This is a genomic window from Candidatus Accumulibacter similis, assembly GCA_013347225.1.
In the GTDB taxonomy this organism is placed as follows: Bacteria; Pseudomonadota; Gammaproteobacteria; order Burkholderiales; family Rhodocyclaceae; genus Accumulibacter; species Accumulibacter similis.
In genome coordinates this window covers 1,152,688-1,383,373 of record CP054595.1, presented here as the reverse complement: position 1 = coordinate 1,383,373, position 230,686 = coordinate 1,152,688, and the positions used below count along the sequence as shown (strand labels likewise).

At 65.9% G+C, this 230,686-nt stretch carries 214 protein-coding genes, 5 tRNA genes and 7 pseudogenes (2 of these 226 running past the window's edge); 78 read left to right on the top strand and 148 right to left on the bottom strand.

What is annotated here, in order from left to right:
• The 3 genes from amt to HT579_06400 all read right to left on the bottom strand — a co-directional run.
• Positions 1 to 1,418 carry the 5' portion of an ammonium transporter gene (amt, locus tag HT579_06410; protein ID QKS28587.1) on the bottom strand. The gene continues 13 nt to the left of window position 1, outside the view, so 1,418 of the gene's 1,431 nt are visible here — the first part of the coding sequence; its start codon is at positions 1,416 to 1,418; its stop codon lies off the left edge, out of view.
• A 10-nt stretch (positions 1,419 to 1,428) separates the two neighbouring features.
• Positions 1,429 to 1,767 (bottom strand): P-II family nitrogen regulator, encoded by a 339-nt coding sequence (gene glnK / locus HT579_06405; protein QKS28586.1) that lies wholly within the window; start codon positions 1,765 to 1,767, stop codon positions 1,429 to 1,431.
• A 62-nt stretch (positions 1,768 to 1,829) separates the two neighbouring features.
• A complete protein-coding gene (locus tag HT579_06400; GenBank protein QKS28585.1) occupies positions 1,830 to 2,708 on the bottom strand; it encodes a hypothetical protein in 879 nt (292 codons plus the stop codon).
• Between the two features lie 235 nt (positions 2,709 to 2,943).
• Between HT579_06400 and HT579_06395 the strand changes: the two genes are divergently transcribed.
• From HT579_06395 to zapD, 8 genes are all read left to right on the top strand, one after another.
• Positions 2,944 to 3,189 carry an accessory factor UbiK family protein gene (locus HT579_06395; protein QKS28584.1) on the top strand — a complete coding sequence of 82 codons (246 nt, stop codon included), beginning with the start codon at positions 2,944 to 2,946 and terminating at the stop codon, positions 3,187 to 3,189.
• A gap of 79 nt (positions 3,190 to 3,268) precedes the next feature.
• Positions 3,269 to 4,780: a YifB family Mg chelatase-like AAA ATPase gene (locus tag HT579_06390; GenBank protein ID QKS28583.1), complete on the top strand. Its 1,512-nt coding sequence runs from the start codon at positions 3,269 to 3,271 to the stop codon at positions 4,778 to 4,780.
• Positions 4,781 to 4,988: 208 nt separating this feature from the next.
• Positions 4,989 to 5,477 (top strand): outer membrane protein assembly factor BamE, encoded by a 489-nt coding sequence (gene bamE / locus HT579_06385; protein QKS31533.1) that lies wholly within the window; start codon positions 4,989 to 4,991, stop codon positions 5,475 to 5,477.
• A gap of 107 nt (positions 5,478 to 5,584) precedes the next feature.
• The gene (gene speD / locus HT579_06380; GenBank protein ID QKS28582.1) at positions 5,585 to 6,004 is read left to right on the top strand and encodes an adenosylmethionine decarboxylase; all 420 of its coding nucleotides are present in this window, start codon (positions 5,585 to 5,587) and stop codon (positions 6,002 to 6,004) included.
• Between the two features lie 58 nt (positions 6,005 to 6,062).
• Positions 6,063 to 7,424 (top strand): TrpB-like pyridoxal phosphate-dependent enzyme, encoded by a 1,362-nt coding sequence (locus tag HT579_06375; protein QKS28581.1) that lies wholly within the window; start codon positions 6,063 to 6,065, stop codon positions 7,422 to 7,424.
• On the top strand, positions 7,424 to 8,122 hold the full coding sequence (locus tag HT579_06370; protein QKS28580.1) for an SPOR domain-containing protein: 699 nt from the start codon (positions 7,424 to 7,426) through the stop codon (positions 8,120 to 8,122). The genes HT579_06375 and HT579_06370 overlap by 1 nt, the downstream gene beginning before the upstream one ends.
• A complete protein-coding gene (locus HT579_06365) occupies positions 8,119 to 8,742 on the top strand; it encodes a dephospho-CoA kinase (protein QKS28579.1) in 624 nt (207 codons plus the stop codon). Before HT579_06370 ends, HT579_06365 begins: the two co-directional genes overlap by 4 nt.
• 60 nt (positions 8,743 to 8,802) lie before the next feature.
• The gene (zapD, locus tag HT579_06360) at positions 8,803 to 9,570 is read left to right on the top strand and encodes a cell division protein ZapD (protein QKS28578.1); all 768 of its coding nucleotides are present in this window, start codon (positions 8,803 to 8,805) and stop codon (positions 9,568 to 9,570) included.
• A gap of 213 nt (positions 9,571 to 9,783) precedes the next feature.
• On the opposite strand, the gene HT579_06355 is transcribed toward zapD, so the two are convergent.
• From HT579_06355 to HT579_06315, 9 genes are all read right to left on the bottom strand, one after another.
• Positions 9,784 to 10,230 (bottom strand): two pore domain potassium channel family protein, encoded by a 447-nt coding sequence (locus tag HT579_06355; protein QKS31532.1) that lies wholly within the window; start codon positions 10,228 to 10,230, stop codon positions 9,784 to 9,786.
• A 13-nt stretch (positions 10,231 to 10,243) separates the two neighbouring features.
• The gene (locus tag HT579_06350; GenBank protein QKS31531.1) at positions 10,244 to 11,272 is read right to left on the bottom strand and encodes a DUF2955 domain-containing protein; all 1,029 of its coding nucleotides are present in this window, start codon (positions 11,270 to 11,272) and stop codon (positions 10,244 to 10,246) included.
• 10 nt (positions 11,273 to 11,282) lie between these two features.
• Positions 11,283 to 12,419, bottom strand: coding sequence for an HlyD family secretion protein (locus tag HT579_06345; GenBank protein QKS28577.1), 1,137 nt, complete (start codon positions 12,417 to 12,419; stop codon positions 11,283 to 11,285).
• Entirely contained in the window at positions 12,416 to 14,011 is a 1,596-nt protein-coding gene (locus HT579_06340; protein QKS31530.1) for an efflux transporter outer membrane subunit, read from the bottom strand. The genes HT579_06345 and HT579_06340 overlap by 4 nt, the downstream gene beginning before the upstream one ends.
• Entirely contained in the window at positions 13,986 to 15,119 is a 1,134-nt protein-coding gene (locus tag HT579_06335; protein QKS28576.1) for an AI-2E family transporter, read from the bottom strand. The genes HT579_06340 and HT579_06335 overlap by 26 nt, the downstream gene beginning before the upstream one ends.
• A gap of 920 nt (positions 15,120 to 16,039) precedes the next feature.
• Positions 16,040 to 16,618 (bottom strand): response regulator transcription factor, encoded by a 579-nt coding sequence (locus tag HT579_06330; protein ID QKS28575.1) that lies wholly within the window; start codon positions 16,616 to 16,618, stop codon positions 16,040 to 16,042.
• A gap of 63 nt (positions 16,619 to 16,681) precedes the next feature.
• Complete coding sequence (locus HT579_06325; protein ID QKS28574.1) at positions 16,682 to 16,834, bottom strand: hypothetical protein; 153 nt, start codon at positions 16,832 to 16,834, stop codon at positions 16,682 to 16,684.
• A gap of 221 nt (positions 16,835 to 17,055) precedes the next feature.
• Positions 17,056 to 18,258, bottom strand: coding sequence for an ammonium transporter (locus HT579_06320; GenBank protein QKS28573.1), 1,203 nt, complete (start codon positions 18,256 to 18,258; stop codon positions 17,056 to 17,058).
• A 176-nt stretch (positions 18,259 to 18,434) separates the two neighbouring features.
• Positions 18,435 to 19,670 carry a murein transglycosylase A gene (locus HT579_06315; protein ID QKS28572.1) on the bottom strand — a complete coding sequence of 412 codons (1,236 nt, stop codon included), beginning with the start codon at positions 19,668 to 19,670 and terminating at the stop codon, positions 18,435 to 18,437.
• Between the two features lie 46 nt (positions 19,671 to 19,716).
• Here HT579_06315 and HT579_06310 point away from each other — a divergent pair, with 46 nt between their 5' ends.
• The 16 genes and pseudogenes from HT579_06310 (at position 19,717) to HT579_06235 (ending at position 34,104) form a co-directional block, all read left to right on the top strand.
• On the top strand, positions 19,717 to 20,655 hold the full coding sequence (locus tag HT579_06310; protein ID QKS28571.1) for an ATP-binding protein: 939 nt from the start codon (positions 19,717 to 19,719) through the stop codon (positions 20,653 to 20,655).
• Between the two features lie 34 nt (positions 20,656 to 20,689).
• The gene (locus HT579_06305; protein ID QKS28570.1) at positions 20,690 to 21,637 is read left to right on the top strand and encodes a Nudix family hydrolase; all 948 of its coding nucleotides are present in this window, start codon (positions 20,690 to 20,692) and stop codon (positions 21,635 to 21,637) included.
• Positions 21,638 to 22,091: 454 nt separating this feature from the next.
• The gene (locus tag HT579_06300; GenBank protein QKS28569.1) at positions 22,092 to 22,457 is read left to right on the top strand and encodes a hypothetical protein; all 366 of its coding nucleotides are present in this window, start codon (positions 22,092 to 22,094) and stop codon (positions 22,455 to 22,457) included.
• A gap of 460 nt (positions 22,458 to 22,917) precedes the next feature.
• Positions 22,918 to 23,784: an NYN domain-containing protein gene (locus tag HT579_06295; GenBank protein QKS28568.1), complete on the top strand. Its 867-nt coding sequence runs from the start codon at positions 22,918 to 22,920 to the stop codon at positions 23,782 to 23,784.
• 152 nt (positions 23,785 to 23,936) lie between these two features.
• Positions 23,937 to 24,167, top strand: a pseudogene (locus HT579_06290) (tyrosine-type recombinase/integrase).
• Positions 24,168 to 24,231: 64 nt separating this feature from the next.
• Positions 24,232 to 24,522: a tyrosine-type recombinase/integrase gene (locus HT579_06285; GenBank protein QKS28567.1), complete on the top strand. Its 291-nt coding sequence runs from the start codon at positions 24,232 to 24,234 to the stop codon at positions 24,520 to 24,522.
• 10 nt (positions 24,523 to 24,532) lie between these two features.
• Positions 24,533 to 25,695, top strand: a pseudogene (locus HT579_06280) (transposase).
• A gap of 482 nt (positions 25,696 to 26,177) precedes the next feature.
• Positions 26,178 to 26,477, top strand: a complete 300-nt coding sequence (locus tag HT579_06275; protein ID QKS28566.1) for a hypothetical protein — start codon at positions 26,178 to 26,180, stop codon at positions 26,475 to 26,477.
• A gap of 552 nt (positions 26,478 to 27,029) precedes the next feature.
• Entirely contained in the window at positions 27,030 to 27,596 is a 567-nt protein-coding gene (locus tag HT579_06270) for a topoisomerase DNA-binding C4 zinc finger domain-containing protein (protein QKS31529.1), read from the top strand.
• A 103-nt stretch (positions 27,597 to 27,699) separates the two neighbouring features.
• Positions 27,700 to 28,245: a hypothetical protein gene (locus HT579_06265; protein QKS28565.1), complete on the top strand. Its 546-nt coding sequence runs from the start codon at positions 27,700 to 27,702 to the stop codon at positions 28,243 to 28,245.
• A gap of 182 nt (positions 28,246 to 28,427) precedes the next feature.
• A pseudogene (locus HT579_06260) lies at positions 28,428 to 28,856 on the top strand (type II toxin-antitoxin system VapC family toxin).
• Between the two features lie 204 nt (positions 28,857 to 29,060).
• Entirely contained in the window at positions 29,061 to 30,314 is a 1,254-nt protein-coding gene (locus tag HT579_06255; protein QKS28564.1) for an ISL3 family transposase, read from the top strand.
• 57 nt (positions 30,315 to 30,371) lie between these two features.
• Complete coding sequence (locus HT579_06250; GenBank protein ID QKS31528.1) at positions 30,372 to 30,575, top strand: hypothetical protein; 204 nt, start codon at positions 30,372 to 30,374, stop codon at positions 30,573 to 30,575.
• Positions 30,576 to 30,619: 44 nt separating this feature from the next.
• Positions 30,620 to 31,315 (top strand): DNA repair protein, encoded by a 696-nt coding sequence (locus HT579_06245; protein ID QKS28563.1) that lies wholly within the window; start codon positions 30,620 to 30,622, stop codon positions 31,313 to 31,315.
• A gap of 268 nt (positions 31,316 to 31,583) precedes the next feature.
• Complete coding sequence (metG, locus tag HT579_06240) at positions 31,584 to 33,689, top strand: methionine--tRNA ligase (protein ID QKS28562.1); 2,106 nt, start codon at positions 31,584 to 31,586, stop codon at positions 33,687 to 33,689.
• Between the two features lie 157 nt (positions 33,690 to 33,846).
• Positions 33,847 to 34,104, top strand: coding sequence for a hypothetical protein (locus tag HT579_06235; protein QKS28561.1), 258 nt, complete (start codon positions 33,847 to 33,849; stop codon positions 34,102 to 34,104).
• A gap of 64 nt (positions 34,105 to 34,168) precedes the next feature.
• On the opposite strand, the gene HT579_06230 is transcribed toward HT579_06235, so the two are convergent.
• The 12 genes from HT579_06230 to flgB all read right to left on the bottom strand — a co-directional run bounded on the left by HT579_06230 (position 34,169) and on the right by flgB (position 45,557).
• The gene (locus tag HT579_06230; GenBank protein QKS28560.1) at positions 34,169 to 34,702 is read right to left on the bottom strand and encodes a hypothetical protein; all 534 of its coding nucleotides are present in this window, start codon (positions 34,700 to 34,702) and stop codon (positions 34,169 to 34,171) included.
• A gap of 14 nt (positions 34,703 to 34,716) precedes the next feature.
• Complete coding sequence (flgL, locus tag HT579_06225; GenBank protein QKS28559.1) at positions 34,717 to 36,066, bottom strand: flagellar hook-associated protein FlgL; 1,350 nt, start codon at positions 36,064 to 36,066, stop codon at positions 34,717 to 34,719.
• 118 nt (positions 36,067 to 36,184) lie between these two features.
• Positions 36,185 to 38,230 (bottom strand): flagellar hook-associated protein FlgK, encoded by a 2,046-nt coding sequence (flgK, locus tag HT579_06220; GenBank protein QKS28558.1) that lies wholly within the window; start codon positions 38,228 to 38,230, stop codon positions 36,185 to 36,187.
• Between the two features lie 73 nt (positions 38,231 to 38,303).
• Positions 38,304 to 39,239 carry a flagellar assembly peptidoglycan hydrolase FlgJ gene (flgJ, locus tag HT579_06215; GenBank protein QKS28557.1) on the bottom strand — a complete coding sequence of 312 codons (936 nt, stop codon included), beginning with the start codon at positions 39,237 to 39,239 and terminating at the stop codon, positions 38,304 to 38,306.
• 39 nt (positions 39,240 to 39,278) lie between these two features.
• On the bottom strand, positions 39,279 to 40,415 hold the full coding sequence (locus HT579_06210) for a flagellar basal body P-ring protein FlgI (GenBank protein ID QKS28556.1): 1,137 nt from the start codon (positions 40,413 to 40,415) through the stop codon (positions 39,279 to 39,281).
• Between the two features lie 85 nt (positions 40,416 to 40,500).
• Complete coding sequence (locus tag HT579_06205; GenBank protein QKS28555.1) at positions 40,501 to 41,175, bottom strand: flagellar basal body L-ring protein FlgH; 675 nt, start codon at positions 41,173 to 41,175, stop codon at positions 40,501 to 40,503.
• Between the two features lie 10 nt (positions 41,176 to 41,185).
• Positions 41,186 to 41,968 carry a flagellar basal-body rod protein FlgG gene (gene flgG / locus HT579_06200; GenBank protein ID QKS28554.1) on the bottom strand — a complete coding sequence of 261 codons (783 nt, stop codon included), beginning with the start codon at positions 41,966 to 41,968 and terminating at the stop codon, positions 41,186 to 41,188.
• Positions 41,969 to 41,978: 10 nt separating this feature from the next.
• Positions 41,979 to 42,728 carry a flagellar basal-body rod protein FlgF gene (flgF, locus tag HT579_06195; GenBank protein ID QKS28553.1) on the bottom strand — a complete coding sequence of 250 codons (750 nt, stop codon included), beginning with the start codon at positions 42,726 to 42,728 and terminating at the stop codon, positions 41,979 to 41,981.
• A gap of 30 nt (positions 42,729 to 42,758) precedes the next feature.
• Entirely contained in the window at positions 42,759 to 44,009 is a 1,251-nt protein-coding gene (gene flgE, locus HT579_06190; protein ID QKS28552.1) for a flagellar hook protein FlgE, read from the bottom strand.
• Positions 44,010 to 44,026: 17 nt separating this feature from the next.
• Entirely contained in the window at positions 44,027 to 44,713 is a 687-nt protein-coding gene (locus HT579_06185) for a flagellar hook assembly protein FlgD (protein QKS28551.1), read from the bottom strand.
• A gap of 32 nt (positions 44,714 to 44,745) precedes the next feature.
• Complete coding sequence (gene flgC, locus HT579_06180; protein ID QKS28550.1) at positions 44,746 to 45,150, bottom strand: flagellar basal body rod protein FlgC; 405 nt, start codon at positions 45,148 to 45,150, stop codon at positions 44,746 to 44,748.
• A gap of 2 nt (positions 45,151 to 45,152) precedes the next feature.
• Positions 45,153 to 45,557, bottom strand: a complete 405-nt coding sequence (gene flgB, locus HT579_06175; GenBank protein ID QKS28549.1) for a flagellar basal body rod protein FlgB — start codon at positions 45,555 to 45,557, stop codon at positions 45,153 to 45,155.
• 332 nt (positions 45,558 to 45,889) lie between these two features.
• Between flgB and flgA the strand changes: the two genes are divergently transcribed.
• The 3 genes from flgA to HT579_06160 all read left to right on the top strand — a co-directional run bounded on the left by flgA (position 45,890) and on the right by HT579_06160 (position 47,465).
• Entirely contained in the window at positions 45,890 to 46,594 is a 705-nt protein-coding gene (gene flgA, locus HT579_06170) for a flagellar basal body P-ring formation protein FlgA (GenBank protein QKS28548.1), read from the top strand.
• Positions 46,595 to 46,688: 94 nt separating this feature from the next.
• On the top strand, positions 46,689 to 46,970 hold the full coding sequence (flgM, locus tag HT579_06165; GenBank protein QKS28547.1) for a flagellar biosynthesis anti-sigma factor FlgM: 282 nt from the start codon (positions 46,689 to 46,691) through the stop codon (positions 46,968 to 46,970).
• Between the two features lie 30 nt (positions 46,971 to 47,000).
• On the top strand, positions 47,001 to 47,465 hold the full coding sequence (locus tag HT579_06160; protein ID QKS28546.1) for a flagellar protein FlgN: 465 nt from the start codon (positions 47,001 to 47,003) through the stop codon (positions 47,463 to 47,465).
• Here HT579_06160 and motD read toward each other — a convergent pair.
• The 8 genes and pseudogenes from motD to HT579_06120 all read right to left on the bottom strand — a co-directional run bounded on the left by motD (position 47,462) and on the right by HT579_06120 (position 55,989).
• Positions 47,462 to 48,280, bottom strand: coding sequence for a flagellar motor protein MotD (gene motD / locus HT579_06155; GenBank protein ID QKS28545.1), 819 nt, complete (start codon positions 48,278 to 48,280; stop codon positions 47,462 to 47,464). The genes HT579_06160 and motD overlap by 4 nt on opposite strands.
• A gap of 4 nt (positions 48,281 to 48,284) precedes the next feature.
• Positions 48,285 to 49,025: a flagellar motor protein gene (locus tag HT579_06150; GenBank protein ID QKS28544.1), complete on the bottom strand. Its 741-nt coding sequence runs from the start codon at positions 49,023 to 49,025 to the stop codon at positions 48,285 to 48,287.
• A complete protein-coding gene (locus HT579_06145; protein QKS28543.1) occupies positions 49,018 to 49,767 on the bottom strand; it encodes an RNA polymerase sigma factor FliA in 750 nt (249 codons plus the stop codon). The genes HT579_06150 and HT579_06145 overlap by 8 nt, the downstream gene beginning before the upstream one ends.
• Before the next feature lie 18 nt (positions 49,768 to 49,785).
• A complete protein-coding gene (locus HT579_06140) occupies positions 49,786 to 50,670 on the bottom strand; it encodes a MinD/ParA family protein (GenBank protein ID QKS28542.1) in 885 nt (294 codons plus the stop codon).
• Positions 50,663 to 52,012, bottom strand: coding sequence for a flagellar biosynthesis protein FlhF (flhF, locus tag HT579_06135; GenBank protein ID QKS28541.1), 1,350 nt, complete (start codon positions 52,010 to 52,012; stop codon positions 50,663 to 50,665). The genes HT579_06140 and flhF overlap by 8 nt, the downstream gene beginning before the upstream one ends.
• The gene (gene flhA, locus HT579_06130) at positions 52,009 to 54,093 is read right to left on the bottom strand and encodes a flagellar biosynthesis protein FlhA (GenBank protein ID QKS28540.1); all 2,085 of its coding nucleotides are present in this window, start codon (positions 54,091 to 54,093) and stop codon (positions 52,009 to 52,011) included. The genes flhF and flhA overlap by 4 nt, the downstream gene beginning before the upstream one ends.
• Positions 54,086 to 55,225 (bottom strand): flagellar type III secretion system protein FlhB, encoded by a 1,140-nt coding sequence (gene flhB, locus HT579_06125; GenBank protein QKS28539.1) that lies wholly within the window; start codon positions 55,223 to 55,225, stop codon positions 54,086 to 54,088. The genes flhA and flhB overlap by 8 nt, the downstream gene beginning before the upstream one ends.
• 212 nt (positions 55,226 to 55,437) lie before the next feature.
• Positions 55,438 to 55,989, bottom strand: a pseudogene (locus HT579_06120) (hypothetical protein).
• Between the two features lie 60 nt (positions 55,990 to 56,049).
• On the opposite strand from HT579_06120, the pseudogene HT579_06115 reads away from it, so the two are divergent.
• Positions 56,050 to 57,203: pseudogene (locus HT579_06115) on the top strand (IS3 family transposase).
• Between the two features lie 208 nt (positions 57,204 to 57,411).
• On the opposite strand, the gene rplQ reads toward HT579_06115, so the two are convergent.
• The 46 genes from rplQ to HT579_05885 form a co-directional block, all read right to left on the bottom strand.
• Positions 57,412 to 57,807 (bottom strand): 50S ribosomal protein L17, encoded by a 396-nt coding sequence (rplQ, locus tag HT579_06110; protein ID QKS28538.1) that lies wholly within the window; start codon positions 57,805 to 57,807, stop codon positions 57,412 to 57,414.
• Positions 57,808 to 57,837: 30 nt separating this feature from the next.
• Positions 57,838 to 58,812 (bottom strand): DNA-directed RNA polymerase subunit alpha, encoded by a 975-nt coding sequence (rpoA, locus tag HT579_06105; protein QKS28537.1) that lies wholly within the window; start codon positions 58,810 to 58,812, stop codon positions 57,838 to 57,840.
• A gap of 39 nt (positions 58,813 to 58,851) precedes the next feature.
• A complete protein-coding gene (gene rpsD, locus HT579_06100) occupies positions 58,852 to 59,481 on the bottom strand; it encodes a 30S ribosomal protein S4 (GenBank protein ID QKS28536.1) in 630 nt (209 codons plus the stop codon).
• Between the two features lie 12 nt (positions 59,482 to 59,493).
• On the bottom strand, positions 59,494 to 59,889 hold the full coding sequence (rpsK, locus tag HT579_06095; protein ID QKS28535.1) for a 30S ribosomal protein S11: 396 nt from the start codon (positions 59,887 to 59,889) through the stop codon (positions 59,494 to 59,496).
• A gap of 20 nt (positions 59,890 to 59,909) precedes the next feature.
• Complete coding sequence (rpsM, locus tag HT579_06090; GenBank protein ID QKS28534.1) at positions 59,910 to 60,272, bottom strand: 30S ribosomal protein S13; 363 nt, start codon at positions 60,270 to 60,272, stop codon at positions 59,910 to 59,912.
• Between the two features lie 76 nt (positions 60,273 to 60,348).
• Positions 60,349 to 60,462: a 50S ribosomal protein L36 gene (gene rpmJ, locus HT579_06085; protein ID QKS31527.1), complete on the bottom strand. Its 114-nt coding sequence runs from the start codon at positions 60,460 to 60,462 to the stop codon at positions 60,349 to 60,351.
• Positions 60,463 to 60,529: 67 nt separating this feature from the next.
• Complete coding sequence (gene infA / locus HT579_06080; protein ID QKS28533.1) at positions 60,530 to 60,748, bottom strand: translation initiation factor IF-1; 219 nt, start codon at positions 60,746 to 60,748, stop codon at positions 60,530 to 60,532.
• 1 nt (position 60,749) lies between these two features.
• Positions 60,750 to 62,075 carry a preprotein translocase subunit SecY gene (gene secY / locus HT579_06075; GenBank protein ID QKS28532.1) on the bottom strand — a complete coding sequence of 442 codons (1,326 nt, stop codon included), beginning with the start codon at positions 62,073 to 62,075 and terminating at the stop codon, positions 60,750 to 60,752.
• A gap of 23 nt (positions 62,076 to 62,098) precedes the next feature.
• Positions 62,099 to 62,533, bottom strand: a complete 435-nt coding sequence (rplO, locus tag HT579_06070; protein ID QKS28531.1) for a 50S ribosomal protein L15 — start codon at positions 62,531 to 62,533, stop codon at positions 62,099 to 62,101.
• A 1-nt stretch (position 62,534) separates the two neighbouring features.
• The gene (gene rpmD, locus HT579_06065; GenBank protein QKS28530.1) at positions 62,535 to 62,717 is read right to left on the bottom strand and encodes a 50S ribosomal protein L30; all 183 of its coding nucleotides are present in this window, start codon (positions 62,715 to 62,717) and stop codon (positions 62,535 to 62,537) included.
• Between the two features lie 3 nt (positions 62,718 to 62,720).
• The gene (rpsE, locus tag HT579_06060) at positions 62,721 to 63,245 is read right to left on the bottom strand and encodes a 30S ribosomal protein S5 (protein QKS28529.1); all 525 of its coding nucleotides are present in this window, start codon (positions 63,243 to 63,245) and stop codon (positions 62,721 to 62,723) included.
• A 29-nt stretch (positions 63,246 to 63,274) separates the two neighbouring features.
• Complete coding sequence (rplR, locus tag HT579_06055; protein QKS31526.1) at positions 63,275 to 63,628, bottom strand: 50S ribosomal protein L18; 354 nt, start codon at positions 63,626 to 63,628, stop codon at positions 63,275 to 63,277.
• 13 nt (positions 63,629 to 63,641) lie between these two features.
• The gene (rplF, locus tag HT579_06050; protein ID QKS28528.1) at positions 63,642 to 64,178 is read right to left on the bottom strand and encodes a 50S ribosomal protein L6; all 537 of its coding nucleotides are present in this window, start codon (positions 64,176 to 64,178) and stop codon (positions 63,642 to 63,644) included.
• Between the two features lie 9 nt (positions 64,179 to 64,187).
• Complete coding sequence (gene rpsH / locus HT579_06045) at positions 64,188 to 64,583, bottom strand: 30S ribosomal protein S8 (GenBank protein ID QKS28527.1); 396 nt, start codon at positions 64,581 to 64,583, stop codon at positions 64,188 to 64,190.
• 14 nt (positions 64,584 to 64,597) lie between these two features.
• Entirely contained in the window at positions 64,598 to 64,903 is a 306-nt protein-coding gene (rpsN, locus tag HT579_06040) for a 30S ribosomal protein S14 (protein ID QKS28526.1), read from the bottom strand.
• Positions 64,904 to 64,909: 6 nt separating this feature from the next.
• Positions 64,910 to 65,449 carry a 50S ribosomal protein L5 gene (gene rplE / locus HT579_06035; GenBank protein ID QKS28525.1) on the bottom strand — a complete coding sequence of 180 codons (540 nt, stop codon included), beginning with the start codon at positions 65,447 to 65,449 and terminating at the stop codon, positions 64,910 to 64,912.
• Positions 65,450 to 65,458: 9 nt separating this feature from the next.
• Positions 65,459 to 65,776 carry a 50S ribosomal protein L24 gene (gene rplX, locus HT579_06030; protein QKS28524.1) on the bottom strand — a complete coding sequence of 106 codons (318 nt, stop codon included), beginning with the start codon at positions 65,774 to 65,776 and terminating at the stop codon, positions 65,459 to 65,461.
• Between the two features lie 8 nt (positions 65,777 to 65,784).
• On the bottom strand, positions 65,785 to 66,153 hold the full coding sequence (gene rplN / locus HT579_06025) for a 50S ribosomal protein L14 (GenBank protein QKS28523.1): 369 nt from the start codon (positions 66,151 to 66,153) through the stop codon (positions 65,785 to 65,787).
• A gap of 130 nt (positions 66,154 to 66,283) precedes the next feature.
• Positions 66,284 to 66,550 carry a 30S ribosomal protein S17 gene (gene rpsQ / locus HT579_06020; GenBank protein QKS28522.1) on the bottom strand — a complete coding sequence of 89 codons (267 nt, stop codon included), beginning with the start codon at positions 66,548 to 66,550 and terminating at the stop codon, positions 66,284 to 66,286.
• Positions 66,547 to 66,738: a 50S ribosomal protein L29 gene (gene rpmC / locus HT579_06015; protein ID QKS28521.1), complete on the bottom strand. Its 192-nt coding sequence runs from the start codon at positions 66,736 to 66,738 to the stop codon at positions 66,547 to 66,549. The genes rpsQ and rpmC overlap by 4 nt, the downstream gene beginning before the upstream one ends.
• 2 nt (positions 66,739 to 66,740) lie before the next feature.
• Positions 66,741 to 67,154: a 50S ribosomal protein L16 gene (rplP, locus tag HT579_06010; GenBank protein QKS28520.1), complete on the bottom strand. Its 414-nt coding sequence runs from the start codon at positions 67,152 to 67,154 to the stop codon at positions 66,741 to 66,743.
• The gene (gene rpsC / locus HT579_06005) at positions 67,138 to 67,974 is read right to left on the bottom strand and encodes a 30S ribosomal protein S3 (protein ID QKS28519.1); all 837 of its coding nucleotides are present in this window, start codon (positions 67,972 to 67,974) and stop codon (positions 67,138 to 67,140) included. The genes rplP and rpsC overlap by 17 nt, the downstream gene beginning before the upstream one ends.
• 9 nt (positions 67,975 to 67,983) lie before the next feature.
• Positions 67,984 to 68,313, bottom strand: a complete 330-nt coding sequence (gene rplV, locus HT579_06000) for a 50S ribosomal protein L22 (protein ID QKS28518.1) — start codon at positions 68,311 to 68,313, stop codon at positions 67,984 to 67,986.
• A 10-nt stretch (positions 68,314 to 68,323) separates the two neighbouring features.
• Positions 68,324 to 68,599, bottom strand: a complete 276-nt coding sequence (gene rpsS, locus HT579_05995; GenBank protein QKS28517.1) for a 30S ribosomal protein S19 — start codon at positions 68,597 to 68,599, stop codon at positions 68,324 to 68,326.
• Positions 68,600 to 68,612: 13 nt separating this feature from the next.
• Positions 68,613 to 69,440: a 50S ribosomal protein L2 gene (gene rplB / locus HT579_05990; protein QKS28516.1), complete on the bottom strand. Its 828-nt coding sequence runs from the start codon at positions 69,438 to 69,440 to the stop codon at positions 68,613 to 68,615.
• Entirely contained in the window at positions 69,440 to 69,742 is a 303-nt protein-coding gene (rplW, locus tag HT579_05985) for a 50S ribosomal protein L23 (protein QKS28515.1), read from the bottom strand. The genes rplB and rplW overlap by 1 nt, the downstream gene beginning before the upstream one ends.
• The gene (gene rplD, locus HT579_05980; protein ID QKS28514.1) at positions 69,739 to 70,359 is read right to left on the bottom strand and encodes a 50S ribosomal protein L4; all 621 of its coding nucleotides are present in this window, start codon (positions 70,357 to 70,359) and stop codon (positions 69,739 to 69,741) included. Before rplD ends, rplW begins: the two co-directional genes overlap by 4 nt.
• Entirely contained in the window at positions 70,360 to 71,004 is a 645-nt protein-coding gene (gene rplC / locus HT579_05975; protein ID QKS28513.1) for a 50S ribosomal protein L3, read from the bottom strand.
• 114 nt (positions 71,005 to 71,118) lie between these two features.
• Positions 71,119 to 71,430, bottom strand: a complete 312-nt coding sequence (gene rpsJ / locus HT579_05970) for a 30S ribosomal protein S10 (protein QKS28512.1) — start codon at positions 71,428 to 71,430, stop codon at positions 71,119 to 71,121.
• 61 nt (positions 71,431 to 71,491) lie between these two features.
• Positions 71,492 to 72,682, bottom strand: a complete 1,191-nt coding sequence (gene tuf, locus HT579_05965) for an elongation factor Tu (protein QKS28511.1) — start codon at positions 72,680 to 72,682, stop codon at positions 71,492 to 71,494.
• Between the two features lie 21 nt (positions 72,683 to 72,703).
• On the bottom strand, positions 72,704 to 74,797 hold the full coding sequence (gene fusA, locus HT579_05960; protein ID QKS28510.1) for an elongation factor G: 2,094 nt from the start codon (positions 74,795 to 74,797) through the stop codon (positions 72,704 to 72,706).
• A 64-nt stretch (positions 74,798 to 74,861) separates the two neighbouring features.
• Positions 74,862 to 75,332 (bottom strand): 30S ribosomal protein S7, encoded by a 471-nt coding sequence (rpsG, locus tag HT579_05955; protein ID QKS28509.1) that lies wholly within the window; start codon positions 75,330 to 75,332, stop codon positions 74,862 to 74,864.
• A gap of 95 nt (positions 75,333 to 75,427) precedes the next feature.
• Complete coding sequence (rpsL, locus tag HT579_05950; protein ID QKS28508.1) at positions 75,428 to 75,805, bottom strand: 30S ribosomal protein S12; 378 nt, start codon at positions 75,803 to 75,805, stop codon at positions 75,428 to 75,430.
• Between the two features lie 166 nt (positions 75,806 to 75,971).
• Positions 75,972 to 80,186, bottom strand: a complete 4,215-nt coding sequence (rpoC, locus tag HT579_05945; GenBank protein QKS28507.1) for a DNA-directed RNA polymerase subunit beta' — start codon at positions 80,184 to 80,186, stop codon at positions 75,972 to 75,974.
• 87 nt (positions 80,187 to 80,273) lie between these two features.
• Positions 80,274 to 84,557, bottom strand: a complete 4,284-nt coding sequence (gene rpoB, locus HT579_05940) for a DNA-directed RNA polymerase subunit beta (GenBank protein ID QKS28506.1) — start codon at positions 84,555 to 84,557, stop codon at positions 80,274 to 80,276.
• A gap of 259 nt (positions 84,558 to 84,816) precedes the next feature.
• Entirely contained in the window at positions 84,817 to 85,185 is a 369-nt protein-coding gene (rplL, locus tag HT579_05935) for a 50S ribosomal protein L7/L12 (GenBank protein QKS28505.1), read from the bottom strand.
• Positions 85,186 to 85,232: 47 nt separating this feature from the next.
• Positions 85,233 to 85,730: a 50S ribosomal protein L10 gene (gene rplJ, locus HT579_05930; protein ID QKS28504.1), complete on the bottom strand. Its 498-nt coding sequence runs from the start codon at positions 85,728 to 85,730 to the stop codon at positions 85,233 to 85,235.
• A 292-nt stretch (positions 85,731 to 86,022) separates the two neighbouring features.
• On the bottom strand, positions 86,023 to 86,712 hold the full coding sequence (gene rplA, locus HT579_05925) for a 50S ribosomal protein L1 (GenBank protein QKS28503.1): 690 nt from the start codon (positions 86,710 to 86,712) through the stop codon (positions 86,023 to 86,025).
• A 1-nt stretch (position 86,713) separates the two neighbouring features.
• On the bottom strand, positions 86,714 to 87,145 hold the full coding sequence (rplK, locus tag HT579_05920) for a 50S ribosomal protein L11 (protein QKS28502.1): 432 nt from the start codon (positions 87,143 to 87,145) through the stop codon (positions 86,714 to 86,716).
• A gap of 126 nt (positions 87,146 to 87,271) precedes the next feature.
• Positions 87,272 to 87,805, bottom strand: a complete 534-nt coding sequence (gene nusG, locus HT579_05915) for a transcription termination/antitermination protein NusG (protein QKS28501.1) — start codon at positions 87,803 to 87,805, stop codon at positions 87,272 to 87,274.
• The gene (gene secE / locus HT579_05910; GenBank protein ID QKS28500.1) at positions 87,802 to 88,155 is read right to left on the bottom strand and encodes a preprotein translocase subunit SecE; all 354 of its coding nucleotides are present in this window, start codon (positions 88,153 to 88,155) and stop codon (positions 87,802 to 87,804) included. Before secE ends, nusG begins: the two co-directional genes overlap by 4 nt.
• Positions 88,156 to 88,178: 23 nt before the next feature.
• A tRNA-Trp gene (locus tag HT579_05905) sits at positions 88,179 to 88,254 on the bottom strand.
• Positions 88,255 to 88,313: 59 nt separating this feature from the next.
• Positions 88,314 to 89,504 carry an elongation factor Tu gene (gene tuf, locus HT579_05900; protein ID QKS28499.1) on the bottom strand — a complete coding sequence of 397 codons (1,191 nt, stop codon included), beginning with the start codon at positions 89,502 to 89,504 and terminating at the stop codon, positions 88,314 to 88,316.
• Between the two features lie 53 nt (positions 89,505 to 89,557).
• Positions 89,558 to 89,632: transfer RNA gene (locus HT579_05895), tRNA-Thr, on the bottom strand.
• Between the two features lie 42 nt (positions 89,633 to 89,674).
• Positions 89,675 to 89,748, bottom strand: a tRNA-Gly gene (locus HT579_05890).
• 51 nt (positions 89,749 to 89,799) lie between these two features.
• A tRNA-Tyr gene (locus HT579_05885) sits at positions 89,800 to 89,884 on the bottom strand.
• 748 nt (positions 89,885 to 90,632) lie between these two features.
• Here HT579_05885 and HT579_05880 point away from each other — a divergent pair.
• From HT579_05880 to HT579_05870, 3 genes are all read left to right on the top strand, one after another.
• On the top strand, positions 90,633 to 94,184 hold the full coding sequence (locus tag HT579_05880) for an indolepyruvate ferredoxin oxidoreductase family protein (protein QKS28498.1): 3,552 nt from the start codon (positions 90,633 to 90,635) through the stop codon (positions 94,182 to 94,184).
• 121 nt (positions 94,185 to 94,305) lie between these two features.
• Positions 94,306 to 95,040, top strand: a complete 735-nt coding sequence (locus HT579_05875; GenBank protein ID QKS31525.1) for a class I SAM-dependent methyltransferase — start codon at positions 94,306 to 94,308, stop codon at positions 95,038 to 95,040.
• 113 nt (positions 95,041 to 95,153) lie between these two features.
• On the top strand, positions 95,154 to 95,600 hold the full coding sequence (locus HT579_05870; protein QKS28497.1) for a hypothetical protein: 447 nt from the start codon (positions 95,154 to 95,156) through the stop codon (positions 95,598 to 95,600).
• Positions 95,601 to 95,681: 81 nt separating this feature from the next.
• On the opposite strand, the gene HT579_05865 is transcribed toward HT579_05870, so the two are convergent.
• The 9 genes from HT579_05865 to HT579_05825 form a co-directional block, all read right to left on the bottom strand.
• Positions 95,682 to 96,848, bottom strand: coding sequence for a CoA transferase (locus HT579_05865; protein QKS28496.1), 1,167 nt, complete (start codon positions 96,846 to 96,848; stop codon positions 95,682 to 95,684).
• Entirely contained in the window at positions 96,845 to 97,348 is a 504-nt protein-coding gene (locus HT579_05860; protein QKS28495.1) for a hypothetical protein, read from the bottom strand. Before HT579_05860 ends, HT579_05865 begins: the two co-directional genes overlap by 4 nt.
• Before the next feature lie 4 nt (positions 97,349 to 97,352).
• Positions 97,353 to 98,165 carry an ABC transporter ATP-binding protein gene (locus HT579_05855; protein QKS28494.1) on the bottom strand — a complete coding sequence of 271 codons (813 nt, stop codon included), beginning with the start codon at positions 98,163 to 98,165 and terminating at the stop codon, positions 97,353 to 97,355.
• Positions 98,166 to 98,250: 85 nt separating this feature from the next.
• The gene (locus tag HT579_05850; GenBank protein ID QKS28493.1) at positions 98,251 to 99,585 is read right to left on the bottom strand and encodes an ABC transporter substrate-binding protein; all 1,335 of its coding nucleotides are present in this window, start codon (positions 99,583 to 99,585) and stop codon (positions 98,251 to 98,253) included.
• A gap of 88 nt (positions 99,586 to 99,673) precedes the next feature.
• Positions 99,674 to 100,750 carry a branched-chain amino acid ABC transporter permease gene (locus HT579_05845; GenBank protein QKS28492.1) on the bottom strand — a complete coding sequence of 359 codons (1,077 nt, stop codon included), beginning with the start codon at positions 100,748 to 100,750 and terminating at the stop codon, positions 99,674 to 99,676.
• A 15-nt stretch (positions 100,751 to 100,765) separates the two neighbouring features.
• The gene (locus HT579_05840; protein QKS28491.1) at positions 100,766 to 101,695 is read right to left on the bottom strand and encodes a branched-chain amino acid ABC transporter permease; all 930 of its coding nucleotides are present in this window, start codon (positions 101,693 to 101,695) and stop codon (positions 100,766 to 100,768) included.
• Between the two features lie 12 nt (positions 101,696 to 101,707).
• The gene (locus HT579_05835) at positions 101,708 to 102,490 is read right to left on the bottom strand and encodes an ABC transporter ATP-binding protein (protein QKS28490.1); all 783 of its coding nucleotides are present in this window, start codon (positions 102,488 to 102,490) and stop codon (positions 101,708 to 101,710) included.
• Positions 102,490 to 104,448: an AMP-binding protein gene (locus tag HT579_05830; GenBank protein ID QKS28489.1), complete on the bottom strand. Its 1,959-nt coding sequence runs from the start codon at positions 104,446 to 104,448 to the stop codon at positions 102,490 to 102,492. Before HT579_05830 ends, HT579_05835 begins: the two co-directional genes overlap by 1 nt.
• Positions 104,449 to 104,878: 430 nt before the next feature.
• A complete protein-coding gene (locus HT579_05825) occupies positions 104,879 to 105,517 on the bottom strand; it encodes a hypothetical protein (protein QKS28488.1) in 639 nt (212 codons plus the stop codon).
• Positions 105,518 to 105,770: 253 nt separating this feature from the next.
• Here HT579_05825 and HT579_05820 point away from each other — a divergent pair, with 253 nt between their 5' ends.
• Positions 105,771 to 107,054: an aminotransferase class I/II-fold pyridoxal phosphate-dependent enzyme gene (locus HT579_05820; protein QKS28487.1), complete on the top strand. Its 1,284-nt coding sequence runs from the start codon at positions 105,771 to 105,773 to the stop codon at positions 107,052 to 107,054.
• A 109-nt stretch (positions 107,055 to 107,163) separates the two neighbouring features.
• Positions 107,164 to 108,066 (top strand): GGDEF domain-containing protein, encoded by a 903-nt coding sequence (locus HT579_05815; GenBank protein QKS28486.1) that lies wholly within the window; start codon positions 107,164 to 107,166, stop codon positions 108,064 to 108,066.
• Positions 108,067 to 108,265: 199 nt separating this feature from the next.
• Here the strand turns inward: HT579_05815 and HT579_05810 are convergent, their stop codons facing one another.
• From HT579_05810 to queD, 6 genes are all read right to left on the bottom strand, one after another.
• Positions 108,266 to 108,622: a hypothetical protein gene (locus HT579_05810; protein ID QKS28485.1), complete on the bottom strand. Its 357-nt coding sequence runs from the start codon at positions 108,620 to 108,622 to the stop codon at positions 108,266 to 108,268.
• Complete coding sequence (locus HT579_05805; protein QKS28484.1) at positions 108,619 to 109,731, bottom strand: cell division protein ZapE; 1,113 nt, start codon at positions 109,729 to 109,731, stop codon at positions 108,619 to 108,621. Before HT579_05805 ends, HT579_05810 begins: the two co-directional genes overlap by 4 nt.
• Before the next feature lie 121 nt (positions 109,732 to 109,852).
• Entirely contained in the window at positions 109,853 to 110,659 is an 807-nt protein-coding gene (locus HT579_05800) for a 5-oxoprolinase subunit PxpA (GenBank protein QKS31524.1), read from the bottom strand.
• Positions 110,659 to 111,732 (bottom strand): biotin-dependent carboxyltransferase family protein, encoded by a 1,074-nt coding sequence (locus HT579_05795; GenBank protein QKS28483.1) that lies wholly within the window; start codon positions 111,730 to 111,732, stop codon positions 110,659 to 110,661. Before HT579_05795 ends, HT579_05800 begins: the two co-directional genes overlap by 1 nt.
• A 2-nt stretch (positions 111,733 to 111,734) precedes the next feature.
• A complete protein-coding gene (gene pxpB / locus HT579_05790) occupies positions 111,735 to 112,496 on the bottom strand; it encodes a 5-oxoprolinase subunit PxpB (protein QKS28482.1) in 762 nt (253 codons plus the stop codon).
• Positions 112,497 to 112,562: 66 nt separating this feature from the next.
• Entirely contained in the window at positions 112,563 to 113,006 is a 444-nt protein-coding gene (gene queD, locus HT579_05785; protein ID QKS28481.1) for a 6-carboxytetrahydropterin synthase QueD, read from the bottom strand.
• 247 nt (positions 113,007 to 113,253) lie between these two features.
• Between queD and HT579_05780 the strand changes: the two genes are divergently transcribed.
• Positions 113,254 to 113,544, top strand: a complete 291-nt coding sequence (locus HT579_05780) for a hypothetical protein (GenBank protein ID QKS28480.1) — start codon at positions 113,254 to 113,256, stop codon at positions 113,542 to 113,544.
• Here HT579_05780 and HT579_05775 read toward each other — a convergent pair.
• The 8 genes from HT579_05775 to HT579_05740 all read right to left on the bottom strand — a co-directional run bounded on the left by HT579_05775 (position 113,541) and on the right by HT579_05740 (position 122,762).
• Positions 113,541 to 114,110 carry a lipid-binding SYLF domain-containing protein gene (locus HT579_05775; protein ID QKS28479.1) on the bottom strand — a complete coding sequence of 190 codons (570 nt, stop codon included), beginning with the start codon at positions 114,108 to 114,110 and terminating at the stop codon, positions 113,541 to 113,543. The genes HT579_05780 and HT579_05775 overlap by 4 nt on opposite strands.
• A gap of 83 nt (positions 114,111 to 114,193) precedes the next feature.
• Entirely contained in the window at positions 114,194 to 115,294 is a 1,101-nt protein-coding gene (locus HT579_05770) for a hypothetical protein (GenBank protein QKS31523.1), read from the bottom strand.
• A gap of 84 nt (positions 115,295 to 115,378) precedes the next feature.
• Positions 115,379 to 116,812, bottom strand: a complete 1,434-nt coding sequence (locus HT579_05765) for an aspartate aminotransferase family protein (GenBank protein ID QKS28478.1) — start codon at positions 116,810 to 116,812, stop codon at positions 115,379 to 115,381.
• 106 nt (positions 116,813 to 116,918) lie between these two features.
• Positions 116,919 to 117,818: a YihY/virulence factor BrkB family protein gene (locus tag HT579_05760; protein QKS31522.1), complete on the bottom strand. Its 900-nt coding sequence runs from the start codon at positions 117,816 to 117,818 to the stop codon at positions 116,919 to 116,921.
• A gap of 180 nt (positions 117,819 to 117,998) precedes the next feature.
• Entirely contained in the window at positions 117,999 to 118,985 is a 987-nt protein-coding gene (locus HT579_05755; protein ID QKS28477.1) for a hypothetical protein, read from the bottom strand.
• A gap of 364 nt (positions 118,986 to 119,349) precedes the next feature.
• Positions 119,350 to 119,736, bottom strand: coding sequence for a type II toxin-antitoxin system VapC family toxin (locus HT579_05750; protein QKS28476.1), 387 nt, complete (start codon positions 119,734 to 119,736; stop codon positions 119,350 to 119,352).
• Complete coding sequence (locus HT579_05745; GenBank protein QKS28475.1) at positions 119,733 to 119,966, bottom strand: type II toxin-antitoxin system Phd/YefM family antitoxin; 234 nt, start codon at positions 119,964 to 119,966, stop codon at positions 119,733 to 119,735. The genes HT579_05750 and HT579_05745 overlap by 4 nt, the downstream gene beginning before the upstream one ends.
• Before the next feature lie 396 nt (positions 119,967 to 120,362).
• On the bottom strand, positions 120,363 to 122,762 hold the full coding sequence (locus HT579_05740) for a transglycosylase domain-containing protein (protein QKS28474.1): 2,400 nt from the start codon (positions 122,760 to 122,762) through the stop codon (positions 120,363 to 120,365).
• Positions 122,763 to 123,441: 679 nt separating this feature from the next.
• On the opposite strand from HT579_05740, the gene HT579_05735 reads away from it, so the two are divergent.
• The 5 genes from HT579_05735 (at position 123,442) to HT579_05715 (ending at position 128,881) form a co-directional block, all read left to right on the top strand.
• Positions 123,442 to 124,962, top strand: coding sequence for an acyl--CoA ligase (locus tag HT579_05735; protein ID QKS28473.1), 1,521 nt, complete (start codon positions 123,442 to 123,444; stop codon positions 124,960 to 124,962).
• Positions 124,959 to 125,219, top strand: coding sequence for an acyl carrier protein (locus tag HT579_05730; GenBank protein QKS28472.1), 261 nt, complete (start codon positions 124,959 to 124,961; stop codon positions 125,217 to 125,219). The genes HT579_05735 and HT579_05730 overlap by 4 nt, the downstream gene beginning before the upstream one ends.
• An 11-nt stretch (positions 125,220 to 125,230) precedes the next feature.
• Positions 125,231 to 126,076 carry an isocitrate lyase/phosphoenolpyruvate mutase family protein gene (locus tag HT579_05725; GenBank protein ID QKS31521.1) on the top strand — a complete coding sequence of 282 codons (846 nt, stop codon included), beginning with the start codon at positions 125,231 to 125,233 and terminating at the stop codon, positions 126,074 to 126,076.
• Between the two features lie 334 nt (positions 126,077 to 126,410).
• Entirely contained in the window at positions 126,411 to 127,787 is a 1,377-nt protein-coding gene (locus tag HT579_05720; GenBank protein ID QKS28471.1) for a hypothetical protein, read from the top strand.
• Between the two features lie 464 nt (positions 127,788 to 128,251).
• Complete coding sequence (locus HT579_05715; protein QKS28470.1) at positions 128,252 to 128,881, top strand: NUDIX domain-containing protein; 630 nt, start codon at positions 128,252 to 128,254, stop codon at positions 128,879 to 128,881.
• A gap of 28 nt (positions 128,882 to 128,909) precedes the next feature.
• On the opposite strand, the gene HT579_05710 is transcribed toward HT579_05715, so the two are convergent.
• From HT579_05710 to smc, 9 genes are all read right to left on the bottom strand, one after another.
• Positions 128,910 to 129,368 carry a low molecular weight phosphotyrosine protein phosphatase gene (locus tag HT579_05710; protein QKS31520.1) on the bottom strand — a complete coding sequence of 153 codons (459 nt, stop codon included), beginning with the start codon at positions 129,366 to 129,368 and terminating at the stop codon, positions 128,910 to 128,912.
• 51 nt (positions 129,369 to 129,419) lie between these two features.
• Positions 129,420 to 130,670 (bottom strand): hypothetical protein, encoded by a 1,251-nt coding sequence (locus HT579_05705; GenBank protein QKS28469.1) that lies wholly within the window; start codon positions 130,668 to 130,670, stop codon positions 129,420 to 129,422.
• Between the two features lie 4 nt (positions 130,671 to 130,674).
• Positions 130,675 to 131,613 carry a hypothetical protein gene (locus tag HT579_05700; protein ID QKS28468.1) on the bottom strand — a complete coding sequence of 313 codons (939 nt, stop codon included), beginning with the start codon at positions 131,611 to 131,613 and terminating at the stop codon, positions 130,675 to 130,677.
• An 89-nt stretch (positions 131,614 to 131,702) separates the two neighbouring features.
• A complete protein-coding gene (locus HT579_05695) occupies positions 131,703 to 132,224 on the bottom strand; it encodes a peptide deformylase (protein ID QKS28467.1) in 522 nt (173 codons plus the stop codon).
• Entirely contained in the window at positions 132,217 to 132,966 is a 750-nt protein-coding gene (locus HT579_05690) for an S-methyl-5'-thioinosine phosphorylase (GenBank protein ID QKS28466.1), read from the bottom strand. Before HT579_05690 ends, HT579_05695 begins: the two co-directional genes overlap by 8 nt.
• 1 nt (position 132,967) lies before the next feature.
• On the bottom strand, positions 132,968 to 133,516 hold the full coding sequence (locus tag HT579_05685; GenBank protein QKS28465.1) for a hypoxanthine-guanine phosphoribosyltransferase: 549 nt from the start codon (positions 133,514 to 133,516) through the stop codon (positions 132,968 to 132,970).
• A gap of 61 nt (positions 133,517 to 133,577) precedes the next feature.
• Positions 133,578 to 135,605: an NAD-dependent DNA ligase LigA gene (gene ligA / locus HT579_05680; protein ID QKS28464.1), complete on the bottom strand. Its 2,028-nt coding sequence runs from the start codon at positions 135,603 to 135,605 to the stop codon at positions 133,578 to 133,580.
• 29 nt (positions 135,606 to 135,634) lie between these two features.
• On the bottom strand, positions 135,635 to 136,846 hold the full coding sequence (locus tag HT579_05675; protein QKS28463.1) for a cell division protein ZipA C-terminal FtsZ-binding domain-containing protein: 1,212 nt from the start codon (positions 136,844 to 136,846) through the stop codon (positions 135,635 to 135,637).
• Positions 136,847 to 136,854: 8 nt separating this feature from the next.
• A complete protein-coding gene (gene smc, locus HT579_05670) occupies positions 136,855 to 140,361 on the bottom strand; it encodes a chromosome segregation protein SMC (protein QKS28462.1) in 3,507 nt (1,168 codons plus the stop codon).
• A gap of 189 nt (positions 140,362 to 140,550) precedes the next feature.
• Between smc and queF the strand changes: the two genes are divergently transcribed.
• Both queF and HT579_05660 read left to right on the top strand, forming a co-directional pair.
• A complete protein-coding gene (gene queF / locus HT579_05665) occupies positions 140,551 to 140,970 on the top strand; it encodes an NADPH-dependent 7-cyano-7-deazaguanine reductase QueF (GenBank protein ID QKS28461.1) in 420 nt (139 codons plus the stop codon).
• 4 nt (positions 140,971 to 140,974) lie between these two features.
• Positions 140,975 to 141,691, top strand: a complete 717-nt coding sequence (locus HT579_05660; GenBank protein QKS28460.1) for a UPF0149 family protein — start codon at positions 140,975 to 140,977, stop codon at positions 141,689 to 141,691.
• A gap of 64 nt (positions 141,692 to 141,755) precedes the next feature.
• Here the strand turns inward: HT579_05660 and HT579_05655 are convergent, their stop codons facing one another.
• Complete coding sequence (locus HT579_05655; protein QKS28459.1) at positions 141,756 to 142,664, bottom strand: DMT family transporter; 909 nt, start codon at positions 142,662 to 142,664, stop codon at positions 141,756 to 141,758.
• Positions 142,665 to 142,717: 53 nt separating this feature from the next.
• Between HT579_05655 and HT579_05650 the strand changes: the two genes are divergently transcribed.
• From HT579_05650 to pnp, 9 genes are all read left to right on the top strand, one after another.
• A complete protein-coding gene (locus tag HT579_05650) occupies positions 142,718 to 143,914 on the top strand; it encodes a succinyldiaminopimelate transaminase (protein ID QKS28458.1) in 1,197 nt (398 codons plus the stop codon).
• Positions 143,915 to 143,933: 19 nt separating this feature from the next.
• Positions 143,934 to 144,755, top strand: coding sequence for a 2,3,4,5-tetrahydropyridine-2,6-dicarboxylate N-succinyltransferase (dapD, locus tag HT579_05645; GenBank protein QKS28457.1), 822 nt, complete (start codon positions 143,934 to 143,936; stop codon positions 144,753 to 144,755).
• Between the two features lie 34 nt (positions 144,756 to 144,789).
• Positions 144,790 to 145,971: a PilT/PilU family type 4a pilus ATPase gene (locus HT579_05640; GenBank protein ID QKS28456.1), complete on the top strand. Its 1,182-nt coding sequence runs from the start codon at positions 144,790 to 144,792 to the stop codon at positions 145,969 to 145,971.
• Positions 145,972 to 146,010: 39 nt separating this feature from the next.
• Positions 146,011 to 147,165, top strand: coding sequence for a succinyl-diaminopimelate desuccinylase (gene dapE, locus HT579_05635; GenBank protein QKS31519.1), 1,155 nt, complete (start codon positions 146,011 to 146,013; stop codon positions 147,163 to 147,165).
• Positions 147,158 to 148,051: a 50S ribosomal protein L3 N(5)-glutamine methyltransferase gene (prmB, locus tag HT579_05630; GenBank protein QKS28455.1), complete on the top strand. Its 894-nt coding sequence runs from the start codon at positions 147,158 to 147,160 to the stop codon at positions 148,049 to 148,051. The genes dapE and prmB overlap by 8 nt, the downstream gene beginning before the upstream one ends.
• Positions 148,048 to 148,710 carry an arylesterase gene (locus tag HT579_05625; GenBank protein ID QKS28454.1) on the top strand — a complete coding sequence of 221 codons (663 nt, stop codon included), beginning with the start codon at positions 148,048 to 148,050 and terminating at the stop codon, positions 148,708 to 148,710. Before prmB ends, HT579_05625 begins: the two co-directional genes overlap by 4 nt.
• A 90-nt stretch (positions 148,711 to 148,800) precedes the next feature.
• Positions 148,801 to 151,443 carry an aminopeptidase N gene (gene pepN, locus HT579_05620; GenBank protein ID QKS28453.1) on the top strand — a complete coding sequence of 881 codons (2,643 nt, stop codon included), beginning with the start codon at positions 148,801 to 148,803 and terminating at the stop codon, positions 151,441 to 151,443.
• 190 nt (positions 151,444 to 151,633) lie between these two features.
• The gene (rpsO, locus tag HT579_05615) at positions 151,634 to 151,903 is read left to right on the top strand and encodes a 30S ribosomal protein S15 (protein QKS28452.1); all 270 of its coding nucleotides are present in this window, start codon (positions 151,634 to 151,636) and stop codon (positions 151,901 to 151,903) included.
• Positions 151,904 to 152,086: 183 nt separating this feature from the next.
• Positions 152,087 to 154,213 (top strand): polyribonucleotide nucleotidyltransferase, encoded by a 2,127-nt coding sequence (gene pnp / locus HT579_05610; GenBank protein QKS28451.1) that lies wholly within the window; start codon positions 152,087 to 152,089, stop codon positions 154,211 to 154,213.
• A gap of 325 nt (positions 154,214 to 154,538) precedes the next feature.
• Here pnp and HT579_05605 read toward each other — a convergent pair.
• The 6 genes from HT579_05605 to HT579_05580 form a co-directional block, all read right to left on the bottom strand.
• A tRNA-Lys gene (locus HT579_05605) sits at positions 154,539 to 154,614 on the bottom strand.
• 224 nt (positions 154,615 to 154,838) lie between these two features.
• Positions 154,839 to 155,420, bottom strand: a complete 582-nt coding sequence (locus HT579_05600; protein QKS28450.1) for a histidine phosphatase family protein — start codon at positions 155,418 to 155,420, stop codon at positions 154,839 to 154,841.
• A 13-nt stretch (positions 155,421 to 155,433) separates the two neighbouring features.
• Positions 155,434 to 155,574 carry a CIA30 family protein gene (locus HT579_05595; protein QKS28449.1) on the bottom strand — a complete coding sequence of 47 codons (141 nt, stop codon included), beginning with the start codon at positions 155,572 to 155,574 and terminating at the stop codon, positions 155,434 to 155,436.
• A gap of 74 nt (positions 155,575 to 155,648) precedes the next feature.
• Positions 155,649 to 156,998, bottom strand: coding sequence for an AarF/ABC1/UbiB kinase family protein (locus tag HT579_05590; GenBank protein ID QKS28448.1), 1,350 nt, complete (start codon positions 156,996 to 156,998; stop codon positions 155,649 to 155,651).
• A 66-nt stretch (positions 156,999 to 157,064) separates the two neighbouring features.
• Positions 157,065 to 157,409: a hypothetical protein gene (locus HT579_05585; protein ID QKS28447.1), complete on the bottom strand. Its 345-nt coding sequence runs from the start codon at positions 157,407 to 157,409 to the stop codon at positions 157,065 to 157,067.
• A gap of 149 nt (positions 157,410 to 157,558) precedes the next feature.
• Entirely contained in the window at positions 157,559 to 158,284 is a 726-nt protein-coding gene (locus HT579_05580; protein QKS31518.1) for an SDR family oxidoreductase, read from the bottom strand.
• Positions 158,285 to 158,512: 228 nt separating this feature from the next.
• On the opposite strand from HT579_05580, the pseudogene HT579_05575 reads away from it, so the two are divergent.
• From HT579_05575 to HT579_05530, 10 genes and pseudogenes are all read left to right on the top strand, one after another.
• Positions 158,513 to 159,043: pseudogene (locus HT579_05575) on the top strand (FAD-dependent oxidoreductase).
• Positions 159,044 to 159,298: 255 nt separating this feature from the next.
• Entirely contained in the window at positions 159,299 to 160,837 is a 1,539-nt protein-coding gene (locus HT579_05570) for a cryptochrome/photolyase family protein (protein ID QKS28446.1), read from the top strand.
• 270 nt (positions 160,838 to 161,107) lie between these two features.
• Positions 161,108 to 161,452: pseudogene (locus tag HT579_05565) on the top strand (hypothetical protein).
• A 341-nt stretch (positions 161,453 to 161,793) separates the two neighbouring features.
• Positions 161,794 to 163,551: a hypothetical protein gene (locus HT579_05560; protein ID QKS28445.1), complete on the top strand. Its 1,758-nt coding sequence runs from the start codon at positions 161,794 to 161,796 to the stop codon at positions 163,549 to 163,551.
• Between the two features lie 401 nt (positions 163,552 to 163,952).
• Positions 163,953 to 165,941, top strand: a complete 1,989-nt coding sequence (locus HT579_05555) for an N-6 DNA methylase (protein QKS28444.1) — start codon at positions 163,953 to 163,955, stop codon at positions 165,939 to 165,941.
• A 308-nt stretch (positions 165,942 to 166,249) separates the two neighbouring features.
• Entirely contained in the window at positions 166,250 to 167,188 is a 939-nt protein-coding gene (locus tag HT579_05550; protein QKS31517.1) for a restriction endonuclease subunit S, read from the top strand.
• Positions 167,189 to 167,192: 4 nt separating this feature from the next.
• Positions 167,193 to 168,467 carry an AAA family ATPase gene (locus HT579_05545; GenBank protein QKS28443.1) on the top strand — a complete coding sequence of 425 codons (1,275 nt, stop codon included), beginning with the start codon at positions 167,193 to 167,195 and terminating at the stop codon, positions 168,465 to 168,467.
• The gene (locus HT579_05540; GenBank protein QKS28442.1) at positions 168,454 to 169,137 is read left to right on the top strand and encodes an HNH endonuclease; all 684 of its coding nucleotides are present in this window, start codon (positions 168,454 to 168,456) and stop codon (positions 169,135 to 169,137) included. Before HT579_05545 ends, HT579_05540 begins: the two co-directional genes overlap by 14 nt.
• A 220-nt stretch (positions 169,138 to 169,357) precedes the next feature.
• The gene (locus HT579_05535) at positions 169,358 to 170,542 is read left to right on the top strand and encodes a virulence RhuM family protein (GenBank protein ID QKS28441.1); all 1,185 of its coding nucleotides are present in this window, start codon (positions 169,358 to 169,360) and stop codon (positions 170,540 to 170,542) included.
• Positions 170,539 to 174,090: a DEAD/DEAH box helicase family protein gene (locus HT579_05530; GenBank protein QKS28440.1), complete on the top strand. Its 3,552-nt coding sequence runs from the start codon at positions 170,539 to 170,541 to the stop codon at positions 174,088 to 174,090. The genes HT579_05535 and HT579_05530 overlap by 4 nt, the downstream gene beginning before the upstream one ends.
• 347 nt (positions 174,091 to 174,437) lie before the next feature.
• Here the strand turns inward: HT579_05530 and moaE are convergent, their stop codons facing one another.
• The 15 genes from moaE to HT579_05455 all read right to left on the bottom strand — a co-directional run bounded on the left by moaE (position 174,438) and on the right by HT579_05455 (position 194,473).
• On the bottom strand, positions 174,438 to 174,899 hold the full coding sequence (moaE, locus tag HT579_05525; protein ID QKS28439.1) for a molybdopterin synthase catalytic subunit MoaE: 462 nt from the start codon (positions 174,897 to 174,899) through the stop codon (positions 174,438 to 174,440).
• Positions 174,900 to 174,903: 4 nt separating this feature from the next.
• Entirely contained in the window at positions 174,904 to 175,155 is a 252-nt protein-coding gene (gene moaD, locus HT579_05520; GenBank protein ID QKS28438.1) for a molybdopterin converting factor subunit 1, read from the bottom strand.
• A 15-nt stretch (positions 175,156 to 175,170) separates the two neighbouring features.
• Positions 175,171 to 176,376 (bottom strand): molybdopterin molybdotransferase MoeA, encoded by a 1,206-nt coding sequence (locus HT579_05515; protein QKS28437.1) that lies wholly within the window; start codon positions 176,374 to 176,376, stop codon positions 175,171 to 175,173.
• Positions 176,363 to 176,890, bottom strand: coding sequence for a molybdopterin-guanine dinucleotide biosynthesis protein B (gene mobB, locus HT579_05510; GenBank protein ID QKS28436.1), 528 nt, complete (start codon positions 176,888 to 176,890; stop codon positions 176,363 to 176,365). Before mobB ends, HT579_05515 begins: the two co-directional genes overlap by 14 nt.
• The gene (locus HT579_05505) at positions 176,887 to 178,224 is read right to left on the bottom strand and encodes a hypothetical protein (GenBank protein ID QKS28435.1); all 1,338 of its coding nucleotides are present in this window, start codon (positions 178,222 to 178,224) and stop codon (positions 176,887 to 176,889) included. Before HT579_05505 ends, mobB begins: the two co-directional genes overlap by 4 nt.
• Positions 178,221 to 180,167: an ATP-dependent DNA helicase gene (locus HT579_05500; GenBank protein ID QKS28434.1), complete on the bottom strand. Its 1,947-nt coding sequence runs from the start codon at positions 180,165 to 180,167 to the stop codon at positions 178,221 to 178,223. Before HT579_05500 ends, HT579_05505 begins: the two co-directional genes overlap by 4 nt.
• A gap of 107 nt (positions 180,168 to 180,274) precedes the next feature.
• Positions 180,275 to 181,045, bottom strand: coding sequence for a trypsin-like peptidase domain-containing protein (locus HT579_05495; protein ID QKS31516.1), 771 nt, complete (start codon positions 181,043 to 181,045; stop codon positions 180,275 to 180,277).
• A gap of 22 nt (positions 181,046 to 181,067) precedes the next feature.
• Positions 181,068 to 181,991, bottom strand: a complete 924-nt coding sequence (locus tag HT579_05490; protein QKS28433.1) for a transglycosylase SLT domain-containing protein — start codon at positions 181,989 to 181,991, stop codon at positions 181,068 to 181,070.
• Positions 181,991 to 183,028: an SDR family oxidoreductase gene (locus HT579_05485; GenBank protein QKS31515.1), complete on the bottom strand. Its 1,038-nt coding sequence runs from the start codon at positions 183,026 to 183,028 to the stop codon at positions 181,991 to 181,993. Before HT579_05485 ends, HT579_05490 begins: the two co-directional genes overlap by 1 nt.
• A gap of 20 nt (positions 183,029 to 183,048) precedes the next feature.
• Positions 183,049 to 184,329: a nucleotide sugar dehydrogenase gene (locus HT579_05480; protein QKS28432.1), complete on the bottom strand. Its 1,281-nt coding sequence runs from the start codon at positions 184,327 to 184,329 to the stop codon at positions 183,049 to 183,051.
• Between the two features lie 54 nt (positions 184,330 to 184,383).
• On the bottom strand, positions 184,384 to 187,170 hold the full coding sequence (gene prsT / locus HT579_05475; GenBank protein ID QKS28431.1) for a PEP-CTERM system TPR-repeat protein PrsT: 2,787 nt from the start codon (positions 187,168 to 187,170) through the stop codon (positions 184,384 to 184,386).
• A gap of 57 nt (positions 187,171 to 187,227) precedes the next feature.
• Complete coding sequence (gene prsR / locus HT579_05470) at positions 187,228 to 188,586, bottom strand: PEP-CTERM-box response regulator transcription factor (GenBank protein QKS28430.1); 1,359 nt, start codon at positions 188,584 to 188,586, stop codon at positions 187,228 to 187,230.
• Complete coding sequence (gene prsK, locus HT579_05465; GenBank protein QKS28429.1) at positions 188,583 to 190,697, bottom strand: PEP-CTERM system histidine kinase PrsK; 2,115 nt, start codon at positions 190,695 to 190,697, stop codon at positions 188,583 to 188,585. Before prsK ends, prsR begins: the two co-directional genes overlap by 4 nt.
• A 55-nt stretch (positions 190,698 to 190,752) precedes the next feature.
• Positions 190,753 to 192,135, bottom strand: coding sequence for a TIGR03013 family PEP-CTERM/XrtA system glycosyltransferase (locus tag HT579_05460; protein QKS28428.1), 1,383 nt, complete (start codon positions 192,133 to 192,135; stop codon positions 190,753 to 190,755).
• Positions 192,136 to 192,421: 286 nt separating this feature from the next.
• A complete protein-coding gene (locus tag HT579_05455; protein ID QKS28427.1) occupies positions 192,422 to 194,473 on the bottom strand; it encodes a hypothetical protein in 2,052 nt (683 codons plus the stop codon).
• A 351-nt stretch (positions 194,474 to 194,824) separates the two neighbouring features.
• Between HT579_05455 and HT579_05450 the strand changes: the two genes are divergently transcribed.
• A complete protein-coding gene (locus HT579_05450) occupies positions 194,825 to 194,968 on the top strand; it encodes a hypothetical protein (protein ID QKS28426.1) in 144 nt (47 codons plus the stop codon).
• Between the two features lie 21 nt (positions 194,969 to 194,989).
• Here the strand turns inward: HT579_05450 and HT579_05445 are convergent, their stop codons facing one another.
• On the bottom strand, positions 194,990 to 195,463 hold the full coding sequence (locus HT579_05445) for an HIT family protein (GenBank protein ID QKS28425.1): 474 nt from the start codon (positions 195,461 to 195,463) through the stop codon (positions 194,990 to 194,992).
• 174 nt (positions 195,464 to 195,637) lie between these two features.
• Here HT579_05445 and HT579_05440 point away from each other — a divergent pair, with 174 nt between their 5' ends.
• Complete coding sequence (locus HT579_05440; GenBank protein ID QKS28424.1) at positions 195,638 to 196,609, top strand: hypothetical protein; 972 nt, start codon at positions 195,638 to 195,640, stop codon at positions 196,607 to 196,609.
• Between the two features lie 58 nt (positions 196,610 to 196,667).
• Here HT579_05440 and HT579_05435 read toward each other — a convergent pair whose 3' ends face one another.
• The gene (locus tag HT579_05435) at positions 196,668 to 198,365 is read right to left on the bottom strand and encodes a phosphoethanolamine--lipid A transferase (protein QKS28423.1); all 1,698 of its coding nucleotides are present in this window, start codon (positions 198,363 to 198,365) and stop codon (positions 196,668 to 196,670) included.
• Between the two features lie 136 nt (positions 198,366 to 198,501).
• Between HT579_05435 and HT579_05430 the strand changes: the two genes are divergently transcribed.
• The 3 genes from HT579_05430 to pfkB all read left to right on the top strand — a co-directional run bounded on the left by HT579_05430 (position 198,502) and on the right by pfkB (position 201,471).
• A complete protein-coding gene (locus HT579_05430; protein QKS28422.1) occupies positions 198,502 to 199,161 on the top strand; it encodes a response regulator transcription factor in 660 nt (219 codons plus the stop codon).
• Positions 199,158 to 200,450, top strand: coding sequence for a sensor histidine kinase (locus HT579_05425; protein QKS28421.1), 1,293 nt, complete (start codon positions 199,158 to 199,160; stop codon positions 200,448 to 200,450). The genes HT579_05430 and HT579_05425 overlap by 4 nt, the downstream gene beginning before the upstream one ends.
• A 70-nt stretch (positions 200,451 to 200,520) precedes the next feature.
• Positions 200,521 to 201,471 (top strand): 1-phosphofructokinase, encoded by a 951-nt coding sequence (gene pfkB / locus HT579_05420; GenBank protein QKS28420.1) that lies wholly within the window; start codon positions 200,521 to 200,523, stop codon positions 201,469 to 201,471.
• Here the strand turns inward: pfkB and HT579_05415 are convergent.
• A complete protein-coding gene (locus tag HT579_05415) occupies positions 201,468 to 202,358 on the bottom strand; it encodes a DMT family transporter (GenBank protein ID QKS28419.1) in 891 nt (296 codons plus the stop codon). The two genes, pfkB and HT579_05415, sit on opposite strands and share 4 nt — an antisense overlap.
• A complete protein-coding gene (locus HT579_05410) occupies positions 202,348 to 203,850 on the bottom strand; it encodes an NAD(P)H-hydrate dehydratase (GenBank protein ID QKS28418.1) in 1,503 nt (500 codons plus the stop codon). Before HT579_05410 ends, HT579_05415 begins: the two co-directional genes overlap by 11 nt.
• 256 nt (positions 203,851 to 204,106) lie before the next feature.
• On the opposite strand from HT579_05410, the gene purL reads away from it, so the two are divergent.
• Positions 204,107 to 208,117 (top strand): phosphoribosylformylglycinamidine synthase, encoded by a 4,011-nt coding sequence (gene purL / locus HT579_05405; protein ID QKS28417.1) that lies wholly within the window; start codon positions 204,107 to 204,109, stop codon positions 208,115 to 208,117.
• A gap of 66 nt (positions 208,118 to 208,183) precedes the next feature.
• Here purL and HT579_05400 read toward each other — a convergent pair whose 3' ends face one another.
• From HT579_05400 to HT579_05370, 7 genes are all read right to left on the bottom strand, one after another.
• Positions 208,184 to 208,981, bottom strand: a complete 798-nt coding sequence (locus HT579_05400) for a peptidylprolyl isomerase (GenBank protein ID QKS28416.1) — start codon at positions 208,979 to 208,981, stop codon at positions 208,184 to 208,186.
• A 48-nt stretch (positions 208,982 to 209,029) separates the two neighbouring features.
• Positions 209,030 to 209,299, bottom strand: a complete 270-nt coding sequence (locus HT579_05395) for a BolA family transcriptional regulator (protein ID QKS31514.1) — start codon at positions 209,297 to 209,299, stop codon at positions 209,030 to 209,032.
• Positions 209,300 to 209,346: 47 nt separating this feature from the next.
• Complete coding sequence (locus HT579_05390; GenBank protein ID QKS28415.1) at positions 209,347 to 209,649, bottom strand: YciI family protein; 303 nt, start codon at positions 209,647 to 209,649, stop codon at positions 209,347 to 209,349.
• A gap of 2 nt (positions 209,650 to 209,651) precedes the next feature.
• Positions 209,652 to 210,182 carry a septation protein A gene (locus HT579_05385; protein QKS28414.1) on the bottom strand — a complete coding sequence of 177 codons (531 nt, stop codon included), beginning with the start codon at positions 210,180 to 210,182 and terminating at the stop codon, positions 209,652 to 209,654.
• A gap of 185 nt (positions 210,183 to 210,367) precedes the next feature.
• Positions 210,368 to 211,321: a DUF2950 domain-containing protein gene (locus tag HT579_05380; protein QKS28413.1), complete on the bottom strand. Its 954-nt coding sequence runs from the start codon at positions 211,319 to 211,321 to the stop codon at positions 210,368 to 210,370.
• Positions 211,322 to 211,358: 37 nt separating this feature from the next.
• On the bottom strand, positions 211,359 to 212,813 hold the full coding sequence (locus tag HT579_05375) for a DUF3300 domain-containing protein (protein ID QKS28412.1): 1,455 nt from the start codon (positions 212,811 to 212,813) through the stop codon (positions 211,359 to 211,361).
• Between the two features lie 232 nt (positions 212,814 to 213,045).
• A complete protein-coding gene (locus tag HT579_05370; protein ID QKS28411.1) occupies positions 213,046 to 213,261 on the bottom strand; it encodes a hypothetical protein in 216 nt (71 codons plus the stop codon).
• Between the two features lie 160 nt (positions 213,262 to 213,421).
• Between HT579_05370 and HT579_05365 the strand changes: the two genes are divergently transcribed.
• On the top strand, positions 213,422 to 213,667 hold the full coding sequence (locus HT579_05365) for a hypothetical protein (GenBank protein QKS28410.1): 246 nt from the start codon (positions 213,422 to 213,424) through the stop codon (positions 213,665 to 213,667).
• Positions 213,654 to 214,982 carry a toll/interleukin-1 receptor domain-containing protein gene (locus tag HT579_05360; protein ID QKS28409.1) on the top strand — a complete coding sequence of 443 codons (1,329 nt, stop codon included), beginning with the start codon at positions 213,654 to 213,656 and terminating at the stop codon, positions 214,980 to 214,982. The genes HT579_05365 and HT579_05360 overlap by 14 nt, the downstream gene beginning before the upstream one ends.
• A 64-nt stretch (positions 214,983 to 215,046) precedes the next feature.
• Here HT579_05360 and HT579_05355 read toward each other — a convergent pair whose 3' ends face one another.
• The 3 genes from HT579_05355 to paaF form a co-directional block, all read right to left on the bottom strand.
• Positions 215,047 to 215,424 carry a hypothetical protein gene (locus tag HT579_05355; GenBank protein ID QKS28408.1) on the bottom strand — a complete coding sequence of 126 codons (378 nt, stop codon included), beginning with the start codon at positions 215,422 to 215,424 and terminating at the stop codon, positions 215,047 to 215,049.
• 133 nt (positions 215,425 to 215,557) lie between these two features.
• Positions 215,558 to 216,388 (bottom strand): hypothetical protein, encoded by an 831-nt coding sequence (locus HT579_05350; protein QKS28407.1) that lies wholly within the window; start codon positions 216,386 to 216,388, stop codon positions 215,558 to 215,560.
• A 137-nt stretch (positions 216,389 to 216,525) separates the two neighbouring features.
• Positions 216,526 to 217,839: a phenylacetate--CoA ligase gene (paaF, locus tag HT579_05345; GenBank protein QKS28406.1), complete on the bottom strand. Its 1,314-nt coding sequence runs from the start codon at positions 217,837 to 217,839 to the stop codon at positions 216,526 to 216,528.
• Between the two features lie 191 nt (positions 217,840 to 218,030).
• Between paaF and HT579_05340 the strand changes: the two genes are divergently transcribed.
• Entirely contained in the window at positions 218,031 to 219,365 is a 1,335-nt protein-coding gene (locus HT579_05340) for an MATE family efflux transporter (GenBank protein QKS28405.1), read from the top strand.
• A 157-nt stretch (positions 219,366 to 219,522) separates the two neighbouring features.
• Entirely contained in the window at positions 219,523 to 221,439 is a 1,917-nt protein-coding gene (locus HT579_05335) for a diguanylate cyclase (protein ID QKS28404.1), read from the top strand.
• A gap of 433 nt (positions 221,440 to 221,872) precedes the next feature.
• On the opposite strand, the gene HT579_05330 is transcribed toward HT579_05335, so the two are convergent.
• Positions 221,873 to 222,022: a hypothetical protein gene (locus HT579_05330; GenBank protein ID QKS28403.1), complete on the bottom strand. Its 150-nt coding sequence runs from the start codon at positions 222,020 to 222,022 to the stop codon at positions 221,873 to 221,875.
• A 188-nt stretch (positions 222,023 to 222,210) separates the two neighbouring features.
• Between HT579_05330 and HT579_05325 the strand changes: the two genes are divergently transcribed.
• The 5 genes from HT579_05325 to HT579_05305 all read left to right on the top strand — a co-directional run bounded on the left by HT579_05325 (position 222,211) and on the right by HT579_05305 (position 225,992).
• Positions 222,211 to 222,468, top strand: a complete 258-nt coding sequence (locus HT579_05325; GenBank protein ID QKS28402.1) for a hypothetical protein — start codon at positions 222,211 to 222,213, stop codon at positions 222,466 to 222,468.
• Positions 222,465 to 222,815 (top strand): Hpt domain-containing protein, encoded by a 351-nt coding sequence (locus HT579_05320; GenBank protein ID QKS28401.1) that lies wholly within the window; start codon positions 222,465 to 222,467, stop codon positions 222,813 to 222,815. The genes HT579_05325 and HT579_05320 overlap by 4 nt, the downstream gene beginning before the upstream one ends.
• A 1-nt stretch (position 222,816) precedes the next feature.
• On the top strand, positions 222,817 to 223,188 hold the full coding sequence (locus HT579_05315; protein ID QKS28400.1) for a response regulator: 372 nt from the start codon (positions 222,817 to 222,819) through the stop codon (positions 223,186 to 223,188).
• A gap of 169 nt (positions 223,189 to 223,357) precedes the next feature.
• On the top strand, positions 223,358 to 224,410 hold the full coding sequence (locus HT579_05310) for a diguanylate cyclase (GenBank protein ID QKS28399.1): 1,053 nt from the start codon (positions 223,358 to 223,360) through the stop codon (positions 224,408 to 224,410).
• A 127-nt stretch (positions 224,411 to 224,537) separates the two neighbouring features.
• Positions 224,538 to 225,992 (top strand): diguanylate cyclase, encoded by a 1,455-nt coding sequence (locus tag HT579_05305; GenBank protein QKS28398.1) that lies wholly within the window; start codon positions 224,538 to 224,540, stop codon positions 225,990 to 225,992.
• 91 nt (positions 225,993 to 226,083) lie between these two features.
• Here the strand turns inward: HT579_05305 and HT579_05300 are convergent, their stop codons facing one another.
• The gene (locus HT579_05300; GenBank protein ID QKS31513.1) at positions 226,084 to 226,404 is read right to left on the bottom strand and encodes a hypothetical protein; all 321 of its coding nucleotides are present in this window, start codon (positions 226,402 to 226,404) and stop codon (positions 226,084 to 226,086) included.
• Between the two features lie 285 nt (positions 226,405 to 226,689).
• On the opposite strand from HT579_05300, the gene HT579_05295 reads away from it, so the two are divergent.
• The 3 genes from HT579_05295 to HT579_05285 form a co-directional block, all read left to right on the top strand.
• On the top strand, positions 226,690 to 227,607 hold the full coding sequence (locus HT579_05295) for a fructosamine kinase family protein (protein ID QKS28397.1): 918 nt from the start codon (positions 226,690 to 226,692) through the stop codon (positions 227,605 to 227,607).
• Between the two features lie 47 nt (positions 227,608 to 227,654).
• A complete protein-coding gene (locus HT579_05290; protein ID QKS28396.1) occupies positions 227,655 to 229,316 on the top strand; it encodes a hypothetical protein in 1,662 nt (553 codons plus the stop codon).
• Between the two features lie 129 nt (positions 229,317 to 229,445).
• Positions 229,446 to 230,686, top strand: the 5' end (the start) of a protein-coding gene (locus tag HT579_05285) for a cation-transporting P-type ATPase (protein QKS28395.1). 1,438 nt of this gene lie beyond the right edge of the window; 1,241 of the gene's 2,679 nt are visible here — the first part of the coding sequence; it begins with the start codon at positions 229,446 to 229,448; its stop codon lies off the right edge, out of view.

Genomic DNA, 230,686 nt, shown 5'->3' with positions numbered 1-230,686 from the left:
GCGGATTCGCCGTGCGAGGTGATGTCCAGACCTTCGCGCTCTTCTTCTTCCGGCACGCGCAGGCCGATCACCATGTCCACCAGCTTGAAAGCCACCAACGAGACGATGCCGGACCAGACGATGACCGTGCCGACACCCCACAGCTGGCTGATCAGTTGGGCGGTCATGTCGTAGTCACCGACCTTGTTGGCCACATAGTCGTATACCCCGGTGCCACCGAGCGATGGATCGGTGAAGACGCCGGTGAGGATGGCGCCGAGAATGCCCCCGACGCCATGCACGCCAAAGACGTCGAGCGAATCGTCTGCGCCGAGCATGCGCTTCAGGCCATTGACGCCCCAGAGGCAAATCACGCCCGCCAGCAGGCCGATGCAGATGGCGCCCATGACACCGACGAATCCGGCCGCCGGGGTGATCGCCACCAAGCCGGCAACCGCACCCGAGGCTGCACCGAGCATCGACGGCTTGCCTTTCAGCATCCACTCCGCCAGCATCCAGGACATCGCCGCGCAGGCGGTGGCCACCCAGGTATTCACCATCGCCAGGGCAGCGCCACCGCTCGCCTCGAGCGCCGAGCCGGCGTTGAAGCCGAACCAGCCGAACCACAGCAGCGAGGCACCGATCATCGTGAAGGTCAGGCTGTGCGGCGCCATCGACTCACGCCCGTAACCGATCCGCTTGCCGATGACGATGGCACCGATGAGGCCGGCGATGGCGGCGTTGATATGCACCACGGTGCCACCTGCGAAGTCGAGCGCACCCTTCTGGAAGAGGAAGCCGGCCGTCTTGGTGGCGGCCTCGCCAGCTGCCGCGTCGACGTAGGCGTCGGGTCCGGCCCAGTACCACACCATGTGTGCCATCGGCAGGTAGGAGAGCGAGAACCAGATCACCATGAAGACCAGGATGGCGGCGAACTTCGCCCGCTCGGCAAAGGCGCCGACGATCAGGCCGCAGGTGATCGCCGCGAAAGCGCCCTGGAAGATGACGTAGGCGAGTTCGGAGATGACCACCCCCTTGGAGAAGGTCGCCGCGACCGAGTCGACGGTGATCCCCTTCAGGAACAGCTTGTCGAACACGCCGAAGAAGCCTCCACCTTCGGTGAATGCCAGCGAGTAGCCGTAGACCACCCAGAGGACGCTGATCAGCGAGAAGGTGATGAAGACCTGCATCAGCACCGAGAGCATGTTCTTGCTGCGCACCAGGCCACCGTAGAAGAGCGCCAGGCCAGGAATGGACATCAGGATGACCAGCGCGGCGCTGGTCATCACCCAGGCGTTGTCGCCCTTGTTGGCAACCGCTGCCGGCGCCGCGGTTGCCGCGGTTGCCGCGGGAGCTGGCGTGGGCTTGTCGTCAGCCCAAGCCGGGGTAGCGACAGTGACGGCTCCAAGCAGGGCCAGAACTGCAAATAAGCGCTTCATGATCTACTCCTCACAGGGCATCCTCACCGGTTTCGCCGGTGCGGATGCGGACGACTTCCTCGATTGCCGAAATGAATATCTTGCCGTCGCCGATCTTGCCGGTACTCGCCGACTTCTCGATCGCCTCGATCACTTGCTCGAGGAGCGCGTCGGTGATCGCCGCTTCGACCTTCACCTTGGGCAGGAAGTCGACGACGTACTCGGCGCCGCGATACAGCTCGGTGTGCCCCTTCTGACGCCCGAATCCCTTGACCTCGGTGACGGTGATCCCCTGTACGCCGATCGCCGACAGCGCTTCTCGTACTTCGTCAAGCTTGAACGGCTTGATGATGGCGGTTACCAGTTTCATGTTGCTCTCCATGTTCGGGAAGGTCCTGTAGCCTCCCAATGAATCGTTGATGGGAAGATCGTCTAGAAGGTACGGCTGACGGAAACGACGGCGATGCCGCGACCGGCGTCCTTGGTATGCGAGCCAACTTCGAGCGTCCCGCGATCGTCGGACATCGAGTTGGTGAAGCAATAGGGCTGGTAACTCGAAGCACCCGAACAATCCCCGGCAGCATTGGTGCCAATGTAGGACAGGGCCAACAGCCAGCCACTGAGATCCTTGGTCACACCGACCTTCCAGTCGGTGTAATTGCCGTTGTACACATTCTTGAGATTGAGCCTGCCCACGTGGCCGTTGATTCCCCAGCCATCCCCGAGGTCGTAGTTGGCCGAGAGGTCGAAATACTGGCTGCCGTGCGTGTTCTTCCCGGTCGCCAGACCAGCCCTGTCCGCTCCGCGAAGCGAGAAGTAGTCGTCGATCGAGTAGAAGTACTTCAGCGAAACGAACTTCCAGGAGACGCCGAGGTAGAGTTCCTTGTTGTTGACTGCGCCGGAACTCGCACCGACACCGAGTACCTTCGCCTCCGAGCCCGGGTAGTAGTAATAGATCGCGCCGACATCGATGCCGAAGTCGCCAAACGATGTCTTGTAGCCGCCGTAGAAATCCATCTCGAGATTGCCGTCAGGGAAACCGGCGCCCGAATTGACGTTCGAGTTCCAGTTGCCAAGGTAGAGGCCACTGGTGTGCGCGTAATCGAAACCTCCCTGCAGGGCTGGCTTGCCGAAAGTCTGGTCAATACCGCGAAAACGGTAGCTGCTGAACAACCCCAGATTGCCGCTCAGGGTATGTGCACTGGTCGCGGCAACGGGGGCCGCATCGGCCTGTCCCGGATCCGGGGTCTGGGCCATCACGGATGCCGACAGACTGGCTGCGAGTAGCGTGAACGAAAGAGTGGTCTTCATGGTCAGAGCCTCGAAAAAAAGATCCCGACAATCGTCAAGCAGAATTCGTGCCAGATTGATTTTCATAGATGGTTCAATGGCTTGACATCCTGCACGGGGTCAGACCGCGGCACTGCTGCACTGCCCTAGGACAATTCAACGCCTTCGTGCACCGTTGCGGTGCATGGCCTGGGGGGCTGCCTCTCTGTGCTACACTCGAACCATCCCGACACTCCCTGCCCCGACGGTGACAACCATGCTCGACCCCAGGATCCTCGAAGAAATCGGCCAACGCCTTGGCAGCATCATCGCCGCCAGTCCGGCAGCAGACATCGAGAGAAACGCGCGCGCGCTCCTCGCCAGCGTTTTCGCCAAGCTCGATCTCGTCAGTCGCGAGGAGTTCGACATCCAGACACAGGTTCTGCAACGCACGCGCGAGAAGCTGAAGGCGCTCGAGGAGCGGCTCGAACGTCTGGAGAATCCGCCCGCCCAGCCCGACTGAGAGCGACGAGCCGGCTTGCTGCCGCGCGTTGTGCGCCGCGGCAGCAAGTCCCGCCCTCGTGCCAGCGCAACGCCGCCCAGTGTCTCTCGCCATCGTCCACAGCCGCGGTCTCGACGGACTGGCCGCGCCGGAGGTTGCCGTCGAGGTGCATCTGGCCGGCGGCCTGCCAAACCTGACACTGGTGGGACTGCCGGATACCGAAGTCAAGGAGGCACGTGACCGGGTGCGTGCCGCACTGCAGAACTCGGGTTTCGAGTTCCCCCGGAAACGCATCACCGTCAATCTTGCGCCGGCCGACCTGCCCAAGGAGTCGGGCCGATTCGACCTGCCCATCGCGCTCGGCATCCTGGCCGCATCGGGCCAACTCCCGTCACGGACACTCGCGGAACACGAATTCGCCGGCGAACTGTCACTTTCCGGCGAACTGCGACCGATTCGTGGCGCCCTGGCGATGGTGCTGGCAATCGGAGAAAGCGGCCGCAGCTTCGTGCTGCCGGCCACCAGCGCTCGTGAGGCGGCGCTTGCGGGCAAGGTGCCGATCCTGGCGGCAGCCAGCCTGCTCGAGGTCTGTGGACACCTGACCGGGCAGGCAGCGTTGTCGGCTTACCAGGCTGCCCCCGCGAGCACCGACGGCGATGGCGATGGCGACGGTGCGTACCCGGATCTCGCCGAGGTACGTGGCCAGGCGCAGGCCAAACGCGGTCTCGAGATCGCCGCCGCGGGCGGGCATTCGCTCCTCTTCGCCGGCCCGCCGGGAACCGGGAAGTCGATGCTCGCGAGCCGCCTGCCGGGCCTGCTGCCGCCGATGACGACTTCGGCAGCGCTCGAATCGGCCGCCGTGCTGTCGCTCGCCGGGCAGTTTCGACCGCAGTCGTTTCGCCATCATCCGTACCGTGCGCCACACCACACGGCTTCGTCGGCGGCACTGGTTGGCGGTGGCAGCGTGCCGCGCCCGGGTGAGATCTCGCTGGCACACCACGGCGTCCTGTTCCTCGACGAACTCCCGGAGTTCGACCGACGGGTCCTCGAAGCACTGCGCCAACCGCTCGATTCCGGACGCATCCACATCTCGCGGGCTGCCCGTCAGGCCGAGTTTCCGGCAGAGTTCCAGCTCGTCGCGGCGATGAATCCCTGCCCCTGCGGTTACCACGGCGATTCGCGCGGCCGCTGCCGATGCACCCCGGACCAGATTCTGCGCTACCGCAGCAAGCTCTCGGGGCCGCTGCTCGATCGTATCGACCTGCAGCTCGAGGTTCCTGCGCTGCCCGCCGAGGTCCTGCAGCAAGCGCCGGATGGCGAGGCGTCGGCGGTGGTTCGCGCGCGCGTCGCCGCGGCTCGGGAACGACAGATGAGCCGGCAGGGGAAGGCGAACGCGCGCCTGAGCCCCCGCGAGATCGATCAGTACTGCCAGCCGCAGGCCGCAGCAACGACCCTGCTGAAACAGGCGATCAATCGTTTCGGGCTCTCGGCGCGCGCCTTCCATCGCCTGCTCAGGGTCGCGCGGACGATCGCCGACCTCGCCGGCAGTGGCGCGATCGAGGCGCAGCACGTTGCCGAAGCCGTGCAGTACCGCCGCTTCACGAAGGACTGAGCGGTGTTTCCTTCGCGAGCGCCGACGAGTCGGTGCGCTGGTGCTGGCGCGAACGGCCGCGACCCGTACCGACGGCAACCGCAACCAGCGCAGAATGACCGTCAGGTGCGCTGCCACCGCCGACGCGCAGCGGACTTGCCTCGGTCGCATCGTCTATACTCGCGCCTGGACGCCATCGCTGGCGGTGACAGGATGTGGAGCACTGAACATGGTCAAGAGCATCGTGTCGGCAGGCACCCTTCTCGGCGTGCTGCTGGTCGGCATCGCCGCCTGCGACGCCGACCAGCTCGGCAGACTGCGGCCTGGCAGCAGCACGGCCAGCGACGTGACGGCCGTGATGGGCCAACCGACGCTGGAATGGCGGGAGGCGGACGGATCACGCGTCTGGGAATATCCGCGCACGCCACAAGGAATCGTCAACTACCTCGTGGTCATTGGTCCGGACGACGTGCTGCGCGAGGTGCAGCAGGTACTGACCGAGGAGAACTTCGCCCGGGTCAGCGTCGGCATGACCCGCGACCAGGTGCGCCGCCTGCTCGGTCGTCCGGCTCACGAGACCTATTTTCCGCTCAAGCGGGAGACGATCTGGGACTGGAAGACGAAAGTGGACTCCGGCATGGAAGGGTATTTCAACGTCCATTTCGGCACCGACGGTCGGGTGACCCGCACCAGCACCAACTACCTGCCGAAAGGCTGACAGCAACCTACCTGGCGGGAAGCGCGGCGGACAGACCGGCAAGCTCGGTCCCGGCACGGCCGCCGCGCCAGTCGACACGGCGCCCGCCGGATGTCCCGGGACTTGCGATGCATGGCCTGCACCTGACCGCCGAACTCTACGGATGCCGCTGCGAACCGCGGTTGCTCGACGACGCCGGCGCCCTGCGCGAACTCTGTCTGGCCGTCTGTTCGCCGCCGGGACTGACGCCACTGGCCGAGGTCTTCCACCAGTTCGACAGCAACGGCGAAGTGGCCGGCGCCACCGGCGCGGTGGTCCTTGCCGAGTCCCATCTGGCGGTGCATACTTGGCCGGAGTCGGCGGCAGTGACGCTCGACCTGTATGTCTGCAACTTCAGTCGGGACAACAGCAGCGCAGCCCGCCAGGCCTGCCGCCAGCTGATCGCCGCTTTCGCGCCGAGTCGGCTGGTGCAGCGCGAACTGGAGCGAGGCATCGCCACTGGCACGACCCCTGCCACGGCTCCAAACCCCGACGCCAGCAGCGATTAGCGGCTGGATCCCGGGGTATACTCGAAAAACCGGACACAAAACACAACAGGGAGGCTTTGTGGAATCGCTTCGCATCACGCTCGACCAATCCGAGATCCCCACCCACTGGTACAACGTCGTCGCCGACATGCCGACGCCACCCGCACCGCCACTGGCCGCGAATGGCAGTCCGGTATCGCCGGAGCAGATGGGGATGATCTTCCCCATGGCCATCCTCGAACAGGAGATGTCGGCCGAACGATGGATTCCGATCCCCGAGCCGGTACGGCAGATCTATCGCCTGTGGCGTCCATCACCACTGATTCGCGCCCGCAGGCTCGAGGAAATGCTGCAGACGCCAGCCAGGATCTTCTACAAGTACGAGGGCGTCTCCCCCGCCGGCTCGCACAAGCCGAACACCGCCGTGCCGCAGGCCTACTACAATCAGCAGGCGGGGATCAGGCGCATCACCACCGAGACCGGTGCCGGACAGTGGGGCTGCTCGATGGCTTTTGCCGGCCAGATGTTCGGTCTCGACGTACGCGTGTACATGGTCCGGATCAGCTACGAGCAAAAACCCTTCCGCCGCTCGATGATGCAGACCTGGGGCGCCGAGGTCTTTGCCAGCCCTTCGGCGATGACGCAGACCGGTCGCGATCTGCTCGCCCGCGACCCGCGGAACCAGGGTTCGCTCGGCATCGCGATTTCCGAGGCCGTCGAGGAGGCGGCTTCGCGCTCCGACACCAGTTATGCGCTCGGCTCGGTCCTCAATCACGTCGCGCTGCACCAGACGATCATCGGCCAGGAAGCGAAGAAGCAGTTCGAAAAGGCTGGCGACTGGCCGGATGTGATCTTCGCACCCTGTGGCGGCGGCTCGTCCTTCGCCGGCGTCGCTTTCCCCTTCATCGCCGACAATGCCGCCGGCGGGCGCAAAGGGCGCCCGACGCGACTGGTGGCGGTCGAACCGACATCCTGTCCGACGCTGACCAAGGGTGCCTACGCTTACGATTTCGGCGACGCTTCGGGCTTCACTCCGCTGATGAAGATGTACACGCTCGGCCACGACTTCATGCCGCCCGGCATTCATGCCGGTGGCCTGCGTTACCACGGCGACTCGCCGCTCGTCTCGCAGCTCTATCACGACGGACTGATCGAGGCGGTTGCGGTCGCGCAACTGGCGACATTCGAAGCGGGCGTGATGTTTGCGCGCGCCGAGGGAGTGATTCCGGCACCGGAGTCGAACCATGCCATTCGCGCCGCGATCGACGAAGCCGTGCGCTGCCGCGAGACTGGCGAGAGCAGGACGATCTTCTTCAATCTCACTGGCCACGGCCATTTCGACATGGCCGCCTACGACCGCTATTTCGCTGGCGAACTCGAGGACTTTGCGTACCCGCAGGAGGCGATCCGCGCCTCACTGGAGCATCTGCCCAAGCTCTGATGCCAACCCCGATGCGTCTGCTCGTCTTCGTCCTCGTTCTCGCCAACCTGCTGCTTTTCGTCTGGGCGCAAGGCTATCTCGGCGGCACGGCCGAACCGGATTCGCGCCGCATCGAGCAGCAGCTGCTGCCCGAGCGCATCGTCGTCGTCTCGCGCGGCGAGCCGCCGGAGTCGGCCCGGAGCAGGGAAAACGGCGGCATGCCGGCCGAGCGCAAGGCGAGCGAAAGCTGCCGTATCTGGAGTGATCTGACCACGAGCGAGGCGGACGGTATCGAGCAGATGCTGCACGAGGGCTTCGCCGAGTTCCGGACGAGCCGCCGCACGGTAAATGAGAACAGTGGCTACTGGGTGTACATTCCACCGCTGGCCAACAAGGAGGAAGTCGGCAAGAAGACTGCCGAACTGCAACAGCTCGGCGTAGACGATTTCTTCGTCGTCCAGGCCAGCGGACCGAATCAGCTGGCCATCTCGCTCGGCACCTACCGCACGGAAGAGGCAGCCAATGCCGGCCTCGAAACCCTGCGCGCGAAGGGAGTCAAGTCGGCGAAAATGGGCGAACGCAGGGGGAAACCGGCGTATGTGATGCTCGAGATCCGCGGCCCGGCGGCACAGGCCGAGGCCCTGCAGCGGTCGATCGCCGCACGGCTGCCCAAGGCCGTGGCCAAGGCCTGTGCCGTCACCCCGGCGAGTTCGCCATGAGCTTCATCGTCGGCCTCACCGGCGGCATCGGCAGTGGCAAGAGCACGGTCGCCGACCTCCTTGCCGGTCGGGGTGCGGCGCTGGTCGATACGGATGTCATCGCGCACCAGCTGACGGCGGCCGGTGGTGGCGCGATGACGGCGATTGCCAGCGCCTTCGGCAAAGCCGTCGTGCGCGCGGACGGCGGGCTGGACCGTGCCGCGATGCGCCGCCTCGTCTTCGCCGACCCTGCCGCCAGGGCAAGGCTCGAGGCCATCCTGCATCCGCTGATCCGACAGCGAAGCGAAGAGTGCTGCGCCGCCGAAACAACCGCTCCCTACGTCGTTCTGGTGGTTCCACTGCTGGTCGAATCCGGAACCTATCGTGAGCGGACCGACCGCATCCTGGTCGTCGACTGCAGCCCGGAGGTACAGATTGCACGCGTGATGGCCCGCAGCGGGCTGGGCCCTGACGAAGTGCGGGCGATCATCGCCAGCCAGGCGTCGCGCGACGAGCGCCGCGCTGCGGCGGACGATGTGGTGAGCAACGACGGGACCATCGAGTTGCTCATGCCACAGGTCGCAGCCCTGCACCGCCGCTATCTTGAGCTGGCGGCGGCGAAAGCTCATGTCAGCCGTTGAGGTTTTGCTGCAAATGCTTCAGAATCATCAGAAATCGTCCATTCCGATGCCGGCGGCAGTGTGATCACCTACGAATATCCCTTCAATGAGCGCATACGCACACTGCTGCGACTGGAGGACTTGTTCCACAAACTGAGCAGCTTCATGCAGCGGGACGGCTCGCAGGAGCACCATGTCGTCCTCCTCACACTGTTCGAGATCCTCGACGTGGCCGGGCGTGCCGACCTGAAGATGGACCTGATTCAGGAACTCGAACGTCAGCGTCAGAGCCTGTTGGCTTTTCGCAACAATCCGGACATTTCGGAGGATGCGCTCTCCGGCGCGCTCTACGAGATCGAGAACGCCTCGGCAGCGTTGCTCGGGATGGCGGGAAAGATCGGCCAGCACCTGCGCGACAATGACTGGCTGATGAGCATCAAGAGTCGTGCCAGTATCCCCGGCGGCGTCTGCGAGTTCGATCTCCCCTCTTACCACTACTGGCGGCACCAGCCGCCCGACGTTCGCCGCGACGCGCTGCTCGCCTGGTTGCAGCCGCTGCTGCCACTGCGTGACGCACTGACGATCGTCCTCCGGCTGCTGCGAGCGAGCGGCCGCTCGGAGCATCATGTCGCCAGCGGCGGCGCTTTCCAGCTCATGCTCGGCGGCAGCAACGCCCAGAGCACGTCGCAGATGGTCCGCATCTCGCTCAAGCTGCACGATCCCTACATTCCCGAGATCAGCGCCAACAAATACGCGCTGAACATCCGCTTCACCCGCCCCGACAGCGACCATCGACCACGCCACTGCGACACCGACGTCGAGTTCGACATGCTGTTCTGCAACCTGTAGGCAGCGATCCAGACGTTTCAGGGCATCGCAGGGAGCCCGCCACGAAGTGGCGATACAGCTCGCGCAGCTGTCGCCTGACGCGCCCCCGGAATGGCCGATCTGCCGGTCTGAAACTCCGGAACGACGAACCGAGGCTTGGCGCCAATCAGGCAGCGCTGCAGGAACTTCGCCGGACCGGCATGCTCGAGTGCTACCGACGGGCGGACCCGCGGATCAGGCATCCGGGTTGTGACCCTCGACATGCTTCCTGGCCAGGTTCTGCAGGATCGCCACCAGCGCGGCACTGCTCAGGCCAAGCATCAGGATCCCGTTGAGCGCCTCGAGGGGACCGAGAAGCTTCCGGTCGGCGCTCATCACCACGTCGCCATAGCCCAGCGAAGTGAAGTTGACGCCCGAATGGTAGACCGCCTCGTAAAACACCGGGAACTCGCCCAGAACGAAGAACAACGCCCCCCAAAGCATGATCTGCAGGAAGTTGCCGAGCATCATGATCAGCATCGCAACCAGCAGCGCAACGATTCCCTCCAGCATTCCGCTGCCTGTGCCCGGTCGGCGACGCGTACCCATGGTGTGACGAACACTCCAGAAGGTGAACGTGACCTGCAGGATGAGGCACATCATCATCGCCACCAGGCCGATCGCCAGATCCACCAGAATCATGTCAGTCACCCTCTCAACCGTTGCGGAAAAAAAGTGATTCGCGTCTTGACGCCCGCCAGCGTTCGAGCAGCCAGACCGTAGCCCACGCATAGAGCGCGACGCCGACGAACAGGCCGACACGGACGGCGGACGCCGCCAGCACACCCGTGCCGCCGGCGCTGTCCTCGATCGCCGGACCGAGAAGGATCATCATCGTCATCAGGGCATCGTTCCAGAACACCGGCGAGCAAGCCGTGCGCCGGACCCCGAAGAGCCGTGCGCCGGCCCACAGGGCGGCGGCCATCATCCACAGCAGCAGCATCCACAGGCTCGGCCAGAGCGACAGGCCGCACCAGACGACCAGGGCCATCGCCGCCCCCATCAGCGTCGACCCGACCAGTTCCCTGCCGGCCGAGCGGGTGTCGGTCGAACCCGCCTGCTGCCCGAGGATGGCGGTCTTGATGATCGCCGCCAGATAGAACGAGGGGTCGGTCAACGCCAGGACGAACACCGGCATCACCACCAACGTGCCGCGCAGCGCGATCCAGCTCGCCGCCTCACGGCTGGGAGGCAGCGCTCTGGCTGCCCTGGCTGCCGCACCGGGCGCATCGGGAAAGAAGGCGTGCGACAAGCTTCCGACCAGGCCACCAACGGCGATCCCGGCGGCGATCGTCACGCTGATCATCGTCACCAGCGCCTGCTCGGCGACGCCGGCGACCGGGATCAGCGTGAACACCACGACCAGCAGCATGGTCAGCGGGTTGCCGGTGCGGATGCCGAAGAAGAACAGCGCGTACAGAATCGCGCCGGTCAGCAGTACCGCCGCCAGCGCGTAGTTCTCCAGCAGGGGGACCATCAGCACCCCGGTCAGCAGCAGGCCGGCGAGCAGCACGGCAAAGGCCGCCGCCTTGAGCGGCGGAATCGGCGGGCCGGGTTTGCAGAGGACGATCATCGCCAGCAGGCAGACCACGTGGGGCATTTGCAGCCCGAAGCCGTAGGCGACCAGCACGGCCAGGCCAAGGCCGACCGTCAGCCGCAGCACTGCCTTGTCCGCCGGGGCGATCATCGGTCGCTCAATAGAGGTATGAGAACAGGCTCATCAGCCGGATGTAGGCCGCACCGAGCACGTTCATCAGGAAGTTGTCGCCGGTGAACACCATCACCTCCGCCTGCCCGCCGGGGCGCAGCCTGCCGAGGCGATGCGCTTCGGCAGCGTCGAACTCGATCGCCACCGGGAAGCGTTGCGCCTGGCGCAGCCAGTCGCGGCTGTTCTGGATCGTCGGCAGCGTTCCCGGCGGTGCCTGCTGCTGCCCGGAACTGACGCCGCCGCCGACACTGCGCACGCGGCCCTTGAGCACCTCGCCGGGCAGCACGTCGAGGACGATCGCCACCTCGTCACCAGGGTCGATGTTGCCGAGGTTGTTCTCGGTCAGGTCGGCGTTGATCCAAAGGTCGTGGTTGGCGATCAGCGTCATCGCCGCCGTACCCGCCTGGGCGAAATGACCGACATCGGTGCGCAGGTCGGTGACGACACCACGGCCGGGGGCAACCACCCGCGTACGCGCCAGGTCGAGTTCGGCCTTCTCGATCGCCGAGCGCGCGCTGCGCAGTTGCGCGTTGTTGTCGCCGCTCTCGCCAGCGGCTTCCTGCGCCTTGCGCAGGTCGGCCTCGGCGGCCTTTTCCTGGCTGCGCGCCTGGATCCGGGTGGCCTGCGCGACCTCCAGCCGGCGCACCGATATGGCGCCGGGGTCCTCGGCGTAGAGCGTTTCCTGGCGCGTCGCATCCTTGTCAGCCTTGACGTGGTTGGCCTGCGCCGCCTGCAGCGATGCGCGAGCCGCCTCGACGGTCGCCGCCGAGGCGTTGACCGAGCGCTGCACCGACTCGTAGTCCGAGCGGCTGCGCTGCAAGGCGATCCGGTACTGGGTCGGATCGATGTCGAACAGCGGCTGCCCGGGTTGCACCGCGTCATTGTTGCGCACGTGCACCGCCAGCACCTTGCCCGCCACTTCGGCCGCGACCGGCACGACGAAGGCCTGCACCCGCGCCTGCGTGGTGTGCGGCGTCAGCCGGTCGGCGGCGAAATACCAGAGCAGGCTGGCGACGATCAGCGCCAGAACCGCCGTCGCGCCGATCCGCGTCGCCTTGCCCGGCTGCGGCGCTTCGCCGCCGTTCGCGGTCGACGGGTTCTGGCTGGGCGATTCCTCGGTCATCGTTGTTCCCTCTCTGGTGTCATCGGTGGCGGAGCAGCATCGGGCGACGGCAGCGGCACCGCCAGCAGGTCCCGCCAGTCGCTGCGCTCGGCCATCGTCTCGCGCGTCGCGTCGTCCACCAGTGGCCGGCTGCGCGCCTGCTGCCAGCCGCCGCCCATCGCCTTGTACAGCGTGACCAGGCTCTGGGCGACGTTGCCGAGGTTGTCCACCAGCCGTTCCTGCTGGTTGAACAGTGCCCGTTGCGAATCGAGCACGCGCTCGAAGCCGGCCATCCCTTCGCGGTACTGGATGGTGGCGATGTCGAGCGAGCGCTGCGCCGCCTTGACCGACTCTTCGAGCAGCGGTACCTGTTCGCGGTTGGCGACGAAACCGACGGCCGCGTCATCGACCTCGCGCGCCGCCTGCAGTACCGTCCCCTGATACTGCTCGTAGAGTTGCTGGAAGCGGGCATCCTGGACCAGCACCTCGTTGCTCAGGCGGCCGAAGTCGAAGACGTTCCACACCAGGCTGGGGCCGATCGCCCAGTCGACCTTCCTGGATGCACCGGACAGCGACGTCGTCGAGACACCGAGCGAACCGAGCAGCGTGATCGATGGGTAGAGGTCGGCGACGCTGACGCCGATCAGCGCCGATTGCGCCGCCAGTTGCATCTCGGCGGCACGAACGTCGGGGCGGCGACGCAGCATCTCGGCCGGCATGTCGGCGACGATCGCCAGTTCGGTCCGCGGAATGCGTTCCCGGCCCGCCGCCATTTCCGGCAGCGGACCTGGCGGGCGGGCAAGCAGCACGGAAAGGGCGTTCTGCGTCTGGCGCAGGCTGCCCTCGATCTGCGGGATCGCGGCGAGCGTGCTCAGGTACTGCGATTTCGCCTGCTGCACGTCGAGTTCCGAGTCGTTGCCATGCTTGAACAGGCGCTCGGTGATCTCCAGGCTGCGCTTCTGCAGCGCGGCGTTGTCGCGGGCAATCGTCAGCCGCAGTTCCAGCGTGCGGATGGCCACATAGAATGACGCCGTCTGCGCCGCAATCAGCACCTGCACGTCGTCGTACTGGGCGATGCTGGCGAAGTAGGCGGCATCCGCGGCCTCGATGCTGCGCCGAAACTTGCCCCAGAAATCGATCTCCCAGCCGACGCCGAAGCCGATGTTGTACGCCGTCAACGCGGTGTCCGGCCCGCTGCTCGCCTCGGTTCCCATGCGCACGGCCTTGCCGGTCACCTGCTGCTGCTGCGGGTAGAGCAGGCTGCCGGCGATCGCCAGTTGCGCACGCGCTTCCATGATGCGCATGCCGGCCGTGCGCACGTTCGGGTTGACGCGCTGCGCCTCGGCGACCAGCGCGTCGAGTATGGGGTCGTCGAAGTTGCGCCACCAATCCTCGGTCTGGGCGCGCGGCCTGCCGCGTTGTTCCGCGGCCAGCGCCGTCAACGAGCCGCCCGACCAAGCGGCGAGCCAAGACGTTTCGGGCCGCTTGAAATCCGGCCCGACTGCGGCGCAGCCGGCGAGCAGCAGCGCCGCGGCGAGGACGGAAAGCGGGCGGCCTGACACGCCGGCAAGGCGTTTCCGCACCGAATCAGCGCGCCAGGGAACCCGGGCCATCCGCGGCCGGTAGCCGCGCAAGCTCTGGATTGTCACCGACCCAGCGCATGAAGATCTGGTAGCCAAGCGCAAGCGCGGCGGCGCCGACGAACATGCCGAGGATGCCGTCGGTCGCCATCCCGCCGAGCGCGCCGAGCAGGATCACCGGCATCGGCGCATCGACGCCACGGCCGAGCATCAGCGGCTTGAGGACGTTGTCGGCCGAGCCGGCAACCAAGATCAGGATGGTGTAGGCGATGGCCGGGGTCGTTTCGTAGCTGCCGCTCGCCCAGATCCAGCCGATCACCGGCAGCGTGACAATGGCGGCAGGCACCTGCGCGACGCCGAGCAGGAGGACGACCAGCGCCAGCGCGCCCGCGAACGGAACGTCCGCGATGATCAGCGAGATGCCGATCAGCAGCGCCTGGATGCAGGCGATGCCGATCACGCCCGAGGCGACGGCGCGCACAGTCGAGGTCGCGAGCTGAAGGAACTCGGCGCCGCGGGCGACGCCGGCGAAGCGTTCGAAGATCGCCCGCATGGCGTGGCTTCCCGATTCGCCGAAGGCCATCATGATGCCGGCAACAATGAACGAAAACATGAACATGAGCAGGCCGCCGCCGAGGCTGGCGACGATCCCCAGCGCCTTGCCCGCCAGTTCGCCGATCTTCGGCTGCATGTTCTTGACCAGTGTGGGCAGGTCAGTGTGCGCTTGCGACCAGGCTGCATGGGCCTTCTTGCCGACGATCGGCACGTCCGCGACCCTTGCGGGCGGTGCGGGGATGGTGAGCGTGTTGTCCTTCACCCCATTGATCAACCCATGCACGGAATCGCCGAACGAACTGCCCAGGATCACGGTCGGCACGACGATCAGGCCGAGGCCGAGGACGACGATCAGCGTGGCCGCGCCCCCCTGCCTGCCGCCAATCCGCTTCGCGAGCATCTGGTGCAACGGATAGAGGGTGACCGCGAGGATCAACGCCCACAGCATCATCGTCAGGAACGGCGAGAAGAAGTGGAAGCACAGCCATACCAGTCCAAAGACAAGGCCGACGCGGATGAAGACATCAAGCAGGCGGCGCGCGACGCGGTCTTCCAGTTCGTGATCGGGTTCGCGGGGGGAATTCATCGGGCATCTCCTTCAGTGTGGGAAAGGCATCGGCAGGCTTCTGTTGCGGCGGCAACATATCGCAGCGCCACTCAATCAGACTACTTGGCGACAGCTTCGCCAGTGACGGCCGTCAAGCCACGTTCGGCGACGAGCAGACTGCTACCGGTCTCCTGGCCAACTCTACACCAGTATCGGGCAGTGTGAGCGCTCTGGGGCCATTCGTGGCCACGCCGGTCGAGTTGCGGCTCGCGGCCCGCACTCTTCGCGCCGACCAGGTCGGCGACTGCGGACGGGATCCTGGCCGGGGCGGAGGCAGACCGGATGGTGATGGCCGCGACAACGATCGCCAGACTGAAGGCGCTTTCAACTTGGGTTGTCCTTTGCTGGTGACGGGATGAAATCGACTCGCGACCGCCACGCCAGCGACCGGGTCAGTCGCCTGGTGCGGCCAGTGGACCGACTGCTTCCCCGGTCGAAGGCTCATGCGCTCTGCTGCCGCGAATCGCTGCTGGTGTTGTTGGTGCTCTCGCTGTGTTTGTTTCAGGGAACCATGCGTCCGGGCAACGCAAGCGAACGCCCCGTCCTGTGCACCCCCGAGCATCTGCCTGTCCTTGTTCAGCTTCGGGTCGGCTGCCGCGAAGATGCCGAGGAGATCGCCGCAGGCCGTGGTCGCGAACGGGATGCCCGGATGGTCTCTTGGCCCGGTCTGCCGCACCGGCCTCGCTGGCAGCCAAGGCCGGAGGACGGATGAAAAGGGCGAGCAGGCAAGCGGCAAGGGGCTTTTTCCGCATGGGGAATCCTGTGCAGGTCGAATGACCGCCCGTGGTAGCGTCAGTGCTTGCGGCATGTTGGGCGCATGCAGCGTGCGAGTTTCAGCAACTGGTCTCAGGGGGAAGGCGCCCGGGACCTTTCGGCACCGCGATCGACTGCCTCCGCACTCACCGCGCACGCGAGTCTGGCAAAGCCCGACATGCGCGAGTGGTCGGGCGCGTCCCGGCAGGCGCCGCAACGGGATCCCGAGCCGCGTTCGGACCGACGCTGGTGGCGCCGGTTCGCGAACCGCGAGGAAAGCGGAAGCGGCCTGCGGAATGCGCCCAAAGGCGGACGCCAAGGCCGTGCTGTCGGCCGCTGGTTGCGAATCCGGCGAGCTGACCCTGCCGGCGATCACCGCCCTGAGGGCAGCGACCAGCTCGTCGATCGGCTGGCTCTTGCGGGCGCAGGGATGCGCCTGCCCGGTGCCTCCGCTGCTGGAATTGCACCCTCGCGTACATCGACAACGCCACGATCGTCGTCCCGGGCGAGATCGCGCGGATCCGCCGGGCTGCTTCGATGCCACGGATTTCGGCCACCTCCACGCCGAGGACAACGACGTCGGGCCTCAGCGCCGCGACGCACCCAATGGCCTCCACGCCGTTTGCCGCCTCACCGGGCACCGCCCAGCCAGGCTGCTCCGGCAGAGACGCCGCCAGTCCCGGGCGGAACCACACCCACGACCGATATTGTGTCTTGCCCTGCAAGTCCTCCGGCCATCCGACGTTGGTAACGTCGGCCGCCGAGAAGATCGCCGCCGGAAAAGAGGGCTACGGATCGGCAAAGTGGATCTGCTGGCGTCGGGAATCGGTTGGCGCAATGGCGGCGAGCGCCTCGAGACGTCCGCCTTCCGGCGCCTGCTTGGCGTCGGCCCACGCAAGTTTGGACCGAACGTCGACGCGGACACCCAGCGTCGTGCTCATTTGGTCGGGACGGTGCTTCGTCGAGCGGCACGGTCAGTGTGATGCCGTCGATGGCGCCGGACTCGGCCTTGTTGGCGATTTCGTGCCTGGGACTCTGCTCGATGCGGACGTTGCTGCCGAAACAAGTCGGTGGGGCGCTGGGCGTCGCGTCCGATGCCAGCAATCCGGCAATGCCCGAGGCTGCCGACCATCTTCGCCAGCCCGGGCTCCCCTCGAAGGTCCTACCAGTTCGTCTCGCGCTCCGGCGTCGCCGTGATCCTGTGAATCGAGAGATCGGCGCCGTTGTACTCCTGCTCGCGATCGAGGCGCAGCCCGACGGTGCTCTTCAGCAACCCGTAAACCACGGTGCCGCCGACCAGCGCGATGCTGATCGCCAGCGCGGTCATCAGGAGCTGCGGCATGAAGGCGACGCCGCCGACGCCACCAAGTGCCTTGCTTCCGAAGATGCCGGCGGCGAGGCCACCCCAGGCGCCGCACAGGCCATGCAGCGGCCAGACGCCGAGAACGTCGTCGATCTTCCAGCGATTCTGGGTCAGCGTGAACATCAGGACGAACAGGCCGCCGGCCACACCGCCGACGACCAGAGCGCCCATCGGGTGCATCAGGTCGGAGCCAGCGCAAACGGCAACCAGACCGGCGAGGGGGCCGTTATGCACGAAACCCGGGTCGTTCCTGCCGGCCACCATCGCCACCAGCGTGCCGCCGACCATCGCCATCAGCGAGTTCATCGCCACCAGGCCCGAGATCTTGTCGATCGTCTGCGCGCTCATGACGTTGAAGCCGAACCAGCCGACGGTCAGAATCCACGCGCCGAGAGCCAGGAAGGGAATCGATGACGGCGGATGTGCCGACACCCTGCCCTCCTTCGTATAGCGGCCGTAACGCGCACCGAGCAGCAGGACCGCCGGCAGCGCGATCCAGCCACCCATCGCGTGCACCACGACAGAGCCGGCGAAATCGTGGAACTCCTCGCCGTAGGTGGCCTTGAGCCACGCCTGGATGCCGAAGGCCTGATTCCAGGCAATGCCTTCGAACAGCGGATAGATCAGTGCGACGATCAGGAAGGTCGCTGCCAGTTGCGGATAGAAACGGGCCCGTTCGGCGATGCCGCCCGAGATGATGGCCGGAATCGCCGCCGCGAAGGTCAGCAGGAAGAAGAACTTGGTCAGTTCGAAGCCGTTCTTCTCGAGCAGCGTGTCGGCGCCGGCAAAGAAGTTCACGCCGTAGGCGATGCTGTAGCCGACAAAGAAATAGGCGATGGTGGACACCGAGAAATCGGTCAGGATCTTCACCAGCGCATTGACCTGGCTCTTCTTGCGTACCGTCCCCAGTTCGAGGAAGGCAAAGCCGGAATGCATCGCCAGCACCATGATGCCGCCGAGCAGAATGAAGAGAACGTCGCTACCAGACTTGAGTGCTTCCATGGCTCCTCCAGAGTATCGGGATGGAGCCATCAAGCAAGTCCCGTTCCAGGGTCGTCACGCCCCGGAATCGACCATCAGCGACGGCGCGGACCATCCGTGCGCACAGAAATGATGCGCCGAGCGCAGCGGACGCACCAGAACAGGGCGGCGACGCACCCGCCGGGGTGATCGGCGACCTACGGTGGTGCGGCGCCGGCCGGCAGCAGAACCCACATCTGCCCTTGCTGCTTCATCCGCCCGGCCTGGTTGCCGGCGGCGGCACCGAAGCCCCAGAACAGGTCGGCACGGACAACGCCGCGGATGGCACCGCCGGTGTCCTGAGCCATCACCAGCCGCCGCCAGGGTTGCGCCGAATCGGGCAGGGTCGTCGCCAGAAAGACCGGGGCGCCGAGGGCCACATGGCGCGGGTCGACCGCGATGCTGCGCTCTGGAGTCAGCGACACGCCCAGCGCACCGTTCGGGCCATCGCCATCCCTGCCCCGGATCGCTTCCTCACGGAAGAAGACGTAACTCGGGTTGGCGTTGAGCAGTTCGCTCACCCGGCTCGGGTTGGCGCGGGCCCACTGCTTGATCGACTGCATCGACGCCTGTTCGAGGCTCATCTCGCCCCGGTCGACGAGCACGCGACCGATCGACTGATAGGGATGACCGTTCTGGTCGGCATAGGCCAGCCGCAGCTTGCTGCCATCGGGCAGCTGCACGCGCCCGGAGCCCTGCACCTGCAGGAAGAACAGCTCGACCGGGTCGTCGACGTAGAGCAGCACCCGTTCGCCGCCTTCGTTCGCGCGCTTGCCGATCTCGGCACGCGAGAAGTACGGGACGACCTTGTTGCCCTGCAGGCGCCCGCGCAGGCGCATGTTTTTCAACTCGGGCAGGATGCTGCCGAGGTCGATCGTCAGCAGGTCGGGGGGAACACCGAGCACCGGCTGCAGGTAGGGCTGGCCACGCGTGCGCGAGCCACGCAGCAGCGGTTCGTAGTAGCCGGTCACCAGGCCACGCGTCGAACCGTCGGGATTGGTCAGTAGCCAGGGTTGCAGTCGCGACTCGAAGAAAGCCCTGACGGCGGGCGCTGCCGGCGCGACCATCGCCCTGGCGTCGTCGCAGACGGCTTTCCATAGCGGCCATTGCGGACGACTGGCGAGGCCGCGACACGACTGCAGGAAAGGCGGCCAGGCGACGGCCAGGTCGTCGTCGTTCCAGCCCGGCAGATCGCTCCAGCGGGCCGCCTGCAGCGGCTTCGCATCGACCTTGCCGGCAGCCGCCGGCGCTGCCGCCGGACAGTCCGGGCAGGGCGGACAGGCAGCGGCGCCGGGGCCACCGCTGGCCGGTGGCTTGGCTGTGCTGCCGCAAGCGGCGAGCAGAAGCGCGAGGACGATGATGAGAAGGCAACGTGATTGGCTTTTGCGGATCATTTGGCTAGAGTGTCGGGTTCCTGCAACCCGCCCAGTATACTGTTCAATGAGTGACTCCCTGGTGCAGCTCGCCGCCTTTCTGGCCCGCGCCGAGCGCCTCCTCGATCGCCTCGAGCCGCTTCTGCCAGCGGTGGCAGGGGATCCCGACTGGAGCGCGGCGCATGCCTTCCGTTGGCGCGGTGCGAACGGGTCAGGCCACCTGCAGCCGGTCCGCCGCCTGCCGCAGATCCGCCTGACCGACCTGCGCGACATCGACGACCAGAAGGCTCGCCTCGACAGCAACACGCGCCAGTTCATCGCCGGCCTGCCGGCCAACAACGTCCTGCTCACCGGCGCACGTGGCTCGGGCAAGTCGTCGCTGATCAAGGCGCTGCTCAACGAGTACGCGCCACAGGGCTTGCGCGTCATCGAAGTCGAGAAGGACGAGCTGACCGACCTGCCGCAGATCGTCGAACTGCTCGAGGACCGCCCGGAACGGTTCATCATCTTCTGCGACGACCTCTCGTTCGAATCCGGGGACGCACGCTACAAGGCGCTCAAGGTGGTGCTCGACGGCTCCTTTGCGGCAGCACCGGAGAACGTGCTGATCTACGCGACCTCGAACCGCCGTCACCTGATGCCCGAGTACTTCGCCGAGAACCTTGAAAGCCGGCGCGTCGGCGAGGAGATCCACCCCGGCGAGGCGATCGAGGAGAAGATCTCGCTCTCCGAGCGCTTCGGCCTCTGGATCTCGTTCTACCCCTTCGACCAGGAGGCTTACCTCGACATCGTCGCCCACTGGCTGAGTTCCTTCGGCTGCCGGCCGGAGGAGATCGCCGGCAGCGAACGCGCGGCGCTCAACTGGGCGGTCGAACGCGGTTCGCGCAGCGGCCGCGTCGCCTGGCAGTTCGCCAGGGACTGGGCGGGCCGCCAGCGGCACGCCCCGGCCGGGACGCAGCCGGCCCGCAGCGCCGGCTCGCGCCAGCGCGGGCGGCAGCGCGCGTGAGCGCCGGCGCCCGGCATGGCCCGGAGCCAGTGCCGTGAGCGGCATCATCGAAGTCGCGGCAGCCGTCCTCCTGCGCGGCGATCCGGCAGCGCCCGAGTTTCTCCTCGCGCAGCGCCCGCCGGGAAAACCCTACGCCGGCTACTGGGAGTTTCCAGGCGGCAAGGTCGAAGCGGGCGAGACCGCAGACGCCGCCCTGCGGCGCGAATTGCAGGAGGAACTCGGCATCGGCGTCGAGCGGGCCTGGCCGTGGGTGTGCTGCGAGTTCAGCTATCCGCACGCGACGGTCCGCCTGCGCTTCTTCCGCGTCAACGCCTGGCACGGCGAGGCAGCGGCGATCGAGCACAGCGGCCTCGTCTGGCTGCGCGCCGGGCACGCGGCTGGCGTCTCGCCGATCCTGCCGGCGAACGGGCCGATCCTGCGCGCGCTGGCGCTGCCGCCGGTCTATGCGCTGACGCACGCCAACGAGAACGGCGTCGACGCCGAGCTCGAACGGCTCGCCGGGGCGCTGCGCAACGGCCTGCGGCTGATCCAGCTGCGCGACAAGACGCTGCCGCCGGGCACCCGGCTCGACTTCGCCCGCCGCGTCATGCGGCTCGCCAGCGCCCATCCTGCAGCCCGGGTTCTGGTGAACGACGACCTGCAACTGGCGGCGGCGGTCGGCGCGCAGGGCGTCCACCTCTCTTCGGCCAGCCTCTGGCAGCTCGGCGAGAGGCCACCGTTGCCGCTGGTCGGAGCCTCCTGCCACGACGCCGACGACCTCGCGCGGGCGGCCCGCCTGCAGCTCGACCTCGCGCTGCTGGGCCCGGTGCTGCCGACGCCGAGCCATCCGCAGGCCGCCGGCATTGGCTGGCAGCGCTTCGCCGAACTCGCCGCGCGATCGCCGCTGCCGCTCTATGCACTCGGCGGCATGCAGCCGGCGCTGCTGGCCGAGGCCTGCAGCCACGGCGCGCACGGCATCGCGATGCTGCGCGGCTGGCATTGATCGCGCCGGCAGCGCGGACGAAGTCTGCGCGCCAGCGGCCGGCTTCGCTCCGCCGGCAGGCACCGCTGGCTGCGCGGGAACGGGCCAGTGCCCTGATCAGCCGATTGCCGTGCAGCAGTCCCGCCGCCGCGAGGCGTTCATCGATCGAGGCGAAGAACCGGGGCTTCAGGATGCGTCGCGGATTGCTCGGGATGCTTCCCTGAAGCATCAGGATGCTTCCCTGAAGGGTCAGGATTCTTCCCTGAGGCGTCCGGATGCTTCCCTGAAGGGTCAGGATGCTTCCCGGGGGCATCAGGAGGCGTCCCTGAGGCATCAGGAGGCTTCTCCGAGGCGTCGGGATGCTCCCTTGCCGCTTCGGGCAACCGGCTGGTTGACCCAGCGAACGACGCGAAACTATCATCGCCGACAGGGATATCCATTTCCCGGCAACCGTCGCTGTCAGAGGGAGGGAAGCATGGCAAAGAACGAAACAGTCCGCCTGCCGCCGGAGACGCGCCAGGACGATGAAAACGCCTTCCTGGCGCTCAAGGCGATCGCCGGCTACAGCCCGGCGAACCCGGCCTGCAGTCTGGCCGCCGTCACGGCCCGACATGACGTCATGCGCGCCGCCGAAGAGGTCGAACTGCGTGCCCACAACGCGCTCGAAGCCGCACGCGACGCGACGATCGCCGCGCAGTGGGAGCACCACAATCTCATCCTCGGCGTCAAGGATCAGGTCATCGCGCAGTTCGGCGCCGACTCGGACGAGGTCGCCTCGCTCGGCTTGAAGAAGAAATCCGAACGCAAAACCACCGCCCGTCGCGACAAGATTCCCAAGTAGTTCGCGCTCTGCCCGCCATCGCCGGGTGCAGGGGAAGGCGCCGCCGCGCGTCGCGCCCCGCTGTACCAGTGCGCCTCGCTACCCGGCGTCGCAGCGCCCGTGCCGACGGCGCCCGGCGACCAGCGGGCAGCCGTCGTGACGCAGTTGCCGCCAGTCTTGATACACCGCCGATGCAGCATCTCGTTGTTCGATGGGAGAATCCACCGCCCATCCCCGATGTCGGAAGCATTGCGACGCAAAGCGTTGCGTCAGATGGGATGTCCCCTTCAGTTCCTGGCAGACGAGTGCCGTCGTGCCCTAACCGTCACAACAACAGTCACAAACCGATTGACTTTCCCGCGAGTCTTGGATACCCTGTGGCCGTTGCTGCCGTCGTCCACTACATTTATCTGGCGCGGCAGCCTACCAAAAGCCCCGAAAGGGGCTTTATCTATTCCGAACTCCGAAAGGGAGGTACGCCATGGATCGTTACGCCATTTTCGTTGATGCCGGCTATTTCTTCGCTGCTGGCGCTCAAGCCGCCTTTGGCCTCCGCAGGCCGCCCATCACCCGCAAGCAGGTTTCAGTCAAGTCGTCTCGGGCGATGCTGGACGCCTTGTGCCATGAAGCGGCAGCGACCACTGACAACCTCCCTCTGCTCCGCGTCTATTGGTACGACGCCATGCCGGGACCACGCATGTCGCTCGATCAATCGGCCCTCGCGTTGCTCTCTGGTGTCAAGCTGCGGCTCGGTGCCCTGAACAGTACCGGCGAGCAAAAGGGCGTCGACTCCCTCATCGTCACCGACATCATCGACCTCGCCCGAAATCGGGCGATTTCCGACGCCGTTGTAGTCACTGGCGACGAGGATTTGCGCATCGCTTTCCAAGTCGCGCAATCGTTCGGTGTGCGAGTACACATTCTCGCTGCCGGCGACCCCACCAGCAACGTCAGCCCTTCCCTCCAGATGGAGGCTGACTCCGTGACGGCACTCGAACCTGCCTGGTTCAGCAGCCACTTTGACCTGATCGTTCCCACTGCGACTTCTTCGCCCCCCCCAGCCGCACCAGTGACCCCCCCCAGCAACGCGTTTCCGGCTCCTCAGGCAATCAGCCTGGAGACTGCTGCAACGGCGGCAATTGCCGAGATGCTGGCCATCATCAAGCCGGATCAACTTGCGCCGTTGGTGACGCACGTCACGACTCAAAGAACGATCCCACCAGAGTACGACCGACCGCTCATCGCCAAGGTGTCGGCTGCTCTGTCTGGACAGCGCTTGACTGGCGATGAGATGCGTCGCATCCGGGGCCAGTTCATCACCGCCATCAAGACGACCAAGGGGCAATAGCTTTCGACGCCCAAGCCTGCGGTCCACCGGATGCTGCGCGACAAAACCGCGCAGGGCCGGTGACCTCTGACATTGAACCGGAGCGCTGCGCGCTGGCGTAGGCACCCCGGCGCCTCGGTCTCCGCCCTCTTTCGCTTCCAGCCTTCGTTCGCGTGGTCGAGGCCTCGACACCGCGGTCCCCAACTCACTTGCTCTCGCCGGCAGAGGTCGCGCGGCTGATCCAGGCGGCGCGACCTCTGCGCGGTCGGACGCTGCTGATGGCCACCGACGCCGCAGGCTTGCGGGCGTCGGAAATCTGCTCACTGCAGATCGGGGACATCGAGAGCGCCGCCGATCGCCTGTGCCTGAAGGTTCGTCAGGGCAAGGGCGAAAACGATCGCACACGCTGCTGTCACCGCGTCTGCTCACGGCCCTGCGCACGTACGGGCGTGACACCCGGTCGCGCCTGTGGTTGTTCCCGAACCGGTCGGGTACCGGTCCAATCGAAATCCAGACCGCGCAGCGCATGGACTACGCGGCGCGGCGCGCAATTCTGCGGGGATTGCCGCCGAGGGGGGCATCGATGGACTGCGCCATGCCGTCGCCACGCATCTGCTCCAAGCCGGCGTCGATCTCTACACCATCGGGCCACTGCTCGGCCATGGCCACCTGGCGACGACGGCACGCACTCTGCATCTCGCGCGCGCCAAGGTGACCGGCACCGCCTCGCCCCTGGAACTGCTCGCCCCGCTCGCCTGAGCCCCCGCCCGTGACGCTGGCCGAGGTTTTCCGCCGTCACGGGCCGGCGGTCCTCGCCAGGCATGCCTTGTCGTCGGTCAAAGCCAAGGTCTGGCGGGCGATCGTCGCCTGTCGCACGGCCCTGCTCGGCGGCCACGTCGAGACCTGCGACTGCTGCGGCGTGACGCGACACGTCGATCACTCGTGCCGCAACCGCCACTGCCCGCAGTGCCAGACCCGTGCCAAGGAGGACTGGCTGGCGAAGCGGCGCCAGGAACTGTTGCCGGTGCCGTATTTCCACCTCGCGTTCACCCTGCCGCATGCGCTGCACGCACTGATCGGTCAGCGCCCGCGGCTGATCTACGAGATGCTCTTCGGCGCGGCATCGGCCACCCTCGGCGAGTTCGGCGCCAATCCGCACTGGCTGGGCAGGACGCTGGCGATCTCGCTGCTGCTGCGTACCTACCTGGAAGCAGGACCTTGCGCGGCACGTGCATGTGCACGCGCTGGCCGCCGGCGGGGCGTTGACGCCCAAGGGCGAATCGAAGTCGCCGAAGCGCGGCTTCCTGCTTCCGGTCCAGGCGCGCTCAAGGGTCTTCCGCGGCCAGTTCATGGCGGCGCTGGGCGAGGCCCGAGGCGCCGGCCAGCCGTTGGCCGAAGCACCGGCCGACGAGAAGCTCTGGCGCGCCCTGCGCCAGCAGTTGCTGCGGCACGACTGGGTGGTCTACGCGAAGCAGCCGCTCGGCGGCCCGGAGCAGGTGCTCGAATACCTCGCGGGCTACCCGCATCGCGTGGCGATAGCAAAACGAGCGTCTCGTCGGCATGGACGAGATGACGGTCCGCGTCCCCGTGCGCGCGACGCCGGGCGAACGGGTCCTCCCGTTGCCGGCGGAGGAGCTCATCGAGCGCTTCCTGCTGCACGTCCTGCCGGGCGGTTTCAAGCGCATTCGACACTATGGACTGCTGGCACCGGCCGCGAAGGCGACGAGGCTGGCGCTGGCGCTGCAGGCCTTGTCGGTGCCTGCACCCGATCCGCTGCTCACGGCGACGGTGCAGGAGTTCCTGCGGCGTGTCGACCGCGCCGACGGGGCTCGCTGTCCGCACTGCTGCGCGGGACGGTTCGTGCCGATAGCGGTGATTCCGCCGCTGCGTCAGGCGACGCCGCAGGGCGCCTCGGTTCGTGGCCCGCCATGAGGGCGGCCAGGGCGTGGCGACGGGCTTTCATTGCGGCATGGCGGCTCCGGCTGCCAGAGGGTGGCACGTCGCCGGCGTGCCGAAGGCTCCATTTCCGCGCTGCTCACCGCCGGCGGGGAGTGTCTGCTTCGCTCCAGTCACCTGCTCGCCAGCGGCGCTACGCCCGCCGTCTGCCTCTCCCACAGCCGTCTGGGTCTCGTCCGTGACTCGTCCGTGACTCGTCCGTGACTTGACCGGCGACGCGGGACGCTTACAATCCGCATAAGTACCGCCGTCGAGGCGCTTCAGTCCAACGAGGTTTATCCGCCGCGGATGCACGAGCGGCAAGTCCGGACGCTTCCGGCGCGGCAGATGAACCCTATTCGTTGGGCTTCATGGGAGCACTGGACTACGCCATGCCTCAAGATCAATCAACGGGAGCCGCCGGCAATGCGTTCGGGCGAGAAACAGCTCCGCTAGTCGCGCGGGCGATTGGAGCCACCATGCTTGGTTCCCGCAGCAACGAAGCAACCCTCGGCGGCAAACGTGTCGTCATCAAGTGCGCTGCGCGGAACACCAACAGCATTGGTGTTACCCACCTTATGCTTGGGCGGCTGCACTCCGTGGTAGGCGCGTTCCAGCAACCCAATGGCTCGTTTAATGTGATCTCGCTTCCCGTGACAGTCTTTATTGCCAATCAGAGGCATAGTCGCAGCCAAGGTGCCACGGAAGGAAAGGTGGGGCTAGTGTCACGCAGTGTGTTCGAGAGCAAGGGCACTGAAATCAAGACCGTGCGCATATAGAAAATGACGCCCAACCCTGCGGTCAACCTCGCTCCCTTCGGTCGCTGGACGCTGCGCGATAAAGCCGCGCAGCGCCGGTTACCTCGAACGCTGGGCACCCCGATAAGGAGGGCTTTCTCTATGTCGCCACTTGAAGCACAGAAGATCATCGAGTCTCTCGCCAATGGCATAGATCCAGAGACAGGAGAGATACTTCCCACGCAGAGTATCTTCAATAGCCCGCAGGTAATTCGTGCTCTCTTTGTTGCTGTAAAGGCTCTCGAAAAGGCCGCGAGACGTGCAGAACGAGACAGTTCGATACCAGGCAACGCTGGGCGCCCTTGGTCTGACGAAGAAGACAAAGAGCTTCTCGCCACCTTTGATGGAGGCACTCCAGTAAGAGCAATTGCGGCAAGCCACGGCCGAACCCAAGGAGCAATTGCTGCTCGTCTAGTTCGCCTTGGGATAATCAAAGACCGTGCCGAAGTTTATGCCGATCCCCAACCCGGCTCTCCAGGGGACGCTGCGCGATAAAGCCGCGCGGCGCCGGTTACCTTGAACGTTGGCGCTCGTATGCCATCGATTGCGGAGACTATAGAGGAGCTTCATACGGCATTGAAGAGCAATGCCAATGAGCATCAATTGCTTATTCTTATCGAACGGAGCCTGGATTCACTGCGGTCACAATATCGCATGCATAAGAATGAGTTCTCCGACGATACTGTCCACTTCTTGAAATCACTTTCCGCACTTCAGGAATCACTCCGAGAGTTCATCGAGGCTATTGAAGAGAAAAAGTGGGTTCGCACTCGTGATGACGCGCAGGAACTCGCTGGACAACTTGGCGAGCTTCGGGACAAGCTCTCACCTCATCTGGTTGCTAAGCGTGCTGAAAAAGAACTACGAGAGATCATTGCAAAGGCACAGTCCCTCCCGTTTGCAGCCGTTGTAGCCGGTGAGAGCGAACTTCAGAAGCAACGTGCCCGCCTTGAACGTGCAGCAAAGCGGTGCAATAACTGCGGCGCAAGAATGGTGTTGCGCGAGAGTCAGCACGGCTATTTTTGGTGGTGTAGCACTTTTCCTACCTGTTTTGCCCGCCGATGGTTATCTCCCGAAGACTCAGAGTCGCTGCTCCAATGAGTGCTAACCCGTGCTTGGAGCCGACCGCCCACCAGCGGCGCAGGTCGGTCCCCTTCGCGCTGCGCGCTTCGGCGGCGGATCAAGGACAACGTTGGGCACCTCAGTGAAACCACCGAAGATACTTGCTGACCTCATAAGCTCGGCATCAGGCGCCAAGACTCACTACGACGTTTGGTGGGCACAAGTGAGTGACGCCAAGCCGCAGTACGTTGGTGTCATGAATGAACACAACGACTTCTTTCGCGCATCGCAAGACGCCCACTACACCGCTTGCTTCATATACTTGGCTCACGTGTTTGACAAACGTTCCGACTCATCGTCTTTACCGACCTATCTGGCGGCTATACGCAGCAGTACCGACCCGGCAAAGTTTCAAGACATAGAGTCACGGTTCTCTGCGTTGGCGCTTCGGGCGGCTCCACTCGTAACGGTGCGCCACAAGTTGGTCGCTCATGTTGACGCTGGCCTTTCCGAAAAGGACGTATTCGGCCCGCTCAAGATCACTTGGAATCACATTCGAAGCATCATCTACGATACCGCCGCGTTCGTTGAGGAACTCGCTGGTGCCCCTCATCAAGGCGCTGTCGGCATTCCCCGCGACGGAAGGCTCGGTGAAGCCACTTTGAAGCTGCTTCGTTCCATCAAATGAGCCGCCGTTGCCCAACCCGGCAGTCGAGAGGGACAGCCAAAAAGCTGACGCTTCTTGGCTCCCTCCACGCTTCGCGCTCCGGCTACCCCTGACCTCTACGTTGGGCCGCGCGATAACTAACAAAGGAGTAATAGCACAGTAATAGGGGACAGACCACGGTTTTCTGAACGAGGGTTGAGGTGATGAAGAGAAAGGTATACGTTGAAACCTCGGTCATCAGCTACCTGACGGCTCGTCCCAGCAAGACCATTCTCGGGGCAGCTCATCAGCAGATTACTCTTGCCTGGTGGGAAACCCGCAACCAGTACGAACTGCTGGTGTCTGAGGCGGTATTGCGTGAGTGTGGCGCGGGTGACCGGGATGCAGCCGAGAAGCGGCTGGCTGTGTTGAATGATGTGCCTTTGCTCCTGATCACTGAGCAGGCACTCGATATCGCGGAGTCGTTGGTAGGACTTGGAATTGTGCCGGTCAGGGCTGCTGAAGATGCGCTGCACATCGCGGTCGCCACGGTCAGCGGCATGGATTATTTGCTGACATGGAACTGTCGGCATATCGCCAACCCGGAGATGCAAAGATGCATTGCGGAGTACTTTGAGCAGATCGGTCTATTTCGGGTCTATGTCGTTTCGTGTGGAAACGGAGTAGGTGGAGGGGCATCGAGGGTACGACGATGTCAAGGGCGGACGAAGTCCGGGCGAAGCCGAACCCTTGACATCGTCGTACCCTCGCCAACGCTTCCGCCAGGCCGATGGTGGCAGACAGCCGCCATCGGCCTGGAGGACAATGGCGGCCTTTTGCTTGTGTCGGGATAGGTCATGATCGAGATGCTCTTCACCCAGGCGCTGGGCCTGGTTGCGCCGTGGCAGGTCAAGCAGGTCGACTTCAACCGGGAGGCCGGCCGGATTGACTTTCAAGGGACGTTTGGCGGCAGCCGGCACGTCTGCCCGGCCTGTGGAGCGGCGGCGCAGCCTTTGCATGATCGACTGGTGCGCTCCTGGAGACATCTCGACTTCTTCCAGTACGAGGCCTACCTGCACGCCGAAGTGCCGCGAGTGGCGTGCTCGGGCTGCGGGAAGGTGACGCAGATTGCCGTGCCGTGGGCACGTGAGGGGAGTCGCTTCACGCTCCTGTTCGAAGCCTTGACGCTGATGCTCGCACAGACCATGTCGGTGCTCGCGGCTGGCCGCCTGGTTCGTGTACCGCCCCGTCGGCTGTGGCGGGTCATTGAGCACCATGTCGGCAAGGCCCGTGCCAGAGAGTCGCATGCCGAGGTGCGCGCGGTCGGAATCGATGAGACGGCTTGCCGGCGAGGCCAGGAGTATCTCTCTGTTTTCTATGACCTGGATGCGCAGCGCCTGATCTTTGCCACGCCCGGCCGGGACAAGTCCTGCCTGGAGCGGTTCGCCGAGGACCTGACCGTGCATGGCGGTCAGCCACAAGCGGTCACGCATGTCAGCATGGATATGAGCCGTTCGTTTCAGGCCGGCGCCGCCGAGCACTTCCCGCAAGCCACCGTCTGCTTTGACCGCTTTCATGTCGTCGCACTCGGCAGCAAGGCGCTCGACGAGGTGCGACGCGCCGAGGTCAAGAGCCAGCCCGAACTCAAGGGTACGCGCTGGAGTCTGCTCAAGAATCCCTCCGCCTGGACGATCCCGCAACTCCAGACCATCCACTGGCTGCAGCGCTCCAACCTCAAGACCGCACGGGCCTGGCGCATCAAACAGGCCTTGCGAGCCATCTACGCGACGGCCCGATCGCCTGACGAAGCCCGGCCACTCTTCCACCGCTGGCTCAGCTGGGCCAGACGCTGTCGACTCGATCCCTTCAAGCGCCTTTCCCGAACGTTCACCGCCCACCTCACCGGCATCCTCAACGGCTTCGAAGCCGGCAAGCACAACGGTCGCGTCGAGGCCATGAACCGCGCACTCCAGGAAGCGCGAGCCCGTGCTCGCGGCTACCGCCGCGTCGAAAACTTCATCTCCATGGCCTACCTCGTTGCCGGAAAACTCTCTCACTTGCCCACCCCTCCGTTTGCCCAGATGGCCCTCGTTCCACACAAAACGGAGTAAACCCTCTATTTCTACCCTTCATTTGTACACCGGAAGAACTTCTTGGAGAAGCCAATGCTGAATGACGAAGTGATCGATGAGGTGCGGGCCATTCGTGACGCCCATGCCGCCAGGTTTGCTTACGACCTGCGCGCGATTTATGCAGACCTGAAGAGGTCGGAGGCTGAGCGTATTGCCGCCGGCCATCCCTTTGTTTCTCCTCCATCTGAAGTTCCTGGGCCTAACTCTGCATTGCAGCGGACTCGCTTCGCTCACCGCTGAATTTGAAGGTTAGCCCGATCAGATCAACCAAACACGGAGCCGCGATGGCAAAGTTTCTCAACACGAGTGCAACGAACTACTTCCTCGAAGAACTCATCAAGGGCGCGAAGGATCGCCTCATTCTCATCAGTCCATTTCTTCGCTTGAACGATAGAATCAAAGAGCTGCTGGAAGACAAGAACCGCTTGAAGATCGATGTACGGGTGGTCTACGGAAAGAGCGAACTCCAACCCGGTGAGATCAGTTGGCTTACTGAACTCTCTTACCTTCGGACGAGCTACTGCAAGAACCTCCACGCAAAGTGCTACCTCAACGAAGAGCTATGCATTATCACCAGCTTGAACCTCTACGAGTTTAGCCAAGTGAACAACAACGAAATGGGCGTTCTCATTCGGCGCTCCGAAGACGCCGAGCTCTACAAGGACGCCTACGAAGAAGCACAGCGCATCATTCGCATCAGTGATGAGGTACGCATTTCCGTCGAGACCGTTGAGAAAAAGTCGGAGCCAACAAGCGAATCAGATGAACAGTCCGCCGACAAACTGACGACTTCCAAGCTGGCACAAAAGATGGGAATCAAGACCGCCGACCTTACCGAGCAATTGACAACGGCTGGCTATCTGGCAGCACGGGACGGGAAGAACTACATCACGCAAAAGGGGAAAGATTCCGGGGGTGAGTTTCGTATGAGTCCAAAGCACGGCCCGTATTTCCTTTGGCCCGAGAGCTTTCGTCCGTGATGTCGATGATATCCGCTTGACCCTGCAGCGTCGCGTGCAGCAGCCGACGCAGGTTTCCGTTGTCGCGGAGGAGCGCGCAGCGGGTTGCCGGTGAGGAGCCGCTGCTGCTCCACGCTCGGCGCCCTGTGGCCGCGGCGCGCCGACGCCATCGCGACGCTGCACGGCTGGCATCGATGGCGCCGGCCGCGCAGCCGCCACCCGCAGATGAACCCTGCGCGGCAGGGCCCGTTTGGTAGAATGCCCCCTTTGCCCGTTTGCACCGACGCCGATGACACGCAAGATCCTGGTCACATCCGCACTGCCCTATGCCAACGGCGCAATCCATCTCGGCCATCTCGTCGAGTACATCCAGACCGACATCTGGGTGCGCTTCCAGAAGATGCGCGGGCACCAGTGCTGGTACGTCTGCGCCGACGACACGCACGGAACGCCGATCATGTTGCGCGCCGAGCAGGAAGGGATCACGCCGGAGGCATTGATCGAACGGGTGCATGGCGAGCACACGCGAGACTTCGCTGGCTTCCACATCGGCTTCGACGACTATCACACGACCCATTCGCCGGAAACCCGCGCCTGCGCCAACGAGATCTACTCGCGCCTGCGCGCTGCCGGGCTGATCGAGACACGCACGATCGAGCAGTACTACGATCCGCTGAAGCGGATGTTCCTGCCCGACCGCTTCATCAAGGGCGAATGCCCGAAGTGCGGCGCCGCCGACCAGTACGGTGACAACTGCGAGAGCTGCGGTGCCGCCTACACCGCCGACGAACTGAAGAACCCCTACTCGGCGGTCTCCGGGGCACGGCCGGAACTGCGCCGTTCCGAGCACTTCTTTTTCCGCCTCTCGGATCCTCGCTGCCAGGCCTTTCTGCGGCGCTGGACGCAGGCCGAGGGCCGCCTGCAGACCGAAGCGGCGAACAAGCTGCAGGAGTGGCTGGGCGACACCGACGAGAACCGCCTCACCGACTGGGACATTTCGCGCGATGCCCCCTACTTCGGTTTCGAGATCCCGGATGCGCCGGGCAAGTATTTCTACGTCTGGCTCGACGCACCGATCGGCTACATGGGCGCCTTCCGCCATCTGTGTGAGCGTCAGGGCCTTGATTTCGACGAGTACTGGCAGCCAGGCTCGACGGCCGAACTCTACCACTTCATCGGCAAGGACATCCTCTACTTCCACGCGCTGTTCTGGCCGGCCGAACTCGAGCATGCGGGCTACCGGACGCCGAGCAAGGTGTTCGCACACGGCTTCCTGACCGTCGACGGATCCAAGATGTCGAAGTCGCGCGGCACCTTCATCACCGCCGCGAGCTACCTCGCCCTGGGCCTCGACCCGGAGTGGCTGCGCTACTACTACGCGGCCAAGCTCGGTGGCTCGATGGAGGACATCGACCTCAACCTCGACGACTTCATCGCCCGCGTCAACTCGGATCTGGTCGGCAAGTTCGTCAACATCGCCAGCCGCTCGGCCGGATTCATCGTCCGCAAGTTCGGCGGCCGCCTGTGCACCTGCGACGAATCGCTGCCGGCCATCCAGGCGATACGCGAACGCCGTCGGTCAATCGCCGAACACTACGAGGCGCGCGAGTTCGGCAAGGCGATCCGCGAGGTCATGGCGCTGACCGATCTCGCCAACCAGTATGTGGACAGCGTCAAGCCTTGGGAACTCGCGCGCCAACCGGGTCGCGAAAGCGAACTGCAGGCGGCCTGCAGCAACGCGCTCAACCTCTTCCGGCTGTTCGCGATCCTGCTCAAGCCGGTGCTGCCCGCACTCGCCGCGAAGACCGAAGCCTTCCTCAACGTGGCGCCACTGCTCTGGGACGATGCGGCCACTGTTCTCGCAGCCGGGCACGTGATCAACACGTATCAGCACCTGCTGACACGGGTGGACAAGCACCAGATCGATGCCCTGCTGGCCGCCAATCGCGAGTCGCTGGCAGCCACCCCCCCAGCAGCGCCACCGAAGCACGCCGAGCGCCAGGAGAACGCGGCCGCCATCGCCGTCGCACAGGCAGCCGTGGCGACACCGGCGGGGCCGCACATCAGCATCGACGATTTCCTGGGCGTCGATCTGCGCATCGCGCGCATCAGCGAAGCCGGGCAGGTCGAAGGCGCCGACAAGCTTCTGCGGCTGCTGCTCGACGTCGGGCCCCTCGGAACACGACAGGTCTTCGCCGGCATCAAGGCAGCCTACGATCCGGCGACCCTGATCGGCAGGCTGACGGTGATGGTCGCCAACCTGGCACCACGAAAGATGAAGTTCGGCCTGTCCGAAGGAATGATCCTTGCCGCTTCGGATCCGGCCGGTGAGACTCCCGGCATCTTCCTCCTGGCGCCGGATGACGGGGCGAAGCCCGGCATGCGCGTCCGCTGACAGCGCGTCCCGCCAAGGCGACCGGCAATGAAATCGATGTCTTCCCGTGTCGGGCAAGGCGCAGTCCATCGCCAGGGCGGGGAGTGGCGACGCCGCGCGGCGCGCGAGGATGCGATTTCATGCACTCGCTGTGGCGAAGCTGGCGGCTAGAAGCGGCATGGACCGCCGTCACCGCCCGCGCGTCACCGCGAAAGTGATGCTCTACGCACTGCTCGACGTTGCCGGCACCCTGATCCTGGCCAGCGGCCTGATGTGGCTGGCCCGACAGCAGGCGCTGTTCGTTCCGGACTTCCCGACCGACACAACGACCGCCGTCCTGACGGTCGCGGCTGGTTTCGCGCTGATGCTCTGGTCCGTGGCCGGGATCATCCGCGAACTGTCACGACAGCGTCCGGCCGATGACGTCGGCGGCTGATGGCAAGGCATCAAACGGCGGCCGGCTGCGCCGCAGGGGCCGCTGGCGTCTGCCCGTCTGCCTCTCAGGGCTTGCGCGTGGGGTCGGCCGATACGAGCTGAAAGACCCCCTCCGCATAGCGATGCGTGAACGGGGTACTCGATTCGATTCCTTCCGAGTAGTCGAGCACGCGGTAGGCCGCGAAGCCGCGCTGGCGCTGTACCTGCAGCGCGCGCCGCTTGAAGATCAGCCCCGATTCGCCATCGCCGCCGATACGGAAACTCTTGGCACGCATCGCCAGCCGATAGGTGTCCCCTTCGAGCATGGTCTCTTCGATCGTCCAGTTGGGTGCCAGCGGATCGTAAATCGCGTAGGCAGCAACCGCTGCGGCGGCGGTGAAGTTGAGATACTGTGCCGGCCCAGCGTAATGGCTCGCCACGTAGCCGACCGACCCGACAAGCGCAACTGCCTTGGCTGGCGGCAGGCTTGCCGTCGGGTTGGGAGCCTGCGTGAAGGCGTGGTCGTACGGCTGACTGAACGGCGCCGGCTGCCCGCCCCAGTCGACGGTGCCGCAGGCAGCGAGCAGAGCCAGGGACAGGCACGCCCCGGAAACGCGCATGGAGACGGCGCCGCTCACAGGTACTTGAACAGGCTCAGCCCGCTGATCGCGACAAAGGACTTCTGTGCCGCCTCGAGGCTGACCTGCTCCCGGGTGAAGTCCGAGATCGCGCGCACGTAGTCGAGGTCAACGAGATCGGACAGGGTCTGTTGATACTGGATGTCGAGGACGCTGGCGTTGTCGCTCAGTTGCTCGAGAGTCTGCAGGTGGCTACCGACGCGGGACTGCACCTCGCCGGTCTTCGCCAGCGCCTGATCGATGCCCGCCAAGTGCCCCTGCATCCTGCCGGTGAACTCGGTACGCGCCGTACCCGAGTCGAGCGGCAGGCGCAGCAGGTCGATCGTCTCCTGCAAGGTCTGGAAGACGCTCTTGTTGACACTCGGCCGGACGCTGAAGGTGTCGCCGGCAGCGGGAGACCCCGAGATCAACACCTGGGCGCCGAAGTCGACCCCTGCCGACGGCGCCGGCGGCTGGGTCGTGACCAGAGGGATCACCTGCCCCGGCGTGAAGGGCAGAACCGGTCCGACCGCCGTTGCCGGTAGCGGTGTCGCCGGTGGCGCTGGCTGCGAGACGTCGAAGAGCTGATAACTGCTCACCCCGGCGACCGACGAGAAGCGAATCTGCAGGGCGCGATCGTCCGTTCCCTGCCAGGCGAAGCCGCCGTTTACCGCGGCCGTCCACTTCCCCTGGTCGAGCACCGACCCTTGGCCGATGACGCCGCTTCCCTGGTTCGGCACGGCTGTCCCGTTGCCACTGGCGGCGGCGACGAAGCTGCCGTTGCCTTCTCGCAGCTGCATGAACAGCTCGCTGCCGGCGACGCCGGTCGCCATCTGCTGCGACGCAGCCACCTGCAGCAGGCGCTCGCCATCGTCGCCGGAATAGCTGACGAAGCCGGTCGTCGCCGGCGGCACCGCAGCGCCACGGGCAAACGGCATCGTCGACCCGCGGTGACCGGAGAAGAGGAACTCCCCCTCGGCGCTGCGGCTGTTGGCGATGCCGAGCATCTCCTCGAACCGCGCCTCGAGTTCACTGGCGATCGCCTGCCGATCCGTGTCGGCGAGGACTGTATTGCCGGCCTGGACGAGGCGGCTGCGAACGCTCTGCAACACCTCGGTCAGACTCGTCAACTGGCTATCGACGAGCCGCAGACGGTCGGTCGCGATGCCCTGATTGCGCGCGTACTGAGCGCCGATCTCCTTCGCCTGTGTGACTTCCAGCGCCCGCGCCGCGGCCACCGGATCATCAGCCGGGCTCAGCAGCCGGCGCCCGCTGGACAGTTGCTCCTGCAGCCTGAGGAGCTGGTTCTGCCGGCGCTCGATCCCGTTTGCGCCGGCTGCGTAAAGCTGGCTGGTACTGATGCGCATCCAGTCCTCCTACCTCGGTCACTTCGCTTTCGCCAAACAAGAAAAATGGTCAGCAATCACCGTCCACATGCAGCGCATCCGACCCGGCTATGCGCGACACCATGGTCAATCTGCGACGCTAACGACCCGCGATGCCCAGGATGGTGTCGAACAGGTCGGTAGCAATCTGCAGCGCCTTCGCCGACGCCTGGTACGCCTGCTGATAGCGGATCAGGTTGGCGGCTTCCTCGTCGAGATTGACTCCCGAAAGCGAATCGCGGCTCTCCTGTGCCTGCTTCAGCAATGCTTTCTGCGCCTCACCGCCGATCTGTGCCTGCCTGGTTCGGTTGCCGTTTTCGCTGACCAACTGCGCGTAGCTTTCCTGGAACGAAGCCGTCTTGCCGGACATGGTGTCCCGCGTCTGCAGTTCCGCGAGCGCCAGGATGTTGCGGCCATCGGCAGTGGCGCCGGCGTTTCTCGCCAGCACGAAACTGTCACCGTTGTTCGGCACTCCGCTGATGCTGAACGTGATACCGCTGGGCGGGGTGGTATTGGCCGCCCCGACGAGGGTGACGCTGGCGCCGCTGGTGTAGGGTACGCCACTGGCGGTGCTGGCGATCAGCTGTGGTGCGCCACCGTCGATCGACACCTGCGTACCGGCCGGAAAATTGCGCAACTGACCGTTCTCGTACACGACGGCAAGCGGCAGGGCGGCGCCGAGAGCCTCGTATCCCGGCCCGACACTGCCGGGCGAGACCCGCGCCGAACCAGTGTTCGACGCGCTGGCACTGGTCCTGATCGGGGCGGCCGCCGGGATCAGGCGCGGATCGGCCACCACTGCCGGGTTGACCGCGATCTTGCTCGCCGCGTCGCGCGTCGGCTGCACGAGATAGCTGGCACCTGCCGGCAAAGGCGCCGACGAAGCGAGCGAGAAGCCCTGCGGCTCACCCTGCAACTGCACGTCCAGAGCTGCCAGGTCAGCCGCCGTCCACTGCCGCTTGTCCGCCAGCCGGGTCAGGGTGACGCTGGCGCCGTCGGAAGTGAGGCGGTAATCGCTCGCCACGAGGTCGGTATAGAAGTTGCCGCTGAACGGCGGCGGCGTCGTGAAGCTTGCACTGACGCGCGGGCTGCCGGCCGGATTCCGGTTATCGGCCTGCACGCCGGGCTCGGCGACCGTGAACAATTCCGGCGTGAAGCCCGACGGCGGCGGCGACAGATTCGACTGGCCGAGGAGGTCCTGCCCGAGCGCGCTCTGAGCGTTGACGGTCAGCGCCAGCGAGACCGCACTGCGTCCCAGGTCGCTGCTCACGCGGTCCAGCGATTCGCTGCGAAAAGCCAGCAAGCCCCCCAATGCGCCGCCGCTGATCAACGACTCCGGCATCTCCTGTACTCCGGCGTTGCTCTTCACACCGACCGCCAGACGCGACGGATCACTGGCCGAGACGGTGACGGCAAGGCCGATCGACTGCGACCCGACGACCAGTTGCTGACCATTGCCGACGAAGATGTTGATGCTGCCGTCTCCATTGGCGCTGCTTCTCGCCCTGATCAGGGTGTTCAGTTGGGCGACCAGGTAGTCACGGGTGTCCAGGAGGTCATTGGCAGAATGGCCGGTCGACGCCTGCGCGAGGCCGATCTGCTCGTTCAGGCGGGCAATCTGTTCGGCGTAGGAGTTGATGGCCTTGACACTGTCCCTGATTTCGCCATTGATGCCGTCGTACATTTGGGCGAGTTGCGTGCCCAGCGACTGGTAGCGGGCGCTCAACCCCTGCGCATTGGAGACCAGGGTCTGCCGGCTCGGCAAGTGAGACGGATTGGCCGCCACCTGTGCAACTCCATCAAAGAAACCCTGCAGTGCCGGCGACAGGCCGGCACTGCTGTCGGCGAGCAGGTTGTCGATCTGCTTGATCTGTGCCGCATAGGTATCGAGCTGGCTGGCGCCACTCTGCGAACGGTCCACCTGCTCGGTGAGAAAGCGGCTGTACAGCCGCTCGACGGTCGCCACATGGGTACCCTGACCGAGAAAGCCGGAACCGGTGTTCACGCCCGCGTTGCTTCCCTGGAGCACCCGCTGCCGCGTGTAGCCCGGAGTGTTGGCGTTGGCAATGTTGTGTTCGGTGGTCTGCAACCCGTGCTGCGCGGCCAGCAGGCCGCTGACACCTGTACCAAGGATTCCTGAGCCCATGCGATAACTTCCTGTTTGATGGTTTGGTCAACGGCCGCCTGGCGCGAGAGTTTAGCCTCTCCGGGAAAAGAAATCAGGCCGCAGACAGTGCCTGTCGCAGCGTGCTGCCACCGATGATGCGAGCGAGCTTGTCCGCATACATCGGATCGGTCGCATAGCCCGCCCGCTGCAGGGAACGTGCAAACTGGACACCATCCTGCTGCCCGATGACGGAGGCGTAGCGCGGGTGGTTGCTGAGCAGTTGCGCGTAGTCGCGGAAGGCCTCGGCATAGGAATCGTAGGCACGAAACTTCGCTCGCACGCTCTGCGGCATGCCATCGACGAACTCGGTAGTCTGCACTTCGACGGTCGCACCCGACCAACCGCGACCGGCCTTGATGCCAAAGACGTTGAAGCTGGGCGAGCCGTCGGCCATGCGCAGCTCACGCTTTCCCCAACCACTCTCGAGCGCCGACTGGGCAACCAGGAAGTGTGCCGGAACACCGGTCCGAGTCGCGGCTTCGACCGCGTGCGACCAGACGCGATCGACGAAATCGCGCCGGCGCTGCGCACTGTCGGCCCGGGCGTCCGGCGTGGCAGCGGCGGCGCGTGGCACCTCCGGCTGATCTGCCGCAACGGCTGGCAGTGGACGTCTTGCCGGCAGCACCGACTGCGCGGGCGACCCTGAGCCCAGCGCCGGCGGGACTGTTTGCACAACGCCGCCTCGTTGCCGTGCGAGTTGCCTCTCGATCAACCCGGCGAAACCGAGGGGAGCCTGCGAGGCCAGTTCCTGCGCCAGTTGCTGGTCGCCAATCGCGGCGAAGAAGCGGCTCTGCTCGCTGTCCAGGACGCCACTGGTCGGCGTCGCATCGCGCATGCTTTTCAGCATCAGGTGCAGAAGCATTCCCTCGAACTGTCGCGCCGCCTGCCTGACTCCCGCCTGCGGATCGGTGCGCAACCGGTTGCGCAGGTCGCCGGCAGCAGCCGGGTCGAGTACCAGGCGCTGCGTTGCGAGCTCAGGAGCCTTCATGATTGGAACATCGCCAAGTTCTCCCGCACGGGGCGCAGCTCAGATGATCTCGAGTTCGGCACGCAGCGCGCCGGCGGCCTTCATCGACTGCAGGATCGACAGCAGATCCTGTGGTCCGGCGCCAAGTGCATTGATCGCCTTCACCACCTCGGCAAGGCTGACCCCCGCCTTGAGGTGGATCAGCGACCCGCCGCCCTGCTTGATGTCAATCTCGCTCTGCGTCGTCGTCACCGTCTGTCCGGCTGCCAGCGGGTTGGGCTGACTGACCTTCTGCTCCGTGTTGATGATCACCGAAAGATTACCATGAGCGACCGCGCAGGAGTCGATGGTGACCGTCTGGTTCATGACCACCGAACCGGTGCGCGGATTGATGATCACCTTCGCCACCGTCTTCGTCGGTCGAACTTCGAGGTTCTCGATCCGCCCGAGGAAAGCGACGCGACTGTTCGCCTCCTCGGGGGCGATGACGCGAATCACCCGTCCGTCGAGAGCCTGGGCGACCCCCGGTGCCGTCTCCCGGTTGATCGCCTCGACCACCTTCTGCGCGGTCCCGAAATCCGTCGCTCCGAGTTCATAGTGCACGAATGGCCCCTGGCCAAGCGCCGTCGGGACTTCGCGCTCGACCGTCGCTCCTCCGGCAATGCGACCCGCCAGCAGGTGGTTGACCACCACCTTGCTGCCACCGGACGCCGCGCCGGCGCCGCCGACCAGCAGGTTGCCCTGCGCCTGGGCGTATATCTGGCCGTCGGCGCCCTTCAGCGGCGTCATCACCAGCGTCCCGCCGCGCAGGCTCTTGGCGTTCCCCATCGACGAGACGGTCACGTCGATCTGCTGGCCGATGCGCGCAAAGGGCGGCAGATTGGCCGTCACCATCACCGCCGCGACGTTCTTCAGCTGTAACCCCTGCACCGAGCTCACGGTAGTACCCAATTGCGCCAGCATGTTGATGATGCTCTGCGACGTGAAGGGCGCCTGCGTCGTCTGGTCGCCGCTGCCGTCGAGTCCGACCACCAGACCATAACCGACCAGTTGGTTGTTGCGCACCCCCTGCAAGGACGCCAGATCCTTGATCCTTTCCGCCGCCACGGCCGTCTTCGGCATTGCCAGCGCCAGGACGGCAAGAATTGCCGCACCGACCCGTGTGCAGCGGGGCCTGCCGGCGATGATCGGGAACATGGTCTGTCTTCCTCTCAAGAAATAAGAATCGCAAGCATCTGTTTCTTATGAGACATCGTGCGCGCGACCAGAGCGCTTGCGATGCTCAGAAGGGGAGAACGGTGAGAAAGAAGCGGGCCAGCCAGCCCATCACCTGCGCCTCGCTGATGGCACCGCTCTCCTTGTACTCAATGCGCGCATCGGCGATCTGTGACGAAGCGATGGTGTTGGTGGCGTTGACAAAGTAGGGATTGACGACGCCCGACAGGCGGATGTATTCCTGCCCATGACCAATCGCCACCTGTTTCTCGCCGGATACCAGCAGATTGCCATTCGGCAGGACCTCGACCACCGTCACCGTGATTGTCCCGGTGAACACGTTGTTTGCGGCCGCATCGCCCTTGCCGCTGGCAACGTTGCTGCTGTTCGCCTTGAGTTCGGTCAGAGTCTTCCCCGGCAGATTGAGGTTCGGCCCGACCGAGGCGTTGATGCTGCCGGTCTTGGCGACGCTGTTGTTCGACTTCGTTGCCGCGGAAGTGTTCTCGGTGATCGTCACCGTGATCGTGTCGCCGACATACCGCGCACGCCGATCCTCGAACAGCGTGCGCGAGGCACCCGCCTGATAGATGCTGCCAGTCGAGGCCAGAGCTGCCGCCAACTGCTCCGGCCGCGGCTGCGGTCGGGCAGTCATCGGCTGATGCACGTTGGTTGGCGGCACGGTGGTACAGGCGGCGAGCAGCAGGAGAGCGAGAGGCAGCAGCCGGGATGGTCGGGCAGGCATGGACGGTTTCCTACAGCTGCGTCAGACGCGCCAACATCTGGTCCGACGTCGACACGACCTTGGCGTTCAGCTCGTACGCCCGCTGCGTCTGGATCATCAGCACCAGTTCCTGCGCGACGTTCACATTCGAAGCCTCGACATAGGACTGGACCACCATGCCGGCGCCGTTGCTGCCTGGTGTGTTCAGCGTCGGCGTGCCGCTCGACGCCGTTTCCTGATAGAGGTTGTCGCCCAGACTCTGCAGGCCGCCATTGTTGATGAAGGTCGCCACCTGGATGGTTCCGATCTGCAGCGGCGTGGTGACGTTCGGCAGGGTGACGCTGACGACGCCATCGGTGGCGACGGTCACGGTCAGCGCGTTCTGCGGGATGGTGATCGCCGGCTGCACCGGATAGCCACTGGCGGTGACGATCTGCCCCTGATTGTCTTTCTGGAACGACCCGTCCCGCGTGTAGGCGTTGGTCCCGTCCGGCAGCAACACCTGGAAGAAACCCGCCCCGTCGATCGCCATGTCGAGACTGTTGCCGGTCTGCTGCAGCGACCCCTGGGTGAAGATGCGACCGGTCGACACGGGCACCGTGCCGAGACCGATCTGCAGTCCGTCTGGGATCTGGGTGGTCTGCGACGACTGCGCACCCGGCTGGCGCACGGTCTGGTAGAGCAGGTCGGCGAAGATTCCCCGTGCCTGCTTGAAGCCGTTGGTGCTGACGTTCGCCAGGTTGTTGGCAATGATGTCGATCTGCACCTGCTGTGCGGTGAGACCTGTACTCGCGGTCCAGAGAGAGGTGATCATCGGTTTCCGATCAGCGGTTCATGGTGAGCAAGGCGGTTGCGGCACGGTCGTTCGCCTCGGCCGTCTGCAGCATCCGGACCTGCAGTTCGAACTGACGCGCCAGGCTGATCATGCGCACCATCGCGTCGACCGAATTCACGTTGCTGCCCTCGAGTGCGCCAGGCTCGAGTTGCACGGTCTCGTCCGCGATCGCCGGCTCGGCGTTGCGCGTGCGGAAAAGCCCGTCGTCACCGCGCACCAGATCGTTCTCCGGTGGCTTGACGAGCTTGATCCGGCCGACCACATTGACGCTGCTCGCGGCACCTGCGCCGGGGCGGGGGACACCGGATACCGTGCCGTCGGCAGCAATGACGATGTTGTTGTCCGGCGGCAGCGTGATCGGCCCGCCCTCACCGAGGACGAGGTTGCCGGAACTGGTCTGCAGGACGCCGTTGGCATCGGTCACCAGGTTGCCGGCACGCGTGTAGGCCTCACTGCCGTCAGCTCCCTGAACCGCGATCCATCCGCGTCCACGCAGGGCGACGTCGAGCGGCCGCCCGGTGGTCATCAATGGCCCCTGTTCGAAGCTATTGGCGACCGAGGCGTCGACCGTGAAGGCCCGCGTCGGCTGCCCGGCGCCGAGCACGGGTACGGCACGGAATCGGCTCTCCATCGCACGATAACCGACGGTCGCCACATTCGCCAGATTGTGCGCGACCCCTGCCTGCTGCAGGAACGCCTGCTTGGCGCCGCTCATGGCAGTGTAGATCAGACGATCCATGCAGCCTCCGTTCCGTCACGAACCGGGCAATCAGCGCAGGTTGATCAGGGTCTGCATGATCTGATCCTGTGTCTGGATCGTCTGCGCATTGGCCTGGTAGTTGCGTTGCGCGGTGATCATCGCCACCAGCTCGTTGGTCAGATCGACGTTGGAATCCTCGACCGCCGCCGACTGAATCACGCCGCGACTGCCCGAAGCCGGCGCGCCAACCAGTTCCGGCCCCGAGGTCGACGTCTCACTCCACTGGTTGTTGCCCAGGTTGAGCAACCCATTGGGGTCTGCAAACGTGGCCAGAACCAACTGCCCCATGCTGCGCGTCTGGCCATTGCTGTAGCGCCCCTGAACGATACCGTCACCGAGAACACCGATGCCGACCAGGCTGCCGGTTGTATAACCACCCTGCGTCAGGCGGTCCACGCTCGATGCACTACCATACTGGGTCGTTCCGGTGAAGTCGATCACTCCCGGCGACCAAGGGGTCACGGCACCGCTGCTCAGAGGCCACGACGGCAGCGTGTAGGTAGGTACCGAACTCAGCGCCCCCGAGGTGTTGAAAACCAGATTGCCGCCGGGAACGACCTGCGGATTGGCACCATCAAGTGTCGCATACACTGTCCACTCGCCGCCGGTCGGAGGTGTCGGCGCGTTCAAGACGTAATAGGTGGTCAGGTTGTGCGACACTCCCAGCGTGTCGAAGACGGTCAGCGCGGTCGAGAAATTGTAGGTCGATGGATTGGTGTAGTCGAAAGGTGACAGCACCGGGACGGTATCGCGGGAATCCAGATTTAGTACTGCCGCCACGTCGCCCGCTAGCGGGTCGCTCGTCGCGCGGGGTGGAATCTGGCTCGCCGAGAGTTGCAGTTCGATCGGATTGGCGGGGGTGATGGCGCCGGTGACGCTGACTGGATAGCCGGTCAGGCGAAGCTTCTGGTCATTGATGATGTAACCCTGATTGTCGATGTGGAACTGCCCGTTGCGCGTGTAGCTGATGGCGCCATCGTCGCTCATGCGGAAGAAGCCGCCGCCATTGACCGCAACGTCGAGAGCATTGTCGGTGGTCGTCAGGTTGCCCTGGGTGAACTGTTGCTGGATCCCGCCGATCGACACGCCGATGCCGATCTGCGAGGCACCAACGATGCCCAGGGAGGCGGCAAAGACATCGGCAAAGTTGGCGTTGGCACGCTTGAAGCCGACTGTGCTGGCGTTGGCAACGTTGTTGCCGATCACATCGAGCGAAGAGGCTGCCGCATCCAGACCGCTCAAACCTTGTTGGAAACTCATTCTGTCCCCCGATCTTCCTAGAGAATCTGCTGTACGTTGTCGAAACCGATCCGGCCGACGCCGCCGACTTCAAGTTCGAAACCCTTCGCCGTCTTCACCAGAGCAGATACCGTGCCAAGCTGCAGTGGTTCGGCTGCCACCTTGTCTGCACCGCGCAGCGCGCTGACCTGGAAGCTGTAGTTGCCCGGCGCTACGGGCAGCCCGGCATCGTTCCTGCCATCCCAGGCGAAGCTGAAGCTGCCGGCCTCCCGCGCCCCGAGGTTCTGGCTCTGTACGACGTTCCCCGCGCCATCACGGATCGTCAGCTTGACCTGATCAGCGGCCTCGGCAAGGTTGACGCCGGCAACCGCCTGACCACCGGCCAGCGCCAGACGCGAACCGGCAACGAGGACGTTCCTCCCCATCAATGCCGCTCCCTGCAGGGCCTGTGCATCCTGGTAACTGCCCAGCAGAGCTTCCAGGGTGCTGTTCAGCTTTTCGATTCCGGTGACGGTGCTGATCTGCGAGACCTGCGTGGTGACCGCCGCGTTGTCCAGCGGATTGAGCGGATCCTGGTTCTGCAACTGGGTCACCAACAGCTTGAGAAAGCGATTCTGCACCTCTTCGCTGCTCGTTGCCGACGCGCTTCCGCCGTCGCCGGACCGCGTATTGAGCGCGGCAAAGAGGTTGCTCGCAGCGTTGACTGCCTGAAGAACACCTGCCATGAAACTCTCCTCGACTTGGAAATGGGCGATGACTACTGGCCGATGCTCAGCGTCTTCAGCAGCAGTTGCTTGGCCGTATTCATCACCTCGGCATTGGTCTGGTAGGCGCGTGCAGCCGAGATCATGTTCGTCATTTCTTCGACCACGCTGACGTTCGGCATCTCGACATAGCCCCGTTCGTTCGCCGCCGGGTTGCGCGGATCATAGACCAGGCGCGGTGGACTGCTGTCCTCAACGACTCGGGTCACCCGGACACCCTGCGCTGCGGCATTGCCCATCGGCGTCGCCGCGAACACCACCTGTCTGGCGCGATAGGGCTTGCCATCGGAAGCGATCACGCTCTCGGCGTTGGCCATGTTGCTGGCGACAGCATTGAGGCGGACGGACTGCGCCGTCAGGGCGCTGCCGGCGACGTGGAAGGTGGTAAACATGCCCATGACTACTGCCCCTGCAACGCCGTCATCATGGTTCTGATCTTGCCGCTGACGAAGCTCAGTCCAGCCTCGTAGAAGATGCTGTTCTCGGCCAACTGCGCCCCCTCCACATCCATTTCGACCGTATTGCCATCGGCGCTCGGCTGCGCCGGCTGGCGATACAACAACCAAGGTGCCCGCTGATCCGGGTCGCCCGCCAGATGGCGGGACGCCGTCATCGTCAGCGGCAAGGCGCCGACGCTCCTGCCAGCGAGCGCATTCTCGAGAGCAGCGGCGAAGTTGAAATCGCGTGCCTTGAAATTCGGCGTATCGGCGTTGGCAATGTTGCCGGCCAACAGCTGCTGCCGACTGGCGCGCAGACCAAGCGCCTGCTGCTGGAACTGCAGATTGCGGTCAAGCTTGCTGAGCATCGGGCACCCCTCGATCGGTCGAACTACGATTGTCCAAGCAATATTCATGCCGTGATACCAGTGCGCTGCACCATGAGTGGCGCCATGCGCCCGAACCAGTGGCTTGGCGACCGCTCTTCCTGCCGCCTGGTTGCTGGCGCCCAAGCGCCGCGGCCAGGGGTGGCGGCTGGACGCCGGCCCTTGGCGGCGCCACCGGGCAGTCAAGCCAGCTGCTGCCGCCGAGCGACCGGACTTGCCGGCCGCGCGGCAAATATTGCCGCCAGCAGCCGCCCGCGAGCCGCGTGGCAGAGGAGTTGCTGTCTGCAGCAGGCAGATTAGGGCAAAATGGCGTAATGCCAGCAACCTCTCGCGTCGCGCAACACTTCGGATGGCCCCTCCTGGTCCTTGCCGTGCTCGGCCTCACAAGCATGGGAATCGGCGCGCAGACCAGCTTGGCGACCGCCCTCGACGACTATTTGCGCGTCCAGACGGCCGGCCTGCCGGGAACGGTGGCCTTCCAGATCGGCCAGCTCGATCGCCACGCCAGACTCGCCGCCTGCAACGCCTTCGAGCCGTTCCTGCCATCGGGGAGCCGCCTTTGGGGGAACACGACCATCGGCGTGCGTTGCCTCGCACCGGGCCGGTGGACGGTGTACGTGCCGGTACAGATACGGATTTCCGGCAATTACCTCGTCGCGGCTCGGCAGCTCGCGCCCGGACAGGTCGTCGGCGCTGCCGACCTGCTGCCGCAGAGCGGCGATCTCGGCGCGCTGCCTGCCAGTGTGCTGACCGACCCGGCACAGGCGATCGGCAAGACGACCCGCCAGGGTGTCGCTGCCGGCCAACCGCTGCGCAGCGAGTTGCTCGGCGCGGCGTGGGCGGTGCAGCAGGGACAGAGCGTCAAGTTGCTGTCGAGCGGAGCCGGATTCACTGTCAGCAACGAAGGAAAGGCCCTGAACAACGCCGTCGAGGGTCAGGTTGCCCAGGTGCGAACGGCGTCAGGGCAGGTAATCAGCGGCATCGCTCGCCAGGGCGGTATCGTCGAGGTGAACTACTGACTGGCCGGCTCGCCCCGGTTCGAAAAAAAGTGTTAAAGTTTCAACGCCGTCCGCCGATTAGTGAAATGAGGACAACCGTTCAAGGGGCAACACCGTGAAAATCGACAGCACAAGCAACTCCGCCAGCGCACTTGGCGAAACGCGCAACCGCGTCGCCATCGTGAAACCGGCGACGGGTGCCGCGACAGAGGTTCATTTGAGCGAGCTGGCGGCACAACTGCAATCACCGGGCGACGCAGGCTCCTTTGATTCCGGCCGTGTCGCGGAAATCAAACAGGCCATCACCGAGGGCCGTTTCACGATCAATGCCGAGGCAATTGCCGAGCGGCTGATCACGTCGGCGAGTGAACTCGTGGCTGCGCAGCAACGCTCCTGAGCGGGCCCTGTCAGGAGCGACTGTCAACGGGTGACGACGTTGCGACAACTGCTCGAAGAGGAAGTCGCTGTCGTCCGGACCTTCGTCGGCCTGCTCGAGCGCGAGCAGCGGCTGCTGATCGAAGGCGACGTTGATGGCCTGCCGGCACTGCTGCAAGAAAAGAACGAAGTCGCGACGCGCCTGGCTGCCATAGCCGAACAGCGCCGCGTGGTCCTCGCTGCCGACGGTTTGAGCGCGAACCGCGCCGGCGTGGCGGCCTGGTTTGCCGCCCACCCGGGCGAGAACGACGCGCGCACAGCCTGGGCCGAAGTGCTGCCTCTGGCCACCCGGGCGCAAGAACTGAATCGACTGAATGGCGAAGTGATCCAGCTTCGCCTGCAGAGCAACGCCCAGGCCATCGAGGCCCTCGTCGGCAGCAGTGGTGCCCTGGGTCTCTACGGTCCCGACGGTCAGAGCAGGCCAGGCGGCGGTGGCCGCATCAGCGACAGCGCCTAGCGGACCGCGGGTGAGGTGGCCGTCCGCGCACGCGTCGGCGGCGTGGCCGACCCCTGTAGATCGAGTTCGGTGCCTTTTTCCGGAATCGCGGAGTCGATGAGAATCGTCACCCGACGATTCCGCGCCCGCCCGTCGGCCAGAAGATTCGGCTCGACCGGACGCGTGTCGGCGTAGCCAATCGCCGTCAGCCTCTCGGCGGCAATCCCGGCATCCGCGAACAGCCGCAGCACGGTGGTCGCACGCACCGCGGACAGCTCCCAATTTGACGGAAACTGCGCATTGCTGATCGGCATGTTGTCGGTGTGCCCCTCGATGGTAATCGGAAAATCCGCCGGCACCAGAACCTCCGCCACCGACAGCATGGCCTTGGCCAACGTCGGATTGAGAAGCGCCTGCCCGGGCGAGAACAAGATGCTGTCATTGATCTCGATGCTCACGCCACGGCTCGTCTCCAGAACCCGCACCTTGCCCTGTTCGACGAGTGGCGCCATGACATCGAGGATGTTCTTCGCCACCTGACGCATCTTCTCCCGCTCCTTCTGCCGCAGACCCTCGGCTGACTTGCTCGACAGCGGCGTGGTGACGGGTGGAGACGGTGTGGGAATCACCGTCGGCGTCTGCCCGACGCTGCTTACGGGAGCGTTGCGGAAGGCGACGACCATCGAGTTGCTGAGGATCCGGTACTTTCCCTCGTTCACCGAGGAGAGAGCGTACATGACGACAAAGAAGGCAAAGAGCAGGGTGATGAAATCGGCGTACGAAACGAGCCAGCGTTCGTGATTGTCATGCTCCTCCTCGTGCCGTCGGCGTGCCATTGCGTCAGAAGATGTAGGCGCGCAGACGGCTCTCGATGATCCGCGGGTTGTCGCCGTTGGCGATCCCGACGAGACCGGCGACGATCATTTCCCGCTGCACCACCAAGCGATTGATGTGTGCCTTGAGCCTGCTGGCAACCGGCAGGAAGACGAGGTTGGCCAAGCCAACGCCATAGATCGTGGCGACGAACGCGACCGCGATGCCGGCACCGAGCTTGGATGGATCGGAAAGGTTCTCCATGACGTGGATCAGTCCGAGCACGGCACCAAGAATTCCGATCGTCGGCGAGTAACCACCGGCCGCCTCCCAGATGCGCGCCGCCAACTTCATCTCCTGCTCGAAGGTCGAGATCTCGACGTCCATCACCTCGCGCAACCGCTCCGGCTCGGCCCCATCGACCAGAAGCTGCAGACCCTTGCGGACGAAATCATCCTTCAGTTCGCTCACCACGGCGTCGAGCGCCAGCAGGCCCTCGCGCCGCGAAACCTGGCTCCAGCCGGTGACCTGCTGGATGACCTGCAAGGGGTTGATCACGGGCGGGTACACGATCCACTTTATCATCCGCATGCCGCGCACGAAGGTCGCGTACGGACTCTGCAACATGACCGCGCCGAGCGTGCCACCGACGACGATCAGCATCGCCGTCGGCTGCGCCAGTGAACCGACGTGTCCGCCCTCCAGGATCTGACCGACGATGATCGCCAGAAAGCCGATCAGCAGACCTATGATGCTGCCCCTATCCATTCCGTTCGACGTTCGCCTTGGTGTTGCGCTTGCCGTCGCCGAACAGGCGACTGCGGAGCCGCAGCACCGCCTGACTGTGCAACTGGCAAACACGTGACTCGCTCACTCCCATGACCTCGCCGATCTCGCGCAGGTTCAGATCCTGCTCATAGTAGAGAGCCATCATCAGTCGTTCACGTTCGGGCAACAGTCCGATCGCCTGTACCAGCTGCCGACGCAGTTCGTCGTCCGCGACCAGCCGGGCCGGGTCGGCGCTCTCATCGACGAAGTGGCGCTCGAGAAAGTCCTCGCCGCGCTCGGCAACGATGTCCTCGATGTAGACCAGCTGGTGTCCGCGCACGTCCTGCAGCGTTTCCTGATAATCGGCAAGCGTCATGCCGAGGGAATCGGCAAGCTCGCTCTCCGTTGGCACACGGCCACTCGCCTGCTCCAGTTGGGTGATCGCGGCTTCGATGCGACGGCAGTTGCGACGCAGGCTGCGCGGCAGCCAGTCGTTCTCCCGCAAGCCATCGAGCATCGCCCCGCGCACCCGCTGCGCAGCATAGGCCTCGAACTGGGCACCGACTCCGGCCTCGAAACGCCCCAGGGCGTCGAGCAGGCCGAGCATGCCGTTCTGCACGAGGTCATCGAGTTGCACGCTCGCCGGCAGCCGCGCCATCAGATGACAGGCGATGCGCCTGACCAGCGGCGCGAAGCGCTGGACAAGCTGATCCTTGTTGAGCTGACCAGCAGCGTTATACATGCGTCCCGGGAAGAGCTATCAGGCGTAGATAGCGGTTGCGTGAATGCGTTGGCTCAAGTGTAGCAGCAGTTGTACGAAATGTTCGAGCCCCCCTTGCTCATCATTGCTGAGCTGCCAGCTCAGAAGCTGCTCGGCGAGCGTTCGATAGGCCCGTGCCGCCGCCGCCTCCGGGAACAGGGCAGCCACGGGCTGACACAGGCGCGCGGCCTGGCGCAGTTGCTCGTCAGCGGGCACCCAGCCCGCGTATTCGAGACGCGCCAGCCGGCGGCTGTCGGTGACGCGCGCCATGTTGTCATGGATCGCCCGCGCTTCCGCTTCGCTTCGTACCCGGTTGAGCAGGATCCGAAAACGCCTGTGTGCGTAGCCCAGGCTGACCTTCTTGATCAATGCGTAAGCCTCGGTGATGGCGTTGACATCGGCGGGGACGACCACGACTGTCTCCTGCGCCGCCAGACCCAGTGGCGAGAAACCCAGAGGGTGGTCGAGTGAGGCATCGACGAGGACGACGTCGGCCGGCGGCAGAAGTTCGGCCAGACAGCCCAGCAGCGTCCGCCGCTCGTGCTCGCCGAGCGCGCCGAGCCGGCCGATGATGCGGGCCGCCGGCAGTACCCGGATTCCCGACGCCACGTGAACCAGCACCTCATCGAGCGGCTTTTCGTGACTGACCGCCTGCTGCAGATCGCCGCTGGCAAGAGCGCCAAAGTAAGCAGCAACTCCGGTGTCAACGTTCTCGTCGATCACCAGCACCTCGCTGCCGACGCGCGCCAGAGAGGCCGCCAGATTGGCTACCGCGGTGCTCTGGCCCACACCCCGGCCACCAGCGTTGAAGCTGACGATTCGCAACTGCGGGCGTCCAAGGAGGCGGCGCAGCCCGGCCGCCTGATCGCCGCGAAAATCAGCCACGCTGTCCTCCGACCGACAGCATGCCTTCGCCGCCGCCGGCCATCATCAGGCCTGGCTCGACCCCGGCGAGACGATGCGGAGAACTCTCGGGCAGGTCCTTGAAGGCACGATGGAGGAGATACGGCCGGTTCGGCAGGTGCAGATCTTCCGGCACGCGCTGCCCGTTCGAAACATAGTACAGCCGAAGTTCGTGACGTATGACCACGTCCAGCGACGCTGCGAGGCTGGCGGCCTCATCGACCTTGGTCAGGATGCAGCCGGCAAGGCCGAGGCCGCTGTAGGCGCGCACGACATCGTCGAGGGTATCGCCACGACCGGTTGCCGCCAGCAGGAGCAGCGTTCTGACGTCACTGTCGCGAAACATCGCCACCTGCTCACCGACCATCCGGTCTCTCTGGCTCATCCCCATGGTGTCGATCAGTACCATGTGGGTGTGCCGCAGATCATGAAGGGTTGCCCGCAGGTCCTTTGCGTCCCGCGCCAGAAGGACCGGCACACCCAGTATGCGCCCGTAGATCCGCAACTGCTCGTGGGCCCCGATGCGGTAGCCGTCCGTCGTCACCAGCGCAAGCTTCCTTGCTCCGTGCCGCAGGACGCAACGCGCCGCCAGCTTGGCCGCGGTCGTCGTCTTGCCGACCCCGGTCGGTCCGACCAGGGCATAGATGCCGCCCTGGTCGACGATGTCGCTCTCGCCATCGATGGTCAGCATGCCTCGCTCCGCGCGTCCGCGCACCCAGGCCAGTGCCTGCGCGGCGTCGAGCTCGCGCGGCAATTCCGCGAGCAGTTCGCGGGCGAACCGCGGCGAGAAGCCGGCGCCGAGCATCTGCCGCAGAATCTCGGTCTTCACCGGCTCGGAGCGCGCCACCTCGCCCCAAGCGAAACCGGCCAGCTGTTGTTCGACGATTCGCCGCAGCGAGCGAATCTCGTCCATCACCGCTGCCGGTACGACAGCCGCACCAGCAGCAGCGGAAGTCCCCTCGCCCCCAGGCGGCGCGTCCGTCAGCGGACGCGCAGTGGCCGCCGGGAGCGGTACTTCAGCGTCAGGCCGCCAGCTGCTCGCCGGCTTCCGGAGAGTTGCCTCTGCAGGGCGCGTTGCTGCCCTGTCAGCGCCCCTGGTCAGCTCGGGCGCAGCCCCCCCCGCCGGGGCATCGGTGCCGCCGGGCGGCCGCACGGAATCGCGTGGCGACACGATCAGCTCCATGTCGCGAGCAGCGACGGCCATGATCTCGACGCCGCCCGGGATCCCCCGATTGGAGAGGATGATCGCATCAGGCCCAAGGGTCTCCCTGACCTTTCGCAGGGCGTCGCGTGCAGTCGCCGCAATGAATTTCCTGACGTTCATGCTCTTTGTCCAATGATGGATGTCACTTTGATCGTTCGATGTTCAGGCACCTCAGCGTGCGCCAGAACCTTGAGCTGCGGAATGTGACGCCGAAGGAAGCGCGAGAGCAGACTGCGCAGGGCGCCGGAGACCAGCAGGACCACCGGCAGACCGGCCTCCTCCTGCCTCTGCGCCGCCGCCAGCGCCTCACGCACGAGCGTATCGGCCAGGCCTGGTTCGATGCCAACCGCTTCACCGGCTCCAGCGACTGCCTGTTGCAGCAGTCGTTCAAGCTGCGGGTCGAGAGCCATCACCTGCAGGTCGGATGCGCCGGGGTAGAGTTCCTGGACGATCGAACGTCCCAGGGCAATGCGCACCTGTACCGTCAGCGCATCCGGATCCTGCGAGCGGGCAGCACCGTCGGCCAGGGTCTCGATGACGGTCCGCATGTCGCGCAGCGATACTCCCTCGTCGAGCAGGTTGCGCAGGACCTTCTGCACCACGCCGAGCGACATGGCTTTCGGCACCAGGTCTTCGACCAGCTTCGGCATTTCCTTTGCCAGATGATCGAGCAGGGCCTGCGCCTCCTGCCGGCCCAGGAGTTCGGCGGCATGCGACAGGATCAGATGGTTCAGGTGCGTGGCGACCACCGTACTCGCATCGACGACCGTATAGCCGTAAGCCTGGGCCTGCTCGCGCGCCGAAGGATCGATCCACACCGCCGGCAAACCGAAGGCCGGGTCCCGGGTGGCCGTCCCGGACACTTGGCCTGCCACCCGACCCGGATTGATCGCCAGCAGATTACCGGGAAACGCTTCACCCTCGCCAATGTCGACCCCCTTGAGAAGGATCTTGTAGGCATTGGGCTTCAGTTCGAGGTTGTCACGTATATGTACCGGCGACACCAGGAAGCCGACGTCCTGCGCAAACTTCTTCCGGATGCCTCGGATGCGGCGCAGCAACTCGCCATCCTGCGCCTTGTCGACCAGCGGTATCAGCCGGTAGCCGACTTCGAGTCCCAGGACGTCGAGCGGCGTCACGTCCGCCCAGCTGGCTTCCTGCGCTTCCCGCGCCGGCGTCGGCGCTGGCGCAACCGGCAGTGGCTTCTGCTCCTGTCGCAGCCTGTCGAGTCGCCAGGCCGCCGCCGCCAGCGCACCGCCAATGAGCAGGAAGATGAAGTTCGGCATCCCGGGAATCAGGCCGAGCAGGCCGATGATCGCCGCCGTCAGGTAGAGCGGCTTTGGATTGTTGAACATCTGTGCGGCAAACTGCTGCGACACGTCCTGATCGTCACCGACGCGGGTCACCACCATGCCGGCGGCAATCGAGACGATCAGCGCCGGGATCTGGGCGACCAGGCCGTCGCCAATCGTCAACAGGGTGTACGTTCTCGCCGCCGTTCCAACGTCCAGATTGTGCTGCAGGACGCCAACGAACAGACCACCGACCACATTGATCAACATGATCAGGATGCCGGCTATCGCGTCGCCGCGAACGAACTTCGACGCACCATCCATCGAGCCGAAGAAATCAGCCTCCTGGGCGATCGTCGACCGCCGCTTGCGCGCCTCCTCCTCGCCGATCAAGCCGGCATTGAGGTCGGCATCGATCGCCATCTGCTTGCCCGGCATCGCGTCCAGGGTGAAGCGGGCAGCGACTTCGGCAACCCTCCCCGCACCCTTGGTGATGACGACGAAGTTGATGATCACCAGGATCGTGAAGACCACCAGCCCGACACCATAGTTGCCGCCAACGAGAAAGTGGCCGAAGGCTTCGATCACCTTTCCCGCCGCCGCCGGACCGGTATGCCCTTCGAGCAGGACAACCCGCGTCGAGGCAACGTTCAGCGACAGGCGAAGCAGTGTCGTGACGAGAAGGACGGTGGGAAAAACCGAGAAATCGAGCGGCTTCATCACGCTCATGGCAACGAGCATGACGATCACCGAGATGGCGATATTGAAAGTGAAAAAGAGATCCAGAAGGAAGGGTGGCAGTGGCAACACCATCATCGCCAGGATGAGCAGGATCAGCAACGGGCCAGCCAGCTGCCGCTGACCAAAGCGCGCGACGAAATCCTGCAGGACGATGGTGCCGCTAGCCACGCGCAGGCTCCGCGACGAGTTCCGGAGGAACTTCTATCCGGCCAGGTGGCAGCGGCAAATCACCGCCAAGGCGCCGCCAGTCACTCAACTGGTAAACGTAGGCGAGCACCTCGGCGACCGCGGCATAGAGCCCTGCCGGGATCTCCTGATCGAGGTCGACGTGCCGATGGAGGGCGCGCGCCAGCGCTGCCGCTTCGACCAGGGGTACGCCGTTGCTTGCAGCGATCTGGCGTATCTTCAGCGCGATCTCGCCCGTCCCCTTGGCCAGCACCTTCGGGGCCCCCATGCCGCTGCTGTAGGCGAGGGCAACCGCGTAGTGCGTTGGATTGGTGACGATGACGTCGGCCGCCGGCACCGCGGCCATCATTCGCTTGCGTGCAGCCTCGCGCTGCAACTGGCGGATGCGCCCCTTTATTTCCGGGTTGCCCTCGAGTTCCTTGCCTTCCTGCTTCACTTCCTGATGGCTCATCTTGAGCTTGTCGTGGTACTGCCAGAGCTGGAATGGCACGTCGACGGCGACGATCAGCAGCATCGCCGAGACGATGGCGAGAAAGCTGAAGCTGAGCAGGTGCCCGGCGGTCGCCAACCCGACGGGCAGTGGCTGCGCAAACATGGCCAGCAGTTCTCCGCGCTCGCTCCACAACACCCAGGCGGCGACGCCACCGAGAAGACAGGCCTTGGCGACCGCCTTGACAAGTTCGACCACGCCGTGCCAGGACACCAGGCGAACGATGCCCTGCAGAGGGTCGAGACGGCTCGGGTCGGGTTCCAGGGCCTTGGCCGAGAAGTTCCAGCTACCCAGGACAAACGGTGAAAGCAGGACGGCAACGAGCAGAGCGCCAAAAAGCGGCGCGAAGGTGAGCAAGGCTTCGGCCGCCAACTCGGCCATCCGGGTCAACATCAACGCCGGTTCGTGTGCCGTCTGATGATCGACAACAAGACCGCGGCGGACGACTGTCGACAGCCTCTGCATCATCCAGGGCCCCAGCATCATGAACCCTGCCGCGCCGACGATCAGGACGAGAAAGGCGCCCACCTCCCGCGAGCGCGGCACCTGCCCCTCTTCGCGAGCCTGTTCGAGGCGTCTCGCCGATGCCGGTTCGGTACGTTCGACGTCGCTTTCCTCTGCCATTTCAAGCTTCCAGTCTGGACGAGCGTATTATAAGAAAAGCTCTGTTAGAATAGATAGCTAGGTGTTTTTATTTATATAAATTCTCGAATAGTTGCGATCCAACAACACTTGTTTCGGCGAAGATCGGCATAGCGGCGGTCAGAGTACCTGACCGTTCCCCTGCCACACCACCCGGCATGCGGGTCCGCACCGGGCGGTTCAAGTAGTTGAGGTCATGAGAGACGCGGCACGCCGAGTCGGTCGAAGTAAGCGATCGGCATCACACGATTCAGCGCGAAGCAGCTGTTACGCCACCATCAACGGCTGTTTGCGGCGATCCGATGGGCATCCGGCTTGGCAGCACCCAACGCCAGCAATTCCCGATACATCGTCGTACCCCGACGCCAGTGCTTGAGTTGCAGAGCATGCAACCGGTGACGCAACCACTCGTCGAGTTCGCGGAACACTTTCGGCGTCTGCGCAAGCTGAAAGTATCCCTTCCAGCCCGGCATGTAAGTCCGGAGCCGTTCCACTACGTCCGGCAGGCTACGCCCGCCCGAGCGACGCGTCAGTTGTCGGATGCGTTGCTTGTAGGTTTCTTTTGCCTTGTCGGCAACCCGGCATTTCACTTGGCCACCTGGACCATACCAGCAGCTAAAGCTCAGGAACTTGCGACCAGATGCCGGTGCAACCGCCGTCTTGGCTTCATTCACCTTCAGGTGAAGTTGCTCATACAGTCGGCGCAGCCCAGTGAGTACCCGCTCACCGGCCTGCCGACTGCGCACATATACTGGAGTTGACCCTTTTCGGTGGACACCTGATGCTTACGCAACAAGGAGTCCAAGATGCCGCAAAGCAGACCACCGTACCCGGCGGAGTTTCGCCAACAGATCATCGAACTGGCGCAGGCTGGCCGAAGCCCGCAAGAGTTGTCTCGGGAGTTCGGGCCGACCAGCCAGACCATTGTCAATTGGCTGGCGCAAGCAGCCCGCGACGCCGGCAAGCCCTTGCCTGGCAAGGAGGGCTTGAGCAGTACCGAGCGGGCTGAACTGGCCAAGCTGCGCCGGGAGAACCGGCAGCTGAAGATGGAGCGCGACATCTTGGCAAAGGCTACGGCCTGGTTCGCCAGAAGGAGCGAAGGTTCCACCTCGAACTCTTCGAACTCGTGATGGCGCGCCAGGCCGACTTCCCCGTGCGTACCCTGTGCCGCGTGCTGCGTGTCTCGGTCAGCGGCTTCTATGCTTGGCGACAGCGGGCGCCCAGCCCGCGCGCCGTGGCGAATGCCGTGCTGACCGAGCGTATCCGGCTGATCCACAAGGAATCCGGCGGGAGCTACGGCCGCCCCCGGGTTCGGGCCGAACTGCTGGAGCAAGGCGAGACCGTCAGCCAGAAGCGCGTCGCCCGCCTGATGCGCCTGGCGGGCTTGCAGGGCGTGAGCCGCCGCCGTGGCTACGTGGTCACCACCCGGCGTGATCCGGACCGTGATCCGGCGCCCGATCTGGTAAAGCGCCAGTTCGTGGCGGACGCACCCAATCGCCTTTGGGTGGCCGACATGACCTACGTGCCGACTTGGCAGGGCTTCATCTATTTGGCCATGGTGCTGGACGTGTTCAGCCGGCGGGTCGTCGGTTGGTCCATCGGCGAGCATATGCGCACGGAACTCGTGCTTTCGGCGCTCAACATGGCCGTGGCCACGCGCAAACCCCACGGGGTGATCCACCACAGCGACCAAGGCAGCCAGTATTCCGCCCTGGCCTTCGGCAAGCGCTCCCGGGAAATGGGCATCCAGCCGTCCATGGGCACCGTAGGCGATGCCTACGACAACGCCATGGCGGAGAGTTTCTTTGCCAGTCTGGAATGCGAACTGCTGGACCGCAACACCTTCCGCACCAAAACCGAGGCTCGCCTGGCCGTGTTCACCTGGATCGAAGGCTGGTACAACCCGCGCCGGCGCCATTCCGCGCTCGGCTATCTGTCACCCATGAACTACGAAAAGAAACACCACCACTCTGTGCAGTCAGCCAGCCCCGAACCCGGGTTATCCACCGCGCCGCTCGCCTCTGGCCTGAGAGGGGCCAGCGGCGGCGCCGTGGATAACCCTACGCCCGAGGAGGCTCAACCCGCTTGAAAACCAAGCGCTAACCTGTCCACCCGATAGGGGCAACTCCACCGCCTGGCTCTGTTGCCCGCATGCCCCCTGGCAGCGCTCAGGCCGCCTTCGCCGGCAGCGCGTCGCCTTCGTCCAGCGGTCGGTCGAGCAGCTCGACGAAAGCCATCGGTGCATTGTCCCCGTCACGAAACCCGCACTTCAGGATCCGTAGGTAACCCCCGTTGCGGGTCGCGTAGCGCGGCCCCAGCTCATCGAAAACCTTGACCACCATGTCGCGGTCGCGCAGGCGCGAGAACGCCAGCCGGCGGTTGGCCACGCTCGGCTTCTTGCCCAGCGTGATGATCGGCTCGAGAACGCGCCGCAGCTCCTTGGCTTTCGGCAGCGTCGTCTTGATCACCTCTGAACGCAGCAGCGAGACGCTCATGTTCTGCAACATTGCCAGCCGGTGGGAGCTGGTCCGATTCAGTTTGCGAAGACCCAAACGGTGACGCATATCAATTCCTTCCTGTTCTTTTCCGGCTGCTCACTTGTCGAGGCCGGCCGGCGGCCAGTTCTCGAGTTTCATTCCCAGCGTCAGGCCGCGGGCAGCCAACACTTCCTTGATTTCATTGAGCGACTTGCGTCCCAGATTGGGCGTCTTCAACAACTCGTTCTCGGTTCTCTGGATCAGGTCGCCGATGTAATAGATGTTCTCCGCCTTCAGGCAATTGGCGGAGCGGACGGTGAGTTCAAGGTCGTCAACCGGCCGCAGCAGCAGTGGGTCGACCTGGATGGTCTTCTGATACTCGACCGGCATCGCCGTCCCGGCGAGGTCGGCGAACACCGAAAGCTGCTCCATCAGGATGCGTGCAGCGGTCCGGATCGCCTCCTCGGGCTCGATCGCACCGTTCGTCTCGATATCCATGACGAGCTTGTCCAGGTCGGTGCGCTGCTCGACGCGAGCGCTCTCAACGGCGTAGCTGACCCGCCGCACTGGACTGAAGGATGCATCGAGCACCAGCTTGCCGATGTTCTTGGAACCGTCGCCAATCTCGCGCAGGTTGCCGGCTAGATAGCCACGCGAACGCTCGACCTTCATTTCCATCGCCAGCTTGCCGCCGCCCGAGAGATGCGCGATGACGTGTTCCGGATTGATGATCTCGACATCGTGCGTGACCTCGATATCACCTGCCCTGACGACTCCCTTGCCCTCCTTGCGAAGGTGCAGCACGACCTCTTCCCGGTTGTGCAGCTTGAATACGACGCCCTTCAGGTTCAGCAGGATGTCAACCACGTCTTCCTGCACGCCGTCGATCGTCGAGTACTCGTGCAGCACGCCCTCGATACTCACCTCGGTCGGTGCATACCCGGGCATCGACGAGAGCAGAATCCGCCGCAACGCATTGCCCAGAGTATGCCCGTAGCCGCGCTCGAACGGCTCCATCACCACGCGTGCATGCACCGGCGACAAGCTCTGCACATCGATGATGCGCGGTTTAAACAATCCACTGCTTTGCATGTACAGTCCTTTGCCTGATTCCTTCAAGCTCTGACGCCCTTACTTCGAGTACAGCTCGATCACCAGACTCTCGTTGATCGTCGGCGGCAACTCGCTCCGTTCCGGGTGCGCCTTGTAGGTTCCCTTGGCGGACTTCGAGTCGACCTCGACCCAGGCCGGAAAACCCCGGGCCTCGGCCGCAGCCAGAGCGGCCTTCACCCGCAACTGCACCTTCGCCTTGTCGCAGACCTCGACCACGTCGCCCGGACGCACCTGATAGGAAGGGATGTTCACCCTTCTGCCGTTGACCAGGACGCCATTGTGACGAACGACCTGCCGCGACTCCGAGCGCGACGCGGCAAAACCCATCCGGTAGCAGACGCTGTCAAGACGCGACTCGAGCAGCTGCAGGAGGACTTCGCCAGTCACCCCACGGCGCCGGTCGGCCTCCTGATAGACCTTGCGGAACTGTCCTTCGAGGACACCATAGATGCGCCTAATCTTCTGCTTCTCGCGCAGGTGAACGCCATAGTCGGACAAGCGCTGCCCAGACTTCTGGCCATGTTGCCCCGGCGCGTATGAGCGACGTTCGATCGCACACTTGTCCGTGAAGCACTTCTCCCCCTTGAGAAACAACTTTTCGCCCTCACGGCGACACTGGCGGCATTTCGGATCGAGATTACGAGCCACTTTTTCTTCTCCTTAAATCCGACGCCTTTTGGGTGGCCGGCAGCCGTTGTGCGGGATCGGCGTGACGTCGGTGATCGCCGTGATCTTCATCCCCAACGCGTTGAGCGCTCGTACCGACGATTCGCGCCCAGGGCCAGGTCCCTTGATGCGCACTTCGAGGTTCTTGACGCCGCACTCGACCGCCACACGGCCCGCCGCTTCGGCGGCGACCTGCGCCGCGAACGGCGTGCTCTTGCGCGAGCCCTTGAAGCCGGCACCACCCGACGTCGCCCACGAGAGGGCGTTGCCCTGACGATCGGTGATCGTGATGATCGTGTTGTTGAAAGAGGCGTGGATGTGAGCGACACCCTCAGCCACGTTCTTCCTGATCTTGACTTTCTTGCGAACTTTTGCAGCGGTCTTGGCCATCTTCGGGTCCTAGTTGCTAATCATTTCTTGCCGGCGATCGGCTTGCGCGGGCCCTTGCGCGTGCGCGCATTGGTGCGCGTGCGCTGACCTCGCGAAGGCAGCCCCTTGCGGTGGCGCAGGCCCCGATAGCAGCCAAGGTCCATCAGTCGCTTGATGCTCATCGTGACTTCGCGGCGCAGATCGCCTTCGACCGTGTACCTGCCGATCTCGTCGCGCAGCCGTTCCAACTCGGCCTCGCTCAGGTCCTTCATCTTTGTTGAACGCACAACCCCAGCAGAATCACAGATCTTCTGTGCGCGCGAACGCCCGATCCCGTAGATGGCGGTCAGCGCAATCTCGGCATGCTGGTGGTTAGGGAGGTTTACGCCTGCGATGCGGGCCATCGATTCACCCCAAAAAAATCGAAACTTCGAATTATACTTCGACCGACTGACGACTCACCACGGTGACTCGCCGCGATCAACCCTGCCGCTGCTTGTGCCGCTGATCGGAACAGATCACACGTACAATGCCGTGCCGCCGAATGATCTTGCACTTGCGGCAGATGCGCTTCACGGATGCCAGCACTTTCATCATTCACTCCTGATTTTCCGGACCCAGGCGCAGCCGGCCCTTCGCCGATTTGTTGCGTAGACGTTCTTCACTTGGCGCGGAAGACGATGCGCGCTCGACTCAGATCGTAGGGCGTCAGTTGCACCGTCACCTTGTCGCCCGGCAGTATCCGGATGTAATGCATCCGCATTTTGCCCGAAATGAAACCGAGCACCATGTGGCCATTTTCGAGTTTCACCCTGAAGGTGGCATTGGGAAGGTTCTCGACGACCTCTCCCTGCATTTCAATCAGATCTTCCTTTGCCATCCTATTTCGCCGGTAGACCGGAGCCCTTGAAGTTCGCCTTCTTCAGCAGGCTCTCGTACTGGTGCGACATGGCATAGGCCTGAACCTGGGTCATGAAGTCCATGGTCACCACGACAATGATCAGCAGCGAGGTACCGCCGAAATAGAATGGAACGTTCCATTTGAGAATCAGAAACTCGGGCAGCAAGCAGACGATGGTGATATACGCCGCACCAACCAGCGTCAGACGCATCAGTATCCTGTCGATGTAACGCGCGGTCTGGTCGCCGGGCCGGATGCCGGGTACGAAGGCACCGCTGCGCTTCAGGTTGTCGGCCGTTTCCTTCGAGTTGAACACCAGCGCGGTATAAAAGAAGCAGAAGAAGACGATCGCCGCCGCATAGAGCATGACGTAGATCGGCTGCCCAGGAGACAATGCCCCGGCGACGTCCTTCAGCCAGCGCACCGATTCGCCCGAGCCGAACCAGCCGGCGAGGGTGCCGGGAAAAAGAATGATCGACGACGCGAAGATCGGTGGAATCACCCCCGCCATGTTCAGCTTCAGCGGCAGGTGCGAACTCTGCCCGCCGTAGATCTTGTTGCCCACCTGGCGTTTGGCGTAGTTGACCAGGATCTTGCGCTGACCACGCTCGACGAAAACGACGAAGGCAGTGACCAGAACCACCAGGACGCTGATCACGATCGCCGTCAGTGGATGCATGGCACCGGTACGGACCAACTCCAGAAGCCCGCCAATGGCGTTCGGCAAGCCGGCAGCGATACCGGCGAAGATGATGATCGAGATGCCATTGCCCAAACCGCGCTCGGTAACCTGCTCGCCCAGCCACATCAGGAACATCGTGCCGGTCACCAGCGTCACCACGGTCACCAGACGGAACACCATCCCCGGCTCGAGAACCAGACCGGGTTGCGCCTCGACTGCGACGGCGATGCCAATGCCCTGGAACAGCGCAAGAAAGACCGTACCGTACCGCGTGTACTGGGTGATCTTGCGGCGTCCTGCCTCGCCTTCCTTCTTCAGCGCCTCGAGTTGCGGGCTGGCGTGCGTCATCAGCTGCATGATGATCGACGCCGAAATATAGGGCATGATGCCCAGCGCGAAGATCGTGAAACGTGACAGCGCGCCCCCGGAGAACATGTTGAACATGCCAAGGATGCCGCCCTGCTGCTGGTTGAACAGCTCACTCAGAACCCGCGCGTCGATACCCGGAACCGGGATGTGCGCACCGATCCGGTAAACCACCAGGGCGCCGAGCAGGAACCACAGTCGGCGCTTGAGGTCGCCGAACTTGCCGCCCTTGCTGACCGTGTTCGCGTTAGTTGCCAAGAAAGCTCACCCCTGACCGCAGTTTATTCCGCAACGCTGCCACCGGCGGCTTCGATCGCTGCGCGTGCTCCAGCCGTCGCTCCAACACCCCGGAGGACAACCTTGCGGTCGATCTTTCCCGAAAGGATCACCTTCACCGACAGCGCGTTCTGCGCCACGAGATTGGCCTGCACGAGCGTTGCGAGATCGATGTCGTCCACCGGCAGGCTGGCAATCTCCGAGAGACGAACCTCGACGTTGCGCGACCTGGTCAGCGACTTGAAGCCGCGCTTCGGCAAGCGGCGCTGCAACGGCATCTGGCCACCCTCGAAGCCGACCTTGTGCAGGCCGCCGGCCCGTGACTTCTGGCCCTTGTGCCCACGACCACCGGTCTTGCCGAAGCCGGAACCGATGCCACGGCCGACCCGCTTTCTCCCCGGCCGCGAACCGGCGGCTGGCTGTACGGTATTGAGTTCCATCTCAGCGCTCACATTTCACAAGATACGACACCTTGTTGATCATTCCGCGAACGGCCGGCGTGTCCTCCAGCAATGAGCTGCTGTTGAGGCGACGCAGCCCGAGGCCCCGAACCGTCGCTCGATGCGATTGCTTGGTGCCGATCAGGCTCCTGATGAGGGTAACCTTAACTGTCTTCTCAGCCATTTCTTACCCCAGGATCTCGGCAACGGACTTGCCACGCTTGGCGGCAACCTCGGCAGGCGTCGTCATTGCACGCAGGCCGTTGATCGTGGCACGGACTATGTTGTAGGGATTGGTCGAACCATGCGCCTTGGCGACTACGTTGGTCATGCCGATGACGTCGAAAACCGCGCGCATCGCACCGCCGGCAATGATCCCGGTTCCTTCCGGAGCAGGCTGCATCATCACTCGCGAAGCGCCGTGATGACCGACCACGGTATGCTGCAGCGTGCCGTTCTTGAGACTGACCCGGATCAGGTTGCGGCGTGCTTCCTCCATCGCCTTCTGCACCGCCACCGGTACCTCGCGCGACTTGCCCTTGCCCATCCCGACACGCCCGTCACCGTCACCGACAACGGTCAATGCGGCGAAACCCAGGATCCGGCCGCCCTTGACGACCTTGGTCACACGGTTGATCGATATCATCTTCTCCCGCATGCCGTCATCGGGCTTCTCGGCTTGCTGTGGTTTCCTGCTTTGCGGTTTAGCCATTGATTACTCCAATTCCTTGCACTGTGCGATCAGAACTTGAGACCGCCCTCACGCGCTGCATCCGCCAGCGCCTTGATCCGGCCGTGGTAGCGAAAGCCGGCACGGTCAAAGGAGACGCTGTCGATTCCGGCCTTCCTGGCACGTTCGGCAATCAGCAAGCCGATCGTCTTGGCTGCGTCGATGTTCCCTCCGTTCGGCAGCATGCTGCGCACGGCGGGTTCCAACGAGGAGGCAGCGGCCAGAACACGCGACCCGCAAGGCGAGATCACTTGCGCATAAATGTGGCAATTGGTGCGGTGCACCGACAAGCGCACGGTTTTCAGTTCGGCAATCTTGGCCCGGGTCTTGCGGGCCCTGCGCAAACGCGCCTGTTTCTTGTCAATCATCTGAGCACCCTTATTTCTTCTTCTTCGTTTCCTTGATCACGACGACTTCTTCCGCATAGCGCACGCCCTTGCCCTTGTAGGGTTCCGGCTTGCGATAATTGCGCACTTCCGCCGCGACCTGGCCAACGAGTTGGCGGTCAACGCCCTTGATCACGATCTCCGTCTGTGTGGGCGTCACAGCCGTGATACCGGCAGGCAGCTTGTAGGCTACCGGGTGCGAGAACCCCAACGAGAGGTTGAGCATGTCGCCCTGGGCCTGCGCACGATAGCCGACGCCAACGAGATTGAGCTTGCGCTCGAAACCCGAACTGACACCGGTGACCATGTTGGCGACGACGGCACGCACGGTACCCGACAACGCATCGGCTTGCGGCGCGCCGGCAACCGGCTTGCAGAGGAGGCTGCCGCCTTCCTCTTCGACGGTCACCGCCGGATTGGACGCGAAATCGAGCGAGCCGAGCGGCCCCTTGACTGAGATCCGCTCACCGGTCAAGGCGAATGACACCCCAGGCGGCAGTACGATTGGCTTCTTTGCAACTCGGGACATGGCTACACCTTACGCGACAAAGCACAGAACCTCGCCGCCAACATGGCTGGCGCGGGCCTTGCGGTCGGTCATCACGCCCTTGGGGGTCGACACGATGGCCACTCCAAGACCGTTCATCACCTGTGGAATATCACCCGCACCCCGGTAAATGCGAAGCCCAGGGCGCGAGACACGATCGATACGCTCAATCACCGGCCGGCCGGCATAGTACTTGAGGCCGATCTGGAGCACCGGCTTGCCCGCGTTGGGATCGACCGAGAAGTCTTCGACGTAGCCCTCGTCCTTCAAGACCTGGGCGATGGCGATTTTCACCTTCGACGACGGCATGGCGACGGACGCCTTGCTCGCCAGTTGGGCATTCCGGATGCGGGTCAGCATGTCGCTGATCGGATCGCTCATACTCATTCTGTTCTCTCCTGCTACCAGCTAGCCTTGACCATGCCTGGTACTTCGCCCTGCATGAAGAACTCGCGCAGCTTGCCGCGAGCGAGGCCAAACTTGCGGAAGACGCCGCGCGGGCGGCCAGTCAGCTCGCAGCGGTTGCGCAGCCTGACAGGGCTGGCATTGCGCGGCAAAGCCTGCATCTTGAGACGGGCCTCGAAGCGGTCTTCGATCGGCAGGCTTTGATCAGTGATCACCGCCAACAGCTCGGCACGCTTGCCGGCATACTTCTTGACAACCTTCCGCCGCTTTTCACCGCGGTTGATCACAGCGATTTTCGCCATTTCGTCTCAGTTCCTGAAAGGAAATTTAAACGCGCCAAGCAGAGCACGCGCCTCTTCATCGGTCTTGGCAGTAGTGGTGACACTGATGTTCATGCCCCGCAGCGCGTCGATCCGGTCGTACTCGATTTCCGGGAAGATGATCTGCTCCTTGAGACCCATGCTGTAGTTGCCACGGCCGTCGAATCCCTTGCCGGATATGCCGCGGAAGTCACGGACCCGCGGCAGGGCGACGCTCACCAGACGATCGATGAACTCGAACATGCGTGGGCCGCGCAAGGTGACCATGCACCCGATCGCGTAGCCGGTACGGATCTTGAAACCGGCGATCGACTTGCGCGCCTTGGTCATCACCGGCTTCTGGCCGGCAATCTTGACCATGTCGCCCATAGCATTCTCGAGCACCTTCTTGTCGGCGACCGCCTCGCCCACACCCATGTTGAGCGTCACCTTGGTGATCCGCGGCACTTCCATCTTCGACTTGTAGCCGAACTTCTGGGTCAGTTCCGGAACCACCGTATCCTTGTAGTACTGCAGCAAACGCGCCATGACTGATCCTTATGCCCCCAAGACTTCGCCGTTCGACTTGAAGAAGCGCACCTTCGTGCCGTCTTCGAGCTTCCTGAAGCCGACCCGGTCGGCTTTCCTGGTCGCCGGGTTGTAGAGCGCCACATTCGACACATGCAGCGGCATTTCCTTCTCGATGATGCCGCCGACGACGCCCTTGACCGGATTCGGCTTGACGTGCTTCTTGACGCGGTTCACCCCCTCGACGACGACATGCTCGGCGTCCGAACGAGCCAGGACGGTTCCTCGCTTGCCTTTGTCCTTGCCGGCGAGGACGACCACGTCGTCGCCTTTACGAATCTTTTCCATGACCTTCCTTACAGCACTTCCGGCGCCAGCGAGACGATCTTCATGAACCGGTCGCCACGCAGTTCGCGTGTCACCGGCCCGAAGATGCGCGTACCGATCGGCTCCATCTTGTTGTTGAGCAGCACCGCCGCATTGTGGTCGAACTTGATGAGCGAACCGTCCACCCGGCGGACACCCTTTGCCGTGCGCACGACGACCGCGCTGTAGACGTCGCCCTTCTTGACGCGCCCGCGCGGAGCCGCATCCTTGATCGCCACCTTGATGATGTCACCCACGCCTGCGTAGCGACGCTTCGAGCCGCCAAGCACCTTGATGCACATCACCGAGCGCGCGCCGGTGTTGTCGGCGACGTCGAGAGTAGTCTGTACTTGAATCATCTGTCACTCCAACTTGGCCCGCAATTGCGGTCAGTCTTGGAACCCGCTAGGGGAGAAACGCTCGACTGGTTGCTGCTGTCGGGCGCGGGAAAACTCGGCATTATAGCCGGCGCCAAAACAAACGCAAGAACTATATCGCCACGGCCCGTTCAAGCAGCCGGCTGACAACCCACGACTTGGTCTTTGACAATGGCCGCGATTCCTGGATCTCGACCATGTCGCCGAGTTTTGCCTCGTTGTTGTCGTTCTGGGCGTGATACCTGCTGGAACGAACGATGATCTTGTTGTACATGGCGTGCTTTACGCGGCGCTCGACCAGGACGGTCACCGTCTGTTCCATCTTGTCACTGACGACGCGCCCAATCAGGGTACGCTTGCTGCTGTTGGTCTCGCTCATTGACCTGCCTTTTCACGAAGAAGCGTCCGCACGCGCGCGATCTGACGGCGCACCTTGCCGATCTGGCTGTTGTTCGTCAGCTGCTGGGTAGCAAGCTGCATTCGCAATCCGAACTGCGCTTTCAGCAGGGCAAGCAGTTCCTGGTTCAGCTCATCGACCGTTTTTGCTCTGAGTTCACTGACTTTCATGATCACCCCACCATGCGCGTTACAAACACCGTCGGGATCGGCAGTTTCGCCGCGGCGAGCGCGAAGGCCTCACGCGCCAGGCTCTCACTGACGCCATCCATCTCGTAGAGGACCTTGCCCGGCTTGATCTCGGCGACGTAGTACTCCGGATTCCCCTTGCCGCTTCCCATGCGAACCTCTGCAGGCTTCTTCGAAATCGGCTTGTCGGGGAAGATGCGAATCCAGATGCGGCCGCCGCGCTTGATGTGCCGGGTCATGGCCCGTCGCGCGGCTTCAATCTGCCGGGCAGTCAGCCGTCCACGGCCGATCGACTTCAGCCCATACTCGCCAAAACTCACCTTGGCCCCGCGTAAGGCGAGGCCGGTGTTGCGGCCTTTCTGCTCCTTGCGGTATTTCCTTCTAGCTGGCTGCAGCATCTGTGGTTCCTGCCTTTCTCACTCGTTTCACGGGCGCCCTGACTTCCCCGGGCGCGCCTTCTACCCTGGCAACCTCGTCCGGTCCCTTCGCTGGCCGTGCCCTGTCGGTACTGTCGGCCGGACGGGCACCACCGCGCCGGGGCCGCCGCTGGTCTTCGAGGGTACTGTCCGCCAGCGTCGCCTGCTCATTGCGTGCCAGAATCTCGCCCTTGAACACCCACACCTTGACACCGATCAGGCCATAGGTCGTCAGGGCTTCGGAGGTTGCATAATCGATATCGGCCCGCAGGGTGTGCAGCGGCACCCGTCCTTCACGATACCATTCGCGGCGGGCGATCTCCGCCCCGTTCAGGCGACCAGAACTCATGATCTTGATCCCCTGGGCACCGAGGCGCATTGCATTCTGCATCGCACGCTTCATCGCGCGACGGAACATGATCCGCTTCTCGAGTTGCTGTGTGATCGAATCGGCGATCAGTTGTGCATCCAGTTCCGGCTTGCGGATCTCCTCGATGCCGACGTGCACCGGAACGCCCATGATCTTCTGCAGCGCGGCGCGCAGGTTGTCGATCTCCTCGCCCTTCTTGCCGATCACGACCCCAGGCCGAGCCGAGAAGACGGTCACGCGTGCATTCTTCGCCGGGCGCTCGATGAGGATGCGGCCAACCGAGGCATGCTTCAGCTTCTTCTTCAGGTATTCGCGAACACGCAGATCCTCGTTGAGCATGCCGGCGTACTGCTTGCTGTTGGCGTACCAGCGTGACGACCAATCGCGGGTCACTGCCAGACGAAAGCCAGTCGGATGAATCTTTTGTCCCATTCTTGTTCCTCAGTTCCCGACAGTCAGGAAGACGTGACACGTCGGCTTGACGATCCGGTTGCCGCGCCCCTTGGCCCGCGCAGTGAAGCGTTTGAGCACCGTACCCTTTTCGACGCAGATGGTCTTCACCTTCAGTTCGTCGATGTCGGCCCCATCGTTGTGCTCGGCATTGGCGATCGCCGACTCGAGCACCTTCTTGATGATGCCGGCACCCTTCTTGGGGCTGAAAGCAAGGATGTTCAGCGCCTTGTCTACCGGCAGGCCGCGAATCTGGTCTGCCACCAGCCGGCCCTTCTGACTCGACAGCCGCACGCCGCGCAAAACAGCACGAGTTTCCATATTCATTCCTCTACTTCTTGGCCTTCTTGCCAGATGTATGGCCCTTGAAGGTACGAGTCAGCGAAAACTCGCCCAACTTGTGCCCGACCATGTTCTCGGTGACGTACACCGGAATGTGCTGCTTGCCGTTATGGACGGCGATCGTCAGGCCAACGAAGTCCGGCAGGACCGTGGACCGGCGCGACCACGTCTTGATCGGGCGTTTGTCACCGGTCGCACGGACAGCGCTCACTTTATTGATCAGATGGGCATCAGCAAACGGGCCCTTTTTAACGGAACGTCCCATGGTTCTCTATCCCTTAGCGTTTTTGCCGGCGCTGCACGATCATCGAGGTCGTACGCTTGTTGCGACGAGTGCGATAACCCTTGGTCTTGGTACCCCACGGGCTGACCGGATGCATGCCTGCAGCCGTCTTGCCTTCGCCGCCACCGTGCGGGTGATCGATCGGGTTCATGGCGACGCCGCGGACCGTCGGCCGCACGCCGCGCCAGCGGGTCGCACCTGCCTTGCCAATGGAACGCAGGCTATGCTCTTCATTGCCCACTTCACCAATCGTTGCGCGACACTCGACATGGACCCGGCGAATCTCACCGGAACGCAGCCGCAACTGGGCGTGCATCCCTTCGCGTGCGAGGAGTTGCACTGAGGTTCCGGCTGAACGCGCAAGCTGCGCACCCTTGCCGGGAACCATCTCTACGCAATGGATCGTCGTGCCGACAGGGATGTTGCGAATGGGCAGCGCGTTGCCGACCTTGATCGGCGCTTCGGATCCACTCGACACCTGCTGGCCAACCGTCAGCCCCTTGGGTGCGATGATGTAGCGGCGCTCGCCGTCGGCATAGCAGAGCAGAGCGATGTTGGCGGTACGGTTTGGATCATATTCGAGCCGCTCCACCTTCGCCGGTACGCCATCCTTGGTGCGCTTGAAATCCACCACGCGGTAGTGTTGCTTGTGACCGCCACCATGGTGCCGCGTCGTGATGTGCCCGTTGTTGTTGCGGCCGGCCCGTTTCGACTGCGGTTCGAGCAGTCCGGCAACGGGTGTGCCCTTGTGCAGGTTCGGGTTGACGACGCGGATCACGGCGCGCCGGCCCGGCGAGGTCGGCTTGACTTTGACGAGAGCCATCAGAAGCCCCCTCCATCAACGAAGTTGATTTCCTGCCCGGGCTTGAGGCAGACGAAGGCCTTCTTCCAGCCACTGCGGCGGCCCGCAACGCGGCCGAAGCGCTTCTTCTTGCCCTTGACGTTGGCCATCTGGACCGACTCGACGGAGACCTTGAAGAGCAGTTCGACGGCACCCTTGACCTCGGCCTTGGTCGCATCGGGCGCGACACGAAAGATCACCTGTTCATGCCTGTCGGCGACGAAAGTGGCCTTCTCGGAGATCTGCGGTGCCATCAGCACCTGCAACAGACGTTCTTCATTCATCCCAGGATCTCCTCAAACTTGGCGACCGCGGCCCGCGTCATCAACACCTTGCCAAAGCGGACCAGCGAGACGGGATCTGCCTGATGCACCTCGAGGACGAGGACATTGGGCAGGTTGCGCGCCGCCAGGAAGACGTTCTCGTCGAGCGCATCCGTGACCACCAGCACCGATTCGTAGCCCATGCTCTTGATCTTCGCCGCAAACAGCTTGGTCTTCGGGGCTTCGACCGTCAGGCTGTCGATCACCGCGAGGCGATCGTCCCGCGCCAACTGCGACAGGATCGAGGCCATTCCGGCGCGATACATCTTGCGGTTGAGCTTCTGGCTGAAGTTCTCGTCAGCCAAGTTCGGAAACGCCCGACCTCCACCGCGCCAGATCGGCGACGACGACATGCCGGCCCGCGCCCTGCCGGTGCCTTTCTGCCGCCACGGCTTCTTGGTGGTGTGAGCGACGTCGTGGCGGTCCCGCTGCGCGCGATTGCCACTCCGGGCGTTCGCCTGGTAGGCGACCAGAACCTGGTGTACCAGTGCCTCGTTGTACTCCCGACCAAAGAGCGTATCCGATGCCTCGAGGCGGCTTGCCTCCTGGCCCTGTTCGTCAATCAACTTGAGTTCCATTTATGCCCCCGCCTTGACTGCAGGCCGCACGATCACATCCGATCCCTTGGCGCCCGGCACCGCGCCCTTGAGCAGGAGTAACTGCCGTTCGACGTCGACACGGACGACTTCCAGGTTCTGCTGCGTGCGCTTGACGTCGCCGTAATGGCCCGCCATCTTCTTGCCGGGAAAGACGCGTCCCGGATCCTGGGCCATGCCGGTCGATCCCGGCGCCTTGTGCGATACCGAGTTGCCGTGTGCTGCGCCCTGGGACTTGAAGTTGTGGCGTTTGATCGATCCGGAAAAGCCCTTGCCGATCGTCTGCCCCGTCACATCGACCTTCTGGCCGACGGCGAATATCGTCACGCTGAGCTGATCGCCCGCCTTGAGCGCTGCGAGATCATCGACGGTGACCGGGAATTCCTTGAGAACGTGCCCCGCCTCGACGCCAGCCTTGGCGAGGTGCCCGGCCAACGGCTTGTTCACGCGCGAGGCGCGGCGCTTGCCGAAAGCGACCTGGATGGCAGTGTAGCCATCGGTTTCCGGCGTTTTGATCTGGGCGACGCGATTGTTCGACACATCGAGCACGGTTACCGGGACGCTGCCGCCATCGTCGGTAAAGATGCGCGTCATGCCGACCTTGCGCCCTACAAGGCCTAGACTCATGCTTATTCTCCTCTGACCGGCTACGATTGGCCGGCGAGCACCACGAAAGAAACGGACAGTCCCGCAGTTTCGGCCTGCCCGGCGAAAGGCGGCGATTATAGCCGCAAGAAACCCTTACTGCAACTTGATTTCGACATCGACGCCAGCCGGCAGGTCGAGCTTCATCAAGGCATCGACAGTCTTGTCGGTCGGATCGATGATGTCCATCAGCCGCAGGTGGGTGCGAATCTCGAGCTGATCGCGCGAGGTCTTGTCAACATGCGGCGAGCGCAGCAGGTCATAGCGCTGGATGCGCGTCGGCAGTGGCACGGGACCACGCACGACTGCTCCGGTCCGCTTGGCGGTGTCGACGATCTCCTGCGCCGACTGATCGATGAGGCGATAGTCGAAGGCCTTCAGGCGAATACGGATTTTTTGGCTTTGCATTTTCGATTTCCAAAGAACGGTCGGCGGCGCCGACGCGCCGCCGAAGGAGGGGTTCGCCGAACTACTCGATGATCTTGGCGACGACGCCGGCGCCGACGGTGCGGCCGCCCTCGCGAATCGCGAAGCGCAGGCCTTCTTCCATGGCGATCGGCGAGATCAGCTTCACCGTCATCTGCACGTTGTCACCCGGCATCACCATCTCGACACCCTCCGGCATCGCGATCGCGCCCGTCACGTCCGTCGTCCGGAAGTAAAACTGCGGACGATAGTTGTTGAAGAACGGCGTGTGACGACCACCCTCTTCCTTCGACAGGCAGTAAACTTCGCCCGTGAAGTGCGTGTGCGGCTTGATCGAACCCGGCTTCGCCAGCACCTGGCCACGCTCGACATCATCACGCTTCGTGCCGCGCAGCAGAACACCAACGTTGTCACCCGCCTGACCCTGATCCAGCAGCTTGCGGAACATCTCCACTCCGGTGCACGTCGTCTTCACCGTCGGACGAATGCCAACGATCTCCACCTCTTCGCCCACCTTCACCACACCGCGCTCAACACGACCCGTCACCACCGTCCCGCGCCCGGAAATCGAGAACACGTCCTCGATCGGCAGCAGGAACGGCTTGTCCACCGCACGCTGCGGCGTCGGAATGTACGCGTCCAGCGCATCCGCCAGCGCCATCACCGAACCCTCTCCCTGCGCTCCCGTATCACCTTCCAGCGCCTTCAACGCCGAACCCTGGATGATCGGAATGTCGTCCCCAGGAAACTCGTACTTCGACAGCAGCTCGCGAACCTCCATGTCCACCAGCTCCAGAAGCTCCGCATCGTCAACCATGTCGCACTTGTTCAGGTACACCACGATGTACGGCACACCAACCTGACGCGCCAGCAGAATGTGCTCCCGCGTCTGCGGCATCGGACCATCCGCCGCCGACACCACCAGAATCGCCCCGTCCATCTGCGCCGCACCCGTGATCATGTTCTTGATGTAGTCCGCGTGACCCGGGCAATCCACGTGCGCATAGTGACGCTTCGCCGTCTCGTACTCCACGTGCGCCGTGTTGATCGTGATCCCACGCGCCTTCTCCTCCGGCGCCGCGTCAATCTGGTCGTACGCCTTCGCCACACCACCGAACTTCTTCGCCAGAATGGTCGTGATCGCCGCCGTCAGCGTCGTCTTCCCGTGATCCACGTGTCCAATCGTGCCTACATTCACGTGCGGCTTCGTGCGTTCAAATTTTCCCTTGGCCATTACCGTATCCTCAAAACAGGGTCATTTCTTGTTGATCACTGCTTCGGCGACGTTCTTGGGCGCCTCGGCATAATGCTTGAACTCCATCGAGTAGGTTGCGCGCCCCTGGCTCAACGAACGAAGAGTGGTCGAATAACCGAACATCTCGGCCAAGGGCACCTCCGCCTTGATCGCCTTCATGTTGCCCGGCAGATCTTCCATTCCCTGGATCATCCCGCGGCGACTCGACAGGTCGCCCATCACGTTGCCCATGTAATCCTCCGGCGTCTCGACCTCGACCGCCATCATCGGCTCAAGGAGCGTTGGCGACGCCCTGCGCATGCCGTCCTTGAAGGCAATTGCGGCAGCCATGCGGAAGGCGTTCTCGTTCGAGTCGACATCATGGTACGAACCCTCGAAGAGGGTGAACTTGACGTCCACCACCGGGAACCCGGCCAGGACACCGCTCGTGATCGCATCCTGCAGACCCTTGTCGACGGCCGGGATGTACTCGCGCGGCACGGTGCCGCCCTTGATTGCATCGACGAACTCATATCCCTTTCCGGGCTCGTTCGGCTCCATCTTCAGCCAGACATGACCATACTGGCCGCGGCCGCCCGATTGCTTGACGAACTTGCCTTCCTGCTCGACGGCCTTCTTGATGCACTCGCGATAGGCGACCTGCGGCGCACCGACATTGGCATCGACGCCGAACTCCCGCTTGAGCCGATCGACGATGATCTCCAAGTGCAATTCGCCCATGCCGGAGATGATCGTCTGCCCCGATTCCTCATCGGTGCGCACACGGAACGACGGGTCCTCCTGTGCCAGCCGACCCAGGGCGACGCTCATCTTCTCCTGGTCTGGCTTGGTCTTTGGCTCGACCGCGACGTGGATCACCGGCTCCGGGAACACCATGCGCTCGAGCGTGATGACCGCCGCTGGGTCGCACAGCGTTTCCCCTGTCGTCACCTCCTTGAGGCCGACGCAGGCGGCGATGTCGCCCGCCAGGACCTCCTTCAGTTCCTCGCGATTGTTGGCGTGCATCTGCAGCACGCGGCCGATCCGCTCGCGCCGCCCCTTGATCGGGTTGTACACGGTATCGCCGGACTTGAGCACGCCCGAGTAGACGCGAATGAAGGTCAGCTGCCCAACGTAGGGGTCGGTCATCAGCTTGAAGGCCAAGGCAGAAAACTTGGCCGCATCGGAAGCCTCGCGCGTTTCCAGCCCACCGTTCTCGCTTTCACCGCTCACCGGCGGGATGTCGACAGGCGACGGCAAGAGGTCGATGACCGCATCGAGCATGCGCTGCACGCCCTTGTTCTTGAAGGCCGTGCCACAAAGTGCCGGCTGGATCTCGCAGGCGATGGTGCGCTGCCGCAGGCCGTGGATGATCTCGGCCTCGCTCAGATCACCCTCTTCGAGGTACCTATCCATCAACTCTTCGGACGACTCGGCCGCGGCCTCGACCATCTTGCTGCGCCACTCCTCAGCCTCTGCCTGCAGTTCGGCTGGAATGTCGCGGTAGTCGAACTTCATTCCCAGCGACGCCTCGTCCCAGTAGATCGCCTTCATCTTCGTCAGATCGACGACGCCCTCGAAGTAGTCCTCCTTGCCGATCGGAATGACGATCGGTATCGGGTTCGCCTTCAAGCGGGTGCGCATCTGCTCAACTACCTTGAAGAAATCGGCACCCTGGCGATCCATCTTGTTCACGAAGGCCAACCGCGGCACCTTGTACTTGGTCGCCTGCCGCCAGACGGTCTCCGACTGTGGCTGCACCCCGCCGACGGCACAGTAAACCATGCACGCGCCGTCGAGAACACGCATCGAACGCTCCACCTCGATGGTGAAGTCCACGTGCCCCGGCGTATCGATGATGTTGATGCGGTGCTCCGGCCGATCGAGCTGCATGCCTTTCCAGAAGCACGTCGTCGCCGCCGAGGTGATGGTGATGCCGCGCTCCTGCTCCTGCGCCATCCAGTCCATGGTCGCAGCGCCATCGTGCACTTCACCGATCTTGTGATTGATCCCGGTGTAGAAGAGGATACGCTCGGTCGCCGTCGTCTTGCCGGCATCAATGTGGGCGCTGATACCGATGTTCCGGTACCGCTCAATTGGGGTTTTGCGTGCCACGGTAGTAGACCTTCACTAATAAAGAACGATAGTCAGCGCCGGCCGCCGGCGCTGCTGCGGTACCTCAGAAGCGGAAATGCGCGAAGGCCTTGTTGGCCTCGGCCATGCGATGCACTTCATCGCGCTTCTTCACCGCTGCGCCGCGGCTTTCCGAAGCCTCGAGCATCTCGGCGGCGAGACGCTGTCCCATCGATTTCTCGGAGCGCTTGCGCGCATAATCGCGCAACCAGCGCATGGCCAGCGCCATCCGGCGACTTGGACGCACCTCCACCGGCACCTGGTAGTTGGCACCACCGACGCGGCGGCTCTTGACCTCGACCAAGGGCTTGATGTTGCCAAGAGCCGCGCTGAAGACCTCCAGGGGGTCCTTGCCGCTCTTGGTGACGACCTGGTCAAAAGCGCCATAGACGATTCGCTCGGCAACCGACTTCTTGCCGCTCTTCATGATCGTGTTGACGAACTTCGAAACCTCAACATTGCCGAACTTCGGGTCCGGCAGGATATCGCGCTTGGGTACTTCACGACGACGGGGCATGGCAACCTCTCATAGTCACAATTCGGTGGAAGGAACGGGGCAGCGGCCCCTCCTTCCCGGCCGCCCATCCGGAGCGGCCCTCAATCGGACGGAACTCAGGCAGCCTTCGGGCGCTTGGTACCGTACTTGGAACGACCCTGCTTGCGCTTCTTCACGCCCTGCGTATCGAGTGATCCGCGAACCGTGTGATAACGCACGCCCGGCAGGTCCTTGACGCGGCCACCGCGGATGAGGACAACCGAGTGCTCCTGCAGGTTGTGGCCCTCACCACCGATGTACGAAATGACCTCGAAGCCATTCGTCAGGCGGACCTTGCACACCTTCCGCAGGGCGGAATTCGGCTTCTTCGGCGTCGTCGTGTAGACACGAGTGCAGACGCCGCGCTTCTGCGGACAATTGCCCAACGCCGGGACTTTGCTCTTGGTGCGAATGGCCTCGCGAGGCTTGCGCACCAGCTGGTTTATGGTTGGCATGTTTCCACCCTCATGTTCAGTGCAGCGTCCACGGTGCCAGGCACAGGCCGTCTGCAAAAAACCAAGGCGGACCAAAGGCCGCCTTGGCGAAATTCACGACATGCCGCCGCAAGCGAAGGGCGTCGGCGACAAAGACCGGCGATTCTAGGTTCTATCGCCCCACAAGTCAAGCCACCGGCACGTCCTGCGCCCTGTCCTCGTTTGCCGGTGGCACCGCCTCGTCCTCCAGGCCGGCGCCAGCAGCGATGTCCTCACCGGCAATGTTCTTCCGCCGCGTATTGTGGTACGCAAGACCGGTGCCCGCCGGAATCAGCCGACCGACGATGACGTTTTCCTTGAGGCCACGCAGCTCGTCGCGCTTGCCCATGATCGCTGCTTCGGTCAGGACACGGGTCGTCTCCTGGAAAGAGGCCGCCGAGATGAACGAATCGGTCGACAGCGACGCCTTGGTGATGCCCAGCAGCACATGCTCGTAAGTTGCCGGCAGCCTGCCCTCGGCAAGCATGTGGTCATTCTCGTCGAGCAGATGGGCGCGCTCGACCTGCTCGCCCTTGATGAACTTCGTGTCACCGGGTTCGAGCACGTTCACCCGGCGCAGCATCTGCCGCACGATGACCTCGATGTGCTTGTCGTTGATCTTGACACCCTGCAGGCGATACACGTCCTGCACCTCATCGGTGACGTACACCGCCAGCGCCTCGACCCCCAACAGGCGCAGGATGTCGTGCGGGTCGGGCGCACCATCGACGATGAGCTCACCCTTGTTCACCACTTGGCCGTCATGCACCAGGACGTGCTTGTCCTTGAGGATCAGGTACTCATGAGTGATTCCCTCGAGATCGGTGATCACCAGCCGCTGCTTGCCCTTGGTGTCCTTGCCGAATGACATGGTACCGGTGAACTCGGCCAGCATGCCCGCGTCCTTGGGTGTGCGCGCCTCGAAGAGTTCGGCCACGCGCGGCAGACCGCCGGTGATGTCGCGCGTCTTTGCCGACTCCTGCGGCAGACGCGCCAGCACGTCGCCGACCGAGATCTGCTGACCGTCGAGAACGTTGATGATGGCGCCAACCTGAAAGGTGATCGTCACCGGGTGGTCGCTGCCGTGCATCCTGACTTCCTCGCCATCCGGCTCGAACAGCCTTACCTGCGGCCGCAGCCCCTTGCTCGGTGTCTTGCCGCCACGCTTGGGATCAATGACCACCAGCGTCGACAGACCAGTCACTTCGTCGATCTGCTTGGCAACGGTGACGCCCTCTTCGACATTCTCGAACTTCACCAGGCCCGAGTACTCGGCGATGATCGGTCGCGTGTGCGGATCCCAACTCGCCAGCCGTGCACCGGCCCTGACCGACTGCGCATCCTCGACCTGCAACGTAGCGCCATAGGGAAGCTTGTGCTTCTCACGCTCGCGACCATTGTCATCAGTGATCAGAATCTCGCCGGAACGCGTGATGACGATTTTTTCACCCTTGGCACTGGTGACATAGCGCATCGTCGAAGTGAAGCGGACCACCCCGGCGCTGCGTGTCTCGACATGACTGGCAACCGCGGCACGCGATGCTGCGCCGCCGACGTGGAAGGTGCGCATGGTCAGCTGGGTTCCCGGCTCGCCGATCGACTGCGCGGCAATCACACCGACCGCCTCACCCACATTGACCAGCGTCCCACGGCCAAGATCGCGCCCATAACACTTCGCGCACAGGCCATAGCGCGTCTCGCAGGTCAGCGGTGTCCGCGCCTTGACCTCGTCGATCCCCAACTGATCGATCAGATCGCAGTGGTCCTCGCTGATCAGCGTACCGGCCTCGATCACCGTCTCGTGCGTGTCCGGATGCACCACGTCGGTGGCCGTGACGCGGCCGAGAATCCGTTCGCGCAGCGCCTCGATCACCTCGCCACCTTCGATCAGTGCCTTCATGGTGACGCCGTTGCCAGTTCCGCAGTCCTCCTCGATGACGACCAGGTCCTGCGTCACGTCGACCAGGCGACGGGTCAGATAGCCGGAATTGGCCGTCTTCAGAGCTGTATCAGCCAAGCCCTTGCGTGCGCCGTGGGTGGAAATGAAGTACTGGAGAACGTTCAATCCCTCGCGGAAATTGGTGGTGATCGGCGTCTCGATGATCGACCCGTCCGGCTTCGCCATCAGACCACGCATGCCCGCCAACTGGCGAATCTGCGCCGCGGAACCGCGCGCGCCCGAGTCCGCCATCATGAAGATCGAGTTGAAGGATTCCTGCTTCTCCTGATCGCCCTGACGATTCCGTACTTCCTCATGGCCGAGTTGATCCATCATCACCTTGGCAACCTGGTCGCCAGTGCGGCCCCAGATATCGACGACCTTGTTGTAACGCTCGCCGTTGGTCACCAGGCCGTTGGTGTATTGGCTTTCGATCTCCTTCACCTCGGCTTCCGCAGCGGCGATGATCTCGCGTTTCTGTGCCGGCACCAGCATGTCGTCGGAACAGATCGAGATGCCGGCGCGGGTAGCCAGACGGTAACCGTTCTGCATCAGCTTGTCGGCAAAGACGACCGTCTCCTTGAGGCCGCAGCGCCGGAAGGCCGCGTTGATCAGCCGGGAGATCTCCTTTTTCTTCAGTGTCTTGTCGATCAGGCTGAAAGGCAGGCCCTTCGGCAGGATCTCCGACAGGAGCGCGCGCCCGGCGGTCGTCTGGTAACGCGTCGTCTTCTCCAGCCAGCCGCCCGCTTCGTCCTGCTCGAACTCGGCGATGCGCACGGTGATCCGCGCGTGCAGATCAAGCTCGCCCGCCTGCATGGCGCGCGTGACTTCGGCTAGATCGGGAAAGATCATGCCTTCGCCGCGAGCATTGATGCGCTCGCGTGTCGCGTAGTACAGCCCGAGAACGATATCCTGCGACGGCACGATGATCGGCTCGCCGTTCGCCGGCGAGAGGACGTTGTTGGACGCCAGCATCAGCGTCCGCGCCTCCATCTGTGCCTCGAGTGAGAGCGGGACATGCACCGCCATCTGGTCGCCGTCAAAGTCGGCGTTGAAGGCAGCGCAGACCAGCGGATGCAACTGGATCGCCTTGCCTTCGATCAGCGTCGGCTCGAACGCCTGGATGCCCAGCCGGTGCAGCGTCGGCGCCCGGTTGAGCATGATCGGATGCTCGCGGATCACCTCCTCCAGAATGTCCCAGACGACCGGCTCCTGCGTCTCGACCATCTTCTTCGCCTGCTTGATGGTGGTCGCCAGCCCCATCACCTCGAGGCGGTTGAAGATGAATGGCTTGAACAGCTCGAGCGCCATCAGCTTCGGCAACCCGCACTGATGCAGCTTGAGTTGTGGACCGACGACGATCACCGAACGCCCCGAGTAGTCGACACGCTTGCCGAGCAGGTTCTGCCGGAAGCGGCCACCCTTGCCCTTGATCATGTCGGCCAGCGACTTCAGCGGGCGCTTGTTGGCGCCGGTCATCGCCTTGCCGCGGCGGCCGTTGTCGAGCAGCGAATCGACTGCCTCCTGCAGCATGCGCTTTTCGTTGCGCACGATGATCTCCGGCGCCTTCAGCTCAAGCAGCCGCTTCAGGCGGTTGTTGCGGTTGATCACCCGACGGTAGAGGTCGTTCAGGTCCGAAGTCGCGAAACGACCACCATCGAGCGGTACCAGCGGACGCAAGTCGGGCGGCAACACCGGCAGGACCTCGAGCACCATCCACTCCGGCTTGATCCCGGATTTCTGGAAGCCCTCGAGGACCTTGAGCCGCTTTGAGAACTTCTTGCTCTTGGTTTCCGAATTGGTGGTTTCGAGTTCGCCACGCAGGCTCTCGGCCTCGCGCGCCAGGTCGATCGAACGGAGCAACTCGCGGATGCCTTCGGCGCCCATGGCGGCAGAGAAGTCGTCGCCATACTCCTCGACCTTGGCGAGATAGTCATCCTCGGTCAGCAACTGGCCGCGGACGAGAGGCGTCATGCCCGGATCGAAGACGACGAAGGCCTCGAAGTACAGCACCCGCTCGATGTCGCGCAGAGTCATGTCGAGCACCATGCCGAGCCGGCTGGGCAGACTCTTCAGGAACCAGATGTGCGCCACCGGGCTGGCCAGCTCGATATGTGCCATGCGTTCGCGACGCACCTTCGCGAGCGTCACCTCGACGCCACACTTCTCACAGATCACGCCGCGATGCTTGAGCCGCTTGTACTTGCCGCAGAGACACTCGTAGTCCTTGATCGGACCAAAGATCTTGGCGCAGAAGAGCCCGTCCCGCTCCGGCTTGAAGGTGCGGTAGTTGATCGTCTCGGGCTTCTTCACCTCACCGTAGGACCAGGAGCGGATCTTGTCCGGCGATGCGAGACCAATGGTGATCGCGTCGAACTGCTCTTCCTGCGTCACCTGCTTAAACAAATCAAGCAATGCTTTCATCTTTTGCTCCAGTGAGGAGTGAGCTGTCTGGGGTGAGGATGCCCGAGACGGCGGTGCCCGGGCGTACACCCACCCCTTGCCAACAAATCAGAAACGCTCGAGATCAATGTCGATCGCCAACGAACGGATTTCCTTGACGAGGACGTTGAACGACTCCGGCATGCCGGCGTCGATCTTGTGGTCACCCTTGACGATGTTCTCGTAGACCTTCGTTCGACCATTGACGTCGTCCGACTTGACGGTGAGCATCTCCTGCAGCACGTAGGAAGCACCGTAGGCTTCGAGGGCCCACACCTCCATCTCGCCGAAGCGCTGACCACCGAACTGGGCCTTGCCGCCCAGCGGCTGCTGCGTGACCAGCGAGTACGGTCCGGTCGAGCGGGCATGCATCTTGTCATCGACCAGATGGTGCAGTTTCAGCACGTGCATGTAGCCAACCGTGACCTGCCGCTCGAACTGCTCGCCGGTACGGCCATCGTAGAGCGTCATCTGGGCAGACTGCGGCATGCCGGCCAGCGCCAGAACCGACTTGATCTCCGATTCCTTGGCACCATCGAAGACCGGCGTCGCGAATGGCACACCGGCCTCTAGGTTGCCCGCCATCTCGAAAATCTCGACGTCGTTGAGCTCGTCGAGCCGCTCGGGCTTGCCAGTCCCGTTGTAGATCTGCTCGAGCAGGCCACGGACCTCTTCGGCACTCGCCTGGCGGCGCAGCATGTCGCCAATTCGCGTCCCCAGCCCCTTCGCCGCCAGTCCGAGATGAACCTCGAGAATCTGCCCGACGTTCATCCGCGAGGGAACGCCGAGGGGGTTGAGGACGATGTCGACCGGGCGCCCGTCGGCCATGTAGGGCATGTCTTCGACCGGTACGATACGCGAAACCACGCCCTTGTTGCCGTGCCGGCCCGCCATCTTGTCACCCGCCTGCAGGCGGCGCTTGACCGCGACATAGACCTTGACCATCTTCTGCACCCCGGGCGGCAGTTCGTCACCCTGGGTCAGCTTCTTGCGTTTCTCTTCGAAGGCGATGTCGAAGCCCTTGCGGGTTTGTTCCAGGCCTTCACGCAGCGACTCCAGTTGCTGCGCAACGTCCTCGTCCGCCATGCGGATGTCGAACCAGTGATGCGGATCAATGCCCTCGAGGTATTCAGCGCTGACCAGGGTCCCCTTGGCCAACCGCTTTGGGCCACCGTTCGCCGGCTTGCCGACGATCATTCTCTCGGCGCGGGCAAAGGCATCCCTTTCGACGATGCGCAACTGATCGGCGAGGTCGAGCTTGTAGCTGCGCAGATGGTCGTCGATGATCGACTGCGCCCGCTTGTCACGTTCGATGCCTTCGCGGGTGAACACCTGCACGTCGATGACCGTACCCGAAATCCCTGACTGCACACGCAACGACGTGTCCTTCACGTCGGATGCCTTCTCGCCGAAGATCGCCCGCAGCAGCTTCTCTTCCGGCGTCAGCTGCGTTTCTCCCTTCGGCGTCACCTTGCCCACCAGCACGTCGCCGGCCTCGACCTCGGCGCCGATGTAGACGATGCCCGACTCGTCGAGGCGAGAAAGCTGCGATTCACCCAGCGAGGCGATGTCGCGCGTGATCTCCTCCGGCCCCAGCTTGGTGTCACGCGCGACCACCGTCAGTTCCTCGATGTGGATCGACGTGAAGCGGTCCTCGGCGACCACGCGCTCGGAAATCAGGATCGAATCCTCGAAGTTGTAGCCATTCCACGGCATGAAGGCGACCAGCATGTTCTGGCCCAGCGCCAGTTCGCCCTTGTCGGTCGACGCACCGTCGGCAACCACGTCGCCCCTGGCGATCACATCGCCAACGCGAACCAGCGGCCGCTGGTTGATGTTGGTGTTCTGGTTGGAGCGTGTGTACTTCACCAGGTTGTAGATATCGACGCCGACTTCCCCCGGCCCGGTCTCGTCGTCGTTGACGCGAACGACGACACGCGACGCGTCGACGTAGTCGACCAGCCCGCCCCGCAAGGCCTGTACTGCGGTGCCCGAGTCGACGGCTACCGTCCGCTCGATGCCCGTGCCGACCAGCGGCTTCTCCGGACGCAGGCAGGGCACGGCCTGACGCTGCATGTTTGCCCCCATCAGCGCACGGTTGGCATCGTCGTGCTCGAGGAAAGGGATCAGCGACGCCGCCACCGAGACGATCTGACTCGGCGCCACATCCATGTACTGCACGCGTGCCGGTTCGGCGAGTATGGTCTCCCCCTTCTCGCGACAGGTGACCAGTTGATCGCGCAGCGCCCCTTCATCACCGATTTCCGAGTTGGCCTGGGCAATGATGTAGGCACCCTCCTCGATCGCCGACAGATATTCGATCTGGTCGCTCACCCGGCCGTCGACGACCTTGCGATAGGGGGTCTCGAGAAAGCCATACTCGTTGGTGCGCGCGAAGAGCGCCAGCGAGTTGATCAGGCCGATGTTCGGACCCTCCGGCGTTTCGATCGGACAAACGCGACCGTAGTGCGTCGGATGCACGTCACGCACCTCGAAGCCGGCCCGCTCGCGCGTCAGGCCACCGGGGCCAAGCGCCGACACGCGGCGCTTGTGGGTAATCTCGGACAGCGGGTTTGTCTGGTCCATGAACTGCGACAGCTGGCTTGAGCCGAAAAACTCGCGTACCGCAGCGCTGATCGGCTTGGCGTTGATCAGGTCATGCGGCATCAGGTTGTCGGACTCGGCCTGCGACAGGCGTTCCTTGACCGCGCGTTCGACGCGTACCAGTCCGGCGCGGAACTGGTTTTCCGCCAGTTCGCCGACCGAGCGTACCCGCCGGTTGCCGAGATGGTCGATGTCGTCGATTTCGCCGCGGCCGTTTCGCAGCTCGACCAGCAACCGAATCACTTCGACGATGTCGCGCGGCGACAGGGTCAGCTGTTCGCGGACCTCGCCCACGACACCGAGTCCCTTCAGCGACTCGAGCAGGCTCAACGCGGCCTCGTGCGTCAGGTTTTCGGCCACCGCCCGCGGCCCGTGGCTCAACTCGGCAAGCGCCTGCTCCACCGATGTCACCGCATCGCCGACAGTTTCATTGATCAGCTTGGCAATGGCATCGCGTTTTGCCGGCGCCTGCCTGACCATCACCTTGTACTCGATGACGTCCTTGCGCCCCACACGGCGGTTGAACTTCATCCGCCCGACAGCCGACAGATCGTAGCGGTCGTCGGAGTAGAACAGTCCGTTGAAGAGGATCTCGACGGCTTCCTCGGTCGGCGGCTCGCCCGGGCGCATCATGCGGTAGATGGCGATCCGCGCCGCCTGGCGTGAGGCCGTCTCGTCGGTGCGCAGGGTCTGCGAGATGAAGGCGCCATGGTCGAGGTCGTTGACATACAGCGTCTGCAGCGACTCGACGCCCGCCTCGACCAGCTTCGCCAGCAGCGTCTCGGTGATCTCGTCATTGGCGTTGGCGAGAATCTCGCCGGTCGTCTGATCGATCACGTCTACACCGATCACGCGCCCGATCAGGAAATCGTCGGGAACAGCGACCTGCTTCATGCCGGCGGCGTCGAGTTCGCGGATGTGCTTGGCCGTGATCCGCTTGTCCTTGGCGATGATCAGCTTGCCAGAGGGGTCGTTGAAGTCGAAACGGGCAACCTCGCCGCGCAGACGCTCTGGAACGAGCGCGAACTCGGTCACACGCTTGCCGATGTAGAAGGTGTCGAACTCGAAAAACTCGAGGAGAATCCGCTGCGAGGTCAGACCGATGGCCTTGAGCAGGGTCGTCACGTGCATCTTGCGGCGACGGTCCACCCGGAAGAACAGGAGATCCTTTGGATCGAACTCGAAATCCAGCCACGAGCCGCGATAGGGAATGACCCGTGCCGAGAACAGCAACTTGCCCGAGCTGTGCGTCTTGCCCCGATCGTGTTCGAAGAACACGCCAGGCGAGCGATGCAGTTGCGAGACGATCACCCGCTCGGTACCGTTGATGACGAACGAGCCAGTGGAGGTCATCAACGGGATTTCGCCCATGTAGACCTCCTGCTCCTTCACCTCCTTGATCGTGTCCGGTACCTCGCGGTCGAGGATCACGAGGCGCACCTTGGCCCGCAGCGCCGAGGCGAAGGTCAGGCCGCGCTGCTGACACTCGGTGACGTCGAAGGTGGGCTCGGAAAGCGTGTAACTGACGAACTCCAGCCGTGCGTTGCCGCTGTGGCTGACGATCGGGAAGATCGAGCAGAAGGCGGCCTGCAACCCCTGGTTCCGGCGCTGCCCGAGAGGCACGCTGGCCTGCAGGAACGCGGTGAAGGATTCCAGTTGCGTCGCCAGCAGAAAGGGCACCTCGAGCACACTGGTGCGCTTGGCGAAACTCTTGCGGATACGCTTCTTCTCGGTATAGGAGTAGGTCATGGTCGCTCCGAACTCACAAGGCAAATCCTCTAGCGCTCCGGCGAGGGTAGCCACATCCGCCGGTTCGCAACGGACAAACGCAACATGACTGGCCGGCGGGCGGACAGCGACCGGTGCCGCTCGCGCCACCGCCAGTCGTGTTTGCGTTTGCACGCTGCAAGGCTGGGCGCCCCGGGACGGCGGGCGCGCAGCCATTTCCGGAAAAGCAGAAAAGGGCTGGCAGCCGGAAGGCCGCCAGCCCAGCCTGCCATCCCGGGTGTTACTTGACCTCGACCTTCGCTCCGGCGTCCTCGAGCAGTTTCCTGAGCGCTTCGGCGTCTGCCTTGGAGATCGCTTCCTTGACCGCCTTCGGAGCGCTGTCGACCAGATCCTTGGCTTCCTTGAGGCCAAGACCGGTCGCCGCGCGAACGACCTTGATGACCTCGACCTTCTTCTCGCCGATGCCGGCGAGAACGACCGTGAACTCGGTCTGCTCCTCGACCACCGGTGCGGCGGCGCCCGGAGCCGCAACGGCCATCGACGCTGCCGAAACGCCAAACTTCTCCTCGAACGCCTTGACGAGGTCGTTCAGTTCCATGACAGTCATCGCGCCAACGGCATCGAGAATGTCCTGCTTGCTAATAGCCATGATTACTCACTCCTAGAATCTGGAAACAAAAAAAGCTGACTGCGCGCTCAGGCAACGGCTTCCTCGCGCTGCTTGGCCAAGGCGGAAAGCGCACAGGCGAAACCGGTGACCGGCGCCTGCATGACTCCCAGCAACTGGGCGAGCAACTCGTTGCGGCCAGGGATCGACGCCAGCGCCTGGACGCCGGCCTTGTCGAGTGCCTCACCAGCAAAACTGCCAGCCTTCAGAATCAGCTTGTCATTGGTCTTGGCAAAATCGTTGAGCACCTTTGCCGCAGCAACCGGATCTTCCGACATGCTGTAGATCAGTGGCCCGGTCATCTGCTCGGCCAGCCCGGCGAAGACAGTGCCTTCGACGGCCCGCCGTACCAGCGTGTTCTTCACCACACGCAGGTAGACGCCCGAGGCACGTGCCTGGGCGCGCAGACGAGTCAGATGGGCCACCGGCAAGCCGCTGTACTCGGCCAGCACAATGGTCTGCGCCTTGGCAACCTTTGCCGCCACCTCGGCTACGACGACCTTCTTATCATCAAGATTGAGACCCACAGGTCCTTCCTCCCATCAAGTCAACAAACGGCACACCCGGCTGGACGTACCGCACCCACGGCGACCTTGATCAGGGGTTGGCAGCACAGGCCTGAAGTCCATCGCTGCAAAATCCTTTTCCGGGCACACCGTCTACGCAGGCCGCTTGCACACTTAAGCCGCGACAGGCAGCGTCGTCGGCACCTGCGGTCTTTGACGATCTACCGGCACTGCGCGCGCGCCCTGCCGGTAGCCCTACAAAGCTCTCTGCCGGAACCAGGCGCCAGGCGCCCGGCCCCATCCATGTTTCCTTCTAGAGCGTCGACGCGTCGACGCGGACGCCCGGCCCCATCGTGCTGGCAACGGCGACACGGCGCACGTACTGCCCCTTCGAGGTTGCCGGCTTGGCCTTGATCAGCGCATCGACCAACGCCTTCAGGTTGCTCGCCAGTTTCTCGGTATCGAACGACGCGCGACCGATCGTGCTGTGAATGATGCCCGCCTTGTCGGTACGATACTGCACCTGTCCCGCCTTGGCGTTCTGTACCGCCGTCGCCACGTCCATGGTCACCGTCCCGACCTTGGGGTTCGGCATCAGGCCACGCGGACCAAGAATCTGCCCGAGCTGACCCACCACGCGCATGGCATCCGGAGTGGCGATGACCCGATCGAAGTTGATCACGCCGGACTTGATCTCGGCCGCCAGATCCTCGAAGCCGACGATATCGGCACCCGCCGCCTTGGCGGCAGCCGCCTTCTCACCCTGGGCGAAGACGGCGACGCGGACCGTCTTGCCGGTACCGGCTGGCAGAACCACCGATCCGCGAACGATCTGATCCGACTTCCGCGGGTCGACACCGAGGCAGACCGCAGCGTCGATCGACTCGTCGAACCTGGCGGTCGCACACTCCTTGGCCAGCTTCAGCGCTTCCGCGACCGGATAGCTCCGGGTACGTTCGACCTTTCCCTGCAGCGCCTTCTGACGCTTGCTCAAGCCTGCCATCTCACACCCCCTCTACCGTAACACCCATCGTGCGGGCACTGCCGGCGATGGTGCGCACCGCCGCTTCCATGTCGGCCGCCGTCAGGTCAGGCATCTTCTGCGTCGCAATCGCCTCACACTGGGCACGCGTCAGCGTGCCGATCTTGGCTGTGTGCGGCTTGGCGCTGCCCTTCTGCGCACCGATCGCCTTCTTGATCAGAACCGTTGCCGGCGGCGTCTTCATGATGAAGGTGAAACTCTTGTCGGCGAAGGCGGTGATCACCACCGGAATCGGCAATCCCGGTTCCAGCCCCTGCGTCTGCGCATTGAACGACTTGCAGAACTCCATGATGTTGAGTCCCCGCTGACCGAGCGCCGGACCGATCGGTGGCGACGGATTTGCCTTCCCCGCCGGCACCTGCAACTTGATGTAACCAGTGATTTTCTTTGCCACCTTACGACTCCTGTGAGCGGGTTCGAACGCGCTCGTGCCAGCGCTCCCCAAACGACAAACGCGGCCCGAGAGCCGCACTGCTACGGTGTGTCGAGCACGCCCAACACACCGCGACCGAGCCCGCGGTCAGGCCTTCTCGACCTGCCCGAACTCCAGTTCGACCGGCGTCGGCCGGCCAAAAATCGTTACCGAAACGCGCAGCCGATTCTTCTCGTAATTGACGTGCTCGACCGCGCCATGAAAATCGGTAAAGGGACCTTCCTTGACGCGCACCACTTCGCCGGGTTCGAAGAGCACCTTCGGCCGCGGTTTCTCGACGCCCTCCTGCATCTGCTGCATGATCTTCGCGACTTCCTTCTCGGAAATCGGGCTCGGCTTGTTGGCGGTGCCGCCGACAAAACCCGTAACCTTGGGCGTGCTCTTCACCAGGTGCCACGACTCGTCGTTCATCTCCATTTCCACCAGCACGTAGCCGGGGAAGAACTTGCGTTCGGAAATACTCTTCTGGCCCATCTTCAGTTCGACGACCTCTTCCACCGGCACCAGGATGCGACCGAACTGCTCCGTCATCCCCTGCCGCTGGACACGCTCGAGCAACGCGCGCTGCACGCTCTTCTCAAAGCCCGAGTAGGCGTGTACCACGTACCAGCGCATGCTCATGATTTTCTCCAGCCGAGAACCAGGTCGTACATCACCCATTCCAGGCTCTTGTCGGTCAGCCAGAGAAAGAGGGCCATCACCACGACGAAGGCGAACACCATCCCGGTCGTCTGCATCGTCTCCTTGCGGGACGGCCAGACGACCTTCCTCGCCTCGGCCGCGGACTCGCGCGCGAAGCCGAAGAAGCGCTGCCCCTGCTCGGTCTTCCAGGCAACCCCGGCGGCAAGAGCGGTACCCGCCATGACGGCGAGCACCCGCAGGATCATCGCCTGTTCCGCCAGGAGGTAGAAACCGGCGATACCGGCCACAAGCAGCAGGATCGCCAGCGCAAACTTGAATTTATCGGCCATCTTGTCCGCTTTGGTTACATGTGTGGCAGGGGCAGAGGGAATCGAACCCCCAACCTTCGGTTTTGGAGACCGACGCTCTGCCAGTTGAGCTATACCCCTGCGGCAGAACTACGGCGGCACCGCATTCATCGGTGCCGCCCATGAACCACGACCGGAACCTACTCGATGATCTTGGCGACGACGCCGGCGCCGACGGTGCGGCCGCCCTCGCGAATCGCGAAGCGCAGGCCTTCTTCCATGGCGATCGGCGAGATCAGCTTCACCGTCATCTGCACGTTGTCACCCGGCATCACCATCTCGACACCCTCCGGCATCGCGATCGCGCCCGTCACGTCCGTCGTCCGGAAGTAAAACTGCGGACGATAGTTGTTGAAGAACGGCGTGTGACGACCACCCTCTTCCTTCGACAGGCAGTAAACTTCGCCCGTGAAGTGCGTGTGCGGCTTGATCGAACCCGGCTTCGCCAGCACCTGGCCACGCTCGACATCATCACGCTTCGTGCCGCGCAGCAGAACACCAACGTTGTCACCCGCCTGACCCTGATCCAGCAGCTTGCGGAACATCTCCACTCCGGTGCACGTCGTCTTCACCGTCGGACGAATGCCAACGATCTCCACCTCTTCGCCCACCTTCACCACACCGCGCTCAACACGACCCGTCACCACCGTCCCGCGCCCGGAAATCGAGAACACGTCCTCGATCGGCAGCAGGAACGGCTTGTCCACCGCACGCTGCGGCGTCGGAATGTACGCGTCCAGCGCATCCGCCAGCGCCATCACCGAACCCTCTCCCTGCGCTCCCGTATCACCTTCCAGCGCCTTCAACGCCGAACCCTGGATGATCGGAATGTCGTCCCCAGGAAACTCGTACTTCGACAGCAGCTCGCGAACCTCCATGTCCACCAGCTCCAGAAGCTCCGCATCGTCAACCATGTCGCACTTGTTCAGGTACACCACGATGTACGGCACACCAACCTGACGCGCCAGCAGAATGTGCTCCCGCGTCTGCGGCATCGGACCATCCGCCGCCGACACCACCAGAATCGCCCCGTCCATCTGCGCCGCACCCGTGATCATGTTCTTGATGTAGTCCGCGTGACCCGGGCAATCCACGTGCGCATAGTGACGCTTCGCCGTCTCGTACTCCACGTGCGCCGTGTTGATCGTGATCCCACGCGCCTTCTCCTCCGGCGCCGCGTCAATCTGGTCGTACGCCTTCGCCACACCACCGAACTTCTTCGCCAGAATGGTCGTGATCGCCGCCGTCAGCGTCGTCTTCCCGTGATCCACGTGTCCAATCGTGCCTACATTCACGTGCGGCTTCGTGCGTTCAAATTTTCCCTTGGCCATTACCGGTACCTCAACACGTTAGAAGTTAACAATGAATCTACAGCACCAATCGCTGGTGCCCATGGACAGAATTGAACTGTCGACCTCTCCCTTACCAAGGGAGTGCTCTACCGCTGAGCTACATGGGCATCGATGATCGAGGGGCCTGAAGCAATTCTGCGGCTGCAGCCTGGAGCGGGTGAAGGGAATCGAACCCTCGTCATAAGCTTGGAAGGCTTCAGCTCTACCATTGAGCTACACCCGCAAAACCATTACCCGAAGAACGATTGAACGCCATCACCAACAGCGGCGCTTGTGGTGGAGGGAGAAGGATTCGAACCTTCGAAGGCGGAGCCGTCAGATTTACAGTCTGATCCCGTTGGCCACTTGGGTATCCCTCCAGCCAAGAACCCGCGATTCTGAAGCTCGAAGGACGACTTGTCAAATGGTTTTTCGCCCCGTTTTTCGCCCCGACATCACGCCAGCACCGGCAGCCGCATGCGCAGCCCCAGCTGCTGCACGGTTGCCGGCCGGCGGCGTAGAATCGGCCGCCATCTCGTCCCAGGACCGGCCAACGATGACACACGGCAGCCCGTACGCGCAGCAACCCCTGCAACCGGCAGTCAGCAGCAGCCCGCGGCAGTCTTTCCACACGTGCCTCGCGCTGAGCGAATCGACCCTCGTGCAGCACCAGGCAGAAGAGTCGATGGGCGGCCTGCGGGAGGTCGCCGGGATTGTCTACCTGTCCGGACAGCATCGCGGTCCGACGGTCGCCTTCGGCAGCGGCGGCCGGTCGAAACACAGCTGCCGGCTGCCGTCGGCGGCACCGCCATCAGCCTGGCGCGGGCGCACCGGATTCTCGCAACGCGCGCCGCGGACCTCGCCGCCGAGGAAACGTGAAGGCGGACCGGCCGGCAACTTGGCGTGGCGCAGAAGGGCGGCGGACTCCTCTTTCCCATCTTCCCGGGCAGGCTGCCGCCTGCCGCGCGGGATGCGCAAGCTTCCGTCGGCAAGCAACCAGTGCGCCAACCGACGGTCAGATCGGGTAATGACCGGGCCAGACGCCGGGGCGACGAATTGACCCATGCCGGAACAGCAGGGAAGCGATCGCCGCAGCGGAGGCGAGCATCCAGAAGAGGAGGAGAAGCCATGCGAGACCTGTCGATCACGCTCGACAGCCGGTACACGGCGACCTCGGGCCGCGTCTTCCTGAGCGGCACGCAAGCCTTGGTGCGGCTGCCGATGCTGCAGGCACTGCGCGACCACGCGGCGGGGCTGAACACGGCGGGCTTCATCTCCGGCTACCGGGGGAGTCCGCTCGGTGGTCTCGACCAGGCCTTGTGGAAGGCGAAGCCCCATCTCGATGCCCATCGCATCGTCTTTCAGCCGGCGGTCAACGAGGACCTGGCGGCGACCGCGGTGTGGGGAACGCAGCAACTCGGCCTTTTCCCCGGCGCGCGCCACGAAGGCATCTTCGCCATGTGGTACGGCAAGGGTCCCGGTGTGGACCGCTGCGGCGATGTCTTCCGCCATGCCAACGCCGCCGGGACGGCCAGCAAGGGTGGCGTGCTGGTCATCGCCGGCGACGATCATGCGGCGAAGTCATCGACCCTGCCGCACCAGACCGAACACATCTTCAAGGCGGTGATGATGCCGGTCCTCTATCCGGCGAACGTCCAGGAATATCTCGACTACGGCCTGCATGGCTGGGCAATGAGCCGTTATTCGGGCTGCTGGGTGGTGATGAAGGCGCTTGCCGATACCGTCGAGACATCGGCATCGGTGACGATCGACCCAGCCGCCACCGTCATTCGCCTGCCCGACGACTACGAGATGCCGAGCAATGATCCGCACGGACTCAACATCCGCTGGCCGGACCCACCGCTGCAGCAGGAAGCACGCCTGCTCAACCACAAGCTGTACGCGGCGCTCGCCTATTGCCGGGCCAACCACCTCAACCGTGTGCTGATCGACAGCAACGACCCTGACAACCCCGCCCGCCTGGGGATCATCACCGCCGGAAAGGCCTACCTCGACGTCCGCCAGGCGCTCGACGAACTCGGCATCGACGACACGCTGGCAGAGCGGATCGGCATCCGCCTGTACAAGGTCGGCATGGTCTGGCCACTCGAGGCCGATGGCGTGCGTCGCTTCGCCGAGGGCCTCGAGGAGATCCTGGTGGTCGAGGAAAAGCGGCAACTGCTCGAGTACCAGTTGAAGGAGGAACTGTACAACTGGCGTGAGGACGTTCGGCCACGCGTCGTCGGCAAGTTCGATGAAAAGGGCGAGTGGTCGCTGCTGCCGACCGGCAGCGGCCACCTGCGCCACGGCGACTGGCTGCTGCCGGCCGCCGGCGAGCTGTCCGTGGCGCAGGTGGCGCGTGCGCTGGCGACGCGCATCGGCCGCTTCTTCACCTCGCCGGCCATCGAGGCCCGTCTGCAACTGCTCGAGGCCAAGCAGCTCAGTCTCGCCACAGCGACGGCGCCGACGGCGAGCGGCACCACCATGCAGCGGACGCCGTACTTCTGCTCCGGCTGCCCGCACAACACCTCGACGCGCCTGCCGGCAGGCTCGCGCGCCGTCGCCGGCATCGGTTGCCACTACATGGTGACGTGGATGGACCGCAATACCGCGACCTTCACCCATATGGGCGGCGAAGGCGTCACCTGGGTCGGCCAGGCACCGTTTTCCGGCGACCGCCACATTTTCGCCAACCTGGGCGACGGTACCTACTTCCACTCTGGCCTGCTGGCGATCCGGCAGGCGGTCGCCGCCGGCGTCTCGATCACCTACAAGATCCTCTACAACGACGCCGTTGCGATGACCGGCGGCCAGCCGGTCGACGGCCAGCTGAGCGTCGGCCAGCTGACGCGCCAGCTCGAAGCCGAAGGCATCGGCCGCATCGTCATCGTCAGCGACGAGCCGGAGAAATATCGGCAACGGCGCGACTTGGCGCCGAACACGCCCGTGCGTCACCGCGACCACCTCGACGCGGTCCAGCGCGAACTGCGAGAACACCGCGGCGTGTCGGTGCTGATCTACGAGCAGACGTGCGCCACCGAGAAGCGCCGCCGGCGCAAGCGCGGCAAGCTTGCCGACCCGGCCCGGCGCGTCTTCATCAACGAGGCCGTCTGTGAAGGATGTGGCGACTGCGGCGCGCAGTCGAACTGCCTGTCGGTGGTGCCGGTGGAAACCGAGTTCGGTCGCAAGCGGGCGATCGACCAGTCGTCCTGCAACAAGGACTATTCGTGCATCAACGGTTTCTGCCCCAGCTTCGTCACCATCGAAGGCGGCAGGCTGCGCCGCGGCAGCGCCGTCGCCACCGACGCCGGTACGCTCGCCACCCTCCCCGACCCACCGCTGGCCGACACCACACAGCCGTTCAACATCCTGATCACCGGCGTTGGCGGGACCGGTGTCGTCACCCTTGGAGCATTGCTCGGAATGGCCGCCCACCTCGATGGCAAAGGCGTTTCGGTGCTCGACATGACCGGCCTGGCGCAGAAGTTCGGCGCCGTCTTCTCACACCTGCGGATTGCCAACCACCCACAGGACATCCACGCCGCACGCATCGCCACCGGCGAGGCGGATGCGGTGATCGGCGGCGATCTGCTGGTCAGCGCCAGCAGCGAAGCGCTGTCGAAGGTTCTCGCCGGCAAGACCCGGGCGGTCATCAACGTCGCCAGCACCCCCACCGCCGAGTTCACCCGCAACCCCGACTGGCAGTTCCCACAGCAGCGGCTGCAGGAGCAGATCGACGAAGCCTGCGGTGAAGGCAACACGCTCTTCCTGAACACGGCAGAGCTGGCGCGCCGGCTACTGGGCGACGCCATCTACGGCAACCTCTTCCTGCTCGGCGTCGCCTGGCAGAGGGGGCTCATCCCGCTGTCGCTGGCGGCCATCGACCGTGCCATCGAACTCAACGGCACGGCCGTCGAGCAGAACCACCAGGCCTTCCTCTGGGGCAGGCATACGGCGCACGATCCGGCGGCGGTACAGCGGCTGGCTATTCCGGCCAGCGGGCCGGCGGCACACCGGCTCTCGGCCAGCCTCGATGAGAGGATCGCCCGCCGCATCGAAGCCCTGACCGACTACCAGGACGCGCGCTACGCCGACCGCTACCGCCGGCTGGTCGAGCGTGTTCGGGCCAGCGAACTGCCGTTGCGGTCGACGCGCCTGAGCGAGGCGGTTGCACGCAGCTACTTCAGGCTGCTGGCGGTCAAGGACGAGTACGAGGTCGCACGGCTGCATGCCGACCCCGCCTTCAGGCAGCAACTGTCGGAACAGTTCGAGGGCGACTTCAGCATCCGTTTCCACCTCGCGCCACCGCTGCTGGCAAAGCCCGATCCGCTCACCGGCAGGGTCGCGAAACGCAGTTACGGTCCGTGGATGCTGCGCGCGCTCGCCGGCCTGAGCCGGCTGAAGGGCCTGCGCGGCACGGCCTTCGATCCCTTTGCCGGCAACGAGGAAAGGAAGATGGAACGACAACTGCTCGTCGATTACGAGGCGGATATCGAACTGCTGCTCGCACGCCTCGACGCGACGACGCTCGCCACCGCCATCGAACTCGCCGCGCTGCCCGAACAGGTGCGCGGCTTCGGGCACGTCAAGGCTGCCTCGGTGCAGAAGATGCGGCCGCGGCGCGAGGCACTGCGGGCCCTGCTGCTGCCGGTGGCAGCCGCCGCGGCAATCGCAAAATGAGCGCGCAGGCAGCGGCAGACATACAATGCGCCGCTCAGCCTCGAGGAGCCCCTGCTTGTCCCTCCCGCCCGCACCATCTTTTGACTGCAGCGACACGCCGACGGCAGCGCCGGCACGGCCGCTGCGACAACTGGCGTTGCAGTTCGCTGCCGTGCTCGCAGTCCTGTCGCTCGCCTGGCCCTACTACGGCATTCGCGGCGCAGAGCTGCCGTGGCCGCAGACGGCTTTCGCCATCGGCGCGATCGCCCTGCTCCTCGCCACCCTGAGCTGCCAGCCCTGGTGGTGGCGGATCCTGCACGCGATCTTCGCGCCTCTGGCTTGGGGCGTCGCCCAGCTGCAAGTCGATCCCGGCTGGTTCCTGCTCGCGTTCATGCTGCTGCTGCTCGTCTATCGTGGCGCCCTGTCCGGTCAGATTCCGCTCTACTTCTCCAGCCGCCAGACCGTGCACGCACTCGCCGCACTGACCCGCGAGTACCGCGACCTGCGCTTCATCGACCTCGGCGCCGGCATTGGCAGCATCGTCCAGCCGCTGGCCGCAACGCGAGCGGACGCCTCCTTCGCCGCGGTCGAGAACGCACCGGCCACCTGGCTGGTCGGCCGCGTGCGCACGCTGGCCACCGCAAACTGTACGTGGCAGTGGGGCGATTTCTGGCAGACTGACCTGGCCGCCTACAATGTAGTCTACGCTTTCCTCTCGCCGACGCCGATGGCTGCATTGTGGGAGAAGGTGGGCCGCGAGATGCGCCCCGGCAGCATCTTCATAAGCAACAGTTTCGCCGTACCGGGTGTCGCCGCCGCGCACGAGATCGATGTCGACGATCATCGGCACACCCGCCTTTACTGTTACCGCGTCTGACACTGCACCATCGTGGGCCGCCAGCGGCCGGCAGATCGAACCCGGGCGGCTGCAACCGCCCGAAGCGACGCAACTTTGTTAAGATGGATCACCCCATCACACCGGAGCAAAAAATGTCGAACCTCAATTCCGTACCTGATCCCCTGAGCTTTGCCAGGAAGATGTGGGGCAGCATGGGCGTCTCCCTGCCCGGCATGGTCACCCCGACCCTCAACGTCGAAGACATCGAGAAGAAGATCCGCGACCTCAAGGCCGTCGAGAACTGGCTGAAGATGAACCTGTCGATGCTGCAGATGACGATCCAGGGTCTCGAGATGCAGTGCGTGACACTCAACGCCGTGCGCGCGATGGGGCAGATGGCGGGCAGCTACGCCCCGGCCGGCGCCACCGACGAGGCGCAGGGCGGCAGCCTGGTCGACCCGGGCAGCGGCAATGAGGCGCTGAAGCAGGCCGCACTGTGGCCGCTGACCCTGCTGCAGCAAATGCAGGAGCAGATGCAGAAGGCCGCCACGGCAGCCATGCAGGCCAGACAACCGCAGGAAGAACCGCCCAAGACCTGAGATGCGGCCGGCTACGGCCGCTGTCGGCGAGTGGTGCGCCAGGGCAGCAGTTCGTCGCGCAGCGCGCCCTGACCCCTGACCTCAGATCACCGACTCCCGCTGCAGTGCAGCCACCTCGTCGTCACTGAAACCGGCCGCGCGCAGGATTTCCCGCACGTGCTCGCCAGGCGCCGGGGCTGCCCGCTCGACGGCGAAAACCCAGCCGGAGAGCTTCAGCGGCGGTGCGTACTGGCGCACGCCGTCGGCGTCGACGACCATCTCCCGGGCGGCGAAGTGCGGATGGCGAAGGGCTTCGTCGACCCGCAGCACCGGCGTCACGCAACAGTCGATGCCGGCAAAGAAATCGCTCCAGCTGGCCTGGTCCCGGCTGGCGAAGAGCGCCGCGAGCTCGCGGCGCAGGGCGGCAGCCGCGGCGCCGCGCGCCGCGTGCCGCGCTTTCCAGTCCGGCCGCCCGACGGCATCGCAGAACAGATCCCAGAACTTCCGCTCGAGCGGCGCCACCGCCATGAAGCGACCATCGGCGGTGGCATAGACGCCGTAACCGGCATCGCCACCGCTGAGCTGGTCGGCGCCGCGCTGCGGCACGCAACCCGCGGTCTGCAGGGCGAAGAAGGGAAACAGGTTGTGCGCCAGCACCGCCTCGCTCATCGCCACATCGACCAGGCGGCCCTGGCCACTGCGCTGCGCGTCGAAGAGGGCGGCCAGGATGCCCATCACGGCCGTCAGCGCACCGCCGAGGAGATCGCCCACCTGCAGGTTGGGAATCGCCGGCTGGCCGCCGTCGACGCCGATCTGATCGAGAACGCCGGCGAGGCCGATGTAGTTGAGGTCGTGACCGGCAGCCATCGCCAGCGGACCCGTCTGGCCATAGCCGGTGATCGCGCAGTAGACGAGGCGCTGATTGACCGCACGCAGGGCCGTGTAGCCGATCCCGAGCTTGTCGCTGACGCCCGGCCGGAAGCTTTCGACGACCACGTCGGCGTCGCGCACGAGGCGCAGGAAGACCTCTTTTCCTTTCGCCTGCTTGAGATCGAGGCGCAGCCCGCGCTTGTTGCGATTGACGCAGCGGTAGAAGAGGCTGACGCCGTCCGGGCCGTCGCCGAGAATGCGCGCGTAGTCACCGGCCACATGATCCTCGATCTTGACCACGTCGGCGCCGAGGTCGGCGAGATGCAGGGTCGCCACGGGGCCGGGGAGCAGGCGCGTCAGATCGAGAACGCGCACGCCGCTGAGCGGCGCACCGTTCACGATCGCTCCTCGCAGAACTCGAGCCAGCTGGCATCCATGTCGATCACCATCCCCCTGTGCAGCGTCTGGTCGAGGAACTGCCCGCGGAACAGCCAGCCGGGAGGACTGCCCTGGTGTGACCACGGCGTCTCCCAGGCATCGACCAGCACGTGCACCCGCAGCACGTCGACCTCGCCGACATCCGCCGCGTTCGCCACGCACGGCATCGCCGCCGCCACCTGCGCGTGGTCGGCACGCGTGTAGGCCGCGCTGGGCTTGCCGAGCAGCGGGCAGATGCCGGCCATCCTGCGCTCGCGTACGAGCCGGTCGATGGTACCACGCAGCCAGTAGGTCGGCGCCTTCAGCAGCCAGCCACTGCCCCCTTCGCGCAGGATCACGCAGTCGCCAGCTTGCGGCGCCCGGCGCTCGCCGGCCGCCGCTGGCGCGGCACCGGCGAGGAATGGGCCGGCCAGCAGGAGCACGCCGAGAAACGCGCCCGTCGCCTTGCACATGCCGCTCATCGCCTCAGGACAGCCAGCGCTTGCGGCGGCGATAGTGCTTGACGTCGCGGAAGCTCTTGCGCCCACCCGACGACAGACCGAGATAGAACTCCTTGACGTCTTCGTTGGCTGCCAGATCGCCGGCCGCGCCTTCCATCACGACGCGGCCATTCTCCAAAATGTAGCCGAAATCGGCGTAGCGCAGCGCCATGTTGGTGTTCTGTTCGGCCAGCAGGAAGGTCACGCCCTCCTTCTCATTCAGATCCCTGACGATGGCGAACAGCTCGTCGACGATCTGCGGCGCCAGGCCCATCGACGGTTCGTCGAGCAGAACCATTCGCGGACTGGCCATCAGCGCCCGGCCGATGGCGCACATCTGCTGCTCACCGCCCGAGGTGTAGGCGGCCTGGCTGCCGCGCCGCGTCTTCAGCCGCGGAAAATAGCAGTAGACCTTGTCCAGCGTCTGCGCGATCGCCGCCTTGCCGTCGCGGCGCGCGTAGGCTCCGGTCAGCAGGTTCTCCTCGACCGTCAAGTGGGCAAAGCAGTGTCGCCCCTCCATCACCTGGATGACACCCCGCCGCACCAGTTCCGCCGGCGTCAACGCCTCGATCCGTTCATCACGCAGATTGATCGTGCCCTTGGTCACCGCACCGCGCTCGCCACGCAACAGGTTGCTCACGGCGCGCAGGGTGGTCGTCTTGCCGGCGCCATTGCCGCCGAGCAGGGCAACAATGCCGCCCTCCGGAACGTTGAACGAAACCCCCTTGAGGACGAGGATCACATGGTTGTAGATCACCTCGATGCTGTTGACCCGGAGAAGGATGTTGTCGGTGCTCATGACGCGCCTGCTCTCCTGTTGCCGCCCGGCCGGCCCGCGACGCGGGCGGACCGGGCATCGACCCGCGGCCGGGCGGGTCTGCGGACTACTTCTTGCATTCCTCGGGAGTACGCGGCTTGATCTTCTTCTCGTCGGCGTACTTGGCCGAAGCGAGCATCACCATCGGCCGGATCACCTTCTCGTCGGCCTGGTACCAGTCCGAAGTGAATTCCCACTTGCTGCCGTTCCAGGTATGGACCCGCACCCAGGACGATCCCATGTGGTCGAGGCAGGAGGTCTGTACCGGCCGCATGACGCCGGCAAAACCCATCGCATCGAGTGTCTTCTGGTCGAGATTGAGGTTTTCGAGGCCCCAGCGCACCTGCTCGCCGGTCATCACCTTGCCCTTGCCGTAACGCTCCTGCGCCTTGCGCACGCCTTCGACGCCGAGCATCGCCGAGATCAGGCCACGCATGTAGAGCACATTGCCCACCTCTTCCTTCGGACCGGTACCCTGTCCCTTGGCATGGACCAGGTCGAGGATCTCCTTGGCCACTTTCGAGCCGGGTTCGGCACCGTGCTGCAGGGTCATCGCGCTGTAGCCCTTGGCGCCCTCGGCGACGTCCTTGACGTCGGGCTCGGCGCCGGCCCACCAGATGCTGATCATCCGGTCGCGCGGATAGCCGGTCGACTGCGCCTCACGCAAGGCGGTCGAATTCATCACGCCCCATCCCCAAAGCAGGACATAGTCCGGCTTCTGCTGCCTGATCTGCAACCAGGTGGCCTTCTGCTCGACGCCCGGATGTGCCACCGGCAGCAGTTGCACGTCGAAACCGTGGGTCTTGCCGAGTTCCTGCAGGATCGGGATCGGCTCCTTGCCGTACGGGCTGTCGTGATACACCAGCGCGATCTTCTTGCCCTTCAGCTTGGCGATACCGCCCTCCTTCTTCGCAATGTGCTGGATGGCGACATCGGCACCGACCCAATAGGTTCCGAGGAGCGGAAAGTTCCAGCTGAAGACGGCCCCGTTCTGTGATTCGCTGCGCCCGTAACCGGCCGTGATCAGCGGGATCCTGTCGACCGGCGCCTTCTCCGTCAGGGCGAAGGTGATCCCGGTCGACAGGGGCTGAAAGACCGTCGCACCGCCACCCTTGCCCTTGAGGCGCTCGTAGCATTCGACGCCACGGTCCGTCGCGTAAGCCGTCTCGCATTCCTCGAAGCTGATCCTGACGCCGTTGATCCCGCCCTTGACATTGACCAGCTTCAGATAGTCGATGTAGCCATTGGCCCACTGCTGGCCGTTGGTCGCATAGGCACCGGTGCGGTAGACGAGCACCGGAAAGAACTGTTCCTTTGCCTGCGCCAAAGCGGGCGGCGCAGTCACCAGCGACGACAGCGCAAGCGCCGCCGAAGCCGCCAGAACGAGTTGCTGCAGTTTCATTGATGTCTCCTCGAGTTGTAATGAGCGTAGCAGGTCCAGCAATGCGCCATGGTGACGCGGCAACGGGCAGGAGCGTATCGCCCTGCCATCAATGCGGAAAAGGCCAGAGTCGCAATTTCTCCCTGGCGGTCGACCACATGCGGGCGATGCCATGCGGCTCCTTGATCAGGAAAAAGATGATCAGCGCGCCGAAGATGATCAATTCGGCGTGCGACACGCCGGCGGTCGATATGCCGATGCCGAAGACGCTGCCGATCGCCGGCAGGAACTGGTTGAGCGCGATCGGCAGGATGACGATGAAGGCGGCACCGAAGAAACTGCCCATGACCGATCCGAGGCCACCGATGATCACCATGAACAGCAACTGGAAAGAACGGTCGACGGAGAACGCTGCCGGTTCCCACGACGCCAGGTGAACGAAACCCCAGAGCGCGCCAGCCGTGCCGACGAAAAAGGAGCTGACGGCAAAGGCCGAGAGCTTGGCAGAGAGCGGCCGGATGCCGATCACCTCGGCCGCCACGTCCATGTCGCGGATCGCCATCCACTGCCGGCCGATCGCGCAACGCGTCATGTTCTTCGCCAGCAGCGCCAGGAGCACCAGGACCGTCAGGCAGAGCAGGTACTTGTCGACCGGCGTCTCGATGTGCCAGGAGAGAATCTGCAGGTTGGCGACCGAGACCGACCCCGAGGACGAGTTGTTGGTGAACCACGGAACGCGCAGGAACACCCAGTCGGTGAAGAACTGCGCGGCGAGCGTCGCCACAGCCAGATAGAGGCCGCGAACGCGCAGGCTCGGAATGCCGAAGACGATGCCGACGGCCGCCGCCGTGCAGCCGCCCAGCAGGAAGGAAACGAGCAGCGGCAGACCGTCGATGCGAATGTGGAAGTTGTACGCGGCATAGGCGCCGACGGCCATGAAGGCACCGGCACCGAGGGTGATCTGACCGCAGTAGCCAACCAGGATGTTGACGCCGATCGCCGCCAGCGACAGGATCAGGAATGGAATCAGGATGGCCCGGAAGAGATACTCGTCGACCAGCAGCGGCACGCCGACGTAGGCGAAGACGACGATGGCGAGAATCGCCCAGCGATCCTGGGCAATCGGAAAGATTTGCTGGTCGGCGGCGTAGGAAATCCTGAACTGACCGTTTTCTCTGTACAGCACGCGCTCGCTCCCCGGTTAGACGCGGTCGATGATCTTCTCGCCGAACAGCCCCTGCGGCCTGAACAGGAGAAAGACCAGCGCCAGCTGATAGGCGAACCAGATCTCGATGCCGCCGCCGATCAGCGGGCCGAGATAGACCTCCGACAGCTTCTCGCCGACACCGATGATCAGGCCGCCGATGATCGCCCCGGGAATCGACGTCAGACCGCCGAGAATGACCACCGGCAGCCCGCGCAACGCCACCGTCGCCAGCGAGAACTGGACGCCCAGCTTCGATCCCCAGATGATGCCCGCAACCAGCGCCACCAGCCCGGCGACGCACCAGACGATGACCCAGATGCGATTGAGCGCGATGCCGATCGACTGCGCCGCCTGATGGTCGTCGGCGACCGCGCGCAGGGCACGCCCGGTGGCCGTCTTCTGGAAGAAGAGCCAGAGCGTGCCGACCAGCAGCGCGGCGACCAGGGCGGCGACGAAGTCCTCCTTGTTGATCAGCAGACCGCCCTCGATGCTTGCCTCGAGGATCATCACCGGCTCCTTCGGCATACCAACGTCGATCTTGTAGATGTCGCTGCCGAAGATGCTGCTGCCGACCCCCTCGAGGACGTAGGCGATGCCGAGGGTGGCCATCAGCAGCGTCGCACCATCCTGGTTGACCAGGTGTCGCAGGACGAGGCGCTCGATCAGCCAGGCGACGACGAACATCAGTGCAGCGCTGAGGATGAACGCGATGCCATTCGCCAGCAGCCGGCTGTCGATCCCCAGCCATTCCGGAATCCAGGCCGACAGGCGCGCCATCGCCAGCGCCGCGAAGAGCACCATCGCCCCCTGCGCGAAGTTGAACACTCCCGACGCCTTGAAAATGAGCACGAAACCCAGCGCGACGAGCGAGTAGAGCATGCCGGCCATCAGGCCGCCGATCAGCGTCTCGATGAGGAAACCCATGTCCTTCGCTCCTCAGTGGCTCGCGCCCAGGTAGGCGCTGATCACTTCCCGGTTGGCGCGTACCTCGTCGGGAACGCCATCGCCGATCTTGCGCCCGTAGTCCAGCACCACGACGCGGTCGGAGATGTCCATCACGACGCCCATGTCGTGCTCGATGAGGATGATCGTCGTCCCGAACTGGTCATTGACGTCGAGGATGAAGCGACACATGTCCTGCTTCTCCTCGACGTTCATCCCGGCCATCGGCTCGTCGAGGAGCAGGATGCTCGGCTCCATCGCCAGCGCGCGGCCGAGATCGACACGCTTCTGCAGGCCGTAGGGCAGGCGGCCGACCGGCGTCTTGCGGATGTGCTGGATCTCGAGGAAATCGATCACCTCCTCTACCTTGGCACGATGCGCCAGTTCCTCGCGTTGCGCCGGACCCCACCAGAAGGCCTGCTGCAGCAGGTTGCTGCGGATTTTCAGATTGCGCCCGGTCATCAGATTGTCGATGACGCTCATCCCCTTGAACAGCGCGATGTTCTGGAAGGTGCGCGAGATGCCGGCCCGCGCCGCCTTGTACGGGTTCATGCGCGCGAAGCGCTGGCCGCGCAGGATGATCTCCCCCTGCTGCGGCCGATAGACACCGTTGATGACGTTCAGCATCGAACTCTTGCCGGCGCCGTTCGGGCCAATGATGGCGCGGATCTCGTGCTCGCGCACGTCGAAGGAGATGTCGGTCAGCGCCTTGACACCACCGAAGGCGAGCGAAACGTTGTTCAGGTCGAGGATGACCTCGCCGGATACACGGCCCATCAGGCGACCCTCCGCTCGACCGGAAAGGTCTTCGGATCACGGATCGCCAGATCGGCGGCCACCCTGCCCTGCCGGCCATCCTCGAACTTGACTGCGGTCTCGATGTACTGGCTGCTCCGGCCGCCGTAGAGCGCGTCGATCAGCGGCGCGTACTTCTCGGCGACGAAGTTGCGGCGCACCTTGCGCGTCCGCGTCAACTCGTCGTCGTCCGGGTCGAGTTCCTTGTGCAGGATGAGGAAACGGTGAATCTGCGAATCTGCGAGCGGCCCTTCGCGCAGCAGCTCGGCATTCGCCTTCTCGATGCACTCCTCGATCAGTCCGTACACCTCTGCCTTGGCGGCCAGGTCGGTGTAGCCGGCATAGGCGATGCCGCGGCGCTCGGCCCAGTTGCCGACGGCACCGACGTCGATGTTGATGAAGGCGCAGACCATCTCGCGCCGGTCACCGAAGACCACCGCTTCCTTGATGTAGGGAAAGAACTTGAGCTTGTTCTCGATGTAGTTTGGCGCGTACATCGCCCCGTTGGCCATCCTGCCGACGTCCTTGGCGCGATCGATGATCTTCAGGTGGCCATCGGCGTCGAACAGGCCGGCGTCACCGGTCATGAAATAACCTTCGGCATTGATCGCCTCGGCCGTCGCGTCGGGGCGCTTGTAGTACTCCTTGAGCAGCATCGGGCCGCGCACCAGGATCTCGCCGTTGTCGGCGATCTTCACCTCGACTCCCGGCGCCGGCTTGCCGACGCTGTCGAAACGGATCTGGCCGTCAGGCTGCAGACAGACGTAGGCGCAGGTTTCGGTCTGGCCGTAGAGCTGCTTCAGGTTGATGCCGATCGAGCGATAGAAGCGGAACAGGTCCGGTCCGATCGCCGCACCGGCGGTATACGCGACGCGGATGCGGCTCATGCCGAGCACGTTCTTCAGCGGACCATAGACGAGCACGTCGCCCAGCGCGTAGAGGATGCGGTCGAGCAGCGACACCGGCTGCCGGTCGAGAATCTCGGCGCCGCTGCGACGAGCAACCGCCATGAAGAAGTGAAACATCTTCTGTTTGATCCGGCTGGCGTCCTCCATGCGGATCATCACCTGCGTCAACAGGTTCTCGAACACCCGTGGCGGGGCAAAGTAATAGGTCGGGCCGATCTCGCGCAGATCGTTCATCACCGTCTCGGCCGACTCCGGGCAGTTGATCGTGAAACCGGTGACCATCGCCTGTGCGAAGGAAAACAGGTGGTCGCCGACCCAGGCCATCGGCAGGTACGACAGAATGTCGTCGTCGGCACGCAGATGATCGAAAGCGGCGCCGCCACGCGCGGCACTGATGAAGGCCGCATGCGTCAGACGAACCCCCTTCGGCTTGCCGGTGGTCCCCGAGGTGTACAGCATGACGCTGACGTCGTCGGCGGCACCGGCGGCGATTTCGTGCGCCAGCAGGTCCGGGTGGTTGCGGTTGTGCACGCGCCCCATCGCCACCAGCTCGCGGACGTCGTGGATGCACGGCAGCGTGTAATGGCGCATGCCGCGCGCATCGTCGTAGAAGATGTGCTCGAGCAGCGGCAGCTGGTCACGGATCTCGAGCAGCTTGTCGACCTGCTCCTGATCCTCGACGAAAACGAAGCGCACCTCGGCGTCGAGCAGCGCGAAGAGCATCTCGTTCGCCACCGCGTCCTGGTAGAGCGGTACCGGTACGCCGCCGAGACACTGCACGGCGGTCATCATCATGTACATGCGCGGCCGGTTGTCGCCGACGATCGCCAGATTGTCGCCGCGCCGCAGACCCATCTCGGCCAGACCGCTGGCGAGCGAGCGCACCTCCTCGGCGACATCGTGCCAGGTCCAGCACTGCCAGATACCCAGGTCCTTCTCGCGCATCGCCGGCTTGCCGCCGCGCACCCGCGCATGCTCGACCAGCAGACGCGGGAAGGTATCCAGCGCCTGCCCGGAAGCCATCTCCGGCATCTCGTCTCCTCCGGTGCCGCGACCGCCGCTGCTTGGCGGCGAGCCTTTGTCGTTTCTCTTTGTCGGCTGATTCTAATCCATTTCCGCCGGCGGTGATTGTGCGCCGCCGCATCGCCGCCGGCCGGTGCCATGGCGACGCTTCGCTGCCGACCCCGAACGGCAGACGGTGAATTGGCTCTCCCGGCACGCGCGGCCACGACGTGGCGCTTGCCCGAGCACGCGCGGCGACCGCGCCGGGCGACTGCAGCAGGGAAAGGAGATCAGCGGGTGGTGATCCAGCGCTGCGAACTCCAGGGTGCCGCCGTCCCATCATGGCCGGCGCGTTCGCCAATTGGCACACGCACCGGTCGATCAGCCGCATCGCGGGCGGTCCCCGAACTCGTCTGACAAGCGCCACAACCAGAAGCCAAAGCAGAGGGCAGCTTCGCCATCATGGCACGGTCACCCCGAGGGTCAACATGGCTCCCGCGGAGCCGATCAGCACAAACTCGCTGCACAGGCGCTGGTAGCAATAGCCGACCGCCGGGATGATGGCCGGGGCATAGCCGGAACCGTTGAAGGGAATCTTGTCCTGATATTCCCCCTTGTAGCCGTGGACGACACCCGCGGCAACCTTGAAATAGAGTTCCTGCCGCGATTCGACGGGTCGCCAGAGCAGACCCGCAAAGACGAACTGGGATGACTGACTGAAAGAGTTGTCGAAATATGATCCGCCGACAAACAACTGCCCCTCCAGCCACCGCTGCGCCAACCGCCATTCGGCATAGACGAGCTTCTGCGAGTTGTTGTGCTCGTCGTCGGGATGAAAATGCGCTGTGTATAGACTCGTCTGGAAATAGAAGCGATCACTCGCCCTGGATTCCGGCGCGCCCCGGCCGGCAGTGTCGGTGACGCCGGCGGCGGCAACTGGCGCATCGGCTGACTCCACCGCCAGTGCCGGCATCGCCAGCAGCAGACACGCGCCGGCGAGCAGCCCGCGAGCCACCTCCTGCCGGTGGTTTCTTTGCCAGCGGCGGCCAGCACCGCCGAACTTCTCCAGCATGCGTACAACGACTGCGGTGAGCACCATGACCCCTCCGGTTGGAACGACGAGGAGACATCTCCTCGGACGGCGCATTATAGGCCGCATGCGCATCAGGCACGATCAGGAGCCTTGCGCCTCGCGCGCCGACGGCCAAGGCGGGCGGCAGCGCGCAGGCGTTCAGGGCTGCGCGAACCCGCGCCCCCGCCAGGCAGGGACTGCGGCAGGCCCGCCGGCGGCCGGGCAAGATGCTAAGATTCGTCCCGTCAGGCAGCGCGCCAACCTTCCCGGGAGACTCCGCATGAAACTCGAAACCCTCGCCGTCCACGCCGGCTACAGCCCTGAGCCGACGACCAAGGCAGTCGCCGTCCCGATCTACCAGACGACTTCCTACTCCTTCGACAGCACCCAGCATGGCGCCGACCTCTTCGACCTCAAGGTCGCCGGCAACATCTACACCCGCATCATGAACCCGACCCAGGACGTACTCGAGAAACGGGTGGCGGCGATGGAGGGCGGCATCGGCGGACTGGCGCTGGCCTCGGGACAGGCAGCGATCACCTACGCCATCATGACCATAGCCGAATCCGGAGACAACATCGTTTCCGCGTCGACGCTCTATGGCGGCACCTACAACCTGTTCGCACATACCCTGCCGCAGTATGGCATCGACGTCCGCTTCGCCAACCACGCCGATCCTGCGAGTTTCGAAAGGCTGATCAACGGCAGGACGAAGGCGCTGTATTGCGAATCGGTCGGCAACCCGCTCGGCAACGTCACCGACTTCGAACCGCTGGCCGAGATCGCCCACCGCCATGGCGTGCCGTTGATCGTAGACAACACGGTTCCCTCGCCCTATCTGTGCCGCCCCTTCGAGCATGGGGCCGACATCGTCGTGCACTCGCTGACCAAGTACATCGGCGGGCACGGGAACTCGATCGGCGGCATGATCGTCGACAGCGGACGTTTCCCCTGGGCCGAGCACAAGCTGAAGTTCAAGCGTCTCAACGAACCCGACGTCTCCTACCACGGCGTCGTGTATACCGAGGCACTCGGACCGGCCGCCTTCATCGGCCGCGCGCGCGTCGTGCCGCTGCGCAACATGGGTGCAGCCATCTCGCCGATGAACAGCTTCCTGATCCTGCAGGGTCTCGAGACGCTGCCGCTGCGCATGGACCGCATCTGCAGCAACGCCGACAAGGTTGCCGGGTACCTGCGCGGGCACGCCAAGGTGGCGTGGGTCAACTACGCTGGACTTGCCGACCATCCCGACCACCCGCTGGTGCAGAAATACATGGCAGGCAAGGCTTCCGGGATTCTCACCTTCGGTGTCAAGGGCACGGACTGCAGTGGCTCGGAGGCCGGAGCCCGCTTCCAGGATGCGCTGCAACTGTTCACGCGGCTGGTCAACATCGGCGACGCCAAGTCGCTCGCCTGCCACCCGGCATCGACGACGCACCGCCAACTTGGCCCGACCGAACTGGCGAGAGCCGGGGTGTCCGAGGAGATGATCCGGCTGTCCATCGGTATCGAACACATCGACGACCTGATCGCCGACCTCGAACAGGCTCTGGCCGCAGTCTGAGGTCGCCGTGCAAGCGGCCCGCTGCGGCGGGCCGCATCGGGCCGCTCTCCCGGCCGGCGCCGGACGGCATTTTCGGCTAGCATAGACACGTTGCCCTGCCTGCGAGCCCATGTCCGCCATCCCGCACCGCCTGCCGCTCGTCGATCTGCGTGCCGATGACGCCGAGATAGGCCGCTACGCGGCCCTGCTCGACAGCCTCGGGGTGGCGCTGCTCGCCTTTGCCGCCGATGACACGCCACGACTGCGCAACGTGGCCGCCGAGGAACTGCTCGGCGACAGCACGCCGACCTGGATCGATGAGAACGGACGGCCGCTGCGCGACGACGAACGCCCGCAACGGCAGGTACAGGCGACGCAACAACCCGTGCATCAGCGCGCCGTCGGACTGCGCACGCCAGCCAGCACAGCGGTCACCTGGTGCCGGGCCAGCGCCTTTCCGGTCTTTGCCGCCGACGGCAGCCTGCGCCGGGTGCTGCTGCTTCTCGCCGACCGACAGCATCGTGGCCGCGTCGTCGGCGACCCGCAGCAGTTGTCGACCCATGACCCGCTGACGGAGGTCTTCAACCAGCGACACATCGATATCCTGCTCGACGACGAAAGCCGCCGGGCACGCCGCTACGGGATCCCGTTCGCAGTTGCCCTGATTGCCATCGATCATTTCGCGGCACGCTGTCAGGCGGAGGGCGAAGAGCACGTCCTGGCGCGCACTGCCCGGCTGCTCTGCCACAGCCTGCGCGAGTTCGACATGATCGGTCGCCACGGTGCCGACAGCTTCCTGATCATCCTGCCGAACGTGCGGGTCAACGAAGCCATGGTCGGCCTCGAACGACTGCGCGAGTCGATCGAAACGGGCAGCGCGGAGAGTGGCGACACCGGCCTGACGATCAGCGGCGGAGTCAGCGAGTATACGGGTGAGGACGCGCCGGCCCTGATCGAGCGCCTCGCGTCACTGCTGGCAAGCGCCCGTGAATCCGGCTGCAACCGGCTCTGCGTCGACATGGACCTGTTCTAGATCGACCACTTCCGGATCGACTCGCCGGCGGTACAGGGGTTCTCGGGAAATCCGCCGCGCTGCCACGATCGGCAGCCTTGCCGCCACGCGCTACCCGTGCCGCCACCTCTGCCCCTGTCGGCAATCTGGCAGACTCCCAGGCGTTGGCTCACCCGCTCCCTGCCTCCTGGCCTGCTCGCGACCGTCCCGGCAGCGCGTCTCAGGGCAGTTCCTCGACCTGCAGCCAGATGCTGCGCCGCTCGCTCGCCTGGCCACCAGAGCCATGCAGGTTGCCGCCGCGCTCGAAGCCGGCCTGCTGACTGCTGCTCCCGAGTTCGAGCCACTCGCCCAGGCGACCGGAGATCGTGGTTGAAAGCGTGCCGCCGCTCTCGACGAGCGGCTGCAGGGCAGGCAGGACCTGATCCAGCGTGCGATGCCGCAGGGTCATCATCTCCATCTCCTGCTGCGCCCCAGCCAGGACCGGCAGCAGGACGAGCAGCAGCCACAGCAGGTGGCCGTGGCAATGCGACAGCAGCCGGTGTCCGGCATCCGCCGGCAGCCGGCGACCCGGGTTCACGACAGGTGCGGCAGCCCGAGGTAGTCGCGCGAGCGCATCTCGGTCAACCGGCTGGCGGTGCGGAAGAACTCGCTCGCCTGCGTTCCCTCGGTGTATAGCGAATCGGGACCACAATCGGCGGTCGCGATCAGCTTCACCTTGTGGTCATAGAAGATGTCGACCAGCCACGTGAAACGACGTGCCTCGGAGGCCATGCTCGCCGACATCTTCGGAATGGCGGACAGCAGCACCGTGTGATAGCCGCGTGCCAGCTCGAGGTAGTCGTTCTGCGACCGCGGCCCGCCACAGAGCGACCGGAAGTCGAACCAGATGACGCCGTTGCCGCGGCGAACGGTCGGAATGTCGCGTCCGAGCACCTCGATGCTGCCGCCCTGTGCGCCGGCGTCACCGGCGATGGCGCCGAAGTACTCGGCCATCTTCAGCTCGGCAGCGGCGTCCGCCGGGTGGTGGAAGACCTCCACCTGCTCGAGCGTGCGCAGGCGGTAGTCGATGCCGGCGTCGATCACCAGCACGTCGAGCCGTGACTTGATCAGGGCGATCGTCGGCAGGAAGTTCTCGCGCTGCAGCCCGTTCGGATAGAGGCCGTCCGGCGGGTAGTTGGAAGTCATGACGAAGACGACACCGTGGGCGAACAGCGCCTCCAGCAGGCGGCCAAGGATCATCGCGTCGGCGATGTCGGAGACGTGGAATTCGTCGAAGCAGAGCAGCCGCAGTTCGGTCGCGATGCGTTCGGCCACCCTGAGCAACGGGTCGCTCTCGCCCTTGAGTTCATTCAGCTGGCGATGCACGCCATGCATGAAGGCATGGAAGTGGATGCGCCGCTTGCGCCGGTAGGGAACGGCTTCGAAGAAGCAATCCATCAGGAAACTCTTGCCGCGGCCGACGCCGCCCCAGAAATAGACACCCGTCGGTACGGGGGGCGGCGCGAAGAGCCGGCGCAGCGTACTGCGGCGCCCGACCTTGAACGACAGCAACTCGTAGTAGAGCCGTTGCAGGCGCTCTGCGGCGGCACGCTGCGCCGAATCCGCCTGGAAACCGCGGGCCCCGAGCAGACGCTCGTAGGCTTCGATCATTCCCCGCTCGGGGACCTTGAGAACTCTGTGAGGCATCGGCGTCCTTCCGCTGTTCGCAGGCAACCCCGCGCGGTGAAGCGGTGAAGCGGTGGGGCGGTGGGCCGCGCAGCCGCAGCTGCCGTGCCGCGCGCAGCATCACCGCATTGCTGCCACCATTCTAAACCATCGCCGCCGACGGAACGGGATCGGCCGGCGCCAGCACTTCCGGCAGCGGCAACAGGCGCATGCCGGCCGCCAGCAGCGCGCTGCGGATGGCGGTCGCCGCAGCCACTGCCTGGGCTCCGTCACCATGCACGCAGATGCTGTGCACCTCGGTCGGGATGTGCCTGCCGCCGACGCTGACGATGCCGCCGGCGTCGAGCATGCGCAGCACGTGCGCCACGCACTCGGCGGCCGCATGCAGCTGCGACCCCGACTGGCTGCGTGGGAGCAGGTTGCCGGCATCGGTGTAGGTCCGGTCGGCGAAGATCTCACTCGCCACTCGCAGACCCCCTGCCGCTCCGGCCCGCGCCAGTTGCGAGACCGCCGGAGCGAGCAGGATCAGGGTCGGGTCGAAGCTGCGAATCGCGGCGACGACACTGCCCGCGACAGCCGCCTCCTCGCACGCCATGTTGCTCAGCGCTCCGTGCGGCTTGACGTGCGTCAGGCGACCGCCTTCAGCCTGTGCCATGCCGGCCAGTGCGCCGATCTGGTAGATCAGCAGCGCCTCGAGTTCGTCGGCCGGCAACCGCATGACGCGCCGCCCGAAGCCCTGCAGGTCCGGGTAAGAGGGGTGCGCGCCGAGGCTGACGCCCGCCGCCAGTGCCTGCCGCAGCGTCTGCCGCATCACCAGCGGGTCGCCGGCGTGGAAGCCGCAGGCAATGCTGGCCGTACCGACGAGCGGCAGCAGCTCGGCGTCGCTGCCCATGCGCCAGACACCGAAGCTCTCGCCGAGGTCGGCGTTGAGATTGATCGCCTGTCCCATCATGGCTCTCCCTGCAAGCGGCCGACCGCCACCGGCTGGCCGTCTGCCGCGCCGGCATCGACGACGCCGCTGATCAGGTTGGCCGTGTAGATCGCTTGCTGATCGACGTCCCCCCCCTCGGCCAGCGGCCCGATTGCTGCGAGCAGCGCCAGCAGTTCCGCTTCCCGCGCGCGTGCCGCCTGTTCGGCCGCCGCCACCGACACGGCGGCGAAGCGCAGCGCCTGGCCCGGCGCCATGACCGCAAGGCGCGGCAGGTCGGCGGTGATGACGGTGGCGATCTTCGGGTAACCGCCAGCGGTCTGGCCGTCGGCGAGCAGCACGATCGGCTGCCCGCTTCCCGGTACCTGGATCGATCCCGGCACGGTCGCATCGGAGACGATCTCTGCCCCCTTCTCCGGACGGTGCCTGAGCAGCGGGCCGTCGAGGCGAATTCCCATGCGATCGGCGGCAGCCGAAATGCGGTAGGCCTGGCTGAAGAAGGTGGCCATCTGCTGCGCGTCGAAATAATCATCCTGTGGTCCCGGGACGACCCGGATCGGCGCCTCTTCAACGGCCGGCGGACGCCGCAGCAGCCGCTCACCGCCGCCGCTGCCGGCAACCACCGACAGCCGCACACCCGGCGCCAGCAGGCGACCGTCGACGCCGCCAAGACCGGCCCGGGCGTAGGTCGATGCACTGCCGAAATGCCGCACCACCTCGAGACCGGCGAGCGCCAGGTAGCCGACACGGCCGGCCGCAAGGCGGCCGCAGCGCAGCGTCTCGCCTGGGTCGAGGGACACGCTGCGCCAGGAGGCCAGGCGACGACGGCCACGGGCATGCACCACTTCGGCCGTGACATGACCAGCGAGCGCGACCTGCAGCGGCAGTTGCAGCGCCCGCACCGCCAGGCCCCCGGCGAGGAATTCGATCGCCGGCGCGTCCTCAGGATTGCCGAGCAGGGCGTTGCCCAGACGCAGCCAGCCCGGCTCAAGCGCTCCGGAGCGCGGCACGCCGATGTGCCGCCAGCCACTGCGGCCGAGATCCTGTATCGATGCCATCGCCCCCGGGCTGAGCACCTCGAGCACGGCACGCATCGTCACTCCGCGTCCGCAGCGAGGAAGTCCAGCGGCGGTTGGCTGGCGGCGCGCATCGCCGGCGCCGCCGCCTGCAGCGCGGCGAACTCGCCGGCTTCGATGGCGCGCAGCCGCACCCGATCGCCGGGCTGCAACAGCGCCGCCTGCGGCCAGGACGGCGAGAACAGCGGCAGCGGGCAGGCGCCGATCAGGTGCCAGCCGCCGGGACTCTCCCAGGGATAGATCGCGGTCAGCGTACCCGCCGTCGCCACGCTGCCGGCCGGAACGCGCGTCCGCGGTTCGCTGCGACGCGCACGCGCCAGCACCGGTGGCAGATCACCCATGAAGGCAAAGCCCGGCAGGAAGCCCAGCATGTAGACCTCGTAGCAGCCGCCCGCGTGCAGCCGCACCACCTCCGCCGCGCCGAGCCCGCAGGCTGCCGCCAATGGCTCGAGATCCGGCCCGCAGCTGGCAAGCTGATCGCCGTAGCAGACGGGCAGCTGCCAGACCCGTCGGCGCGGCGCGGCGATCGCGGCAGTCTGCCGCAAGGCGGCGTGAATGGCCGCTTCCATTTCGCTCTGCGTGCCGCGCAGCGGATCATGGATCACCGTCAGCGAGCGGAAGGTCGGTACCGTCTCGACGACCCCCGGCAACTGCCCGGCGGCGACTGCCTGCCGCAACGACCGATCGGCTGCCGCCACTGCGGCCAGCAGGCGGCGATCAATGACCTCACCGAACTCGATCGTCAGCGCCGCGTCGCCAAGGGACAGGATACGGTAGCTCAACAAGGCTCCTGGCCGCCGGCCCGGCGGTTGCCGGGAGACCCGCGCACTGGCCGCCGGGGCCGCGGGCTATGGGTGAACGGCCTCGGCCCAGCAGTTGGGTGTTTCATAGAGGCGCAGACGTTCGAGCCGCAAGCGGTTGCCGTAGGTGTCGCAATAGACCGCGTCGAGAATCGCGAACGCCGTGCGGACCAGGTTCTCGGCGGTCGGCACGCAATCGAGGACGACCGTCTTGTGCTCCGGCAACGAAGCGAGAAAATCCACCACCGGCCGATCGCCGCGATGGACGAGAAAGGCGTGATCCCAGGCATCGACAAGGTGCTGCATGGCCAGCGCCTTGACCTCCGAGAAGTCCATCACCATGCCGTCGGCCGGGTCGCCAGCCTGACTGATGATGTCGCCGGCAAGGGTGATCTCGAGCGCGTAGCGATGGCCGTGCAGGTGACGGCACTGGCTCCTGTGATCGGGAATGCGGTGGCCCGCGTCGAACTCGAGGCGGCGGGTGATGAGCATCGGCTGGGCCCGGAAAACGGAGGGGCGATTATAGCACCGCCGGCCGGCGGGCCCGGTGGCGGGGAAATGCCCGCGAAGTCCCGCCGCCGGCCGCGCCGGAACCGCCTGCGCCTGTCGGCCAGCCTTACACCACCACCCCCGCACACCGCGGCGGGCAACCCCATCCTGCTGATTTATCGTTCATTATTGTTCCAGGCACGGCGCTTGCTTGAGATGACTGCAGTCATCTCGAACGCAGACCCGAGAAATGCCACCGACCGATCCCTTCGCTGCCCGCATGCTGGCGCAGATCACGCTCATCGAACGCTACCGCGCCGACGTCCTGCGCCGCGAGGGGCGCCGTCTCGACAGCGACAGCGCGGCACTCGAGTGGATCAGCCGCTACGCCGAGCATTTCCCGTCGCCAGACCAGTTCCCCCGGCAGCGGCCATCGGCGTCCGGCCGAGGCTGCCCGCAACCCGGCAGTGTCGGCCTGCAGCCGCGAACGGTACCCGCCCCCGAACGCGCGCCCCGCGCCGCGCGTGAGGCAGCCGGCTAGTCGCTCAGCCGCGTGATCTTGTTGCCCTGCACACCGACGCCGGCCATCAGTCCCTTCTGGCCGAAGACGAAGGCGTAGATGTCTTCCTTGGCGTTCATCGTCGTCAGCGACTTGCCCATCCCCTGGTCGACCATCACCACCGACGGACCGACGCCGACCTCGAAACCGTCGTTGTCGGTCAGCGCCGCCAGTGATTTCTGGTTCATGAAGAACATCGCGTAACCGTACTGCTGCGCACCAGCCTGCAGGCCAAAGGAAGCGCCAGCGGTGTTGTAGTAGCCAACGACGGCGTCGCCGCGGAACAGCACCCCTTCCCCGTACTGTCCACCGACCACCAGCCCCGCCTTGGTGATGCTCGGAAAGACGATCACCGCCACCGCATCACGCCCCAGTGACTTCGCCGCCGGCACACTCGCCGTCAGCTTCTGATAGGCCCGGCGTGCGTCCCGTTCAAGCGCGGTCCGGTCGGCGGCAACGGCGGCAAAGGAGGTGGCCAGTCCGGCGATCAGGACGGAGAGGAAAAGGTGTGCTGCGCGGCCAAACCGCGGGAGTGCGTTCAGGTTCATGGTGGCACCTTGAGAGAAGATTGGTTTGCGGCATGCGTACCGACGGGCGCCGGCACAGCATGATGATACTCCTGGTCCGCGGCTCAGTTGCCGAAGAGGCCCTTGAGCGACTTCATGATCGTCGCTCCGCCCGGCACCACCGAGTCGGCGGCGGCGTCGCCCGCTGCCTCACGCGCCATGTCGCCCATGCCGAGCAGCGCCGAGTCGAAGCTGTTGACCCGCACGCGGGCAGTCCAGATCGGCGGTCTCTTCTCGCCCGCCTTCTGCGGCGGATGGGCGAAGCTGCGCGTCGGGCCGAGCGCCTCGCCCATCAGCATGGCGCCCTGCGTCTTCGCCAAGATGCCCGCCGGAATCGTGCACGTGTTCTGGCTCGCGGGCAGCATCGGCGGCTGGTTCCGCGAAGCCATCCAGATGATGACTTCGCGCTCGCTGGCGGCGCCGACGGCGTTCAGATTGTAGCCACGGGCCCGCGCGAGAGCCGCCCACTGCAGCGGAATCGCTGCGTTCAGGCTGCCGCTGCCGGCGCGCAGGTTCATCGGCTCGAGGAAGTCCATCTGCTGGTCGAGTGCATAGCGAATCTCGTGCGACATGAAACTCGCCCGCACCAGATGCTCGCCGACCGCCGACGCATCGGCCGGCACGGTGCCGCCTGCCGGATCGCCCTGCGGCCACCACAGCGTGCGTGGCGGCAGGCTCTCGCCGCCGTCGGCTCCGCCCTTGCCCCGCCGGCTGTGCCGCGCCATCGCCGCCACTTCGGGCGAGACACGGCTGTCGATCGCCTGCAGGTCGATGACTTCCGGCTGCCCGGCCGCCACGCTGGCGCTGCAACCCCAGTACAGCAGCAACCTGCCACCCTGGTCGTCGGCCGTACCGCCATCACCCTTGCTGCGCCGCTCGCCACGCAGCGGCAGCAGCGGCCCGATGCGCATCGCGTCGGGGACGACGTGTTCGGCAGCCGCCCCGCCGGCGAGATCGACCGGGCTGGTCAGGCGCAGGTCCATCATCCGGCTGACGCTGCTGCCACGACCGCTCATCATGCCGAGCATGCCACCGCCACCGGCAAGACCGGAATGCGTGCTCAGCGTCATCTCGTAGATCAGCGGCGCCGCCGTGGCCGCCGGCACGGCGCCGGCAATCGCCAGTGCTGCCGCCAGCAGCAGAGGACCCTTCGTCGTCGTTCTCATCATGACCTCCCGAGGCGCGCTTGTTGGAAGCCGACTGTATGGCACGTAGGCGACGGCAGCGAAAGTCCGCCGGCGCCACCCTCGTCAAGCCGACAGGGAATCGCCAACCTGCGCCACCGCCTCCTGCAGCAGGCGGACATCGGCAGGCGCCGTCCGCCAGTTGTCGAAGGCGGCGCGGATGGCGGCACGGCCCTGCCAGACGGTGCCGGTGACGAAGGCCCGGCCGTCGGACTGGATGGCGCGTACGGCCAGCCGGTTCAGTTCGTCGCTGGCAAGCTCATCGAGCCCGGCGCGGACCAGCCGGAAACAGACGATGTTCAGCGGTGCCGGATTCATCAGCTCGACCCCCGGCGTCTCATCGACCCAGCGCGCAAAGGCGGCCGCGTTGTCGACACAGCGCTCGACCAGCGCGCGATAGCCGGCGCGACCGTAGGCCTTCAGCGCGCACCAGGCGGCGAGGCCGCGGAAGCGGCGCGACATTTCCGGGACATGGGTGAAGGGATCCCAGCCGGCGCCGCCGGCGACGTAGGCGCCACCGACCGCGAAAGCCTCGCGCAGCAGGGAGCCGTCGCGGACGAAGGCGAAGCCGCAATCGTAGGGAACGTTGAGCCACTTGTGTCCGTCCGCCGCCACCGAGTCGGCGCGCTCGATGCCGCGGACGAGGTGCGCCAGCCGCGGTGAAACGGCGGCGAAGAGACCGAACGCTCCGTCCACATGCAGCCACGCGCCGCCGGGGTGCCCGTCCCGCAGATCGGCAAGCGCCGCCAGATCGTCGAAATGGCCGCTGTTCACCTCGCCGGCATTGCCGATGAGGATCACTGGGCCGTCGATGCCGCGCAGCAGACCGGCGAGCGCATCGACGTCGGCCGCGCCGCAGCGGGCCGCCACTCGGCGCACCTGGTTGCGACCAAAGCCCAGCGTGCCGAGGCACTTGACGGCGCTGAGGTGGATCTCGCTGCTGGCGACGACGGCGATCGACGGCTGGCCCGCGAGACCGTCGCCGGCGGCATCGAAGCCGAGTTGCCGGCCGGCCCACTGCCGCGCCGTGACGAGCCCGACGAGATTGGCCATCGTCGCGCCGCTGGTCAGCGCCCCTGCCCACTCCGCCGGCAGTCCGAAGAGCTCCTGCAGCCAGCGCAGGACGACCAGTTCGGTCTGCGCCGCCGCCGGGCTGCCGGCCCACAGGCCGGCGTTCTGGTCGATCGCCGATGCCAGCCAGTCGCCGGCCAGCGCTGCCGGCGTCACGCCGCCATTGACGAACCCGAAGAAGCGTGGGCCGGGCGAAGCGGTGATGCCGCGCTCGGCGCGGGCGAACCACTCGCCGACGACGCCGGCGGGATCGCGGCCGTTCTCGGGCAGCGCCTCGTCGAGCGCTACCGCCATCTCGGCGGGCGTCGGCACCTGGCTCACCGGTCGCTGCGGCAGCGAAGCGAGAAAGGCCGTGGCAAGCGCGTACGCCTCGTGCAGCGCCGCCGCCTCGCCACCGGTGGCGGTCGCATCCATGTCTGCATTCATCATCGTCGCCTTTCTGACGGTCGATCGCTGCGCGCAGCGCATGCCGCCGCGCCGCCGCAGTATCGCCGCGCCGGCGAGCCGCGGTCAATGGCAGCGCGCAGGCGCGCACTCAAATCGCTGCGGGCGCTGTCGCGGCGGCCGCAGCGCGTTCCCGACCCAGGCACTCGTACTCGGCGATCAACTGCGCACCGAAGAGCAGCAGCGTGGCGGCGATCTCCATGCTGAACATCGCCACCACCGCCGTCGCCAGCGGCCCGTAGACGACGCTCGCTTTCGACAGGGTGGTGAAGAACCAGACGAGGATGTGGCGGATCACTTCCCAGATCAGCGTGGCCGTACAGCCGCCGAACAGCGCATGGCGCAGGCGCACCCGCCCGACCGGCATGATGAGGTAGATCGCCGTCAGGATGCAGACCTCGGCGCCGAGGCCGACGAGGTGGACGAGACTGCCGGCCAGCCCGCGCAGCGACCACTCCCAGCCAAAGAAATGGAGATTGGCGCCGGCGATCGCCTCGAGGGCGATCGAGACGATGGTGACGCCGAGCAGCGCGACGCCCAGCATCAGGACGAAGCAGTAGGGCAGCAGCGCCGAGGTCAGGAAGTGGCGCTGCCCACGCGCATTGCGGTGCGCGAAGATCACCGCCATCGCCTTCTCGAGGACCGAAAAGGCCAGCGAACTGAAGAACAGCATCGTCAGCAGCAGGACGGCGCCAACTGCCGCCCGCTGCTCCATGAATTTCGAGATCTCCGCCAGAAAGGCATGCGACTGGCTGGGCACCAGCCACTCGAGGTAGCGACCGATCGTCGCCAGCAGTTCCGCCTCTTCGACCAGGTGCGACAGCGCGATCACCGACAGGATCAGCAGCGGCACGACCGACAGCAACGCATAGTAGGCAATCGCCGCCGCCAGCAGCAGCCCCTGATTGCGGCCGAAGCTGTGCAGCGCCCGCAGGGCGAAGGCCGCCGGGTGCCTGAGCACCTGCTGCGTCGACGCGCTGAGTACGGGCATGCTGAACGATGGGGGCACGGTCGCTCGCTGGCGGGCCGCCTGGCCCGCCGTCTCGGAAATCGCCCCCAGTATGCCCGACTATCCGGCACCGCGGCCTTGCGTCGACGCAAGGCGTCAGGCGCAACGCCAGGGAATCCCGAGGCTACCGCTGGTGGCGCGAGTCGTCAGCGCGACCGCCGATCACTCACACGGCGGCACCACGCCGTCGTGCGCCTTCGGGTTGTAACCGGGTTTGGTCCGCGCTGCAGGGGCCGCGGCCGCCGCCATCGCTGCCGGCAGGGACTGTGCCAGCTTCGCACGCTGACGGTCGAGGCATTCCTGGTCCAGCGGCGCCTGTTGCGAGCACGCACCGCCCTCGGCGAGAGCCGCCTGCACCTCCGGGACGGTGGCATGATGCGCAGCCCAGGTGAACTCGAGAAAATACTCGCTGGCGCACGCGACGTCCGCATAGCGGGCGGGGCAAGTCCCTTCGGCATCCTCATCGGTCACCCCGGGCGGATTGCACTTGACATAGCCACAACTGCCGCGCACCCAGGCCGAAAGAGTCCGCAACGGATCGTCCTGCAAGTGACCGATCCTTGACGGCAGTTCCTTCGGCGAGATCGTCCGCCCGTCCGGGCTCTTCAGCCAAGTCAGGTGCTCTTCTTCCATCCGACGCCAAAAGGCATCCTCCTTCATGCGGGACCAATCCCTGATCAGGTAGGCGTACAGCTTCTTCTGCTTGTCGGGAATGTCCGCGTTGTACACGGCGGACGACAGATGGTGATGGTCGGTCAAATAGAACCTGCCGCCCGGACCTCTCACCAGGGGAACCCAGCGATTGTCCTCGAGCAACCACTCGTCCAGCTTGCCATCCTTGCCCTTGCGCGTGATCTTGCCCGACTTGCACGCCGCCGCTCCCATTCCCACCGCCGACTGCGTCGGGTGGAGGTCCTGCACGTCGATCCAGCACCCCTTCTTCTTCTTTTCCTTGAAGGTGACGATCGACACCGCCGTACCGCCCGCGGGGGCCGTGCCTTCGTCATATTCAATGAACTTTACCACCTTGGTATCCGGGCCGCAGCGGGGAATCCTCTTCTGCCAGCCATCCTTGCCACTACTGGCGTTTGCCGCAACCGTCAAGCCGCCCAACAGCAATACAGAAAGCATCCGGGTGATCGTGTGCATGCCTCTTCTCCTGTCTTGCAATGCGATGCCATGAAACTGATACGGATATGCGGATCGACCGCACCCCGGTGAGTATCCACGGCGTCGTCACGACAGTCAAGCAAAGATCCTCTGGCCCGCCGGGCGGCATGAGCTGCCGACGGCCAGGGTGCGGCGCATAAGGGCGCCCCAGCGATCGCGCTCCGCTGTCAGCGCGCCGGGCGTCCGGCTGCCAACTGGAGCCAGCGGCGGCGCGTCATGAAACGCCGTTTGCAGTTCCCGCCGCTTCTTGTCAGTCGGCCACGACGGTTCCCGCAGCAGGGCTCGCCGGTGCTTGTGCGCATCCGTCAGGCACGCTGCCCGAGTTTCCGCTCCACCGCCGCCCTCACCACACCGTCTGCACGCGAAAGGACGCAAACGCCGTGTCGCAGCTGATCAGCGGCACACCTTCCAGTTCGCTCTGCGCGGCCAGCATCCGGTCGAATGGGTCGCGGTGCTCGGCAGCCTGCGCACCTGCCCACAAGGCATGCAGGTAGGTTACCGGCAAATGTTGAAACGCGTCGAGTTCGACCAACTCGTTGAACCGTGCGACAGCCTCGCCCGCCAGCGACAGCTTGCCCAGCCGATGCTTGGTGGCAATTTCGCAGGCGCTCGCGGCGCTGACCAGAACGGTATTGGCTTCGTTCTGGATGCACGCGCGAGCAAGGGGCGACAACTGCGGATCGTCGGTCCACCACCAGAGCAGCGCGTGCGTGTCTAGCAAGTACTTCATTTGCCCTCCCAGCTCTTCAGCTCGTCTTCGGGCAGGGGTTCGAAAAACTTCGCGTCGATTCTCCCGGCCAACCGCCCCGGCGACCGCGCACCCACCTCTGGTGCCAATGGCACCAGCCGTGCGTAGGGTTTGCCTGCTTTCGCCAGCACGATTTCCTGCCCGGCGTGTGCCTGTTCCAGCAGGCGAGAAAAGTTCGTCTTGGCATCGTGCACGTTCACAATCAGCGCCATGGCAACCCTCCTGGTTGGTCAAGCCAATGGACTTAGTCTAACAGATACAGTTGCGATGGCGTCGGTGATGGAGAACGCTTCTTCCCGCTCATTCCCCGGCGTTGCGCACGCGCCGCGTCGTGGGTGCCCTTGACCCAGACCTGGAAGGCCACGGCATCGTCCTTTGACCCGTGGAGCCAGACACGATTCACCCAGGCGCCGAACTCGGCGAGGGTGGCCGAGGCCGCGCCGAAGAGTACTCGACCTCCGCTTGCCGAGAAAACCCGGCGACGGCAGGCAAGCGCCGGCGCCTGGCGTCCAGCGTCGGCGCGCGCTCGATGTCGTCGCCTCCGGTGCTGCGCACGCTACCGCCCCGGATCGTCCCCGATCGCCTGCGGAACCAAGACGCCGCCCGCCTCACCGCGCAGCAGCCGCCTCGGCCGCCGCCGGCACGTCCTCGCGCAGCCCTTCGCTTTCGTCGCTCTCACGCAGGATTTGGTCGATCTTCTCCTGCAGCGGATCGCTCTCGGGTGGCACCGGTACGGCCGGCGCATCGGGCGCTGCCGGCACATCGGGCGCTTCCGGCTTCGGTGCCGCTTCGACGGGGCGCCGCCGCTCGGGCGCGGCGACGGGATCGGGCGCGAACAGGCCGCGCCACCAGCGCTTGATGCGCGCCCACCAGCCCGTCTCTTCCGGGGCCGCAAAACGAAGCCGCGGATCGACGATGCGGGAGCGCAGCGCGCTGCGGAAGAAGTCGCCGACGACCGGTAGGGCACTGTGCGCCCCCTGCCCCCAGTGGTCGCTGCGCAGCGTGACGCGGCCGTCGTTGAAACCAACCCACGCGCCGGCGACGAGTTGCCGGTGCATCAGGATGAACCAGCCATCGGCATTGTCCTGCGTCGTGCCGGTCTTGCCGGCGACGTCGGCGCGGATGCCGTAGCGGCTGCGGATGTCGCGGCCGGTGCCGCGGTTGATCACGCCGCGCATGCTGTCGAGCAGCGTATAGGCAACCTCGGGCTTGAGCGCAACCTCGGCCTCTGCCGGGCCGAATTCCTCGATGACCCGACCGTCGCGGTCCTCGATGCGGGTCACCAGCAGCGGCTCGAGGTAGGCGCCAGCGTTGGCGATCGTCCCGTAGGCGCTGACCATTTCCTTCAGGGTGACCGGGCTGGTTCCGAGGGCGAGCGACGGCACGGCCTCGAGCTTGCTCTCGCGCACGCCCATGTCGCGGGCAAGCCTGGCGACCTTGGCTGCGCCGACCTGCTGCATGAGTTGCGCGGTGATCGTGTTCTTCGAACGGGCCAGTGCATCGCCCAGACTCATCGACTCACCGCTGGGCGGCCTGCCATCCGTCGGCCGCCAGATCTCGGCGCCACCGACGGCGATTTCCACCGCCTGGTCGATCAGCCGGTCGTTCGGGCTGGCACCCTGGCGGAACGCTTCACCATAGACGAAGGGCTTGAAGGTCGAGCCGGGCTGGCGGCGTGCCTGCTGCACATGGTCGAAGGCATCCTGCTCGAAGTCGCGGCTGCCGACCCAGGCCTTGACATGGCCGTTGCGCGGGTCGATCGCCAGGAAACCGATCTGGATCTGCGTCTTCTGTCGTTGCAGCGCGCGCATGAAGCCCTTGTCGGCCTGCAACTCCTGCATCGCCTGCTGCGGCGTCCGGCCCTTGCTGGTCGCTGCGCCGTACTCCGGCGATTCGCGGATGAAGGACTGCACGAGGCTCGAGTCGGGGCTCCACGCCGAGCGGCTGCTCCAGGCGGCGTCGGCGACCTTCTGCAGCGTGTTGCCCTGGCGGGCCACGGCTTGGTTCGCTGCCGCCTGCAGGCGCGAATCGATGGTCGTGCGCACGATCAAGCCATCGCCGTCGATGCTGTAGCCATTGCGGTCGGCCCAGGCGATCAGCCACTTGCGCAGTTGCCTGGCGAAATGCGGTGCCGGTCCCGACGGTTCGCTCTGGCGCTCGAAATCGATGCGCAGCGGTTGCCCGCGCAGCGCGTCGAGTTGTTGTGCGCTCAGTTTCCCGCGCCGGACCATCTGTTGCAGGACGATGTTGCGTCGCTGCAACGATCGCTCGGGATTGAGTACCGGGTTGTAGTAGCTGTTGCCCTTGAGCATGCCGACGAGCGTCGCCGCCTGCAGGACATCGAGCCGGCGGGCAGAAGTGTCGAAATAGGTGCGCGCCGCCATCTCGATGCCGTAGGCGTTGTACAGGAAGGGCACGGTGTTGAGGTAGGTCTCGAGGATTTCGTCCTTGCTGTGGACGGCCTCGATCTTCAGCGCCGTGATCGCCTCCTTGGTCTTGCGCGTCAGCGTCGGCGCGCGGCCGATCGCCTCCGGGTACAGATTGCGGGCAAGCTGCTGCGTCAGGGTCGAGCCACCTTGGCGATCGCCGCTGAAGGTGTTGAGCGCCGCGGCGATGGTGCGTCGCCAGTCGAGACCGAAATGCTCGCGGAAGCGGTGATCCTCGGTGGCGATCAGGGCGTCGATGACATGCGGCGAAATCTCGGCCAGTGCGACCCACTCCCGGTTGGACTGCTTGAACTCGGCCAGCTTCCTGCCATCTGCCGAGAGGATCTGCGCCGGCTGCTCGGACGACACCTTGCGAATGTCGCTGATGCCCGGCGTGAAGGGAATGAGGGCCAGGACATAGAGCAGGAACAGGATCGGCAGCGCGAGCAGCGCGCGGAGGACTCCGCGCCGGGTGGGATGGCGGACGCCCTCGACGGCGGCGGCGAACGTCGCGGCAAGGCGCGGCGCAAAGCGGGCCAGCAGTTGTTTCAGTTCCCGGAACGGGGAACGGATCGCTACCATGGACGCTTCACTCCACGAACGAATGGGGTCCTGCCAGCCTGGCTGGCGGTACGGCGATGGGTCACTCCGTCGTGACCTGCGAAGGGAAAGGCAGGCGCGGACAAGCCAGCATTATGGAAGCAACCGCGCCAATTCTCCAGCGGGCCGCACGCTGCCGGCGCCCCTTGTTCCTGGCAGGCTGACTCGGTGGAGACAGGAGACGACGACCTCCGCTCCGCATGTCGATCATGCCCGGAAGAGCTGCCCATCAACAGAAACGGGCCAGACGGAGAGCCAGACGGCTTGACGCAGCGCCATGACCCCGTGACCGCGGAGGTCCTCTCGTCCAGCGGCCGAATCACGGCATTGGCCTGGTGCGTGGCGAGCCGCCGAGATCAGCGGGCCTCCTGCTGACGATTGCGGCAAGACCGTGGAAACGCTACCATACGCCATGCGCATCAAGGGAACGACACTGAATGGAGGGGCCCCGAGACGTTGCACGTCGCCGCAGGTCATCCCTCTGGAGTGCCTTGTACGGCCCGGCCAGCTGCCTGTCGCGGATGGCCTGGCATCTGCTGCCATCCTTGCCTCGCTTTGTCCGCAGACAGTGGTGGCGCACCGCAGTCCCGACGCAGGCGGGACGACTCTGCGTTTGTCCTGACGGTAACGATCGCCGCATTGGCGCGAAGGAGCGAGCGAAATGTTCTTGGATCTGGGTGTGGGAAACCTGGCGGAGCCAGTCAGTGGGCGGGCATGGAGCCAGTCCGAGATTGCTCGCCAAGTGGCGCGACGGGTTGCCCGCTTCACACGCAGTGGATTGTCCCGAGGAGACCGGGTCTTCCTGCCATTCGGGAATAGCCTCGAGTTTTTTGCCGAGTTGCTGGCAATCTGGAAGTTGGGGGCCTGCGCGGTACCGATCGACTCGCGCCTGACGGCATTCGAGATCCGGACCCTGGTTTCGGCGGCACTTCCCAGATTGGCTGTCGTCGATCACCTGACCGAAGCGGCTGTCGCCGAGGCGCTGGCTGACGCGGGCGTGCCTGTTGTGGAGACGACACAGGCAGGTGACGAGGAGGCGACCGCCGGCTTCAGCCAGCTCGACGACGACGCGCTGATTCTGTTCACCTCCGGCTCGACGGGAGCACCGAAGGGGGTCGTCCACACCCATCGCTCGTTGCGCGCGCGCTGGATGGGGCTGCGCGACCACCTCGGCGTTGCCCCTTTCGCCCGCACGCTCTGCCTGCTGCCGACGCACTTTGGCCACGGCCTGATCTGCAATTGCCTGTTCCCGTGGCTTTCCGGCATGGATCTGTTCGTCACCCCGCCCTTCCGCCCGGAGATCATCATCCGGCTCGGTCAGATGATCGATGACCACCGGATCACCTTTCTGTCGTCGGTGCCTGCCGTCTGGAAGCTGGCGACCAGACTGTCCAAGCCGCCGCAGGCAGGCACCCTGCAACGTGTCCATTGTGGCTCGGCGCCGCTGTCGGCACACGCATGGGAGGAAATCCGTGCCTGGACGGGTACGCGCCAGGTCTGCAATTCCTACGGGATCACCGAGACCGGCAGTTGGGTCGCGGGCCTTGGCAATGCCGATTGCGCTGCCGAAGACGGTCTGATCGGCGCAGGTTGGGGCGCGATCATCAAGGTGCTGCACACCGCCGACACGACGCGGCCGCTCGTTCCGGAAGACGAATGCCTGCCCGGGGAATCGGGTTTTGTCTGGCTCAATACTCCGGCACTGATGAAAGGCTACTTCCAGCGTGACGACCTGACAGCCCTGGCCGTTCGCGACGGCTGGTTCCTGACTGGCGACATCGGCTTTCTCGATGAACACGGCAGGCTGGTGTTGCGAGGCCGTGAGCGGGACGAGATCAACAGGGGCGGAATGAAGATCTACCCCTCTGACGTGGATACGGTCGTCGAACGTTTCGAAGGGGCCAGCGATGTCTGCACCTTCGCACTGGATGACGAGGTCTACGGGCAGGCAGTCGGGATGGCGGTCGTCCTGACCAATTCGGAAAGCGCGACGATCCGGGCCCTGCACAGCTGGATGCGGTCGCAACTCGCCGAGCACAAGATGCCGATGCGCTGGTGGCTTGTGGACGAAATCCCCCGCACCTCCCGCGGCAAGATCAATCGCGATGCCGTCAAGGCGGCCTGCGCCGGGCTGACGCCGCTCGATCTGGCGCATGTCCTTGCCGGGGAGATGAGCGGATGAGCGGCGATAGCGAGCAGCGTCTGCAGGATCTCATCGTTTACCTGCGCACGATCCAGAAGCCCAACAAACCGATCGAGAGCGTCGGCGTCCATGACAACCTGTTCGCCTCCGGCCTGCTCGATTCGCTGGCAATCGTGCAGATCGTCCTCTATCTCGAGAAGACATACGGAATCGACATTTCCGCCGGCGGTTTCGACCCTGAACGGCTCTCGACGATGGCCAGCATCGTTGACCTGATCGACAAGGCCAACCCGTGAATACAGAAGCATTGCGCACGACCTCTTCGCCGGGACTTCGTCTGCGGGAGTCGATCGCGAACAGCCACATCCTACCCTTCATCGGGGTTTACGATGTCTTCTCCGCCGCCCTGGCCGGCCGCCACTTCGACAGCCTGTTCGTCAGCGGATTTGGCTTTGCGGCCAGCAACTACGGACTGCCCGACATCGGCTTCATCACTTGGACCGACATCGTCGCCTACGTGCAGCGCTTGCGTACCGTGCTGCCGACGCACAACCTGCTGGTCGACATCGATGACGGCTACTGCGACCCCGAGGTGGCCTGCCACGTCGTGTCGGTACTCGAAGCTGTTGGCGCCTCGGGGGTCGTGCTCGAAGACCAGAAGAGGCCTCGCCGCTGTGGGCATTTCGAGGGCAAGCAGATCATGCCTCTCGATGAATACCTGGCCAAGCTGCGCGCCGTCCTGGCGACACGACGCGACATCCTGGTCATCGCGCGTACGGATGTGGGAGAGCTGGATGAGATTCGGCAGCGCGTCGAAGCCTTTGCCGCGGCCGGCGCGGATGCCGTGCTGGTTGATGGTCTGACCAGCCTCGAGGTTGTTCGCGAACTATCACGAGTGGTCGACCGGCCTTTCTGCTTCAACCAGATCGCTGGTGGGAAGTCGCCGCCCTGCACCCAGGACGAACTTCGCGATGCCGGGGTTTCGCTGGTGATTTACAGCACACCCTGCCTGTTCGCGGCCCAGGCAGCCATCGAAGATGCCATGCTCGATCTCAAGGCGCGTGACGGCACCCTCGCCGGCAGCCGGATCGGGGTCAAGGACTGCACGCAGATCCTGACGGAGAATCTGGCGCGACGGGATGCACGTCCGTAGGATTGGCTCCTGCGCGGGCAGCGGCCGCTGGCGTGCTCGGCAATCGCCGCATCTTGCCGGCGTGCGCTTCCCTCGGCAGGCTCGCTCTGACAGCCACGCGACCGCCGACGGTTCAGCCGCGGTTTCTTCCCGTGCCGTGCCCTGCATTCTGCCGCCCGCCCAAGAGGCTCCGACCGCTGACTGCCGCTGGCGGGGACGTCGCCCGAGCGAACCGATCACCCGGATGAGCACTTGCCCACCGTCCGTCTTCTTCTGAGCATCCCCGGGCCGCCGATCGTGCGGACGGCGTTCCACAAATGTAAATGCGTGTGATCCTGTTTCTTGCGAGTTCCCGATGCAGTTCAGCCGGCTGAGGCAGTTCCACGAGGACGAGAAGGTCCTGGCCTGGTGGGGGGAGCACATGGGCGGCTTGCTGCGCTGGCTGACGCCTGGCAGACGTCGGACGATTCTGTCCCTCGGTGCACTCTGGGTGTTCTTCAGGAAGCCTCTGCAGCAGTTCAGGCTGCAGGAGTTCCCTGTTGCGAGCGATGGAATCGCCCTGGCGACCGCGCTCGTCGCGCTGCTGGCGGTCGTCTGGCTTTGTCATCGCGCCGCCACCGCGTTCTCATCCCTGCCGCTGCTCGTGAGACGGCATCCACAGATCACCCTGCATTCGTCCTATTGGATTGGTCTGCTGATCTTGTGGACCACCACGCCGACGAGTGGCCTGTGGCGCGAGGTACTCGCTGCGGTACTCCTGATGTTCCCCTTCCTGATCTGGCGTTTGGGCTACCTGCTGTTTGCCGGGCAGTACGGCCGGATGAGCGGCACGCGCTTCGCCGATCACTTTCTGACCATCTGGCCCATCTACGGTGGCTCCAACACGCCCTACGGCAAGGGTTTTGCCTATCTGTCGCGGTGCGAGGCCATGAACGAGAAGGAACTCGCCCGTTCGCAGCTCGCCGGCATCAAACTCCTCGTTCTCGCCGTTCTCTGGACCATCACGCTCGCTGCTCTCGAGGGTCTGCTCTACGGGCCGGGAAATGCCCTGACGGCAAGGCTCGGAGGCCAGATCGCGGAGATTCCCCGTTTGTCGCAGTTGATCGAGCAGGAGTCGACGGGCGGCGCTGTCTGGATATCCTGGCTCAGCGTCTACCTCGAACTGATCTACCAGGTGCTGCGGCATGCCATCAGTGGCCTCAAGGTGATCGCCATCCTCCGGCTGTTCGGCTTCAACGTTTTCCGCAATACCTACAAGCCGCTGCTGGCCGAATCGGTGGTCGAGTTCTGGAATCGCTACTACTACTATTTCAAGGAAGTAATGGCCAATTTCTTCTTCCTTCCCACCTTCGCCCAACTCGGAAGCCGCTTGCGCAACTGGCCCACTCTGCGTCTGTTGGCTGCCGTCTTCGCAGCGGCGTTCGTTGGCAACATGTACTATCACATCATCAAGCTGAACGAAATGATGGTCCAGGGCCAGATCGTCGCCGTAGTTCATGGACATCGCTCCCGGTTCTTCTACTGCTTCCTTCTGGCACTGGGCATCTTTGTCTCGATGTGGCGCGAGCAGCGCCGGGGCGGGCGACCGCCAGCAGCCGGCAGACTGAGACGCGTGCTGAGGATTGCCGGCGTGTGGACGTTCTTCGGCCTGATCTACATCTGGAACGTGCAGAGCACGGCAGGATTCGGCGCCCGGGCGAACTTCTTCCTGGCTCTCTTTGGCCTTGCCTGATCTGCAGCCGCGGCAATCGAGGGATGCGTCGCGCTGCGGCCTCCGTGAACGTGTTTCCATGTCCGAAGACGGCCGATGCACAGCGGGCCATCGGCTTCGCGTGATTGCACACCAGCAGCAATCGGCCGGAGACTGTGAACCCGGCGCGGAGGAATGCCGCTCCCTGGCCAAGCCTCCCTGCTGCTGATCCGCGACATCCCGCCCCGCTAGCGATTTTCAGGCCAGCCAGCGAGAAACTGCGGCGAAAGCGGGTCACTTCTCCTGCATGACGCGGGAACTGCGCCTGGCGGATTGACAGACGCCCATCGCCGCGGCTTTTGCCCGGAATGACGGCGTTCACGATCGCTGCCTCCTCCGCCAGGCGTCGGCCCTCAATTCGTTTCGCCGGCACCGGCACGACAAGAGGCGACCCGCCGCCGCCCGGGCTGCGTTAGACTCTGCCGCATCCGCGAAAGGAGTGGAGCATGCGCCAGGACGAAGTCGAGATCATCGAACGCGAAGTCTGCCACCAGGGTTTCTACCGCCTCGAGCGGCTGCGGCTGCGCCACCGGCTGTTCGCCGGCGGCATGAGCCCGCCGATCGTCCGCGAGGTGATCGAGAAGGGCGACGTCGCCGCCGTGCTGCTCTACGATCCGCTGCGCGACGAGGTGGTGATGATCGAACAGTTCCGCATCGGCGCCCGTGACGACGAGCGCGGACCGTGGCTGCTCGAGATCGTCGCCGGCCTGATCGAAGCCGGCGAAACGCCGGCGCAGGTGGCACGGCGCGAGGCGCTCGAGGAAGCCGGCTGTACGGTCCTCGATCTGCTGCCGATCAGCAGCTTCTACACCAGCCCGGCGAAGACCTCGCAGCGCACACACCTTTTCCTCGGCCGCATCGACAGCTCCAACGCCGGCGGCATCCACGGCCTGGCGGACGAGGGCGAGGACATCCGCGTCGTCCGCCTGCCGGCGACCGAGGCGTTGCTGCTGGCGGAACAGGGGAAAACCGACTCGGCCTGGCCGCTGCTCGCGCTCTTCTGGTTTGCCGGCCGGCGTGCGGCAGTGCGCGCGCGCTGGTCGAGCGCCGGCGACCCGCCCGCGGCACCCGCCTGACCTCCCGCAGACGCCCGCAGACGCGTTCTCAGCGACCGCCGCGACGACCGGCGAGATCGGCGAGCAGGCCGCGTGCCGCCAGTTCGCAGAGGTCGATCACGCGCTCGAAACCCGATTCGGCACCGTAGTACGGATCGGGGACTTCCGAAATGCCCAGACCGGCGGCGTAGTCGAGAAAGAGGCCGAGCTTGCTCCGGCTCTCCTCCGGGCACTGCCGTCGCAACGAAGCCAGGTTCGCCTCATCCATCGCCAGGATGCGGTCGGAACGGTCGAAATCGGCGTCGATGATCGCCCGCGCACGCAGGCGGGAGAGGTCGTAGCCGCGCCGTGCCGCCACCCGCCGCGCCCGTGGATCGGGCGCCTCGCCGGCATGGTAGTGCCCGTGCGTGCCAGCCGAATCGAAGTCGAGGTCACGACCCAGACCCTGCCGCTGTGCCAGCGTACGGGCGACCGCTTCGGCAATCGGCGAACGGCAGATGTTGCCCATGCAGACAAAGAGGACCCGGTAAGGCTTGGCCAAGCGATTTCTCCCGAGCGACTACTCGACAACCATGGGTGCGCGCGGTGGCAGCGGCCGCGCCGGCCGCAGTTCGGGCGGCAGCGGTGTCACCCGCAGCCGGCAGTCGCCAAGTTCGCTGCGCTCGCCGGCGAAACGCCCCTGGCCACGCCGGCACTGCTCGGCACTCATTTCGACCACCTTGCCGCGCAGGCAGCACCAGCCATCGTCTGGCTGGCAACGCCGCTGCGCCTCACCCCGCTCGTCGGCAAAGAAACCGCGGCACTGGCTGGCGGTCGTCTCGCTCAGACGGCCGTCGCTGCAACACCACCCCGTACGTGGAGGCGCCGGGCAGCGCTGGCGCGCCTGTGCCTCATCGGGCGAGAAAAAGCCGCGGCACTGCGCGGCCGGCATCTGCGCCAGCCTGCCGCCGCCAAGACAGCACCAGCCGGTCGGCGCCGACTGCCGGCAGCGCGCCTCGGCCTGACGGCGGTCAAACGAGAAGTGCTGCCGGTCGCACTGCTCCGGCAGGCGCTGCTCGAGCCGGTCGCCGACGCAGCACCAGCCGGTCGGCGCCGGCTGCCGGCAACTCGCCTCGGCCTGACGGCGGTCGAACGAGAAGTGCTGCCGGTCGCACTGCTCCGGCAGACGCTGCTCGAGCCGGTCGCCGACGCAGCACCAGCCGGGATGGCGCTCACGCCAGCCGACAGTGGCCGCCAGATCCGCCGCATCGAGCAGGCGCAGCGAACCGATCTGCCGCCCATGCCGCCAGACGGCCTCACCCGCTGCCGGTACGCTCTGCTCGCGTTCGCCGAACAGCAGGGCACGTCCGGCGAGGACGGTGACGATCGTCTCCTTGCCGCTGACACGGATGTTGACCCGGCTGCCGAGATTGCCGGTGACGTCGGGGGTCGAGAAGCACTGGACATCCTTGTCGATGAACACCTGGCCGATGTCGATCTGGATGTGGATGCAGCGCTGCCTGCCACGGGTCTCGACGCGAAACGAGAAGCGGGGATCGGTGTTCTCGTCGAGTTGGACGAAGCCGCCTTCGCTGAAGGCGATGAAGGCGCTCGAAGCGGCGCCGGTGGTGACGGTGTCGCCCTCGCGCACGCTGGCGCCATCGCGCGCCCGCGCGCCGTTGAGGAAGACGTTGGGCCCATCGATCCGCAGCGTGCCGATCACCACCCCGCCCGCCTCACCACCGGGCAGCGGCGCGCAGGCAGTACCGAAAAGGACGAACACCCAGGCCAGCGCCAGCAGCGCCACGCGGTAAAGTCGTTGCAGCGTCATCGCATCACTCCTTGAACAGCAGGCGGCTGGCGCGCGCGCTGAGCCCGGAAACCTGCGCCGCCGGCACCCAGAGCACACGGCGCGCCGCCTTGTCCCAGAAGACGAACTCGTCGCCGGTCTTGCGCAACAGGAACAGTTCGCCGCGCACGCCTGTCAGCAGCGGGCTGTCGCTGCTGACGGTTACCTGCGGATACTCGTTCGGACGCACGAGGACGCCGTAGGCCATCGGCAGCAACAAAGTATAGACCACCAGCACCAGCATGAAGGGCAGTGCCAACCACAGCCGCCAGGGCGACGCGGCGCCGAGGTACCACACCGCGACCACCACCAGAGCCACCTCGGCAGCGCCGCGCAGCAGTTCACCGAAGCGGCCCTTGAGCAGCACGAGATCGGCGCGGTCGGAAGAGGTCAGCCACTGGCGGACCTCGGCCGACCCGCGGCTTTCGCCGCTCAGCGGCGCCGCGTAAAGGATGTCGGCCACCGCCAGCACGTCGACGAACGGGTTGAGGTGGGTCGTCAGGCGCAACAGGAGTACCAGCACGAGGATGGCAAAGGCCAGCTTGCGCCATGACCACGGCAACCGTTCCGCCACGTGCGCGCCGCGCATCAGGAAGCGATCGCGGACCTCCAACAGCGCCTGCCGCCGGCTCGCTGCGAGCCAGCCGAGAAGTGCCAGCAGCGGCAGAGCGGCGAGCAGCAGCCAGCCGGCGAAGTAGAGCCAGGGAAAGAGCGGGCTCAGGTAGTCCGCCGCCCCGACGACGAAGAACTTCGCCCCTTCCTGCAGGAAGTAGTCCGCATCCTGGGCCACCAGCCCCTGCAGCCCGAGCAGGTTGAGCTGCGCCCGCGCCACCAGGTAGCCAAAGGAATAGAGAATGGCAGCGATGCCGGCGAGCGAACCGGACAACCAGCCAAGAAAAAGCGCGATGCCCTTGATCAGGTCCATACGCTGGCCCGACCGCCGCCCAGCGGCGGCATACCAAACCCGTACTCGCGAACGGTGCTGCGACCGGTCACCACTGCCTGCTCCCGACCTCAGTCAGCAGCCGCCGCATCGAGCACATCGACGAAGCCAAAGCGGCTGAGGTCGCGCATGCGCATCGGGTAGAGGATGCCGTCGAGATGGTCGCACTCGTGCTGCACGACGCGGGCGTGGAAACCGCTGACGCTGCGTTCGATCGGCCGCCCGCGGGCATCGAAGCCGCTGTAGTGCAGCCGGCTCCAGCGCGGCACCCAGCCGCGCAGGCCGGGAACCGACAGACAGCCCTCCCAGCCGTCCTCGGTTTCGGGCGACAGCGGCGTCAGCATGGGGTTGATCAGCACCGTTCGCGGCACCGGTTCGGCGTCGGGGTAGCGCGCGTTGCTCTCGACGCCGAAGATCACCAGCCGCAGGTCGATGCCGATCTGCGGTGCCGCCAGCCCGGCGCCGTCGAGGTGGTGCATCGTCTCCTCCATGTCGGCGATCAGGGCGTGCAACCCGGGGTCGTCGAAGCGCTCGACCGGCCGCGCCTGCCGCAGCAGCCGCGGGTCGCCCATGCGCAGCAGTGGCCTAATCATGATCGTCGGCCGCCAGCATCGCTTCGATCAGCCGCCGCACGGGCTGCATCGCCTGTTCGAGCACCTGGTGGATCGCTTCGAGGCTGATCCTCTGGCCAGGGTCGCCGCGACCGGCAGCGCAATTGGCGACGACGTTGATCGCCGCGTAGGGAACGCCGAGTTCGCGCGCCAGGGCCGCTTCCGGCATGCCGGTCATGCCGACGACGTCGGCACCATCACGTTCGAGGCGGTCTATCTCGGCGGCCGTCTCGAGCCGCGGTCCCTGTGTCGCGGCGTACACCCCGCCATCGCTGACCGCCACCGCCGCCGCCGCGGCGGCGGCACACAGGCGTCGCCGCAGGTGTTGGTCGTAGGGCTCGGTGAAATCGACATGGTGCACAGCGCTGCCCGGGCCCTCGTGATAGGTCGCGGCACGGCCCCAGGTGTAGTCGATGATCTGGTGCGGAATGAGCAGGTCGCCGGGCCGCAGGTCACCACGGATGCTGCCGACGGCCGCCACCGCGACGATGCCGAACGGCTCGCAGTCGCGCAACGCCCAGACGTTCGCCCGGTAGTTGATCTCATGCGGCACCAGATGGTGTTCATCGCCGTGGCGCGCCAGGAAAACCACCGGCCGACCGGCGATGTGGCCGAAGGTGAGCGCTGCCGAGGCGTCACCGTACGGCGTCGGCGCCAGCCGGCGATGCGAGACTTCGAGGCCGGCGAACTCCGCCAGCCCGCTGCCACCGATGATTGCCAGCATCTCAGTCCTCCCGCATGGCGTAGATTGCCGGCAGGTTGCGCCAGGCACCGCGGACGTCCATGCCGTAACCGAAGACGAAACGATCGGGAACGGTCAGGGCAACGAAGTCGGCCGCGATCGGTTTCTTCCGCGCGTGCAGTTTATCAGCGACGACGGCCGTCAAGCAGGCGTCGGCGCCACCCTGCAGCAGGCGCTCGCGAATCGCTGCCAGCGTCAGGCCCTCGTCGAGGATGTCGTCAACCAGCAGCACCGTTCGCCCGCGCACCGGCATGCCCGCCAGGCGGTGCCAAGTGAGGGCACCGCCGCTCGTCTCCTGCCCGTAGCGGCTGACATGGACGTAATCGAAGTCGAGCGGAAAGGCCAGTTGCGTCATCAGATGGCCGGCGAAGGGTACGCCGCCGTTCATCACGCAGAGCAGCAGCGGATTGCGGTCGCGCAATTGCTCGCTGATGGCGTCGGCGACCCGGCTGACCGCCGCGGCAACGCTCTCGGCCGTGTGGATCAGCTCGGCCGCAGCGAGGATCGCCAACGCCTGCCGCGGGTCGCTCATGGCGCTGCCACCCGGCGCGAGCACGCCCGGCCGCCGCTGCTGCACGGCTGCAGGAGGCGTCTCACGGCTCGCCCTGCCGTCCGTCGATCAGGGCGAGCATCTGCGCTTCGTCGATGATCTGCACCCCGAGTTCCTGCGCCCGCTGCAGCTTGCTGCCGGCGTCGGCGCCGGCGACCACGAAGTCGGTCTTCTTCGATACGGTCGCGCTGACCCTGGCGCCGGCCGCTTCGAGCATCTGCCGCGCGACATCGCGGCTGAGCGCGGGCAGGGTCCCGGTGAGAACGAAGGTTCTGCCGGCGACGGCACCGATCAAGGCTGCCGGAGCCATCGCCTCGCCCTCGTTCCAGGCGACGCCGGCGGCCCGCAACTGCTCGATGACTTCACGGTTGTGCGGCTCGTCGAGGAACTGGCGGATCGACTGGGCGACGATCGGGCCAACATCGGGCACCTGCAGCAGTTGCGCTTCATCGGCAGCCAGCAGGCGATCGAGGCTGCCGAAATGCCGCGCCAGATCGCGGGCGGTGGCTTCACCGACGTTGCGGATGCCGAGCGCGTAAATGAAGCGCGCCAGCGTCGTCTGCCTGCTCCTCTCGATCGCCAGGAGCAGGTTGCCCGCCGACTTCTCGGCCATCCGTTCGAGCTGCACCAGCGCCAACAGGCCGAGTCGATAGAGGTCGGCCGGCGTGCGCACGACGTCGTGCTCGACCAGTTGCTCGACCAGCCGCTCGCCGAGGCCTTCGATGTCCATCGCCCGTCGCGAGGCGAAGTGCAGCAGCGCCTGCCGGCGCTGCGCCGGACAGTAGAGGCCGCCGCTGCAACGGGCGACCGCCTCGTCCTGCTGGCGCACCACCCGTGAGCCGCAAACCGGGCAGTTCGCCGCCATGACGAAGGCGCGGGCCGCCGCCGGCCGCTTCTCGGGCAGGACGCGGACGACTTCCGGTATCACGTCGCCGGCACGGCGAACAACGACGGTGTCGCCGACGCGCACATCCTTGCGACGGATCTCGTCCTCGTTGTGCAGCGTCGCATTGGTCACCGTCACGCCGCCGACGAATACCGGCGCCAGCCGCGCCACCGGCGTCAGCGCGCCGGTTCGGCCAACCTGCAGCGAAATGTCCAGCACCTCGGTGAGCGCTTCCGCGGCCGGGAACTTGTGCGCCAGGGCAAAGCGCGGTGCCCGCGAGACGAAGCCGAGACGTTCCTGAGCCGCCAGGTCATCGACCTTGTAAACGATGCCGTCGATGTCGTAGGGCAGTGCCGCGCGGCGGCTGCCGATCTCGCGCTGGCAGGCGAGCAGCGCGGCGAGCCCGCTGACCCGGCGGCGCTCGGCGGCGACCGCAAAGCCCCAGGCGGCGAGCCGGTCGAGCAGTTCGAAGTGCGTCGCCGGCAGCGCGCCGGCGGCGACCGCAGCAACGCCGTAGGCAACGAAACGCAGCGGTCGCGTGGCGGTGATGCGCGGATCGAGCTGGCGCAGGCTGCCGGCGGCGGCATTGCGCGGATTGACGAACTCCTTCTCGCCCTTCTGTCGCTGCTGCTCGTTCATCCGTTCGAAATCGCGGCGCCACATCAGCACCTCGCCGCGCACCTCGAGCAGCGGCGGCCAGCCGCTGCCGTGCAGGTGCAGCGGGATGCTGCGCAGGGTGCGCAGGTTGGCCGTCACATCCTCGCCGGTGCTGCCGTCGCCCCGTGTCGCGCCGCGCAGCAGGACACCCTGCTCGTAGGTCAGGCTGACCGCCAGGCCGTCAAACTTCGGTTCGGCGACGTAGATCACGTCGCTCTCGGCAGCGAGCCCTTCGCGCACGCGGCGATCGAAGGCCGCCACCTCGTCGTCGCTGAAGGCGTTGCTCAGCGACAGCATCGGAGTCGCGTGCGCAACCGCAGCAAAGCCGGCCAACGGCGCCGCGCCGACCCGCTGCGTCGGCGAGTCGCTGCGCAGCAGCTCGGGATGTTCGGCTTCGAGCGCCTGCAGCTCGCGAAACAGCAGGTCGTACTCGGCGTCGCTGATCAGCGGTGCGTCGAGTGCGTAATAGCGGTAGTCGTGCTCGCCGATCTCGGCGCGCAGGCGACTCGCCCGCTCGCTCGCGCTCATTCGCCACACCGGTGCAGTTGCGGGGGCACTCAGGAAAACAGCCGTTGCGCCAGCGGTCCGCCAGCCGGCAACTGACGATGCGCCATCGCCAGCTGGTATTGCACCACCTGGCGGCGGATCGGCTCGATCGACGACTCCGATACCGGTCGCCGGTTGTCGTCGACCAACTGCCCGTGCAGCGATTCGGCGAAGCGGCGCGCCTGTTCGACCATCTGGCCCAGGACGCGGTCGCCATTGGCGACCCGCGGCACGTCGAGCAGGAAGGTGATCGCGTGCGTCGTCAGGGTGCGGATCGATTCGGCGGTGAAGCCCGGAGCCTCCTGGTTGAGCAGCGCGTAGAGCAGCCGGCCCTCCTCGTCACAGCGGACGAAGCGCCCCTCGGCGTCGAGCACCAGTCCCGCCGATTCCGCCAGGCTGCGAAGCTTGGTGCCGGCGAACACCTGCCCCTGGCTGACGACGTTGAGGCCGATCTGGATATCGACGCCGGCGCAGAACTCGTCGAGCTGCGCCGCCACCTGCAACGCCGGCTCGCGCAACGGCAGCTCGACGGCACCCATCAACTCGGTAGCCAGATCCTGGATCGCGACATGGAACACCGACAGGTCGGCGTCGCGCAGCGGCCCCTTGCGGTCGACGAGTTGCAACCCGACGCGGATGTGCTGGTAGGCCCCGTCGCCGTCTTCGGCAAGCGGCTCCCAGGTGTGGGATGCGTCATTGAAGCCGATCCAGTGCAGCGGTTTGCCCAGCCGCGCCAGCACGACACGCTGTGCGTCACGGATCTGGTAGGCGGCAATCGGTTCGGAGAGTTCGATCGCTGCGATGTAATCGATTGCCGGCGAAAGCAGGCAGAGCGGCGCCGCGGCGATGCGCGCGCGCCGTTCGCCACCCGGCAGCGAGCCATCGGCACTGCCTTCAGGCAAAGCGTCGTCGCTGTCCGCAGCCATCCCCGGCGCGTCGCCCGCGTGGCGCAGCAGCGGCTCGACGCGCTCCGGCACCGCGCGCGCCGTCCGGCCGGAAGCTGCCGCTGGCGAGTCGCCACCGTCGCCGGTGGACGACCCCGTGCGTGACTCGGCCGCACCGCTCGCGCTGCCCTTCTCGTCGAGCAGGACATCGGCCTGGCGCACGTCGAGCAACTGCTCCGCCAGTTTGCGATGCTTGTGTTCCTGCCACTTGTTGTAGGCGAGGACACCCGCCACGGCGATGCCGCCGAGGCCGATCAAACCCATCTGCAAGTCCGTCATGTCGATTCCTAAACGAGTTGCTCGCGCATGCGCAGCGCTTCTTCCATGTCGACTTCAACGATACGCGAGACGCCGGACTCCTGCATGGTGACACCGACGAGCTGTTGCGCCATCTCCATCGTGATCTTGTTGTGACTGATGAACAGAAACTGCGTGTTGGCCGACATCCGCCGCACCATGTCGCAGAAACGTTCGGTGTTGGTATCGTCAAGCGGCGCATCGACCTCGTCGAGCAGGCAAAAGGGCGCCGGGTTGAGCTGAAACATGGAGAATACCAGCGCAATCGCCGTCAGGGCCTTCTCGCCGCCGGAAAGCAGGTGAATCGTCGAGTTCTTCTTGCCTGGCGGCTGCGCCATCACCTGCAGGCCGGCGTCGAGGATCTCGTCGCCGGTCATGATCAAACGCGCCTCGCCACCGCCGAAGAGCGTCGGAAAGAGTTCGCCGAAACTGCGGTTGACAGCATCGTAGGTGGTCTGCAACAGTTCCCGCGTCTCGCGGTCGATGCGGCGGATCGCGCCCTCGAGCGTCTCCATCGCCTGCGTCAGATCCGCCGACTGGGCGTCGAGATAGCCCTTGCGCTCGCGCGCCGCCTGCAGTTCGTCGAGCGCCGCCAGGTTGACCGCGCCGAGCGCCTCGATCGAGCGCTGCAAGGCGGCGATCGCGGTCTGCAGGCTGCCGGCGCGCGCCCCGGCCAGCTCGCCACGCAGCGACTGCTCGTCCGCCTGTGCCTCGCTGAGCTGCGTCGCGAACTGCTCGCAGGCAAGACTGGCGGCCTGCTCCTTGAGCTTCAGTTCGCCGATCCGGTCGCGCAGCGGGTCGAGGCTCTGCTCGATCCTGAGGCGCTGCTCGTCCAGCGCGCGCAGGCCGCCGGCGGCCGTTTCGAGCGCGTCGCGCGCGGCCGCCAGGGCATGCTCGCGCGTCACCCGATGGTCGAGGGCCGCCTGCAATCGTGGTTCGAGGTCCTCCGCCTGCAGCGCGCTCGCGGTCTGCTCGCAACGCGTCAGCTCGTCGCCGATGCGCTCGAGCTGCTGCCGCGCGAGTTCGCGGCTGGCGGCGATTTCCTGCAGCTTGGCCTGACACTCGCGCTGCGAGAACTCGGCCTCGCGCAGCTCGCGTTCGGCGCCATTGACCAGCTCACGCTCCTCGCGCAGGGAGCGTTCGGCGTGTTCGAGCTGATGCCGGGCAACCGCCATCGCTTGCCGCCGTTCCTCGACCAGCTCGCGCTGCGCGTCGATCGCGTCCTCAGCGAGCAGCAGCCGCTCGCGCTCGCCCTCCTCGTCGACGGTCATCTCGGCGAGGCTGTCGTCGATCTGCGCCTGCCGCTCGCGGAAACGCTCCTGTGCCTGCGCCAGCTTCAGTGCCTCGACCTGGATCGCGTGTGCCCGGTCCTGCAGCACTCCGAGTTCCTGGCGTGCCTGCTGCAGTTCGTGCTGCGCCTCCACCAGCGCCTGCTCGACGGCCGCCAGAGCGGCCTGCGCGCGCCCGACGTGCAGCTCGTGCTCGGCGATCACGGCCGCCAGCTGGTCGATTTCACGCTGCCGCTCGAGCAGACCGTGCGCCGCACTGTCGGCAGCGAACAGGGTCACGCTCTGCCGGCTGACAATGTCGCCGCCGGGCGTCACGCAGCAGCCGTTCGCCGGCAGCCGGCCGCGAGCGACGAGGGCGCTCGCCAGATCGGCCGCCGTCAGCACGTCGCCGAGCCAGTCGCCGAGAATCGATGCCAGCGCTGTGTCGGGGCAGTGGATGCGTGCCAGCAGCTGGCCAGCAGCCACCTCTGCCGGCACTGCCGCCGCTGGCAAGGGCAGCAGGAAGGTCTGCCTGCCGCCCGGCCGATCCCTGCTCCACGCCGGATCGGCGCGCTCGGCGGGCAGCGCCGACAGTCGCTCGCGCAAGACCGCCTCCACGGCGTCCTCCCAGCCGGCCTCGACCTGCAGCGACCGCCACAGCGGCTGACCGTGCTGCAACCCGTGCCGGCGGAGCCAATCGTCCAGTTTGCCGTCCGTCTGCAGTCGCTGCTGCAGTTGCTGCAGGGCGGTGCGGCGGGCGTTCGCCTCGGCGCGCTCCTTCTGCGCCTGCTGCACATCGCCGAGGACCTGGCGGCGCTGCTGCTCGAGGCGCGGCTGCTCCTGCTGCCACTGCTGCACGGCAGCCTGCGCCTCACCGATGCGCAGACGCAGCCCGGCCAGTTCCTCCTGCTTGCCGGCAACCGCCGCAGCGTCCGGCGGCGGCATCGCCTGCCGCTCCAGCGCCAGGCGTTCGCGCCGGCCGGCGATGATCTGCAGCGAGCGCTGCGCATGCCCGCGGTTGGCCTCCTCGACGTGCAGGCGCTGTTCCACCTGCGCCATTTCGGAGCGCTGGCGATTGAGTTCGTCGAGCGCGGCCGCGTGCCGCTCCTCGGCGAGCGGCAGTCCTTCGTGCCGCGCGTCGAGGCGCAACCGCCCCTCCTCGACCCGCTCGTCGGCGACTGCGAGAAGTTGCTGCCAGCGCTCGGCTTCGCTCGCCAGTTTCGCCGCCTGCCCCTGCCAGTGCGTCCGGTCATCGGCGAGCTGCGCCAGACGCGTCTCGTACTCGCGCCGCGATTCGCGCCGGTGGCGAATCTCGGTTTCCAGACGCGCCACCTCGGCGTTGGCGGCAAACAGCTCGCCCTGCGTCGCGTGGACGGCATCGCTGGCGCCGAAATGCGCCTCGCGAGCCTCTTCGAGGCGCGCCTCGAGTTCGCGCAGCGAGCTGTTCCGTGCCTCGAGATCGAGCGCCGCCCGTGCCACCTCGCTCGCCAGCCGGCCACACTCGAGCTGCGCCTCGTTGCGCCGCAGCAGCCACAGCAGGTGTTGCTTGCGCGTCAGTTCGTCGCTGTACTCGCGATACTGGCGGGCGACGCCGGCCTGACCTTCGAGTCGCTCCATCTGGTTGCCCAGTTCGAGGCGGATATCCTCGACGCGAGCAAGGTTGTCGCGCGTGTCGGCGAGCCGGTGCTCGGTCTCCTTGCGCCGTTCCTTGTAGCGCGTGACTCCCGCCGCCTCTTCGAGGAACACCCGCAACTCGTCGGGCTTCGCCTCGATGATGCGCGAGATGGTGCCCTGGCCGATGATCGCGTAGGCGCGCGGTCCGAGGCCGGTGCCGAGGAAAAGATCGGTGACGTCCTTGCGACGAACGTGCAGGTTGTTGATGTAGTACTCGGACTGACCGCTGCGCGTCAGCAGGCGCTTGACCGAGAGTTCCGCGTACTGCGACCACTGGCCGGCGAGACGGCCGAGCGAGTTGTCGAAGACCAGTTCGACGGCCGCGCGCGACACCGGCTTGCGCGTACCGGAGCCGTTGAAGATCACGTCCTGCATCGATTCGCCACGCAGTTCGGAAGCCTTCGATTCGCCAAGCACCCAGCGCACCGAATCCATCACGTTCGACTTGCCGCAACCGTTCGGCCCGACGACGCCAACCAACTGTCCGGGCAGCGCCAGCGTGGTCGGATCAACAAAGGACTTGAAGCCGGCAAGTTTCAGTTTGGTCAGGCGCATGAACTGGCACGCGGCGACGACGGGCACGCGGAAAGAGATGGTCAGGGGCGAGGTGTCGCGCGGGCATCCACCGGCACGCCGCATGCGACCCCGGCGCAACCAATCGGTCGATCCCGATGATGGGTGTCTATGATAGCATCCCGGCCGCCCGATTCACTTCCTCCCTCACCGCGAGCAGCCACACCACCCATGAACGAACAGCCGGCGAGCCCGCTTGCCACCTTCCCCAACCCGGCGCCACATCGGGATTACCACATCCACATGGAAATCCCCGAATTCACCTGCCTGTGCCCGAAAACCGGACAGCCCGACTTCGCGACCCTGCTCCTCGATTACATCCCGGACCGCAGCTGTCTCGAGCTGAAAAGCCTCAAGCTCTTCATCTGGTCGTTTCGCAATACGGGCTGCTTCCATGAGGATGTCACCAACCGCATTCTGGACCACCTGGCGGACGCCACCGAGCCGCGCTACATGCGGCTGATCGCACGCTTCTACGTCCGCGGCGGCATTTTCACGACGGTCGTTGCCGAACGACGGATGGCGGGCTGGACACCGGCACCGGCGGTGCACCTCGCCGACTTCCCCTGCCAGTCCAGCACACGGAACTGAAACCATGAGCACCCAGGCGCAACTCCCCGACCACCAGTTGCTGCGACTCGAGGAACTGCTCGACGATCCGGCGCTGCCCGAGGCAATGCGCCTCGATATGTGCCAGGGCTACCTGTGCGCGGCACTCTCGGGCCCGCAGCCGATCCCCGAGTCGCAGTGGCTCGAAGAACTTCTCGGCTGCCCGGAAGAGACCGCCGGCGAGGTCGGGCGCGAAGCTGCCACGCTGCTGCGCCTGCTGGCGCGTGGCCTGGAAAGCGAACTGGCGAGCGGCAAACCGCTCCTGTTGCTGCTCTACCCGGTGAGCGACGACGACGACGCGGCGAGCGATTACGTCCCCTGGTGCGAGGGCTACCTGCAGGCAGTCGATACGGCGACCGAGGACTGGTTCGGCTTCCTGGGCGCGAGTGACGAGCTGGAGGACAGCGACGAGATCGCCTACCTCGACGACCAACTCTTCCCATTCTACCTGCTCACCGGTGACGCCGAAGCCGCGGCCAGAGCAGCCGGCGAAGACTGGCCGGCCGGCGAGGAACTCGAGGAACTGCGCAACGAGTGTGAGGAAAAGCTGCCGCAGGCGGTGAGCAACATCTACCGTTTCTGGCTGGCACAGCGTGGCACCGGTACGATCCGCCGGCAAACGCCGAAGGTCGGCCGCAACGACCCCTGCCCGTGCGGCAGTGGCCGCAAGTACAAGCGCTGCTGCGGCGCCGCGACGAGTTGATGCGCTGCCGCGCGCCGCGGCCTGCCCCGTTCGAGGCTCCGCGGCGGCCTCGGCGGCCTCCCGTTCAGGCCGGCAAGGCCGCAGCGCGACGCGCCGTGGACAGGCTGGCGGCGACGATGATGGCACCGCCGACCCACTCGCGCGGCGCCAGTGCCTCGTCCGCCAGCAGCCAGGCGGCGAGCGCGGCGACCGCGAGTTCGCTCAGCATGATGACGATGGCGCGGTTGGCAGCCACCCTCGCCAGGCCGAACTGGACGATGACGTTCGTCAGCAGCAGAACCCCGCCGAGCAGGGCGAGCAGCAACCACAGCGTCGTATCGGTCGGCAGCCGCCAACTGCCGGCACCGGCCAGCAGGAGCAGCAGACCCATCGCCACCACGCCGGCGAAGGCGGCCAGCACCTTGCTCTCGCTGCTGAGCTGGCGCGCCCGGCGGGAAAGCACGTTGAACAGGGCAAAGGCGAGACCGGCGAGCAAGCCGAGCCAGTCGGCAGCGTCCTGCGGCGCCGGCAACCCAAGCCGGGGTTGCCAGAGCATGATCGCGGCACCGGCGAGCGACAGGCCGATGACCAGCGCCCCACCCGCATCGAGGCGCTCGTCGAGCAGCAGGCGTGCCAGCAGCACGGTCCACAGGGGCGCCAGGTAGAAGAGCAGCAGGACACGCATCACTTCGCCGGTCAGGGTTGCCAGGACGTAACCCAGATTGCAGGTGCCGGCAGCCAGGGCGATCCAGAGCAGCGTCCAAGATGGAGTGACGCGGCACCGCCGCGGCCGCCAGCAGATCCAGCCGAGCGCGAAGGCGAGCGCATAGCTCGCGGTCGCTGCGGCCACGCCATCGACCCCGCCGTCGCGCAGAATGCGGTAGGGGTACCAGATCAGTCCCCAGATCAGCGCGCCGCCGAGCAGCGCGGCGACCGCCGTCCGGCTTTCCGCCGCGGCCGCGCCCGCTGCCGCCTGCTCGCCGCTTTCTTTCACGGTTGCTCGATGCCCCTTATAATCCGGCGTACCGCCACGACCTCCGCAGGCCAGTGAATCCCCACCTCAGCAGACTGCAGCCCTATCCGTTCGAGAAGCTGCGCCAGCTTCTCGCCGGCGTCACACCGCCGACGCGGCAACGCGAGATCAGGCTGTCGATCGGCGAGCCGCAACACCCGACCCCGGCGTTCATCCGCGAGGCTTTGACCGGCGCTCTCGGCGGACTGGCAAATTATCCCACCACGCTTGGCAACAGCGATCTGCGCCGCAGCATCGTCGCCTGGCTGGAGCGGCGTTACGGGCTCGGCGGCATCGATCCGGACAGCGGCGTGATCCCGGTGAACGGCTCGCGCGAAGCCCTGTTCGCCTTCGCCCAGGCCGTCGTCGATCCGTCGCGCGGCCACACGCCGCTGGTGGTCAGCCCGAATCCCTTCTACCAGATCTACGAAGGCGCCGCGATCCTCGCCGGTGCCGAGCCGCGCTTCCTCAACACCCTGCCCGGGAACGATTTCGCTTTCGACTTCGCCGCGCTGAGCGACGCCGACTGGCAGCGTGTGCAGCTCTTCTTCGTCTGCTCGCCCGGCAACCCCACCGGCAGGGTGCTGACGCTCGACGACTGGCGCCGCCTGTTTGCGCTCGCCGACCGGCACGGCTTCGTCATCGCCTCCGACGAGTGCTACTCGGAGATCTTCCCGGAGGAGGAGGCGCCACCGCTCGGCTGCCTGCAGGCGGCGACGATGCTCGGTCGCGGCCACGAGCGGCTGGTGATGTTTTCCAGTCTGTCGAAGCGGTCCAACGTCCCCGGCATGCGCTCGGGCTTCGTCGCCGGCGACCCGGCGATCCTCCGCTCCTTCCTCCTCTACCGCACCTATCACGGCAGCGCGATGAATCCGGCGATCCAGGCGGCGAGCGTCGCCGCCTGGAACGATGAGGAGCACGTGCGCGAGAACCGCCGCCAGTACCGCGCCAAGTTCGCCGCGGTGACGCCGCTGCTGGCAGAGGTCCTGCCGGGCACCGCGCAGCCCGACGCCGGCTTCTACCTCTGGCTGCGGACACCCGGCAACGATACCGACTTCGCCCGCCAGCTCTTCGCCGACTATAATGTGCTGCTGCTGCCGGGCAGCTACCTTGGACGCACCGCCCAGGGCGTCAACCCGGGCGCCGGCTTCGTCCGCATCGCGCTGGTTGCACCGCTCGCCGACTGTGTCGAGGCAGCCGGACGCATCCGCCAATTCATCTCAGGATCATAGGAAAGTCAGGAAGGCAGACATGCAGGACATCCAGCAGATCATCGACGAGGCATGGGAAGACCGCAACTCGCTGCAGCCCGATACGGCCCCGGCCACGGTCACGGGAGCCGTTGCCGAGGCCATCAACCAGCTCGATGCGGGCAACCTGCGCGTCGCCGAGAAGATCGACGGCCAGTGGGTCACCCATCAGTGGCTGAAGAAGGCGGTGCTGCTGTCGTTCCGCCTGCAGGAGAACCGCCTGCTCGACGGCGGCGCGATGCGCTATTACGACAAGGTGGCGAACAAGTTCGCCGACTACGACGCCGACCGCTTCGCGCGCGGCGGCTTCCGCGTCGTGCCGCCGGCCGCCGCCCGGCGCGGCTCGTTCATCGCCCGCAACGTCGTGCTGATGCCGTCGTACGTCAATATCGGCGCCTACGTCGACGAAGGCACGATGGTCGACACCTGGGCGACGGTCGGCTCGTGCGCACAGATCGGTCGCAACGTCCATCTTTCGGGCGGCGTCGGCATCGGCGGCGTGCTCGAGCCCCTGCAGGCCAACCCGACGATCATCGAGGACAACTGCTTCATCGGTGCGCGTTCGGAAGTCGTCGAGGGGGTCATCATCGGCGAGGGTTCGGTGATTTCGATGGGTGTCTACATCGGCCAGTCGACGCGGATCTTCGACCGCGAAACCGGCACGGTCAGCTACGGCGCGGTGCCCCCGGGGTCGGTCGTCGTCTCCGGCAACCTGCCGGCGCCAGACGGCAGCTACAGCCTCTACTGCGCCGTGATCGTCAAGAAGGTGGACGCCAGGACGCGCGCCAAGACGAGCATCAACGACCTGCTGCGCGGCGACTGACTCGATCCCGCCACTCCCAGGCAGCGGCCGACAGATGATCCTCGACAAGCTCTTCAACGCAATGGCCGAACGCCAGGCGTCGGACATCTTCATCTGCGCCGGCGCGCCGATCCACATCAAGATCCAGGGCTCGACCGTCCCGATCAACCAGCAGATCATGGAACCGGCGATGATCGACAAGATCGCCGCCGAACTCCTCAATCCGCAGCAGGTCGAGGCCTTCGAGAAGACCAAGGAGATGAACCTCTCCTTCGGCGTCGCCAAGCTCGGCAACTTCCGCATCAATCTGTTCCGCCAGCGCAGTTCGATCTCGATCGTCATCCGTTACGTCATGGGCAACATCCCGACGCTGGAGTCGCTGATGCTGCCGCCGGTACTCGCCGACCTGGTGATGGAGCGACGCGGGCTGATCCTCATCGTCGGCTCGACCGGCTCCGGCAAGTCCACCACCCTGGCGTCGATGCTCGACTACCGGAACAGCAACTGCACCGGGCACATCCTGACCATCGAGGATCCGATCGAGTACCTCTTCCGGCACAAGAAGTCGATCGTCAACCAGCGCGAGATCGGCATGGATACGCTGGGGTGGGAGAACGCGCTGAAGAACGCCATGCGGCAGGCGCCCGACTGCATCCTGATCGGCGAGATCCGTGACCGGGAGACGATGCAGGCGGCGATCGCCTACGCCCAGACGGGTCACCTCTGCCTCGGCACGCTGCACGCCAACAACAGCTACCATGCGCTCAACCGGGTGATCAACTTCTTCCCGATCGACACCCGCTCGACCCTGTACATGGATTTGTCGGTCACCCTGAAGGCGATCGTTTCGCAGCGGCTGGTGAAGAAGAAGGACGGCATGCTGATACCTGCCGTCGAAGTCCTGCTCAACAGCTACCATGTCCAGGAGCTGATCGAGGCCGGCGACATCACGGCGCTCAAGGATGCGATGGAACAGAGCCTCGCACCGGGATCGCGGACCTTCGAGCAGGACCTGTTCCGGCTCTATCGCTCGGAGGTGATCACGCTGCAGGAAGCACTGCAGAACGCCGACTCGCCGACCAACCTGTCGTGGCTGATCAACAACCACGAGTCGGCCGGCAACATCGCGATGGACGAGACACCGCGCGAGCCCAGATTCGATCCTTCGGCGACCAATCCCGGCAGCCCGTCGTACAAGGAATTCACCCTGAGCCTCGACGATGCCGTCAGTGGCTGAGCGGTGGTGAAGGAACCGTCACCGGCAGGCCACGATCCGGTGCGCGCGCCAGCGGGCGACGACGCGACCGTGGCACTCGCCGCGCAGTTGATCCGCCACCGCTCGATCACTCCCGATGACGCCGGCTGCCTCGACCTGATCGCCGCCCGCCTCCGCCCGGCGGGCTTTCGCTGCGAGTTCATCCGTCGCGGCGCGGTGAGCAACCTCTGGGCCCGCCGCGGCGAGCAGCGACCGCTGTTGTGCTTCGCCGGGCACACCGACGTCGTCCCCAGCGGACCGCTGGCGGAGTGGCACAGCGACCCTTTCCAGCCGACGCAGCGCGACGGTCTGCTCTATGGCCGTGGTGCCGCCGACATGAAGGGTTCGCTCGCCGCCTTCGTCACCGCGGCGGAGGACTTCGTCGCCGCCCGGCCGGCGCAGCGCGGCTCGCTCGCCTTCCTGCTCACCTCGGACGAGGAAGGCGATGCGGTCGACGGCACGGTCGCCGTCACCGATGCCCTCGCCCGCCGCGGCGAAACGATCGACTACTGCATCGTCGGCGAACCGACGGCCAGCGCCCGACTCGGCGACACGATCAAGAACGGCCGCCGCGGCTCGCTCTCGGGGCGGCTCACGGTCAAGGGAATCCAGGGGCACATTGCCTACCCGCACCTGGCGAAGAACCCCATCCACCTGTTGGCGCCGGCGCTCGCCACCCTTGCCGCGATGGTCTGGGACGAAGGCAACGAGTTCTTCCCGCCGACCACCTGGCAAGTCTCCAACATCCATGGCGGCACCGGCGCCGGCAACGTCATCCCGGGCAGCGTCGTCGTCGACTTCAATTTCCGCTTTGCCACCGCCAGCACGCCGGAGCAGCTGCAGAAAGCCCTCTGCACCGTCCTCGACGACGCCGGCCTCAGCTACGACGTCGCCTGGACGCTCGGCGCCAGACCCTTCCTGACCGGCCGCGGTGCGCTGATCGAAGCGGCGCTGCAGGCCATCCGCGACGAAACGGGAATCGACGCCGATCTGTCGACCAGCGGCGGCACCTCCGACGGTCGCTTCATCGCCGCCATCTGTCCGCAGGTGGTCGAGATCGGCCCGGTCAATGCGAGCATCCACCAGGTCGATGAATGCGTCGAGGTGGCCGCCCTGCCCCGGCTGGCAGCGATCTACCGCCGCATCCTCGAGCAGTTGCTGCCCGTCCATGGCTGAGCAGGCCGGCAACGAGCTGTTCACGCTGCGCGACCTGCTGCGCTTCGCCGTCAGTCGCTTCAACGAAGCGAAGCTGTTCTTCGGCCACGGGTCGGACAACGCCTGGGACGAAGCTGCCTACCTGCTGCTGCACCACCTGCACCTGCCACTCGACCGGCTGGAGCCCTTCCTCGACGCGCGCCTGACCAGCGACGAACGCGTCGGCGCCCTGCGCCTGATCGACCGCCGCGTCAGCGAACGGCTGCCGGCCGCGTACCTGAGCAACGAAGCCTGGCTCGGCGAACATCGCTTCTACGTCGACGAGCGGGTGATCGTCCCACGCTCGTTCATTGCCGAACTGCTGCACGAGCAACTGGCGCCATGGATCGATGAGCCCGACGCGATCGGCAGCGTCCTCGACCTGTGCACCGGCTCCGGCTGCCTGGCGATCCTTGCCGCACATGCTTTCGCTGCCGCCAGCGTGGACGCCGTCGACCTCTCCGACGACGCGCTCGCCGTCGCCCGGCGCAACGTCGCCGAACACGAACTTGGCGACCGCGTCCGCCTGTTGCAGGGCGACCTCTTCGCCAGCCTCGGCGGTCGCCGCTACGACCTGATCATCGCCAATCCGCCCTACGTCTCGGCCGCATCGATGGCCAGCCTGCCGGCCGAGTACCGGCACGAACCGGAGCTGGCGCTCGCCAGCGGCGACGATGGACTCGACCTGACGCGCGCCATCCTCGGCGGCGCACGGCGGCACCTCGAACCTCATGGTCTGCTGGTGGTGGAGATCGGCCACAACCGCGAAACCCTCGAGGCCGCTTTCCCCGACACGCCCTTCACCTGGCTCGACACCAGCGCCGGCGACCAGTACGTCTTCCTGCTGCACCGTGACGAGCTGCCGTGAACGCCCGCAAGAGAGAACAGCCCGCCGTCGCCATCTTCCGCCTGCTCCTGCTGCTGGCCGTCGCCTGTCTCGCCGGCTGCGACAAGTCGCCGCGACTCGCGGCACTGCCAGCCGGCAGTCCGGTCCTCGCCTTCGGTGACAGCATCACCCACGGCACCGGCGCCGGTCCCGGCGAGGACTACCCCAGCCAGCTGGCGGCGAGCAGCGGCTGGCGCGTGCACAATGCGGGCGTGCCGGGCGATACCGCGGCGACCGCTCGCGAGCGGATCGGCGACACCCTGCAGGCGACACGACCGCGGCTGGTGATCGTCGAACTCGGCGGCAACGACTTTCTCCGCCGACGGTCGGAAGCGGAGGTCAAGGAGGATCTGCGGGCGATCGTTCGCGCCAGCCGGCAGGCGGGTGCCGAGGTCGTTCTGGTCGCCGTGCCGCGGCTGTCGCTGCTCGGCGCCATCAGCGGCCAGTTGCCGGACGCGAAACTCTATGCCGAGCTGGCGAGCGAGGAAAAGCTGCCGCTGTTGGCGGGCATCGTTGCCGGCATCCTTGCCGACCCGAAGCTGAAAGCCGACCCGATCCACCCGAACGCCGCTGGCTACCGCCAGATGGCGAGCGAGATCGCCACCCGGTTGCGCGACACCGGCGCCTTGGGCAAGCCCTGACCCGGCGCCGCCGCCACCGATCGCCAACGGAGCACGCAGCCGACCGCGACAGCGAAGGCGGCAGCGCCACCCACAGGACATGCAACAGCCATGAACACAGCAGAACCGCAGAGAATCCGTCGCCAGGATTACGCCCCGCCGCCCTTTCTCGTCGACCTCGTCGAGCTGCAGATCGACTTTCGCAGCGGCGAGGTGCTCGTCGACAGCCGGCTGCACCTGCGGCGCAACCCGGCGGTCAGCGCCGCGCAGCCATTGCGGCTCGACGGCCACGGCCTGCAGACCATCTCGCTGGCCATCGACGGCAGACCGCTCGCCGCCGCCGAATACCACTGCAGCGAGACAGCGCTGACGATCGCCGATCCGCCGGACACCCTGCTCCTGTGCACACGCGTTCGCATCGACGCCGACCACAACGGCAGCCTGTCCGGACTCTACCGGTCGAAGGACGGCTACTTCACGCAGTGCGAAGCACAGGGATTCCGCCGCATCACCTGGTTTCCCGACCGGCCGGACATCATGTCGACCTACGTCGTCACCCTGCACGCCGACCGCTCCAGCCTGCCGATCCTGCTGGCCAACGGCAACCCGGTCGCCAGCGGCGACGCGGGGCCGGATCGCCACTGGGCGCGCTGGCACGATCCCTTCCCCAAGCCATGCTATCTCTTCGCGCTCGTCGCCGCCCGCCTCGACGTCCTGCGTGACCGCTTCACCACCGCCAGCGGCCGCCAGGTCGAACTGGCCGTCTACGTCGAGCCGGGCAAGCTCGACCAGTGCGGGCACGCGATGGACGCCCTGAAGCGTTCGATGCGCTGGGACGAGGAAGTCTTCGGCCTCGAATGCGACCTCGACCATTACATGATCGTCGCCGTCGGCGACTTCAACATGGGCGCCATGGAGAACAAGGGGCTGAACATCTTCAATACCAAGTACGTCCTTGCCCGGACCGACACCGCCACCGACAGCGATTACCAGAACATCGACCGCGTCGTCGCGCATGAGTACTTCCACAACTGGACCGGCAACCGGGTCACCTGCCGCGACTGGTTCCAGCTGTCGCTCAAGGAAGGGCTGACCGTCTTCCGCGACCAGGAATTCGGCGCCGACATGCACGGTCGGGCGGTGACGCGGATTCGCGACGTGCGCGCGCTGCGCGCGACCCAGTTCCCCGAGGACGCCGGCCCGATGGCGCACCCTGTCCGTCCCGATTCCTACATCGAGATCAACAACTTCTACACCAGCACCGTGTACGAGAAGGGCGCCGAGGTGGTGCGCATGCTGCAGACGCTGATCGGCCGGCAGGCGTTCCGCCGTGGCATGGATCTCTACTTTCACCGCCATGACGGCCAGGCGGTCACCTGCGACGATTTCGTCGCCGCCATGGCCGACGCCGCGGGCGTCGACCTGCGGCAGTTCATGCTCTGGTACGACCATGCCGGCACGCCGCACCTGCGCGCCGACGGCCGCCATGACCCGGCCGGACAGCGCTACGTCCTGACGTTGTCGCAAACGCGGCCCGCCGCCAGCGCGGCTGCGCCGCCCTTCCACATCCCGGTGACGATCGGCCTGGTCGGTGCAGAGGGCAACGACCTGCCGCTGTACCTCGCCGGCGAGGGCGACACGGCGGATCGCGGCCAGACGACACGCATCCTGGCGCTGACCGCCGACGAGCAGCAGTTCGTCTTCGAAGGAGTGCCGACGGCACCCGTGCCATCGCTGTTGCGCGACTTCTCGGCGCCTGTGATCCTCGATCGCGAATGGCACGACGACGAGTTGAACTGCCTTCTCGCGCACGACAGCGACCCCTTCAATCGCTGGGAAGCAGGACAGCGCCTGGCCAGCCGGCTGATCCTTGCCGCCGCCGCCGACTTCGCTGCCGGCCGCGCCAGCCACTGGCCGGCAGGCTTCGCCGACGCCCTGCGGCAGAGCCTGCTGCACGCCGACAGCGACCCCGCCTTTGCCGCCGAGGTCCTGACGCTGCCCGGTGAGGCAACGCTGGCCGAAGACATGGCCGTCGTCGACCCGGACGCGCTGCACGCCGCGCGCAACGGGCTGCGCCGGTTCGTCGCCGAGCGGCTGCAGGACAGCTTCCTGCAACGCTACGAGTCGCTGGCGACCGCCGGCCCCTACGAGGCGACGCCGGCAGCGGCCGGCCGGCGCGCATTGCGCAACGTCTGCCTGGGATACCTCGGCGAACTGGCAACGGTCGCCATGCACCAACTGGCGATGCGTCAGTTTGCCTCGGCGGACAACATGAGCGACCAGTTCGCAGCCCTCGCTGTCCTCGCGCAGCACGACTGCGAACAGCGCCGCCAGGCGCTGGCTGCTTTCCACGAACGCTGGCAGGGCGAGGCGCTGGTGATCGACAAGTGGCTCTCGGTGCAGGCTTCGAGCCGGCTGCCGGATACCCTGGCGATCGTCGAGGCGCTGCTCGCGCATCGCTCGTTCGACCTGCACAACCCGAACAAGGTCTATGCGCTGCTCAACAGCTTCGGCAACAACCACGTCCGCTTCCATGCCGCCAACGGCTGCGGCTACCGTTTCCTCGCCAGGCAGATCGCCGCCATCGACCGTTTCAATCCGCAGGTGGCGGCCCGCCTGACACGCCGCTTCGACCGCTGGCGTCGCTTCGACGCGCGGCGGCAGTCGCACGCCGCATCGGCACTGGGCGAACTCCACGCGAGCACCGGCCTGTCGCCGGACGTACGCGAAGTCGTCGGCCGGGCACTGGCATAGCCGCCACGGACCACCCGCTCGCGGCGGCAAGCGCCGACGATTCCCCGCAGGATTGCGGCAGCCTTGCCGTTGCGGCCGGCAGCGGATAGAATCCGCGGTTCGCTTCGCCAAGCGATTCAACACATTCATCAACCGGGCGTTGGCTCTATCAAACCGGGGCGGCGCCGATCCCAAGGAAAGAGAGTTTGAGATGGCGATAAGTGTTGCGCAAAAAGCGCAGATCATGACCGATTACCAGCGTGCGGCTGGCGACACGGGTTCATCGGAAGTCCAGGTCGCTCTGCTGACCGCCCGCATCAATGACCTCACCGGCCACTTCAAGGAACACAAGAAGGACAATCACTCGCGTCGCGGTCTGCTGCGCATGGTCAGCCGCCGCCGCAAGTTGCTGGACTACCTCAAGCGCACCAACGTTGACTCGTACCGCAGCCTGATTCAGCGTCTCGGCCTGCGCAAGTAGGCCTGCTCACCGAACCGCACCGCGGTCGGCATGTGCAGGCAACTCGAAAGCCGTCAGCGGCCAGCCCCGAGTGGGCTGGCCGCTGTTCGTGCTGCAGCAGCCTGGTTGGCAAACGGGCGCGTCGGTTGACTTGCCTGCCGGAGTCGTGGGCAGGCACGCGCCAGACTATCGAGAAAGGGAAAAATGTTTAATATCGTCAAGAAGAGCTTCGCCTACGGCGCGCAACAGGTCACGCTGGAAACCGGGGAGATCGCGCGCCAGGCAGGCGGCGCCGTAATGGTCTCGATGGGCGAGACGGTGGTGCTGGTCACCGTCGTCGGCAACCGCACGGCCAAGCCGGGGCAGGATTTCTTCCCGCTGACAGTCGATTACATCGAAAAGACGTACGCGGCAGGACGAATCCCCGGCGGCTTCTTCAAGCGCGAAGGCCGCCCCTCCGAAAAGGAGACGCTGACTTCGCGTCTGATCGATCGCCCGCTGCGCCCGCTGTTCCCGGACGGCTTCTACCACGAGGTGCAGGTCGTCGCGATGGTGATGTCGCTCGACCCGGAGATCGACCCCGACGTGCCGGCGCTGATCGGCGCCTCGGCGGCACTGGCGATCTCGGGCATCCCGTTCGATGGCCCGATCGGCGCCGCCCGTGTCGGCCACATCGACGGTCAGTATGTTCTCAATCCGACCAGCAGCCAGCTGCAGTCGAGCCGGCTCGATCTGGTTGTGGCGGGAACGCAGGCAGCCGTGCTGATGGTCGAATCGGAGGCCAGGGAACTGCCCGAAGATGTCATGCTGGGCGCCGTCGTCTTCGGACACCAGCAGATGCAGGCGGCGATCGAGGCGATCAACCAACTGGCCGACGAGGCCGGCAAACCGGAGTGGGAATGGGCCCCTGCCGCCAGGAACGAGGCCGTGCACAGCAAGCTCGACCGGCTCGTGCAAGCCGAACTCGAGGAGGCCTACCGCATCACCAGCAAGCAACTGCGCACGCAGCGAATCAAGGAGATCACGGCCTACGCCGTCGAGACCCTGACCGCCGACGACGACGCACCGGACGCCAACGCCATCCGGCACATGGTCGACGCGGCCGAGGCGCGAATCGTTCGTGGCCGCATCCTCGCCGGCGAGCCGCGCATCGATGGCCGCGACACACGGACCGTCAGGCCGATCGCCATCCGTTCGGGCATCCTGCCGCGCGCGCATGGCTCCGCCCTCTTCACGCGCGGGGAAACGCAGGCCATTGTCGCCGCGACGCTGGGTACCGGACGCGACGAGCAGATCATCGACGCGCTTTCCGGTGAGTATCGTGAGCGCTTCATGCTGCACTACAACTTCCCGCCCTACGCCACCGGTGAATGCGGCCGCGTCGGCTCGCCGAAGCGACGCGAGATCGGCCACGGCCGGCTGGCCAAGCGCGCCCTGCTGGCCGTCCTGCCGTCGCCGGAGGAGTTCTCCTACACCATCCGGGTGGTCTCCGAGATCACCGAGTCGAATGGTTCGAGTTCGATGGCCAGCGTCTGCGGCGCCTCGCTCGCGCTGATGGATGCCGGCGTACCGCTGAAGGCGCATGTTGCCGGAATCGCCATGGGCCTGATCAAGGAAGGCAACCGCGTTGCCGTCCTGACCGATATCCTCGGTGACGAGGACCACCTCGGCGACATGGACTTCAAGGTTGCCGGCACCGAGGCCGGCGTGACGGCGCTGCAGATGGACATCAAGATCCAGGGAATCACCAAGGAGATCATGCAGGTTGCCCTCGCGCAGGCCGGCGAAGCACGCCTGCACATCCTGAAGCAGATGCGGGGTTCGATGGCCGGACACCGCGAGGAGGTTTCGACCTACGCGCCGCGCCTCTACACGATGAAGATCAACCCCGAGAAGATTCGCGACGTCATCGGCAAGGGCGGCGCGGTGATCCGCGCCATCACCGAAGAAACCGGCACGACGATCGACATCAAGGATGACGGCACGATCACCATCGCCTCGGTCAGCGGCGAGGCCGCCAACGCAGCCCGCGCACGCATCGAGTCGATCACCGCCGACGTCGAAGTCGGCAAGACCTACGACGGCACGGTGCTCAAACTGCTCGACTTCGGCGCCATCGTCAGCATCCTGCCGGGGCGCGACGGTCTCCTGCACATCTCGCAGATCGCCAACGAGCGGGTCAACGCCGTCGCCGATTACCTCAAGGACGGCCAGAAGGTCCGCGTCAAGGTGCTCGAAGCCGATGAGAAGGGCCGCGTCCGCCTGTCGATGAAGGCGGTCACCGCCGAAGAGGGTGGCGCCACGCCCGGACCGGCATCTGCCCCTGCCTGAACTGCCGCAGCAAGACCGGCGGGTGGCGGCTTCAGCTCCGCCGCCCGTCATTCCGCCGGTGACCCCTGCCGTGACGGCAGCGCCGCGGCCAGGCGAAGCGCACAGCGACCTCCGTTGACGGGCGTGGACTGGCTACCAAGGCGAGCCCCACGTGCAGCGAGAGCGCCCAGACGCAGCCGTGCATCCGGAACCAATTGCCCGTGCCGCAGCGTGGCGCGGATCAGCGGCACCAGGGTCTGCCATCGCGCTGACAACCAGGCGCCTGAGTTCATCCCGGAACGAAAAAACCCGGCCTTGTGAGCCGGGCTTCCCGTCTTGCATTCCTTGGTGGGTCGGGAGGGACTCGAACCCTCGACCAATGGATTAAAAGTCCACTGCTCTACCGACTGAGCTACCAACCCTCAAGAGCCGCGCAGTATAGGGAAGGGTTGCTGCACTGTCAAGGAAAGCGCGCCCGTTGGTCCAAGACGTGGTGCGGCGCCGTGGCGCGGCAGACCCCCAGCGCCGAGTTGCACATACTGCCAGCGAATTTCGGTAAAGCTGCTCTGCCAGACTGCCCGACTGCCGAAGCAGCCGCGTAGACTTCATCCGCCGTCTCTGCAGGCATTCTCGAGCGCGGTCGTGTTCATGAGCCACTGCGCATTTCGACCGGAATGGTGCCAAGCCATTCGGGTGCCCCCGTCCCGTTGAGCTTGAAGATGCTGCCGCCACCTGGCGGCGGCGATGCCCCGGTGAAAGCGTCCACCACGACTTGATGGGTAACCAGGATCACCGGCGGACCGTCAGCGGGCAAGCGGGCGAGAAACGCCCGCAGACGATCCAGAATCCTTTGCCGATCGTTCTGTCGTCCGAAGAACGAATTCAGTTCCGGCAAGGGCTCCACCGCCCCGAGGTCCAGCAAGCGGGCCGTTTCGAGCGCGCGGCACCACTGGCTTGCAAGGACTCTCGCCTTGGTCAGGCCAGCCGCGCGCAAACGAGCCCCCAGGTCTCGTGCCTGAACCCGGCCCTTGGCGTCGAGGTTGCGCTGGGTGGAACAGTCGCCGATGACCAGATTCACCGGATCGCCGACTCCCGGTGCATGCGCATGGCGGAGCATCAGTACCCGGCCCGGCTTCGCCAGTTCGCCAAGCGGCAGGGGCGCGTCGTCGGCCCGGGCCGGCCACGACGATGCCAGGGCCACGAGCGAAAGAATGAGCAGTTTGCGCATCGTCTTCCTGCATTCAGTCGACAAGGTCTATTGCGCGCAGATCAAGCTTGAACCGACCCTCCTGACGTTCGGCGATCAGAAGACCGATCTGTCGGGCGCACGCCAGGTCCGGTGGCGGGAGGTCGTCAATGACGCGCCCCCGCCAGGTCGGCATGAAGTCCGCTGCGGCCAACGGCGAGGCACGATGATCGAACGCCCGGCCTGTGCGTCTGCCGCCTCGCCACTGGCTCATGGCGGCGCCTGCGGCGAGGCGTAAGGCCGGAACAGGGCGCCCACATCGACCCGCGCTTTCAGACTTGCCGCCAGCAGATAGAGACCGCCGGCCTTGCGGTGCAGGAACAGTGCATCCGCCGGCGGCGTATGCCAGGAATCCCTGTCCGTACCCAGGGCCAGACCGGCGTCGCGCATGCGGGCTGGCAGATTCGAACTCCCGAAATCGTAGGCACCTGCGTGACGCAGCGGTTCGCAGGCCTGCTGGAAGACATCCAGGACAAGCTGCCGCTGCCGCTCCGGGATGTCTGCCCGAAAATAGCCGATGGCGCTGGCGGCTGCGCCCATAGCCTGCCGGTCATCGACGATGGCACCCGCCAGCAGCCGACGATAGGCGTCAACGATGACTGGGGGATAGGCGCGCGTGGCGCCGAAGTCGAGCAGAATCACTCGGCGGCTGACGCAATCGTAACGATAGTTGGCGAAATTGGCGTCGGTCTGGATCAGTTGGAATTCGAAGATCTCCCGGAACAAGAGCCGGAAGAGCAGTCCTGCGACACGATCGCGCTCCGCCTGCGGGGCGTGCAGCAGCGATTCGACCGGCGCGCCGCCCATGCAGGACATGGCCAGGACGCTCCCGGTCGTCAGCTCGGCGTGCACCTCGGGCAGCATGAACTCGGGAGCGTCGGCAAGCAGGCCCGCATAGCGGCCGAGCCAAACGCCCTCGCCGAGGTAATCGGCTTCGGCGTGCAACTGACGTTTCGCCTCCCGCAGCAGCGGCGCGACATCGAGGCCACTCGGCAACAGGCCGGAAACTCGCAGCAGGCTGGCAACGTTGTCGATGTCGCTGTCGATGCTCCGGCGAATGCCCGGGTACTGGACCTTGATCGCCAGGCGGCGCCCGTCCCTGGTTTCCGCGAGATGTACCTGTCCGATCGACGCCGCCGCCACCGGGGTGAAGCTGAACCGCCGAAAGTGACGGTCCCAACCCTTTCCCCAGTTGGCATCTAGGACAGAGACCAGTTGGCTCATCGGCATGGCTTGCGCGTCGGCGCGCAGGCGGGCCAGGATCTTGCCAAGATGCGGTGGCAGCAGGTCGCCTGCATCCATGGACAGCAACTGCCCAACCTTCATCGCCGCTCCACGCATTTGCGCAAGCTGGTCTGCAACACGGCGGGCGTTCGCCGGCGTCAGCAACAGGTCAGCGATTCGCGGACGCTTCCCCTGCGCCAACTGGCGGGCGCCTTCGGCCAACATGCTGCCGGCAACGCCGCCGGCGAGGGTGCCGATGCGGACAAGCCTGGACGCACGTCCGCCGGGAACGGCAGCGGTGTCCGCAGAGTGCCCACTGCGCTCAGTGTCGCCCATGTTGCCTCGGCTTCCGGAGACTGTCACGTCTGCCATGTGGCGAACCCGCCTTTGGTGAGAGGACGTCTAACGCGAATCCGACGGATCCGGGGTTTCCGAATCCTCGACGGCATACGCGTCGGCGACATAAGCGGGACCCTTCATCACCATGACGATGAAGGCGGCGATCGCCACCGTCAGCACGACCGTCCAGTGCAGGACCACGAGACTGATCGCCACGATGTCGACCATCTGCAGCGGAGTCGCGCCTGCCACCGCGCCCCACGCGCCGAGAGGCATCCTGACGACAAGCGACGGCAATGCCAGTAGCAACGTGCCGAGAACGAGCACACGGGGCAGCAGGCGCAGTACGTCGCGCTCCCGCCCGGCGGGCGTCTGCACGGATCCGGGAAGCCTGTTGAAGGCGTTCATGCTGACTCCCTTGCGGGCCTGTTCCTTCGCGCTTGCCCGGATGCAGCGGCAGCAGCGGCGCTCGGGAGGACGAATGGCAGCAGTTCGCCGCACCCGCGCCGTGCAGCGCTGGGCGGAATGCGATCCGGCGCCGACCGCTCCATGCCCCCTCACCTGACCAGTGGCCGAATGGTGGAAAAGCCGGCGTCCATCGACCACACTTGGCCGGTCACGCGGACAGCCTTGTCCGAGAGCAGCCAGACCATCAGTTCGGCCAGTTCGTCCGGGGAACCGATGCCGGGCAAGGGATACTGCCGGGCAGCCGCCTCGCGGCCCATCGCGGTGCCGAGGATGGCGGTCGCGGCGGGCGTGTCCATGATGCCGGGAGCGATGGCGTTGATGCGGACGCCATGGCTCGCGTAGGTTGCCGCGGCGCTGCGCACCAGCCCCTCGACCCCGGCTTTTGCCGCCGCTACCGCCTCGTGATTGGGCGTGCCGATGCGCGCCGCGGCCGAGGAGACCAGCACCGCCGCCCCGGGACACCTGGCGTCGCGCAAGGCACCGACGAAAGCCGCCAGCGTATGGAAGGCGCTGACCAGATTGGCGTTGAGGCAGGCCATGAAGTCGGCGTCCGCCATCCGGTGCAGCGCGCCCAGGCGGATGTTGCCGACGCAGTGCGCCAATGCCGTCGGCAGCATCTGGTGCACTCTGGCCACCTCGAAAATGTGCTGCGATCCAGCCACGCTGGAGCAGTCGGCGACCACCTGCAGGTGGCTGTCGCCGTATCTGCGGCGCAGGCGCTCGCCGTCCCGGCCGGTCACGACCAGCGTCCAGCCTGCCTCTGCCAGCCTCGCCGCCACCGACTGGCCCAAGCCGCCTGCCGCTCCAGTGACCACCGCTATTCTTTCCACGACGTGTCTTCTCCAGATTGACCTGCTGTCCCGCACCGGACTGGACGCCCGCCACGGCCAGCAGCCGCTTGGGCGATCGGAACACCAGTCCGCCCTGGACAATGATCCAGCTACTCATCGATCAACGAACGTTCATCGTTATGATAGGTACAACACTTCACTTTGTCCAGGACAATTGTGAACGAACTCGAAGAATCCTTCACGCCAACCGGCATCGGCAGCAAGGCCGTCGGGACGCAGGCCGCTCCGCATCTGGCGCTGATCGGTGCCGGTATCGCTGGCCTGTCCTGCGCCACGCTGCTGCAAGAGGCTGGCCTCGAAGTCAGTCTGTTCGACAAGGCTCGCGGCGTCGGCGGGCGCATGAGCAGCCGTCGCGGCGATGGCTGGCAATGCGATCACGGGGCCCAGTATTTCACCGCCCGGCAGCCAGAATTCCGCGCCGAAGTGGCGCGCTGGCAACGGGCCGGGGTCGCCGGCCAGTGGCAGCCGAGGCTATGGCTGTTCGATGGCGATGCGAAGGCAGGACGCGAAGCGACGGTCGAGCGCTTCGTCGGCACACCCGCGATGACGGCACCCGCCCGCCATCTGGCCCGCACGCTGCGCGTACAGGCACCGGCGACCATCCGGCAGATCAGGCAGCAGGCGCCCGGCTGGCAGCTTCTCTCGACGGAACACGGCTGGCTCGAGCCCCACTTTGCGGCCGTCCTGCTGGCCGTCCCGGCACCGCAGGCACTGACCCTGTTGCCGCAGCGTGATGCTGACGACCGGGCTGGTCCGTCGCGGCATGGGCCATGAGCGGCATCCCATGCTGAGACCTCATGACCGGCGGCACGACTTGGGAAGCGCGCACGCCCCGGCGGCGACCGGTTCGCTGCGTCCGACGCGTCTTGCGGCGCGCCCGGGCGACGGAGCGCGCCTGCTGCTGCGCGGCTTGCCCTGTGCGGAGCGGCAGCACGGTTTGCCGCAACGCCCCCGCAGCGGGCCGCTTCCGGAAATCGCATGAGTCCCGGCACGACCCTGCGGCTGATACTCGGCGACCAGCTCAATCCACGGCACAGCTGGTTCGCGCAGCGGCGCGACGACGTGCTGTACGCCTTCATCGAAATGCGCCGGGAAACCGGCTACGTCCTGCACCACGCGCAGAAGATCATCGCCATCTTTGCCGCGATGCGCGATCTGGCCCGCCAGTTGCGTGCGACCGGGCACCGCGTGCGCTACCTGACGATCGACGATCCCGACAACCGGCAAACGCTGCCGGACAACCTCGATGCGCTGATACGTCGCGACAACGTTCGCGCCTTCGAATACCAGGAGCCCGACGAATGGCGACTCGACGCGCAACTGGCCGAGCATGCCCGGCGTCAATCGATCCCATGCCGAATGGTGGACAGCGAGCACTTCTACACCCGGCGCGACGAGGCGGCACGATTGTTTTCGCAACGCAGGCAATGGCTGCTCGAGCACTTCTACCGCCACATGCGGGTGCAGCATCGAGTGCTGCTCGATGGCGCTGGCCGACCCGTCGGCGGCCAATGGAACTTCGACCAGGACAACCGCAAGCCCTGGCCTGGGGTGCCGTCCGAACCGGCGGACTGCCGCGCGTCGCACGACCATTCCGCGCTCTGGCAGGCGATCGTCGCTGCCGGCGTCAACAGCTTCGGCGAGGCGAATGCGGCACGACTGGCCTGGCCGCTCGATCGCGCCGAAGCGTTGCGGCAGCTCGACGCCTTCATCGAGAACGCCCTGCCCCACTTCGGCGACTTTCAGGACGCGATGAGCCATCGCTCCTGGCGCATGTTCCACTCGCTGCTGTCGTTTGCACTCAACACCAAGATGCTCGACCCGCGCGAGGTCGTCGCCAGGGCCGCTGCTGCCTGGCGCGCCGGATCGGTCTCGCTGGCAACTGCCGAGGGTTTCATCCGGCAGATCATCGGCTGGCGCGAATACATTCGCGGCTTCTACTGGGCGCACATGCCCCGCTATGTCGAGCAGAACTTCTTCGGCCACACGCGGGCGCTGCCGGGATGGTTCTGGAACGGCCAGACCAGGATGCGCTGCCTCGCCCACGCCATCGGCCAGTCCCTCGGGCAGGCCTATGCCCACCACATCCAGGGACTGATGGTGATCGGCAACTTTGCGCTGCTGGCCGGACTGGACCCCGCGGAGGTGCATCGCTGGTATCTCGGCGTCCATGTCGACGCCTTTGAATGGGTCGAACTCCCCAATACCCTCGGCATGAGCCAGTTTGCCGACGGCGGAATGCTCGCCACCAAGCCGTACGTATCGAGCGCCGCCTACATCGATCGCATGAGTGACTACTGCAGGGGCTGCCACTACGACCGGAGACTGCGCACCGGCGAGCGAGCCTGCCCCTACAATTCGCTCTACTGGGACTTCCTTGCGCGCAACGCCGGCAAGCTCTCGACCAATCGGCGCCTCGGCATGGTCTATCGGCAGCTGGCGAAAATGGATGAGGCGACGCGGCGTTCGCTGCAGGCGCAGGCCGACGAACTGCGCAACTCGCTCGATCGCCTGTGATCCGCGTGTCCCGGTAGTCGGTCATCGCGATGGGCGGATCGCTCAGCGGTTCGCCCCGCCGGACGCCGCAACGCATGAGCCCGCACCTGTTCCACCCTCCGGGCACGGCTACAAGTACCGATTGGTACATGCTTTCGCCGGGCAGCGCGCGGTCGGTCTTGATAACGGGAGGGGCAAGGACGATCACCATAATCCAGGGTCCGCCGAGTTGCCTTGCGTCCTTTCGGGAGTCGATCGGTTGATCGACGACTCTATCGAGGAGGTCGAGTGATGGAAGCGAGAACACTGACCATCACCCTGCAGCCTTACGGGAAGGCAGCGCTGCGCGCATCGGCACGCAAGACGTTCGAGGCGGATTCTGCGCCGGGCGATCGGCTTAATTCAGAGTCGGCAGCCGCATCTTTCGGCAAGCTGACCGAACGCCGGTGGGCGATGATTCATGCGCTGCAGGGCGCTGGCGAAGTACCGGTGCGTTTACTCGCGCGTCGTCTCGGCCGGGACTTGAAGCGAGTGCACGCAGATGCAAGCGTTCTGGTTACCCTCGGCTTGATCGAGCGCAAGGAATGTGGCGGCCTGCTCTGCACCTATGACGACATTCATGTCGATATGCATCTGCGGCTTGCGGCGTGGCGGGAGCCCAGGTTGATCGTTCATCCGACACCGGAGTGCCCGAAAAGCGGACCAGGAAGCAACAGTGACACAGGAACCGTGTCAGGAATGCGAGGCGCTGAAGACACGATTGACTCTGAACTCATCCTGTCCGCGTCTGGATGGAAATGCGCCAGGAAACCGATTGCGACCTGCACCACACGCAGAGATCATCGCCATCCTTGCCGCGATGCCTGACTTCACTGACCTGCTGGTGCGTGGCATCCTGCGGCAAGCGAATGCGGGTGGACGCAGTACCCGGTACGAGTTGAACGACCCATCAACGTAGACCAAAGGAGGGCTTTGCCATGGACGCCGGTCTGATCACCCCCGCCGTGCTCGAAAGTCTCGCCGGCAGCAGCGCCTTTCGGCGTGGCGAAGCGTATTTTTCCGTCGGCGCGGTCGGGCGATTGCGGCGGGCTGACGACCGGATCGCCGCACTGGTCGAGGGCAACGAGACCTACCAGGTCGAACTGCGGGACAACCGCGGCGAACTGGCTGGCGACTGCAGCTGCCCGCGTGCCGCGGCCGGCCATTTCTGCAAGCATTGCGTCGCTGTCGGCCTGGCATGGTTGGCAGAGCAGGCCGCGCCGGACAAACCCGAGGCAACACCGGCAAGAGCCAGGCGGCGGAATCCGTGGCGTGAGATCGAGGCGTACCTGGCGACGCAGCCACCGGCAGCCTTGATCGAGCTGTTGCTGGGCGTCGCCCGGCGCGATGACCAGCTTTATCAGTCGCTGCGGCTGCACGCCGAGCGCACGGCCGCCGGCGGCGACGTGGCCACCGCCTTCCGGCGGGCAATCGACGACGCGACACGCCGCCACGGCTTTGTCGATTGGCGGCAGGCGGCGACTTTCGCCCGTGGCATCGACCAGGTAGCGGATTCGCTGACCGATCTGCTCAAGCCGGACACCGCCGCCATGCTGGTCGAACTGCTCGAGTACGCCATCGAGTGTGTCGAGACCGCACTGGAGGAGGTCGATGACTCGAGTGGCCAGGTCGGCGGCATCGTCCATCGCCTGGGTGATCTGCACCACAAAGCGTCCAGGATGGCGCGGCCGGAACCGACCGAACTGGCCGAGCGCCTGTTCCACCTGGAGATGACGCTGCCGTTCGGCCTGTGGAGTTTCGACGCCAATGCCTACCGTGACGTTCTCGGCAAGGCCGGCCTGCGCCGCTACCGGGAACTGGCGGAAGCGGAATGGGGCAAGGTCAAGCCAGGCGACCGTAAGGACCGCTACGATGTCAGCCGCGCCCGCATCACGCGCGTCATGGAGCAACTGGCGACGGCGAGCGGCGACGTCGAGGAACTGGTGGCGATCAAGGCGCGGGATCTTGCATCCGGCTATGCCTATCTCGCGATCGCCGAAATCTGGGTCAAGGCCGGGCAGCCGGACAAGGCCCTGGCATGGGCGGAACGTGGCCTGAAAGCGTTTCCCGAGCGTCCCGACAACCGCTTGCGCGACTTTCTCGTGGGCGCCTACCTGGAGCGTCAGCGCAACGACGAGGCCCTGGATCTGACCTGGGTTCAGTTCGACGAGAACCCCAGTCTGCAAGCATTCAGCAAGCTGCACGAGGTCGCCGGCAAGCTCGGCATCTGGCCGGTACAGCGGGAACGGGCACTGACCAGACTCGACGACAGTATCGCCGGCGAGGCGGCGATGACGAACCGCTGGAAGCCGAAGCCGTCGGTCCCCAACCAGTCGCAGCGGGTCGAGATCGCCCTTTGGGAAGAAGACCTCGACGCGGCTTGGGCGGCGGCCCACCAGGGCATCTGCGATCGCCACCTGCTGATCGCCCTGGCCGGCAAGCTGGAAGCCGGGCGCCCGGAGGATGCCGTCAGCCTTTACCGCCGCGTCGTGCCACTGATCGTGGAAGACACCAGGAACGCGGCCTACGAGGAAGCGACGCGGTTGATCCGCAAGGTGGGCAGACTGATGAAGGCGCGGGATCAGTCGCGGGACTTCGGCAACTACCTGGCCGAACTGCGCCTGCAATTCAAGCTGAAACGAAACTTCATCAAGCTGCTCGATGGTGTCGCACGTTCGACCGCATCGACCCCATGAGTCGCGCACAGGCACTTGGCAAACGCCTGGATCCGGTGCTGCGCGTCGTGCCGATCGGCAGGGCTGGCGGGGCGGCTGGCGGCACCGCACGGCCCTGACCATCAGCGATCTGTCGGTGGCGCAGGCCAACCCGGCAGGGCGGCTCCGCCCGCATGCTATAGTTCTTCGCGAGGGATGCGTTCGTCGGCTTGGTCACGTAGACACCGGCGTTGCCAGCGCCGGGATGGCGATGACGCAATGGCCGGAAGGTCTGTTGGACGGGTCCGTGGCGCAGCCAATTGTCTTGTTCGGAGTGTTCTGGCCATGTGTGCATGCGGGCAGGGTCACCATGCGAAGTCTTGCGTGCGACGGCCCGCCGTTTTGGGACGGGACTACAATGCGCGGTCGGAGTGACCTGAACGATGCCTGACCACAACTACTTCTCGAACCTGATCTGGCAGATCGCCGACCTGCTGCGCGGTCCCTACCGCCCGCCGCAGTACGAACGCGTCATGCTCCCCATGACCGTCCTTCGCCGCTTCGACTGCGTGCTGGCGCCGACGAAAGCCAAGGTCCTGGCCGAGTTCGAGAGGCGCAAGGGCGGCAGGCTCGAAGGCGACGCCCTCGACACCCATCTCAACAATGCCGCCGGCCAGCGCTTCCACAATCACTCCCCGCTCGACTTCGAGAGGCTGAAGGGTGACCCCGACTACATCGAGAAGCACCTCGTCAGCTACATCAAGGGTTTCTCGAAGAACGTCCGCGACATCTTCGAGTTCTTCGAGTTCGAAGCCGAGATCGAGCGAATGCGCGAGGCGAACATCCTCTACCTCGTCGTCTCCAAGTTCTGCGACGTGGACCTGCACCCGAACGCGGTGCCCAACGAGCAGATGGGGCTCATCTTCGAGAACCTCATCCGCCGCTTCAACGAACTCGCCAACGAGACCGCCGGCGACCACTTCACGCCGCGCGAGGTCATCCGGCTGATGGTGAGCATCCTGTTCATCGACGACGACAAGTTGCGTGCCACGCCCGGTACGGTGCGCAAGCTGCTCGACCCGGCCTGCGGTACTGGCGGCATGCTGGCCGAGGCGCAGAACTACCTGCGCGAGCACCACGGCGCAGCCAGGCTCTACGTCTACGGGCAGGACTACAACAAGCGCGCCTTCGCCACCGCGGCATCCGACATGCTGATGAAGCAGGTGGACCACAACGGCGCCGGCAACAACGTGCGCTACGGCGACAGCTTCACCGAGGACCAGTTCGCGGGCGAGACCTTCGACTACTTCCTCACCAATCCGCCCTTCGGCGTGGACTGGAAGAAGCAGCAGAAGGAGATCCAGCAGGAGCGCGACAAGCGCGGCTTCGACGGCCGCTTCGGCGCCGGGTTGCCGCGCGTGAACGACGGCTCGCTGCTCTTCCTGCAGCATATGGTCGCCAAGTTCGAGCCCGTTCGCCCGGCGCAGCACAAGCACGGCTCGCGGCTGGCCATCGTCTTCAGCGGCTCGCCGCTGTTCACCGGCGGCGCAGGCTCGGGCGAGAGCGACATCCGCAAGTGGATCATCGAGAATGACTGGCTCGAAGCCATCATCGCCCTGCCCGAGCAGATGTTCTACAACACCGGTATCGGCACCTACGTCTGGATCGTCACCAACCGCAAGACCCAGCGGCGCAAGGGCAAGATCCAGCTCCTCGATGCGCGCAGCGTGTGGACCGCGGGCGGCAGCGAGGACAACAAGCGCAGCCTCGGCGACAAGCGCCGCCACATCACCACCAGCCAGATCGACGAGATCGTCAAGCTTTACGACCGGCCAACCGACGGCGACCCCTCCAGTACCTTCGACAACGCCGACTTCGGCTACACCCGCGTCACCGTCGAGCGGCCGCTGCGCCTGCGCTACCAGATGACGCTGGACGACAAGGCGCGCTTCCTCGACGCCTGTCCCCACCTGCTCGATGACGTGCAGGCCATCGACAAGACGCTGGGCCGCGAGCCGCAGCGCGACTGGAATGAGGTGTGGAGCCGCATCGAGGACCTGCTGCACGCGCGCAAGTCGCGCTGGAAGGCGACGGAGCAGAAACTCTTCCGCAGCGTCTTCACGCTAAAGGACCCCGCGGCCGATCCGGTCGCCAAGGGCGTGCGCGACGATGGCTACGAGCCCGATGCCGAGCTGCGCGATTTCGAGAACGTGCCGCTCAAGGACGACATCGACGCCTACTTCGAGCGCGAGGTGTGCCCGCATGTGCCCGACGCCTGGATGGACCGAAGCAAGGACAAGGTCGGCTATGAGATCAATTTCAATCGCCACTTCTACAAGTACACGCCGCCGCGGCCGCTGGAGGTGATCGACGCCGAGCTGAAGCAGGCGGAGGAAGAGATCATGCGGCTGCTTCGGGAGGTGACGGAGTGAGCAGCCTCGCGCCGCGCCCCGCCGTAGCGAAGCGATTGAAGTACGTCGTAGCGCTTCGGCGCTCGCGCGGTGAAGGGGCCGGAGACGAACGGCCTTACATCGGACTGGAGAGCATCGAGTCGTCGACTGGGCGACTGATTGGCGATCCCGCGGCGACAGACGAGTCCGCGCTGTCGGCGTCTGGACAATCGGATTCACTGAGCAATACGTTCGAGCCTGGCGATGTCCTCTTTGGAAAGCTCCGTCCGTATCTTGCGAAGGCCTGGGTAGCTACGTTCCAGGGACGATGCACCACCGAACTGCTCGTCATGCAGCCTGTGGAGACCGAGTCCGCCTTTCTTCGATACGTCTGCTTATCTCGTGGCTTCATCGACGCGGTAGACGCTTCGACATTCGGCTCGAAGATGCCACGGGCCGACTGGGACTTCATCGGCAACATGCCGATTCCGGTGCCGCCTCTCCCGAAGCAACGTGCCACCGCCGACTTCCTCGACCGCGAGACGGCGCGACTGGATGCGATGGTGGCAGCGAAGGAGCGGGTGCTTAGGCTGTTGGCCGAGAAGCGTCGGGCGCTCATCACCCGCGCCGTTACCCGCGGCCTCGACCCCCGCGCCCCCCTCCGCGACTCCGGCATCCCCTGGCTCGGCGAGATTCCGGCGCATTGGGAGACTTCGAAATTCACGTGGAGTGTCTTCATCATCGAAGGCCAGGTTGACCCAGAGGTAGAACCCTACGTCACCATGCCACTGATCGCGCCAAACCACGTGGAGTCCGGAACCGGACGTCTGCTCAGTACCGAGACGGCGGCCGACCAAGGTGCGATATCTGGCAAGTATCTGTGCCGACGCGGCGACGTCATCTATTCAAAGATTCGACCGTCCCTTCGGAAGGCAACGATAGCAGTCGAGGACTGCCTGTGCAGCGCTGACATGTATCCACTGCGCTCACGCGAAGGCATGGAGCCGGAGTTCCTGCTGCTTTTCCTTCTGTCCGAGCCATTCAGTACATGGGCCGTTCTGGAATCCAACCGGGTCGCCATGCCAAAGATCAATCGCGAGGCACTCAGCGACATCCGCATTCCAGTACCTCCGCCACAAGAGCAGCGCGCACTCGTTAGATTCATTACGCAAGAGACCGCGGGACTCGACAAAGTGCGTACCGCGACTGAACGCACGATCGCTCTTCTCATGGAACGCCGCGCAGCACTCATCGCCGCCGCAGTCACCGGCCAGCTGGAAGTAGTCTGACGCAATGAGAATCCGCGAACTCACCCTCCACAACTACCGCGTGCATGCCTCGCCACCGGCCTTCCGCTTCTCGAATCGGTTCACCGTCGTCGCCGGCATCAACGGACGGGGAAAGACGGCACTGCTCGACGGGCTGGCTTTCTTGTGTTCCCGGTTTCTGCCACTCGTGTCACCCGCCCGAAGCGGTTATCGCACGATCACTCCCTCGGAAGTGAACCTGGAAGCTGGGTCCGCGGAGCTAGCCATGAAGGTCGTCTGCGCTGGAATTCCGCTTGAGTACAAGCTCACCTACGACAAGGAGCGACGCCGGATCACGCCGACCAAGTTGCCGGCAGCCGTCAAGCGCGGGGTACGGAATGCCTACGGTGACCCGACGCGCGCCGACGACGCCGCGCCGCTGGCGGTCTACTACACGACCGACAGAGCGGGCTATCGGCTCCCGAAGAAGTTGCCGTCCGAAGTGCCACGCGGCCAGGCAGCAGCGTACTCGGGCGCACTCTTCAACCGCACCGTGAACTTCCGTGATTTCATGGCGCGATACCGGAGCGCCGTCACCGTCGAACGGACAGAGCGGGCCGACAACCCCCACTATCTTGGGAACCGCGCCGTCGAAGCGATTTCGCGCGCACTCACGACCTTCCTGGGCGGCTTCGAGAACCTGCGAGTTCAGGAGAAGCCGCTCCGCCTATTGGTCGACAAGGGTGGTGTGTCCCTGGACCTGTCGCAGCTGTCGGACGGGGAGCGCTCGTTCTTGGCGCTGATCTGCGACCTTGGCCGGCGACTGGCGTTGGCGAATCCAATGCTCGACCAGCCGCTTCACGGCGCAGGCGTAGTCCTCATCGACGAGCTGGAGCTGCACCTGCACCCAATTTGGCAGCGCGAGGTCAGCGAGAAGCTGCGCGGGACGTTCCCGAACATCCAGTTCATCGTGACTACGCATTCGCCCTTCGTCATTCAGGCGATGCGACCGGGGGAGCTAATCAATCTCGATCCGGATGCGTTTGCGGAGTACGCGGACAAGAGCATCGAGGACATCGCCGAGAACGTGCAGGGTGTGGAGGTGCCGCAGAAGAGCGAGCGGTATCGTCAAATGATGGAGGCGGCTGACGCTTACTTTCGCTTGGTCAGGGAGTCCGGCCCGAGCGCGGCCGGTGTGGAGGCCGCCGAACAACGGCTCAACGAACTCGCCGCACCATTCAGCGACGATCCGGCGTTTCAGGCATTGCTCAAGCTTGAACGCGAGGCGCAGCGTGGGGGTGGCGGCGATGCGACCCGTTGACAAGGGAGCGGCGCCTGCGGTCTACGACAAGTACCAGAATGCTCTGTCGGATCTACGCGCGCGCCTTGGGGACTACTGCAGCTACTGCGAACGGCAAATCGAAACGAATCTGGCGGTGGAACACATCCAGCCAAAGTCGCGCGCTGCTGCTCTGTGCACCGACTGGGCGAACTTCCTTCTGGGTTGCGTGAACTGCAACTCCAGCAAGGGCAGTACACCAATCAACTTGGTTGATTACCTATGGCCGGATGCCGACAACACGTTACGCGCATTCGAGTACGTTCGCGGTGGGATGATTCAACCTGATGCGGCGCTAGCGCCGAACTTGGCGGCGAAGGCTCAAGCAACGATCAGTTTGACTGGCCTCGATCGATATCCAGGCGGACCAGGCCAAGCGCCCACCACGGCGGATCAGCGTTGGCTACGCCGGCAACAAGCGTGGGAGAAAGCCGAATGGGCTCGGGATATACTCGCTGGGCAAGACACAAACGAAGTGCGCGAACTGATCGTCAGTTTCGCCACGGCCCGCGGTGAGTTCTCGATCTGGTGGACAGTGTTCGCTGCCGACATAGACATGCGTCGAAGACTGCGCGAGGCGTTCATCGGCACACACGCGGCCTCTTTCGACGTCAACGAAAACCCGATCCCTCGTACTGGAGGACAGCTATAGCCATAAGCACCGCCAAGTACAGCGAAACCGCCTTTGAGGCCGTCATCGAAGCGCACCTCCTCCAGAACCGGTACGTATCCGTCGACCGCGAGCACGCTATTTTCTCCGAGTTGGTGCTCGCCGCCATTCGCCAGACGCCGTTTGGCGAATCTCGCTTGCGGAAGCTGGGGGCTCTGCTCGGGGACAAGACGGGCGAGCAGATCCACGGCGATCTTTGCAAATGGATGGACCAGAACGGTTCGCTCGCGATCCTGCGCCATGGCTTCTACTGCTACGCGGGCCCACTTCGCGCGGCGTTCGGGGGGACCTGCGCGAACAGCTTCGATGCCCGAGGGAACCTCCACGCTGGTCCGGGAGGGCAACTGTGACCGACCAGCCCCCGCAAGAGGGCGAGCTGATTCTCTACCGCACGGCAAACGATGCCGTGCGGGTCGAGGTGCTCTACCAATCGGAGACCTTCTGGCTCGATCAGAAGCGCATCGCCGAGCTGTTCGGTGTCGAGATTCCGACCATCAGCTACCACCTGAAGGAGATTTACGCGTCGGGTGAACTGGCCCGGGATCCAACTCTTCGAAAACTTCTAAGAGTTCAACGCGAGGGAAATCGCGAGGTCAGGCGCGAGATCGAGTTCTACAACCTCGACGCGATCATCTCGGTCGGCTACCGGGTCAACAGCGCGCAGGCCACGCAGTTCCGCATCTGGGCAACGCAGACCCTGCGCGAGTTCATCGTCAAGGGGTTCGTCCTCGACGACGAGCGGCTGAAGCTGAACAAGCGCTTCGGCAAGGACTACTTCGACGAGCTGCTCGAGCGAATCCGCGAGATCCGCGCCAGCGAGCGGCGCTTCTACCTGAAGATCACCGACATCTACGAGCAGTGCAGCATCGACTACGACAAGCACGCCGAGACGACGCAGACGTTCTTCAAGACCGTACAGAACAAGCTGCACTGGGCAGTCACGGGCAAGACCGCCGCCGAGCTGATTGCCGAGCGATCCGACGCCGAGAAGCCCTGGATGGGGCTCACCACGTGGAAGAACGCCCCCAGGGGCAAGATCCTGAAGGGCGATGTCAGCGTCGCGAAGAACTACCTGATCGAGCACGAGATCAAGGAGCTTGAGCGCATCGTGTCGATGTACCTCGACTACGCGGAGAATCAGGCCGCGCGGCAGATTCCGATGAAGATGGCCGATTGGGTCGCGAGACTCGACGCCTTCCTGCAGTTCAACGAGTACGAGGTCCTCGCGAACGCCGGCAAGGTCTCCGCCGAGGTGGCCAGGCGCCTCGCCGAGGAGCAGTACGACAGGTTCCGCGTGCGCCAGGACCGCGAGTTCGAGAGCGACTTCGAGGCCGAGGTGAAGCGCATCGAGTCGAAGCACATCCGCAAGAGGAAGGAGGAGTCGTGACGAGCACGCCGCGCCACTCCGAGACGGCCTTCGAGTCCGTCATCGAAGCGCACCTCCTCCAAGACGGCTACGTCCCAGTTGCCCGCGAGGGCTTCGACCGCGAGCGCGCCATTTTCCCGGAGACGGTGCTGGCCTTCATCCGCGAGACACAGCCCAAGGAGTGGGCGAAGCTGGAAGCGCTGCACGGCGACAAGACCGGCGAGCAGATCCTTGGCGATCTGTGTAAATGGATGGACCAGAACGGCGCGCTTGCGACGCTGCGCCACGGCTTCAAGTGCTACGGCCGGACGCTGCATGCGGCGTACTTCAAGGCCGCGCACGAGCTGAATCCGGAGCTGGAGGCGCGCTACGCCGCGAACCGCCTGGGCTTGACCCGGCAGCTTCACTTTTCGCCGCGCTCGGAGAAATCACTCGATGTGACCTTGAGCCTGAACGGCATTCCCGTTGCCACGGTTGAGCTGAAGAATCCGCTCACCGGCCAGCGTGTCGAGGATGCGCGCCGGCAGTACAGGCAGGACCGCGACCCGCGCGAGCCGATTTTTGAGTTCAAGCGTCGCACGCTGGTGCATTTCGCGGTGGATACGGAGTCGGTGCTGATGACTACCCGGCTGGCGGGTACGGCGACGCACTTCCTCCCCTTCAACAGGGGCTGCGACGGCGGCGCCGGCAACCCGCCCGATCCGGCCGGGAGGAGCTATCGCACGGCCTACCTGTGGGAAGAGGTGCTGCAGCGGGACAGCCTGCTCGACCTGCTCGCGCGCTTCATCCACCTGCAGATCGACGAGAAGCGCGACGACCAGGGGCGCAAGGTCAAGACCGAGTCGATGATCTTCCCCCGCTACCACCAGCTTCAGGCGGTGCGCCAGTTGGTGGACGCCGCGCGCAGCGAGGGCGTTGGGTACAACTACCTCGTCGAGCACTCGGCCGGCAGTGGCAAGAGCAACACCATCGGCTGGCTGACGCATCGGCTCGCGTCGCTGCACGACGCGGCCAACCAGCGCGTGTTCGATAGCGTCATCGTGGTGACCGACCGCGTGGTGCTCGACCAGCAGCTTCAGGACACGATCTACCAGTTCGAACACAAGCGCGGTGTGGTGCAACGCATCGACGAGAGCTCGCGGCAGCTCGCCGAGGCGCTCGAAAATGCCGTACCGGTGATCATTACGACGCTGCAGAAGTTTCCGTTCGTCTCGCGGCAGTTGCTCAAGCTGGCCGAGGAGCGTGGTGAGAGTGGCACGGGTACGCTCGCCACCCGACGTTGTGCCGTGATCATCGACGAGGCCCACAGCTCGCAGGGCGGCGAGACGGCCACCGACCTCAAGGAGGTGCTCGGCGGCGAGGGGCTACGGGAAGAAGCGAAAAGGCGCGCGACCGAGGAAGGGCGCGACGGCATGGAGGATCTGTTTCGCAGCATGGCCAAGCGCGGCCGGCAGTCGAACCTGAGCTTCTTCGCCTTCACCGCCACTCCCAAGCACAAGACGCTCGCCGTTTTTGGCCGCGATGGGCAGGCCGCGCACCGCTACACGATGCGGCAGGCGATCGAAGAGGAGTTCATCCTCGACGTGCTGAAGCAATACACGAGCTACGCGACCTATTTCAAGCTGCTCAAGGCCTGCGAGGACGATCCCAACGTCGAGCGCAAGAAGGCGGCGCAGGCGTTGGCGCGTTTCATGAAGCTGCACCCGCACAACATCGCGCAGAAGACCGCGGTGATGGTCGAGCACTTCCAGGCCGTCACCCGCCATAAGATCGGTGGTCGGGCCAAGGCGATGGTGGTCACGGGCTCACGCCTTGAAGCCGTACGCTACAAGCAGAGCTTCGATCGCTACATCCGGGAGAAGGGCTACGCCATCAAGTCGCTGGTGGCGTTCTCGGGCACGGTGCAGGACGACAAGCTCGCCGACGTCAACTACACCGAGGTAGGCATGAACCACGGCATCTCCGAGAAAGAGCTGCCCGAAAAGTTCGCGTCGCAGGAGTACCTCGTCCTGCTCGTCGCGGAGAAGTACCAGACCGGATTCGACCAGCCGCTCTTGCACACCATGTTCGTAGACAAACGGCTTGCGGGCATCCAGGCCGTGCAGACGCTGTCGCGCTTGAACCGGATGCATCCGCTCAAGGAGGATACCTTCGTCCTCGACTTTGTGAATGACCGCGAGGAAATCCGCGAGGCGTTCAAGGTCTATTACGAAGGTGCGGAGATGGGCGAGCAGGTCGACCCCGCGCGCATGTATGCGATCAAGGGCGAGCTCGACGCCTCCGGGATCTACCTGGACGAGGAGATCGAGCGGTTCTGCGCCGTGTACTTCAAGCCCAAGCAGCGCCAGAGCGCGATGGACCACCAGACGATGAACGCGGCGCTCGACCCGGCGGTCTCGCGCTTCAAGGTGCGCCAGAAGGACAACGAGGAAGAGGCGGAACTCTGGCGGGGCAAAATGCAGGCGTTTCTGAACCTTTATGGCTTCCTGAGCCAGATCATCCCGTATCAGGACTCCGACCTCGAACGCTTGTACGTGTTTCTCCGCCACCTTGCGGCAAAGCTGCCCCGGCGCAGGAGCGGCCCGGCCTATCAATTCGACGACGACGTTCGGCTCGACTACTACCGCCTGCAGAAGATCAGCGAGGGATCGATTTCGCTGAAGGACGGTGAAGCCCGGCGCCTCGACGGACCGACGGAGGTTGGCAGTGGTCTGGTGCGGCCTCAACCGGTGCCGCTGTCGCAGCTCATTGATATCGTGAACGAGCGCTTCGGGACGGACTTCAACCAGGCGGATCAGCTTTTCTTTGACCAGATCGTCGAGGCAGCGATGGCCGACGACGGCTTGCGGCAGGCTGCCGCTGTCAATCCGGGAGACAAGTTCGAACTGGTGTTCAAGAATCTGTTGGAGACCCTGTTCGTCGAGCGTATGGAGCAGAACGAAGAGATCTTCGTGCGCTACATGAACGATGTGCCATTCCAGAAAATCGTCACTGCGTGGATGGCTTCCGAGGCGTACCGGCGCCTGCGGAGCGATACGGTAGCAGCCGGCCGAGAGATGGTGTCTCGGCTGCCGCCGCGGCTTCGGGTCATCGAGCCGACAGCGGAGCAACGCTACGTGACCTGCGTGCCGCTGGTTCCGCTCAAGGCCGCCGCTGGTGCTCTTGGCGATCCGCAAGGTGTCCGTGATGAGGAGTTCGAGTGGGTGGCTTTCGCGACCCGGCATCGCCTGCGCCCCGGCATGTTCGTTGCTCAGGTCGTTGGCAAGTCCATGGAGCCAGCAATCCCTGACGGTGCGTACTGCCTGTTCCGCTCGCCGGTCGAGGGTACGCGGCAGGGAAAGACCGTTCTCGTCCAACTCCGGGACATCACCGATCCCGAGACGAGTCAGCGCTACACCGTCAAGCGCTACGAAAGCGAGAAGGCGACCGACGGAGATTCGTGGCGCCATACGAGGATCACTCTGCAACCTGTGAACCCGGCCTTCGAGCCGATTGTCCTGAGCGGCGCGGACGACCAGCAGGTTCAGGTGATCGCGGAGTTCATCGAAGCTCTCGACGCGGTGAACTGATGTCACTTCAATTGACACCCTTTTCTGCGGCCAGATGGTTCTTGCCGCAACCACCGTCAAGGAGTCGGTCCTCACTTGGTGCGAAAGCGCCGGCTGGTTGGTGAGAAGCGGTACCGAGATCGGTCACGGTGAGCGTGCCGCCAAGCGCGACCACTTCCAGCGGTTGAGCATCGCGCAACGCGCGCGATGCTCCAGCGGGACTCAACCCTGTGCTACCCGCCAAGGCGCCGGGCTACACGCTTCGCAAGCTGTTGGCGGCGGTGCGAAACCGCGGAAATTTGGCGGCGGAAAGCGCGGGTCGGCATGGCTGCAAGCGCGAAGACGCTCAAGCGCAGCACGACCGGCCCTCAGCCGCCCGGCTGCCGCCAGCGCTCGGCAGCGCGGTCGTCCTCGTCGCGCGCCTCGACCCAGCGCGCCCCTTCCGGAGTCAGCTCGCGCTTCCAGAACGGCGCCCGCGTCTTGAGATAGTCCATGATGAACTCGCAGCCCGCGAAGGCTTCCGCGCGGTGCGCCGCGGCAACGGCGACGAGGACGATCTGCTCGGTGGGCAGCAGACGGCCGACGCGATGGATCACCAGGACGTCGATCAGCGACCAGCGCTGCAGCGCTTCGCCGACGATCGCCGCCAGCGCCTTCTCGGTCATCCCGGGATAGTGTTCGAGGCTCATCTCGCTGACGCCAGCGCCGCCGCTGACATCGCGCACGAGGCCGACGAATGATGCCAGCGCGCCGATCCGCGGGTCCGCGCGGCGCAGGGCGGCGAGTTCGCTGCCGACGTCGAAATCGGCTTCCTGGATCCGCACGTGCATCCGCTCAGCCCCCGGTCACCGGCGGGAAGAAAGCCACCTCGTCGCCATCGGCGAGCGGCGAATCGAGCCGCACCATCTGCTGATTGACCGCGCAGCGCAGGTTCGCGATCCGCGCCAGCCCCTCCCAGGCGTCACCGCGCTGGCCGAGATGGCGGAGCAGCCCGGCGACATCGGCGACGCCGGCGGGCAGGACCAGTTCCTCGGCGGCCCGGCCGACGCGTTCGCGCACCGAAGCAAAGTACAGAATGGTCAGCATCAGCGCCTCCGCGATTCAGTCCAGCAAGGCCGAAAACGGCATGAAGGAGACCGCATCGCCGCGTCGGATCACCTGCTGTGGCTCGTTGTCGACCAGGCCATCGGCCCACACGGTCGAGGTCAGGACGCCCGAACCCTGGTTGTCGAACAGCTCGACGCCACCGCCGCCGTTGCTGCGCACGCGCAGGAACTCGCGCCGGGCGTCCGGGAATGGCCAGTCGAAATCGGCGTGCAGCCGGTAGCTGGCCGGCGCCACCTGCCGCACCCCCTGCATGCGCAGGAGCAGCGGCCGCACCAGCATGACGAAGGTGACCAGGCACGATACCGGGTTGCCCGGCAGTCCGACGAAGGGGATCTCGCGCCCGTCCGTGGCGAGATGGCCGAAAGCCAGAGGCTTGCCCGGCTTGATCGCGATCTTCCACATTTCGAGCCTGCCGGCCAGTTCGACCGCCGCGCGGACGTGATCCTCCTCGCCGACCGAGACGCCGCCGGAAGAGATCACGAGGTCATTGCCGCTGGCCGCTGCCCGCAGCGCCGCCTGCGTCGCCGGCAGGGAGTCGGCGACCGCGCCGGCATCCTGCACGACGCAGCCGAGTCGTTCGAGCAGCGCCGCCAGCAGGAAGCGGTTGGTGTTGTAGATCGCCCCCGGCGGCAGCGTTTCGCCGGGCATCCGCAGTTCGTTGCCGGTGCACAGCACCGCCACCCGCAAGCGGCGGAACACCGGCAGCGAGGCGATGCCGACCGACGCCGCCAGCGCCGTGTCCTGCGGCCGCAGCCGCTGGCCGCAGGCGAGGATCTCGCTGCCGGCGGCGATGTCGCTGCCGGCGCGGCGAATGTGTTCGCCGCTGCGCGGCAGGTGGTTGATGCGCACGGCGCCAGCATCGTGTTCGCAGAGTTCCTGCATCACGACCGCATCGGCCCCCGCCGGGAGCGGCGCGCCGGTGAAGATGCGTGCGGCGCTGCCCGGCTGCAGCCGGCTGCCGACACTACCGGCGGGAATGCGCTGCGTCACCGGCAGGCAGGCCCCCAACCGGGGCACGTCGGCCACCGCGACGGCATAGCCATCCATCGCCGAATTGTCGAGCGGCGGCGCATCGACCGTTGCCGTCTGCACCTGCGCGAGGACACGCCGGTCGGCGTGCAGCGTCGCCAGCGATTCGACTTCGGCGACCGCCGGTGCTGCGGCAAGGAGGCGGGCAAGAGCTTCTTCAAAGGACAGCATCGGCTTCACCGGTTAGTTGAAGATGATCGAGGATGAAAGTGACGATCGTCGGCACGTCGTTCAGGTCGAGCCAGAACAGCCCGGCCGGCAGCTCCGCCGGCGCGGCCTGGTCGGAGGCGACGGCGACGATCTGTGGCTGCTGTGGCCAGAGCGCCGGCCTGCCGGTGGCCGGCCGATGGACCTCGAGCCGGGGAATCGCCTCGTGCTTGAAACCCTCGACCAGAAGCAGATCACAGGGCGAGAAACGGGCCGCATATTCGGCGAGCGTCGGCTCAGGCGCACCGCGCAGTTCGTGCATCAGCACCCAGCGCGAAGCGTTGGCGAGCAGCACTTCGCCGGCCCCTGCCTGGCGGTGGCGAAACGAGTCCTTGCCCGGGCGATCGATGTCGAAATCATGATGCGCGTGCTTCAGGACCGAGGTCCGCAGGCCGCGCCCGATCATCTGCGGCAGCATGCGCTCGACCAGCGTCGTCTTGCCGGCACCCGAGTAGCCGGTGATGCCGAAGATCTTCATCGGCGAACGGCGCCGCCGCGTTGCCCGGGAACCGCAAGGACCGCGGCAAAGCCGCCGCCCGGCGTGCGGAAGTTGGTCGTCTGACCACGGTAGAGGCGCGCCGAGACGAGTTGCACGACGCCCCGGTAGACGTAGTTGCGCAGGTCGAGCTTGAAATCCTGCTCGACACCGTCAATCAGCAGCCGGCGCTCGGAGGGGCTGACGACGGCCTGCGCGACGTAGCCGCCACGCGCGACTTCGGCGAACACCCGCCGCGTCAGCTTGTCGCCGCGATACGCTGCCTTGCTGCCGAAACCGGCGACCGGCTTGAAGAACCACTGCCGGCGGCTGGGCCAGAAAGCCTCGGCGTTGCGCGGCGTGACTTCCTCGGTACGTGGAACGCTGCTCGCCAGCAGTTCGCGATCGCTGTCGCCGACGCCGATCGCCTGCAGCCATTCCTGGTCACCCAGCGCCAACAGATTGCGCTTGTCGGCATACAGGGCATGCGTCCGCGGATGCGGCGTCAGGACGACGGCGTCGGCGAGGTAGGCCTGCAGCAGACTGTTGTTGCGTGGCTCGGCGAGCGCGAAGTCGGTCAGCCGATTGTAGACCAGGTCGACGACCTCGCCACGGCAGCGCAGCCGCTCGCCGTCGTACGACAGTTCGCCGGCATCGGCGACCAGCGCCTCGATGCCATTGCCGGCGAAGAGCTGGCGAAAGAGCTCGAACTCGGGCGCCAGGTATTGCTCGGCGGGCGCCTCGTCGACGATCGCCACGCGCGCCAGCGGCCGGGCCGCAGCCCCGGCTGGCCGCGCCAGCCGCCACTCGTCGTGGAACATGTCGAGAAAACAGCGTTCGACCGGAACGGACGGCGGCATCATCTGCGCCACCGGCGCACAACAAGCCCGTTGTGCGCGCAGCAGACGGGAATTCAGCATCCCGCCACCGGCATTCGAGTTGATCTCGATGAGCTGCGGACCCTGCGGACCGAGGTGGAAATCGTAGCCCAGGAAGACGCCGGCGGCGGCGGGCGAATGCTGCGCCACCGCCGGTGCGTGGGCGAGCACCCGCTGCTGGTACGCGGGCAGCGCGACCACCCGTTCGACGGCGGCGATCGTCCTCGCCATCCGCTCGAGATGCAGTTGGCTGACGAAGACCATGCTGTCGGCAAACAGGTGCGGGCGACTCGCCAGCCACTCGCCCACTGCCGAGCCGCGATCACTGGCTGCGAGTTCGCGCCGCAGCGACTCGTGGTCGACCGAGATGCACGCGCAACCGCGATTCAGCAGCTCCGCGGTGGCACGGCAGTCAGCCGGCAGGAGGTCGATCAGAGCTGGCGGCAGTTGCGCGTTCATCGGCCGGCGGCGCCCGTCGCGGCGCTGAAGAAGGCCACCGCTTCGGCCAGCTCGCGCGTTCGCTGCATCGGCGGCAGGCTGCGCCAGATGCGCTTGCCGTAGGTCTTGGTGATCAGGCGCGGATCGCAGATCATCAGCACGCCGCGATCGCTCTCGTCGCGAATCAGCCGGCCGGCCCCCTGCTTGACGTTGATCACGACCCGTGGCAACTGGTACTCGAGGAAGGCGTTGCGGCCTTCGCTGCGCAGCCTCTCGATGCGCGCCGACAGCACCGGGTCGTCCGGTGGCGCGAACGGCAGCTTGTCGATGACCACCAGCGACAGCGCATCGCCGCGCACGTCCACCCCTTCCCAGAAACTCTGGCTGCCAATGAGGATCGCGTTGCCGAGACGGCGAAAGCGCTCGAGCAACTCGTTCTTGCCCTGCTCGCCCTGCAGCAGCAGCGGCAGCTCGAGCCCGTCGCGGGCCAGCCGGTCGGCGAGCAGTTCGTGTACCCGGCGCATCGCCCGCAGCGAGGTACACAGGAAGAAGGCGCGTCCGCCGCTCGCGCGCAGTACCGGCCACGCGGCACCGACGACCGCCTCGGCATGGTCGGCACCGTTCGGGTCGGGCAGATTGCGCGGCGCGTAGAGCAGCGCCTGGCGCGGGTAATCGAACGGACTCTCCCAGCGCGCCGACGCGGCATCGACCAGTCCCATCTCCGAGCAGTAGTGGCCGAAGTCGTTCTGCACGGCGAGCGTCGCGGAAGTGAAGATCCAGGCCCGCGGATGCCCGCTCATCTGTTTCTGCATGATGCCGGCGATCGCCAGCGGCGTTGCGTTGAGCTGCAGCGCGTGGGTGTAGGTTTCCGCCCAGCGGACGAAGTCGTCGTTGCTGCCACTCTGCCACGCTTGCAGGCGCTGCAGCAGATCGCTCGCGCGGCGCCAGCAGTTGTCGAGTACCTCGCCGCGCTGCGCCTGCGTCTCGAGCAGACCGGCCAGTGCCTCGACGGCAGCGATCACGGTCGCCAGCGCGTCGGCGAATCCGGCCCGTGCGGTGAGCTGCGGCAGTGCATGACGCGCCGGTTCGAGCGGCAGCGTCAGTCGCAGGTCGCGCACATCCTTCTCCAGGCGGCTGCACAGGCGCGGCAGGTCGAGACAGTCGCGGGCCGCCGCCAACCCTTCGCTCTGCGCGTCACGAGCGAGTTCGAGGAGTTGCGCGGTCGATACGCTGTCACCGAAGAACAGGCTGGCGACCTCGGGCAACTGGTGGGCCTCATCGAAGATCACCGTGTTGCACGCCGGCAGGAGTTCTGCCGTACCTTCGTCGCGCAGCATCACGTCGGCGAAGAAGAGGTGATGGTTGACCACCACCACGTCTGCCGCCAGCGCCTCACGGCGGGCGGCGAGGACGAAGCACTCCTTGTGGTGCGGACATTCCTGGCCCAGGCAGTTGTCGCGCGTCGAGGTGACCAGCGGCCACACCGTCGCATTCTCGGGAACGTCGACACATTCGGCCTTGTCGCCGCTGCGCGTCGTGCGGGCAAAACGGGCGATGCGCTGCGCCCAGGCGGCGTCTTCGCGCGTGAGAAAACGGCCATCGGCGAGCGAGCGCGCGAGATGATGGTGGCAGAGGTAGTTGGCGCGCCCCTTGAGCAGGGCAACCTTGACCGGCAGACCGAGCGCCTTGCGGATCGTCGGAATGTCGCGCGCAAAGAGCTGGTCCTGCAGGTTTCTCGTCCCCGTGGACACGATCACCTTGCCACCCGAAAGCAGCGCGGGAACGAGGTAGGCATAGGTCTTGCCGGTACCGGTACCGGCTTCGGCGACGAGCACGCGGTTGCCCGCCATGGCGGCGGCGATGCTTTCGGCGAGTTCGAGCTGCTGCGGCCGCGGGCGATAACCGGGAACCGCCGCGGCAAGCGGCCCGGAGGCGGAAAAGACTTCGGCAAGCAAGGCGGTCATTGACGGTCCGTCGGAGCAGCGAGCATGCTACCAGAAGCCGGCGCCGGCATCCGCAAAATGAGCCGCCGCCTGGCGAAGCGCATCCGCCAGACAGAAGCAAGCGGATCCTACGGGCCGCCCTTCTGCAGCAGGTCCCGCAGGAAGCGCACGGGAATGGCGAAGCTGATCCCGGACGGCTTGCTGAGGACCGATTCCTTGTTCTCCTTGACGAAGACCATGTTGATGATGCCGAGCACCTCGCCGCGACTGGCATCGAAGAGCGGACCACCGCTGTTGCCCGGGTACGCCGTCGCGTCGAGCTGATAGATGTCGAAACTGCCGGCCCTGATCTGCTGCACGACGCGGGCGTTCAGTTCGCGGGCATTGGCCCCCGGCAGGACGATCGGCGTGATCGCCGAAATGATGCCGCGATGCGTGACCGGCGACAGCCCGAGGGCGCCGCCGATGGGAAAGCCGGTGAAGGCGACCGCCTGCCCTTCGCGTACCGGCTCCGCTTCGTGCAGCGTCAGGGCCGGCAGCAGCGGGCCGTCGATGCGCAGCAGCGCGAGGTCGTGGCCCTTGTCCACGGCAACGACCCTGGCCGGCCGCTGCTGCGCCTTGGCATCGGCGAGCCGGACGAGGATCACCAGCTTCTCGCCGGCTGCCTCGTCGATGGCTGCCGGGAGCACGTGCGCGTTGGTTGCCACCGTACGCCCGTCGCCGACGACGAATCCCGTGCCGCGCATGACGAACTGCGGGCTGCGCGTCAGCTGCTGCGTGCCGACGACGACCACCGACGGCTTGACCCGCTCGATGACATCGGGCAGCTCGGCTGCCGCCCTGCCGGCGAGGACCAGCAGGCCGACGACGACTGCGGCTGCGGCAAGCAGGTGGCGCAGCGCCGGACGCACGGCCGGCACCCTAGACTCCCCTCGTCGAGCGGATGCGCGGCAATTCCGGTGATGGCGTGGTCACCTTCGCGTCGTAGGGATGATCATCGCGCTTGAAGATGCCGATGATCCGTTTGACATAGCCCTGCGTCTCGGCATAGGGCGGCACGCCGCGGTAGCGATTGACCGCGCCCTCGCCCGCGTTGTAGGCCGCGGCAACGAGGCTGACGTCGCCCTCGAAATAGGCGAGCAACCAGCGCAGATACGCCAGTCCGCCGCGCAGGTTCTGCTCGGGGTCGAACGGCTGCCTGACGTTGAAGCGCGCCGCCGTATCGGGGATGAGCTGCATCAGCCCCTGCGCGTTCTTGTTCGACAGCGCCGAGGGATTGAAATTGGATTCGGTGCGGATCACCGCCAGCGCCAGGCGTGGGCTGACGCCGTACTCCGGTGCCAGCTGCTGCACGAGACCGACGACCTTCTTCTGCATTTCGGTGATCGGCACGAGAACGTCCTTGCCATCGTCGAAAAGGGCGATGCCGCGCATGCAATCGGGGACGGTCGCCACGGGTTCGCCGACGAAACGCTGCATCCTCTGCGACTGCTCGTGCCCCTGCCGGGCAGCCAGGGCAAAGAAGTAGGCAGCGCGCGAATCGTCACGCTCGATGCCGCGGCCGTTGGCGTACATCCAGCCGAGGTTGAACTGTGCCTCGGGGTCACCCAGCCGTGCGCCCTCGCAATAGAGCTTGACGGCGCGTGCGTAATCGCGCGGCACGCCCTCGCCATGCTCGTGTGCCAGCGCCTCCTTGCGCAGCGCCAGCCGGCGCTCGGCCTCGGACTCCTTCGCCGCCAGTCCGGCAGCGGCAGCAAACGACGGCGCGGCAAGACTCAGCAAACCGCAGAAGAGGATCGCACCCTGGCGCATCAGGGCGGCACAACCAAGACAGGAAGCTTTCATCAACGAACTCCAGCGGCCACGCCCAGGCGTGACACGTACCACGGCATCGCCGCCCGAACCCCCTCCTCGATCCGGTGGCTTGGAAAATAGCCAAGCAGACGCCTGGCCTTCGAAATGTCGGCGCGCGAGTGGCGAACGTCGCCTGGCCGGAAATCGCCATGCACCGGCCGCAACTGGCGCACGTCGGGGCAGAAGTCGAGCAGGGCCTCACGCAGGATGTCGAACAGCCGATTCAATGATGTACGGTCGTCGACGGCGACGTTGTACACCTGGTTCACTGCCGCCGGATCGTCACACATCGCAGCCAGCAGGTTCGCCTGGACGGCGTTGTCGACGAAACAGAAGTCGCGGCTGGTCTCGCCGTCACCATTGATCGTCACGACGTCGCCGAGCAGCATCGCGCGCGTCCAGCGGGGGATGACCGCGGCGTAGGCCCCCTCCGGATCCTGGCGTGCGCCGAAGATGTTGAAATAGCGCAGACCGATCGACGGCAGGCCGTAACAGCGTGCGAAGACGTCCGCGTACAGCTCGTTGACCAGTTTGCTGACCGCGTACGGCGACAGCGGCCGGCCGATCCGCTCCTCGACCTTGGGCAACGCCTGATGATCGCCGTAGGTCGAACTCGACGCCGCATAGACGAAACGCCGCACGCCGGCATCGCGGGCGGCAACGAGCATGTTGAGAAAACCGTCGACGTTGGTGGCGTTGGTCGCCAACGGATTGGCCAGCGAGCGCGGCACCGAACCGAGGGCCGCCTGATGCAGGACGATCTCCACCCCGTCGCAGGCTTCGCGGCAGGCGTCGGGATCGCGGATATCGGCCTCGATGAAGCGGTGCCGGCGCCATGCCTCGACGCCAACCAGCTCCTGCACCTCGTCCAGGTTCCGCCGGTGACCGGTCGCGAAGTTGTCCAGCCCGACCACCGTCTGGCCCAACCGCAGCAGCGTCTCGACGAGGTGCGAGCCGATGAAGCCGGCACTCCCCGTCACCAGCCAGCCGCGCGGGCGCTGCCGCAGGCGCTCGCTGAGCGGCGCCAGGGCCGGTGCCGCAAGGAAACTCAGAGACGCCACACGCTCACCCCGTGCGCCATCAGCTGTGCCTCGCTGAACATGCTCTTGACGTCCGTCAGCACGCCGCCCGGTTGCAGCTTGGCGACGAAATCGGTCAGCGGGCGCTCCCGGAACTGGCGGTGGGCGACCGCGGCGACGATCGCCGCCGCCGCCGGCAGCTCATCCCACGACGCCAGTTCGACGCCGTACTCGTGTCGTGCCTCGTCGGCATCAGCCACCGGCTCGTGCACCACGACACGGGCGCCGTAGGACTCAAGTTCGCGGATGACGTCGATGACGCGCGAGTTGCGCAGGTCGGGGCAGTCCTCCTTGAACGTCAGGCCGAGGACGATGACCGGCGCCCCCTTGACCTGCCAGCCATTGCGGATCAACTGCTTGACCGTCTGCTCGGCGATGAACTTGCCCATACCGTCGTTGATCCGTCGTCCGGCGTTGATCACCTGCGGGTGGTAACCGAGCATCTCCGCCTTGTGGGTCAGGTAATAGGGGTCGACGCCGATGCAGTGACCACCGACGAGTCCCGGCCGGAAGGGCAGGAAGTTCCACTTGCTGCCGGCCGCCTCGAGCACCTCGACGGTATCGATGCCAATGCGGTCGAAAATGATCGCCAGCTCGTTCATCAGGGCGATGTTGAGATCGCGCTGGGTATTCTCGATGACCTTCGCCGCCTCGGCGACCTTGATGCTCGACGCCGGGAAGACGCCGGCAGTGATGACCCTGGCGTACATCTCGCGAACGCGCTCGAGGGTTTCGGGAGTGTCGCCCGAGACGACCTTGACGATCTTCGTCAGCGTCCGCTCCTTGTCGCCCGGATTGATGCGCTCGGGCGAGTAACCGACGAAGAAATCCTCCTTCCACTTCATCCCGGAGCACTTCTCGATGATCGGAATGCAGACCTCCTCGGTCGCCCCCGGGTAGACCGTCGACTCGAAGACCACGGTCGCGCCGCGCTTGAGGTTTCTCCCGACCGCCTCCGACGAGCCGATCAGCGGACCGAAGTCCGGTTGATGCGCCTGGTCGACCGGCGTCGGCACGGCAACGATGACGAAATCCGCCGCCACCAGAGCCGTCGGATCATTGCCGACTTCGAGGTGGATCGCCGCCTCGAGGTCGGCAGTGCTCACCTCACCCGTCGGATCGATGTGCCGGCGATATTGCGCCACCTTGCTTGCCGACAGATCGTAACCGATGGTCCGCATCTTCTTGCCAAACTCGACGGCGAGTGGCAAACCGACGTAACCCAGACCCACCACAGCAACAATAGTCATGAACACTCCATTCAGTTGGTTTTCCGCTCCAGCATCCAGCAACCGCCAGCGCCCCTACAGCCCTTTCTGCAACTCCGCCACCTCTGCCTGCGCCGGGAACTTGTCGCCCAGTTTCGCGACTTCATCGAGCTGCTTCTTCGCTTCGCTCTTCTGACCCGCCTTGATCAGGGCTCGCGCATAGTTGACGCGGATCACCGCCGCCTGCGGCGCCAGCTCGAGCGCCTGGCGGAACAGCTCGAGCGCCCGCTGCGTATCACCCTTGTCCATCAGCAGCACCGCCAGGGTATCCATCTGTGCCGGCTGGTTCGGCGCCAGCCTGTTCGCCTTCTCGGCGTACTCCATGGCCTTCGGATCCTTGATCTGGGCGCCAACCCACGCCAGATTGTTGAGCACGATCGCGTTGTCCGGCTGCGCCTCGAGCATGACGCGGTAGTGGCGTGCAGCGGCCGCATAATCCTTGCGGGCAGTCGCGTGCCCCGCCAGATAGAAGCGGAACCGCGTGTCCTTGGCATGCTCCTTCAACCAGCCGGCAGCGAAGCTGTCTGCCTCGGCCATGTTGCCGCTGTTCGACAGGGCGAGGTGCAGCTTGGCCGCCAGATCGGGGCCTCCAGCCTCCTTCAGGCCAGTCCGGTAGGCGGCAATGGCTGCCGGCCAGTTCTTCAGCGACGCCTGCGCGTCGCCCTCGAAAAGGTAGCCGACCGCCTCTTTCGGACGCTGCTTCTGGACTTCCCTGGCAATCGCCACGGCTTCGGCCGGCCGGCCGGCATCGAGCTCGAGCATCATGATCCCACGCTGCGCCTCGAGCGAATTCGGTTGCACCTTGAGCGCCTTCCTGAGGTTCTCCAGGGCAGCCGGCTTGTTCTTGGCCACCACCTCGATCTCTGCCATCCGCAGATAGGGCAACGGCAGATCGGGTTTCAGTGCGGCAAGCTTGCCATAGGTCGCCAGCGCCTGATTGTAGTCCTGCGCCGCCTGCTGGGCGCGGCCGGCAGCATCGAGGATCTCCGGTCGGTCGGGCAGGGCGGCAGCCGCATCCTGGGCGGCGGCGAGCGCGCTCTTGACCTCGTTCTTGCCCAGGTACAGGCCGATCAGCGCCAGCCGTGGTGCCGTCTCCTGCGGGTTGGCCGCAATCGCCCGGTTGATCAGGGTGGCGACTTCCTCGGTCGTGCCGCCGGTTCGGGAGCGCAGTTCGGCCAGGGCGAGGAATCCCTGCGTGCTCTTCGGATCCTTGGCGACAACCGCCTCGAAGCGCTTCTTCGCGTCCTCTGGCTTCTTGTCCGCCATGTCAAGACTGGCCAGGTTGGCTGCTGCCGGGAAGTACGCGGCATTCAGCGCGAGGGCCTGCTCGAAGCTCTTGCGGGCGCCTGCAATGTCGCGCTTGCCGAGCAGGGCCGTGCCGCGCAGGTTGTACACCAGCGGATTGTCGGGTTGTTTCTTCTCCAGGGCGGCGATCGCCTTCAGCGCCGGGTCGAACGCGCGCCGTTGCAGATGCGCCGTGATCAGTGCCAGATCGGCGCGATTGCCGGGGTCGGCTGCCGCCACCTGCTCGAGGTCGCGGAAGGCCGTGTCGGTATCGCCGCGAGCCATATTGACCATTGCCAGCGAGGTGCGCTTGCCGGCATTCTGGGGATCGAGCGCCGCCGCCTTGGCAAAGTAGGCGCCGGCCTTGTCGACCTGGCCGTTCTGCAGAAAAACCTGTCCGGCCAGCGCCAGCATGTTCGAATCCTGGTCGATCTTGCCGAGCACCGGTTCGATCAGCGGCAGGGCTTTCGCCGGCTGGCCGTTGCGCAGGTAACTGGCGATCAGTACGCGGCGGGCGATGCCGAGTTCGGGCGTCTTCGGCAGTGCCTTCAGGAGGTAGTCCTCTGCCTGCGGATAGGCCTTGAGTTCGTACTCGATCAGGCCGGCGAGCTGCAGGCCGAGCGGGTTCTCCGGAACGACGCGCAGCATCAGCAGGACGGCGTCGCGGGCAGCCGGATAGTCCTTCTTCTGGTAGGCCAGCATCGCCGTCAGGTAGTGCGTCTGCGGATGATTGGCGGCGAACTGCTTGATCGTCGCCAATTGCTGGGCGGCGGCATCGAGCTGGTTCTCCGCCAGTTGCAACCGCATGATCGCCGCGTGCGCCGCGAGGTAGTCGGGCTTCACCTCGACCGCCTTGCGGTAGGCCGCCATCGCCGCGGCGCCGTCGCCCTGGGCCAGCAGCAGGTCCCCCTTGAGCTGCCAGGCTTCGTACAGCCTGGGTGAATCCTGCAGCCCGCGGTCGAGGATCGCCAGCGCCCCGGGCAGATCGCCGCCGGTGGCTTTCAACCTCGCCTCGCCGATCAGTGCCGGCGCGAAGCCCGGCTGCGCAGCCAGCGCCGCTGCATAGGCTGCTTCCGCCTGCCGCGGCTTGTCCTGCAGCAGGTACGCCTGGCCGATCGAGGTCTGCAGGTCGGCCCTCGCTTCGGCCGTGGTGAGCGGGGCGCTCGCCAGGTCGTTGATCACCTTGTCCGCCTTGCCCATCATCAGCAGCGTGCGGGCAAGCATGGGGGTAATGTATTCGGCCGAATAGTTGAGCTCCCGCGCCTTCTGCAACTCGACCTCGGCACCCGCCGGATCGCCGCCCGCGAGCAGCGCCTTGGCCAGCAGGAAACGGGCTTCGGCAAGCTGCTGATCCTGCTGCAGGGCATTCTTGAGGTGGATCACCGCCGTCTTGTGGTCATTCTTCTGCAGCGCTTCCTTCGCCTGGTTCACGAGATCCGCCGGCTTCTCGCCACCGCCGCAGCCGACCAGGAGCAGGGCAGCCAGCAGGGCCGAGGCGGTCGCCTTGCGCAGTGCATCCACGGAGTTACGAGTAATCATCAAAGTCCCCCTGAGTCGAAAAGCTTGCCAGTAAGAAAAAAGGTCGTGTTGGCGACGCTACTTGAGTCCGAACCGGTGCATCATATCGTACAGCGTCGGACGGCTGACACCGAGGAGTTCGGCGGCCTTGACGACATTGCCGTCGGCACGCGCGAGAGCGGCGATGGTCACGCGTTTCTCCGCCTCATCGCGCGCGTTGCGCAGGTCGAGCACCATCTCCTCGGCCTGCACCCCGCTCAGGACGCCGATGTCGGCGGCAGTGATCTGATGGCCGTCTGCCATGATCACCGCTCGCTTGATGCAGTTCTCGAGTTCGCGCACGTTCCCCGGCCAGGCGTGTGCCTCGATCGCACGCAGGGCATCCTCACGCAGGCTCATGGCGCCGCGACCGTTCTCGGCAGCGAAGCGCCGCACGAAGGCATGCGCCAGCAGCGAGGCATCGCCGGTGCGGGCACGCAGCGGCGGTATGTTCACGACGATTTCCGCCAGCCGATAATAGAGATCCTCGCGGAAACGACCCTCGCTGATGAGCTGCGGCAGATTCTGATGCGTGGCGCAGACGATCCGTACATTGACCGGGATCTCGTTGCGTCCGCCGATCCGTTCGATCACCCGCTCCTGCAGGAATCGCAGCAGCTTCGCCTGCAGGTTGTGCGGCAGATCGCCGATCTCGTCGAGCATCAGCGTGCCGTTGTTGGCGGTCTCGATCTTGCCCGGCGTCGTCTTCCCGGCACCGGTGAAGGCGCCCTTCTCGTAGCCGAAGAGTTCGCTCTCCAGCAGGTTGTCGGGGATCGCCGCACAGTTGATGGCAACGAATCGCTCGCGACGCCTGGGCGATGATTCGTGCAGCCCGCGCGCGAGCAGCTCCTTGCCGGTACCGCTTTCACCGAGCAGCAGGACGGTCGCGTCGGTGACGCCAACGCGCTCGATCGTCCGGCAGACGCGCAGCAGATCCGGGTCGCGGGTGATCATGCCCGCCATCGCGTCCGGCTGCTGCATCGCCTGCAGCCGCTCGTTCTCCTTCTGCAGTTCGTGCAGCCGGTAGGCCCGCTGGATCGTCAGGCCAAGCAAGTCGACCTCGAACGGCTTGGCGAAGAAATCATAGGCACCGAGGGCGATCGCGCGCAGGGCGTTCGCGCGGTCGTTCTGGCCGGTCAGCACGATGACCTTGGTGTCGGGCGCCAGGCTGAGGATCTCCTCAAGCAGCTTGAAGCCCTCCGACACCGAGTCCGGGTCGGGCGGCAGGCCGAGATCCATGGTGACCACTGCCGGCTGGTAACGGCGCATCAGTTGCATCGCCGTCTCGCGGTCGTCGGCGGCCAGCGTCTCGTACTGATCGAAGGCCCAGCGAATCTGCTTCTGCAGAGCGCGGTCATCCTCGACGATCAGCAGGTGTGGCATTTTTGCAGCGCTCATTCCTGTTTCCCCGATAATTCTTCCGACTGCAGCGCCTTGCCCCCTTCGAACAGCGGCAGCAGGAGGTCGACCTGCGTGCCGACGTCGACCGCGCTGTCGACCGAGACCCTGCCACCCAGTTCATGGACATACTGGAAGCTCTCGTAAGCACCGATTCCCATTCCCGTCGGCTTCGTCGTCTGGAAGGGCTTGAACAACCGCTCACGGACGAACTCGGGACTCATCCCGTGTCCGGTATCGCCGACCTCGACGAGGGCCTGGGTGCCCTGGCGGGCGAGCCGCACCCAGACGCGACCGCCCTTTTCGGTGGCGTCGAGCGCGTTCTGCACGAGATGGCCGATGACACGCTCGATTCTGTCCTCGTGACCGCGTGCCAGCAACTTTTCCTCGATCGTCAGCTCGACCTCGCGCCCCTGCCCCGACTTGGCCGTCTGGATGCGCCGCAGCACATCCGCCAGATCGATGCCGCGCGGCCCGTCGAGCGGCGTCGTCTCCTGCCGCAACTGCATCATCAGCTGCCGCATGCGCTCGACGGAGTGCTCGACGGTCATCAGCATGTCCTTCTGGAACTCCGGGTTGTCACGGTGGCGCTCGGCATTCTTCAGCATCAGCGAGAGTTGGGCGATGATGTTCTTCAGATCATGGACGACGAAAGCCGACATCCGGTTGAAGGAATCGAACTTGCGCACTTCGAGCAGCGCCTCGCTGGCCTGCATCTGACCGAGGAAGGCTCCAGCCTGCCGGGCCGCCGTCTTGAGCAGGTCGTTGACCTCCCAATTGACGTCGATCCGCGTGCGCGCCGTCGCCAGCACGACGAAGGCGATCAACTCGCTGCCGGTGGTCAGCGGCACCACCAGCCAGGCGTTCGGCACCTCGACCAGCCACAACGGCACCACCAGCCCGTCATAGCGGCGGGGCAGCGAGCGGTACTCTTCGAGGTTGATCACCCAGCCACTGTCGAGCAGGAAGCGGCAGAGCGGGCTGTCGGCGTCCTCGGTGGCCGGCGACGCAGGCATGTTCCAGAATGCCGCCTGGGCAAAGAAGCGGCCGGAAGGATCCTTCAGCCAGAGAGCGCCGCTCGGACTCTCGACCATGTCGGCCAGGCCGCGCACCACGTGTCGGCCAAGACCCGTGAAGCCGCCCTGCGCGGACAGGGTGGCGGTGAAGCGCAACCACTCCTCGCGGTAATCGTAGCGATAGCTGAAGAAATGCTTGCCCACCTGAACCCGCAGACGCGCCCGCATCGATCCGGAGAAGGTCAGCACCGCGAGCACCAGCAGGGCGGCGAACAGCAGCGCCAGTTGCAGGGCACGCCCCCACTCGCCACCGAAAAAGCGCACGTAATAGCCGGCGGCCGCCATGAAGAGCAGGTAGGTGCCGACGATCAGCAGGGTCGCCGACTGCAGCACCGCACGCTGTGACATCACCAGTCGCCGCTTCCAGTCGTGGCTGCGGATTGCCGACAGGGCCACCAGCGGCAGCGCGAGCGCATGCGCGAAACCGCGAATGCTGAAGGCGTCGGCGTCGATTCGGTTGAACAGCAAGGCGTCGGAGTAGACGTAGAGGTCAAACAGGAAGATGCCCCCCAAGCCAAGACACAGCGGCTTGATGCTCCAGCGGAAATCCGGCGATACGTTGCGAAAGAGACGCTCGACGAGAACCAGCCCGAAGACGGTCATCGCCAGCGAGGCAAACAGCGCCAGCCGTGCCGACGAGCCAAAGAGGTCGACGCCGAAGACGGCCATCGCCTGGGCGACGAAGCCGCACACCACCAGCAGCACGGCAATCGCACTCAGCCAGCCGATGCCAGCCGTTGCCGGCGCACCTTCGGCAGGAGACTCCGGGCGCATCAGGATGATCAGGAAGAGATACCAGCCGCCGAAACGCAGCGCGTCGGCCAGCAGGCTGCCGGCGAGAAAGATGCCCTGACCGGTGAGCGCAAAGGCCAGGCCAAACATCCCCCACACCGTGCACAGAGCCACCGCCAGGAACATCGAGCCACTGCGACTGCTGCTTCGCCGGCCGGACGCCAGGTAAAGCGTCAGCAGCGCCGCCAGAACGCCCGCCAGGCCATAGCTCCACGCCGAAATCATCGCCATCTTGCTGTCCATCAGCGCCCGCAGTCCTCGTCAGTCGAAAGCAGCAACCTGAGCCGCAGTTGCCCGGTCACCGGGCACCCTTGCCGGTCAGGACAACTCCGACGGTATGGAAAAGGATCACTATATCAAGGAAGAGGGTGTGATTCTTGACGTAGTAGAGATCGTACTGCAGCTTCTGGACCGAATCCTCGATCGTCGACCCGTACTGGTAGCTGACCTGTGCCCAGCCGGTGAGACCGGGCTTGACACTGTGGCGCACGGCGTAGAACGGGATGTCACGCGTCAGTTGGTCGACAAAGAAGGGGCGTTCGGGACGCGGTCCGACCATGCTCATGTCACCGGCGAGCACATTGTAGAGTTGTGGCAACTCGTCGATGCGCAGCTTGCGGATGATGCGGCCAACCCGCGTCACCCGGTCGTCGTCGGTGGCGGCCCAGCGCGGCTTGCCGTCGCTCTCGGCGTCGCTGCGCATGCTGCGGAACTTGATCACGTCGAACAGGCGGCCATCGAGGCCAACCCGCTCCTGGCGATAGAACACCGGCAGCCCGTCCTCGAAGGCGATCAGAATCGCCGTCAGCAGCATCACCGGCAGCGCCAGCAGCAGCAGCAGCAGTGCGACCACGATGTCGAAGGCGCGCTTGAAGAACGTCCGCCGCCAGGTCTGCCGGAAACCCTCACCGAAGATCATCCAGCCGACGCGCAGCGAATCCAGGCGCAGCTGCCCCAGCGCACGCTCGAAGTAGCTGGCCAGATCAAGCACCTTGACGCCGGACAGCTTGCAGTCGAGCAGTTCGCGCAGGGGCAGCGCACCACCCCGGCGCTCGCGAACGGCGACGATGATCTCATCAACCTTCAGCGAATGCGCCGTATCCGAAAGCGACATCGCCTGCGACAGCACGACCTGTGACGGCACGACCACCTCGGAATCGCTCGAGCACGGATAGAAGCCGACGATCTGGATGTCGGGATCGGACTTCGAGAGCACACGACCGACGTTCTCGGCTTCCTCGCCGGCACCGAAGACCAGCACACGGTGACGCAGCAACGACCCCGGCATGCTGTGCGCACCATGGACGCGCCGCACCAGGGTCGCAAACAGTGCCGCCAGCCCGGACAGGAGCATGAAGCCGCGGTCCACCTCGGAGATCGCCAGCAACGAGAAGACGACATAGGCCAGCGGAATCGCCAGGTACAGCGAGAGTACGGCGCGGGCGCGGGTTTCCGCCAACGTCCGGGTGTGAACGCGCTGATACATGCCCAGCCAGGAATTCAGGACGATCATCGTCAGGGCGAAGATGATCGCGTAGAAGGCGATCCTGTCGAGTTCCAGATGCGCCCCACCGCCAAGCCAGACGGCAGCGAGAATCACGCACACGACCGGGAACATCAGGTCGACGGCAACCTGGGCGACAGTCTTCCGATGAAACCAATGATTGAACACCTTGATCACGATAGACCCCCTGCAAGCATGAACAACGCCCCGCGCGTGTCGTTGAGAAACGAATTCTGCTGAGCCGTCCCGCTGCTTCATCGGGAGGGCTCGGCGAAACGCATGACACGAAGGCTATCAGCGCGGCGGATGGGTGACCGTGACCTAATGCACAGGCACAGGAGAATCGCGCAGCAAACGGCCGCCACCAGGCTGGGCGACCATCGAGAAACCACCTTGAACGATCAACATAATCATATGATAAAATTGCAAGTTATTGATATTGCTCAGTTGCTTGACAAGCTGATTATACACTGCGGGGCGAATCCGGCACTTCGCCGGAACTTGCCGCCGACGGCACGACCCCGCCCGGGCAGTGGTCGATGAACAGCGAGCAACAGAGCAACAGGTAAAAGAGGAAGGCAACGCGCGGCATGTCGAGCACGCTGACGAACAGGCCGGCGGTCATGCAGGCGAGCAGGCCAGCCAGCAGATAGGGCGCCAGTTCGTGCTCGCGCTGCGGAACCCGCGACAGATTGATGATCGCCAGCGCCAGCAGCGCCAGCAGCAGGCCAAGTCCGAGCGCGCCCTGGTCGAGGAGCATCTCCAGGTAGAGGCTGTCGACATGCCAGGGCAGGAAGTAGTGACGAGCGGCGAAGAACCAGCGCGCCAGGCCCTGCGAGAAATCACCGTTGGCCAGCAACTGGCGGCCACCATCATCGATCAGTCTGAGTTCGTCGAGCTCGACGAACTCGGACTGGCCAAGCAGGCGCAGCGAGAAGAAGCCTGCGGCCGGCAAGAGCCTGGACGCCGGCACTCTGGCGCCGGGGTGCAGCCTAAGCTCGATGCGTCGCCAGTCCCCAGCGCCACCGGGAATCAAGACCGCGGACTCGACACAGGCGGCCGGGTAGAGCAGGTGCTGCCGGCAGACGCTGGCGACCAGTACCGCCGGCTGCGCGGAGCGCGCAGCCAGGCTGAGCGCGTACGGCGCGGCGAGCGGTGCCGGCACGCGTTGCAGCAGTTCCCAGCGACCTCGCTGCGGCGCCCGCCATCTGGTCCCGGAAAGGCTCAGGTGGCGACCTGTCGCATCGTCGATCAGCCGCAGTCGGCCGGGCATCTCGCGCCCGGCGACCTGCGCCGAGTAGTCGGCGGGATACCTTCCGAGGCCCCTGCCGAAGACCATGTCACTGCCCCCCTGCAGGAGACCCAGGCTCTCCTGCCAGTGCGTCAGCCGCCCGACGAGGTCGCGCTCGCCGCCGGCCAGCCGGCTGCCCATGAACTCGCCGAAGGCGGCGACCAGCAGCACCTCGCCAGCCAGGATCGCCACCAGCACGCGGTTGGCCCGTGTTCGCCAGAGCGGCTGCGGCCGGCACTGCTGCGCTGCCTGCCGTGGCAGACGGCAGGCGAGGACGACCACGGCCACCGCCGTGCCGAGATAGAGGGCCCGCGAAAAGGTGGTCAGGCACGCGTAGCACGCGAGCACCGCCAGCAGCGCAGCGGCCAGCCAGTTGCCGGGCGCCGCGGCGCGCAGCACCGGGCGGACGGCGAACGGCAGGGTCAGCGCCAGGAACGCGTCGAGCGCCGCGCCACCGACGTGCATCTCCCAGAACAGGGCGGTCGTGCGGTAGGCGGTGGTGAAATCGAGCAGGCCGGGATGCGCGAGACGCTCCGCGAGCGCCGCCAGAACCACAACCGCCAGCCCGGCGACGATGCCGCCGGCGAGGCAGCCCGCGCTGCGCCGCGGCTCGCCGTGCAACAGGCAGCGCAACGACGGCAGCAAGAGCAACGAGAGCAGGAAGCTCTTCGCCACCCGCAGGCTGTTCAGAGGCTCTTCATAACCGTCGAACCAGTCCAGTGGCGGACCGCCGGCCGCGAGCAGGCCGCGCCAGGCGGCGAAGAGGCAGGATGCCATGAGCAGGGCGAGGCCGATCAGCGCCAGCCGCTGTCGCCGGCAGCTGTCGCGGCTCCCCGGCAGTCGCCGCCGCGGATCGGTCGCGACCCGTGCCGCACCCGTTGCCGGCCGATCGTCGCCACGTCCGTCCGCGCCAGTGCCGGCAGCCGGCAGCCAACGGGCCGGCAACATCCGCTGCAGAACGAGTCGGCTCAGCGAACCGGCGGCAGCCCCGAGGCAGAGCAGGTCGAACTCTTCGACGCCGATCCAGCCGGTCCACGGCGAGAACCCCGCCAGCGGCAGGCAGGCAGGCAGAACGGCCAGCCAAAGAAGCGGGCGCAGGCAGACGGCAACACTCCAGACGACCAGCGCAACTGCCAGCAACGCCGGCCACAGCGGGTGATTGAGCGCGATGAAGGTGGCCATGGCGGCACTGAGGATCGCCAGGGCACCATACAGCGGGATCATCGACGCTCGCCCACGGGCAGCCGCTGCCGATGACCAGGCGGCCGCTTCGGTCGTTCGCGGTCGCTGCGGTCGGTCCGCACCCGCGTACCGGCGGCTTGCCCCGCCCTGCGCCGCGGACTGCCCGTGTCGCCCGCACGCAGCAGCTTGCCAGCCGGCGCGCGCTGGGTTCTAATCGGCTCTCGGAACGATGCTTCGCCCCCCCGCCGCTGCCGCAGCCATCTCGCCGGCCCCGGCGAAGCGCTGCCGTGGACAACGCCGGGGCGGCCCGTCGGGCGGCGTGCACTGGCCGTGCGCGCGCCCTGCCCGGAACGGCGACCGCCGCGCCGCAGGCAGCGCCAATGGAGGGAATGAATGAGCACCTTGTGGATCGTCCTCGGCATCTGCGTCGTTTTCGTCCTGGCGGCCGCAATGCCGCTGCTGCGCGGCAGGGACCCCGGCAGGGAGCCGCCGCTGCCGCGCAAGGAAACGCTGCACGACTGGCGCAACGATCGCTGACGGGGCCGTCGGGCCAGCCACTCAGCCGGCTGCGGCAGCGTCCGCTGGCGGCAGTGCCGCCTGCAGTTCCTGCCGCAGCAGCGCCGGCAGCTCCGCCCGATCGGCATGCTGCGCGTCGGCGAGCAGCGGCGGCGCCGGCCAGCCGCGGTCGAACCAATCCAGACCGGCGAAGCGGCGTCCGCCGTCGTAACGCGGAATGACGTGAAAGTGCACGTGATGGTCGACCATCATCAGCATCAGGTAGTTGATCGCCCGATAGTCGAACGCACCGTGCAGGGCGTGCTCCAGCGAGCCGACGATCTCGGTTAGGGCGGCCATTTCAGCCGCCGTCACCGCCGAGAAACGCGCTGCGTGGCGGTTCAGTGACACGATTCCGGCGCCGAGGGTCACCTGCCCCGGCCGCACCGACCACGACCACGCCTCGTTGCGCGCCACCAGCAGTTCATCGACACGGAATTTCGCGCGAAAACCCGCAAGCACCTGCAGTCCGTCCATCAGTCACCTCCTCCGGGAACAGTTCGTGGGCCGCCAGAAATTGGCTCAGCCGGACGACCCGGCAGCGCGCCACGTCGACCCGCAGCGCAGCCGGCAGATGGCTCAGAATTGTGCCACACTGCGCCAGTGGCTGCCCGCGGCAGCCGGTCTTTCGTGGCGGGAGAGGAGAACTCGATGACCAGATACGGCTTCGTCGCCTCGGGCGGCGGCTATCGGAGCTTCTACAGCGAGGGCGTGCTGGTCTGGATGAGGAAACACGGCGTACCCGTGGTGCACATTGCCTCGACCAGCTCGGGCAACAACATCGTCGTCGACTACCTGCTCTGGGACTGGGACAACGAAGAACTGCCGCCGGTACTGACGCGCACCCTCAGGCTCGGCATCGGCGACATCTTTCACATCCTCGGCAACTTCCTCGGCCTGCGGCCGCAGTGGCTGCCGACCGGCACGCACCTGTTCAGCGTCAACAAGGCAAGCTGCCGCAAGTCGCTGCTGCTCGACGACCCGCAACGCCGCGAGTTGCTGGCAAGGCATCTCGACACGCTGCGCTGGGACATTCGGGCAACCAACCTGAGCCGCCGGCAGGGACACGTCTTCAGGATCAACGAGATCCTCGCCAGCGTGGACGACGCCAGCATCGACCGCTTCATGGACGCCTTCCTCGCCGGCATCACGACGATCCCCTACTTCCAGGCCATCAGCATCGATGGCGATTACTACATCGAAGGCGGCTATCTCGACAATACCCCCTTGCGCACCCTCTTCGAGGACGACGAGGTCGACGAGATCATTGCCATCGACTTCACCGACTACGACTATCACCGGGAGCTCGACAAGCTCTACCGGTCGAGTTCCTTCAACCTGCCGTTCAACAGCATCGACACCCACCTGCTGGTCAGCGACATGCAGCTGACTCTGCCCAACACCCGCGTCTTCGCGCACGCGCAGCTGATCAACCGCATGCTCGAGGCCATGGGCAGGCAGAGTGCCGAGATCGACGGCCGGCGTTACCATGCCAAGCCGCTGCACCTGCTGCGGCCAAAGGATCTCGAGAGCATGACGATCTCGCTCAAGGACAGCAGCGCGCAGAAACGCTACTTCGAACTCGGCCAGCAGGCAGCAGCGGCGCTGTTCACCGGCATCTGAACGGCAGCCCGCGGCCGCCGGCGGCGACCGCGAAGACGGCATGCACCCCCGCCGGCGATCAGCTCGCGGCGCGCTGCGGACTCGCGCAGCCGTGCAGCAGATCCCAGTCCGCCTCGTAGAGTGCCGTCCGCACGTCGAGCAAGGCAAGCAGCGTGTGGAACAGATGGTCGTGGCTCGCCGGTGCGGCAGCCCGCCGCTGCAGGCAGGTGGAATCGATCGCGGCGCTGCGGCGGAATCCGTCGGAGATCCACATCAGCATCGGCACTTCCTTCTGCACGGCGGGAGCGATGGCGTAGGGAACGCCGTGCAGATAGAGCCCGCTCTCGCCGAGCGATTCGCCATGGTCGGAAACGTAGATCAGCGCCGAATCGACGTCGCCGGCGCGTGCCTGCAAGGTGGCGATGAGGCTCGCGAGAACGTGGTCGGTGTACAGCAGCGCGTTGTCGTAGGCGTTGACGATCTCCGCGGGTGAACACTGACTCAGGTCGTCATTCGTGCATTCCGGCTGGAAGCGGGCAAAGGCCGGCGGGTGGCGGCGAAAGTATGACGGTCCGTGATTGCCGAGTTGGTGCAGGACGATCAGGTTGCTCCCGTGCGCACGCCGCAGTCGCTCGTCGAGACCATGCAGCAGGCCGCCATCGAGGCAGCGCCCACCATCGCAGAAGCCGGGCGGGTTGATGGTCGCGACGGTTTCGCTCGGCAGGCCGTCACAGACGCCCTTGCAGCCGGACTGGTTGTCGCGCCACTGCACGCTGACGCCGGCCCGCGCCAGGACGTGCAGCAACGACTCGCTGCCATTGATCCGCTCGGCGTCGTAGTTGCGCCGGCCGACCGGCGCGAACATGCACGGCAGCGATACCTCGGTGTTGGTGCCGCAGCTCGCCACCCGGCTGAAGTTGATCACGTCGAGCCGGGCGAGTTCGGGCGTCGTCTGCCGCGTGTAGCCGTTGAGACCCCAGTTGGCCGCACGCGCGGTTTCGCCGACGACAACGACGACGAAGCGCGGCCGGTCGCCTTTTCCCCGACCCGATCCGGCGGCGGCGTCCAGTCCGATCGCTTGGCGCGGCCGCGCAGCACCGCGGGCATCGGTCGCCGCGACACTGGCAAGCGACCAGACATAGTTCGCCGGCGTGATCAGGTAGCGCACCTCCTTGTGGTTGCGCAGCAGCGACGAGAACGGCTTGTAGACCACTGCCAGCGATCCGGCCATGGCCACTGTCGCCAGCAGCAACGCCAGCAGGCGAACGCCGCAGGCGCGCAGCGGTGGGCGCACGACGATGCGGGCGCGCCAGAGCAGCAGCAGCGGCAGCAGCGCGTAGAGCGACAACTGCACGGCCACCGCCGGCGACAGCAGTTCGCGCGCTTCCAGCACGTCCGTCCGCAGAACGTTGCGCAGCATCGACGGATCGAGGAAGACGCCGTAGGCCGACATGAAGTGCGAGGCGATGACGGTGGTGACGATCAGCAGCGCCAGCAGCGGCTTGACCGTCAGCCGCGTCGCCAAGAGCGCCAGCACGGCAAAGTGCATCGCGACCAGCAGAACACCGGTGGCCAGCAGCAGACCCCAGGTGCCGACCTCCGTCAGCGAGTGCCCGCCGAGGACGGCGGCGAAAAAGGGCCGGTTCGCCGTCAGCACCCAGAAGACGCTCGCGACGAGCAGCAACTGTTCGACCGTCGCTGGAATCACGAAAGGATCGCCGCCGGCGGGCGCCTGGCCGCGCCGCGACGGCACGAGAGGGGTACGAGGACTGGACATGGCGGCGATGCTGCGCGCCACTCCTGAAGAGGTGCTTAAGCGCGCGCCGCTGTCACTCCGGCCCAGCGGCCGTGACTCCGCCGCCTCCGGTACAATCGCCTTACTGGCGGCATTGGCCAGACTCCGGAGAAAGTCGATGCGACTGCTGCTGATCGAAGACGACGACATCCTCGGCGACGGCCTGCGGGACTTCCTGACAGCCGATGGACACCGTGTCGACTGGTGCCGGACGCTGCGGCAGGTCGCCGTCCACGAGGGCGAACCCTACGATGCCCTGCTGGTGGACTGGCAGCTGCCCGACGGTTCCGGTCTCGACTGGCTGCGCGGCCGCCGACGCCGCGGCGACGCCACCCCGGCACTGATGCTGACGGCGCGCGACCTCCTCGGCGACCGCATCCGTGGCCTCGACAGCGGCGCCGACGACTATCTGGTCAAGCCCTTCGCACCCGAGGAGCTGGTAGCCCGCCTGCGCGCGGTGAGCCGGCGAATCGCCGGCAGCGCCGATGCGCGGCGGCTGATCGGCGAGGTCGAGGTCGATCTCGCCGCGCGTACGGTCTGGCTGACCGGGCAGCGCGTCGAGCTCACCAGCCGCGAGTGGGCCATTCTCGAAGCGCTGCTTCTGCGCCCCGGCCGCATCGTCGCCAAGGCGGACCTCGAGAGACTGGTGCTCGGCTTCGACGCCGAATGGGCGAGCAACGCCGTCGAGGTTCATGTCGCCGCCCTGCGGCGCAAGCTGGGCCGAGCGGTGGTCGAAACCGTTCGTGGCATCGGTTATCGCCTCGGCGGCGGCCAATGAAGCCCCTGACGCCACCCTCGATCCGCACCCGGTTGACTGGCGTACTGCTCGTCTCGTCGCTGCTGTGGATCATCGCCGTCGCCGCTGCCGTCTGGTTGACCGTACACGACGAGGTGGACGAACTGCTCGACGACACGCTGCAGGCGGCAGCCGAGGGTTTGCGCGGCCCTCTGTCGCTGCCGCTCGCGGTCGCGCCGGCAGCCGCCAGCGCGACGCCGGCCCCGAACGGCAGCGGGCGCTTTGCCTGGCAGGTGGTCGACCACCTGGCGGCGGGCGAAGCAAGAATGGTCGCCGCCTCGGCACTCGCACCCGCTGCACCGCTGCGCCGTGTTCCGTCCGGCGGTTTCAGCGACAGCGAGGAATGGCGCGTCTTCGGCATTCCCCTCGCCGACGGCGGGCGCTGGCTCTATGTCGCGCAGACGCACGCCGAGCGCCAGGAGGCTCTGGCCGAAACGGCCCTGAGCGCAGCGCTGGCAACGCTGGCGATCGCCCTCCTGGCGCAGGTCTGGCTGCAGGCGCAGATTCGCCACGAACTGCTGCCGCTGCAGCGCCTGGCGCGACACCTGAGCGGACGCAATCCGGAGGACACCGGAGCCGTGCTCGGCGCTGCCGAGCGCAGCGAACTGCAACCGGTGCATGCCGCCATCGACGAGCTGACGCAGCGGCTGGCAGTCCGTCTGGCGCGTGAGCGCGCCTTCACCGGCCATGCCGCACACTCGCTGCGCACCCCGCTGGCCGGCATCGACGCACAGCTCGCCGTCGCCCTGCGCGAATCCCCAGCGCACCTGCAGCCGCGCCTGCAGCGCGTGCGCGCTGCTGCACGCCGGCTGCACCGTGTCGTCAGCGCCCTGTTGACACTGTTCCGCAGTTCGGCCGCGGTTCACCCGCAGGAGCTTGACGTCGCCGAGATGATCCCGCGCCTGGCGGTCGAGGGTCTGACAGTCGAGCTTCCGGAGCGGCTGCGGCTGACCGCCGATGCCGATCTGCTCGCCGCCGCGTTGCTGAACCTGTTCGACAATTCACTGCGCCACGGCGCCACGCGCGTCCGCCTGTCGCTGCCGGACAGCAACGTCCTGCGCGTGCACGACAACGGCACCGGCGTCAGCCCGGAACAGCGGGAAGGCCTGCAGACCGCCCTCATCGGACGGGTCGACGCGAGCGGCGGCGGTCTCGGCCTGCTGCTGGTCGAGCTGGTTGCGCGGGCGCACGGTGGCAGCCTGCAACTGCCGGCGGTCGAACACGGTTTCGCCGCCGACCTTCATCTCAGCCCGCCGCGGCCGGCAGCATGAACGCCGCCAATCGCGTCCGCGATGACCGGAGCCTCGCCGGCAAGGGTCCGGCGAAACACGTGCATCGGCCATGACTTCCCCCTTCGCCGTCACCACCGTCAGCCTGAATCCGGCCATCGATCACGGCATCGGCATCGCCGATTTCGCCGCCGGACGGCTCAACCGCGTGAACCGGGAGGAGATGCACGCTGGCGGCAAGGCGGTCAATGTCGCCGCCTGCCTGGCCGATCTCGGTGTCGCCGTCACCGTCACCGGCCTGCTCGGCAGCGACAATGCCGGCGTCTTTGAACGCCTGTTCGCCAGCAAGGGAATCCGTGACGCCTGTGTGCGCTTCCCGGGTCGCACCCGGAGCAACATCAAGATCGTCAGCGGCGACATGCCGCAGCTGACCGAGATCAATTTTCCCGGCAGCTTCCCAGGCAACGAATACCTGGCCCATGTCGAACGGGCGGTCGATGCGCTGCTGGCCGAGTGCAGCTGCTTCGTCCTCGCCGGCAGTCTGCCGGCCGGCATCCCCACCACCTACTACGCTGACCTCATCGGTCGGCTGCAGGCAGCCGGCAAACGGGTCGCTCTCGACAGCAGCGGTGGTGCCCTGCGCCATGGGGTCAACGCCAGGCCCTGGCTGATCAAGCCGAATCTCGCCGAACTCGAGGAACTGGTCGGCGAACCGCTATCCGACGCCGCGGCGGCAACCGCCGCCAGACGACTCGTCGCCGCTGGCATCGAGCGCGTCGTGGTTTCGCTGGGCGAACGAGGCGCACTGTTCGTCACCGCCGATCGCTGCCTGCGGGCGATCCCGCCACCGACGATCGTCCGCAGCACGGTCGGCGCCGGCGACGCACTGCTGGCCGGCCACATCGCCGGCTGCATGCGCGGCTGGCCACTGCCGAACAGCGCCCGCCTCGCCATCGCCGCCGCCAGCGCCAGGGTGGGCATGATCGGCAGCGGCCTGCCGCCGCAACCACAGGTCGAGGCGCTGCTGGCGACCGTCGAGTTGCGCGAACTCGATCCCGACTAGCCCGGGAGGCTGCCGGGGCGCCCACCGACCGCCAGGCTGAGCCCGGCAGCGCCGATGATCAGCATGCCGGTCGTCGTCATCGCATCCGGCAACTGCGCGAAAACCAGCCAGCCAAGCAGGGTGGCCCAGACCAGTTGCACGTAGAGCAGCGGCGAAAGCAGCGACGCCGGCGCCTGCTGGAAGGCGCGAATCAGCAGGAAATGCCCGACCCCGCCGTAGACACCGAGCGAGACGATCAGCAGCCCTTGGCCGATGGTCGGCAACCGCCCGTCCCAATGGAAGGGCAACATCGGCAGCAGCGCCAGCGTGCCAAACAGCGCCGTGTGGAAGAGCAGGCGCAGCGGCGGTTCGCTGGCAACCAGCTTGCGCGTCAGGATCTGGTAGGCGGCATAGAAGAGCGCCGCGCCCAGCGCACAGGCGACCCCGCCCGCGCTCAGGCTGCCATCCGGCCGCGCGATCAGCAGCACGCCGCAAAAACCGGCGACGGTTGCCAGCCAGGTACGCAGCCGGACCCGTTCGTGCAGCAGCGGACCGGCGAGCAGGGCCACCAGCAGCGGCGCAACGAAGACCAGCGCCGTCGTCTCGGCAAGCGGCAGCGTCGTCAACGCCATCTGGCCAAGCAGCGTCACACCCGCCAGGGTGACGCCGCGCAGCGCCATCAACCCCGGCCGACGGGTGAGCACGATGCTGCGCCCGAGACGCGGCGCGACGCCCAGCAGCATGAGCAGCAACTGCACCAGATAGCGCGCCCAGACCAGCAGCGGCACGGCGAGGAAGGCGCTCAGGTACTTCGCCGTCGCGTCGAGGGCGGAAAACAGGAACAGCGCCAGCAGGCAGAAGAGAACGCCGGCAACCGTCAATCGCTCGCTGCCGCGGTCATCGACCACGCGTGACCCAGCGGTTGAAAGTGGCGCGTGCGCTGTCGATGAGCTCGCCGGCGCTCAGGCCGACCGGCCCACAGCCTGCGGCAACTCGCTCGTCGGCCGCGATGCCGTGCAGGTGCACCGCCGCCAGCATGGCCTCGAGCGCCGGCCACCCCTGTGCCAGCAGTGCGACGATGAAGCCGCTGAGCACATCGCCGGTGCCGGCAGTCGCCAGACCGGGGTTGCCGCTGGTATTGACGAACCACTCGCCGCCCGGCTCGGCGACGATGCTGCCACAGCCCTTCAGGACCGTCACGGCGCGGTAGCGCGCGGCGAGTTCGAGGGCGGCACGCGGCCGATCGGCCTGCACGGTGGCGGTATCGCGGTCGAGCAGGCGAGCCGCCTCGGTCGGATGTGGGCTGAGCAGCGTTGGCGCGGCACGCGCCAGTACCTCCTCCCGCAGGCTCGGCTCGGCGGCGAGCAGGTTCAGCGCGTCGGCATCGAGCAACAGCGGCAGCGGCAACGAACAGGCGCGCCGCAACCACTCGTGGGCCTCGTCGCCACTGCCCATCCCCGGCCCGCAGGCGAGCGCCGTCAGCGGTGCCGCCAGCAGTGCATCCGCCTGCCGCAGCATCAGTTCGGGCTGCAGCGGGTCGATCGCCGGCGCCTGACCGTCGAGCAGGCCAAGGTAGACACGGCCGCTGCCCAGCCGCAGCGCGGCTCGCCCGGCGAGAAAGGCGGCACCGACCATGCTCGCGGCGCCGCCGAGAATGCCGGCGCTGCCGTTGCTGCCCTTGTGCGTGTTGCGCGCGCGCGGCCGCAGTCGATCGACCAGCAGGTCAACCCCCAGCGTGCGCGCCGTCGGCTTCACCAGACGTTCGGCATCGAGATCCAGCGTCGCCACCGAGACCGTTCCGCAATGATCCGGACCGTCGCCGGTGTGCAGCCCCGGCTTGCTGGCAATGAAGCTGATCGTGTGGCTGGCTCGGATCGCCATGCCGCAGAGCCTGCCGGTGTCCGCATCGAGGCCGCTCGGACAGTCGAGCGCGAGCAGCGGACAGCGGTCGCGGGCGGCCAGCGTGTTGGCCGCCAGGACGAGTTCGCCATGGCGACCGGCGATCGGCCGCTGCAGTCCGATGCCGAAGAGACCGTCGATGATCATCGCCCAGCGCTTGCCGACCGGAATGCTGTCGAGCAGCTCGCCGCCGTCATCGACGAATCGTCGGCAGGCCGCCGCAGCGTCCGGCGGCAGGCGGCCGACCTCGCCGGCAAAGACGAGACTGACGGCAAAGTGGCGTTCGCGCAGGTGACGGGCGGCGACGAAGGCATCGCCGCCGTTGTTGCCGGGCCCGGCGAGGATCAGCAGCGCCGCCCCCTGCAGGCGGCAGAGCGAGGTCGCCAGCTCGGCAGCGGCGAGTCCGGCGCGCTGCATCAGCGGCTGCTCGGCAGCCAGCGTCTCGACTCGGCGCAACGCCTCGGAACGATACAGAGGTTGCGAGGGGGTCCCTGTTTTCATCACGGTCTCCGGAGCTGGGAGATGAGCACGAGAAGACGGCGGCCGCGTGCGGCTGTACGCTCGACGCCTGGCTGCTGTCCGCCGGATTCTAATGCAGCCGGCGCGCCAGCGGGCAATGGCGGCAGCGGGGCGCCGCCTGGCCACCGCTGCACGGTCGCCGGCGGCAGATCATGCTGCGCCGCAGCAAGCATGGCGGGTCAGCTATAATCGCGGCTTCCCGCAACGCAGCCTGCCTGCCCCCTGAGCACAGCCCGCCATGGCCAAACTCCTGTATCTCCGCGGCGCCGCCGCCTTCTCGTCATTCCGCCTGCAGGGCCTGCAGCAACGACTCGCGCTGGCAGTCGCGGGAGTGCGGATCGTCAGTGCCGAGCACTGGCATTTCGTTGCCAGCCACGAACCACCCGCGGCAAACGATCGCCGGCAGCTCGCGGCACTGCTCGAGGAGCGTCCGGCCGACGACGAGCCGCAGGGCGAGCTCATGCTGGTCACGCCGCGCATCGGCACCATCTCGCCCTGGTCGTCGAAAGCGACGGATATCGCGCACAACAGCGGCCTGCTGTGGATCGAGCGCATCGAGCGCGGCATCGCCTTCCGCCTGGCGGGCCGGCGGCAGGTCCTGGACTCCGCCGAGCGGTCGGTCATCGCCGGCCTGCTCCATGACCGGATGCTGGAGACCGTGCTCGACGACTTCGCGCAGGCTGGCGAACTGTTCCGCCACTTCGCGCCGCAACCGTTGCGCAGCGTCGACCTGCTCGCCGGTGGGCGTGCCGCCCTGATCGAGGCGAACGGCCTGCTCGGGCTGGCGCTGTCCGAGGACGAGGTCGATTACCTCGTCGATCTCTTTCGCCGCGCGCAGCGCAATCCGACCGACGTCGAGCTGATGATGTTCGCGCAGGCGAACTCGGAGCATTGCCGGCACAAGATCTTCAATGCCTCGTGGACCGTCGACGGCGAGCCGCGCGCGGAGACGCTGTTCGGCATGATCCGGGAAACGCACCGCAGGCACCCGCAAGGCACCGTCGTCGCCTATGCCGACAACTCATCGGTCATCGAGGGAGCGACGGTACGCCGCTTCCAGCCGGACGCCGACGGCCGCTACGGCTACCGCGAGCAGCTCATGCACATTCTCGCCAAGGTCGAGACGCACAACCACCCGACCGCGATCTCGCCGTTTCCGGGCGCGGCGACCGGCGCCGGCGGCGAGATTCGCGACGAAGGTGCGACCGGACGCGGCTCGAAGCCGAAGGCCGGGCTGTGCGGCTTCGCGGTTTCCAACCTCGGCATCCCCGATCTGCCGCAGCCCTGGGAAACCCCGACCGCTGCCTACGGCCGCCCGGCACGCATCGCATCGCCTCTGGCGATCATGCTCGAAGGCCCGATCGGTGCCGCAGCGTTCAACAACGAATTCGGCCGTCCGAACCTGGCCGGATTCTTCCGCACTTACGAGCAGTTCGCCGGCAGTGCTGACGGACCGCTGCTGCGCGGCTACCACAAGCCGATCATGATCGCCGGCGGCATCGGCAACATCGCCGCCGAGCAGTCGTTCAAGGCGGGCACGCTGCCGCCGGGCACGCTCCTCGTCCAGCTTGGTGGCCCGGGAATGCTGATCGGTCTCGGGGGTGGTGCCGCGAGCTCGATGAGCACCGGCAGCAACGCCGAGGATCTCGACTTCGCTTCGGTGCAGCGCGGCAACCCGGAAATGCAGCGGCGGGCGCAGGAGGTCATCGATCGCTGCTGGCAACGGGGAGCGCCGGCGGGCGATGGTTCGGCGGTCGGCGACGGCAACCCGATCCTGTCGCTGCACGATGTCGGCGCCGGCGGCATCTCGAACGCGCTGCCCGAACTGGCACACGGTGCCGGCAGCGGGGCGCACTTCGAGCTGCGCGCGGTGCCGATCGAGGAACCGGGAATGTCGCCGGCGGAGATATGGTGCAACGAGGCGCAGGAGCGCTACGTGCTGGCGATCCCGCCCGGCCGGCTCGACGAGTTCTCGGCCATCTGCGCTCGCGAGCGCTGCCCCTTCGCCGTCGTCGGCGCAACCACTGCCGGCAACCGGCTGCTGCTCAGCGACAGCCACTTCGCCAACGATCCGGTGGACATGGACATGGCCGCGCTGCTTGGCAAGCCGCCGCGAATGGCGCGCAGCGCCGCCCGCCTGCCGCCATTGCCGCTGCCCCTGCAGGTCGGCGAACTCGATCTCCGCGAGGCGGCATACCGCGTGTTGCGGCTGCCGGCGGTGGCCGACAAGAGCTTCCTGATCAGCATCGGCGACCGCAGCGTCGGCGGCCTCAGTGCGCGCGACCAGATGGTCGGGCCGTGGCAGGTCGCCTGTGCCGACGTCGCGGTGACCCTGATGTCCTTTGACGGCTACCTCGGCGAAGCCTTCGCCATCGGCGAGCGGACGCCGGTGGCGACGATCGACGCCGTCGCCTCGGGCCGCATGGCAGTCGGCGAGGCGCTGACCAACATCGCCGCCGCCGACATCGACAGCCTCGGCGATGTCAAGCTGTCGGCCAACTGGATGGCTGCCGCCGGCTTTCCGGGCGAGGACGCCCGCCTGTTCGACACCGTGCGCGCGGTCTCCGACCTTTGCCAGAGCATCGGCATCGCCATCCCGGTCGGCAAGGATTCGCTGTCGATGCGCACCTCCTGGCGCGACCCCGACGACGGCAGCGAGCGGCAGGTCGTCTCGCCGCTGTCGCTGATCGTCACCGCTTTCGCGCCGGTCGCCGATTCCCGGCGGACGCTGACGCCGCAGCTCGTCCTCGACGCCGGCGAGACCGACCTGCTGCTGATCGACCTCGGTCGCGGCCGCAACCGCGTCGGCTGTTCGGCTCTGGCGCAGGTCCATTCGGCGACCGGCACCGAGACTCCCGACGTCGACGATGCCGCCCTGCTGCCGGCCTTCTTTGCCGCCGTGCGTCGTCTCGCCGGCGAGCGCCTCCTGCTCGCCTACCACGACCGCTCCGACGGCGGCCTCTTCGCCACCGTCTGCGAGATGGCGTTTGCTGCCCGCTGCGGCGTCTCGCTCGACACCGACGGACTCTGCTACGACCCGCTGAGCAACGACGTGGACGGCAACGAGAAGCGCCCCGATCTGCTCCGTGGCCGCTCCTTCGAGCTGCTGCTGCGGGCGCTGTTCTGCGAGGAACTCGGCGCCGTCGTGCAGATTCGCCGCAGCGAGCGCGGCCGCGTCATGGGCATCCTGCGCGCCGCCGGGCTCGGCGCCTGCAGCCAGTTCATCGGTGCCCCGAACGCCTGGGACCGCATCCGCATCATCCGCAACGCACGCGCGGTACTCGACGAGAAGCGCGTCGACCTGCAGCGCGCCTGGTCGGAGACCAGCTACCACATGCAGCGCCTGCGCGACAACCCCGAATGCGCGCAGGAGGAGTACGACCGTCTGCTCGACGGCGACGACCCGGGACTCTCGTTCAGCCTGAGCTTCGATCCGGCCGACGATGTCGCGGCGCCGTTCATCAACGGCGGCGCCCGCCCGCGCGTCGCCATCCTGCGCGAGCAGGGCGTCAATGGACACGTCGAGATGGCGGCCGCCTTCGACCGTGCCGGCTTCGCCGCCGTCGATGTGCACATGAGCGACCTTCTCGCCGGCCGCGCGCACCTCGCCGACTGCAGTGGCGTCGTCGCCTGTGGCGGCTTCTCCTACGGCGACGTGCTCGGCGCCGGCCAGGGCTGGGCAAGGACGATCCTCTTCAACGCGCGCGCAAGCGACAACTTCGCCGCCTTCTTCGCGCGTCCGGCAACCTTCGCCCTCGGCGTCTGCAACGGCTGCCAGATGATGAGCGCGCTGCGGGGAATGATTCCCGGCGCGGAGGCCTGGCCGCGCTTCGAGCGCAACCGCGTCGAGCAGTTCGAGGCACGCTTTTCGCTCGTCGAGCTGCCGGACTCGCCATCGCTCTTCTTCGCCGGCATGGCCGGGAGCCGGCTGCCGGTGGTGGTTTCGCACGGCGAAGGGCGCGCCGTTTTCAGCTCGCACGAACACGAGGCGCGGGCGCTGGTGGCGATGCGCTACGTCGATCACCACGGCCGGCCGAGCGAAGTCCATCCGTACAACCCGAACGGATCGCCGGGCGGCGCGACCGGCTTCACCACCGCCGATGGCCGCTTCACGATCATGATGCCGCACCCCGAGCGCGTCTTCCGCACCGTGCAGATGTCATGGCATCCGGCGGACTGGGAGGCGCGCGGCTGGCACGACTCGCCGTGGTTGCGGATGTTCCGCAATGCCCGGCGCTGGCTGGGCTAGAAGGCGGCAGCGCACGAAAAAGGCGCCTCGACCACCGGCGCCTGTGCCTGCCCGTCTGGCCGGCGGTTACTGGATCTTGGCCTTGCCACGCAGTTCGACGATCAGCTTCTGCAACTGATCCTGCTGCAGTCGCTGTGCCAGTTGCGGCTTGATCTGGTCGAAGGTGGGCGGCGTCAGCGGACGACTGTCCTCGACCAGGATGACGTGGTAACCAAAATCGGTCTTCACCGGCACCTCGGTGTACTTGCCCTTGGCGAGGCCGACGACGGCATCGGCAAAGGGCTTCACGTAGCTCGCCGTGCTGCTCCATCCGAGGTCGCCACCCTTGTCACGTGACCCCGGATCCTTCGACTGCTTGGCCAGCTCGTCGAACTTGGCGCCCTTCTTCAGGTTGCCGATGATCAGCTTGGCATCGTCTTCCTTCTCCACCAGGATGTGGCGCACCTTGTACTCGGTATTGCCCATCTGGCCCTTGACCCGGTCGTAGGCGGCCTTGAGCTGCTCGTCGCTGATCGGATGCTTCTTGACATAGTCCTGGACGAAGGCGCGAATGAAGATCGCCTGCCGTGCGAGATCGGCCTGTGCGGCGACATCTGGCTTCTTGTCGAGGCCCAGCTTCTTCGCTTCCTGGACCAGCAGTTCGCGACGGATCAGTTCTTCGCGGACGGCGTTCTTGAGTTCCGGCGTATCCGGTGCCCCCTGTGCTTCCTGCTCGGCGACGAAGGCATTGGCAATGCTCTGTGGAATGGCAACGCCATTGACCGTTGCCACCGCCCCACCGGCGGGAGCTTTCTGGGCAACGGCCGGCAGCGAGACGAGAGCGCCGAGCAGCAACGCGCCGGCCAGTTTTGAAAGCTTGTGCATTTGTGGGTTTCCTTGTTTTCCGAGGGTTGGGGTAAAGGGTGAATCTATTCAGACGGTCGGTTCGGCCGCCGACGAAGCCTCTTGTGGACTCAACGCCTGCACGCTCAGGGCGTGAATCCTGTCGTGCATCAGCTCACCAAGTGCCGCATGCACGAGGCGGTGTCGACGCAACCGCGTTTGCCCGGCAAAGGCTGCGGCGACGATCAGCAGACGGTAGTGCCCGCCGCCGCTCCTGGCGCCGGCGTGACCGGCATGCCGGGCGGAATCGTCGATCAGCTCTAGGCGGGTCGGCGCCAGTGCCGCAAGGCGTTGGCGGATGAGCCCGACGACGTCGGCAGAATCGCCGACGACCCTGGCCGCGTCGCTCACGTCGGCAGAACCTTCCTGAATGGCTTGACGGTGACATCAGCGTACACGCCGGCGGAGACATAGGGATCGGTGTCGGCCCACGCGCGAGCCGCCTCCAGCGAGGCGAACTCGGCAACGATCAGGCTGCCGGTAAAGCCGGCCGGCCCCGGGTCCGGCGAGTCGATCGCCGGGCAGGGGCCGGCCAGCAGCAGGCGACCTTCGGCCTGCAGCGCCTGCAGCCGTTCGACATGCGCCGGCCGCGCCGCCAGCCGTTCGGCCAGCGAGCCGGGACGGTCCTCACCAACGATCATGTAGAACATCGTCACTTCTCCTCGATGTACTTCGACAACAGCAGCCCCTGCGCGAGCACGAAGAGCAGCATCAGCCCGATGCCGCCGAAGAGCTTGAAGTTGACCCAGTCATCAGTCGAAAAATTGAACGCAACGAGCAGGTTGGCCACTCCCATGAAAGCGAAGAAGGCAATCCAAGACCAGTTGAGCTTCTCCCAGGCGACCTCCGGCAGTTGCATCTGCTCGGCCAGCAGCAGGCGAATGAGGTTCTTTTTCATCAACAGCGAGCCGCCGAGCAGAGTCGCGGCAAATGCCCAGTAGAGCACCGTCGGCTTCCACTTGATGAAATCCTCGTCGTGCAGCACGAGGGTCATGCCACCGAAAACACTGATGATCACCAGGCTCACCCAGAGCATGGTGTCGATCTTGCGACCCCTGAACCACAGCCAGCCGATCTGCGCGAACGTGGCGGCGATGGCGACCGCGGTCGCGACGTAGATGTCGTAGGCCTTGTAGGCGATGAAGAACAGGATGACGGGAAAGAGGTCGAAGAGGAACTTCATGGCGAGCGGCGTCGAAAGTTCGGCGGATTATGGCCGATTTGGCCGGCCGCTGTCCACGTTCGCCTGACGCCGCCGTGTACTGATTGTGTAGCCGTGGGCGTCGAGCAGGACGCATGCGAACTCGACGACGCCCGGCCCGCCATCCGCTCCCGCCTATCGGCCGCACTGCCCGCGCGCAGTGCGCGCTACTCGACCTTCACCTTCGTCCAGCCTGCGTCGGGATTGAACCGCTGCATCTTCGTCGCCACCACCTCGCTGTTGCGGCCAAGATTCTTCTGGTAGACGATGCCTTCGTGATTGACGATGAAGCTCATCACGCCGGAGACGCCGTAGCTCGCCGGGTAGGCGACGACGGCAAAACCACCGATCATGCGCCCATCCACGAGATAGCTGTAGGCGCCGCCCGACGCCGCCGGGCCCTGGCCGATCAGGATCCGGTAACGATAGCCGTGATAGGCGCGCGGGCGACCGCCGGCTGCACTCGCACGATAGCCTTCGCGTGTCGCCTCGGCAACCAGCGGCCCCAGCGGGCTTGCCGGCTGATCGGCAGCAACCGGCCAGAAGAGGCCGTCACGCGTCCCGTCGCTGGAGACGACACGAAGGGCATAGTCATGCGAGCCGTTGCCGTCGAGATCGCCGGCGGCATATTCGCGTTGTGCATCGACGATCGCCAGCAGCGTCTGGATGGTGTCGAGTTCGTTGCGGCCGATGCGACGGCTGAGGATCTCCTCCCGACCGGCATCGGCATCGAAGAACCAGCGCTCACCCTGGCGCACCAGCGGTGCCGGGAAGGGCCAGTCGTCCTCGCCCACCAGCAGCAGCGCGCGGCCATCACTCAGCGGGCTGATGCCATGCTTGCGATCGTAGGCGGCGAGGAATCTTTGCCACTCGGCGCGATCGGCCACCGTATCGCCGCTCGCCAGCCAGCTCTTCGCTGCCGGACCAACCGCCCCCAGCAACGCCTTCTGGTCCTCCGCCCGCACGGCGTCGGCCAGTGCGCGGGCAGCGTCCTCGGGAGTGGCATAGCCCTGCTGCTGCACGACGCCCGGCTTCACCGCCGCCGGCGTGGCTGCCAGCTCCGGCGCCGTCGCGATCAGCGCGGCAATGGCAAGTGACCGCATCATCTGCTTGAACTTCATCGTTTTCCTCTCCGCTTGAAATGGGGACCGGCGTTGCCTAGCGACCACGACCGCCACCACCGCGGCCACCACCACCGCCGAAGCCACCGCCACCGCCACCGCCGAAGCCGCCGCCGCCCCGGCCACCGCCATCGCCGAAGCTGGCGCCGCCACCGCTGCGACCGCCGCCGCCACCAAAGCTGGCGCCACCGCGGCTGCCGCCCATGTCCGCCCGGCTGGCGTTGCCGCGCTGGCTCGCCGCACGCGTCGAAGCACCGTTGCCGACCCCGGAAAAACCGCCGCCACGGTCGCCGAAGCCCGAGCCGTGCTGTCGGTCGCCGCCGCCGAAACGATCACCGGCATCGGCGCGCGCAGCACCGCCGTCGGCACGGTCACGCCCGCCTGCGGCAGCGCCACGATCGCCGCCCTGCAGGCGATCGCTGGCAGAAGCGCGATCACCACCGCGACCACCGTCACCACGGCCCACCTCGCCACGACCCCCGAGGTTCTCCCGCGAGCGATCGTCAGCCGACCGCACGCGATCGTTCAGTTCGGCGCGGTCCATTCCCTTCAGTTCGGACCGTCCGCTCTCGGCGCGGCCGCGAAACTGCTCGCGCGCCTGGGCAGCCTGCGTGTTGCCGCCGCGGTTGTACTGCCGGGCGACGTTCGGGTCGCGATAGGCGACGCCGCCGCGGTGGGCCACGTTGTGGTTCCAGTTGCTGTTGCTGATGTTGGTGCGGTTGAACGAGTTGTAGCGATTGACGTTCACATCGACACTGCCGCGCCCCCAACCCCAGTTGCAGGCGCCCCAGATCGCCGCGCCGACGACGACGCCGGTGGCGAAGGCGAGTCCCGGCGGGTAGACGTAGGCCGGTGGGTACACATAATACGGCGGCGTCGGATACCACCAGCTCCCGTACACCACGGTCGGGTTGTAGGTCGGCACGTAGACGACCTCCGGCTTCGGCGACTCGACGACGTAGATCTTCTGGCTGCCCTGCACCTCCGTCCGTACCACCTGCTGCGCGCTGGTCTTCAGGTTGCCGGTGGCATCGGCCCGCGCACGCAGGCCCTGCACGGTGTCCATCACGTCCTGCTGTTGGGCGAGGAAGGCATCGCCCAGTTTCTGCATCCAGTCGAGATTCTCGTTCATCTGCTGCAGGACCTGCGGGACCGCGGTCAGCGACCGGACGGCGGGATCCCAGGTTTGCTTCGCCATCGCATCCTCAAGCGCCTTGCCGGTCACCTTGGGATTGGCCTTCGCCCAGCGCGCTGCCTCGACGACCTCCAGCGGATAGGTGGACGCCATCAGGATCTGCGCCAGCAACGCATCGGGGTAGAGGGCGATCGGCGCCAGCAGCCGATCCAGGTCCTGCTGCGAAAAGGTCTTCGCGACGGGCGTGGCGGCGGCAGCGGGCGATGCCGCCGGCGGCTGCTGCGCCAGCGCCGGCGAAAAGGCGAAAACGAGCGCCGTCAGCAGCGCGCCGGGTCGTGAACAGGTCGATTTCATCATGCATCCTCGGGCACGAAATGGGACTAACGAGCAAACCCGCCAGCAACGAAGGAAGCGCTGCTCACGGCGGCCGGGCGATCAGACCGGCACCAGTCATAGAGCATAGACCTTGGCTCGACCATCTGGCAAGCGCATTCCAGACAGCCGGGGACAGGATCGCTACCGGGCTGGAGACGACCGCCGGCCGGATGCCAACACCTCGAACCGGCCGCGCCGCGATTGACGCGTGCTCCTAAGACGGGCCGGCTCGCGACCCGCGCTCCTGCCGCTTCTCCTTCCACGCGCCAAGGAGGGCAGCGCCCAGGCCGAGCAGGATCTCGTCGGCAAAGGGAATGACGTCGGGAACGAACAGGTCGACGACGAACAGCACGGCGGCTATGCCGAACAGGAACGGAAAGCGCAGGCCCGTCAGGTAGGCGATCAGCGGACCAATGATCAGTTTGCGCATGACAGGGGGCTCCACAGACTCCGGCTGCGTTCGCATCGGGCGACCTCGGTACGATCCCCACCGGATGGCGCTGCCGGATATTGGTACAGGGAACGGCAAAAGAACGGCGGCGCTGTCCTCGACGCCACCCCTGCCGGCATTCTAACCGTCGATCCACCGCTTGCGCGTGTCGGCGCAGCAGGCGAAAGTCAAGGCAGCGGCCATCGGCAGGGCCTGCCCGGCGCACGGCCCGGACCGGCGCGACAGCGCGCTCGTGAGCAGTCGGGAGCGGCACGAGCAACTGGCACGGCAGCAGCGACTGACCGGCACCCGCAAGGAGGACCCGCGGCTGGCGCGGCTGCGTTACCATACGGTCGCCATCGGTTGGCCCACCGCGTTGCAGGAGGTAGTGCATGCAGATCATTGACGAACTGACGGTGCTGCCCCACCGGGGTGACGGGCAGGAAGCCAGCATCCAGCTCCTTGCCGGCGACCTGGCGGCGATTCCGCCGACGCACGCGGTCGACGCGCTGGTCGTCTCGGCCTTTCCCGACAGCTATACGCCGAACCCCGGAACGCTGTTCAGCAGCCTCTTCGAGCGTGGTCTCGACATGCGCGCAATCGCCCGCCGGAAAGAGGAGGATGAGCGCGTCCGCCTCGGCTGCTGGCTGTCGCAGACGCTGTCGCCGGAGCTTGCCAGCCGATTCAACTTTCGCCGCATCATCTGCTTCGAGCCGCTGTATCCGGCATTCGTCGCCGACGCCGGCAACGAGCGGGCGAACATCGAGGACCGCGTCGGCTTCGTCTTCCGTTGCCTGAACAACTTCATCATCCCCGACCGCGACGGCCAGCGCCGCTTCGACATCGACCGCGTCGCCATGCCGCTGCTGGCGACCGGCAACCAGCAGGTCGCACTCGAGGACCTGCTGCCGCGGCTGCTCGACGCCGCGATCTTCTGGCTCGAACAGGGGCTGCCGATCCGGCAGTTGAAGATCGTCGCCTTCTCGGGGGAGAAAGCGACTGCCGCCGCCGCCCTGTTTGCCGCATCGCGGCAGCGTCACCAGCAGCGGCTCGCCGGCGGCCGTGCAGCGGCCGGGCGGGCGCCGACGGGCGACCGCGTGCCGCTGCAGCGGCTCGCCGAGCAGATGGTCGCCACCTGCGAACAACACCTGCGCCAGGATCTCCTGGGCGCCGCCGCGGACGACGAGAAGGAACTGCTGCAGCGCCTCTTCGCGCGCATCGATCGCCGCCCACCGGTGGCCGCAGGCCCGGGCGAAACCGCAGCGGCGGCTGTCGCCGATGACGACGCTGGCGCTTACGATTTTTTCATCAGCTATGCGCACCGCCAGGAGCGCGAAGTCGCGGAATTCGTTCGCGCCCTGCAGCAGTGCGCGCCGTCGGCACGCGTCTTCCACGATCGCAAATCGATCCCGGTCGGCGGGCAGTGGCTCAGGATCATCTCCGACGCGGTCAACAGGACGCGCCACTTCATCGCCATCCTCTCGCCCGACTACACCGCTTCGCCAGTCTGCTGGGACGAGTTCCAGTGCGCCAAGCTCAAGGAGTACAGCACGCGGCAATCGATGATCCGGACGCTGCGCCTGTACTCCGAGCGCGAGTTGCCACCGATCATCGGCATCTACAGCTACATCGACTGCGCCGAAGGCGACCTCGACAGACTGCGCCAGTCGGCAACGCACGTCGGCAGTCTGGCGCGGGACGACGAAAGCGCAGCGCCATAGAGGTCCCGCCAATGGCGTGGACACGGCCGCCGCTCGCCGACGGCGTACCTGCCTGTCGGCTCGACTAGCAAACGCCGTCGGCAACGAGCGCCAGCGTATCGAGCTGGATCGCAAACTCGCAGCGCCAGTGCCGCCCGCTGGCCATCTCGCTGCAGCGCAGCGGGCCCTGAATCTTGCTGCGCGAACCATCATCGAGACAGGGGTCGCGCACGCTGCGCACCCGCATGCGGCGATAGAGGTCGCGCGCCACCGCACCTTCGAGCACCAGCCCGAGATGCGTATCGTGTGGCTCGCCCGGAGGCGGGTCGACGCGCGTCCGGCCATGGAACTCGTATTCGCCCTGCAGCGCGCCAGCCCTCCCGGCAGCACCTGCGACGTCAACGGACACGAGGCAAAGCGCCAGGAGACCGGCCAGCAGTCGGGGGGCAACGTTGCTCATCATGGACGAATCCCTTCCGCAATGCCCTCTCTTGGGCGTAGTTGGTTCGACCTCCGCACACGGTCCCGCGCCGCGCGCCACTCCTTGCCGTGCCGGGAAAGGCTGGCGCCGTTTCCCCCCGGGCCGCGTGCCGGGATCAGGATCCCTGGTGCAGCTCGCGCAGCCGCCACGCGCCGGCAGCCGTACGCGCGAAGACCAGCGTCACGCCGTGGCAGACGATGCGCCGTGATCCGTCGGAGACGTCGTCTGCCACGGCCGTTTGCAGGCAGGTGTGCAGCGCGGGCATCGATAGCGCTGCCCACAAGCTTTCCGCCTGCTCGGGACCGAGCAGGTGTCCGCCGAGGCTCACCGGAAAGTGCATCAGCTCCGACAGCCTCGCGCCGTTTCCTGACTCGAGCGCAGCGACGAATCCGGCAATCACCGCCGCGAATTCAGCATCGGCAGAAGTTGCCCGTTCACCCGGCAGACCCATGCGCAGACGGACGATGCGGCGCTCGTCCTGACTGGCGGGATCGACGAACCAGCTGACTTCGACCGCGGTGCCTTGTGGAAAAGAGAGCGGCGGCTCGCCCGCATTCGAAAAGGTTGCGGGCGAGAAACTGTCGCCAACGTTCCAGCGGAACCGCACGCCGCCGGCGTCGAAGCCCTCGCTGACCGTGGTCGTGTAGCTCAGCGTGCTGCGCGTCCAGTCACGCTCACGCGAGACGATGTGCCAGCTCTGCGTGACCGTGCCGCGCGTGACCTGGAGGGTGCCTTCCTCGTCCATCCGCCGCACCCGCAACTGGTCCCAGAGCACGATCCCGTTGAGCAGCAGAAGGCTCCCCACAGCGGCCAGCAGCCAGACGAGCGAACTGCCCCGCTTGCTGACGAAGCGCCGATAGGCCCAGACACCCAGCGGCAGCAGGGCGATGAGGCTGTGCGGTACCAGCCCGATGGGCTGGCCGGGACCATCAAAGACGAGATTCACGGCGCGCGCTGGAAGCTCCCAGGTGGCGGTGGCAATGGTGCAGGGCGGGACGGCGTGCCTGCATGGCCGTCCAGGCGCAAAGATAACACGCGGAGGCAGACGCGACGAGACTGCCACTGGCGCCTCGCCGTCCGCTGCTACTCGCGCGGCCGCCGGTCGATGACCCGCCGCGCCTTGCCGAGCGAGCGCTCGATGCCACCGATGTCGGCGATGCGCACTTCGGTCGAAATGCCGATGAACGATTTGATGTGCCGCTGCAGCGAGTGCGCGACGTGCTCCTTGTCGACCGCCGGCAGGTAGCGGTACTCCCGCTTGAGTTCGACATCGACGGCCACCGAATCGAGATGGCCGTCGCGCCAGACCTCGATCAGGTAGTGCGGCGACAGCTTCGGCTGCTTGAGGATCAATTCCTCGATCTGCGACGGAAAGACATTGACGCCGCGGACGATCAGCATGTCGTCCGAACGGCCGGTGATCTTGTCGATCCGCCGCATCGAGCGCGCCGTTGGCGGCAGCAGGCAGGTCAGGTCGCGCGTGCGGTAGCGGATCATCGGCAGCGCCTCTTTCGACAGCGAGGTGAAGACCAGCTCGCCGTGTCGGCCTTCCGGGAGCACCTCGCCGGTCAGCGGATCGATCACCTCGGGGTAGAAGTGATCCTCCCAGATCACCGGCCCGTCCTTGCTCTCGATGCACTCGCTGGCGACACCCGGACCGATCACTTCGGAGAGCCCATAGAGGTCGATGGCATCGATGGCGAAGGTGCTCTCGATCTCGACACGCATCTGGTTGGTCCACGGTTCCGCGCCGAAGAGACCGACGCGCAGCCCGCTCGCCGTCGGATCGATTCGCTGCCGCTTGAACTCGTCCGCCAGGTTGAGCAGGTACGAAGGTGTCACCATGATGATGTCGGGTTTGAAATCATTGATCAACTGCACCTGCTTTTCGGTCTGCCCGCCGGACATCGGGATGACCGTGCAGCCGAGACGCTCGGCACCATAGTGCGCACCGAGACCGCCGGTGAACAGGCCGTAGCCATAGCCGATGTGCACCATGTCGCCGCGGCGGCCGCCAGCGGCGTGGATCGAACGCGCCATCAGCGTCGCCCACATGTCGATATCGTTCTGCGTGTAACCGACGACGGTCGGTTGCCCGGTCGTTCCCGACGAGGCGTGCACCCGCACGACGCGGTCGCGCGGCACGGCGAACATCCCGAACGGGTAGTTCTGCCGCAGGTCGTCCTTGCTCGTGAAGGGGAAGCGCGCGAGATCGTCGAGCGTCTTCAGATCGTCCGGGTGAACGCCCTGCGCATCGAACTTGCGCCGGTAATGCTCGATATGGTCGTAGGCGTGGCGCAGCGACCAGCGCAGGCGCTCGAGCTGCAGCGCACTTATCTCGTCTCGACTGGCAGTCTCGATCGGTTCGTAGGCGGTGACACGACTGGCAGCGACCATCTTCCTGATCTCCCGGAACGGCGAAAGCCGAAACCCTAGCCGATACACGGGTACCTTTCAACCAGCAGGATCGCGATCGGGCGCTTTTTTCTCCGGCAGCGCCCCCGGGGCCGCCGCCGGATGCCGCCGCACAGCCGCAGCGGCGGCGAAATCGGGTACGCTGAACGACCTTCCAACCCGCAGCCGGCCCGATGCTCATCGACCACTCCCGCCGCCTCCTCGCGCACGCGCTGCCGATGCTGCTCGCCCAGTTGAGTTCGATGGGGATGATGGTCATCGACACCGCGCTGCTCGGCCACCACGGTACCGACGACCTGGCTGCGGTGGCCGTCGGCGGCGGCATCTACGTCTCGGTCGTCTTCGCGCTCGTCGGCGTGCTGCAGGCCCTGGCGCCGACGGTCGCCCATCTGCACGGTGCCGGTCGTGACGGCGACATCGCCGCTGCCCTGCAGCAGGCGTTGTGGCTGGCGCTGCTGCTGGCGATCCCGGGTGTCTTCGTGCTGCTCCATCCGGCACCGCTGCTGACGCTGTCACGGATCGACCCGGCGGTCGAGGAGAAGGCCCGTGACTACCTCGCGCTGCTCGCGCTCGGCATGCCGGCGATCCTGCTCTACCGCACCTTTCATGCCTTCTGCAACGCCCTCGGGCGACCGCGACCGCTGTTGCTGATCAGTCTCGGCAGCACGCTGCTGCACGCGGTTCTGGCCTCGCTGCTGGTGACCGGCGCCTGGGGTGGCGAAGCGCTCGGAGTCGTCGGTTGCGGTCTGTCGAACGTCGCCGTCGCCATCTTCTCCCTTTGCAGTGCCGCCGCCTACCTGCGCTGCGGCAAGCCACTGCGGCCGTACCGCCCGTTCGCCGGCTGGCAGTTGCCACAGCGCGAACCGCTGGCGCGCCTGCTGCGGCTCGGGCTGCCGATGGGATTCTCGCATTTCGTCGAGATCTCGTCGTTCACGCTGATGGCGCTCTTCGTCGCCCAGCTCGGCGCGACCGTCGTTGCCGGCCATCGCATCGTCGCCAACCTGGCGGCGATCTGCTACATGCTGCCGCTGGCGTTGGGCATCGCAACGCTGGCGCAGGTCGGCCAAGCGGCCGGCGCACGCGACTGGCAACGTGCCGGCCAATCGATAGGCGCCGGGCTGCTGCTCGCCGGCAGCCTGTCGACGCTGCTCGGCATCATCCTCTGGCTGTTGGCGACGCCGCTGGCCGCGGTCTGGACCGATGATCCTGCGGTGCAGGCAGTCGCTCTCGGGCTGTTCGGCTATGTCGCCTGCTACCAGATCTTCGACGCCGTGCAGACGATCGCCGCGCATGCCCTGCGCGGCTACCGCATCACCTTCGCACCGATGTTCGTGCATGTCCTCTGCTTCTGGGGCGTGGGACTGTTCGGCGGCTGGTGGCTCGCCTTCCATTCGCCGCAGCCGATGGGCGTCGGCGGCTTCTGGCTGGCCTCGGTCGGCAGCCTGCTGCTGGCATCCGCACTGCTCGGCGCGCTGCTCTGGCGAGCGATGCGGGTGATCCGCGATTAGCCTTCGCCGCAAGCAGGCACAGGCGACGGCAGCAAGGCGCGGTTGCCACAGTGGCTTGGCGCCAACCTGCGACGAGGTTAAGGTTTTGCTTGTGGCGAGCCGGGCAGGACCGGTAGACTGCAAGCGACCGATGACAGCCGGGCAGAGCCAGGAAAGAATGAACAGCATCGAACAGCTTCGACTCAGCGGCCGGCTGCCCAGCCCGAAAGGCGTCGCGCTGGCTGTCCTCGAGATCTGCCGGCGCGAGGACGCGACGCTCGACGAGGTGGCCAAGGTCGTGCAGAGTGACCCGGCCCTGTCGAGTCGTCTGTTGCGTCTGTGCAATTCGGCACGTTCCGGTGGCCGTCCCGTCGCATCGATCCGGGAAGCCGTGCTGCGCCTCGGCATGAGCACGGTGCGGCAGGTGGCCATGGGCTTCTCGCTCGTCGACCAGTATCTCGAGGGCAACGGCAGCGCCTTCGACCACGCCGCCTTCTGGTCGCATTCGCTGCTGATGGCGGTCGCCTGTCACGAACTGGGCGGCTTGACCCGGATTGCTTCGGCGGACGAACTGTTTGCCTGTGGTCTCTTGGCGCAGATCGGCTCGCTGGTACTGGCGACTGCCTACCCCGCCGACTACGCGACCGTGCTGGCCGAGCAACTCGGCGGCGAGGCGCTGCGGGCCCGCGAGCGCGAACGTCTGGGCGCCGATCACAACGAGGTGACGGCTGCCGTCCTCGCCGACTGCGGCATTCCCCGTGCCCTCGCCGAGCCCGTCTGCCACCATGAGCGGCCCGAAGCAGCCGGCTTCAGCCAGGGCTCGCGACCCCATCAGCTTGTGCAACTCTTCTTCCAGGCACGGCGCATGGCCGATCTCGGACGTTCGCCGGTGGCTGAACGCAATGGCCACATCGCCGAGCTCATGCTCCTGGGCGGCAAGATCGGCCTCGATGCGAGGGCCCTTGGCGAGGTCTTCGATCAGGTGGTGAGCCAATGGCAGGAATGGGCCGAGTTACTCAAACTCCCCGCGACGCCGCTGCCATCCTTCGACGCCATGGCGAACACCCCGCTCGCGCGCCGGGAGCAGGAAACGGCCACCGGCGCAGCCGGCAAGCGGGTGTTGCTGGTCGAGGACGAACCGACCAGCCGCATGCTGACCGAGGACCTGCTCTCGCACCTCCTCGACTGCACCGTCTTCACCGCCGAAAATGGTCGTGACGCTCTCGCGGTCGCCGTCGAGGTGCTGCCGCAGATCGTCATCACCGACTCGCTGATGCCGGTGATGGACGGCCTCGACTTCTGCCGCGCGTTGCGCGCCACCGACTGGGGCCAGTCGATGTACGTCATCATGCTGACCAGCGAGGAGACGGACGAGAAGCTGATCCAGGCCTTCGAAGCCGGGGTCGACGATTACGTCACCAAACCGGTCAATATGCGAGCACTGAGTGCGCGCATGCGCGCCGCACAGCACTACACCAAGTTGCTCGAGGCCTGGGAGCACGACCGCGCGCAGCTCAAGCAGTTCGCCGCCGAACTGGCGGTCAGCAATCGCCGCCTGGAGCATGCGGCAATGACCGACCTGTTGACCGGGCTGCCCAACCGGCGCGCCGGAATGGACGCACTGCAGCGCTTCTGGAGCGCCTCGCAGCGCACCGGCCAGCCCGTGGCGGCGCTGATGATCGATGTCGATCATTTCAAAGCCATCAACGACCAGCACGGACATGCCATCGGCGACCAGGTCCTGCAGGCGGTCGCGCGAGCGATCCAGGCGGCGGCCCGCAAGGACGACAGCGTCAGCCGCATCGGCGGTGAGGAGTTCCTGCTGGTGTGCCACGACGCCGACCCCCGCGCCGCCCTGCTGGCCGCCGAACGCCTGCGCCGGATGGTCCGTGAACTGCGGATCACGGTCGCCAACGTTCAGATTCCGAGTTCGGTCAGCATCGGCGTCGCCAACCGTGAGGACGGCATGGAGGAGCCCGACGACATGCTGCGCGCCGCCGACAAGGCCCTCTACGCAGCCAAGAAGGCCGGCCGCAACCGCGTCTGCCTGTTCGCCGGCGGCAGGACGCACTGCGCCACCAGCAGCGCCGCCTGAAAGCGGACCGCGGCGCCGGCCGGCGGGCAAACGGACGCTCCTGCCGACCGCCACGGAAGCGGCGTGAGTAGCGGTAACCAAGACTCCAGATCAGATGCTGCCGCTCGCCCTGGAGAAGGCGGATCTGCAAATCGAGGTCGCCGGTCGTGCGCCGTTCGCTGCTTGCTCCCGGGATTTCCAGTCGCCCGCGGCGACGCAGTCTGCAGTGCGGCCGCCGACCCGCCGGACGTGGCCCATTCGTCGCGCGCCACGAGAAGACCGCCTTGGGTCCTCCGGCGAACGTCGGCAGGGGTCACGCCCCACCGCGAGCCGATCCAGGGGACGAGCCAGCCAGCATCCGTGGCCCCAGGATGCGCCTGCCCACTGGTCGGCAGCCGGTCACAGCCGCCGCGACGTCGGACGGCCACTGCGGCTTGCGCGCCGCACTCGTGATCTAGACGGCGAGCAGGTCTTCGCGACTCAGATCGATAGCGGCAGATGCGTCGGGCATCGCCGCTTCCTCGGCCAGCAGGGGTGGCGCCAGGCACGAGACCCTGGGCAGCACTCCCGGACGGAGCATCGGCCGGCGTGTCGCTGGCAGCATTCTTCATTCTCCAACCAGAAGAAGGATCGAGCGAGCCTGGCGATCGACGCTCCACGGGCCGGCATCGCCTGCCCCGGCGCAGCGCGCGACCCACTGTCCGCCCAACGCGGCAGCCGGCCTTGCGACTCGCGACCGATCATGCAACGGCCGTTGCCGGGCAGGAGCTTGGAGACGGAGACACCCGCAAGTTGCTCACCACCCTGCCGTTGGCCCAGTGGATGCGTCGCCGCCGACGAGCAGCGACGACAGCAGGTCAGCGGCCTCAAGGAGGCATCGATGACGAATCCCCCGGCAGTCGACGAGCCACAGCGCGGCGCTGCTGGCTCGCGACGAAGCTGCAACGGAGCAACCTGCTCACCGCCGGCAGCGCGTTCCGGATCGGCATCGTGGTGCTGACCGGCTATGACTATCTCCACCTGAACGACCGGCTGCTGACGTCGAGGTGATCGACCCGCGCGCGCCCGACGCGATTGGCCGGCGCCCGGACCCTGACGGCGAACTCCTGGTGCAGAAGGTGGTCGCCACATATGTCGGCGACGCGCGGGCACACCTCGCGCAACTGCCAGCTGCCGGTGCCGCTGGCAACCCCGACGCCCTGCTGCGCGCAGCACATGCGCTGAAACCGGGCAGCGCCAATGCCGTTGCCGAACAGTTGCCGACTCTCTGCCGAGAGATCGAAAGACTTGGCAGCGGCAGCGACGTCGAAGCAGCGAAAACCCTGCTGGCTGACGTAGAATCGCACCTGCCGCGTGTGCTCGCGGCACTGGCAGCCCTGAGGAGCCCGGACCACTGACATGCCGACACCGCAGTCAACGCGGCAGGCGACCGCACTGATCGTCGACAACGATGAAGTGATGCGACTGCTCGAGTACGAGACGCTCTCCCACGAGACGCTCTCCCAGTTCGACTTCGTCGTCGACGAAGCGAGCAACGCGCGCGCGGCGCTGGGACTGCTGTCGACGCTCGCTCCCGACCTGCTGCTGCTCGACGTCGACATGCCGGGGATGGACGGCTTCGAGCTTTGCCGGCGGGTCCGCCAACGCTTGGACATGACCCGCCTGCCGATCATCATGGTCACCGGCACGGCGATCATCGCGATGGCCCGCAGCTTCGACCTCGAAGTCATCCGCGAAGGGGGTCGAAGATGCGCGCCGGGCGCAATGTGACAAACTCCACGGGCACCTGTTCAGCCGCCCGCTGCCGGCTGCGGAAGTCGAGCAACTGCTGCTGCAGGGCCGCATCTGAAGCGACGCTCTGGCTCGCCGAACAACAACGAAGCGAAGGGGAAGACATGCCAGGATCCACGGTCGAACCGGTCTGGAAGTGGAGGACGGGGTGAAGTACCGACACAGCGCCGCCCAGAGTACGGACTACCTGCGGCTGGCACTCAAGCACATGACGCAGCACGATGCCGGCATGCACCCGACGAGCTACACGGTGTGGTACGAGTACGTGTCCGGCGCCAATCCGGCCCTTCGCAGAGAGCTCGACTCGCTGCTGCAGGGCGGGGGGCGGCTCAACGACCAGAAGATCGACGATCTCCATGCCCGGCACATCAGCGAGCTCGACGCCAGGACGGCGCTGCGCATCGGTGACAGCGTCAGTCAGCTCGTTGGCCATGTTTCGGAGTCGACGGCAGCAGCCGGCGACGAGGCGGCGCGTTTCGGCAATACGCTGGCGCGCTGGAACGAGGAACTGATCGCTCCGGCGACCGGCAGCGGCGCGCTCGCCAGCGGCGTCGAGGACATCCTGCGCGGCACGCGGCAGATGCAGGAAGCGATCAGCACCCTGAGGACCCGTCTTGCAGAAAGCTTGAGCGAAACCGAACGCTTGCGGCAAGAGGTGGCACGCGCGCGCGAAGAGGCGCTGATCGACACCCTCACCGGCCTCACCAACCGCAAGGGATTCGACCTCGCGCTCGCGGCCTGCCTGGCCGAGGAGTCAGCGCAATCCATTGGCCCCTGCCTGCTGATGATCGATCTCGACCACTTCAAGAAGATCAACGACAGCCTGGGACATGTCTTCGGTGACCGCGTCCTGACCACCGTCGGGCAGATCCTGCGCGCCAACGTCAAGGGCAAGGACACCGCCGCGCGTTACGGTGGCGAAGAGTTCGCCGTCGTCCTGCCGAACACGCCACGTGGTGGTGCCGTCGGCCTCGCCGAGGCGCTGCGCGCGCTGGTCGCCGCCAGCCGCGTCCGGCGCAGCGGCGACCGCGAGCTTGTGGTCGGCAACATCTCGGTCTCGATCGGCGTCGCCGATCGTATCGCCGGGGAGTCGGCGACCGATCTGGTCAACCGGGCCGATCGCGCGCTGTACGCAGCCAAGATGCAGGGACGCAACCGCGTCGTCCTGGCTCCGCGTCCTGAGGCGAAGGCCGGTCAGTGAACACGGCGCTCGTCGGTTGGGGACGGTGGAACGTGAATGGCGCCGGACCCGCGCCGCGCCAGCCCGGGGGCGGGCCGACGGCCGGCTCCGTCCTGCGGCCCTGCGGCCGCGCGGAGGAGACGGGCGCGTGAGCGGCGGCACGCTGCTGGTCGACGAAGTCGTCGGCGAGGCACTGGTGCCGATGGCGGGGCTGCTGCGGCTGCTGATGCCGACCAGCGCCGTCGGCTTCGCGCTCAAGGGGCTCGACGGGCGCTATCGCCTGGCCAACCCGGCGATCGAAGAACTGCTCTGTCGACCGGGCGAACGCCTGACCGGCAGGTCGGAAGAGGAGCTCATGCCAGCGGCGGCATGCAGCCTGCTCGCCGAATGTGACCGCCAAATCCTCGCCGGCGAGGCGTCCGCCTGGGCCGACGTCGAGCTCGCGTGCAGCGGTCAGAACCGGCACTATTCGTGGCTGAAGATGGCGATCCTGGCCCCGGACCGGACGCTGCAGGCAATCGCATCGCTGGTCGAACCGGCGCGGCAGCAGGCGTCGCTGGCGATCCCGGAGACGCTGCGGCGCCTGCAGGAGGCGAATCGCGACCTGCAGCAGATGGTCATCGAACTCGAGCTGGTGGCCAGCACCGACCGCCTGACCGGAGCGTGGAACCGGCGCCGTCTGGAGGAGAGCGTCCACAGCGAGATGGAGCGGATGGCGCGCTACGGCCATTCGCTCTGCCTGCTGCTGATCGACGTCGACCGCTTCAAGCCGATCAACGATCAATACGGCCATGCCGTCGGCGACGCCGTCCTGCAGCGCCTGACGGCGCTGCTGCAGGCGGCGCTGCGCAAGGTCGACTCGCTGAGTCGCTGGGGCGGCGAGGAGTTCGTCGTCCTCTGTCCGAATACCGCGCGGGCAACCGCTGCAGCGGTTGCCGAAAGGCTGCGGCGGGAAGTCGCAACCGCCCACTTCGCCACCGTCGACAACGTCACGGTGAGCATCGGTGTCGCCGAATGCGCAACCGGCGAGAGCTGGGAAGAGTGGTTTGCACGCGCCGACGCGGCGCTCTACCGCGCCAAGAGCGAGGGCCGCAACCAGGTCCGGGTCGCGCCTGAACTGGCGGGCCAATCGGGCAGCGGCGGCTACGTGGTCGCCAACTTCGTGCAGCTCGTCTGGCGCGCCGCATACGAATGCGGCAACGAGATCATCGATCGCGGCCACCGTCAGCTCTTTGCCGACGCCAACCGCCTGCTGGCGGCGATGCTCTCCGACCAGCCGGCGGAACAGCTCGGCCCAATCGTCGACCAGTTGCTGACCGATGTCGTCGAGCACTTCCGCGACGAGGAGGCGGTCATCGGCGCCGCCGGCTTCCCGGCTACCGCCGAACACCTGCTGCTGCACCAGGCGCTGACAGCCGAGGCGCATCGCCTGCTCGACCACTACCGCAGCGGCACGCGCGGGGTCGGCGACGTATTCCAGTTCCTCGCTTATGAGGTGGTGACGAAGCACATGCTCGGCGCCGACCGGTTGTTCTTCGACTACCTGCGGCCAGAAGCGGCGGGGCGCCCGGGCACGGCAACCCTGCCGGGCGGTCGACGATGAGGCGGTCTCCAGCGGGCACCGCCGTACGGCTCGCGCCGGCAAGCAGCGGCGGGCGAGCCCGGACCGCCGCCGACAGGGGACGAAACGAGCCTTACTTTCCGACTGCCGCCTTCGCCCTGTCGGCAGCTTCCTTGGTCGCATCCGCAGCGTCCTTGGTCGCATCGGCGGCCTTGACGACCATTTCCTTTCCGGCCTCCTTGGTTGCCGCCACGGCCTCCTTGCCAGCCTCCTTGGTCGCCTCGGCGGCGGCCCCGACGGCTTCGCCGGCCTTCTTCGCGGCTTCGTCGGCCTTCTGCTTGGCTTCGGCTGCGAGTCTTGCGGCCTCGGCCCTGGCGGCCTCGGCTTTCTTGGCATCTTCACCACAACCGGCAACGCCGATCGCGAACAGGGCGGAAACGAGAAGCAGGCGAATCTTCATGGCTTTGACTCCTGGATTGAAAGACGTCGGCAGCACACCGGAAGGTGATCGCCCGGGCCATGCTTCGCCGACGGGCAGCGCACGAGCAGCCCCCCGGTCGACCGTCGGTGCCGCTGCATGCCGGCGCGGGGTTCCTATCAGACCATACTCGCCGGCGTCCGTAAACCCGGTCCGTGCTACCGGCTGCCGACCAGCGCGCCGGGTGTGCCAACCGCCGACGCGGCGCGAGTCGCCCGCCGCATGCGCACGGCCACTCCACCCAACCTTGTCGCGAGCGGAATGATCTCCAGCCATCAACTGCTCGACGCCGATCTCGACACCGCCTTGCGCACGCTGACCGGCGCCGATGGCGACAGCGCTGCCGCGCTCGACTCGGTCAGCGAAGTCGGCGGCGGATCGATTTCGCGCACCCTGGTGGTGCGCAGAGGCCAGCGCCGCTGGTTCGTCAAGCTCAACGACGCCCGCCTGGCGGCGATGTTCGCCGCCGAGGCCGACGGCCTGGCAGCGCTGGCGGCCTGTCCGGCGGTGCGTGTCCCACGCGTCTGGGGGCACGGAATCAGTGGCCGGCAGGCCTGGCTGGTACTCGAGCATCTGGCGCTCGCCCCCCTGCGCGGCCATGCAGCGGGCGCTGCCGCCGGCCAGGCGCTGGCGGCGGTGCACCGCATCACGGGCAGCCACTTCGGCTGGCCACGCGACAACTTCATCGGCAGCAGCCCGCAGTTGAACGCCGCGCAGCCGACTTGGCCGCTCTTCTTCGCCCGCCAGCGGCTGCTGCCGCAACTGGAACTGGCCAAGCGGAATCGCCAGCATGCCAGGCTGATCGCCAGTGGCGAACGTCTGGCCGACGCGCTGCCGGCGCTGTTCGTCGATCATCGGCCACGACCGAGTCTGCTGCACGGCGATCTCTGGTCCGGTAACGCCGCGCTCGACGACGGCGACCGGCTCGCGCTCTTCGATCCGGCCGTCTACTGGGGCGATCGCGAAACGGACCTGGCGATGAGCGAGCTGTTCGGCGGTTTCCCGGACAGCTTCCACGCCGCCTACCGGGAAGCCTGGCCACTGGCCTCCGGTTGCGCCCAGCGCAAACTGCTCTACCAGCTCTACCACGTGCTCAACCATCTCAATCTGTTCGGCGGTGGCTACCTGCAGCAGGCCGAACGGATGATCAGCCGGCTGCTGGCTGAGATCGGCGGCTGAAGGCCGGTCGAGAGACCGGCTTTCGGCTACCGGCCCCGGAGGAAGCGATGGACAACGCCAACCAACAACAGGAACGATCGGTCCGGCACTTCCGGCAAATCCTGCTCTGGCCGCTGCAGTTGATGCCGCTGCCTGCCGGCAGCCCGTTGCGGCAGCACCACCAGTTGCTGACGCAGGCCGGTGTCAGCCAGCCGTGGCGCGAGCTGGCCGATGAGTTCTCCGGCGATCCCGAGCAGTTCCAGGAACGTCACTACAGCGAATTCGTGACCTTCCTGCCTTACGTGCAGCGCTTCCTCTACGGTGAAGGAGGCGGCGACGACGGCAGTCCGCAGCACGGGGGATCGCCGATCCGTGTCTTTCGCCGCGACGACGTGGCGCAGGTGCGGATGAGTTTCAAGGACAGAGAAACACCGCTCTGCTTCGACATCGTCCACCTCGACCTGTACTTCTTCCACGACATCGACGTCGTCATCCTCGTCGTCGAGATCGCCGCCGACGATCTCGACCTGCGGCAGGTACAGGACACGCTCTACCGTTTCGGCCGCGCCTATCCGCCGTACTGGGACGACGATGGCAGCGGTGGCCACTGCCTGCGGCGCAGCGAGTGGCTCGCCGCCGACGGCCAGGTGCTGGCCACCTCGGATTACGAGAAGCGCAGCAAGTACCTGGCTTTCGTCAGCCGCTTCCGTGCCCCCTGCATCTCGTCGCACTGGGAGTTCCTCCTGCGGCCGCTGGTTCTTCACCACTCGGACGAGGAGGGGCCGGTGCGCTACCGGCAGATCGAGTATCACCGCATGCCGCTGCTCGCCTATCTGGCGATGGACGAGCCGCGCAGCCTCGATCGCGGCGACTTCGCCCGCCTGGTGCTGGTCAGCGGTCCCGGCAGGAGCGGCTCGCTGCCCTGCTCCGACCAGCACCTCGAGGATTTCGAGGCGCGCTTCTGCTACGACCGCTACTGGCATCCGCAGGCGGAGCAGAGCGGCACCCGGTTGCTCTCCTGCGGTCACGCGTTCATCATGGTCGGCAGCGCCCGCGACGCGTACTTCACCGGCGCCGAGAACGGGCTGCTCGGGCAGTTCCGTCACCAGTTCTTTCTCCTGGCACTGATTCCCCACTTCCACAAAGCGGCACTGCTGATGCTTGCCGATCGCCTGGTGACGGCGCTCAACCGGCTGCAGATCGGCAACGCGGAGTCGGTCAAGACCTTCAAGCGCGACATCCGCGAAGTGCTCGAGGTCTTCCTGCGCTTCACCCACCGTTACTGGTTCACCGAGATCTCCGACCAGGCACAGGCGCGGGCGCTGTTCGCGATGACCCGCGGACACCTCGGCACCGAGCGCCTGTACGCCGAACTGCGCGAGGAAATCCAGGACATGAGCCAATACCTCGACAGCGACAGTCTGCGCCGGCAGGCGAACACGGTCGTACGGCTGACCGTGGTCACCACCGCCGGTCTGATCGCGACGATCAGCACCGGCTTCCTCGGCATGAACCTGATCGACGCGGCCCAGGAACCGCTGCCGGAGCGCCTCGCCTTCTTCGCCCTGGTCTTCATCCTCTCGGCCCTGCTCACGGGCTTCGCGATAGTCCGCTCGAAACGGCTGTCGGACTTTCTCGAAGCACTGTCCGACGAGCGCCTGGCGCCGGGCGACAAGCTGGCGACGCTGGCCGCCGTCTGGCGCAACAGGCGACGGCCGGGCAACGGCTGACCGGCAGCGCCAGACCCTGCCCAGCGGGCCTTGCCGGAGCCGGAAGCGGGGAACGGTTGTCGCGCGGTGGTGCTTTCCTGCCGCCCAGGGTGTAGATTGTAGGACTGATCGCAACGAGAGTTCGCGCGCGTGCGGGTTCATTCGCTGACTGTGGAGCAGGCTCTGGCCAGCCTGAACAGTTCGTCCACCGGACTGGCTGCCGGCGAGGCGGCGCGCCGGCTCCGCGAGTTCGGCCCGAACCTCCTCGAGGAGGTCGAGCAAAGGCACCTCCTGCTGCGATTCGCGCAGGAGTTCACCCATTTCTTCGCCATTGTCCTGTGGATCGCTGCCGGCCTGTCGTTCGCTGCCGAGCATTTCGACCCGGGACAGGGAATGGCCAGGCTCGGCCTGGCCATCGTCGGTGTCATCGTCATCAACGGTGCCTTCTCGTTCTGGCAGGAGTACAAGGCGGAGCGGGCGGTCGCTGCCCTGCGCCGCCTGCTGCCGCAGCGGGTGAAGACGCTGCGCGCCGGTGAGATCAGCGGCATTCTCGCCAGCGAGCTGGTACCGGGGGACATCGTCCTTCTCGAAGAGGGCGACTTCGTCCCGGCCGACTGCCGCCTGATCGAGCTTTCCGGCCTGCGGGTCAACCTGTCAACGGTGACCGGCGAGTCGCTCGCCAAGGCGCGCACGCTCGAACCCTCCGGCGAGGAATCGCCACTGCAGGCGAAAAACATCGTTCTCGCCGGCACCTCGGTCGTTTCCGGGCAGGCACGCGGCGTCGTTTACGCCACCGGCATGCGCACCGAGTTCGGCCGCATCGCCCACCTGACGCAAACCGCCGGCGAAGCCAGCTCGCCGCTGCAACGCGAGATCGCCCGCCTGTCGCGCATCGTCGCCGGTCTGGCCACCGGCATGGGTGTCCTCCTGTTCCTCGTCGGCCAGGCAATCGGGCTGCCGACCTGGGAGAACCTGCTCTTCGCCATCGGCCTCATCGTCGCCAACGTGCCCGAAGGACTGCTGCCGACCGTCACTCTGTCGCTGGCCATGGCAACACAGCGAATGGCCAGGCGCAACGCGCTGGTGCGCCATCTGCCGGCGGTCGAGGCGCTCGGCTCGACGACCGTGATCTGCAGCGACAAGACCGGCACCCTGACGCAGAACCGGATGTCGGCGGAGGAACTTTGGATCGGCGGCGGCATGCTGCCCTGCGCCGAGCTGGCACAGCGCGGACCGGCGCTGCTCGACCACCGCGCGCTGTTCGTCAACGCAGCGCTCTGCCACAATCTGAAGGAGGTCGATGAGGAGGGTCGGCAGACCCTGCGTGGCGATCCGATGGAGATCGCGCTGGCCGCGGTCGGCCGCCAGGTTGCTGGTGACCTGGCCGGCTT

Bases quoted from the DNA above. Each gene is read 5' to 3' on its own strand.
- smc (QKS28462.1), bottom strand. From the start codon at position 140,361: ATGCGCCTGACCAAACTGAAACTTGCCGGCTTCAAGTCCTTTGTTGAT.
- HT579_06315 (QKS28572.1), bottom strand. From the start codon at position 19,670: ATGATCCGCAAAAGCCAATCACGTTGCCTTCTCATCATCGTCCTCGCG.
- flgA (QKS28548.1), top strand. From the start codon at position 45,890: ATGCCAGCAACCTCTCGCGTCGCGCAACACTTCGGATGGCCCCTCCTG.
- rpsH (QKS28527.1), bottom strand. From the start codon at position 64,583: ATGAGTATGAGCGATCCGATCAGCGACATGCTGACCCGCATCCGGAAT.
- flhB (QKS28539.1), bottom strand. From the start codon at position 55,225: ATGGCAGAGGAAAGCGACGTCGAACGTACCGAACCGGCATCGGCGAGA.
- HT579_05370 (QKS28411.1), bottom strand. From the start codon at position 213,261: ATGCGCAAACTGATCATTGGTCCGCTGATCGCCTACCTGACGGGCCTG.
- dapD (QKS28457.1), top strand. From the start codon at position 143,934: ATGCAGGACATCCAGCAGATCATCGACGAGGCATGGGAAGACCGCAAC.
- HT579_06235 (QKS28561.1), top strand. From the start codon at position 33,847: ATGGACCGCCGTCACCGCCCGCGCGTCACCGCGAAAGTGATGCTCTAC.
- HT579_05695 (QKS28467.1), bottom strand. From the start codon at position 132,224: ATGATTAGGCCACTGCTGCGCATGGGCGACCCGCGGCTGCTGCGGCAG.
- HT579_05545 (QKS28443.1), top strand. From the start codon at position 167,193: ATGAGAATCCGCGAACTCACCCTCCACAACTACCGCGTGCATGCCTCG.
- HT579_05660 (QKS28460.1), top strand. From the start codon at position 140,975: ATGAGCACCCAGGCGCAACTCCCCGACCACCAGTTGCTGCGACTCGAG.
- flgF (QKS28553.1), bottom strand. From the start codon at position 42,728: ATGGATCGTCTGATCTACACTGCCATGAGCGGCGCCAAGCAGGCGTTC.
- HT579_06255 (QKS28564.1), top strand. From the start codon at position 29,061: ATGATCGAGATGCTCTTCACCCAGGCGCTGGGCCTGGTTGCGCCGTGG.
- HT579_06150 (QKS28544.1), bottom strand. From the start codon at position 49,025: ATGGATAGGGGCAGCATCATAGGTCTGCTGATCGGCTTTCTGGCGATC.
- HT579_06320 (QKS28573.1), bottom strand. From the start codon at position 18,258: ATGGAAGCACTCAAGTCTGGTAGCGACGTTCTCTTCATTCTGCTCGGC.
- speD (QKS28582.1), top strand. From the start codon at position 5,585: ATGCATGGCCTGCACCTGACCGCCGAACTCTACGGATGCCGCTGCGAA.
- HT579_06185 (QKS28551.1), bottom strand. From the start codon at position 44,713: ATGGCAGGTGTTCTTCAGGCAGTCAACGCTGCGAGCAACCTCTTTGCC.
- HT579_06270 (QKS31529.1), top strand. From the start codon at position 27,030: ATGCCATCGATTGCGGAGACTATAGAGGAGCTTCATACGGCATTGAAG.
- HT579_05710 (QKS31520.1), bottom strand. From the start codon at position 129,368: ATGGGCAACATCTGCCGTTCGCCGATTGCCGAAGCGGTCGCCCGTACG.
- HT579_05375 (QKS28412.1), bottom strand. From the start codon at position 212,813: ATGATGAAATCGACCTGTTCACGACCCGGCGCGCTGCTGACGGCGCTC.
- flgJ (QKS28557.1), bottom strand. From the start codon at position 39,239: ATGAAGGCTCCTGAGCTCGCAACGCAGCGCCTGGTACTCGACCCGGCT.
- rplF (QKS28528.1), bottom strand. From the start codon at position 64,178: ATGTCCCGAGTTGCAAAGAAGCCAATCGTACTGCCGCCTGGGGTGTCA.
- HT579_05675 (QKS28463.1), bottom strand. From the start codon at position 136,846: ATGACGGACTTGCAGATGGGTTTGATCGGCCTCGGCGGCATCGCCGTG.
- rplE (QKS28525.1), bottom strand. From the start codon at position 65,449: ATGGCGCGTTTGCTGCAGTACTACAAGGATACGGTGGTTCCGGAACTG.
- HT579_05380 (QKS28413.1), bottom strand. From the start codon at position 211,321: ATGAAGTTCAAGCAGATGATGCGGTCACTTGCCATTGCCGCGCTGATC.
- flgE (QKS28552.1), bottom strand. From the start codon at position 44,009: ATGAGTTTCCAACAAGGTTTGAGCGGTCTGGATGCGGCAGCCTCTTCG.
- HT579_05740 (QKS28474.1), bottom strand. From the start codon at position 122,762: ATGGTAGCGATCCGTTCCCCGTTCCGGGAACTGAAACAACTGCTGGCC.
- HT579_05505 (QKS28435.1), bottom strand. From the start codon at position 178,224: ATGAACGCGCAACTGCCGCCAGCTCTGATCGACCTCCTGCCGGCTGAC.
- rplA (QKS28503.1), bottom strand. From the start codon at position 86,712: ATGGCAGGCTTGAGCAAGCGTCAGAAGGCGCTGCAGGGAAAGGTCGAA.
- HT579_05515 (QKS28437.1), bottom strand. From the start codon at position 176,376: ATGCTGTCCTTTGAAGAAGCTCTTGCCCGCCTCCTTGCCGCAGCACCG.
- secE (QKS28500.1), bottom strand. From the start codon at position 88,155: ATGGCCGATAAATTCAAGTTTGCGCTGGCGATCCTGCTGCTTGTGGCC.
- flhF (QKS28541.1), bottom strand. From the start codon at position 52,012: ATGAACGTCAGGAAATTCATTGCGGCGACTGCACGCGACGCCCTGCGA.
- HT579_06400 (QKS28585.1), bottom strand. From the start codon at position 2,708: ATGAAGACCACTCTTTCGTTCACGCTACTCGCAGCCAGTCTGTCGGCA.
- flgC (QKS28550.1), bottom strand. From the start codon at position 45,150: ATGGGCATGTTTACCACCTTCCACGTCGCCGGCAGCGCCCTGACGGCG.
- flgL (QKS28559.1), bottom strand. From the start codon at position 36,066: ATGCGCATCAGTACCAGCCAGCTTTACGCAGCCGGCGCAAACGGGATC.
- paaF (QKS28406.1), bottom strand. From the start codon at position 217,839: ATGGTCGCTGCCAGTCGTGTCACCGCCTACGAACCGATCGAGACTGCC.
- HT579_05360 (QKS28409.1), top strand. From the start codon at position 213,654: ATGCAGATCATTGACGAACTGACGGTGCTGCCCCACCGGGGTGACGGG.
- HT579_05590 (QKS28448.1), bottom strand. From the start codon at position 156,998: ATGGGCGACACTGAGCGCAGTGGGCACTCTGCGGACACCGCTGCCGTT.
- rpoB (QKS28506.1), bottom strand. From the start codon at position 84,557: ATGACCTACTCCTATACCGAGAAGAAGCGTATCCGCAAGAGTTTCGCC.
- HT579_05595 (QKS28449.1), bottom strand. From the start codon at position 155,574: ATGCCGACCTGGCGGGGGCGCGTCATTGACGACCTCCCGCCACCGGAC.
- HT579_05430 (QKS28422.1), top strand. From the start codon at position 198,502: ATGCGACTGCTGCTGATCGAAGACGACGACATCCTCGGCGACGGCCTG.
- rpsO (QKS28452.1), top strand. From the start codon at position 151,634: ATGGCGATAAGTGTTGCGCAAAAAGCGCAGATCATGACCGATTACCAG.
- HT579_06340 (QKS31530.1), bottom strand. From the start codon at position 14,011: ATGGCCCGGGTTCCCTGGCGCGCTGATTCGGTGCGGAAACGCCTTGCC.
- HT579_06335 (QKS28576.1), bottom strand. From the start codon at position 15,119: ATGAATTCCCCCCGCGAACCCGATCACGAACTGGAAGACCGCGTCGCG.
- HT579_05290 (QKS28396.1), top strand. From the start codon at position 227,655: ATGGACAACGCCAACCAACAACAGGAACGATCGGTCCGGCACTTCCGG.
- pepN (QKS28453.1), top strand. From the start codon at position 148,801: ATGAACACAGCAGAACCGCAGAGAATCCGTCGCCAGGATTACGCCCCG.
- HT579_05550 (QKS31517.1), top strand. From the start codon at position 166,250: ATGCAGCCTGTGGAGACCGAGTCCGCCTTTCTTCGATACGTCTGCTTA.
- HT579_06245 (QKS28563.1), top strand. From the start codon at position 30,620: ATGGCAAAGTTTCTCAACACGAGTGCAACGAACTACTTCCTCGAAGAA.
- ligA (QKS28464.1), bottom strand. From the start codon at position 135,605: ATGAGCGCGAGCGAGCGGGCGAGTCGCCTGCGCGCCGAGATCGGCGAG.
- rplW (QKS28515.1), bottom strand. From the start codon at position 69,742: ATGAATGAAGAACGTCTGTTGCAGGTGCTGATGGCACCGCAGATCTCC.
- HT579_05730 (QKS28472.1), top strand. From the start codon at position 124,959: ATGAGCGGCGATAGCGAGCAGCGTCTGCAGGATCTCATCGTTTACCTG.
- rpsS (QKS28517.1), bottom strand. From the start codon at position 68,599: ATGGGACGTTCCGTTAAAAAGGGCCCGTTTGCTGATGCCCATCTGATC.
- HT579_05570 (QKS28446.1), top strand. From the start codon at position 159,299: ATGAGTCCCGGCACGACCCTGCGGCTGATACTCGGCGACCAGCTCAAT.
- rpsM (QKS28534.1), bottom strand. From the start codon at position 60,272: ATGGCCCGCATCGCAGGCGTAAACCTCCCTAACCACCAGCATGCCGAG.
- flgB (QKS28549.1), bottom strand. From the start codon at position 45,557: ATGCTCAGCAAGCTTGACCGCAATCTGCAGTTCCAGCAGCAGGCGCTT.
- HT579_05840 (QKS28491.1), bottom strand. From the start codon at position 101,695: ATGGGTTTCCTCATCGAGACGCTGATCGGCGGCCTGATGGCCGGCATG.
- rplX (QKS28524.1), bottom strand. From the start codon at position 65,776: ATGGAAAAGATTCGTAAAGGCGACGACGTGGTCGTCCTCGCCGGCAAG.
- HT579_05390 (QKS28415.1), bottom strand. From the start codon at position 209,649: ATGTTCTACATGATCGTTGGTGAGGACCGTCCCGGCTCGCTGGCCGAA.
- HT579_06145 (QKS28543.1), bottom strand. From the start codon at position 49,767: ATGTATAACGCTGCTGGTCAGCTCAACAAGGATCAGCTTGTCCAGCGC.
- HT579_05880 (QKS28498.1), top strand. From the start codon at position 90,633: ATGCGAGACCTGTCGATCACGCTCGACAGCCGGTACACGGCGACCTCG.
- tuf (QKS28511.1), bottom strand. From the start codon at position 72,682: ATGGCCAAGGGAAAATTTGAACGCACGAAGCCGCACGTGAATGTAGGC.
- rplB (QKS28516.1), bottom strand. From the start codon at position 69,440: ATGGCTCTCGTCAAAGTCAAGCCGACCTCGCCGGGCCGGCGCGCCGTG.
- rpmJ (QKS31527.1), bottom strand. From the start codon at position 60,462: ATGAAAGTGCTGGCATCCGTGAAGCGCATCTGCCGCAAGTGCAAGATC.
- HT579_05815 (QKS28486.1), top strand. From the start codon at position 107,164: ATGTCCGCCATCCCGCACCGCCTGCCGCTCGTCGATCTGCGTGCCGAT.
- HT579_05760 (QKS31522.1), bottom strand. From the start codon at position 117,818: ATGCCCGTACTCAGCGCGTCGACGCAGCAGGTGCTCAGGCACCCGGCG.
- rplC (QKS28513.1), bottom strand. From the start codon at position 71,004: ATGAGTCTAGGCCTTGTAGGGCGCAAGGTCGGCATGACGCGCATCTTT.
- HT579_05560 (QKS28445.1), top strand. From the start codon at position 161,794: ATGGACGCCGGTCTGATCACCCCCGCCGTGCTCGAAAGTCTCGCCGGC.
- rplD (QKS28514.1), bottom strand. From the start codon at position 70,359: ATGGAACTCAAGTTGATTGACGAACAGGGCCAGGAGGCAAGCCGCCTC.
- rpsN (QKS28526.1), bottom strand. From the start codon at position 64,903: ATGGCGAAAATCGCTGTGATCAACCGCGGTGAAAAGCGGCGGAAGGTT.
- HT579_06205 (QKS28555.1), bottom strand. From the start codon at position 41,175: ATGCCTGCCCGACCATCCCGGCTGCTGCCTCTCGCTCTCCTGCTGCTC.
- rpsJ (QKS28512.1), bottom strand. From the start codon at position 71,430: ATGCAAAGCCAAAAAATCCGTATTCGCCTGAAGGCCTTCGACTATCGC.
- HT579_05315 (QKS28400.1), top strand. From the start codon at position 222,817: ATGCCGACACCGCAGTCAACGCGGCAGGCGACCGCACTGATCGTCGAC.
- HT579_05410 (QKS28418.1), bottom strand. From the start codon at position 203,850: ATGAAAACAGGGACCCCCTCGCAACCTCTGTATCGTTCCGAGGCGTTG.
- HT579_05820 (QKS28487.1), top strand. From the start codon at position 105,771: ATGAAACTCGAAACCCTCGCCGTCCACGCCGGCTACAGCCCTGAGCCG.
- rpoA (QKS28537.1), bottom strand. From the start codon at position 58,812: ATGCAAAGCAGTGGATTGTTTAAACCGCGCATCATCGATGTGCAGAGC.
- HT579_05640 (QKS28456.1), top strand. From the start codon at position 144,790: ATGATCCTCGACAAGCTCTTCAACGCAATGGCCGAACGCCAGGCGTCG.
- rplP (QKS28520.1), bottom strand. From the start codon at position 67,154: ATGCTGCAGCCAGCTAGAAGGAAATACCGCAAGGAGCAGAAAGGCCGC.
- moaE (QKS28439.1), bottom strand. From the start codon at position 174,899: ATGCACGTGCGGATCCAGGAAGCCGATTTCGACGTCGGCAGCGAACTC.
- HT579_06300 (QKS28569.1), top strand. From the start codon at position 22,092: ATGGCAAAGAACGAAACAGTCCGCCTGCCGCCGGAGACGCGCCAGGAC.
- prsT (QKS28431.1), bottom strand. From the start codon at position 187,170: ATGATTACTCGTAACTCCGTGGATGCACTGCGCAAGGCGACCGCCTCG.
- HT579_05825 (QKS28488.1), bottom strand. From the start codon at position 105,517: ATGGTGCTCACCGCAGTCGTTGTACGCATGCTGGAGAAGTTCGGCGGT.
- tuf (QKS28499.1), bottom strand. From the start codon at position 89,504: ATGGCCAAGGGAAAATTTGAACGCACGAAGCCGCACGTGAATGTAGGC.
- HT579_05690 (QKS28466.1), bottom strand. From the start codon at position 132,966: ATGCTGGCAATCATCGGTGGCAGCGGGCTGGCGGAGTTCGCCGGCCTC.
- HT579_05600 (QKS28450.1), bottom strand. From the start codon at position 155,420: ATGCGCAAACTGCTCATTCTTTCGCTCGTGGCCCTGGCATCGTCGTGG.
- HT579_05770 (QKS31523.1), bottom strand. From the start codon at position 115,294: ATGAGAACGACGACGAAGGGTCCTCTGCTGCTGGCGGCAGCACTGGCG.
- HT579_05450 (QKS28426.1), top strand. From the start codon at position 194,825: ATGAGCACCTTGTGGATCGTCCTCGGCATCTGCGTCGTTTTCGTCCTG.
- HT579_05700 (QKS28468.1), bottom strand. From the start codon at position 131,613: ATGGACCTGATCAAGGGCATCGCGCTTTTTCTTGGCTGGTTGTCCGGT.
- prsR (QKS28430.1), bottom strand. From the start codon at position 188,586: ATGAGCGCTGCAAAAATGCCACACCTGCTGATCGTCGAGGATGACCGC.
- pnp (QKS28451.1), top strand. From the start codon at position 152,087: ATGTTTAATATCGTCAAGAAGAGCTTCGCCTACGGCGCGCAACAGGTC.
- HT579_05750 (QKS28476.1), bottom strand. From the start codon at position 119,736: ATGAAGTACTTGCTAGACACGCACGCGCTGCTCTGGTGGTGGACCGAC.
- rpoC (QKS28507.1), bottom strand. From the start codon at position 80,186: ATGAAAGCATTGCTTGATTTGTTTAAGCAGGTGACGCAGGAAGAGCAG.
- HT579_05805 (QKS28484.1), bottom strand. From the start codon at position 109,731: ATGCCTCACAGAGTTCTCAAGGTCCCCGAGCGGGGAATGATCGAAGCC.
- rpsG (QKS28509.1), bottom strand. From the start codon at position 75,332: ATGCCCCGTCGTCGTGAAGTACCCAAGCGCGATATCCTGCCGGACCCG.
- HT579_05780 (QKS28480.1), top strand. From the start codon at position 113,254: ATGCCACCGACCGATCCCTTCGCTGCCCGCATGCTGGCGCAGATCACG.
- HT579_05705 (QKS28469.1), bottom strand. From the start codon at position 130,670: ATGACGCTGCAACGACTTTACCGCGTGGCGCTGCTGGCGCTGGCCTGG.
- HT579_05445 (QKS28425.1), bottom strand. From the start codon at position 195,463: ATGGACGGACTGCAGGTGCTTGCGGGTTTTCGCGCGAAATTCCGTGTC.
- HT579_05685 (QKS28465.1), bottom strand. From the start codon at position 133,516: ATGAGCGACCCGCGGCAGGCGTTGGCGATCCTCGCTGCGGCCGAGCTG.
- HT579_06310 (QKS28571.1), top strand. From the start codon at position 19,717: ATGAGTGACTCCCTGGTGCAGCTCGCCGCCTTTCTGGCCCGCGCCGAG.
- HT579_06230 (QKS28560.1), bottom strand. From the start codon at position 34,702: ATGCGCGTTTCCGGGGCGTGCCTGTCCCTGGCTCTGCTCGCTGCCTGC.
- mobB (QKS28436.1), bottom strand. From the start codon at position 176,890: ATGAAGATCTTCGGCATCACCGGCTACTCGGGTGCCGGCAAGACGACG.
- HT579_05335 (QKS28404.1), top strand. From the start codon at position 219,523: ATGAACAGCATCGAACAGCTTCGACTCAGCGGCCGGCTGCCCAGCCCG.
- rpsK (QKS28535.1), bottom strand. From the start codon at position 59,889: ATGGCCAAGACCGCTGCAAAAGTTCGCAAGAAAGTCAAGATCAGGAAG.
- rpmD (QKS28530.1), bottom strand. From the start codon at position 62,717: ATGGCTGAGAAGACAGTTAAGGTTACCCTCATCAGGAGCCTGATCGGC.
- HT579_06365 (QKS28579.1), top strand. From the start codon at position 8,119: ATGAGCTTCATCGTCGGCCTCACCGGCGGCATCGGCAGTGGCAAGAGC.
- HT579_06345 (QKS28577.1), bottom strand. From the start codon at position 12,419: ATGACCGAGGAATCGCCCAGCCAGAACCCGTCGACCGCGAACGGCGGC.
- HT579_05385 (QKS28414.1), bottom strand. From the start codon at position 210,182: ATGAAGTTCCTCTTCGACCTCTTTCCCGTCATCCTGTTCTTCATCGCC.
- HT579_05535 (QKS28441.1), top strand. From the start codon at position 169,358: ATGGATGGACCAGAACGGTTCGCTCGCGATCCTGCGCCATGGCTTCTA.
- HT579_05295 (QKS28397.1), top strand. From the start codon at position 226,690: ATGATCTCCAGCCATCAACTGCTCGACGCCGATCTCGACACCGCCTTG.
- HT579_05850 (QKS28493.1), bottom strand. From the start codon at position 99,585: ATGAAACTGCAGCAACTCGTTCTGGCGGCTTCGGCGGCGCTTGCGCTG.
- rpmC (QKS28521.1), bottom strand. From the start codon at position 66,738: ATGAAAGTCAGTGAACTCAGAGCAAAAACGGTCGATGAGCTGAACCAG.
- pfkB (QKS28420.1), top strand. From the start codon at position 200,521: ATGACTTCCCCCTTCGCCGTCACCACCGTCAGCCTGAATCCGGCCATC.
- flgG (QKS28554.1), bottom strand. From the start codon at position 41,968: ATGATCACCTCTCTCTGGACCGCGAGTACAGGTCTCACCGCACAGCAG.
- HT579_05340 (QKS28405.1), top strand. From the start codon at position 218,031: ATGCTCATCGACCACTCCCGCCGCCTCCTCGCGCACGCGCTGCCGATG.
- HT579_06355 (QKS31532.1), bottom strand. From the start codon at position 10,230: ATGATTCTGGTGGATCTGGCGATCGGCCTGGTGGCGATGATGATGTGC.
- HT579_05490 (QKS28433.1), bottom strand. From the start codon at position 181,991: ATGAAAGCTTCCTGTCTTGGTTGTGCCGCCCTGATGCGCCAGGGTGCG.
- HT579_06295 (QKS28568.1), top strand. From the start codon at position 22,918: ATGGATCGTTACGCCATTTTCGTTGATGCCGGCTATTTCTTCGCTGCT.
- rpsL (QKS28508.1), bottom strand. From the start codon at position 75,805: ATGCCAACCATAAACCAGCTGGTGCGCAAGCCTCGCGAGGCCATTCGC.
- HT579_05440 (QKS28424.1), top strand. From the start codon at position 195,638: ATGACCAGATACGGCTTCGTCGCCTCGGGCGGCGGCTATCGGAGCTTC.
- rplL (QKS28505.1), bottom strand. From the start codon at position 85,185: ATGGCTATTAGCAAGCAGGACATTCTCGATGCCGTTGGCGCGATGACT.
- rplN (QKS28523.1), bottom strand. From the start codon at position 66,153: ATGATTCAAGTACAGACTACTCTCGACGTCGCCGACAACACCGGCGCG.
- HT579_05755 (QKS28477.1), bottom strand. From the start codon at position 118,985: ATGCACACGATCACCCGGATGCTTTCTGTATTGCTGTTGGGCGGCTTG.
- HT579_05870 (QKS28497.1), top strand. From the start codon at position 95,154: ATGTCGAACCTCAATTCCGTACCTGATCCCCTGAGCTTTGCCAGGAAG.
- HT579_05540 (QKS28442.1), top strand. From the start codon at position 168,454: ATGCGACCCGTTGACAAGGGAGCGGCGCCTGCGGTCTACGACAAGTAC.
- HT579_05455 (QKS28427.1), bottom strand. From the start codon at position 194,473: ATGATCCCGCTGTATGGTGCCCTGGCGATCCTCAGTGCCGCCATGGCC.
- HT579_05835 (QKS28490.1), bottom strand. From the start codon at position 102,490: ATGGGCCGTGTATCCGGCGAGGTCATCCTCGACCTGAACAACGTTTCG.
- HT579_05735 (QKS28473.1), top strand. From the start codon at position 123,442: ATGTTCTTGGATCTGGGTGTGGGAAACCTGGCGGAGCCAGTCAGTGGG.
- HT579_05800 (QKS31524.1), bottom strand. From the start codon at position 110,659: ATGGGACAGGCGATCAATCTCAACGCCGACCTCGGCGAGAGCTTCGGT.
- rpsQ (QKS28522.1), bottom strand. From the start codon at position 66,550: ATGAGCGAGACCAACAGCAGCAAGCGTACCCTGATTGGGCGCGTCGTC.
- HT579_05585 (QKS28447.1), bottom strand. From the start codon at position 157,409: ATGAACGCCTTCAACAGGCTTCCCGGATCCGTGCAGACGCCCGCCGGG.
- HT579_05400 (QKS28416.1), bottom strand. From the start codon at position 208,981: ATGCACAAGCTTTCAAAACTGGCCGGCGCGTTGCTGCTCGGCGCTCTC.
- HT579_05555 (QKS28444.1), top strand. From the start codon at position 163,953: ATGCCTGACCACAACTACTTCTCGAACCTGATCTGGCAGATCGCCGAC.
- queD (QKS28481.1), bottom strand. From the start codon at position 113,006: ATGCTCATCACCCGCCGCCTCGAGTTCGACGCGGGCCACCGCATTCCC.
- HT579_05860 (QKS28495.1), bottom strand. From the start codon at position 97,348: ATGAGCGGCATGTGCAAGGCGACGGGCGCGTTTCTCGGCGTGCTCCTG.
- HT579_06275 (QKS28566.1), top strand. From the start codon at position 26,178: ATGCTTGGTTCCCGCAGCAACGAAGCAACCCTCGGCGGCAAACGTGTC.
- HT579_05330 (QKS28403.1), bottom strand. From the start codon at position 222,022: ATGCTGCCAGCGACACGCCGGCCGATGCTCCGTCCGGGAGTGCTGCCC.
- prmB (QKS28455.1), top strand. From the start codon at position 147,158: ATGGCTGAGCAGGCCGGCAACGAGCTGTTCACGCTGCGCGACCTGCTG.
- prsK (QKS28429.1), bottom strand. From the start codon at position 190,697: ATGGACAGCAAGATGGCGATGATTTCGGCGTGGAGCTATGGCCTGGCG.
- HT579_05775 (QKS28479.1), bottom strand. From the start codon at position 114,110: ATGAACCTGAACGCACTCCCGCGGTTTGGCCGCGCAGCACACCTTTTC.
- flgK (QKS28558.1), bottom strand. From the start codon at position 38,230: ATGGGCTCAGGAATCCTTGGTACAGGTGTCAGCGGCCTGCTGGCCGCG.
- HT579_05830 (QKS28489.1), bottom strand. From the start codon at position 104,448: ATGCCGGAGATGGCTTCCGGGCAGGCGCTGGATACCTTCCCGCGTCTG.
- HT579_06395 (QKS28584.1), top strand. From the start codon at position 2,944: ATGCTCGACCCCAGGATCCTCGAAGAAATCGGCCAACGCCTTGGCAGC.
- HT579_05795 (QKS28483.1), bottom strand. From the start codon at position 111,732: ATGCGTGCCGTGCTCGAGGTGCTCAGCCCGGGGGCGATGGCATCGATA.
- HT579_05745 (QKS28475.1), bottom strand. From the start codon at position 119,966: ATGGCGCTGATTGTGAACGTGCACGATGCCAAGACGAACTTTTCTCGC.
- bamE (QKS31533.1), top strand. From the start codon at position 4,989: ATGGTCAAGAGCATCGTGTCGGCAGGCACCCTTCTCGGCGTGCTGCTG.
- HT579_05715 (QKS28470.1), top strand. From the start codon at position 128,252: ATGCGCCAGGACGAAGTCGAGATCATCGAACGCGAAGTCTGCCACCAG.
- HT579_05480 (QKS28432.1), bottom strand. From the start codon at position 184,329: ATGACTATTGTTGCTGTGGTGGGTCTGGGTTACGTCGGTTTGCCACTC.
- HT579_05855 (QKS28494.1), bottom strand. From the start codon at position 98,165: ATGAGCACCGACAACATCCTTCTCCGGGTCAACAGCATCGAGGTGATC.
- rpsE (QKS28529.1), bottom strand. From the start codon at position 63,245: ATGGCTAAACCGCAAAGCAGGAAACCACAGCAAGCCGAGAAGCCCGAT.
- HT579_05500 (QKS28434.1), bottom strand. From the start codon at position 180,167: ATGACCGCCTTGCTTGCCGAAGTCTTTTCCGCCTCCGGGCCGCTTGCC.
- infA (QKS28533.1), bottom strand. From the start codon at position 60,748: ATGGCAAAGGAAGATCTGATTGAAATGCAGGGAGAGGTCGTCGAGAAC.
- HT579_05355 (QKS28408.1), bottom strand. From the start codon at position 215,424: ATGATGAGCAACGTTGCCCCCCGACTGCTGGCCGGTCTCCTGGCGCTT.
- HT579_05435 (QKS28423.1), bottom strand. From the start codon at position 198,365: ATGTCCAGTCCTCGTACCCCTCTCGTGCCGTCGCGGCGCGGCCAGGCG.
- queF (QKS28461.1), top strand. From the start codon at position 140,551: ATGAACGAACAGCCGGCGAGCCCGCTTGCCACCTTCCCCAACCCGGCG.
- rplV (QKS28518.1), bottom strand. From the start codon at position 68,313: ATGGAAACTCGTGCTGTTTTGCGCGGCGTGCGGCTGTCGAGTCAGAAG.
- metG (QKS28562.1), top strand. From the start codon at position 31,584: ATGACACGCAAGATCCTGGTCACATCCGCACTGCCCTATGCCAACGGC.
- HT579_06210 (QKS28556.1), bottom strand. From the start codon at position 40,415: ATGTTCCCGATCATCGCCGGCAGGCCCCGCTGCACACGGGTCGGTGCG.
- HT579_05425 (QKS28421.1), top strand. From the start codon at position 199,158: ATGAAGCCCCTGACGCCACCCTCGATCCGCACCCGGTTGACTGGCGTA.
- purL (QKS28417.1), top strand. From the start codon at position 204,107: ATGGCCAAACTCCTGTATCTCCGCGGCGCCGCCGCCTTCTCGTCATTC.
- HT579_05765 (QKS28478.1), bottom strand. From the start codon at position 116,812: ATGATGAATGCAGACATGGATGCGACCGCCACCGGTGGCGAGGCGGCG.
- glnK (QKS28586.1), bottom strand. From the start codon at position 1,767: ATGAAACTGGTAACCGCCATCATCAAGCCGTTCAAGCTTGACGAAGTA.
- rplQ (QKS28538.1), bottom strand. From the start codon at position 57,807: ATGCGTCACCGTTTGGGTCTTCGCAAACTGAATCGGACCAGCTCCCAC.
- moaD (QKS28438.1), bottom strand. From the start codon at position 175,155: ATGCTGACCATTCTGTACTTTGCTTCGGTGCGCGAACGCGTCGGCCGG.
- HT579_06370 (QKS28580.1), top strand. From the start codon at position 7,424: ATGCCAACCCCGATGCGTCTGCTCGTCTTCGTCCTCGTTCTCGCCAAC.
- motD (QKS28545.1), bottom strand. From the start codon at position 48,280: ATGGCACGCCGACGGCACGAGGAGGAGCATGACAATCACGAACGCTGG.
- rpsC (QKS28519.1), bottom strand. From the start codon at position 67,974: ATGGGACAAAAGATTCATCCGACTGGCTTTCGTCTGGCAGTGACCCGC.
- nusG (QKS28501.1), bottom strand. From the start codon at position 87,805: ATGAGCATGCGCTGGTACGTGGTACACGCCTACTCGGGCTTTGAGAAG.
- HT579_06325 (QKS28574.1), bottom strand. From the start codon at position 16,834: ATGAGCACGACGCTGGGTGTCCGCGTCGACGTTCGGTCCAAACTTGCG.
- HT579_05720 (QKS28471.1), top strand. From the start codon at position 126,411: ATGCAGTTCAGCCGGCTGAGGCAGTTCCACGAGGACGAGAAGGTCCTG.
- rplO (QKS28531.1), bottom strand. From the start codon at position 62,533: ATGGAACTCAATACCGTACAGCCAGCCGCCGGTTCGCGGCCGGGGAGA.